This is a genomic window from Erwinia sp. S38 (genome assembly GCF_016624545.1).
Classification (GTDB): Bacteria; Pseudomonadota; Gammaproteobacteria; order Enterobacterales; family Enterobacteriaceae; genus Erwinia; species Erwinia coffeiphila.
Genome location: NZ_JACVTS010000001.1, coordinates 1 through 230,686, shown reverse-complemented (window position 1 = coordinate 230,686; position 230,686 = coordinate 1). Strand labels below are relative to the sequence as shown.

General features: G+C 57.2%; 194 protein-coding genes, 2 rRNA genes, 2 pseudogenes and 1 riboswitch (1 of these 199 cut by a window edge). Of the genes and pseudogenes, 92 read left to right on the top strand and 106 right to left on the bottom strand.

Features of this window, described 5'->3' with window-relative positions:
- From IBT46_RS00985 to araD, 8 genes are all read left to right on the top strand, one after another.
- Window positions 1–768 carry the 3' portion of an SMP-30/gluconolactonase/LRE family protein gene (locus IBT46_RS00985; protein WP_200543228.1) on the top strand. Its footprint begins 84 nt before the window's first position, so 768 of the gene's 852 nt are visible here — the last part of the coding sequence; its start codon lies beyond the left edge, outside the window; the stop codon is at window positions 766–768.
- 287 nt (window positions 769–1,055) lie between these two features.
- Window positions 1,056–2,054 carry a 3-dehydro-L-gulonate 2-dehydrogenase gene (yiaK, locus tag IBT46_RS00980; RefSeq protein ID WP_200543226.1) on the top strand — a complete coding sequence of 333 codons (999 nt, stop codon included), beginning with the start codon at window positions 1,056–1,058 and terminating at the stop codon, window positions 2,052–2,054.
- A 13-nt stretch (window positions 2,055–2,067) separates the two neighbouring features.
- Complete coding sequence (locus tag IBT46_RS00975; protein ID WP_200543224.1) at window positions 2,068–2,553, top strand: YhcH/YjgK/YiaL family protein; 486 nt, start codon at window positions 2,068–2,070, stop codon at window positions 2,551–2,553.
- Window positions 2,550–3,848 carry an MFS transporter gene (locus IBT46_RS00970; protein WP_200543222.1) on the top strand — a complete coding sequence of 433 codons (1,299 nt, stop codon included), beginning with the start codon at window positions 2,550–2,552 and terminating at the stop codon, window positions 3,846–3,848. Before IBT46_RS00975 ends, IBT46_RS00970 begins: the two co-directional genes overlap by 4 nt.
- Complete coding sequence (locus IBT46_RS00965) at window positions 3,845–5,320, top strand: FGGY-family carbohydrate kinase (RefSeq protein ID WP_200543220.1); 1,476 nt, start codon at window positions 3,845–3,847, stop codon at window positions 5,318–5,320. The genes IBT46_RS00970 and IBT46_RS00965 overlap by 4 nt, the downstream gene beginning before the upstream one ends.
- Before the next feature lie 3 nt (window positions 5,321–5,323).
- Entirely contained in the window at window positions 5,324–5,986 is a 663-nt protein-coding gene (gene ulaD, locus IBT46_RS00960) for a 3-keto-L-gulonate-6-phosphate decarboxylase UlaD (RefSeq protein WP_200543218.1), read from the top strand.
- A 1-nt stretch (window position 5,987) separates the two neighbouring features.
- The gene (locus IBT46_RS00955; RefSeq protein ID WP_200543216.1) at window positions 5,988–6,845 is read left to right on the top strand and encodes an L-ribulose-5-phosphate 3-epimerase; all 858 of its coding nucleotides are present in this window, start codon (window positions 5,988–5,990) and stop codon (window positions 6,843–6,845) included.
- Window positions 6,842–7,540, top strand: coding sequence for an L-ribulose-5-phosphate 4-epimerase (gene araD / locus IBT46_RS00950; RefSeq protein WP_200543214.1), 699 nt, complete (start codon window positions 6,842–6,844; stop codon window positions 7,538–7,540). The genes IBT46_RS00955 and araD overlap by 4 nt, the downstream gene beginning before the upstream one ends.
- Window positions 7,541–7,661: 121 nt before the next feature.
- Here the strand turns inward: araD and IBT46_RS00945 are convergent, their stop codons facing one another.
- On the bottom strand, window positions 7,662–8,804 hold the full coding sequence (locus IBT46_RS00945; RefSeq protein ID WP_200543211.1) for a phytanoyl-CoA dioxygenase family protein: 1,143 nt from the start codon (window positions 8,802–8,804) through the stop codon (window positions 7,662–7,664).
- A gap of 9 nt (window positions 8,805–8,813) precedes the next feature.
- Window positions 8,814–9,644 carry an SDR family oxidoreductase gene (locus IBT46_RS00940; protein ID WP_105592173.1) on the bottom strand — a complete coding sequence of 277 codons (831 nt, stop codon included), beginning with the start codon at window positions 9,642–9,644 and terminating at the stop codon, window positions 8,814–8,816.
- 119 nt (window positions 9,645–9,763) lie between these two features.
- Here IBT46_RS00940 and IBT46_RS00935 point away from each other — a divergent pair, with 119 nt between their 5' ends.
- Complete coding sequence (locus tag IBT46_RS00935; RefSeq protein WP_200543208.1) at window positions 9,764–10,771, top strand: LacI family DNA-binding transcriptional regulator; 1,008 nt, start codon at window positions 9,764–9,766, stop codon at window positions 10,769–10,771.
- 16 nt (window positions 10,772–10,787) lie between these two features.
- Here the strand turns inward: IBT46_RS00935 and IBT46_RS00930 are convergent, their stop codons facing one another.
- From IBT46_RS00930 to IBT46_RS00915, 4 genes are all read right to left on the bottom strand, one after another.
- Window positions 10,788–11,282: a GNAT family N-acetyltransferase gene (locus IBT46_RS00930; RefSeq protein WP_200543207.1), complete on the bottom strand. Its 495-nt coding sequence runs from the start codon at window positions 11,280–11,282 to the stop codon at window positions 10,788–10,790.
- A gap of 385 nt (window positions 11,283–11,667) precedes the next feature.
- Entirely contained in the window at window positions 11,668–12,156 is a 489-nt protein-coding gene (locus tag IBT46_RS00925) for a type VI secretion system tube protein Hcp (RefSeq protein ID WP_200543205.1), read from the bottom strand.
- A gap of 10 nt (window positions 12,157–12,166) precedes the next feature.
- Window positions 12,167–12,502 carry a putative T6SS immunity periplasmic lipoprotein gene (locus tag IBT46_RS00920; RefSeq protein WP_200543204.1) on the bottom strand — a complete coding sequence of 112 codons (336 nt, stop codon included), beginning with the start codon at window positions 12,500–12,502 and terminating at the stop codon, window positions 12,167–12,169.
- Window positions 12,499–13,056: a type IV secretion protein Rhs gene (locus IBT46_RS00915; RefSeq protein WP_200543202.1), complete on the bottom strand. Its 558-nt coding sequence runs from the start codon at window positions 13,054–13,056 to the stop codon at window positions 12,499–12,501. The genes IBT46_RS00920 and IBT46_RS00915 overlap by 4 nt, the downstream gene beginning before the upstream one ends.
- 341 nt (window positions 13,057–13,397) lie before the next feature.
- Here IBT46_RS00915 and IBT46_RS00910 point away from each other — a divergent pair, with 341 nt between their 5' ends.
- The 10 genes from IBT46_RS00910 (at window position 13,398) to glgP (ending at window position 28,638) form a co-directional block, all read left to right on the top strand.
- Window positions 13,398–14,093 (top strand): pirin family protein, encoded by a 696-nt coding sequence (locus IBT46_RS00910; protein ID WP_200543200.1) that lies wholly within the window; start codon window positions 13,398–13,400, stop codon window positions 14,091–14,093.
- A gap of 113 nt (window positions 14,094–14,206) precedes the next feature.
- On the top strand, window positions 14,207–15,202 hold the full coding sequence (gntR, locus tag IBT46_RS00905) for a gluconate operon transcriptional repressor GntR (protein ID WP_105592177.1): 996 nt from the start codon (window positions 14,207–14,209) through the stop codon (window positions 15,200–15,202).
- A gap of 192 nt (window positions 15,203–15,394) precedes the next feature.
- Window positions 15,395–15,934: a gluconokinase gene (gntK, locus tag IBT46_RS00900; RefSeq protein ID WP_200543198.1), complete on the top strand. Its 540-nt coding sequence runs from the start codon at window positions 15,395–15,397 to the stop codon at window positions 15,932–15,934.
- 10 nt (window positions 15,935–15,944) lie between these two features.
- Window positions 15,945–17,285, top strand: coding sequence for a gluconate transporter (gene gntU, locus IBT46_RS00895; RefSeq protein WP_105592179.1), 1,341 nt, complete (start codon window positions 15,945–15,947; stop codon window positions 17,283–17,285).
- A gap of 357 nt (window positions 17,286–17,642) precedes the next feature.
- Window positions 17,643–18,752 (top strand): aspartate-semialdehyde dehydrogenase, encoded by a 1,110-nt coding sequence (gene asd / locus IBT46_RS00890; RefSeq protein WP_105592180.1) that lies wholly within the window; start codon window positions 17,643–17,645, stop codon window positions 18,750–18,752.
- A 465-nt stretch (window positions 18,753–19,217) separates the two neighbouring features.
- On the top strand, window positions 19,218–21,401 hold the full coding sequence (glgB, locus tag IBT46_RS00885) for a 1,4-alpha-glucan branching enzyme (RefSeq protein WP_200543196.1): 2,184 nt from the start codon (window positions 19,218–19,220) through the stop codon (window positions 21,399–21,401).
- A complete protein-coding gene (gene glgX, locus IBT46_RS00880; protein WP_200543193.1) occupies window positions 21,401–23,377 on the top strand; it encodes a glycogen debranching protein GlgX in 1,977 nt (658 codons plus the stop codon). Before glgB ends, glgX begins: the two co-directional genes overlap by 1 nt.
- A 12-nt stretch (window positions 23,378–23,389) precedes the next feature.
- Entirely contained in the window at window positions 23,390–24,679 is a 1,290-nt protein-coding gene (glgC, locus tag IBT46_RS00875; protein WP_200543191.1) for a glucose-1-phosphate adenylyltransferase, read from the top strand.
- 57 nt (window positions 24,680–24,736) lie between these two features.
- Window positions 24,737–26,170, top strand: a complete 1,434-nt coding sequence (glgA, locus tag IBT46_RS00870) for a glycogen synthase GlgA (RefSeq protein WP_200543188.1) — start codon at window positions 24,737–24,739, stop codon at window positions 26,168–26,170.
- Window positions 26,171–26,190: 20 nt separating this feature from the next.
- Window positions 26,191–28,638 (top strand): glycogen phosphorylase, encoded by a 2,448-nt coding sequence (gene glgP, locus IBT46_RS00865; protein WP_200543179.1) that lies wholly within the window; start codon window positions 26,191–26,193, stop codon window positions 28,636–28,638.
- Between the two features lie 60 nt (window positions 28,639–28,698).
- Here the strand turns inward: glgP and glpD are convergent, their stop codons facing one another.
- Window positions 28,699–30,204: a glycerol-3-phosphate dehydrogenase gene (gene glpD, locus IBT46_RS00860; RefSeq protein WP_105592186.1), complete on the bottom strand. Its 1,506-nt coding sequence runs from the start codon at window positions 30,202–30,204 to the stop codon at window positions 28,699–28,701.
- A 236-nt stretch (window positions 30,205–30,440) separates the two neighbouring features.
- Here glpD and glpE point away from each other — a divergent pair, with 236 nt between their 5' ends.
- From glpE to IBT46_RS00840, 4 genes are all read left to right on the top strand, one after another.
- On the top strand, window positions 30,441–30,770 hold the full coding sequence (gene glpE / locus IBT46_RS00855) for a thiosulfate sulfurtransferase GlpE (protein WP_105592187.1): 330 nt from the start codon (window positions 30,441–30,443) through the stop codon (window positions 30,768–30,770).
- Window positions 30,771–30,868: 98 nt separating this feature from the next.
- Window positions 30,869–31,699, top strand: coding sequence for a rhomboid family intramembrane serine protease GlpG (glpG, locus tag IBT46_RS00850; protein ID WP_200543177.1), 831 nt, complete (start codon window positions 30,869–30,871; stop codon window positions 31,697–31,699).
- 13 nt (window positions 31,700–31,712) lie between these two features.
- A complete protein-coding gene (locus IBT46_RS00845; RefSeq protein WP_200543175.1) occupies window positions 31,713–32,471 on the top strand; it encodes a DeoR/GlpR family transcriptional regulator in 759 nt (252 codons plus the stop codon).
- A gap of 193 nt (window positions 32,472–32,664) precedes the next feature.
- On the top strand, window positions 32,665–34,080 hold the full coding sequence (locus IBT46_RS00840; protein ID WP_200543172.1) for an MFS transporter: 1,416 nt from the start codon (window positions 32,665–32,667) through the stop codon (window positions 34,078–34,080).
- Window positions 34,081–34,124: 44 nt separating this feature from the next.
- On the opposite strand, the gene IBT46_RS00835 is transcribed toward IBT46_RS00840, so the two are convergent.
- Entirely contained in the window at window positions 34,125–36,203 is a 2,079-nt protein-coding gene (locus IBT46_RS00835) for an EAL domain-containing protein (RefSeq protein WP_200543170.1), read from the bottom strand.
- Between the two features lie 453 nt (window positions 36,204–36,656).
- Here IBT46_RS00835 and sbmA point away from each other — a divergent pair, with 453 nt between their 5' ends.
- Window positions 36,657–37,883 (top strand): peptide antibiotic transporter SbmA, encoded by a 1,227-nt coding sequence (gene sbmA, locus IBT46_RS00830; protein WP_200543168.1) that lies wholly within the window; start codon window positions 36,657–36,659, stop codon window positions 37,881–37,883.
- A gap of 102 nt (window positions 37,884–37,985) precedes the next feature.
- On the opposite strand, the gene IBT46_RS00825 is transcribed toward sbmA, so the two are convergent.
- The gene (locus IBT46_RS00825) at window positions 37,986–39,626 is read right to left on the bottom strand and encodes a dihydroxyacetone kinase subunit DhaK (RefSeq protein WP_200543166.1); all 1,641 of its coding nucleotides are present in this window, start codon (window positions 39,624–39,626) and stop codon (window positions 37,986–37,988) included.
- Between the two features lie 691 nt (window positions 39,627–40,317).
- On the opposite strand from IBT46_RS00825, the gene leuA reads away from it, so the two are divergent.
- Window positions 40,318–41,994: a 2-isopropylmalate synthase gene (gene leuA, locus IBT46_RS00820; RefSeq protein WP_200543164.1), complete on the top strand. Its 1,677-nt coding sequence runs from the start codon at window positions 40,318–40,320 to the stop codon at window positions 41,992–41,994.
- On the opposite strand, the gene IBT46_RS00815 is transcribed toward leuA, so the two are convergent.
- Together IBT46_RS00815 and gltP are read right to left on the bottom strand one after the other, a co-directional pair.
- On the bottom strand, window positions 41,973–42,740 hold the full coding sequence (locus IBT46_RS00815) for a helix-turn-helix transcriptional regulator (RefSeq protein ID WP_105592195.1): 768 nt from the start codon (window positions 42,738–42,740) through the stop codon (window positions 41,973–41,975). The genes leuA and IBT46_RS00815 overlap by 22 nt on opposite strands.
- Before the next feature lie 142 nt (window positions 42,741–42,882).
- The gene (gene gltP, locus IBT46_RS00810; RefSeq protein WP_200543162.1) at window positions 42,883–44,181 is read right to left on the bottom strand and encodes a glutamate/aspartate:proton symporter GltP; all 1,299 of its coding nucleotides are present in this window, start codon (window positions 44,179–44,181) and stop codon (window positions 42,883–42,885) included.
- Window positions 44,182–44,701: 520 nt separating this feature from the next.
- On the opposite strand from gltP, the gene acs reads away from it, so the two are divergent.
- From acs to actP, 3 genes are all read left to right on the top strand, one after another.
- A complete protein-coding gene (gene acs / locus IBT46_RS00805; RefSeq protein WP_200543136.1) occupies window positions 44,702–46,657 on the top strand; it encodes an acetate--CoA ligase in 1,956 nt (651 codons plus the stop codon).
- A gap of 160 nt (window positions 46,658–46,817) precedes the next feature.
- Window positions 46,818–47,129 (top strand): DUF485 domain-containing protein, encoded by a 312-nt coding sequence (locus tag IBT46_RS00800; protein WP_105592198.1) that lies wholly within the window; start codon window positions 46,818–46,820, stop codon window positions 47,127–47,129.
- Complete coding sequence (actP, locus tag IBT46_RS00795) at window positions 47,126–48,784, top strand: cation/acetate symporter ActP (RefSeq protein WP_200543130.1); 1,659 nt, start codon at window positions 47,126–47,128, stop codon at window positions 48,782–48,784. The genes IBT46_RS00800 and actP overlap by 4 nt, the downstream gene beginning before the upstream one ends.
- Window positions 48,785–48,850: 66 nt before the next feature.
- Here actP and IBT46_RS00790 read toward each other — a convergent pair whose 3' ends face one another.
- The 4 genes from IBT46_RS00790 to IBT46_RS00775 all read right to left on the bottom strand — a co-directional run bounded on the left by IBT46_RS00790 (window position 48,851) and on the right by IBT46_RS00775 (window position 51,783).
- Window positions 48,851–49,681 carry an Rpn family recombination-promoting nuclease/putative transposase gene (locus IBT46_RS00790; RefSeq protein ID WP_200543129.1) on the bottom strand — a complete coding sequence of 277 codons (831 nt, stop codon included), beginning with the start codon at window positions 49,679–49,681 and terminating at the stop codon, window positions 48,851–48,853.
- A 289-nt stretch (window positions 49,682–49,970) separates the two neighbouring features.
- Window positions 49,971–50,516: a YfaZ family outer membrane protein gene (locus IBT46_RS00785; protein WP_105592201.1), complete on the bottom strand. Its 546-nt coding sequence runs from the start codon at window positions 50,514–50,516 to the stop codon at window positions 49,971–49,973.
- A 144-nt stretch (window positions 50,517–50,660) separates the two neighbouring features.
- Complete coding sequence (locus IBT46_RS00780; protein WP_200543128.1) at window positions 50,661–51,359, bottom strand: LrgB family protein; 699 nt, start codon at window positions 51,357–51,359, stop codon at window positions 50,661–50,663.
- Window positions 51,352–51,783 (bottom strand): CidA/LrgA family protein, encoded by a 432-nt coding sequence (locus IBT46_RS00775; RefSeq protein WP_200543127.1) that lies wholly within the window; start codon window positions 51,781–51,783, stop codon window positions 51,352–51,354. The genes IBT46_RS00780 and IBT46_RS00775 overlap by 8 nt, the downstream gene beginning before the upstream one ends.
- 109 nt (window positions 51,784–51,892) lie before the next feature.
- On the opposite strand from IBT46_RS00775, the gene IBT46_RS00770 reads away from it, so the two are divergent.
- Entirely contained in the window at window positions 51,893–52,795 is a 903-nt protein-coding gene (locus IBT46_RS00770) for a LysR family transcriptional regulator (protein WP_200543126.1), read from the top strand.
- 45 nt (window positions 52,796–52,840) lie between these two features.
- Here IBT46_RS00770 and IBT46_RS00765 read toward each other — a convergent pair whose 3' ends face one another.
- The 4 genes from IBT46_RS00765 to soxR form a co-directional block, all read right to left on the bottom strand.
- Window positions 52,841–54,490: a Na+/H+ antiporter gene (locus IBT46_RS00765; protein ID WP_200543125.1), complete on the bottom strand. Its 1,650-nt coding sequence runs from the start codon at window positions 54,488–54,490 to the stop codon at window positions 52,841–52,843.
- A gap of 195 nt (window positions 54,491–54,685) precedes the next feature.
- Window positions 54,686–56,035, bottom strand: a complete 1,350-nt coding sequence (locus IBT46_RS00760; protein WP_200543124.1) for an NCS2 family permease — start codon at window positions 56,033–56,035, stop codon at window positions 54,686–54,688.
- A gap of 343 nt (window positions 56,036–56,378) precedes the next feature.
- Entirely contained in the window at window positions 56,379–57,041 is a 663-nt protein-coding gene (locus IBT46_RS00755) for a glutathione S-transferase family protein (protein WP_200543123.1), read from the bottom strand.
- Between the two features lie 41 nt (window positions 57,042–57,082).
- The gene (gene soxR, locus IBT46_RS00750) at window positions 57,083–57,550 is read right to left on the bottom strand and encodes a redox-sensitive transcriptional activator SoxR (RefSeq protein WP_105592207.1); all 468 of its coding nucleotides are present in this window, start codon (window positions 57,548–57,550) and stop codon (window positions 57,083–57,085) included.
- Between the two features lie 145 nt (window positions 57,551–57,695).
- Here soxR and soxS point away from each other — a divergent pair, with 145 nt between their 5' ends.
- Window positions 57,696–58,118 (top strand): superoxide response transcriptional regulator SoxS, encoded by a 423-nt coding sequence (gene soxS / locus IBT46_RS00745; RefSeq protein ID WP_200543122.1) that lies wholly within the window; start codon window positions 57,696–57,698, stop codon window positions 58,116–58,118.
- A gap of 10 nt (window positions 58,119–58,128) precedes the next feature.
- Here soxS and IBT46_RS00740 read toward each other — a convergent pair whose 3' ends face one another.
- Genes IBT46_RS00740 through pgaA form a run of 5 tightly spaced genes read right to left on the bottom strand, consistent with a single transcriptional unit; the run spans window position 58,129 to window position 65,245 of the window.
- Complete coding sequence (locus IBT46_RS00740) at window positions 58,129–58,992, bottom strand: diguanylate cyclase (protein ID WP_200543121.1); 864 nt, start codon at window positions 58,990–58,992, stop codon at window positions 58,129–58,131.
- 26 nt (window positions 58,993–59,018) lie between these two features.
- A complete protein-coding gene (gene pgaD / locus IBT46_RS00735) occupies window positions 59,019–59,441 on the bottom strand; it encodes a poly-beta-1,6-N-acetyl-D-glucosamine biosynthesis protein PgaD (protein ID WP_200543120.1) in 423 nt (140 codons plus the stop codon).
- A gap of 5 nt (window positions 59,442–59,446) precedes the next feature.
- Window positions 59,447–60,775 carry a poly-beta-1,6-N-acetyl-D-glucosamine synthase gene (gene pgaC, locus IBT46_RS00730; protein ID WP_200543119.1) on the bottom strand — a complete coding sequence of 443 codons (1,329 nt, stop codon included), beginning with the start codon at window positions 60,773–60,775 and terminating at the stop codon, window positions 59,447–59,449.
- Window positions 60,772–62,769: a poly-beta-1,6-N-acetyl-D-glucosamine N-deacetylase PgaB gene (gene pgaB / locus IBT46_RS00725; protein ID WP_234479905.1), complete on the bottom strand. Its 1,998-nt coding sequence runs from the start codon at window positions 62,767–62,769 to the stop codon at window positions 60,772–60,774. Before pgaB ends, pgaC begins: the two co-directional genes overlap by 4 nt.
- Window positions 62,770–62,791: 22 nt before the next feature.
- Window positions 62,792–65,245 carry a poly-beta-1,6 N-acetyl-D-glucosamine export porin PgaA gene (gene pgaA, locus IBT46_RS00720; RefSeq protein ID WP_370569357.1) on the bottom strand — a complete coding sequence of 818 codons (2,454 nt, stop codon included), beginning with the start codon at window positions 65,243–65,245 and terminating at the stop codon, window positions 62,792–62,794.
- Window positions 65,246–66,015: 770 nt separating this feature from the next.
- Between pgaA and IBT46_RS00715 the strand changes: the two genes are divergently transcribed.
- Window positions 66,016–66,297, top strand: coding sequence for a YjcB family protein (locus tag IBT46_RS00715; protein WP_123331848.1), 282 nt, complete (start codon window positions 66,016–66,018; stop codon window positions 66,295–66,297).
- 276 nt (window positions 66,298–66,573) lie between these two features.
- On the top strand, window positions 66,574–66,969 hold the full coding sequence (locus IBT46_RS00710; protein WP_200543117.1) for a transposase: 396 nt from the start codon (window positions 66,574–66,576) through the stop codon (window positions 66,967–66,969).
- Between the two features lie 115 nt (window positions 66,970–67,084).
- On the opposite strand, the gene IBT46_RS00705 is transcribed toward IBT46_RS00710, so the two are convergent.
- Both IBT46_RS00705 and IBT46_RS00700 read right to left on the bottom strand, forming a co-directional pair.
- Entirely contained in the window at window positions 67,085–68,044 is a 960-nt protein-coding gene (locus tag IBT46_RS00705) for a DMT family transporter (RefSeq protein ID WP_200543116.1), read from the bottom strand.
- Between the two features lie 78 nt (window positions 68,045–68,122).
- Window positions 68,123–68,953 (bottom strand): AraC family transcriptional regulator, encoded by an 831-nt coding sequence (locus tag IBT46_RS00700; protein WP_200543115.1) that lies wholly within the window; start codon window positions 68,951–68,953, stop codon window positions 68,123–68,125.
- Between the two features lie 182 nt (window positions 68,954–69,135).
- Here IBT46_RS00700 and IBT46_RS00695 point away from each other — a divergent pair, with 182 nt between their 5' ends.
- Window positions 69,136–70,071: a VirK/YbjX family protein gene (locus IBT46_RS00695; protein WP_200543114.1), complete on the top strand. Its 936-nt coding sequence runs from the start codon at window positions 69,136–69,138 to the stop codon at window positions 70,069–70,071.
- 2 nt (window positions 70,072–70,073) lie between these two features.
- On the opposite strand, the gene IBT46_RS00690 is transcribed toward IBT46_RS00695, so the two are convergent.
- The 5 genes from IBT46_RS00690 to dld all read right to left on the bottom strand — a co-directional run bounded on the left by IBT46_RS00690 (window position 70,074) and on the right by dld (window position 76,317).
- Window positions 70,074–70,538, bottom strand: a complete 465-nt coding sequence (locus tag IBT46_RS00690; RefSeq protein WP_200543113.1) for a DUF3828 domain-containing protein — start codon at window positions 70,536–70,538, stop codon at window positions 70,074–70,076.
- A gap of 134 nt (window positions 70,539–70,672) precedes the next feature.
- A complete protein-coding gene (locus IBT46_RS00685; protein WP_200543112.1) occupies window positions 70,673–71,380 on the bottom strand; it encodes an alpha/beta fold hydrolase in 708 nt (235 codons plus the stop codon).
- On the bottom strand, window positions 71,380–72,888 hold the full coding sequence (locus tag IBT46_RS27165; RefSeq protein ID WP_234479890.1) for a J domain-containing protein: 1,509 nt from the start codon (window positions 72,886–72,888) through the stop codon (window positions 71,380–71,382). Before IBT46_RS27165 ends, IBT46_RS00685 begins: the two co-directional genes overlap by 1 nt.
- Before the next feature lies 1 nt (window position 72,889).
- Window positions 72,890–74,587: an Hsp70 family protein gene (locus tag IBT46_RS00675; RefSeq protein WP_200543111.1), complete on the bottom strand. Its 1,698-nt coding sequence runs from the start codon at window positions 74,585–74,587 to the stop codon at window positions 72,890–72,892.
- A 38-nt stretch (window positions 74,588–74,625) separates the two neighbouring features.
- The gene (gene dld / locus IBT46_RS00670; RefSeq protein WP_200543110.1) at window positions 74,626–76,317 is read right to left on the bottom strand and encodes a D-lactate dehydrogenase; all 1,692 of its coding nucleotides are present in this window, start codon (window positions 76,315–76,317) and stop codon (window positions 74,626–74,628) included.
- Window positions 76,318–76,923: 606 nt separating this feature from the next.
- On the opposite strand from dld, the gene IBT46_RS00665 reads away from it, so the two are divergent.
- The gene (locus IBT46_RS00665) at window positions 76,924–78,318 is read left to right on the top strand and encodes an amino acid permease (RefSeq protein WP_200543109.1); all 1,395 of its coding nucleotides are present in this window, start codon (window positions 76,924–76,926) and stop codon (window positions 78,316–78,318) included.
- A 181-nt stretch (window positions 78,319–78,499) separates the two neighbouring features.
- On the opposite strand, the gene gdhA is transcribed toward IBT46_RS00665, so the two are convergent.
- Window positions 78,500–79,843: an NADP-specific glutamate dehydrogenase gene (gene gdhA, locus IBT46_RS00660; protein WP_200543108.1), complete on the bottom strand. Its 1,344-nt coding sequence runs from the start codon at window positions 79,841–79,843 to the stop codon at window positions 78,500–78,502.
- An 887-nt stretch (window positions 79,844–80,730) separates the two neighbouring features.
- Here gdhA and IBT46_RS00655 point away from each other — a divergent pair.
- Window positions 80,731–82,896, top strand: coding sequence for a FepA family TonB-dependent siderophore receptor (locus IBT46_RS00655; RefSeq protein WP_200543107.1), 2,166 nt, complete (start codon window positions 80,731–80,733; stop codon window positions 82,894–82,896).
- 14 nt (window positions 82,897–82,910) lie between these two features.
- Complete coding sequence (locus IBT46_RS00650) at window positions 82,911–84,353, top strand: FAD-binding oxidoreductase (protein ID WP_200543106.1); 1,443 nt, start codon at window positions 82,911–82,913, stop codon at window positions 84,351–84,353.
- A 45-nt stretch (window positions 84,354–84,398) separates the two neighbouring features.
- Here IBT46_RS00650 and IBT46_RS00645 read toward each other — a convergent pair whose 3' ends face one another.
- The 3 genes from IBT46_RS00645 to IBT46_RS00635 all read right to left on the bottom strand — a co-directional run bounded on the left by IBT46_RS00645 (window position 84,399) and on the right by IBT46_RS00635 (window position 87,617).
- On the bottom strand, window positions 84,399–85,598 hold the full coding sequence (locus IBT46_RS00645; RefSeq protein ID WP_200543105.1) for a multidrug effflux MFS transporter: 1,200 nt from the start codon (window positions 85,596–85,598) through the stop codon (window positions 84,399–84,401).
- Between the two features lie 202 nt (window positions 85,599–85,800).
- Entirely contained in the window at window positions 85,801–86,355 is a 555-nt protein-coding gene (locus IBT46_RS00640) for a TetR/AcrR family transcriptional regulator (protein ID WP_200543104.1), read from the bottom strand.
- 239 nt (window positions 86,356–86,594) lie between these two features.
- Window positions 86,595–87,617, bottom strand: coding sequence for a LacI family DNA-binding transcriptional regulator (locus tag IBT46_RS00635; RefSeq protein WP_200543103.1), 1,023 nt, complete (start codon window positions 87,615–87,617; stop codon window positions 86,595–86,597).
- Window positions 87,618–87,904: 287 nt separating this feature from the next.
- Here IBT46_RS00635 and IBT46_RS00630 point away from each other — a divergent pair, with 287 nt between their 5' ends.
- The 4 genes from IBT46_RS00630 (at window position 87,905) to IBT46_RS00615 (ending at window position 92,816) form a co-directional block, all read left to right on the top strand.
- Entirely contained in the window at window positions 87,905–88,828 is a 924-nt protein-coding gene (locus IBT46_RS00630) for a substrate-binding domain-containing protein (protein ID WP_200543102.1), read from the top strand.
- Window positions 88,829–89,096: 268 nt separating this feature from the next.
- Entirely contained in the window at window positions 89,097–90,275 is a 1,179-nt protein-coding gene (locus IBT46_RS00625) for a Gfo/Idh/MocA family protein (protein WP_105592231.1), read from the top strand.
- A gap of 9 nt (window positions 90,276–90,284) precedes the next feature.
- On the top strand, window positions 90,285–91,226 hold the full coding sequence (locus IBT46_RS00620; protein WP_123331882.1) for a sugar phosphate isomerase/epimerase: 942 nt from the start codon (window positions 90,285–90,287) through the stop codon (window positions 91,224–91,226).
- A gap of 111 nt (window positions 91,227–91,337) precedes the next feature.
- A complete protein-coding gene (locus IBT46_RS00615) occupies window positions 91,338–92,816 on the top strand; it encodes a sugar porter family MFS transporter (protein ID WP_200543101.1) in 1,479 nt (492 codons plus the stop codon).
- A 42-nt stretch (window positions 92,817–92,858) separates the two neighbouring features.
- Here IBT46_RS00615 and IBT46_RS00610 read toward each other — a convergent pair whose 3' ends face one another.
- The 8 genes from IBT46_RS00610 to IBT46_RS00575 all read right to left on the bottom strand — a co-directional run bounded on the left by IBT46_RS00610 (window position 92,859) and on the right by IBT46_RS00575 (window position 99,751).
- Window positions 92,859–93,821 (bottom strand): KpsF/GutQ family sugar-phosphate isomerase, encoded by a 963-nt coding sequence (locus IBT46_RS00610; protein ID WP_200543100.1) that lies wholly within the window; start codon window positions 93,819–93,821, stop codon window positions 92,859–92,861.
- A gap of 2 nt (window positions 93,822–93,823) precedes the next feature.
- Entirely contained in the window at window positions 93,824–94,591 is a 768-nt protein-coding gene (locus IBT46_RS00605) for a DNA-binding transcriptional repressor (protein ID WP_200543099.1), read from the bottom strand.
- A 92-nt stretch (window positions 94,592–94,683) separates the two neighbouring features.
- Window positions 94,684–95,046 (bottom strand): transcriptional regulator GutM, encoded by a 363-nt coding sequence (gene gutM, locus IBT46_RS00600; RefSeq protein WP_200543098.1) that lies wholly within the window; start codon window positions 95,044–95,046, stop codon window positions 94,684–94,686.
- A gap of 43 nt (window positions 95,047–95,089) precedes the next feature.
- Entirely contained in the window at window positions 95,090–95,869 is a 780-nt protein-coding gene (srlD, locus tag IBT46_RS00595) for a sorbitol-6-phosphate dehydrogenase (RefSeq protein ID WP_105592237.1), read from the bottom strand.
- Window positions 95,870–95,882: 13 nt separating this feature from the next.
- On the bottom strand, window positions 95,883–96,251 hold the full coding sequence (locus IBT46_RS00590; protein ID WP_105592238.1) for a PTS glucitol/sorbitol transporter subunit IIA: 369 nt from the start codon (window positions 96,249–96,251) through the stop codon (window positions 95,883–95,885).
- 13 nt (window positions 96,252–96,264) lie between these two features.
- Complete coding sequence (locus IBT46_RS00585; protein WP_200543097.1) at window positions 96,265–97,353, bottom strand: PTS glucitol/sorbitol transporter subunit IIB; 1,089 nt, start codon at window positions 97,351–97,353, stop codon at window positions 96,265–96,267.
- Window positions 97,354–97,367: 14 nt separating this feature from the next.
- Complete coding sequence (locus IBT46_RS00580; protein ID WP_105592240.1) at window positions 97,368–97,916, bottom strand: PTS glucitol/sorbitol transporter subunit IIC; 549 nt, start codon at window positions 97,914–97,916, stop codon at window positions 97,368–97,370.
- A gap of 944 nt (window positions 97,917–98,860) precedes the next feature.
- The gene (locus IBT46_RS00575; RefSeq protein WP_200543096.1) at window positions 98,861–99,751 is read right to left on the bottom strand and encodes a LysR family transcriptional regulator; all 891 of its coding nucleotides are present in this window, start codon (window positions 99,749–99,751) and stop codon (window positions 98,861–98,863) included.
- A 337-nt stretch (window positions 99,752–100,088) separates the two neighbouring features.
- Between IBT46_RS00575 and IBT46_RS00570 the strand changes: the two genes are divergently transcribed.
- The 8 genes from IBT46_RS00570 (at window position 100,089) to IBT46_RS00535 (ending at window position 105,641) form a co-directional block, all read left to right on the top strand.
- The gene (locus tag IBT46_RS00570; protein WP_200543095.1) at window positions 100,089–100,301 is read left to right on the top strand and encodes a tautomerase family protein; all 213 of its coding nucleotides are present in this window, start codon (window positions 100,089–100,091) and stop codon (window positions 100,299–100,301) included.
- A complete protein-coding gene (locus IBT46_RS00565) occupies window positions 100,298–101,107 on the top strand; it encodes a 2-keto-4-pentenoate hydratase (protein ID WP_200543094.1) in 810 nt (269 codons plus the stop codon). Before IBT46_RS00570 ends, IBT46_RS00565 begins: the two co-directional genes overlap by 4 nt.
- The gene (locus IBT46_RS00560; protein ID WP_200543093.1) at window positions 101,104–101,892 is read left to right on the top strand and encodes a 2-keto-4-pentenoate hydratase; all 789 of its coding nucleotides are present in this window, start codon (window positions 101,104–101,106) and stop codon (window positions 101,890–101,892) included. The genes IBT46_RS00565 and IBT46_RS00560 overlap by 4 nt, the downstream gene beginning before the upstream one ends.
- A complete protein-coding gene (locus tag IBT46_RS00555) occupies window positions 101,889–102,851 on the top strand; it encodes an acetaldehyde dehydrogenase (acetylating) (RefSeq protein ID WP_200543092.1) in 963 nt (320 codons plus the stop codon). The genes IBT46_RS00560 and IBT46_RS00555 overlap by 4 nt, the downstream gene beginning before the upstream one ends.
- Window positions 102,848–103,864, top strand: coding sequence for a 4-hydroxy-2-oxovalerate aldolase (gene dmpG, locus IBT46_RS00550; RefSeq protein ID WP_200543091.1), 1,017 nt, complete (start codon window positions 102,848–102,850; stop codon window positions 103,862–103,864). The genes IBT46_RS00555 and dmpG overlap by 4 nt, the downstream gene beginning before the upstream one ends.
- 74 nt (window positions 103,865–103,938) lie before the next feature.
- A complete protein-coding gene (locus tag IBT46_RS00545) occupies window positions 103,939–104,511 on the top strand; it encodes a DUF6640 family protein (RefSeq protein WP_200543090.1) in 573 nt (190 codons plus the stop codon).
- A 506-nt stretch (window positions 104,512–105,017) separates the two neighbouring features.
- Window positions 105,018–105,287, top strand: a complete 270-nt coding sequence (locus tag IBT46_RS00540) for a hypothetical protein (RefSeq protein ID WP_200543089.1) — start codon at window positions 105,018–105,020, stop codon at window positions 105,285–105,287.
- A 15-nt stretch (window positions 105,288–105,302) separates the two neighbouring features.
- Window positions 105,303–105,641 (top strand): hypothetical protein, encoded by a 339-nt coding sequence (locus IBT46_RS00535; protein WP_200543088.1) that lies wholly within the window; start codon window positions 105,303–105,305, stop codon window positions 105,639–105,641.
- Between the two features lie 265 nt (window positions 105,642–105,906).
- Here IBT46_RS00535 and IBT46_RS00530 read toward each other — a convergent pair whose 3' ends face one another.
- The 4 genes from IBT46_RS00530 to IBT46_RS00515 all read right to left on the bottom strand — a co-directional run bounded on the left by IBT46_RS00530 (window position 105,907) and on the right by IBT46_RS00515 (window position 110,916).
- A complete protein-coding gene (locus tag IBT46_RS00530; protein WP_200543087.1) occupies window positions 105,907–106,980 on the bottom strand; it encodes a hypothetical protein in 1,074 nt (357 codons plus the stop codon).
- Between the two features lie 232 nt (window positions 106,981–107,212).
- The gene (locus IBT46_RS00525; RefSeq protein WP_338049329.1) at window positions 107,213–107,965 is read right to left on the bottom strand and encodes a Crp/Fnr family transcriptional regulator; all 753 of its coding nucleotides are present in this window, start codon (window positions 107,963–107,965) and stop codon (window positions 107,213–107,215) included.
- 454 nt (window positions 107,966–108,419) lie between these two features.
- Window positions 108,420–109,766, bottom strand: a complete 1,347-nt coding sequence (locus tag IBT46_RS00520) for an MFS transporter (protein WP_200543086.1) — start codon at window positions 109,764–109,766, stop codon at window positions 108,420–108,422.
- 79 nt (window positions 109,767–109,845) lie between these two features.
- Window positions 109,846–110,916 carry a mandelate racemase/muconate lactonizing enzyme family protein gene (locus IBT46_RS00515; RefSeq protein ID WP_370569356.1) on the bottom strand — a complete coding sequence of 357 codons (1,071 nt, stop codon included), beginning with the start codon at window positions 110,914–110,916 and terminating at the stop codon, window positions 109,846–109,848.
- 508 nt (window positions 110,917–111,424) lie between these two features.
- On the opposite strand from IBT46_RS00515, the gene IBT46_RS00510 reads away from it, so the two are divergent.
- Together IBT46_RS00510 and IBT46_RS00505 are read left to right on the top strand one after the other, a co-directional pair.
- Window positions 111,425–112,360, top strand: a complete 936-nt coding sequence (locus tag IBT46_RS00510; RefSeq protein WP_200543085.1) for a ribokinase — start codon at window positions 111,425–111,427, stop codon at window positions 112,358–112,360.
- Window positions 112,361–112,444: 84 nt separating this feature from the next.
- The gene (locus tag IBT46_RS00505) at window positions 112,445–113,863 is read left to right on the top strand and encodes a PTS transporter subunit IIC (RefSeq protein WP_200543084.1); all 1,419 of its coding nucleotides are present in this window, start codon (window positions 112,445–112,447) and stop codon (window positions 113,861–113,863) included.
- 203 nt (window positions 113,864–114,066) lie between these two features.
- Here the strand turns inward: IBT46_RS00505 and IBT46_RS00500 are convergent, their stop codons facing one another.
- From IBT46_RS00500 to IBT46_RS00480, 5 genes are all read right to left on the bottom strand, one after another.
- On the bottom strand, window positions 114,067–115,080 hold the full coding sequence (locus tag IBT46_RS00500; protein WP_200543083.1) for an OmpG porin family protein: 1,014 nt from the start codon (window positions 115,078–115,080) through the stop codon (window positions 114,067–114,069).
- 12 nt (window positions 115,081–115,092) lie between these two features.
- Entirely contained in the window at window positions 115,093–116,586 is a 1,494-nt protein-coding gene (locus tag IBT46_RS00495) for a glycoside hydrolase family 32 protein (protein WP_200543082.1), read from the bottom strand.
- Window positions 116,587–116,600: 14 nt separating this feature from the next.
- Window positions 116,601–117,917, bottom strand: a complete 1,317-nt coding sequence (locus IBT46_RS00490; protein ID WP_234479889.1) for an OmpG porin family protein — start codon at window positions 117,915–117,917, stop codon at window positions 116,601–116,603.
- Between the two features lie 187 nt (window positions 117,918–118,104).
- Entirely contained in the window at window positions 118,105–119,541 is a 1,437-nt protein-coding gene (locus IBT46_RS00485; RefSeq protein WP_200543080.1) for a glycoside hydrolase family 32 protein, read from the bottom strand.
- A gap of 19 nt (window positions 119,542–119,560) precedes the next feature.
- Window positions 119,561–120,799, bottom strand: coding sequence for an MFS transporter (locus tag IBT46_RS00480; protein ID WP_200543079.1), 1,239 nt, complete (start codon window positions 120,797–120,799; stop codon window positions 119,561–119,563).
- A gap of 234 nt (window positions 120,800–121,033) precedes the next feature.
- On the opposite strand from IBT46_RS00480, the gene IBT46_RS00475 reads away from it, so the two are divergent.
- Window positions 121,034–122,029, top strand: a complete 996-nt coding sequence (locus tag IBT46_RS00475) for a LacI family DNA-binding transcriptional regulator (protein ID WP_200543078.1) — start codon at window positions 121,034–121,036, stop codon at window positions 122,027–122,029.
- A gap of 64 nt (window positions 122,030–122,093) precedes the next feature.
- On the opposite strand, the gene IBT46_RS00470 is transcribed toward IBT46_RS00475, so the two are convergent.
- Complete coding sequence (locus IBT46_RS00470) at window positions 122,094–123,395, bottom strand: uracil/xanthine transporter (protein WP_200543077.1); 1,302 nt, start codon at window positions 123,393–123,395, stop codon at window positions 122,094–122,096.
- Between the two features lie 432 nt (window positions 123,396–123,827).
- Here IBT46_RS00470 and IBT46_RS00465 point away from each other — a divergent pair, with 432 nt between their 5' ends.
- The 12 genes from IBT46_RS00465 (at window position 123,828) to IBT46_RS00410 (ending at window position 138,594) form a co-directional block, all read left to right on the top strand.
- Entirely contained in the window at window positions 123,828–124,532 is a 705-nt protein-coding gene (locus IBT46_RS00465; protein ID WP_200543076.1) for a transcriptional regulator, read from the top strand.
- A 4-nt stretch (window positions 124,533–124,536) separates the two neighbouring features.
- Window positions 124,537–124,920: a RidA family protein gene (locus IBT46_RS00460; protein ID WP_105592249.1), complete on the top strand. Its 384-nt coding sequence runs from the start codon at window positions 124,537–124,539 to the stop codon at window positions 124,918–124,920.
- 30 nt (window positions 124,921–124,950) lie between these two features.
- The gene (dpaL, locus tag IBT46_RS00455; protein ID WP_200543075.1) at window positions 124,951–126,138 is read left to right on the top strand and encodes a diaminopropionate ammonia-lyase; all 1,188 of its coding nucleotides are present in this window, start codon (window positions 124,951–124,953) and stop codon (window positions 126,136–126,138) included.
- 102 nt (window positions 126,139–126,240) lie between these two features.
- Entirely contained in the window at window positions 126,241–127,506 is a 1,266-nt protein-coding gene (locus IBT46_RS00450; RefSeq protein WP_200543074.1) for a Zn-dependent hydrolase, read from the top strand.
- A gap of 63 nt (window positions 127,507–127,569) precedes the next feature.
- Complete coding sequence (locus IBT46_RS00445) at window positions 127,570–128,745, top strand: M20 aminoacylase family protein (RefSeq protein WP_200543073.1); 1,176 nt, start codon at window positions 127,570–127,572, stop codon at window positions 128,743–128,745.
- 168 nt (window positions 128,746–128,913) lie between these two features.
- Window positions 128,914–130,335 carry a sodium:alanine symporter family protein gene (locus tag IBT46_RS00440; RefSeq protein WP_200543072.1) on the top strand — a complete coding sequence of 474 codons (1,422 nt, stop codon included), beginning with the start codon at window positions 128,914–128,916 and terminating at the stop codon, window positions 130,333–130,335.
- 153 nt (window positions 130,336–130,488) lie between these two features.
- Complete coding sequence (locus IBT46_RS00435; RefSeq protein WP_200543071.1) at window positions 130,489–132,312, top strand: iron ABC transporter permease; 1,824 nt, start codon at window positions 130,489–130,491, stop codon at window positions 132,310–132,312.
- Window position 132,313: 1 nt separating this feature from the next.
- The gene (locus tag IBT46_RS00430; protein ID WP_200543070.1) at window positions 132,314–133,393 is read left to right on the top strand and encodes an ABC transporter ATP-binding protein; all 1,080 of its coding nucleotides are present in this window, start codon (window positions 132,314–132,316) and stop codon (window positions 133,391–133,393) included.
- Between the two features lie 30 nt (window positions 133,394–133,423).
- Window positions 133,424–134,527: an ABC transporter substrate-binding protein gene (locus IBT46_RS00425; protein WP_200543069.1), complete on the top strand. Its 1,104-nt coding sequence runs from the start codon at window positions 133,424–133,426 to the stop codon at window positions 134,525–134,527.
- A gap of 54 nt (window positions 134,528–134,581) precedes the next feature.
- On the top strand, window positions 134,582–136,123 hold the full coding sequence (locus IBT46_RS00420) for an inositol monophosphatase family protein (protein ID WP_200543068.1): 1,542 nt from the start codon (window positions 134,582–134,584) through the stop codon (window positions 136,121–136,123).
- A complete protein-coding gene (locus IBT46_RS00415; RefSeq protein WP_200543067.1) occupies window positions 136,113–137,120 on the top strand; it encodes a substrate-binding domain-containing protein in 1,008 nt (335 codons plus the stop codon). Before IBT46_RS00420 ends, IBT46_RS00415 begins: the two co-directional genes overlap by 11 nt.
- Window positions 137,121–137,388: 268 nt before the next feature.
- Window positions 137,389–138,594 carry an MFS transporter gene (locus tag IBT46_RS00410; protein WP_200543066.1) on the top strand — a complete coding sequence of 402 codons (1,206 nt, stop codon included), beginning with the start codon at window positions 137,389–137,391 and terminating at the stop codon, window positions 138,592–138,594.
- Between the two features lie 102 nt (window positions 138,595–138,696).
- Here IBT46_RS00410 and IBT46_RS00405 read toward each other — a convergent pair whose 3' ends face one another.
- The 3 genes from IBT46_RS00405 to ssb1 all read right to left on the bottom strand — a co-directional run bounded on the left by IBT46_RS00405 (window position 138,697) and on the right by ssb1 (window position 141,440).
- On the bottom strand, window positions 138,697–139,605 hold the full coding sequence (locus tag IBT46_RS00405) for a hypothetical protein (RefSeq protein WP_200543065.1): 909 nt from the start codon (window positions 139,603–139,605) through the stop codon (window positions 138,697–138,699).
- On the bottom strand, window positions 139,590–140,669 hold the full coding sequence (locus tag IBT46_RS00400) for a type IV toxin-antitoxin system AbiEi family antitoxin (RefSeq protein WP_234479888.1): 1,080 nt from the start codon (window positions 140,667–140,669) through the stop codon (window positions 139,590–139,592). Before IBT46_RS00400 ends, IBT46_RS00405 begins: the two co-directional genes overlap by 16 nt.
- A 231-nt stretch (window positions 140,670–140,900) precedes the next feature.
- Window positions 140,901–141,440 (bottom strand): single-stranded DNA-binding protein SSB1, encoded by a 540-nt coding sequence (ssb1, locus tag IBT46_RS00395; protein WP_200543063.1) that lies wholly within the window; start codon window positions 141,438–141,440, stop codon window positions 140,901–140,903.
- Between the two features lie 294 nt (window positions 141,441–141,734).
- Between ssb1 and uvrA the strand changes: the two genes are divergently transcribed.
- The 9 genes from uvrA to IBT46_RS00350 all read left to right on the top strand — a co-directional run bounded on the left by uvrA (window position 141,735) and on the right by IBT46_RS00350 (window position 153,588).
- Entirely contained in the window at window positions 141,735–144,563 is a 2,829-nt protein-coding gene (gene uvrA, locus IBT46_RS00390) for an excinuclease ABC subunit UvrA (RefSeq protein ID WP_200543062.1), read from the top strand.
- A 248-nt stretch (window positions 144,564–144,811) separates the two neighbouring features.
- The gene (locus tag IBT46_RS00385) at window positions 144,812–145,864 is read left to right on the top strand and encodes an NAD(P)-dependent alcohol dehydrogenase (RefSeq protein ID WP_200543061.1); all 1,053 of its coding nucleotides are present in this window, start codon (window positions 144,812–144,814) and stop codon (window positions 145,862–145,864) included.
- 722 nt (window positions 145,865–146,586) lie between these two features.
- On the top strand, window positions 146,587–147,573 hold the full coding sequence (locus IBT46_RS00380) for an ABC transporter substrate-binding protein (protein ID WP_200543060.1): 987 nt from the start codon (window positions 146,587–146,589) through the stop codon (window positions 147,571–147,573).
- Between the two features lie 56 nt (window positions 147,574–147,629).
- Complete coding sequence (locus IBT46_RS00375) at window positions 147,630–148,475, top strand: ABC transporter permease (RefSeq protein ID WP_200543059.1); 846 nt, start codon at window positions 147,630–147,632, stop codon at window positions 148,473–148,475.
- Window positions 148,475–149,233 carry an ABC transporter ATP-binding protein gene (locus tag IBT46_RS00370; RefSeq protein WP_105592265.1) on the top strand — a complete coding sequence of 253 codons (759 nt, stop codon included), beginning with the start codon at window positions 148,475–148,477 and terminating at the stop codon, window positions 149,231–149,233. The genes IBT46_RS00375 and IBT46_RS00370 overlap by 1 nt, the downstream gene beginning before the upstream one ends.
- 17 nt (window positions 149,234–149,250) lie before the next feature.
- On the top strand, window positions 149,251–150,579 hold the full coding sequence (gene hisD, locus IBT46_RS00365; RefSeq protein ID WP_105592266.1) for a histidinol dehydrogenase: 1,329 nt from the start codon (window positions 149,251–149,253) through the stop codon (window positions 150,577–150,579).
- On the top strand, window positions 150,572–151,864 hold the full coding sequence (locus tag IBT46_RS00360; RefSeq protein ID WP_200543058.1) for a hypothetical protein: 1,293 nt from the start codon (window positions 150,572–150,574) through the stop codon (window positions 151,862–151,864). Before hisD ends, IBT46_RS00360 begins: the two co-directional genes overlap by 8 nt.
- A gap of 3 nt (window positions 151,865–151,867) precedes the next feature.
- A complete protein-coding gene (locus IBT46_RS00355; RefSeq protein WP_200543057.1) occupies window positions 151,868–152,833 on the top strand; it encodes a zinc-binding dehydrogenase in 966 nt (321 codons plus the stop codon).
- The gene (locus IBT46_RS00350; RefSeq protein WP_200543056.1) at window positions 152,830–153,588 is read left to right on the top strand and encodes an SDR family NAD(P)-dependent oxidoreductase; all 759 of its coding nucleotides are present in this window, start codon (window positions 152,830–152,832) and stop codon (window positions 153,586–153,588) included. Before IBT46_RS00355 ends, IBT46_RS00350 begins: the two co-directional genes overlap by 4 nt.
- On the opposite strand, the gene IBT46_RS00345 is transcribed toward IBT46_RS00350, so the two are convergent.
- The 4 genes from IBT46_RS00345 to IBT46_RS00330 all read right to left on the bottom strand — a co-directional run bounded on the left by IBT46_RS00345 (window position 153,585) and on the right by IBT46_RS00330 (window position 157,775).
- Window positions 153,585–154,727, bottom strand: coding sequence for an alpha-hydroxy acid oxidase (locus tag IBT46_RS00345; protein ID WP_200543055.1), 1,143 nt, complete (start codon window positions 154,725–154,727; stop codon window positions 153,585–153,587). The genes IBT46_RS00350 and IBT46_RS00345 overlap by 4 nt on opposite strands.
- The gene (gene hisC / locus IBT46_RS00340; RefSeq protein ID WP_200543054.1) at window positions 154,708–155,835 is read right to left on the bottom strand and encodes a histidinol-phosphate transaminase; all 1,128 of its coding nucleotides are present in this window, start codon (window positions 155,833–155,835) and stop codon (window positions 154,708–154,710) included. The genes IBT46_RS00345 and hisC overlap by 20 nt, the downstream gene beginning before the upstream one ends.
- A gap of 450 nt (window positions 155,836–156,285) precedes the next feature.
- The gene (locus IBT46_RS00335; RefSeq protein ID WP_200543053.1) at window positions 156,286–156,930 is read right to left on the bottom strand and encodes a TenA family protein; all 645 of its coding nucleotides are present in this window, start codon (window positions 156,928–156,930) and stop codon (window positions 156,286–156,288) included.
- Window positions 156,930–157,775, bottom strand: coding sequence for a BtpA/SgcQ family protein (locus tag IBT46_RS00330; protein ID WP_200543052.1), 846 nt, complete (start codon window positions 157,773–157,775; stop codon window positions 156,930–156,932). Before IBT46_RS00330 ends, IBT46_RS00335 begins: the two co-directional genes overlap by 1 nt.
- Before the next feature lie 27 nt (window positions 157,776–157,802).
- On the opposite strand from IBT46_RS00330, the gene IBT46_RS00325 reads away from it, so the two are divergent.
- The gene (locus IBT46_RS00325; protein WP_200543051.1) at window positions 157,803–158,672 is read left to right on the top strand and encodes a ribokinase; all 870 of its coding nucleotides are present in this window, start codon (window positions 157,803–157,805) and stop codon (window positions 158,670–158,672) included.
- A gap of 3 nt (window positions 158,673–158,675) precedes the next feature.
- Here IBT46_RS00325 and IBT46_RS00320 read toward each other — a convergent pair whose 3' ends face one another.
- Window positions 158,676–159,629, bottom strand: a complete 954-nt coding sequence (locus IBT46_RS00320; RefSeq protein ID WP_200543050.1) for a substrate-binding domain-containing protein — start codon at window positions 159,627–159,629, stop codon at window positions 158,676–158,678.
- A 347-nt stretch (window positions 159,630–159,976) separates the two neighbouring features.
- Here IBT46_RS00320 and IBT46_RS00315 point away from each other — a divergent pair, with 347 nt between their 5' ends.
- The 6 genes from IBT46_RS00315 (at window position 159,977) to IBT46_RS00290 (ending at window position 166,118) form a co-directional block, all read left to right on the top strand.
- A complete protein-coding gene (locus IBT46_RS00315; protein WP_105592276.1) occupies window positions 159,977–160,999 on the top strand; it encodes a LacI family DNA-binding transcriptional regulator in 1,023 nt (340 codons plus the stop codon).
- Window positions 161,000–161,379: 380 nt separating this feature from the next.
- Window positions 161,380–162,126: an ATP-binding cassette domain-containing protein gene (locus tag IBT46_RS00310; RefSeq protein ID WP_172606574.1), complete on the top strand. Its 747-nt coding sequence runs from the start codon at window positions 161,380–161,382 to the stop codon at window positions 162,124–162,126.
- 18 nt (window positions 162,127–162,144) lie between these two features.
- The gene (locus IBT46_RS00305) at window positions 162,145–163,146 is read left to right on the top strand and encodes an ABC transporter permease (RefSeq protein WP_200543049.1); all 1,002 of its coding nucleotides are present in this window, start codon (window positions 162,145–162,147) and stop codon (window positions 163,144–163,146) included.
- A gap of 3 nt (window positions 163,147–163,149) precedes the next feature.
- Window positions 163,150–164,229: a phosphotriesterase gene (locus IBT46_RS00300; protein ID WP_200543048.1), complete on the top strand. Its 1,080-nt coding sequence runs from the start codon at window positions 163,150–163,152 to the stop codon at window positions 164,227–164,229.
- 15 nt (window positions 164,230–164,244) lie between these two features.
- Window positions 164,245–165,000, top strand: a complete 756-nt coding sequence (locus tag IBT46_RS00295; RefSeq protein ID WP_200543047.1) for a glutamine amidotransferase — start codon at window positions 164,245–164,247, stop codon at window positions 164,998–165,000.
- Window positions 165,000–166,118: a M20 family metallopeptidase gene (locus tag IBT46_RS00290; RefSeq protein WP_200543046.1), complete on the top strand. Its 1,119-nt coding sequence runs from the start codon at window positions 165,000–165,002 to the stop codon at window positions 166,116–166,118. The genes IBT46_RS00295 and IBT46_RS00290 overlap by 1 nt, the downstream gene beginning before the upstream one ends.
- Before the next feature lie 118 nt (window positions 166,119–166,236).
- Here the strand turns inward: IBT46_RS00290 and IBT46_RS27160 are convergent.
- From IBT46_RS27160 to IBT46_RS00260, 7 genes and pseudogenes are all read right to left on the bottom strand, one after another.
- Window positions 166,237–167,283: pseudogene (locus IBT46_RS27160) on the bottom strand (iron-containing alcohol dehydrogenase family protein); the annotation flags it as partial.
- 129 nt (window positions 167,284–167,412) lie between these two features.
- A pseudogene (locus tag IBT46_RS00285) lies at window positions 167,413–169,725 on the bottom strand (molybdopterin-dependent oxidoreductase); the annotation flags it as partial.
- A gap of 15 nt (window positions 169,726–169,740) precedes the next feature.
- On the bottom strand, window positions 169,741–170,502 hold the full coding sequence (locus IBT46_RS00280; RefSeq protein ID WP_200543044.1) for an SDR family NAD(P)-dependent oxidoreductase: 762 nt from the start codon (window positions 170,500–170,502) through the stop codon (window positions 169,741–169,743).
- Window positions 170,502–170,966, bottom strand: coding sequence for an S-ribosylhomocysteine lyase (locus tag IBT46_RS00275; RefSeq protein WP_200543043.1), 465 nt, complete (start codon window positions 170,964–170,966; stop codon window positions 170,502–170,504). Before IBT46_RS00275 ends, IBT46_RS00280 begins: the two co-directional genes overlap by 1 nt.
- 17 nt (window positions 170,967–170,983) lie before the next feature.
- Complete coding sequence (locus IBT46_RS00270; RefSeq protein ID WP_200543042.1) at window positions 170,984–171,652, bottom strand: methionine ABC transporter permease; 669 nt, start codon at window positions 171,650–171,652, stop codon at window positions 170,984–170,986.
- The gene (locus IBT46_RS00265; RefSeq protein ID WP_200543041.1) at window positions 171,645–172,670 is read right to left on the bottom strand and encodes a methionine ABC transporter ATP-binding protein; all 1,026 of its coding nucleotides are present in this window, start codon (window positions 172,668–172,670) and stop codon (window positions 171,645–171,647) included. Before IBT46_RS00265 ends, IBT46_RS00270 begins: the two co-directional genes overlap by 8 nt.
- Window positions 172,667–173,479, bottom strand: coding sequence for a MetQ/NlpA family ABC transporter substrate-binding protein (locus IBT46_RS00260; RefSeq protein ID WP_105592288.1), 813 nt, complete (start codon window positions 173,477–173,479; stop codon window positions 172,667–172,669). The genes IBT46_RS00265 and IBT46_RS00260 overlap by 4 nt, the downstream gene beginning before the upstream one ends.
- A gap of 242 nt (window positions 173,480–173,721) precedes the next feature.
- Here IBT46_RS00260 and IBT46_RS00255 point away from each other — a divergent pair, with 242 nt between their 5' ends.
- Complete coding sequence (locus IBT46_RS00255) at window positions 173,722–174,900, top strand: aminotransferase class I/II-fold pyridoxal phosphate-dependent enzyme (RefSeq protein WP_200543040.1); 1,179 nt, start codon at window positions 173,722–173,724, stop codon at window positions 174,898–174,900.
- A gap of 24 nt (window positions 174,901–174,924) precedes the next feature.
- Here the strand turns inward: IBT46_RS00255 and IBT46_RS00250 are convergent, their stop codons facing one another.
- From IBT46_RS00250 to dnaB, 5 genes are all read right to left on the bottom strand, one after another.
- Window positions 174,925–175,341, bottom strand: a complete 417-nt coding sequence (locus IBT46_RS00250) for a secondary thiamine-phosphate synthase enzyme YjbQ (RefSeq protein ID WP_200543039.1) — start codon at window positions 175,339–175,341, stop codon at window positions 174,925–174,927.
- Window positions 175,342–175,573: 232 nt separating this feature from the next.
- A complete protein-coding gene (locus IBT46_RS00245; protein ID WP_172606572.1) occupies window positions 175,574–176,767 on the bottom strand; it encodes an amino acid aminotransferase in 1,194 nt (397 codons plus the stop codon).
- A gap of 74 nt (window positions 176,768–176,841) precedes the next feature.
- A complete protein-coding gene (locus IBT46_RS00240) occupies window positions 176,842–177,459 on the bottom strand; it encodes a YitT family protein (protein WP_200543038.1) in 618 nt (205 codons plus the stop codon).
- 267 nt (window positions 177,460–177,726) lie between these two features.
- On the bottom strand, window positions 177,727–178,191 hold the full coding sequence (locus tag IBT46_RS00235) for an Lrp/AsnC family transcriptional regulator (RefSeq protein WP_200543037.1): 465 nt from the start codon (window positions 178,189–178,191) through the stop codon (window positions 177,727–177,729).
- 153 nt (window positions 178,192–178,344) lie between these two features.
- On the bottom strand, window positions 178,345–179,760 hold the full coding sequence (gene dnaB, locus IBT46_RS00230) for a replicative DNA helicase (RefSeq protein ID WP_105592294.1): 1,416 nt from the start codon (window positions 179,758–179,760) through the stop codon (window positions 178,345–178,347).
- 98 nt (window positions 179,761–179,858) lie between these two features.
- On the opposite strand from dnaB, the gene IBT46_RS00225 reads away from it, so the two are divergent.
- A complete protein-coding gene (locus IBT46_RS00225) occupies window positions 179,859–180,839 on the top strand; it encodes a quinone oxidoreductase (RefSeq protein ID WP_200543036.1) in 981 nt (326 codons plus the stop codon).
- Window positions 180,840–181,062: 223 nt separating this feature from the next.
- Here the strand turns inward: IBT46_RS00225 and pspG are convergent, their stop codons facing one another.
- The 4 genes from pspG to IBT46_RS00205 all read right to left on the bottom strand — a co-directional run bounded on the left by pspG (window position 181,063) and on the right by IBT46_RS00205 (window position 183,259).
- Window positions 181,063–181,293, bottom strand: a complete 231-nt coding sequence (pspG, locus tag IBT46_RS00220; protein ID WP_105592296.1) for an envelope stress response protein PspG — start codon at window positions 181,291–181,293, stop codon at window positions 181,063–181,065.
- 137 nt (window positions 181,294–181,430) lie between these two features.
- The gene (gene dusA, locus IBT46_RS00215; protein ID WP_200543035.1) at window positions 181,431–182,480 is read right to left on the bottom strand and encodes a tRNA dihydrouridine(20/20a) synthase DusA; all 1,050 of its coding nucleotides are present in this window, start codon (window positions 182,478–182,480) and stop codon (window positions 181,431–181,433) included.
- Between the two features lie 97 nt (window positions 182,481–182,577).
- A complete protein-coding gene (gene nadS / locus IBT46_RS00210) occupies window positions 182,578–182,874 on the bottom strand; it encodes a NadS family protein (protein WP_200543034.1) in 297 nt (98 codons plus the stop codon).
- A 67-nt stretch (window positions 182,875–182,941) separates the two neighbouring features.
- The gene (locus IBT46_RS00205) at window positions 182,942–183,259 is read right to left on the bottom strand and encodes a type II toxin-antitoxin system RelE/ParE family toxin (RefSeq protein WP_200543033.1); all 318 of its coding nucleotides are present in this window, start codon (window positions 183,257–183,259) and stop codon (window positions 182,942–182,944) included.
- Window positions 183,260–183,470: 211 nt separating this feature from the next.
- Between IBT46_RS00205 and zur the strand changes: the two genes are divergently transcribed.
- Window positions 183,471–183,980, top strand: a complete 510-nt coding sequence (zur, locus tag IBT46_RS00200) for a zinc uptake transcriptional repressor Zur (RefSeq protein WP_200543583.1) — start codon at window positions 183,471–183,473, stop codon at window positions 183,978–183,980.
- 197 nt (window positions 183,981–184,177) lie between these two features.
- Here zur and IBT46_RS00195 read toward each other — a convergent pair whose 3' ends face one another.
- The 4 genes from IBT46_RS00195 to IBT46_RS00180 all read right to left on the bottom strand — a co-directional run bounded on the left by IBT46_RS00195 (window position 184,178) and on the right by IBT46_RS00180 (window position 187,127).
- The gene (locus IBT46_RS00195) at window positions 184,178–184,387 is read right to left on the bottom strand and encodes a CsbD family protein (RefSeq protein ID WP_105592300.1); all 210 of its coding nucleotides are present in this window, start codon (window positions 184,385–184,387) and stop codon (window positions 184,178–184,180) included.
- A gap of 245 nt (window positions 184,388–184,632) precedes the next feature.
- Window positions 184,633–185,961, bottom strand: coding sequence for an MATE family efflux transporter DinF (dinF, locus tag IBT46_RS00190; protein ID WP_200543032.1), 1,329 nt, complete (start codon window positions 185,959–185,961; stop codon window positions 184,633–184,635).
- An 81-nt stretch (window positions 185,962–186,042) separates the two neighbouring features.
- On the bottom strand, window positions 186,043–186,651 hold the full coding sequence (gene lexA, locus IBT46_RS00185) for a transcriptional repressor LexA (protein ID WP_105592302.1): 609 nt from the start codon (window positions 186,649–186,651) through the stop codon (window positions 186,043–186,045).
- Window positions 186,652–186,758: 107 nt separating this feature from the next.
- Window positions 186,759–187,127: a diacylglycerol kinase gene (locus IBT46_RS00180; RefSeq protein WP_200543031.1), complete on the bottom strand. Its 369-nt coding sequence runs from the start codon at window positions 187,125–187,127 to the stop codon at window positions 186,759–186,761.
- 128 nt (window positions 187,128–187,255) lie between these two features.
- Here IBT46_RS00180 and plsB point away from each other — a divergent pair, with 128 nt between their 5' ends.
- Window positions 187,256–189,679, top strand: a complete 2,424-nt coding sequence (gene plsB, locus IBT46_RS00175) for a glycerol-3-phosphate 1-O-acyltransferase PlsB (RefSeq protein ID WP_200543581.1) — start codon at window positions 187,256–187,258, stop codon at window positions 189,677–189,679.
- Between the two features lie 141 nt (window positions 189,680–189,820).
- Here the strand turns inward: plsB and ubiA are convergent, their stop codons facing one another.
- From ubiA to malK, 5 genes are all read right to left on the bottom strand, one after another.
- Window positions 189,821–190,669: a 4-hydroxybenzoate octaprenyltransferase gene (gene ubiA / locus IBT46_RS00170; RefSeq protein WP_234479886.1), complete on the bottom strand. Its 849-nt coding sequence runs from the start codon at window positions 190,667–190,669 to the stop codon at window positions 189,821–189,823.
- 19 nt (window positions 190,670–190,688) lie between these two features.
- Window positions 190,689–191,216 carry a chorismate lyase gene (ubiC, locus tag IBT46_RS00165; protein ID WP_200543029.1) on the bottom strand — a complete coding sequence of 176 codons (528 nt, stop codon included), beginning with the start codon at window positions 191,214–191,216 and terminating at the stop codon, window positions 190,689–190,691.
- A 168-nt stretch (window positions 191,217–191,384) separates the two neighbouring features.
- Window positions 191,385–192,308, bottom strand: a complete 924-nt coding sequence (gene malM, locus IBT46_RS00160) for a maltose operon protein MalM (protein ID WP_200543028.1) — start codon at window positions 192,306–192,308, stop codon at window positions 191,385–191,387.
- 101 nt (window positions 192,309–192,409) lie between these two features.
- A complete protein-coding gene (locus IBT46_RS00155; protein WP_105592308.1) occupies window positions 192,410–193,693 on the bottom strand; it encodes a maltoporin in 1,284 nt (427 codons plus the stop codon).
- A gap of 16 nt (window positions 193,694–193,709) precedes the next feature.
- Complete coding sequence (gene malK / locus IBT46_RS00150) at window positions 193,710–194,840, bottom strand: maltose/maltodextrin ABC transporter ATP-binding protein MalK (RefSeq protein WP_200543027.1); 1,131 nt, start codon at window positions 194,838–194,840, stop codon at window positions 193,710–193,712.
- Window positions 194,841–195,171: 331 nt separating this feature from the next.
- On the opposite strand from malK, the gene malE reads away from it, so the two are divergent.
- Genes malE through malG form a run of 3 tightly spaced genes read left to right on the top strand, consistent with a single transcriptional unit; the run spans window position 195,172 to window position 198,855 of the window.
- The gene (malE, locus tag IBT46_RS00145) at window positions 195,172–196,368 is read left to right on the top strand and encodes a maltose/maltodextrin ABC transporter substrate-binding protein MalE (protein WP_105592310.1); all 1,197 of its coding nucleotides are present in this window, start codon (window positions 195,172–195,174) and stop codon (window positions 196,366–196,368) included.
- A gap of 55 nt (window positions 196,369–196,423) precedes the next feature.
- Window positions 196,424–197,956: a maltose ABC transporter permease MalF gene (gene malF / locus IBT46_RS00140; protein WP_200543026.1), complete on the top strand. Its 1,533-nt coding sequence runs from the start codon at window positions 196,424–196,426 to the stop codon at window positions 197,954–197,956.
- A gap of 8 nt (window positions 197,957–197,964) precedes the next feature.
- Window positions 197,965–198,855 carry a maltose ABC transporter permease MalG gene (gene malG / locus IBT46_RS00135; protein ID WP_105592312.1) on the top strand — a complete coding sequence of 297 codons (891 nt, stop codon included), beginning with the start codon at window positions 197,965–197,967 and terminating at the stop codon, window positions 198,853–198,855.
- Window positions 198,856–198,933: 78 nt separating this feature from the next.
- Here the strand turns inward: malG and psiE are convergent, their stop codons facing one another.
- The 6 genes from psiE to pgi all read right to left on the bottom strand — a co-directional run bounded on the left by psiE (window position 198,934) and on the right by pgi (window position 205,540).
- Window positions 198,934–199,350, bottom strand: a complete 417-nt coding sequence (gene psiE, locus IBT46_RS00130; protein WP_105592313.1) for a phosphate-starvation-inducible protein PsiE — start codon at window positions 199,348–199,350, stop codon at window positions 198,934–198,936.
- Between the two features lie 153 nt (window positions 199,351–199,503).
- Window positions 199,504–201,597 (bottom strand): YjbH domain-containing protein, encoded by a 2,094-nt coding sequence (locus tag IBT46_RS00125; protein ID WP_200543025.1) that lies wholly within the window; start codon window positions 201,595–201,597, stop codon window positions 199,504–199,506.
- Window positions 201,597–202,352: a capsule biosynthesis GfcC D2 domain-containing protein gene (locus IBT46_RS00120; protein ID WP_200543024.1), complete on the bottom strand. Its 756-nt coding sequence runs from the start codon at window positions 202,350–202,352 to the stop codon at window positions 201,597–201,599. Before IBT46_RS00120 ends, IBT46_RS00125 begins: the two co-directional genes overlap by 1 nt.
- Window positions 202,349–202,996 carry a YjbF family lipoprotein gene (locus tag IBT46_RS00115; RefSeq protein ID WP_200543023.1) on the bottom strand — a complete coding sequence of 216 codons (648 nt, stop codon included), beginning with the start codon at window positions 202,994–202,996 and terminating at the stop codon, window positions 202,349–202,351. The genes IBT46_RS00120 and IBT46_RS00115 overlap by 4 nt, the downstream gene beginning before the upstream one ends.
- Before the next feature lie 75 nt (window positions 202,997–203,071).
- On the bottom strand, window positions 203,072–203,344 hold the full coding sequence (yjbE, locus tag IBT46_RS00110) for an exopolysaccharide production protein YjbE (protein WP_200543022.1): 273 nt from the start codon (window positions 203,342–203,344) through the stop codon (window positions 203,072–203,074).
- Between the two features lie 552 nt (window positions 203,345–203,896).
- On the bottom strand, window positions 203,897–205,540 hold the full coding sequence (pgi, locus tag IBT46_RS00105) for a glucose-6-phosphate isomerase (RefSeq protein ID WP_200543021.1): 1,644 nt from the start codon (window positions 205,538–205,540) through the stop codon (window positions 203,897–203,899).
- A gap of 392 nt (window positions 205,541–205,932) precedes the next feature.
- Window positions 205,933–206,122: riboswitch (Lysine riboswitch) on the top strand.
- A 93-nt stretch (window positions 206,123–206,215) separates the two neighbouring features.
- Here pgi and lysC point away from each other — a divergent pair.
- Both lysC and panS read left to right on the top strand, forming a co-directional pair.
- Window positions 206,216–207,568 carry a lysine-sensitive aspartokinase 3 gene (gene lysC, locus IBT46_RS00100; RefSeq protein ID WP_105595821.1) on the top strand — a complete coding sequence of 451 codons (1,353 nt, stop codon included), beginning with the start codon at window positions 206,216–206,218 and terminating at the stop codon, window positions 207,566–207,568.
- A gap of 246 nt (window positions 207,569–207,814) precedes the next feature.
- The gene (panS, locus tag IBT46_RS00095) at window positions 207,815–208,741 is read left to right on the top strand and encodes a ketopantoate/pantoate/pantothenate transporter PanS (protein ID WP_105595820.1); all 927 of its coding nucleotides are present in this window, start codon (window positions 207,815–207,817) and stop codon (window positions 208,739–208,741) included.
- A gap of 292 nt (window positions 208,742–209,033) precedes the next feature.
- Here panS and IBT46_RS00090 read toward each other — a convergent pair whose 3' ends face one another.
- The 6 genes from IBT46_RS00090 to IBT46_RS00065 all read right to left on the bottom strand — a co-directional run bounded on the left by IBT46_RS00090 (window position 209,034) and on the right by IBT46_RS00065 (window position 215,299).
- A complete protein-coding gene (locus tag IBT46_RS00090; protein ID WP_200543020.1) occupies window positions 209,034–210,659 on the bottom strand; it encodes a Na/Pi cotransporter family protein in 1,626 nt (541 codons plus the stop codon).
- 117 nt (window positions 210,660–210,776) lie between these two features.
- Complete coding sequence (locus IBT46_RS00085; protein ID WP_200543019.1) at window positions 210,777–211,769, bottom strand: ABC transporter ATP-binding protein; 993 nt, start codon at window positions 211,767–211,769, stop codon at window positions 210,777–210,779.
- Window positions 211,770–211,771: 2 nt separating this feature from the next.
- Entirely contained in the window at window positions 211,772–212,557 is a 786-nt protein-coding gene (locus IBT46_RS00080; protein WP_200543018.1) for an ABC transporter permease, read from the bottom strand.
- A 13-nt stretch (window positions 212,558–212,570) separates the two neighbouring features.
- A complete protein-coding gene (locus IBT46_RS00075) occupies window positions 212,571–213,413 on the bottom strand; it encodes an ABC transporter permease subunit (RefSeq protein WP_200543017.1) in 843 nt (280 codons plus the stop codon).
- Window positions 213,410–214,225 (bottom strand): alkaline phosphatase family protein, encoded by an 816-nt coding sequence (locus tag IBT46_RS00070; RefSeq protein ID WP_200543016.1) that lies wholly within the window; start codon window positions 214,223–214,225, stop codon window positions 213,410–213,412. Before IBT46_RS00070 ends, IBT46_RS00075 begins: the two co-directional genes overlap by 4 nt.
- 9 nt (window positions 214,226–214,234) lie before the next feature.
- Window positions 214,235–215,299 carry an ABC transporter substrate-binding protein gene (locus IBT46_RS00065; protein ID WP_200543015.1) on the bottom strand — a complete coding sequence of 355 codons (1,065 nt, stop codon included), beginning with the start codon at window positions 215,297–215,299 and terminating at the stop codon, window positions 214,235–214,237.
- Between the two features lie 208 nt (window positions 215,300–215,507).
- Here IBT46_RS00065 and IBT46_RS00060 point away from each other — a divergent pair, with 208 nt between their 5' ends.
- Window positions 215,508–216,212: a UTRA domain-containing protein gene (locus IBT46_RS00060; RefSeq protein ID WP_200543014.1), complete on the top strand. Its 705-nt coding sequence runs from the start codon at window positions 215,508–215,510 to the stop codon at window positions 216,210–216,212.
- On the opposite strand, the gene metH is transcribed toward IBT46_RS00060, so the two are convergent.
- Window positions 216,209–219,892 (bottom strand): methionine synthase, encoded by a 3,684-nt coding sequence (gene metH, locus IBT46_RS00055; RefSeq protein ID WP_200543013.1) that lies wholly within the window; start codon window positions 219,890–219,892, stop codon window positions 216,209–216,211. The genes IBT46_RS00060 and metH overlap by 4 nt on opposite strands.
- Before the next feature lie 199 nt (window positions 219,893–220,091).
- Here metH and iclR point away from each other — a divergent pair, with 199 nt between their 5' ends.
- The 3 genes from iclR to IBT46_RS00040 all read left to right on the top strand — a co-directional run bounded on the left by iclR (window position 220,092) and on the right by IBT46_RS00040 (window position 222,713).
- Window positions 220,092–220,925, top strand: a complete 834-nt coding sequence (iclR, locus tag IBT46_RS00050) for a glyoxylate bypass operon transcriptional repressor IclR (protein ID WP_105595781.1) — start codon at window positions 220,092–220,094, stop codon at window positions 220,923–220,925.
- A gap of 154 nt (window positions 220,926–221,079) precedes the next feature.
- Entirely contained in the window at window positions 221,080–221,784 is a 705-nt protein-coding gene (locus tag IBT46_RS00045) for a 1-acyl-sn-glycerol-3-phosphate acyltransferase (RefSeq protein ID WP_200543012.1), read from the top strand.
- Entirely contained in the window at window positions 221,781–222,713 is a 933-nt protein-coding gene (locus tag IBT46_RS00040; protein ID WP_105595779.1) for a phosphatidate cytidylyltransferase, read from the top strand. Before IBT46_RS00045 ends, IBT46_RS00040 begins: the two co-directional genes overlap by 4 nt.
- 3 nt (window positions 222,714–222,716) lie before the next feature.
- On the opposite strand, the gene aceK is transcribed toward IBT46_RS00040, so the two are convergent.
- The 7 genes from aceK to IBT46_RS00005 form a co-directional block, all read right to left on the bottom strand.
- On the bottom strand, window positions 222,717–224,462 hold the full coding sequence (gene aceK, locus IBT46_RS00035) for a bifunctional isocitrate dehydrogenase kinase/phosphatase (protein ID WP_200543011.1): 1,746 nt from the start codon (window positions 224,460–224,462) through the stop codon (window positions 222,717–222,719).
- Window positions 224,463–224,519: 57 nt separating this feature from the next.
- A complete protein-coding gene (aceA, locus tag IBT46_RS00030) occupies window positions 224,520–225,824 on the bottom strand; it encodes an isocitrate lyase (RefSeq protein ID WP_200543010.1) in 1,305 nt (434 codons plus the stop codon).
- A 20-nt stretch (window positions 225,825–225,844) separates the two neighbouring features.
- Window positions 225,845–227,443 (bottom strand): malate synthase A, encoded by a 1,599-nt coding sequence (gene aceB / locus IBT46_RS00025; protein ID WP_200543009.1) that lies wholly within the window; start codon window positions 227,441–227,443, stop codon window positions 225,845–225,847.
- A gap of 345 nt (window positions 227,444–227,788) precedes the next feature.
- Window positions 227,789–228,718 (bottom strand): homoserine O-succinyltransferase, encoded by a 930-nt coding sequence (metA, locus tag IBT46_RS00020; protein WP_105595775.1) that lies wholly within the window; start codon window positions 228,716–228,718, stop codon window positions 227,789–227,791.
- 185 nt (window positions 228,719–228,903) lie between these two features.
- The gene (locus tag IBT46_RS00015) at window positions 228,904–230,061 is read right to left on the bottom strand and encodes a porin (RefSeq protein WP_200543008.1); all 1,158 of its coding nucleotides are present in this window, start codon (window positions 230,059–230,061) and stop codon (window positions 228,904–228,906) included.
- 233 nt (window positions 230,062–230,294) lie between these two features.
- A 5S ribosomal RNA gene (rrf, locus tag IBT46_RS00010) occupies window positions 230,295–230,410 on the bottom strand.
- Between the two features lie 112 nt (window positions 230,411–230,522).
- A 23S ribosomal RNA gene (locus IBT46_RS00005) occupies window positions 230,523–230,686 on the bottom strand; the annotation flags it as partial.

The following is a 230,686-nucleotide window of genomic DNA, read 5'->3' as shown; positions in this document are numbered from 1 at the left end:
GATGCGGTGGTGTTCAGCGACGTTAAGGGCAACCGCATGTTTCGCTGGCAGCGCAACGGCGAGCTGGAGGTATGGCGTTCACCTTCCAACTTCGCCAACGGCAACGCACGCGATGCCGAGGGGCGGGTGATCAGCTGCGAGCACGGCCGGCGCGGCATCAGCCGTACCGAGCACGACGGCAGTGTCACCCTGCTGGTGGAGAAAGTGGACGGCAGGCGCTTTAACTCGCCTAACGACGTGGTGGTGCGCTCGGACGGCACCATCTGGTTTACCGATCCGCCGTACGGCATCACCAGCGATGACGAAGGCTATCACGCACACAGCCAGGTGATCGGCTGCTATCTCTACTGCTTCGATCCGGTCAGCGGCAAACTGACCATCGCCGCTAGCGATTTGCAGCGTCCTAACGGGCTGGCTTTCTCGCCCGACGAAAGCCTGATGTACGTGGCGGATATGTCGGTGATTGATTTTCCCACGCTCGGCCGCCGCGAGCTGCGGGTGTACCAGGTCGAGGGTGATCGGCTGAGCCACGGCAGATGGTTTACCGAAGTCGCTCCCGGAATTCCGGACGGCTTCTGCGTTGACCGCCGGGGCAACGTCTGGTGCAGCTGTGCCGACGGGGTGATCGCCTTCGACAGCAGCGGCAACCGCATCGGCAAAATTCCGCTGCCGGAGTGCGTGTCTAACTGCACGTTCGGCGGCCCGGACGGTGACGAGCTGTATATCACCGCCACCCGCTCGCTGTACCGGGTACGTATCAGGCTGTAAGGGGGAAACGGTGGCGCTGACCGAATCACTGGCTGTACCGGCCGCGCCGCAGACCTCAGTCATCATCACGTAGCCGACGGCAGAGGAAACTTTGCTGTCGGCTTTGCCATGCCCGTTTTTGACCGGGTGTGGCGACGATCACAGAAGCTGACATTAATTTTATCTATCTGTTTTTTAACACTAAATTCACCCCCCGTTTTTTTGACTTCATTCCAATAACCTCATAGGATTTATTTGGAACGACATTCCACATATTGAAATACACACCAGCGGGGAGTAACAGCAGCATGAGAATCAGCTACCAGCAGTTAAAGCAGGAGTTCCTGCGCGTTTTACTGGCGCGCGGCGTGGCGGCGGAGAAGGCAGAAGCCTGTGCCACCCTGTTTGCCGATACCAGTGAAAGCGGCGTTTACTCCCACGGCGTGAACCGCTTCCCCCGCTTTATTCAGCAGCTGGATGCCGGGCATATCGTGCCGACGGCAACCCCGGAAAAAATCCTCTCGCTGGGCGCGATTGAACAGTGGGATGCACATCGCGCTATCGGCAACCTGACCGCCACCGACATGATGGATCGCGCGATGGCGCTGGCCGACAGCCACGGCATCGGCCTGGTGGCGCTGCGTAACGCAAACCACTGGATGCGCGGCGGCAGCTACGGCTGGCAGGCGGCAGAGAAAGGCTATGTTGGCATCTGCTGGACCAACTCGATTGCGGTGATGCCGCCGTGGGGCGCAAAAAACTGTGCCATCGGCACCAACCCGCTGATCGTTGCCGTACCGGGCGAGCCGATCACCATGGTAGATATGTCGATGTCGATGTTCTCCTACGGCATGCTGGAAATTAACCGTCTGGCGGGCAAAACCCTGCCGGTAGACGGCGGCTTTGATAATGACGGCAACTACACCCGCGACCCGGCCACCATTGAGGAAAACCGCCGCATTCTACCGATGGGCTACTGGAAAGGCTCCGCACTCTCCATCGTGCTGGATATGCTGGCCACCCTGCTCTCTAACGGCTCATCGGTCACCGAAGTGACCCAGGACAACGGCGACGAATTCGGTATTTCCCAGGTATTTATCGCCATTGACGTCGACCGACTGATCGACGGCCCAACCCGCGACGCCAAGCTGGCTCGCATTATTGAATCCATCAGCGGTGCCGAACGCGCCAACGGCGAGCAGGCCATCCGCCTGCCGGGCCATAAATTCCCCGGCATCCGCGCTGAAAACCAGCAGCAGGGCATTCCGGTCGACGAGCGCGTCTGGGCACGTATTCAGGCGCTGTAACAGGAGTAACGCGATGATTTTTGGACATATCAACAATACCGAAGCGCACCACTATCCTGTCGCCGTTGCCCGGGCCGTGGACTATCTGGCCCGCCACGATCTGCGGGCGATGGCCGCCGGACGCTATCAGCACGATAAAACCGGCTGGGTCGTACAGGTGCTGGATTTACAGACCGGCCCGCACAGCGAGAGCTTCCCGGAAGCCCATCGCCACTTTGTTGACGTGCAGTTTCTGGTGGACGGTGAGGAGCTGATTGGCGTGGCGACGGAAAAAGCCGAGCTGGTCATCCACCAGCCGTACAACGCCGATCGCGACATTATTTTTTATCGCGATGCGCCAAACGAAACCCTGTTGCTGATGAAGCCCGGCAATTTCGCCGTGTTCTTCCCGCAGGATCTGCATCGGCCAAACCTGATGATCGACGGCCCGCAGGCGATCCGCAAAGTGGTGGTCAAGATCCCTCTTACCGAGTTCGTTAATTCCGGGAGTACGCTATGAGCCTGACCTCAAGTTCTGTGGCATCCCGCGCGTCCATTCCTAACACGCGCTGGCTGCGTATTATTCCGCCGATCCTGATCACCTGCATTATCTCCTATATGGACCGCGTGAATATCGCCTTTGCTATGCCGGGCGGTATGGATGACGAGCTGGGGATCAGCGCCTCAATGGCCGGTCTGGCGGGCGGGATCTTCTTTATCGGTTATCTGTTCCTGCAGGTTCCCGGCGGCAAGCTGGCGGTCTACGGCAACGGTAAGCGTTTTATCGGCTGGTCGCTGCTGGCCTGGGCGGTCATCTCCATCCTTACCGGTATGGCGACCAATCAGTATCAGCTGCTGGGACTGCGCTTCCTGCTGGGTGTGTCCGAAGGGGGCATGCTGCCGGTGGTGCTGACAATGATCGGCAACTGGTTCCCCGATTCTGAACGCGGCCGCGCCAACGCGATTGTGATCATGTTTGTGCCGATTGCCGGAATACTGACCGCCCCGCTTTCCGGCTGGATCATCAGCAGCTGGGACTGGCGCATGCTGTTCTTTGTGGAAGGCGTGCTGTCGCTGGTGGTGATGGCGCTGTGGTCCTTCACCATCAGCAACCGCCCGCAGGAGGCGAAGTGGATCTCCGAGGCCGAAAAGAACTATCTGATCAAAACGCTGCACGACGAACAGCTGCAAATCAAAGGTAAAAATACCCGTAAGGCCTCGCTGCGCCAGGTGATGCGTGAACCGGTGATGTGGCGGCTGATTATGGTCAACTTCTTCTATCAGACCGGGATCTACGGCTATACCCTGTGGCTGCCAACCATCCTGAAGGGGCTGACCAACGGCAATATCGAACAGGTGGGCTGGCTGGCGATCCTGCCGTACGTTGGCGCGATCTTCGGCATGTTTATCTTCTCGTCGCTGTCCGATGCTACCGGGCGCCGCAAGCTGTTTGTGGCGCTGCCGCTGGCCGGGTTTGCTATTTGCATGGCACTGTCGGTACTGCTGAAAGCGCATATCTGGTGGTCCTACGCCGCGCTGGTCGGCTGCGGAGTGTTTATTCAGTCAGCGGCCGGGGTGTTCTGGAGTATTCCGCCACGCCTGTTTAACGCTGAAGTGGCGGGCGGCGCACGCGGCGTGATTAACGCGCTGGGCAACCTTGGCGGCTTCTGTGGTCCATATATGGTCGGCGTGCTGATTGCCGAATTCAGTAAAGACGCAGGCGTTTACAGCCTGGCGATATCACTGGCGATTGCTTCGGTACTGGCGCTGACCCTGCCTGCACGCTGCGATGCACCGCAGAAGGGGGCCGCATGAGTTACTGGCTGGGGCTGGACTGCGGCGGCACCTTTATTAAGGCCGGGCTGTATGACGCATCAGGCCGTGAACAGGCGGTGGCGCGGCAAAACCTTGCGGTACTGGTGCCGGAACCGGGCCGTGCGGAACGCGATATGAACCAGCTGTGGCAGGTTGCCGCCACGGTGATCCGTCAGGTGCTGGAAAACGGCAATATCGCTGCGGCAGACGTGCGCGGCATGGGGATCTCCGCTCAGGGTAAGGGCCTGTTTATGCTGGATAAGCAGGGCCAGCCGCTGGGCAACGGTATTCTCTCCTCCGACCGCCGCGCGCTGGAGCTGGTTCAGCGCTGGCAGCGCGAAGGCGTGCCGCAGGCGCTCTATCCGGTCACCCGTCAGACGCTGTGGACCGGTCATCCGGTTTCGCTGCTGCGCTGGGTCAAGGATAACGAGCCGGAACGCTATGCGGCGATCGGCAGCGTGATGATGGCGCACGACTATCTGCGCTTCTGCCTGACCGGCGAACGGGCCTGCGAAGAAACCAATATTTCTGAATCCAATCTCTATGACATGCAGCAGGGCGACTGGTCGCCCGCGCTGGCGGAGATGCTGGAGATCGCGGAGATCCTGCCCGCCCTGCCGCCAATCGTCGGCTCCAGCGACGTTGCCGGGCACATTACGGCCGCCGCCGCCGCGCAGTGTGGGCTGGCGGAAGGCACGCCGGTGGTGGGCGGACTGTTTGACGTGGTCTCCACCGCGCTGTGCGCCGGACTGTACGACGACACGCGGCTGAATGCGGTGATGGGTACCTGGTCGGTGACCAGCGGCATTACCGACCGCCTGAGCGACGAGGTGGATTATCCGTTCGTGTATGGCCGCTACGCCATTGACGGCCAGTACATCGTTCACGAAGCCAGCCCGACCTCCGCCGCTAATCTGGAATGGTTCTGCCAGCAGTGGGGCATTGACGACTACGCGCAGCTGAATCAGTGGGTGGCGGAGCTGCCTCCGGCAGCCAGCTCGCTGCTGTTCGTGCCGTTCCTCTACGGCAACAACGCCGGAGCGAATCTGCACGCCAGCTTCTACGGTTTGCAGGCTGGCCACCAGCGCGGGCATCTGGTGCAGGCAATTTATGAAGGCGTGGTGTTCTCGCATCTGACCCACCTGAACCGCATTCTCAAACGCTTCCCCAACGTCAGCGCCCTGCGCCTGACCGGCGGGCCAACGCGCTCGGCCGAGTGGATGCAGATGTTTGCCGATATCAGCGGCCTGCCGGTGGAGATCCCGCAGATTGAAGAGAGCGGCTGCCTGGGAGCGGCGCTGGTGGCGATGACCGGAACCGGCGCGCAACCGTCGCTACAGCAGGCGCAGCGGGCGCTGGACCCGGCGATCGTCAGCTATCAGCCAAACGCCGAAAACCACACGCTTTACCAGAAAAAATACCAACGCTATCAGAAACTTATTACGGCGCTGATTGCCGCCAACCAGGAGTAACTCATGAGCCGTTCCTCTGTTCCTCAACTGCAGCTGGCGCTGGATCATACCCGGCTGGATGCCGCCCTTGATGCCGCCGATCGCCTGCACGAGCACGTCGATATCGTGGAAGCCGGCACCATTCTCTGCTTCAGCGCGGGCGTGGACGCGGTGCGCCAGCTGCGCCAGCGCCTGCCGGAGAAAACCCTGGTGGCCGATTTTAAGGTCGCCGATGCCGGATCGACGCTGGCCGAACTGGCGTTTGAGGCCGGGGCTAACTGGATGACGGTGATCTGCGCCGCGCCGCTGGCGACCTTTGCCAGTGCCCATGAGGTGGCGCAGCGCTACCAGGGCGAGATCCAGATTGAGCTGTTCGGCAACTGGACGATGGATGACGCCCGCAGCTGGCGTGCCCTCGGCCTGAAGCAGGCGATTTACCACCGTGGCCGCGATGCGCAGGCGCAGGGGCAGCGCTGGAGCCAGCAGGATCTCGAGGCGATGAAGGCGCTTTCCGACCTCGGCTTCGGGCTGTCGGTAACCGGCGGGATCACTCCGCAGGAGCTGCCGCAGTTCAAAGAGATCGACGTGCGTGCCTTTATCGTCGGCCGCGCGCTGACCGAAAGCGCCAACGGTCTGGCCACCGCCGCCGAGTTCCATCAGGCGATCGACAGCATCTGGGGGAAATAACATGCGTCAGCACCCGTTAGGTATTTATGAAAAAGCCCTGCCCGCGCACCTGAGCTGGCCGGAACGTCTGGCGCTGGCGAAAGCCTGCGGCTTTGACTTTGTTGAGATGTCGGTGGATGAAACCGATGCCCGCCTGGCGCGCCTGGACTGGACCAAAGCCCAGCGCCTGTCGCTGGTGGACGCGATGATAGAAACCGGGGTCAACATCCCGTCAATGTGCCTGTCCGGCCATCGCCGCTTCCCGTTTGGCAGCCGCGATCCGGCCGTTTGTCAGCAGGCGTACGATCTGATGGATCGCGCCATCCAGCTGGCAAAGGACACCGGCATCCGCACCATCCAGCTGGCGGGCTACGACGTTTATTACGAATCGCACGATGAGGGCACCGTGACCCGCTTCGCCGAAGGGCTGGCCTGGGCGGTGGAACGCGCGGCGGCGGCGCAGGTAATGCTGGCGGTGGAAATCATGGACACCGAGTTTATGAACTCCATCAGCAAGTGGAAGCACTGGGATCGCCAGCTGGCCTCGCCGTGGTTCACCGTCTACCCGGACGTCGGCAACCTCAGCGCCTGGGGCAACGACGTCAGCACCGAGCTGGCGCTGGGCATCGATCGCATCGCTGCGATCCATCTGAAGGACACCCTGCCGGTCACCCCTGATTCGCCGGGCCAGTTCCGTGACGTGCCGTTTGGCGAAGGCTGCGTCGATTTTGTCAGCGTGTTCCGCACGCTGAAGCAGATTAACTATCGCGGCGCGTTCCTGATTGAAATGTGGACCGAAAAAGCCGAAGAGCCGGTGGCCGAGATCGTACAGGCGCGGCGCTGGATTGAACAAAAAATGCAGGAAGGAGGATTACTGTGAGCTTAACGTCTCTGAAAGAACAGGTGTTCGAGGCCAACCTCGCCCTGCCGCGCCATAATCTGGTGACCTTTACCTGGGGCAACGTCAGCGCGATTGACCGCGCCAGCGGCCGCGTAGCGATCAAGCCTTCCGGCGTGGATTACGATGTGATGACGGTGGACGATATCGTGGTGGTGGATCTGGAGAGCGGCCGCGTGGTGGAAGGCAGCAAGAAGCCCTCTTCCGATACGGCAACGCATCTGGCGCTGTATCGCGCTTTTGAAACCATCGGCGGCATCGTGCATACCCACTCGCGCCACGCCACCATCTGGGCGCAGTCCGGGCTGGATCTGCCCGCCTGGGGCACCACCCATGCCGACTATTTCTACGGCAAAATTCCCTGCACGCGGCTGATGACGGCGCAGGAAATTGCACAGGATTACGAGCACAATACCGGCGAAGTGATTATTGAAACCTTCCGCTCGCGCAATATCAGTCCGGCAGCCGTTCCGGCGGTGCTGGTCAACGCCCACGGTCCGTTTGCCTGGGGCAGCGATGCGGATAACGCGGTGCACAATGCGGTGGTGCTGGAGGAAGTCGCCTATATGGGTATCTTCTCGCGGCAGCTGACGCCGGGGATCGGGGATATGCAGCAGGTGCTGCTGGATAAGCACTATTTGCGTAAGCACGGGGCGAATGCGTATTACGGGCAGTGAGTGACGGTTCAGGATCGTGCCCCGTCGGGGCACGATCGATTGAAGCACCGCTGTCAGATCAGCACAGCAAAGAGCAGGCGAATGTCAAAATCAGCACATTCCTTCGTTTCCTCATCCGACATCATGCCTGACGTTTCTGCGTATGCTCTGCCAGCTGCTGGTTGAAATGTACCGGCGTCCACTTCTCTCGCAGCGCCTGTAACAACAGGGCCTGCTGGGTCTGCGGCACCAGCCCGCCCAGCGGCGGATCGGTATCCAGATTGGTTGGAAATGAGTAGCCCTCCGCAGCGGATGCAATAACGGCACTGAGCTTATCTTCCGGCAGCTCGCGCTGAAGCAGGGCCGGATAAATACTTTGCAGCACCTTGATATGGTTAACCTTCTCCATCGTTTTGCCAAAACTGGATGACACCTGCAGCAGGTTGGCGGTGCGCACGCGATCCTGCGTGACGTTATTGCCCGCCGCATGGAACAGCGCCGGGTTGAAGAACAGCCCGTCGCCTTTGTGCAGCGGCAGCTGGATGGCATGCTGCTGGAAACAGGCAATAAACTCCGGGTCCCGCCAGGCCAGATAGCCCGCCTGATACTGCTGTGACCACGGCAGCAGTTGGGTCGGTCCGGACTCAATCGGCATATCGGTGTGCGCCACCGCGCCCTGCAACGTCAGATACTGCGACAGAATTTGCAGCGGCAGCGGGAACTGTTCGACCACCTCATTACTCTGGAAGCCCAGATGGTAGTCACGATGCGGCTGCTGCGCCTTGCCGCCGGGGCGTACCTGGTTCACCTGGGCGGTCATCTCATAGCCCGGCCCCAGCCAGCTTTCACAAATTATCGCCAGCAGCGGATTGTCGTAATAATCAATAAAGGCGTCGGCATCGCGCTCCGCGACTTTTTGCAGCGCGTTCCAGATGCGGCCGTTGCTGCCCGCTTTGGCGAAGTGATCGCCGCCGCCCCCCGCTGCGGCTTCATCTTTCAGGATCGCTTCAAACAGCTGGCTGCTGCGGTCCACCGCGGCCAGGTTGTCATACAGCCCTTTCACCACGAACACGCCGGGGCCGGAAGAGAGTGCGCGGTGCAGCTCGCTCAGTACCGCTTTCCGATCGTCGCGCGCGGCGCTTAACAGCGAGTCGGCACGGTAAATCAGCACGTTCAGCTCGCTGCTTGCCGCTAACGGATAATCATCCTGGCGCAGCGTCTGGCGGCAAACCGCCGCAAACTCATCAACCTTCAGCTGCTTTTCCTGCAGATAGATAGCGTTCATCTCGGCTCCTTACAGGCTCAGCGGCTGCTGGGGTTTTGGCGCGCCGTCATCGCCGCAGCCCACTACGTTCTGATCGAAATCAATCACCGCGCCGGTCATCATCCCGGATTCTTCAGAGAGTAAAAACGCCACGCCGCGCGCCACTTCCCGCGGCTTCAGCAGGCGGCCAAATGGCTGTTCGCGTTCGGCTTTCTCCAGCCAGTCGTCGGAAGCCTGGTGATACTGCTTTTGAATATCATCTTCGTGCGGAGTGTCCATCCAGCCAATGTTCAGGCCGTTGACCCGGATGCGGTTGCGCATGGCGCTGAAGGCGACGTTTTTCGTCAGCGTGACCAGCGCGCCTTTGGAGGCGGCATAGGTGGTGAGGAAGCTCTGACCGCCGTGGGAGGTCATAGTGATGATATTAACGATGCTGCCTTCCGTGCCGTTCGCCACCATCAGTTTGATTGCCGCCTGCATCAGGAAGAACGGCGCGCGGACGTTAACGGCGAAAATGGCGTCAAACAGCTCCGGGGTGGTGTTAAGGATGGTGCCGCGATCGGACATCCCGGCGCAGTTCACCAGGCCATGCAGCACGCCAAAGCGGCTTTCCGCTGCCGCGATCACCTGCTCGCAGGAGTGCGGATCGGTCAGGTCGGCGGCGACAAAGCCGGCATCGCAGCCCAGCGCACGCAGTTTTGCCACCTGCTCTTCACCTGCCCGCGCGTTACGACCGCAGATAATCAGGCCGCGCGCGCCGCGTTCTGCCAGCAGCTCGGCCACCGCCGCGCCCAGGCCCTGGGTACCGCCGGTCACCACATACACTTTGTTCTTAAACTGATTGTTGAAATCTGAACTCATGATTAAGCGCCTTTCTTGTTTTTTGTCGGATACAGGGTGAGGAACATTTGCTCTTAACCACCTTATCACTTACATTTTTTTAACAACACGCACCGATAACCTCAAAAAGACCTCAAATAATGAAGTTCTCCATTAAACAGATTGCCGCGCAGTCGGGCGTCAGCAAGGCGACGGTGGATCGCGCGCTGCACAAACGCGGCAGCGTGCATCCGCAAACCGACCGGCGGATTGCCGCCGCAATCCGCGATCTTGAGCTACAGCAGCGGGTGAATCTGGCGAGTGGCAGAACGCTGAATATTGACGTGGTGCTGCATACCCCCGAGCGCTTCAGCTCGCTGGTCAGCGCCGCCCTACTCAGCCAGCTCGGCAGCCTGGCACCGTTCCGCCTGATGCTGCGTTTTCACGTCTTTGAACAGATCGATGCGAAGGCCCTCCAGCAGTTACTTTTGCGCTGCGGCAGCGACAGCTACGGCGTCATTCTCAAGGTCAGTGATGAGTCAGCGCTGAACGCCAGCGTGGAAGAGCTGCTGCGCCAGCGGGTGCCGGTCGTCACGCTGGTGACCGATCTGCCCGACAGCGCGCGTATTCGCTACGTGGGCATGGATAACGGCAGCGCCGGGCGTACGGCGGCCTATCTATTGTCACGCTGGCTGGGGCCGCAGCCCCACTCGGTGGCGGTGGTGCTGAGCAGCGCCGGATTTCGCGGCGAAGAGGAGCGGGTTGCGGGCTTTGCCGAAGGGCTGCACCAGCTTGCACCGCAGCATAAAGTGGTGCGCATCAGTGAAGGCTACGGCGTCGACAGCCTGACGTTTGAGCGGGTGAGCCAGGTGCTGGATCGCGATCCGGCTATCAGCGCAGTTTACTGTGTTGGCGGTGGTAATCGGGCCATCTTCCGCGCGTTTACCAGCCAGCAGCGCCCGCTGCGGGCGTTTATTGCCCACGATCTGGACGAGGAAAACCGTGAAATGCTGGCCGCACGGCAGCTGGATGCGGTTATCGATCACGATCTGCGCGCCGATGCCCGCAGTGCGTTACAGGCAATCCTGCGCTTTCACGGTTTTTTACCGCCGGAAGAGGAAATCGGGGAGTTTTCGCGGGTCAACGTGGTGACGCCTTTTAATCTGTAGGCGTCACCCGCTGGATTCAGTCTTTCAGTCGGGCCATAAATAGCGCATCGACCTGCACGCCGTTACGCACGCCAAAGCGTACGCCGCGCCCTTCGGTCACGAAGCCAAATTTCTCATACAGCGCAATGGCCGCCTGATTATCGGCGTAAACGGTCAGTTCAATGCGATCCACCTGTAGCCAGTTATCGCAGAGATCGACTATCGCCGTCATCATCGCCTTCGCCACGCCCTTGCCGCGATGGCGAATGTCCACGCCCAGGCCAAATGTCGCCGTATGGCGGCGGCGCGCCGGGGTATTCAACGCCACGAAACACTGACCGACGATCTGGCTATCGATGCAGGCCACCAGCATGTGCTGGCCGTCCGGCGTGTTTTTTAGCTTCTCCTGCCAGCGCTGTAGTGAAGGATAAGGGAGCTGAAGCGTATCGCTGTAGGTTTCCGGCTGGCTGTACATCTGATGCAGCGCCGCAGCGTCATCAGGCTCGGCGTGTCGAACGATAATCTCACTCACCTTTACTCTCCTTAGTGTTAGAAAACCTCTTTAAAATCAGGGTTTTTTATCATCAAATCAAGTAAAAAATAATCAGAAAAGAGCTTTACAAGTGCGAATGATAATGATTATTATTGCTATGCGTTTTCAGCAGAGCTCTGCTACTGGCTGAGAAGGCACGACATTGCTCACATTGCTTCCAGTGTTTCTTAGCCAGCTCGGGTGCTGGCTTTTTTTTTGCCTGCGTTTTGCCCGGCCCGGCCTGAAAAATTCCAGCATCACACCCTGTTCTTCTGACGATTATGCGAGCGAAACCTGATTGCGCACCGGCAGGCGCTATGTTCCCTTACCACGAACATTCAGTTTTCACAGGCAGTAAATACGGTGAACATTTTTATGGTTCTATCTACTCTTCCTTCTTTGGCTTACTCCAGGCGTCATCGTATTTAATATTCCCTTTGACATAATTCCATTCAATACCACGGAATCGAAGGCCCACCACCTCGTGCATGTTTGGAGATGTGCTACCAGGATAATAGACATGTGAGAAATCAACGGAGGAAATAACAACGCTTTCAAGAATAATATTATAAATTTCCGTTTCTATTCCAGACTCAATTATTTCATAGTATTTGATCACTGCTTTCTGCAAGCGTCTACTTTCACATACAGCAATAGCAAGATATGGACTCACTTTATCTAATTGCTTGTGTATGGTTACAGCATCATGCTGCCGTGTTCCCGTCATGCTTCCTGTACAGCTATCTACGCCTTGCCTGACACCATAGCTGCTGTTCATCACCTCTATCGCACCCTCACGGCCTGACGCCAGACAATCACCTACAATTTGCATCCCGTTTTCATCATACAGAAATAAATAAGCGGGTAATGACATTCCGATCTCCTTATTTTGTTAGTTTCCCATTGCTATCAATAACGAATTCATGAACATAGTCTTTTCCATTCAGGCCATAAGAAATTGCATATGAAGAACCATTCTTCCATTTAAAATTTATACAGTCTTCAGGATAAAAAAGAGTTAAATCTTCATCGTATTCCACTGTGTTAAATTTCCCGTTTTCATTTGATTCGATGCGATAATAGCTCAATACATCTTCCTTATTTGTACTAAAGCAAAGATGTTCGCCGTTGATGAACGTAGCTCGTGGGTGCGGTGCTGGATTTCCACCTGGGCAACCAGAAAGAAGGAAAATTACAGGAAGAACAGCTAATCGCTTCATGCTGTAAATCCTTTCATCACTGATTTGTATTTTGCAATCAGGGAATGGACAGATTCATCAGGATCATAACCTCGATACTCAATTAAATCAGTATTGCCCCTAAAGCCGTAGGTAAGCAACAACCAATAATCACTCACTAAAGAGGCTTGTTGTTCTAAACTGTAATGACGAATATCAGTTTTATCTAAACTATAACTGTAATCAGCGAAACGGGAGAATATCCCTCTTGTTCTTACAAACATGCCGTGTTGTGCTTGCCAAACGTGCATCATTTCATGCATGAATCTATGTTTCTTTTCGAGAGTGTCCATTGAGAAATCATGAGAATAGGTATCTTCACGAAACCACATTTCACCGTTTGGACTCATAGCAACATCAATAGGCTGTAGGTTAAACGGTAAATAGCTCTCCCGATGCACCCAAATTTGATTGTATCTGAGGCCATAGCCATAAAGCGATCTTGCTAACGCTATCTCACCCATCGTGATAAGTCTCACGCCGCCAGGTGTAATCCATGTTCCCGATGTTGCTCTAACACTCTCATTGACAGGCACTCAAAATCCCTTTCATCTGTAATGTTATTGATCGTTAATTGTACACTCGAGCAATCGGGAAGAGGAGAGACTTTTCCGGGAAGGGGCTGATTTTGTGTAACAGAATGAGGATGATAAGCCAGATTAGAAGATCGTATTAGCAGCCCTGACCGATAACAGAAGTCGAACCTGACCTTCGCCTTACCGCTACAGCGTAAGGTGTTCTTTCGGGCATCCGGCAACCTGACTGATGTTACCGCCACCATTTATTCGAAAATTTTGACCAGAGGAGACAATTTTCTCCGCTATCAACGCGGGCTGTTCGGGCGCAGACTACGTTAAAACATTGAGGAGAATTGAATATGATTTACTTACGCAAAGCACAAGATCGTGGCCATGCAAACCATGGCTGGCTGGACAGTTATCACACGTTCTCTTTCGCTAACTATTATGACGCCAACTTTATGGGCTTCTCCGCGCTGCGGGTGATTAACGAAGACGTGATCGATGGCGGCCAGGGTTTTGGCACCCATCCACATAAAGATATGGAGATCCTGACCTACGTGCTTTCCGGCACCGTGGAGCATCAGGACAGCATGGGCAACAAAGAACAGATCCCGGCGGGTGAGTTCCAGATTATGAGTGCAGGCACCGGCGTACGTCATTCCGAGTACAACGGCAGTAAAGACGTGCCGCTGCACCTGTATCAGATCTGGATTATCCCGGAGAAAAACGGCATTGAGCCACGCTACGCACAGCGCCGCTTTGATGATGTCCAGGGCCGTCAGCTGGTACTGTCGCCGGATGCGCGCGACGGTTCACTGAAAGTTTACCAGGATATGACGCTGTCCCGCTGGGCGTTTAAAGCAGGCGAACAGGGTACAGCAGAGGTCGCCGAAGGCCGCAAAATCTGGATTCAGGTAGTAAAAGGCGATATCACCGTAAACGGTGAAGCCGCCACGACCAGCGATGCGTTTGCCATCTGGGATGAAGCGGCTCTGGAGATTACCGCCAGCAGCGACGCTGAGATCCTGCTGTTCGATCTGCCGCCGGTTTAAGGCCTGCGAAGATAGCTACATCACACTTTGGGCGCGGGAAACCGCGCCCTTTCTCTTTTTCCCGCCCAGATTTGTTACACTCAGCCGGATACCGTCCAACCAGCTGAAGCCAAATGAAGAAAAAAAGACCGGTACTTCAGGATGTTGCCGATCGTATCGGCATCACCAAAATGACCGTCAGCCGCTATCTGCGTAACCCCGAGCAGGTTTCCGCCGCGCTACAGGGCAAAATTGCCGCCGCGCTGGATGAGCTGGGCTACATTCCCAACCGTGCTCCGGATATGCTCTCCAACGCCACCAGCCGGGCGATTGGCGTGCTGCTGCCGTCGCTGACCAACCAGGTGTTTGCCGACGTGCTGCGCGGCATTGAAACTGTTACCGATGCGGCGGGCTACCAGACGCTGGTCGGCCACTTCGGCTACAGCCCGGAGAAAGAGGAGCTACAGCTGCGCTCCCTGCTGGGCTGGAATATCGACGGCCTGATCCTGACCGAACGCACCCACACCGCCGCCAGCCTGCGGATGATCGAAACTGCCGGCATTCCGGTAATTGAGATGATGGACAGCGTTTCCCCCTGCCTGGATATGGCGGTGGGATTCGATAACGTTGAGGCCGCGCGGCAAATGACCCAGGCCATTTTGCAGCGCGGCCATCGACACACGGTTTACCTCGGCGCGCGGCTGGACGAACGAACGCTGCAAAAAGAGCGCGGCTATGCGCAGGCGATGCGCGAGGCCGGACTGGAGCCAAAAACCGTGATGATGGAAGCGGCCTCGTCGTTTACCGCCGGTGCGATGCTGCTGCGCGAGGCGCAGAAGCGCTATCCGCAGACCGACAGCCTGTTCTGCACCAACGATGACCTGGCGGTGGGCGCGATGTTTGAGTGCCAGCGGCAGGGGCTGCGGGTGCCGGAGCAGATGGCGATCGCCGGTTTTCACGGCCATGATATTTCAAAGGCCACCACCCCGCAGCTGGCTACCGTGCAGACCCCGCGTGAGCAGATGGGCCAGGAAGCGGCGTCAATGCTGCTGGCGCGTATTCGCGGTGAAGCGGTCGATTGTGGGCCGCTGGATATCGGCTTTACGCTCTCCATCGGCGAAAGTATTTAACCCCGACGGGCGCAATCGCGTCCGTTATCTCTTTGTGCCTCCCTCACGCTGTTTTTGCCGTTTTTTTGAAGTCCCTCACATTTACCAGCTTTTCCCGCCGCAGCTGTTGCCATAATTTGTACAGCACCAGACAATGTTACCGATAACAAATTGCCGTTCACACCTGCTATTGACTCTGACGGAGCAAAAATAATGACCTCATCTACCCCGTCCAATCACGTATTCGTACTGATGGGCGTATCCGGCAGCGGCAAATCTGCCGTGGCTAAAGCCGTGGCACATGAACTGAAAGCCGCTTTCCTTGACGGTGACTTCCTGCACCCGCGCGCCAACATTGAAAAAATGGCCGGTGGTCATCCGCTGGACGACACCGACCGCAAGCCGTGGCTGAAGGCGATTAACGACGCCGCGTTCGCCATGCAGCGCACCAATGACGTATCGCTGATCGTTTGCTCGGCGCTGAAAAAGCACTATCGCGACATCCTGCGCGAAGGGAACAAGAACCTGTCCTTCGTCTACCTGAAGGGCGATTTCGACACCATTGAATCCCGCCTGCGCGCGCGCAAAGGCCATTTCTTCAAGCCGCAGATGCTGGTTACCCAGTTCGCTACCCTGGAAGAACCGGGCAGCGAAGAGAAAGATGTGCTGGTTGTGGATATTAATCAGTCCCTTGATGACGTCATTGCCTCAACGCTGAAAGCCATTGACGGTGCCATCAACAAGACGAAGTAAGTAGGGTTTAATGAGTACTGCAACACTGGTTTTGACCGCAGCAGGTTCGGTATTACTGCTGCTGTTTTTAGTAATGAAGGCGCGTATGCACGCCTTTGTGGCGCTGATGTTAGTGTCAATTGGTGCCGGTCTGTTCTCCGGCATGCCGCTGGATAAAATCGCCCAGACGATGGAAAAAGGGATGGGCGGCACGCTCGGCTTCCTCGCCATCGTTGTGGCGCTGGGGGCGATGTTTGGCAAGATCCTGCATGAAACCGGCGCGGTCGATCAGATCGCCATCCGCATGCTGAAAGCCTTTGGTGAAAGCCGTGCGCATTACGCGATGGGCATTGCCGGACTGATCTGCGCGCTGCCGCTGTTCTTCGAAGTGGCGGTCGTACTGCTGATCAGCATCGCCTTCGCCGTGGCGCGCCGCACCGGGGATAACCTGGTGAAGCTGGTGATCCCGCTGTTTGCCGGGGTTGCGGCAGCGGCGGCGTTCCTGCTGCCGGGGCCTGCGCCGATGCTGCTGGCTTCGCAGATGCATGCCGATTTCGGCTGGATGATCCTGCTGGGGCTGTGTGCGGCGATCCCGGGCATGCTGATTGCCGGTCCGCTGTTTGGCCGCTTTATCAGCCAGCATGTGCAGTTCACGCCACCGGCGGAAAGCGAGCATCCCGAATTTGATGAGAGCAAGCTGCCGTCGTTTGGCTTCAGCCTGTCGCTGATCCTCTTCCCGCTGGTGCTGGTGGGGCTGAAAACCATCGGCGCGCGCTTTACCGAACCCGGCTCCCGCCTGTATGAATGGCTGGAGTTTATCGGTCACCCGTTTACCGCAATTCTGCTGGCCTGTCTGGTGGCGATTTACGGCCTGGCGTACCGCCAGGGCATGGACAAAGAGCGCGTGATGCAGATCTGCGGCGCGGCCCTACAGCCAGCGGGAATTATCCTGCTGGTGATCGGTGCCGGTGGCGTGTTCAAACAGGTGCTGGTGGATTCCGGCGTTGGCCCGGCACTGGGCAACGCACTGACCGGCGCGGGTCTGCCGGTTGCGCTGGCCTGCTTCGTGCTCTCCGGCGCGGTGCGCATTATTCAGGGTTCGGCGACCGTCGCCTGCCTGACCGCTGTGGGGCTGATTATGCCGGTGATTGAACCGCTGCATTATTCCGGTGCCCAGCTGGCCGCGCTGTCGATCTGTATTGCCGGCGGCTCGATTATCTTCAGCCACGTCAACGACGCCGGTTTCTGGCTGTTTGGCCGCTTTACCGGCGCAACGGAAGGGCAAACGCTGAAGACCTGGACGATGATGGAAACCATCCTCGGCACGGTTGGGGCGGTGATTGGCATGATCGCGTTCGAACTGCTGTCATAATAAATCAGAAGGGGCGGCAGAAACTGCCCTGCCCCTTCTTCGATTCTGTATATTACCGCTCTATGACGATGTTTCGGCTCCTGATACGCAAAACCCCCTATAATCATCGGTAAAACTCGCTTTAATTGCCAATTTAACAACGATAATAGGGCTGCCGCCGTTATCAGAGACTCGCGTTAATCCTCCTGTTTCACACCGCCTGGCGTGGATTATTAGTCCCTCTGCTAAAAAAATTCCTTCAATCGATTTAATTCACTTGCCACTTTTGCTGCACCTTGTAGATTTGGACAGAGTACATTCCGGTGATTTTAACTGAATTACGGGCGTTATCAGTGCGGGCCCGAGGTAAAGGTAGATATGAAAACTGTAGGACTTGTCGGTTGGCGTGGCATGGTTGGTTCCGTGCTGATGCAGCGTATGATCGAAGAGCGTGACTTTGACGTTGTACGCCCGGTGTTTTTCTCCACTTCCCAGCACGGCCAGGCCGCGCCGGAGTTTGGCGGCCGCTCTGCCGGTACGCTGCAGGATGCGTTTGATATCGATGCGCTGAGCGCGCTGGATATCATCATCACCTGCCAGGGTGGGGATTACACCAGCGAAGTCTATCCAAAACTGCGTGCCGCTGGCTGGCAGGGTTACTGGATTGACGCTGCTTCCACGCTGCGCATGAAGGACGATGCGATTATCATCCTCGACCCGGTCAACCACCAGGTCATCCACGACGGCCTGAACAACGGCATTAAAACCTTCGTTGGCGGTAACTGTACCGTCAGCCTGATGCTGATGTCGCTGGGCGGTCTGTTTGCTAACGATCTGGTGGAGTGGGCTTCCGTTGCCACCTATCAGGCAGCATCCGGCGGCGGCGCGCGCCATATGCGTGAACTGCTGGCTCAGATGGGCATGCTGCATGACCACGTAGCAAAAGAGCTGCACAACCCGGCATCGGCCATTCTCGATATCGAGCGCCGCGTGACCGAGCTGACCCGCAGCGGCACCCTGCCAACCGATAACTTTGGTGTACCGCTGGCCGGTAGCCTGATCCCGTGGATCGATAAGCAGCTGGAAAACGGTCAGAGCCGCGAAGAGTGGAAAGGTCAGGCGGAAACCAACAAAATCCTGCGCACCGACAGCGTGATTCCGGTTGACGGTCTGTGCGTGCGCGTCGGTGCACTGCGCTGCCACAGCCAGGCGTTTACGCTGAAGCTGAAAAAAGACGTGCCGCTGGATGAGGTCACTCAGCTGCTGGCTTCCCACAACGAGTGGGTGAAAGTGGTGCCAAACGATCGTGAGCTGACCATGCGCGAGCTGACGCCTGCTGCGGTCACCGGCACGCTAAACACTCCGGTGGGTCGTCTGCGCAAGCTGAATATGGGGCCGGAATATCTTTCCGCCTTCACCGTTGGCGATCAGCTGCTGTGGGGTGCGGCTGAACCGCTGCGCCGTATGCTGCGCCTGCTGGTCGGCTAAACGGCTCGCTTTCCCCTGTCGTCTGCGGCAGGGGAAAGTATCTGTTTGTTATATTCTGATTCATTCATTATCACTAACGGCCTCACCTGCTATTACCCGTTTTTCTGAATACCCGATCTACCGTTTTGAGTTTTTCCGCCTGATTCGGGGCTTTCCCCAACTGGCGCTTAAGAAGCTTCTGACGTTCCTGCCTTATGCCCTAACAGCAGTACAGTTTGATGTGAAAGAAATATTTTTACGCTTTCGTACCCGGCTATTGTTGTCACCTGGCTATGCTTAAATCAGTCGTTGTTCCATCAGCAAATAAAAGTTTCGCTTAAGGGTTTATTATCGCGTGCTGCGGTGGTTTTTCCAGCGGATGGTCATATCCCCTGCAGCATGCCATTAAGCTCAATGAAGAGCAGAGCATGTCCGTAACGTTTTAACGTTCGGCCATCGCCTGCCGTCTATCATGGGAAGAAAGTCATGTCAGAGCTTGCCGATCGTCGTGAGATTAATGCTTTACTTTCTGGTCACCTCGCGGACCCTTTTTCACTTTTGGGCATGCACCAAACCGCTAAAGGCCTGGTGGTTCGTGCCCTGCTACCGGACGCCAGCGAAGTCTGGGTGATTGAAACCAGCACCGGGCGTAAATGCGCGCAGCTGGAGTGCCTGGACGGGCGCGGTTTTTTTCAGGCGGTGATCCCCCGCCGCAAGAATATGTTTCGCTATCAGCTGGCGGTGACGTGGCACGGCCAGCAAAACCTGATTGATGATGCCTACCGGTTTGGCCCGCTGCTGCCCGAAATGGACAGCTGGCTGCTGGCGGAGGGCACGCACCTGCGACCGTACGAAAAAATGGGCGCGCATGCCGACGTCATTGATAATGTTATCGGCACACGCTTCTCAGTATGGGCACCGAATGCCCAGCGTGTTTCCGTCGTGGGCGAGTTTAACTATTGGGACGGCCGCCGCCATCCTATGCGCTTTCGTCGCGAACTGGGCGTATGGGAGCTGTTTATTCCGGCCGCCCGGCCCGGCCAGCTGTACAAGTTCGAAATCGTTGATGCTCACGGCCAGCTGCGGCTGAAAGCCGACCCGTATTCCTTTGAAGCTCAGATGCGCCCTCAAACGGCCTCGATGATCTGCGGCCTGCCGGAAAAAACCGAAATTTCCCCTGAACGCCAGCGTGCCAACGGCTTTGATGCCCCCATCTCAATTTATGAAGTGCATCTGGGTTCCTGGCGACGCCATACTGATAACAACTTCTGGCTAAGCTACAAAGAGCTGGAGGAACAGCTGGTTCCCTACGCCGTAGAGATGGGCTTTACCCATCTGGAGCTGATGCCGATTAATGAGCATCCGTTTGACGGCAGCTGGGGCTATCAGCCGCTGGGCCTTTATGCCCCCACCCGGCGTTTTGGTACGCGAGACGATTTCCGTTCGTTTATTGCGGCAGCGCACAACGCCGGGCTTAACGTGCTGCTCGACTGGGTGCCTGGCCACTTCCCCTCTGATGAGTTTGGCCTGTCGAATTTTGACGGCACCAATTTGTACGAACACAGCGACCCGCGTGAAGGCTATCACCAGGACTGGAATACCCTGATTTACAACTTTGGCCGCCGGGAAGTGAGCAACTACCTGGCGGGCAATGCCCTGTACTGGATCGAACGCTTTGGCATTGACGGCCTGCGCGTGGATGCGGTGGCCTCGATGATTTATCGCGACTACAGCCGCGCCGAAGGTGAATGGGTACCGAACTACTACGGCGGGCGGGAAAATCTGGAGGCCATCTCCTTCCTGCGCTACACCAACCGAACGCTGGGCCATGCCGCGCCGGGTTCGATTACCATCGCTGAAGAGTCCACGGATTTTAACGGCGTCTCGCGTCCGCCGGAAATGGGTGGCCTGGGCTTCTGGTTCAAGTGGAACCTTGGCTGGATGCACGACACGCTCGACTACATGAAACTGGACCCGGTGCATCGCCGCTATCATCACAATCTGATGACCTTCGGCATGCTCTACAACTACACCGAGAATTTCGTGCTGCCGCTGTCGCACGATGAAGTGGTTCACGGTAAACGTTCGATTCTGGACCGCATGCCGGGCGATGCCTGGCAGAAATTCGCCAACCTGCGCGCCTACTACGGCTGGATGTTCGGTTTCCCCGGCAAGAAACTGCTGTTTATGGGTAACGAGTTTGCCCAGGGACGCGAGTGGAATCACGACAGCAGCCTTGACTGGCACCTGCTGGAAGGGGGAGACAGCTGGCATAACGGCGTGCAGCGGCTGGTCCGCGATCTCAACCACACCTATCGCGCGCATCCGGCGCTGTACCAGCTCGACTTCGAACCCGCCGGTTTTGAGTGGCTGGTGGTGGATGACTTTGAAAACTCAGTGTTTGTCTACGTGCGCCGCGACCGCGACGGCAACGAGCTGATCGTCGCCAGTAATTTCACCCCGGTGCCGCGCTATGACTACCGTTTTGGCGTGTCGCAGGGCGGGCGCTGGCGTGAAGTGCTGAACACCGATTCTGGCCACTATCACGGTGGCAATCTCGGTAACTGCGGCACTATCGATACCGACGACTGGGGAAGCCACGGCCGCAGCCACTCGCTGAGCCTGACGCTGCCGCCCCTTTCCACTCTGTGGCTGGTTCGGGAGGCGTAATGGCACCGATACGTTCGGGTAAACCGCAGCCCCTCGGGGCCAGCTACGACGGCAAAGGCGTTAACTTTACGCTGTTCTCTCAGCATGCGGAGCGCGTGGAGCTGTGCCTGTTTGATGAGAAAGGCCGTGAGAAACGTATCGATCTGCCCGCACGCAGCGGCGATATCTGGCACGGCTATCTGCCTGCCATCCATCCGGGCCAGCGCTACGGTTATCGGGTACACGGTCCGTGGGCACCGGCGCAGGGTAAACGTTTTAACCCGGCGAAGCTGCTGGTAGACCCCTGCGCGCATCAGGTAGAGGGTGAAGTCTGTGACGATCCGCGCTTCCAGTGCGGTGAAGAAATCCCGGACGCGGCGGATAACGCCAGCATCGCACCGAAATGCGTGGTGCTGGCCGATGACTTCGACTGGGAAGACGACGCCGCGCCGCATGTTCCCTGGGGTAGCACGGTGATTTATGAGGCCCACGTTCGCGGTCTGACCTGCCAGCACCCCGATCTGCCGCCTGAAATTCGCGGCACCTACGCCGCGCTGGGGCATCCGGTGATGATTCACTATTTTCAGCAGTTGGGGATCACCAGCCTTGAGCTGCTGCCGGTGGCCTGCTTTGCCAGCGAACCGCGCCTGCTGCGCATGGGGCTGACCAACTACTGGGGCTATAACCCGCTGGCCTGCTACGCGCTGGATACCCGCTATGCCGCCAGCCAGAACGCGCGGGAAGAGTTCCAGCTTGCCGTCAAAGCGCTGCATCAGGCGGGAATTGAGGTGATTCTTGACGTGGTGTTTAACCACACCGCAGAGCTGGAAGAAACCGGTCCGATGCTGTCGATGCGCGGCATTGATAACCAGAGTTATTACTGGCTGACAGAACAGGGCGAGTACCAGAACTGGACCGGCTGCGGTAACACGCAAAACCTCAGCCACCCGCAGGTGATGGCCTGGGCACTCGACTGCCTGCGCTACTGGGTGGAGGTGTGCCACGTTGACGGTTTCCGCTTCGATCTGGCCACGGTGTTAGGCCGCACGCCGGACTACCAGCGCGATGCGCCGCTGTTCCAGGCGATTGCCGCCGATCCGCTGCTGTCAAAATGCAAACTGATCGCCGAACCCTGGGATATCGGGCCTGGCGGCTATCAGGTGGGGGATTTCCCCTGGCCATTTGCCGAATGGAACGATCACTTTCGCGATGCTGCCCGCCGCTACTGGCTGCACGGAGATCTCTCCAACGGCGAGTTTGCCCGGCGGTTTGCCGCTTCCAGCGATGTTTTTCAACGTGACGGGCGGCCACCTTCCAGCAGTATTAACCTGATCACCGCACACGACGGTTTTACCCTGCGCGACGTGGTCAGCTTTAACCAGAAACACAATGAGGCCAACGGTGAAGATAACCGTGACGGCAGCAGCAGCAATTTCAGCCATAACCACGGCGTGGAAGGGCTGCACGCACCGCTGTTGGTTACGGAACATCGCCGCCGCAGTGCGCATGCGCTGCTGACCACGCTGTTGCTGGCACAGGGAACGCCGATGCTGCTGGCAGGCGATGAGCACGGCCACAGCCAGCACGGAAATAACAATGCCTATTGCCAGGATAACCCGCTGACCTGGCTCGACTGGCTACACTGTGATAGTGGGTTATTTTCCTTCACTGCCGCGTTAATCCATCTGCGCCGCCGCATCCCGGCGCTGCAAAGCGATCGCTGGTGGCAGGAAGGTGATGGAAACGTTGAATGGCTGAACCAGCAGGGTAAGCCGCTCAGCGCCAGTGAGTGGCAGCAGGGAGCACATCGTTTGCAAATCCGGCTTTCGCAGCACTGGCTCATCGTGCTCAACGCCACCGAAGAAGTGTGTGACCTGATTTTACCTCAGGGAAATTGGCACGCCATCCCTCCCTTTGCCGGGGACGATAATCCGATCCGGTCAACTGTCTGGCATGGTGCAGCGCACGGCGTGTGCGTGTTCCAGGAAAAAACATAACAGGAGTCAGGCATGGCCAAGTTTAATAAGAACGATTCCCTGATGCTGGCAAGACAGCTGCCAACGCAAACTGTGGCCCTGATCCTCGCCGGTGGGCGCGGTACGCGGCTGCGCGATCTCACCGCCAAGCGCGCCAAACCGGCGGTTCACTTCGGCGGTAAGTTTCGTATTATCGACTTCGCACTCTCTAACTGCCTGAATTCAGGCATCCGCCGCATCGCGGTGATCACCCAGTATCAGTCGCACACGCTGGTTCAGCATATTCAGCGAGGCTGGTCGTTCCTGAATGAAGAGATGAATGAGTTCGTCGATCTTCTGCCTGCCCAGCAGCGGCTGTCGACCGAGCACTGGTATCGCGGGACTGCCGATGCCGTCACGCAGAACCTCGATATCATCCGGCGCTACCGCGCGCAGTACATCGTTATTCTGGCAGGCGATCACATCTATAAGATGGACTACTCCCGCATGCTGCTCGACCACGTCGAAAACGACGCGCGCTGCACCATCGCCTGCCTGCCGGTACCGCTGGAAGAAGCCAGTTCGTTTGGCGTAATGAAGGTGGATGAAAACAATCGCGTGGTCGAGTTCCTGGAGAAACCGGCCGATCCGCCGTCGATGCCCGGGGATAGCAGCAAGGCGCTGGCCAGTATGGGCATCTACGTCTTTGATGCGCACTATCTTTATAGCCTGCTGGAAGCCGACCAGGAGCTGCCGGAATCCGACCACGATTTCGGCAAGGATCTGTTACCGAAAATCGTGGCCAGCGGAGAAGCGCTGGCTCACTCCTTCAGTCTGTCCTGCGTACAAAGTGGGGAAGCCGTTGAGCCCTACTGGCGTGACGTCGGCACGCTGGAAGCCTACTGGAAGGCAAACCTCGATCTGGCTTCGGTCACCCCGGAGCTGGATATGTACGACAGTACCTGGCCAATTCGTACCCATATGGAGCCGCTGCCGCCGGCGAAATTCGTGCAGGACCGTTCCGGCAGCCATGGTATGACAATGAATTCACTGGTGTCGGGAGGCTGCATTATCTCCGGCTCGGTGGTAGTGAACTCGGTGCTGTTCTCCCGCGTTCGAATCAACTCCTTCTGCAATATTGAGTCGTCGGTATTACTGCCGGATGTGGAGGTGGGACGCTCCTGCCGCCTGCGCCGCTGCGTGATAGACCGCGCCTGCGTGCTGCCAGAAGGGACGGTGATTGGCGAAAACCCGGATGATGATGCCCGGCGTTTCCACCGATCGGAAGAGGGAATTGTTCTGGTCACAAGGACCATGCTGGCGAAGCTCGGCTGGATCAGCTAGGCGTAACGACGTGATGACCTGACAGCATCACGTTCTGGCACTGTTAAGGAGCCGATAATGCAGGTGTTACATGTCTGTTCAGAGATTTTCCCGCTGCTGAAAACCGGCGGGCTTGCTGATGTTGTTGGGGCATTACCGGCGGCACAGATTGCGGAAGGAATGGATACACGCGTATTACTTCCGGCATTCCCCGATTTGAAAAAGGGAATTACCGATGCGGTTGTGGTGGCGAAACTGCAAACTTTTGCCGGCTATGTCGAATTACTGTTTGGGCACTATGACGGCGTGGGGATCTATCTGATCGATGCGCCGGGTCTGTACGATCGCCCGGGCAGCCCGTATCACGATGAATCACAGTTTGCCTATACCGATAACTATCTGCGCTTCGCGCTGCTGGGCTGGATGGGCTGCGAAATGGCCTGCGGTCTGGATACCTTCTGGCGTCCGGATGTGGTTCATGCGCACGACTGGCATGCCGGGCTGACCTGTGCCTATCTGGCCGCGCGCGGTCGTCCGGCGAAGTCGGTGTTTACCGTGCATAACCTGGCGTATCAGGGACTGTTTAACGCGCACCATCTGGAGCAGATCCAGCTGCCGCGCTCGTTTTTCAATATGTACGGGCTGGAGTTTTACGGCCAGATCTCCTACCTGAAAGCGGGCCTGTACTACGCCGACCATATAACGGCAGTCAGCCCGACCTATGCCCAGGAGATCACTCAACCTGAGTTTGGCTACGGTATGGAAGACCTGCTCAAGCAGCGTCAGCTGGAAGGCAGACTGAGCGGTATTCTGAACGGCGTCGACCCGGCCATCTGGGACCCGCAGCATGATCCGCTGCTGACGGCCCGCTATAACCGTGATGTTCTGGACACCAAAGTTGAGAACAAGCGCCAGCTGCAAATTGCGATGGGGCTAAAAATTGATGAAAAAGCGCCGATTTTTGCCGTGGTCAGCCGCCTGACCAAACAGAAAGGTTTGGATCTGGTGCTGGAAGCCCTGCCGGGCCTGCTGGAACAAGGGGGGCAGCTGGTGCTTCTGGGGGCCGGAGATGCGGTTCTTCAACAGGGATTCCTGGCCGCCGCCGCCGAGTATCCGGGCCAGGTTGGCGTACAGATCGGCTACCACGAGGCGTTTTCCCACCGCATTATGGGCGGTGCAGATGTGATTCTCGTGCCCAGCCGTTTTGAGCCCTGCGGCCTGACCCAGCTCTACGGTCTGAAATACGGCACCCTGCCGCTGGTGCGGCGCACCGGTGGGCTGGCCGATACGGTAAATGATTGTTCGCTGGAAAACCTCGCAGACGGTATCGCCAGCGGTTTTGTGTTCGAAGATAGCAACGCGTGGTCACTGCTGCGCGCTATCCGACGTGCTTTCGTCCTCTGGTCCCGTCCTTCACTCTGGCGCTATGTTCAGCGGCAGGCTATGGGGATGGATTTTAGCTGGCAGGTGGCTGCTGTTGCCTACCGCGATCTCTATCAACGTTTGTTGTAACCTGACGATGGGAAACTGATATGAACGCACCTTTCTCCTATGCCTCACCGACGCTCAGCGTGGATGCCCTCAAGCATTCGATAGCCTACAAGCTGATGTTTACCATTGGTAAAGATCCGTCCATTGCGAATAAACACGAGTGGCTGAACGCCACGTTACTGGCGGTACGCGATCGTATGGTAGAGCGCTGGCTGCGTTCAAATCGTGCCCAGCTGTCGCAGGATGTCCGACAGGTTTACTACCTGTCGATGGAGTTTCTGGTTGGCCGCACCCTCTCCAATGCCCTGCTGGCAATGGGAATTTATGAGGATGCGCAGACGGCGCTGGAAGAGATGGGCTTCGACCTTGAGGAACTGATTGAAGAAGAGAACGACCCGGGACTGGGCAACGGCGGCCTGGGGCGCCTGGCAGCCTGCTTCCTGGATTCCCTCGCCACGCTCGGCCTTCCGGGGCGCGGTTACGGCATCCGTTACGACTACGGTATGTTTAAGCAGAATATTGTCGACGGCCAGCAGGCGGAATCACCGGACTACTGGCTGGAATACGGCAACCCGTGGGAGTTTCAGCGCTTCAACACACGCTATAAGGTGCGTTTCGGCGGGCGTATCCAGCAGGAGGGCAGCCGCTCGCGCTGGGTAGAAACAGAAGAAGTGCTGGCAATGGCCTACGACCAGATCATCCCCGGGTTTGATACCGATGCCACTAACACCCTGCGGCTATGGGGCGCTCAGGCCAGTAACGAAATCAACCTCGGTAAATTTAACCAGGGCGATTACTTCGCGGCGGTGGAAGATAAAAACCATTCCGAAAACGTGTCCCGCGTGCTGTATCCCGACGACTCAACCTATTCAGGGCGTGAGCTGCGCCTGCGTCAGGAGTACTTCCTGGTCTCATCCACGGTGCAGGATATCCTCCATCGCCACTGGGCGATGCATCAGACCTTTGACAATCTGGCGGATAAGATCGCCATCCACCTGAATGATACCCATCCGGTGCTGGCCATCCCCGAGCTGATGCGCGTGCTGATCGATGAGAGCAAATTCAGCTGGGATGACGCGTTCGGCGTGGCCTGTCAGGTTTTCTCCTACACCAACCATACGCTGATGCAGGAAGCGCTGGAAACGTGGCCGGTGGATATGATTGGCAAGATCCTGCCGCGCCACCTGCAGATTATCTTTGAGATTAACGACTACTTCCTGAAAACCATTCAGGATCAGTACCCTGAGGACTGGGAGCTGCTGTCGCGTATTTCAATTATCGATGAAAATAACGGCCGCAAAGTTCGCATGGCGTGGCTGGCGGTGGTGGTCAGCCACAAGGTTAACGGCGTCTCTGAACTGCACTCTAATCTGATGGTGCAGTCACTGTTTGCTGATTTCGCCAAACTCTTCCCCGGCCGCTTCTGCAATAAAACCAACGGGGTGACGCCGCGTCGCTGGCTGGCGCTGGCCAACCCGTCATTGTCCGGCGTGCTGGACGAAGCAATTGGTCGAACCTGGCGCACCGACCTCAGCCAGCTGGAAGAGCTGAAGCAGCATATTGATTATCCGAATTTCATTAGCAAAATCCGCGATGCCAAACTGGCAAATAAAAAGCGTCTGGCAATCTATATCGCGCAGAAACTTGATATCGTGGTCGACCCGCATGCGATGTTCGACGTGCAGATCAAGCGCATCCATGAATACAAGCGCCAGCTACTGAACGTGCTGCACGTGATCACCCGCTACAACCGCATCAAAGCCGATCCGGATGCTGAATGGGTACCGCGCGTGTGTATCTTTGCCGGTAAAGCCGCTTCGGCCTACTATATGGCCAAGCACATTATCCATTTAATCAACGATGTCGCGAAGGTGATCAACAGCGATCCGCAGGTGAAGAACCGGCTGAAAGTGGTGTTTATTCCCAACTATGGCGTCAGCCTTGCACAGATTATTATTCCGGCGGCCGATCTCTCCGAGCAGATCTCGCTGGCCGGAACGGAAGCCTCGGGCACCAGTAATATGAAGTTCGCGCTGAACGGTGCGCTGACCATCGGCACACTGGATGGGGCAAACGTTGAGATGCTGGAGCACGTGGGTGAAGAAAATATCTTTATTTTCGGCAACACCACGCCGCAGGTCGAGGAACTGCGCAGCAATGGCTACAGCTCGCATAAGTATTACGAGCAGGATGCGGAACTGCATCAGGTGCTGACGCAGATCGCCACCGGGGTGTTCAGCCCGCAGGAGCCGGGCCGCTACCGTAATATTTTTGATTCGCTGGTGAACCTGGGCGATCACTATCAGCTGCTGGCGGACTACCGCAGCTATGTCGATACTCAGGACAAGGTAGATAAGCTTTATCGTAATAAAGGTGAGTGGACGCGACGGGCACTGATTAATATCGCCAATATGGGCTATTTCTCTTCGGACCGCACCATTCAGGAATATGCGGATGAAATCTGGGGCATCCAGCCCATCCGCCTGTAGGCTATCCAGGAAGTAAAAAGGGCGACCGCTATCTGGCGGTCGCCCTTTTATTTGCGGCGATCAGGATGCCAGCGACAGTACCGGTTTCGCGTGCTGAACCAGCCACTCGGCAACACGCGCCTGCTGCTGCTCATTCAGCCACATACCCTCTTTGGTACGGCGCCAGATGGCATCTTCTTTCGTGCGAACCCACTCTTTCTGCACCAGATAACGCAGCTCTGCCTCGTAGAAGTGGTGACCAAACAGTTCACCTAAATCATCCAGGCTCTTCGCCTCTTTCAGGAACAGTTCGCTACTGCTGCCGTAGGTGCGGGCATAGTGGCGAGCCATATCTTCGGTGATAAACGGATAGCGGCGGCGCAGGCTGGCCGCGTAATCTTCGCGGCTTCCGGCAAAATCACCGCCCGGCAGCACGCAGGTTTTGGTCCATGCCGCGCCGATCCCCGGATAATATTTGCTGAGTTTTTCCATCGCATGCTCGGCCAGCTTACGATAGGTGGTCAGCTTGCCGCCAAACACCGACAGCAGCGGCGCCTGACCCTGCTCGTCGTGCACGTCCAGCGTGTAGTCGCGGGTAATCGCCTGCGGAGAGTCGGACTCGTCATCGCACAGCGGACGCACACCGGAATAGGTCCAGACGATGTCGTCCTTCGCCAGCGTTTTCTTGAAGTGGGTGTTATAGACATTCAGCAGATAGTCGATCTCTTTATCGTCAATCTTGACGTCTTTCGGATCGCCTTTGTACTCCACGTCGGTGGTGCCGATAATCGAGAACTCATCCATCCACGGAATAACAAACACAATACGGTGATCTTCGTTCTGCAGAATGTAGGCCTGTTTCTGGGTATGCACACGCGGCACGACGATATGGCTGCCTTTAATCAGGCGAATACCGTAGGGGGATTTCAGTTTCAGTCCGTCATCAAACAGCTGCTTAACCCACGGGCCTGCGGCATTGACCAGGCCTTTCGCCTGCCAGGTATACACTTTACCGCTGTCGATATCTTCGGCTTCAACGGTCCACAGGCCGTTTTCACGCCAGGCTTTGGTCACGCGGGTACGGGTGCGCACTTCGCCACCGCGCTTTTCAATTTCCTGCGCGTTAAGTACCACCAGGCGAGCATCGTCCACCCAGCAGTCGGAATATTCGAAACCGCGCACGATTTCAGGTTTAAGTACTGAGTCTGCGCCAAAACGCAAACCTTTACTTCCCGGCAGGCTGGTACGTTTGCCGAGATGATCGTACATAAACAGACCGATACGGATCATCCAGGCCGGGCGAAGATGCGGGCGGTGCGGCAGGCGGAAACGCATGGGGAAAGCAATATGCGGTGCCATTTTTAACAGCACTTCACGCTCGGCCAGCGCCTCACTAACCAGGCGGAATTCGTAGTGTTCCAGATAGCGTAAGCCACCGTGGATTAATTTAGAACTGGCGGAAGAGGTGGCGCAGGCGAGGTCTTGAGCCTCCAGCATCAGCACCGACAATCCACGTCCGGCTGCATCGGCCGCAATACCAGCGCCGTTAATACCGCCGCCGATTACGATCAGGTCTTTGATTTCCACGTCATCTCCTCCGATGTTCGGAATCGTTCAATAATGTTCGTTTTCGAGCATTATACTAATCGTAAACCAACATTGATGCCAGCGTTAACCGGATAAAAACATTTATGCGTGATGCAGGTAACATATTTTCTTTAATCATTACGCAAATTACGCCGCCCAGCTCTGGTTAAACCCTACCCGCTTCAGGCTACAATAGGATTTAATTGACGACTTTTGACTGTTAACGAGACCCCATCATGGAACAATTTGAGTGTATCAACGTCCAGGAAGCCCGACAGAAACTGGCAGACGGGCAAACCCTGCTGGTTGATATCCGCGATCCGCAAAGCTTCTCTGCGGCTCATGCCACCGGTGCATTTCATCTGACCAATGACTCGCTGCCGGCCCTGATGGCCAGCGCTGACCTGAGCGGCTCGGTGCTGGTCATGTGCTACCACGGTAACAGCAGCAAAGGTGCAGCCCAGTATCTGCTGAACCAGGGGTTTGCGGCGGCCTACAGCATCGACGGCGGCTTTGATGCCTGGTACGCTGCATTCCCGCAGCAGGTAGAATCCGGCGCTCGCTGACCGGCGTACGGCAGTGGAAGCCTTTGATCCTGCAAGCTTCGATGTGACGGGGTATACTGCCGCTCTCGTTTTAATCTACAGGGAATCAGCCTTCTATTATGCGCATCACCCAATTTACCCATCTGCGCATGGCGCAGGCGTTTGTTGACTATATGGCGACGCGCGGCATTACGCTGCGCATTGAGCAGGAAGGCAACTACACGCTATGGCTGGATGATGAATCTCAGTTAAGCGTGGTCGAAAACGAACTTAACCAGTTTATACGCGAACCGGATCACCCGCGTTATCAGGCAGCCAGCTGGAAAACTGAAAATACCGACAGCGGCATCAAATACGTCAGTCCTGCTGGCCCATCGCTGAAGGTCAGAATGAAGGAGATGGCCGGGCCACTGACGATAGGGGTCAGTGTTGCTTCCATACTGGTCTACCTGCTGATTGCGCTGGGCGGTTATGCACAGGCGATTGCCTGGCTCGGCTGGCCGAAAGACAGCATGCAGCATTTCCAGGTGTGGCGCTGGTTCAGCCACGTGCTGATGAACTTCTCGCTGCTGGCACTGCTGATTAACCTGCTGTGGTGGTTTTATATTGGCGGGCGCATCGAAAAACAGCTCGGCAGCGGTAAGCTGTTTACCATCGCGCTGATCTCCGCGCTGCTGTGCGGTTTTGCGCAGTCCCGGTTTAACGGCTTCTGGTTCGGCGGGCTGTCTGGCGTTGACCATGCGCTGGTTGCTTATGCCTGGCTGCACGCGATGCGTGACGAGCGCAGTCCGCTGAATATTGGCGGCGGGCTGATGGGGATTTTTGTAGTGTGGGTGGTACTGGAAGCCACGGGCGTCTTCGGTGCGAACACCGGTCTGCCAAGCCACGTTGCCGGACTGCTGGTTGGCCTGGCCATGGCGTTTGTCGACACCCGCCAGAAAAAACGATAACAGGGGAACTCTTTTGAAGCAGACACAGCGTCATGACGCGATTATCGATCTGGTACGTCGCCAGGGATATGTCAGTACTGAAGAGCTGGTGGAGCATTTTGCGGTCAGTCCGCAAACCATCCGCCGCGATTTAAACGATCTGGCAGAGCAGAATAAAATTCATCGCCATCACGGTGGCGCAGCGCTGCCGTCCAGCTCGGAGAATACCGCCTGGCAGGACCGTAAAATGATGTGGTCTGCGGAAAAAGCGCGTATCGCCCAGCGGGTTGCCAGCCAAATCCCCGACGGGGCTTCACTGTTTATTGATATCGGCACCACGCCGGAAGCGGTGGCCCACGCGTTGATGAACCACAATAACCTGCGCATTGTGACCAACAATCTGAACGTAGCGGTGCTGCTCATGGCCAAGCCGGATTTCCGCCTGATCCTTGCCGGGGGAGAAGTACGCACCCGCGATGGCGGGATTATGGGCGAGGCCACGCTCGACTATATCTCCCAGTTCCGCCTGGATTACGGCATTCTGGGCATCAGCGGTATCGATCTGGATGGTTCACTGCTGGACTTCGACTACCACGAAGTGCGCACCAAGCGGGCAATTATTGAGAACTCTCGCTGTGTGATGCTGGTGGCAGACCACTCCAAGTTTGGTCGTAATGCAATGGTCAATCTGGGCAGCATGAGTCTGATTGACTATCTGTTTACTGATGAAGCGCCGCCACCGGAAATTATGAAAACCATTGAGCAGCATGAGGTACATCTGGAACTGTGCTAACGGTTTTTACTGAGCAGCCAGGCGCGGAATCTACCGCTGCCTGGCCAATCAGAAATAAATAGCAAAAAAATAACTATAAGCGTTTTTTATGCTTATTTTTCTTCATAGCGGATACAATTCAAAATTTAAATTTTGCTGCTAACTATTAGCATGAAAAGTTATTGTCCTCTGCTATCAAGGTCTGAAAAGAAAAATGAGTGAAGCCTGCGCGCCGGGAATTCCTTCCCCGCAAAATAACCCTATAAAATATAATAAATTATCCGATCGTCTCGATGCCCTACCCGCTACCGCCGGGCTGTGGCGTTTTATTGCCTTACTCTCGCTGGGTGGTTTCTTTGAACTCTATGATTTATTCCAGACGGGATATATTAGTTCAGGTTTAATCAGCGAGAACATATTTCATCTTGGTGAACTCGGCGTATTTGGAATATCTGACCAGGCCGCATTTGCCTCCGCGACTTTCCTCGGCCTGTTTATCGGTGCCAGCCTGTTGGCCCCTCACGCTGACCGTTTTGGCCGCCGGATGACCTTTATGTTCGCGCTGGCCTGGTACGGCTGCTTCTCCATGCTGATGGCGTTCCAGAACCAGGCAGAGTGGATTATTTTCTGCCGCTTTCTGGTGGGCGTCGGCCTGGGTATTGAACTGGTGACCATCGATACCTACCTCAGCGAATGCGTTCCGTCACGGCTGCGCAGTAAAGCCTTTGCTTTCGCCTTCTTTGTGCAGTTTCTTTCAGTACCCGCCGTCGCGCTGATGTCCTGGTGGCTGGTACCGCAGACCATTTTGGGCCTGACCGGCTGGCGCTGGGTGGTGATTGCCGGGGCCGTCTGCTCGATGGTTATCTGGCTGGTGCGGAAAAATCTGCCGGAGTCGCCGCGCTGGCTGGCACAGCAGGGTCGGCATCAGGAAGCCCATCAGGTGGTCAGCGGTCTGGAAATCCGCTGCGGCGTGCCGGTGACCGCCCCGAGTCCGGCAGAGATGGACACGGCAGCCACGCAGAAACCGCAGGGGCGCTTTCGTGATATCTGGCGGCCTGAGTATCGCCAGCGCACGCTGATGCTGGTGGTGATGAATATCTTCCAGGCAATCGGCTTCTTCGGCTTTGGCAACTGGCTGCCCGCGCTGCTTTCAGGTAAAGGTGCCAGCATCACCCACAGTCTGCTGTATGCCTTTTTTATCACCCTCGCCTACCCGCTGGGCTCACTGATTTGCAGCCGCTATGCGGATAAAATCGAGAACAAATGGCAGATCGTCCTATCGTCGCTGATGACGGTGATTTTCGGTACGCTGTTCGCCCTGCAGACCAATCCGCTGCTGTTAATCATCTGCGGATTCTGCATCACCTACTCTAACGCCTGGCTAACCTTCAGCTATCACGCCTATCAGACCGAGGTGTTTCCTACCTTTATCCGCGCACGCGCCGTCGGATTCTGCTATTCGTTCAGCCGCCTTTCAACGGTGTTCAGCAGCATTATTATCGGCATGATTTTGCAGGTGGCGGGCACCAAGGGTGTGGTGGCCTTTATCGTCGTCAGCATGCTGATTGTGATGCTGACCATCGGCATCTTCGGCCCGAAGACGCGCGGCATTAATCTGGATGATATCTGATAGAAATGCAGGGGCGGCAATCGTCGCCCCTGACATTTATTCGTTTAGAACTCTTTCAAACGATCTTCAGAGGGCTGCGGGCGGCCAAAATAGTAGCCCTGGAACAGGGTACAGCCCTCTTCCTTCAGTCGTTCAAACTGCTCGTTGCTCTCCACGCCTTCGGCGGTGATCTGAATATCCAGACTGCGGCTCATTCCGGTAATTGCCCGGATAATCGCCAGCGCCTCGCGGCTGTCTTTCATATCGTTAATAAACGATTTATCGATTTTGATCTTATCGAACGGGAACGAGCGCAGATAGCTCAGCGATGAGTAGCCGGTGCCAAAATCATCCAGCGCGATACGCACGCCAATCGCCTTGAGCTTTTGCAGAATATCGATATTCACCGAGGTGTTGTCCAGCAGTACCGACTCGGTGATCTCCACTTCCAGACGATGCGGTGCCAGGCCGGACTCTTTCAGCGCCGCTTCCACCACCGACACCAGCGCGCTGTTTTTGAACTGCATCGGCGACAGGTTTACCGCCACGCTCTGCCCGTCCGGCCAGCTGGCCGCTTCACGGCAGGCCTCATGCAGCGCATAGGCGCCCAGGCTGTGGATCAGGCCGGTTTCCTCGGCAATCGGGATAAAATCCATCGGCATAATCATGCCTTTTTCCGGGTGGTGCCAGCGCATCAGCGCCTCATAGCCAATAATATGCTGATGCTGATTATTGGTAATCGGCTGATAGTACAGCTTCAACTGGCGGCAGCTAATCGCCTCGCGCAGATCGTTTTCAATCATCCGCCGCTTCGCCGCCAGTTCGCCCATCTGTTCGGTAAAGTATTCGAAGCGGTTACGCCCGTTACGCTTGGCTTCATACAGCGCCATATCGGCACAGCGCAGCAGGTGCTCCGGCGTACTGATCCCGCGCTCGGCAATGGCAATACCAATGCTCAGGCCGACGGAAAGGTTGTGACCGTCGACGTTGAACGGCGGACGAATGGTTTCGATCAGGCGGCTGGCAACGATTTCCGCCTCCTCCGCCTGCTTCAGGCCCGGCAGCACGATAGAGAACTCATCGCCGCCGGTCCGCGCCAGCGTATCCTGCTCACGCAGCACGCTGCGCAGCCGCACCGCCACCGTTCGCAGCAGATCGTCGCCAACCTGATGGCCCAGCGCATCGTTAACGTTTTTGAAGTTATCCAGATCGAGGCACAGCGTGGCGGTAATCTTGCGCTCTTCGCGATCGGCGCGCAGCGCGTCGTTGAGACGCTGGCTGAACAGCACGCGATTCGGCAGGCTGGTCAGATTATCGTGATGCGCCATATGGTGGATACGCGCATCGGCGGCGCGCTGATCGGTAACATCATCGGCGATCAGCAGCACGTAGTTATGCGTAGCGTCGTTGCCGCGAATAATCGAGGCTGTGGCGTTGATAATCCGATCGCGTCCGTGGCTGTCCAGCAGACGCTCGCTGCGGTGCATCCCTCCTTTGCGCTGTGCGGCGTCGGAAAGCTGCATAAAATATTCGCCCATTTCCAGCGTCATACACTGCGAAAGCTTCTTGCCGACAAAGTCTTCCTGCACGCCGCCGAGCAGCTGCTGCGCCTTACCGTTGATCAGCAGAATTTCACGAGTAACCACGTCTTCCACAATCACACTGGACGGAATATTGGTCACGATAGTGTCGAGGAAGGTCGACAGCGCAGCCATTTTCTCACTGTGCCGCTCCGCCAGCTCGCGGGCTTCGCGCATCTGTTCTTCATACTCGCGCAGCTCGGTGCAGTCGCGGGTGATTTTCGCGAAGCCCAGCAGCTCACCGCTGTCAGTACGGATAGCATCAATCACCACGTGTGCCCAAAAGGCAGTGCCGTCTTTGCGATAGCGCCAGCCTTTACTTTCGTAACGACCGGTGTCGCGGGCGATGCCCAGTCCGTACTGCGGTAAACCCTTTTCCTGATCCTGGTGGCTGTAAAAACAGCTGAAATTTTTGCCGATGATCTCGTCCGGCAGATACCCTTTGGCCCGCTGGGCACCCGTATTCCAGTTCGCGACGGTACCGTCCGGTTTCAGCATATAAATGGCGTAGTCAACCACGCTCTGAACCAGAAGCCGATACATTACATCTGAGTTTTCATTCATTATTATTTTCACCCGGTTGCTGGCAGCTATTTCTCTTCAATGGAAAGATACTGCCGGCATGCAATCAATACGCCATTGGATGGCGCACACGCTGATCCTGCCCACATCCTGTGGGAACACAACTCCTGTCGTGCCTGTGACGGACAGTCTCCTGGGGAGGGACGAAAACCGCTGTATGCCCAGATCCGTTTCGCCTGGTACTCCGTCGGCGTTCATTATCTGCTTTGTTGAATAAACATTCAAAATGCAAATCGCGTTTTTTCGTTAATCTGACTTCATTTGTCAGTAAATAGTGGGCTTCAGGCAGGGAAAATAGAGCAGTCAGGTGAAAATTCAGCATAAGGAACAATTTTTTGCCCTGAGATTCCACCTGGAAATTAATGGAAACACTGTTAGTGAGATTCCTCACAAACATTCACGGTATAACCATCAAAAATTCGCTGTGGAGTTTCTATGTTCAAATCCTTTTTCCCCCGGCCTCTGTTGTTCTTCAGCAGCGCGGCACTGTGGAGCCTGATGGCGATTCTGTTCTGGTTCGGCTTTGCCGGCAGCCACCTCGCGCACATGATGCAGTTCTCCCCGGTAGCCCTCGGCCCGTTGCCGAATAACGCCCTGTGCTTTATTGCCCCCTCCGAACTCGGTTTCTACAGCTACTATCTGCTGGCGGCGCTGCTGTTTGCTGGCTTCTGGGCGCTGTTCAGCCCGCATCCCTGGCAGCGCTGGTCGGTACTGGGTAGCGCGCTGATTATTTTTGTCACCTGGTTCTCTGTGCAGGTTGGCGTGGCGATCAACCGCTGGTATGAACCCTTTTACGACCTCGTACAGCGGGCGATGGCGCATCCGAATACGGTAAAAATCGATACGCTCTATGGCCAGATTGGCGGCTTCCTCAGCATCGCGCTAATTGCCGTAGTGATTGATGTGCTGAATCTGTTTTTTATCAGCCACTACGTTTTCCGCTGGCGTTCAGCGATGAACCACTACTACATGTCCCACTGGCAGCGCCTGCGTGGTATTGAGGGTGCAGCGCAGCGTGTGCAGGAAGATACCATGCGCTTTGCCTCCACGCTGGAAGATATGGGGGTGAGCTTTATTAACGCGGTGATGACGCTGATTGCTTTCCTGCCGGTACTGGTCGCCCTGTCGGTGCACGTCAAAACCGTGCCGATTATCGGCAGTGTCCCCTACGCGTTAGTGATTGCCGCCGTCGCGTGGTCAATTCTTGGCACCGGCCTGCTGGCAGTCGTGGGTATCAAGCTGCCGGGGCTATCCTTCCGCAATCAGCGGGTGGAAGCGGCCTACCGTAAAGAGCTGGTGTATGGCGAAGACGACCTCCAGCGTGCGCAGCCACCTACGGTCAAGACATTGTTTCATAACGTGCGGGTCAATTACTTCCGCCTCTATTTCCATTATCTCTACTTTAATATCGTGCGTATTTTCTACATCCAGCTGGATGCGGTATTCAGTATTTTTGTCCTGTTCCCATCGATTGTCAGCGGAGCAATTACCCTCGGGCTGTTAACGCAGATCACCAACGTCTTCGACCAGGTTCGCGGTTCGTTCCAGTATCTGATTAACTCGTGGACAACGCTGGTTGAACTGCTGTCTATCTACAAACGTCTGCGCAGCTTTGAGCATACGCTGGATACGCTGCCAGAGACGGAAAGCAGCGCTATCTGATGAAATGCTGGAGTCTGGAGTCTGGAGTCTGGAGTCTGGAGTCTGGAGTCTGGAGTCTGGAGTAATGGCCGCCGCCCAGGGCGGCCATCGTCAACAATCAGGCTATTTTCCGGCCAGCGCGGCGAACACTTTTTCTACCGCGTAAGCGCCGGGATCTTTCACGCCGTCCAGGCTTTCTGCATTCAAATAGGAAGCGCGCCCTGCTCCGGCGCTGCGCATCAGACTGGTGCTCTCGGCCCCTTCACGTGCGGCTTGCGCAACAGCAGCCAGATCTTTCCCCTCCGCCAAAGCGTTAAACGCAGGGTCCAATGCATCAATCATCGTACGCTGCCCGACCCGCGCACCGCCGTAATGCTGCATACGCTCCAGACCGTATTGCAGCGCCTGCGGCAGCGGCTCGCCCTCTTCCAGGCGCTGACCGGCGGCAGTGAACATAATCGACATCAGCACGCCCGATGAACCACCCATCACCGTCGCCAGCTTTTCGCCAATAACGTTTAGCAACTGTCCGGTCCGATCGAGCGGCAGCGACTGCTCTTCGCAGGCCTTGAGGAGGCTTCTGGCGCCGGCGGCAAATGTTGAACCGGTATCGCCGTCGCCCACTTTCGCATCCAGATTGTTTAACTCGCTTTCCTGCGCAATCAGCGTCCGGCAAAGGGTGGTCAACAGTGCGGCCACTTTATCGTTAGAGGAAGGCGTAAAGGTCGGCTGTCGATCGAGGGTCTTCGCCGGTGCTTCCACCAGCGTTGACGGTGAGACAGCCTCTGTCCAGCCCGCCGCTTCCACTTCCGCCAGCAGCGCCTTCTCAAACTCATCATCCAGCCGCAGAACAGACAGCGAGAATCCTTTCATATCCAGCGCGCTGACCAGCGTTGCCGGGCCCAGCAGCAGCCGAACCTGCCTGCCGATCGCCGAACCCAGTACCTCCCGAGTCAGTACCGCCATCTCCAGCATCGAAAAACCGCCGAGGTTATTGATTAACAGCGCCAGCGGTCGATCGCCCGTGTGAGCGGTAAGGCGCTGCACCATCTGAGCGACGATCTCCACGCTGTTCTGAGTTTTCAACGTCGATGCACCCGGCTCGCCGTGAATCCCCATCCCTAACTCGCAGGTACCCGGCTTGACGCGGTCATCACGAGCTTCTCCTGGAATATGACAGCTACTGAAGGCAACGCCGATGGAAGCGATCTGCTCGATGGCTCTCTGCGCTAATGCGGTGACATCGGCCAGGCTCTTCCCCTGTTCAGCGGCATAACCGGCAATTTTATGCACCAGCGCCGTACCCGCAATGCCACGAGGCTGAGGATTGTCCGGCAGCGCGATATCATCCTGCACCATCACCATTTCCACCCGATACCCCAGCTGTTTGGCTTTCTCCGCCGCCAGACCAAAGTTCAGCCGATCGCCGGTGTAGTTCTTGACGATAAGCAGGCAGCCAGCCTCACCGGTTACGTTAATAATGGCGTGCAGCACGGCATCCACACTGGGTGAAGCAAAAACATCGCCGCACACCGCGGCACTCAGCATTCCCTTGCCGACAAAGCCGATGTGGGCAGGTTCGTGGCCGGAACCGCCGCCGGAAATCAGCGCAACTTTCGATCGGTCCCAGTCACTGCGCACGACAATACGCAAATCTGCTCCCAGCGCGAGACGGCTAAGATTATGAAAAGGCGTACTTAACAGCGAGCCTTCTATCGCCTCATTGACCAGATGTTGCTTGTCGTTCATAAAAAACTGACTCATCTTATCTCCTTATCTCGGGCATACACTCTGCACAGGTGGCAACCTGCACGATGCTATAACTGTAGTAAAAATCCCTAAAGCAATCGTTACGGAAACGGCGCAATACGTTTCCAGCGCTTTAAAAGCATTGAAATAATTTTTTGGATTCACCCGTTAGTAGAAAACTTATCAACTCTGATTAGTTATCTAAGTAATAATGTCGGCGTAAATTTAAATATCTTCATGGTAAGTTTATCCAGAATTATTTTATTCATAGTTAATTACAATGTTTAACCAAAAATAAAGACTAACAGATTGAAACGCATACGGGCACGCACCTTATTCATCTTTATTCACTTTTTGCATACGCGAAATACCATTTGAAATTGCAGCATCAATCACAATTCCGGTTAATTAAGATGAAAAATAATCTAAAAGAGTCTACAAATATTGACTGGTGTTCGAATAAGATTGTTATCAACCTGGCAAATTATTTAACTAAGCCGCCGGTTTACCGTAGAAAAGGCAGATAATATTCGGAAAGGGCATCGTATATAAACGCTAACACCAGGGCGTCAAAAGGGGCAGATGATGTGATCTGTTCCTTTTTTTTTCGACCTGTCACTTTTCAGCATCAGGTTGTCAGCTTTGCGTCGGTCAATACCGGCGATCCCCAAGCAGAATAGAGCCTCTATCACAAGGAGGAATGACTATGCTGCAACAACCCAACGACAAATATCGCGCTTTTCCCCCGGTGGCACTGAACGATCGTCAGTGGCCAAGTAAAACGCTGACCCAGGCACCGCGCTGGCTCTCTACCGATCTGCGCGATGGCAACCAGTCGCTGGCTGAGCCAATGGATAGCACGCGTAAAAAGCTGTTCTGGCAGCTGCTGTTGCAGTGTGGTTTTAAGGAAATTGAAGTGGCTTTCCCTTCCGCTTCACAGACCGATTTCAATTTCGTTCGCGAGCTGATCGAACAGCGGATGATCCCGGATGACGTATCAATACAGGTGCTGACCCAGGCACGTAGCGATCTGATTGACCGTACTTTTGTCTCCCTGGAGGGGGCAAAAAACGCTACGGTGCATCTCTATAACGCCACCGCGCCAGTATTTCGCCGGCTGGTATTTCGCCAGAGCAAAGAACAGATTATCGAACTGGCGGTCAACGCCACTCGTCTGATCCGCCAGCGCTGCGAGGAGCAGCCGCAGACCAACTGGACCTTCGAATATTCTCCGGAAACGTTCTGCTTTACCGAACTCGACTTCGCGCTGGAGATCTGCGAGGCGGTTGCCGCCGTCTGGCAGCCCTGCGCGGAAAGACCGATGATCGTCAACCTGCCCGCCACGGTGGAAGTCAGCACGCCTAATGTCTATGCCGATCAGATTGAGTACTTCTGCCGCCATTTCTCCTGGCGTCCTGAGGTTTGCATCAGCGTCCACCCGCATAACGATCGCGGCACCGGCATCGCTGCCGCCGAACTGGCCCTGCTGGCCGGAGCAGACCGGGTGGAAGGCTGCCTGTTTGGCAACGGGGAACGCACCGGTAACGTCGATTTGGTGACCATGGCGCTGAACTTTTATACCCAGGGCATCAACCCAGGGCTTGATTTCAGCCAGATGAAGCAGGTGGTCGATCTGGTTGAGCAGTGCAACCAGCTGCCGGTTCACCCACGCCATCCTTACGCCGGGGAGCTGGTGTTTACCGCCTTCTCCGGTTCACACCAGGATGCAATTAAGAAAGGCTTTGCTGCCCGCAAAGAGCAGCAGGATAACGTCTGGGAAGTGCCTTATCTGCCGCTTGACCCGGCGGACATCGGCTGTAACTATGAGGCGGTGATCCGCGTTAACAGTCAGTCAGGGAAAAGTGGCGCGGCCTGGATGATCGAGCAAAATCACGGACTGGTCCTGCCACGAGCACTTCAGCAGGATTTCAGCCAGCGGGTACAGCAGGTCACTGACGGCGAAGGCAAAGAGATGACCCAGGCCGCTATCTGGCAGCTGTTCCGCCAGGCGTATGGCCTGACCGCACCTCAGTTGCAGCTGGGGGAATACCGCAGCCAGAGCGACAGCCATGGACAGCTGCAGTTTGAGGCCAGCGTACAGCAGGATAACCGCCCCTACGCTGTGGCAGGTCGGGGGAACGGGCTGCTGTCGGCGGCGGTCGACGCGCTGCGCCAGGCGTTTGACGTCTCCTTTACCATTCAGGATTATCATGAGCACACGCTGGGCCAGCGCAGCGACAGCCGCTCCGTCGCCTATCTGCACTGCACCTTTGCCGGCAATCACAGCGCCTGGGGGGTAGGTATCGACAGTGACGTTTCCCGCGCTTCGCTGCAGGCGCTGCTGAACGCGCTGGCGCAGGGTCAGCTGGCGGGTGGGAAGTAGTCGCTGGGCGCCACGCCCATAATGCGGCGGAACATTGCGCTGAACGCACTCTGGCTTTCGTAGCCCAAATCGAGTGATACCGTCAGCACCGAGTCTCCCCGTGCTAAACGCGCCAGCGCTTCCATCAGCCTGGCGCGCCTTACCCAATCGCTGAACTGCAGCCCGGTTTCCTGATAGAAACGGCGCGCCAGCGTGCGGCTGCTGACGTTGATGCGCCGGGCGCTGTTCTCCAGCGTCCAGCTTTCTCCCGGTTCGGCCCTCAGGGCATCACACAGTGAAATCAGCGCCTCGCTCTGCGGCTCCGGCAGGCTGAACGGCAGCTCGGTCATGACACGGATCTCATCCAGTATCAATTCATAAATTCGCTCCGCCCGGCTGGCGGGAGCATAGGATTCCGGCAGTGCCAGCGCGCTGACTATCAGCTCGCGCAACAGCGGGGATACCTGCACCACCTGACAACTGGCTGGCAAATCGGCACGCGCCAGCGGATCGACAAACAGCGTTCGCGCCGCCACGTTACCGGTCATTTGCAGCGCATGGGGCACGCCCGCAGGCAGCCAGACGCCGCGACCCGGCGGCACAATCCAGTGGCCCAGGTCCGTTTCAATACGCACCACGCCGCTCAGCGTATGGACCAGCTGTGCGCAGTTATGATGATGCCTCGGCTCACTGTCGCCATGGCGATAATCATGCGCGTAAGGCACCAGCGGGCGGGTAGCAAACGAAAAATCAACGGAAGATGACATAGGATTCCCGGAGGTGAGCAGGAACTCAAGCTTAACAAAGGCGCGGGCAGAAAGCGGAAAAAAGAGAGGTCGAGCAGAAAAACGCAGCGGACGGGAAAATCAATCAGGCGGGCCGCGATCGGCCCGCCCGTTAAGGTCACTATCAGGAATGCACGGCTTTCAGCTGCGCTTCATAGGCCGTGGCCTGTTTAGCGTCAAACTGATCTTCCCACTTGGCAACCACCAGCACCGCCAGCGCATTACCCACTACGTTCAGTGCGGTACGTGCCATATCGAGGATACGGTCAACGCCGGCAATAAATGCCAGTCCTTCAAGCGGGATGCCCACGCTGCCCAGCGTCGCCAGCAGCACCACGAAGGAGACGCCCGGCACGCCAGCGATCCCTTTCGACGTCACCATCAACGTCAGCACCAGAATGATTTCATCGCCCAGCGACAGGTTGATGCCGTACAGCTGCGCGATAAAGATCGCCGCAATACTCTGGTACAGCGTTGAACCGTCGAGGTTAAACGAATAGCCGGTTGGTACCACGAAGCTGGTGATCGACTTCGGTGCACCGTAGGCTTCCATCTTCTCCATAATACGCGGCAGCACGGTTTCCGAACTGGCGGTGGAGTAAGCCAGGATCAGCTCATCCTTCAGAATGCGGAACAGCACGGTGATACGCAGCTTACAGATACGCGCAACGGCTCCCAGCACCACAAAGGCGAAGAAGGCGATAGCGGCGTACACCAGAATCACCAGCTTGGCCAGCGGCCACAGCGAAGCAAAACCAAAGTTAGCCACGGTCACCGAGATCAGCGCAAATACCCCAACCGGCGCATAACGCATAATCATGCTGGTCACTTTAAACATCGCTTCTGAGGTGGAGCGGAACACTTTCACCAGCGGGTCGCGATGTTCAGACGGCAGCGACGAGAGGCCCAGACCAAACAGCACCGAGAAGAAGATAATCGGCAGCATGTCACCTTTGGCGATAGCAGCGAAAATATTCTGCGGAATCAGCGACAGAATGGTGGTGACCAGGCTGTGAGGCTGGCCCTGAACCTGTGCCGTTGTGGCTTCATATTTAGAGATGTCCACCGTTGCCAGCGTCGACATATCAATGCCGGAACCGGGTTGGAATACATTCGCCAGAGTAATACCTATCACAATGGCAATGGTGGTAATCACTTCAAAATAAACAATCGTTTTAACGCCAATACGTCCGAGTTTCTTGGCATCCCCGACGCCGGCGATGCCAACAATCAGCGTGGAGATAACGATAGGTACAACAATCATTTTGATCAGGTGAATAAAGATGTCACCGGCAGGGCTGAGAATGTTAGTGACTAACCATTCACGTTCCCCTGGTTGATTATGCAGAACCGCCCCAACGACGATCCCCAGTACCAACGCAATCAATATTTGCCAGGCAAGGCTGAGTTTTATTGCTTTCATAACGAGTCTTTTCCTTAACATGACCTGCTTTCCGCGCGGAGCTTGCGGAGTGAATGACACTCAAGGGAGGCAGACCGAAACCGGTCAATTCACAGGTAATGGATGGTTGATACCTGTATTCAGGCGCGTAATCAGTACCATTTTAAGCGTCATTAATGCAAGCCTGAGAGAGATGTATCTATTTTGTTAATTCTCGGCAGAATAAAGCTCTGATTTTAATCACATTAAACTAAGTTATTGTTATGGTTAACAATATTAAATCATTAAAACAACATAACTATGCACGGTTCTGCTATTAGTCGTGCCAAACTAACGGTCTGCTTGCGCTTTTTTTGTACACTGCACCGCCTTAAATTCGCCTTTTTCCTGTTGCATCCTTCTCTTTATGACAATGTCTCCCCCCGGTTTCATTACGCTGGGTTATGGCGTGATCTGCCGCTCAAAAAGAAAACAAAGCCTTGCGGGCATCTTCACTTAACCATTGATTGACATATTATTAACATCTTCAAGGAGGCCAGCCATGAGCCAAATACATACGTACCCTGTTCCCGCGAATATTGCGGAAAATACCCTGATTAATGCTCAGCAGTACCAGTCGATGTACCAGCAATCAGTGCAGGACCCCGATGCATTCTGGGGTGAGCAAGGCAAAATACTTGACTGGATCAAGCCTTACCGTACGGTGAAAAATACCTCTTTCGCCCCGGGTAATATTTCGATTCGCTGGTTTGAAGATGGCACCCTGAATCTGGCTGCCAACTGCCTGGATCGCCACCTGCAAACGCGCGGTGATCATCCGGCCATCATCTGGGAAGGCGATGACGCCAGCGAAAGTAAAACCCTCACCTATCGTGAGTTGCATCGTGACGTGTGCCGCTTCGCCAACGTGCTGCAGGATCTGGGCATCAATAAAGGCGACGTCGTGGCGATTTATATGCCAATGGTGCCGGAAGCGGCGGTTGCCATGCTGGCCTGCGCGCGTATTGGCGCGATCCATTCAGTGATTTTCGGTGGCTTTTCACCAGAAGCCGTCGCCGGACGTATTATCGACAGTAACGCCAGACTGGTGATTACCGCCGATGAAGGTGTTCGCGCCGGTCGCAGCATCCCGCTGAAGAAAAACGTCGATGACGCGCTGAATAACCCTGCCGTTACCGGCGTGAAAAATGTGGTGGTATTTCGCCGTACCGGTCGCGATGGCGGCTGGAAAAGCGGACGCGATCTGTGGTGGCACGAACTGGTGGCTAACGCCGGCAGCGAGCACCAGCCGGTTGAAATGAACGCCGAAGATCCGCTGTTTATTCTCTACACCTCCGGTTCTACCGGCAAGCCGAAAGGCGTGCTGCACACCACCGGTGGCTATCTGGTGTATGCCGCCACCACCTTTAAGTACGTGTTTGATTACCATCCGGAAGATATTTACTGGTGTACCGCCGATGTCGGCTGGGTCACCGGCCACAGCTATCTGCTCTACGGGCCGCTGGCCTGCGGTGCCACCACGCTGATGTTCGAGGGCGTGCCAAACTGGCCAAAACCGAGCCGCATGGCGGAAGTGGTTGATAAGCATAAGGTCACTATCCTCTATACCGCGCCAACGGCGGTCCGTGCGCTGATGGCCGAAGGCGATAAGGCGATTGAGGGTACCGATCGCTCTTCCCTGCGTATTCTGGGGTCAGTCGGCGAGCCGATTAACCCGGAAGCCTGGGAATGGTTCCACAAAAAAATTGGTAACGGGCGCTGCCCGATCTCCGATACCTGGTGGCAGACCGAAACCGGGGGCTTTATGATCACCCCGCTGCCCGGAGCTACCACCCTGAAACCGGGTTCGGCCACCAAACCGTTCTTTGGCGTTCAGCCTGCACTGGTCGACAACGAAGGCCATCCGCAGGAAGGTGCAACCGAAGGCAATCTGGTGATTATCGATTCGTGGCCGGGCCAGGCGCGAACGCTGTTCGGCGATCATGAACGTTTTGAACAGACCTATTTCTCAACGTTTAAGAATATGTATTTCAGCGGCGACGGCGCGCGCCGTGACGCCGATGGCGACTACTGGATCACCGGCCGCGTTGACGATGTGCTGAACGTTTCCGGCCACCGCCTGGGGACCGCCGAGATCGAATCCGCGCTGGTATCGCATCCAAAAATTGCCGAAGCCGCCGTGGTTGGCATTCCTCACAGCCTGAAGGGCCAGGCGATTTATGCCTATATCACCCTGAACCACGGTGAAGAACCCACGCCGGAGCTGTATACCGAAGTGCGTAACTGGGTGCGTAAAGAGATTGGCCCAATTGCCACGCCGGATGTATTGCACTGGACCGATTCCCTGCCGAAAACCCGCTCCGGCAAGATCATGCGACGTATTCTGCGCAAAATCGCCACCGGGGATACCAGTAATCTCGGAGACACCTCAACGCTTGCCGATCCGGGCGTCGTGGAGAAACTGCTGGAAGAGAAACAAGCCATTAAAATGCCGTAAATCTGATGGGGGCCTCAGTGCCCCCATTGCGTAACTGCCGCAGAGCAGCCCGTCGTCTTTCGTCTTAATTTTCAGCACCATGAAGTTATAACAAGAAAACCAGGCCGTCGAAGCCCTGCTTCTGCTATCCCGGTATAACTCTACCTCTGGAGACGCTGTGATGAACGATGTCATTTATCAACGCATAGAAAAAAGCGCCCGATTTAAAGAACTGGTCAGAAAACGCCAGAGCTTTGCCACCCTGCTGTCCCTGATTATGCTGGTGCTCTACGTCGGTTTTATCCTGCTGATTGCTTTTGCTCCCGGCTGGCTGGGCACGCCGCTGCATGACGGTACTAATGTCACGCGCGGCATCCCCATCGGCATCGGACTGATTGTTATCTCCTTCGTGCTGACCGGCGTTTACGTCTGGCGCGCTAACGGCGAGTTTGACCGCCTGACCCGTGAATTACTGAACGAGGTGAAAGGATGAAACTACGCCGTCTAACGCTGGCTCTGCCAGCCCTGCTGCCTTTCGGTGCGCAGGCTGCCGATGCGATTACCGGTGCGGTTGAACGCCAGCCCACCAACGTTGAAGCCATTGTCATGTTCCTGATTTTTGTGGCTGCCACGCTGGGCATTACGTACTGGGCTTCCAAACGCACTCGTTCCCGCAGTGATTACTACACCGCCGGCGGCAATATTACCGGTTTTCAAAACGGGCTGGCGATGGCCGGGGACTTTATGTCTGCCGCCTCGTTCCTTGGCATTTCCGCGCTGGTTTATACCTCCGGCTACGATGGCCTGATTTATTCACTCGGCTTCCTGGTCGGCTGGCCGATTATTCTGTTCCTGATCGCCGAGCGCCTGCGCAACCTGGGCCGCTACACCTTTGCCGATGTGGCCTCCTACCGCCTGAAGCAAAAACCTATTCGCACCCTCTCCGCCTGCGGTTCACTGGTGGTAGTGGCGCTGTACCTGATTGCGCAGATGGTCGGGGCCGGTAAGCTGATCCAGCTGCTGTTTGGGCTGGACTACCACGTTGCGGTCGTGCTGGTCGGCATTCTGATGGTGATGTATGTGCTGTTCGGCGGCATGCTGGCCACCACCTGGGTGCAGATCATCAAAGCCGTACTGCTGCTGTTCGGTGCCAGCTTTATGGCCATCATGGTGATGAAAACCGTCGGGTTCAGCTTCAATAATCTGTTTACCGAAGCGATGAAGGTCCATCCGAAAGGCATTGAGATTATGCGCCCCGGCGGGCTGGTGAAAGATCCAATATCCGCGCTGTCGCTCGGTCTTGGCCTGATGTTCGGTACCGCAGGGCTACCGCATATTCTGATGCGCTTCTTTACCGTCAGCGATGCCCGCGAGGCGCGTAAAAGCGTCTTTTACGCCACCGGTTTTATGGGCTACTTCTACTTCCTGACCTTCATCATTGGCTTCGGCGCGATCCTGCTGGTCGGTGCTAACCCGGCCTTCAAAGATGCTGCCGGTGCACTGATTGGCGGCAACAATATGGCCGCGGTTCATCTGGCCGACGCGGTTGGTGGCAGTATGTTCCTCGGCTTTATCTCAGCGGTGGCCTTCGCCACGATTCTGGCGGTGGTAGCCGGGCTAACCCTCGCGGGCGCATCGGCGGTTTCCCATGACCTTTACGCCAGCGTGTTCCGCAAGGGCCAGGCGACCGAGCGTGAAGAGCTGAGAGTATCCAAAATCACCGTGCTGGTGCTCGGCGTGGTGGCGATTGCGCTGGGCATACTGTTTGAGAAGCAAAATATTGCGTTTATGGTCGGGCTGGCCTTCTCGATTGCTGCCAGCTGTAACTTCCCGATTATCCTGCTATCAATGTACTGGTCAAAACTGACCACGCGCGGTGCGATGGTCGGCGGCTGGCTGGGGCTGATTACCGCGGTCGTCCTGATGATCCTCGGCCCGACCGTTTGGGTACAGGTGCTGGGGCACGAGAAGCCGGTTTATCCTTATGAATATCCGGCGCTGTTCTCTATGCTGGCAGCCTTTATCGGCACCTGGCTGTTCTCCGTCACCGATAACTCAGCGGAAGGTGCGCAGGAACGTCTGCGCTTCCAGGCTCAGTTCGTCCGTTCACAAACCGGTATCGGCATTGAAGGCGGAAAAGGGCATTAACCGATCGCTACAGGGGCGGGCCGGATGCCTGCCCCATCACGGATAAGCCACGGCCTGGATGGATGATTAATGATCCAATTTGGCAAGTTCATCTTCCGACAGGCCGGTAATGTCTGCTACCGTCTGCCGCTCGAATCCCTTCACCAGCATTTTTCGCGCCAGCGATCTTGTGACATCCATCGCCCCCTCAAGGCGGCCTTTTCTCAGCCCCCTTTCCATGCCTTGTTCAATCCCTTTTTCCTCTCCCTGTTCAAAAAAAAACTGATTACCGTTCTGCTCAAACCATTCTGCCAGCCTCATCATTCCCTCCTTGTATCCAGACGTTCGGCGAGACAACTCCTGAGCAAAAGCATGCGGGGAGGGCGTCCTGCCAACCTGTAACATATAGTTGAACAGCGGTTTCAACTGTTCCTCGCCAGTGTAGCCAGTGAACATTAGCGTGACCAACGGCTCCAGCAATTCCATGAGATCGCGCTGGCGAATATGCTTCTGCAGCAGTTCCAGTATCGCCATTCGGCGATGTTGCATGATTTCATCATCCGCAATAACCGTCACATCAACAAGTGGGAAGTCTCCACCGTAGAGCTGAGCTGCCCGCTGCGGATCGCTAAACGCCTGCAGCCAGCTCATCGAATAGGGATAAGGCGTGACCCGACCGTGATAAAAAAGTATCGGCACCACCAGCGGCAGAGTCTCATTTCCGGCATCAAGATGGCGCTGCATGACGGCAATGGCGTAACGCATTAATCGAAAGGCCATCAGCCTGTCGGGCGTACTTTGATGTTCAATCAGAGTGTAAATATAGCCCTCACCGTTGAGGGTTTTGACCGTATCCACGTGGCCTAATATCTTTTTAAAAATCGCATCATGCGGCGTTGGCGTTTGAGTTCCTTTCATCACCGCAAGATGATTTATTTTTCAGAGGCGGGAAAGGCGTTTTTTTATTTATTCTCTGCGCCTGAGGCAGCGCTTCCTTTTTTATGCAAACGGTATGCATTCGATAATAAAAAAACCGAGCGCTGTCCGAAAGTCATCATTTAATATTTCAGTTAAAACCGCCGGGAGGATATTTTAAATTTAAAAGAACAGCAGAATAAACGGGACGAAAACAGGCTCAATGCCCATTCTCACCCCGTTCAGCTTCAGCCGCGCAGGTTTGCGCGATTCGAAGTGTAAGCCTGGCCGATTAGAAGTGCAGCGCGGCACCGACGTACGGACCGTCGGCCACGACGTTGTCTTTACGACCGTCTTTGCCGTTCATGGTCATGTACTTGTAACCCACATTCACATCAATCAGCGAAATCGGCTGGAAGCTAACACCGGCAGAGGCTTCCTGGTAGTTATCGATATGGCTAGAGAAGGAGTCAGGCGAGTAGAAGTACTGGCCGTAGACATTGAACATTTTGGTAACCGGCACCTTCACACCGCCACCAACGGCGATGGCGTAGCCATCTTTGGTGTCTTTCGGGTTGGTGGACATGGCTTTGATGGTTGGGGAAAGCATTACATCACCGATCGCCACGTTATAGCCGAGACCCAGGCTGCTGACGTTGCCATCATGATCGCTGCGCAGCCAGTCACCGGATAAGGCAAAACCCGGAGTACTGGTGCCCAGGCCGACGTGTACGTCGGTGTAATCTTTGCCGACGCTCACGCCGCCATCAATCGCCTGAGCCGTTCCTGCCAGCGCCAGCAGCGCCAGAGCGCCGGTTGTCATTGCCACTTTTTTCATTGTTCTCTCCCAATTAATTTTACTCACGCCTGAAAACGGCGGTGGTGCAGCGTAAACCAACTGTTTTAAGAATTATATGAGAAAGAACTAAATGGTAATAAATTTGATTAATCTTACAAAAGAGTGAGTAACCAGATATTTCCGTCAGGCGCTGACCCACATTACATGGCCGACTATCGGCGCGATAATCACCGTCAGCACCCCGGAGAGCATCATCACCAGGCTGGACACCACGCCCTCCTGCGGACCGAGTTCGTAGGCACGCGCGGTACCGGCACCGTGAGAGGCAGCGCCGAATCCTGCGCCTTTCGCCATGCCCTGTTTGATCGCCAGGCGCAGGAACAGCAGGTCACCGACCGCCATGCCGAAGACCCCGGTGATCACCACAAACAGCGCCACCAGATCGGGTTTGCCGCCCAGCTGCTCGGCGGCCGCCAGCGCAAAAGGCGTGGTGATCGAGCGCACCGCCAGGCTACGCTGGATCTCCTCCGGCAGCGTCAGCAGGCGCGCCAGCCACACCGAGCTGCAGATTGCCACCAGCGTGGCGGTAATCACCCCGGCAGTCAGCGACAGCCAGTGGCGGCGGATAATCGCCGTGTTTTCATAGACCGGCACCGCGAAAGCCAGCGTTGCCGGGCCGAGCAGCCACAGCAGCCAGCGGCTTTCGCCAATGTAGTCCTGCCAGCTGATATGGGTGACCACCAGCAGCGCCACCAGCACCATTGGCGTCATCACCAGCGGCATCAGCAGCAGACGATGCCAGCGGCGATACAGCCGTTTATTAGCAAAGTAAATCAGCAGGGTTGCGGCCAGGCACAGCACGCTCAGGACAAAATCATTCATGGTGCTGCCTCTGCTGTTTACGCGCGGCCAGCCACAGCTCAAAACGGCTGACCCGATCGACGACGATGCTGGTTGCCGCCAGCACCAGCAGCGTACTGAGGGTAATCACCAGCAGGATACGCCAGCCCTCAACGCGCAGCAGTTCGGAGTAGTTCACCACCGCTACGACCGCCGGAATGAAGAACAGCAGCATTTCGGCCAGCAGCCAGTTAGACCCGGCTTTCACCCAGCCGATGGGCAGGATGCGCAGCATGATCATCGCCAGCAGCAGCAGCATGCCGACGATATTGGCCGGCAGCGGGAGGTGCAGCCAGCTCACCAGATGTTGTGAAAAAACAAACAAACCGACATACAGTATCACCTGTAGCGGAACCTGAACCCGTAGTAGCCAGCCCGTTTTCACCGGGTCTGTCATGGTGGCCATCGCTTTATTACCCCTTTGGCAGCAATTTTGCTGTGATTATTATAAAGGGGTAACAAAGCGTGAAAAAAATGACTTAATATTATTCCAACTATGCCAAACAGGAATGATTATGGACGTTCGCGCCCTGCGCTATTTTGTTGAGGTTGTCCGCCAGCAAAGCTTTACCCGGGCCGCCGAACAGCTGTATGTCACCCAGCCGACCATCAGCAAAATGCTGCGCCAGCTGGAGGATGAACTCGGCTGTACCCTGTTGATGCGCGAGGGCCGCAAGCTGCACCTGACCGATACCGGCCAGGCGGTCTATCAGCGCGGGCTGACCATTTTGCAGGAGTTCAAGCAGCTGGAAGCGGAAATCAGCGATCTCAACGAGCTGAAAACCGGCGAGCTGCGGCTGGGTATTCCGCCGATGGTCGGCATGCAGATCGCCGGGTCGATCTCCGCTTTCCGTCAGCGCTATCCCGGCGTGGAGCTGAAAATTTCCGAATTCGGCGGCCTGACCGTGCAGCAGGCGGTGCTGTCAGGCAGCCTGGATATCGCCATGACCGCCCTGCCGGTGGCCGACGATCTGCCGCTTAACGCACTGCCGCTGATGAGCCATCCGCTGTGCGTGCTGGTGCCGCGTACCGAAGCCTGGCTGCGGCGCACGCACCTCAAACTCAGCGAACTGGCCGGGCAGCCGATTCTGATCTACAACGAAGAGTTTTCCCTTAACCGCCAGCTGATGCGCGCTTTTCAGGCCAGTGGCTTCACGCCGCAGATTGCCGTACGCAGCGGGCAGTGGGATTTTCTGGCGGCAATGGTGCAGGCGGGGATGGGCGTAGCTATCCTGCCGGAACCGATCTGCCAGCGGCTGGATAAAAGCCAGCTGCTGTGGCTGCCGCTGGAGTCGGACCTGGTGTGGAAGCTGGGGCTGATCTGGCGGGAGGGAAGCTATCTGTCGCGCAGCGCCCAGGCGTGGATTGCCTGCTGCCGCGAATTCTGGCCGGACAGCACGCCCGGGCTGACGGTTTAACGCCATAAAAAAGGGCGACCCTTTCGACGGTCGCCCTGTTCAGGCTTACTCTTCTTTTTCGCTCAGCAGCGTTTCCAGCAGGTCAAGGTCGTGCAGCAGCTTGTGCATCGTTTCGTCGCTGATCTGCTGCGTGGCACGCAGGTGATACAGCTCGCCACGCTCGGCACGCAGGCCGGTCAGGCGGAAGCGACGTTCCAGGTTTTCCGCATACAGCGCGCGCTCCAGATCCTCTTTGCCATCCACCCGGCGGCGCAGATTACCAATCACCCGCGAACTGACCTCTTTCAGCAGCTCAGGATCGAGCGCTTCTTCGCTGTCGGCCAGCAGGCGCTCTTCCATTTTGTACAGACTTTCAATCGCCGTGCCGGCCATCACCGCCCGTGCCATCTGCACTTCACGGCGGTGACCGGTTTTATCGGTCCCTTCAATCCCACGCAGCAGCAGCGGTAAGATCACCACGCCCACCAGCAGGGAGAAGAGGATCACGCCGGTCGCGAGAAACACCAGCTCATAGCGTGCCGGGAAGTCGTTGCCGTTGCTTAGCAGAAGCGGAATCGACAGCACGCCGGCGAGGGTAATTGCACCGCGCACGCCGGCGAAGGAGGCGATCAGCAGCTCACGGGTGGTATAGCTGGAAAACTCCATCGGGCGTTTTTTCAGCATATGGCGGCTGATGTAACGCATGCCCCACAGCCAGCCAAAGCGCACCAGCATCAGCGCGGCATAGATGGTCACGACGGAGGCAAACAGCGCCCACAGTTCGACGTTCGGATCGGCATCGGCCTGACGCACGGAAATCTCCAGAATGCCCGGCAGCTGCAGGCCCAGCATCAGGAACACCATGCCGTTAAAGACGAATTCCAGCATCTGCCAGGCACCGTTGGCGCGCAGGCGCATGGCCAGCGGTGCCTGACGGATAATGCCGGAGCGGGAGATGGTCATCCCGGCGGCGACCGAGGCCAGAATGCCGGAAACGCCAATGTGTTCCGCAATCAGGTAGGAGGCGAACGGCAGCAGCAGCAGCAGCACGGTCTGCGTTGCCGGGTCGTCACCGCTCCAGCGGCTGAACAGGCGCAGGGATTTACCGTACAGCCAGCAGATAGCGATACCCGCCAGCAGGCCGCCAATCGCCACCTTGAGGAATTCCAGCGACGCGCCGGAAACGGTAAACACCATCGTGCCCATCGCCACCGCGACGGCAAACTTCAGCGATACCAGGCCCGATGCGTCGTTCATCAACGCTTCGCCCTGCAGGATCGCCATAATTTTTTTCGGGATGCGCCCTTCCCCAACAATGCCGGACAGCGCCACGGCATCGGTCGGTGACAGTACCGCCGCCAGAGCAAACGCCGGGATCAGCGGGATGCCCGGAACCAGCCAGTAAATCAGGTAGCCAATCCCCACCACGGTAATCAGTACCAGCACCAGCGCCAGGCCGATAATCTCGCGCCCGTGGTGCAAAAACTCACTGGTGGGGGTCTTCCAACCGTCGGCAAACAGCAGCGGCGGGATAAACAGCACTAAGAACAGCTCCGGGTCAAAATCGACATGCAAACCAAACGTCGGCCAGGCAAGCAGTGCGCCCACGGCGATTTGAACCAGCGGCAGGGGAATTTGAAATGGGATCATTCGCGCGGCGACGCCCGACAGCGAAACGACCAGCATCAGGATCAGGATGGTAAAGAAGATTTCCATGTTTTCCTTTATTTATCTTCCAGTTGTGTGCAGGTGAACGCCGGCAAGGCAAGAGCCATGCCCTATCCGGCAGCGCCGTAAGACACTGGTTATAGTAAAGCAAATAAATAAACTGATGAAAAACAGGATGTGCGTCGAGGGGAAAATTCAGTGACATCTGAAGGTGGGGCCGAAGATTTCGGCCCCGGAACAGGATTAAATCGCCCAGCCGCCCGCGTAGAAGGCAACCAATATTACCGCGATAACCACGGTGCCGATATTCAGCTTGCGCCATTCACCGGCCACAATGCGGCCAATCACCAGCGAACCGAAACCGATCATAATGCCGGTCACAATGTTGCAGGTCAGCACGATAAATACCGCGGCCAGCAGGCCGGACATCGCATCAACGAAATCATCGAAGTCGATTTTCGACACGTTGCTCAGCATCAGCAGGCCAACGTACATCAGCGCCGGTGCCGTCGCATAGCCCGGAACCAGATACGCCAGCGGCGACAGGAACAGGATCAGCAGGAACAGCACGCCAACCACCACCGCCGTCAGGCCGGTTTTACCGCCCGCCGCCGTACCGGCCGCAGACTCGATATACACCGCCGCAGGCGCTGCGCCCACCAGACCGGAGAAGATGCTGCTCACCGAGTCGCTGGTCAGCGCTTTACCGCCGTCGATAATCTGATTGTTTTTATCCAGCAGATTCGCCTGACCGGCAACGGCGCGAATGGTACCGGTGGCATCAAACACCGCCGTCATCACCAGCGCCAGCACGCTTGGCAGCACCGCAGGCTGCAACGCGCCGAGAATGTCCAGGCTGAACACCAGCGAGTTGCCCTGCGCATCGCTCAGGCTCGGCATGGCAAACAGGCCCTGGTATTTCACTGAAGGATCAAAGATCAGCCCAATCACTGAAATTCCGATAATGGTTAACAGGATGCCACCGGGGACGCGGCGTTTTTCCAGACCAAAAATCACCGCCAACCCCAGCAGCGACATAATTACCGGGAAGGAGACGAAGTGACCCAGCGCTACCGGCAGGCCCGGAGCCGGGTTTTTTACGACCAGGCCAACGCCGTCGGCGGCAATCAGCAGCAGGAACAGACCGATACCTACGCCAGTACCGTGCGCCACGCCCATCGGTAAATTGCGCAGTATCCAGGCGCGAATCCCGGTTGCGGAGATCACGGTAAACAGGATACCCATCAGGAACACCGCGCCCAGCGCAACCGGCACGCTAATCTGCTGACCCAGCACCAGACTAAAGGCGGTGAAGGCAGTCAGGGAGATGGCGCAGCCGATAGCCATTGGCAAATTCGCCCACAGTCCCATCAACAATGAGCCAAATCCGGCAACCAGACAGGTGGCAACAAATACCGCCGTCGGTGAGAAACCGGCTTTGCCCAGCATGCCCGGCACCACAATGACCGAATACACCATGGCCAGAAACGTGGTCAGACCGGCCAGAACTTCGGTACGCACGCTGCTACCGCGCGCGGATATTTTGAACCAGGTGTCTAACGTACCACCGGCCGGTTTAGAAGGAGTCGACATAGTAATCCCCTGAAATTTCTTATGAACTATTGCTGCGTGGCACCGTTGAAGCAAATGGACGTAAACGTTTGCGTCTTCGATGCAATATTCACGAGAAAAAGAATAAGGTTTCCTTTTTTCGTGTTTATAACCGCGTAATTTAGATGCTTAATTAAAAGGCAAACGATTATCCAGCGTTTAACGGTCTGTTTTCAACACCTGTTCACGGTTATCTTTATTTATTCCATAATCGGCAACTCGGTGATTCAACGTGAATCCCGGCTTAAAAGAAACTTTATAGAGATACGCGGTACGGCAAAAATAGCGCTTTCTTATGAACAGCTGAGAAAGCGCGAAAAATCCGTCAGGAGAGAGTGATTTCACCGCCCTTTTGCAACGCACGCTGCCAGGCACCGCGATGCTGAATTTTATCCAGCCAGTTTTGAATCGCCGGGCTGTCTGCACGACCACCGCGCGCGGTCAGCGCCAGCAGTGGAAAGCTCATCTGCACGTCGGCAATGCTGAAGCGGCTGCCGGCAAACCACGCATGCTGCGCCAGGTGCTGCTCGATGAACTGACGATGGGTGGCCAGCTGCTTGTCCAGATACGCTTTCTGCACCCCTTTGCCAAACGCGCTGCCAACCGGCCTGAGCAGCCAGGGCACCGGCGCCTGGCCCATCCGACTGAATATCAGTTTCATCACCAGCAGCGGCATCAGCGATCCTTCGGCGTAGTGCAGCCAGTAGCGCGATTGCAGCTGCTCCTCTTCTTCTATTAAAGTCAGCCTTTCTTCGTCGTCATAGCGCGACTCAAGGTACTCCAGAATCGCGCCGGACTCGGCAATCACCCGGTTGCCGTCGGTGATAACCGGTGATTTCCCCAGCGGATGGATTTTTTTCAGCGCTTCGGGGGCCAGCATGCTCGGCTCTCGCTGATAGCGCTTGATCTGATAAGGCACGTCCAGCTCTTCCAGCAGCCACAGTACGCGCTGCGAACGGGAGTTGTTCAGATGATGTACGGTGATCATGCTCGCTCCTGTCAACGCCAAACCTGAAGTATAGGTTTGGCTCAGCTGCTTTTCACATCCAGCAGGATCGCACCGGTCCCCTGCTCGCTCAGTCGGTCATTCGGGTTACGCAGCGGGCAGTCTTCCATGGAGAGGCAACCGCAGCCGATGCAGCCATCCAGATCGTCCCGCAGGTGGGTGAGCATTTCGATACGGCTATCCAGCTCGTCGCGCCACTGCTTCGACAGCACTGCCCACTCTCTCGGCGACATGCGTTTTCCCGGCGGAAACTGCATTAAATTGTCGCCGATTGTCGCCAGCGGAATGCCGATGCGCTGGGCAATTTTGATAATCGCTACCCGGCGCAGCACGTCTCGCGTGTAACGGCGCTGATTCCCTGCGTTGCGATGGCTGCTGATTAATCCTTTGCTTTCATAGAAATGCAGCGCAGAAACTGCGACACCGCAGCGCTGCGCCACGTCGCCGGGGGTCAGTTCACGCTTGTTGGGGGAGTTGCCGCTTTTTTTCATTTAGCTCTTTACCTCAAGTTAACTTGAGGAATTATACTCAGCCTCCATTGAAAGGGCGAGATGCGTGTTCCATCGTGCCCATCCGTTTCTGATACGTCAGTTGTTATGACGGCCAGATTTGACGCAGAACCAGGGAGAAAAATGTATGCATGATGACATCATCCGCACCCTTACCGACTGGATCGAAAGCAATCTTGATAAAACGCTGTCGATTGATGAAGTGGCGGCCAAATCGGGCTATTCGAAATGGCATCTACAGCGCATGTTCCGCACCGTAACCAAGCAAACGCTGGGGGGCTATATTCGCGAGCGCCGCCTGACGCTGGCGGCAGAAGAGCTGCGGAAAACCCAGCGCCCGGTGTTTGATATCGCCATGCAGTATGGCTACGACTCACAGCAGACTTTTTCCCGCGTGTTCCGCCGTCAGTTCTCGCAAACGCCGACCGCCTATCGCCACACTATGCGTCGTCAGGCACTCCAGCGCGGCAGCTGGAATTTCGACTGTAGCGACTTTGCGATCAGCGGCTTCGCGCGCAGCAGCAGTAAAGCCAGCACCGTCTGCAACTGACCCGCCCGGGTCAGCACGGTGCCGCCTCTCCCTCCGGTGGCACCCCGGGGGTCAGCTCCCAGAACGACGGGGACAAGAACCAGCCACCACCCCGCTGTTTAATCTGATACATCGCGCTGTCCGCCTGGGCAAGCAGCACCTCAGTACTCTGATGATGCTTGCCTAAGGCAACACCAATACTCAGCGTCTGAGGTAATAGCGTACCGTCACCCAGTTTTACAGGCTGCCGCATCTCGGCGGTGATATCCCGCGCTACCTGCGCCGCCTGCTCTTCGCGATCGATTGACGTCAGCAAAATGGCAAACTCGTCGCCGCCGAGCCTCGCCACCAGATCGTCTTTACGCAGCCGGGCCCGTAGCCGCTGAGCGACAACCCTCAGCACCCTGTCGCCCGCCGCATGGCCGAACCGATCGTTGACCTCTTTGAAGCGGTTGCCGTCGATAAACAGTACGGCGATGCGCTGACGCTCCCGAAGATCCAACCAGCGTTTCTCCAGCTGATAGGTGAACACCGCGCGGTTGGGTAAACCGGTTAGCGTGTCGTGCAGCGCCTGATGGGCAAGCGTGTCATTCTCCCGCGTCAGGTGATGATGCCAGCGCTCCAGCTCCGCATTGAGCCGCCGGGTGAGGAAGCTGGCAATCAGCCCGCTGACCAACAGCGCCACGCTGAGCAGCAGCAGCAGCGGCCACAGATAGAAGGGCAGCTGCCCGCCCTGATGGGGTTTCTCCAGCGCCATCGCCAGCAGAGAAATCAGCCCCGCCAGCAGCGAAACCACAGCAATAATGAGGTGGATGCGGTGGAATGATTTCCGCAGCGTCGGCAGCGTGCGCGACGGTGCGGCGGCAGCTGAGCTGCCATCACGATCGATAGTCACATTGCGTCCCTCCCTGAAAGCGGCCCTCAGGCCGGCTCCCGCAGCGCTTCGACCTGCGTAATACGCCCGTCGCTATCGTGATACACCCGTAGCATATCGCTGCCGCTCAGCAGGCTGACATCCTGCTGGCTGATGTCAAAACTGCGTGCCACCTCTACCTGCTCCAGTCCTGGCCTGCGCCGACGGCGCTCAATGCGAAAACGCAGCTGGTTATACTTGGCCCAGCCGATCAGCAGCAGTGCATTAAACAGCCCGATGCCAATATACAGCGTCAGCGTACTCAGCCCGGAAACCAGCGGACGCGGGCCACTGAAGGGCATGGTTTGCAGGACTTTGAGCAGCCCGGTGGTAAACAGCCAGATAAATCCGCCCCAGCCAAACAACGTCAGCACAAAATCGATAGCGCGCGGCACCCAGCCGCGCGGGGTGAAAATCAACGGATTCGCCATAGTTATTATCCTTTTTCGATGCCGCGATCGGGGCTTTCCCAGCGGGCGCGCTGCTTTCTGGAGCGCAGCATCACTTTAGGGAACGCCACCAGCGTGGTGAACAGACTCAGCATCCAGTAGACCAGCGGATACCAGATGACCCAGAACAGAGAACCGGCCAGACGCGGCTCGTAGCGGCGTTCAATCAGCAGGCTGACGCTAAACTGCAGCAAACAGGTCACCGCCAGCACCATGCCGGTAAACTGCGGCGGGAACAGGTCGTAAACCCGGATACTGTCGGGGATCGGCATCACCAGCCCCAGCAGGAACAGAATGACGCTTACCGCATAGGTGAAGGCCCAGATGGTTGACAGGCTGAATTCAAAGAACAGCGTCCACATCCGGCGATACTCCCAGGACCAGATATGACGCAGATTTTTCAGGAACACCTCGGCTCCGCCCTGCGCCCAGCGCAGCCGCTGGCGCCACAGGCCTTTCAGCGTTTCCGGCATCAGTATCCAGCACAGCGCGCGCGGTTCAAAAAACACCGACCAGTGACGCAGCTGTAACTTCCAGCTGATATCAATATCTTCGGTGATCATGTCCGGGCTCCAGTAGCCGATTTCCGCCAGCGCGCGGCGGCGGAACGCGGCGACCACGCCGGAAACGGTAAACACCTGGCCGTAAACCCGCTGTGTGCGCTTGATCAGGCCGATAATCGAGGAGAACTCACCCACCTGAATTCGACCAATCAGCGTCGAGCGGGTGCGGATACGCGGATTACCGGTCACCGCCCCCACGCGCGGATTATTCAGCAGCGGTGCCACCAGCCATGCAGCGGCGTCCCTGTCCAGCAGCGCGTCGCCATCAATGCACACCAGGAAGTCGCTGCGCGCGGCGGCGGCTCCGGTCTGTAGCGCAATCGCTTTCCCCTGATTAGCCGCCAGGTGGATCACCCGCAGTTTGGGGTGGCTGACAGCCATCGCATCCAGCACGGCGGCGGTGTTGTCTTTGGAACCGTCGTTAACGGCGATCACTTCGATATTGCTGTAGCGCTGGCCCAGCGCCGCCAGCAGCGTCTCCTCGGCGTTAGCCTCTTCGTTGTAGCAGGGAACAATAATCGAAATCAGCGGATTCCCCTCCAGCTCGGGGGCCGCGACGTCTTTCCCCCACTTCCAGTGGCGTTCGCGATAAAACCAGAAATAGAGCCCGCCGGTCATCCAGATACCGGACATAAACAGCGGCCAGAAGAAGACAAAGTTCAGCATCACTTCACCGGTATAAATCACCGTAATACCGAACGGTATGCTCAGCACCAGGCAGAGCATCAGAAAGGCAAGAATACGATCGATCATGGCAGCGGATACCAGGTTGATGAAAACACGGGACGGATGTCGTTCAGCGCGGGGCTGTCGTTAAGGAAATCATCCGGATAGTAGCCAAAGCTCTGCGCACCGCTGGTTTGCAGCTGTTTCATCCAGCTCGCCAGCTGTGCCGCCGGGATAGCGCCGTGCTGTTCCGGCTGCCGCCAGTCGCGGGACTGCAGCTCAAAGACGGTCTTCTTCAGCGCGCCGGGGCGGCGACCCACTTCGGTCACCAGCTTGTCCAGCCAGGCGTTGCTTTCCGGCATCGGCACTTTTTCCATCAGCGGCATCGCCATCGGCGCAACCCAATCATAGGCCTGCAGGAAGTCGTCAAGATTCTGCGCAAACCACGCTTCGCTCTGCGGTTCCAGGATCGGCAGGGCAAAGATATTGCGCGCGGTTTTCACCTGCGGCCCGCGAATAGCCCGCACGTCAGCGGTCAGCTGGCGGGTGAAGTCGATCAGCGTGCGGCTCTTGAAGCGCGTCCAGCGCTGGAAGGTGGCAGGATCGCGACGAATATCGGCGATCGATGCCGGGAATCCGGCGGCCTGATAGGCGCGCATAGCATCCAGGCTGGCATCTTCATCATCGGCGAGCACTGCGTCATCGTGGTAGATGATCCCGCTGAACACCGCGTGACTGGCGAGATCCTGGTAGATCTCGCGAATACGATCGCGGGCCACTGCGCTGTACGGCGACAGGCGCTGATACTGCTGCCGGTCCACCCGGGTCTGCCCGGTTTTCAGATCGATTTTCTCCACGCGCGGCAGCGATTTATCCAGATCGAAGGCCAGCACCGGCATCCAGGCATACACCTCAGCGCTGGTGCGGGTGGCGATCTGCCACGCCACGCGGTTAAACAGATCCTCGCGTACCGACAGCCAGCGGTTGGGGAAATAGAGCTCATGCACCAGCCCGTCACCGTCAGGATCGGCGAACGCCTGTAAGAAGACGGTGTTCGCCCCAGAGTCGGCCACGCGCTGGATCAGCTTGTCTAAATTACGCGCCTGCTGCTTAGGATCGGCATCGTAGACGTAGTCGAGGTCGACATGCATCACCCGCATGTCGCTGGTTTCCTGCACCTCCACCACCCGCTGGGCAAAGCTTTCCAGGCTGGGGTTGTTAGCAATCAGCAGGCGCGGCACGTTGTCCAGCGCATCAACGGAAGCCAGCCCGTCATCCAGCGTCATCGCCATCTGGTAGCCGTGCTGGCGCACGATGCTCAGCGCTTCACCGCCGGCGGCACCGTAAGGCCAGACCCAGACGCGCGGCGCTTTGCCGGTGGCATCGGTAATGCGCTGGGTGATTTTAGCCACGTCGGCGTTCACCCGCTGGCGATACTCGGCACCGGTTTCATAACGCTGCTGTTTGGTGTCGTAGCGGCGGTTCACCGCATACGGCTCGCTGTTGCCCTGCGGGTTGGACACCTCGCCTTCATGCTGGGCATAAGTATGTGCGCCGATTTCAACCAGCCCGGAGCGCGACATCTCGGCGATTTGCTGCCAGGTGGTGAAGCGATCGCGCGGCGTCATCAGCCCGCCAAAGTTCACCGGCTGCCCGGCGGGAGTATCGATCCAGCTGCCCACCGGGGCCAGCACCGCGTGCCAGCGGTACGCCTGCAACAGCGGCCAGACGCGGCGATAAAAACTGCTGTAGCCATCGTCGAAGCTGAGCAGTACCGCTTTTTCCGGCAGCGGCTTGCCACCGGCTTTGGCGGTGAGGATCTCGTCCACCGACACCGGGTGGTAGCCGTTTTCCCGCAGCCAGGCGAACTGGTCGTTTAGCGCGCTGCTGCGCACCGACAGGTAGCGCTGATCGGCGGACTCATCCTCCACGTCGTGATAGGCGAGGACAATAAAGTGATTTTTCGGCCACGGCTTTTCCGCGGCTGACAGCGGTCGGTCAGCGGGAGAGAGAAAGCGCGGGCGCTCGGCCTGACTGCATCCGTTTAGCAGCAGCGCAACGGGCAACAATAGAAGAAGCATGAACAAACGCATCGTCTGATCCTCAGAATCGGTAGTTCATATCAAATGAAACAGAAAGGTTTTTCTCGCGGACGCCGTCATACGGGCGTTTATCCCACGTCAGCTTGACGCCGGTATCCAGCACGTCGTTCCAGCGAACCCGCTGGCCGTAGCTGACCGTGGTCACCGCGCCGCTGCCCTGCCCCTGCTGCCAGTAGGCACCGGCACCCAGCTCAACCTGCTGACTCCATTCGGTCTGATAGTGGCGATACATCAGGTGATCGAGGCTCAACGCAGGCACCACCGCCAGATCCCGCGACGGGCTGTAGTACGGCGTATCCGTTTTGCTGTTGTGGCTGCCGCTGATATTCGGCGTGAAGTCGAGGGTATAGCGCGCGCCCGAGGTCAGCCGCTCCGAGCCGTCAACCGACCACTCAACGCGGTTGTTACCGTCCGAAAACCAGGAGGGCGCGACGGAAGCCTGCCATTCGCGGCGTTCGCTCTGCCGCCAGCGCGCCCAGAGATTACCGCCGTTGACGGTGATGCCGTTGCGCAGTGCCTGTAGCGGCGCTTCACGCATCAGCCGCTCCGCGCTGCCGCCGATGCGCCAGCTATCGCTAAAATCGTGCCAGCCCGACAGCCGCGCACCGATTTTCTGCCCGCTGCCGTAGCGCTGGCCGTTCAGCTCCGCCTCCGCCCAGTTGTCGCGCACGCGATACTCCACGCCCCCGCGCACGCTGCGGTTAATCCCCCTTCCTTCGCTGAATTCGCTGTCGGCAAACGACAGGCCGGTGAAGACCCGCCAGTTCTCTTCGATGGGCGGACTGTAGAGCAGCGCGTCGAGGGAGAGATCGTTAGCGCCGCTAACCGGGCTGTCGGAGTTGATGCCGTGTTCACCCTGCACGCGCAGCTCGGCGTAGCGATGCACATCGCGCAGACGATCGAGCCGCTGCGTGCTGCGGCTTTCCGGCTGGCGCTCGATCACGTCATCCGCCAGCAGGTCGGCCTGCCGCCACTCCTGAAGCTCCAGCGCGGTCAGCCCCTGCTGCGTTTCCAGCCCCAGACTGCGCGGCTCCATGCTTTCCACGCGCTTCAACTCGGCTTCAGCCCGGCGCGGCCAGCCGCGGGTCAGCCACAGGCTGGCTACGTCGATCTGTAATCCCTGATTTCCCGGCGCGGTGCGCGCCAGATGTTCGGCCTGCTGCTGTGCCGCTGGCAGATCGTCATGCAGCAGTGCCGACTGAACCTGCAGCTGCTGTGCATCCAGCCAGTCGTCGTTAGGCACCCGTTCCGGTGAACCGAAAATATTGAGCAGATACGGGCTGGAGGCAACAAACCGATCGCTCTGCCGGCGTGCGGCTTCGGGCTGCTCATCTTCGGCCAGCGCATAGAACAGATCGCTCTGTTCGGTGCGGCTGAGCGGACTGGATGAGGTTTCCGGCGACAGCGACTGATAGAGTGCCACCGCGCGATCCGGCTGGCGCAGCCAGAGGAAGGCGGCCGCCACCCAGCGGCGGGCGTAGGTCGGGATCACCGTACCTTCCGCCGTCAGCCGCTGGTACTCATCCACCGCTTCCTGCATCCGGCTGCGGGCCACCAGCGCACCCAATCTGTCGATGCGCGCCTGCTGATAGTCAGAATGAGCGGCAGGGTCGTGCTGCCAGGCCGCCAGCAGCGGCTGATAGTCGGCCAGCGCCCGATCGGCGACGGTAAAGCGCTCCGCTTCTGAGCGGCTGGGCGCAAAGGCAATACGTACTTTTTCCGCCGCGGCATCGCGCTGCAATCTGCGCAGCTGCGCCGCATCGGGGCTTGCGTGCGCAACCTGAAGCAGCGCCGGGCCGCTGACCCGATTGAGGGAGAGCACATTCAGGTAGTTTTGTTCAATCTGCCGATCGCCCGCGAAGCGCAATTCCGCCTGGCTGGCGGACTGTAGCGCATCCTCTTTTTTCCCGGCGGCAAACTGCACGTAGGAGAGGTCGAGCCAGCGACGCGCGTTAGCAGCCTGTGCGACACGCTGCTGCGCCAGCGGCAGGGCTTGCGCACTGCGGCCGGCATCGGCCAGGGTCATCAGATACCCGCTGTGCAGATCGTCGTTGCCCGGCTCGCGGGCCAGCGCCCGCTGCCAGAGCGTCAGCGACGGCTGCCACTGGTGCAGATTGCGCAGCGAACCGGCCACCGCCTGCAGGCCACGCACCGGCAGCGTTACCCGCGTAGTGTAGCGCTGCCATATAGCTACGACCTGACGATCGTTCCCGGCCCAGTTGGCAATCTGCAACCAGTCGGCTATTTCACCCGCACTCAGCGTTCGTCGTGCGGCTTCACCGTCGAAGAATTGCAGAGCAGGAGCATTGTTCCCCTCGCGAGCGGCAACGATCAGGGCGTCATAATTCTGCGCCGCCGCCAGCGATGGCAGGGCGCTGAAAGTGAGTAATAACGCGACCGTTTTTTTCCGCTGGTGTGGGCGGCATTTCAACCTGGAAAAGCAACAAAATAACACGGCAACTCCTTTATTATTTTACTTATCCGTACAGGTGTATTGTTGGGTTTATTATTTATTTAATTTTTTAGGGTGAAGGAATCCCCACCCGAATTCGGGTTTCGGGAAAATGGGGAGACGTATCATTGGTGATTAAAATCCTACATAGCATTGGGGTCTTGTACAACTTTTCAGACTTAAGATTCCTCTTAAACCTTTGTAATCCAGGATTATTTTCTGAAATTTTAAAACAATAAATTATTTATTTTCAATAAATTACCAAACTCACCATACCAGTTGAAATAAGACTAATCCCGCCACTTTCTGCAATTTAGAAAAAGACGCTTGTTCAAAAAATGAAAAAATAAATTCATATCAGAGTGATTAATCATTGTTGTCATGAATATTTAATCGTGGAAATGACAGCCACAAAACTCCAGTAATAAATGGATCTGATTTTCACCGCACGCTCTTAGTTGATTCACTGCTTTTATGCAAAGTGAAAAAGCCTTTTTCGATGGGCAAATTTAATCACCGTGATAAATTTCATTCCTTTTGATTAAGAAAAACCCGGCATACCGCATAACGATAGGGTGCTTTCCACGAGGCAAAAAACTGTCATATCGTGCGTAAATTTCGTTCAACTTTTAAAAACCGATGATATAATGTGACCGTCGTCACACTTCCTTGACCTTTGATGTCAGTCCGGAAAGAGCCTACCTGGCAGCTCTTGTTCCGCTTTCGGTGATGCCGCTTCCAGTCTGTCAGGACCGATCATCGTGGAGTTAAACATGGGTACGATTACTGCCAGCGTTATGCTGATGAGATGGGAACTGCTGAGTGCAGTAATGATGTTTATCGCCAGCACGTTTAACGTGCAGTGCCGTAAAGCCAGCCGCAACGCCATGGCGTTCGTCTTCACCGGCATCGGCATTGGCATGTCGTGCTGGTTTGTGACCGGCCTGCTGGGGATGACCCTGAGCATGGAGAATTTATACAACTTCTGGCATATCACTAAAGACGTGTTTATCAACGTCATGAGCCAGACGCCGCCGGACTGGCCGATGCCCTGATTTCCCGGCCCGATGAAGCCACCTTCATCGGGCTGTATTGTTTTCATTTCCCCCTTCACTTCCTCTTCTTTGCTACTTTGTTAAAACTGCGTGGAATTACCTCTGCTCTAAAATAACCCTCACCGCAATAATCCGAATCAGAGTTTATTTTTAAATCCACAGGAATTTTCCTAATCGCATATCGTGAAATACTGATATAAAATAGCCGAACTACCTCAGCACGAATTAACTCCAGTTATTATCGCCATATTATAGTTAAGAAAGGTAATAGCATTTATGAGAAAGTCACGATATACGGCAGAACAAATCAGCAGAGCAATTAAAGATTCAGAAGAAGGTATTAAAGTTAAACAAATTTGTGAAAACCTCGGTATTTCTGAAGCGACCTTCTACAGTTGGAAAAAGAAGTACGCCGGATTAAATTCAGAACATGGAAGAAAAATCAAAGAATTAGAAGAGTCACTGCACAGCCTGTCGCGCGAACTGCAGCTGATTTCCTCCGATAAAGAACTGCTTCAGAGTATTGTGAAGAAATTCTTCACCACCGGCGATAAGCGTAAAGCGGTCACCTTTCTGCAGGATACCCACAACGTGGGAACCCGCCGCAGCTGCCGCCTGCTGAATATCAGCCGCAGCGTTTATCACTACCCTTGCAGCTGTGACAGTCAGTAGTCTGCTGACAGCAGAAATTATTTATCACTCTTTAACATTAGCCACCGACCGGGCAAGTAATATGCGGTCGGTGCTAATGTTTTCGCTAAAGTTAACGCAGCATACTGTCTGATGATTATTCGTTCAGCGGCACAATCCGTGGCTGAGGCTTAATCCGCATCGCCACCACCACCCCGCTAATCAGGCAGATAATGCCGCAAAACGTCAGCAAAGGTGGCCACGCCTGGCGCAGGGCAAAGGTGTAGGCCAGCCCGGCCAGCGTTTCAAATACGATTAACGGCCCGAGCAGCACCGCAGGCAGGCGCTGGCTGGCTTCATTCCAGCACAGCGTCCCCAGCCACGAGCACAGCAGCCCGATAGCCAGCATAAGCGCGATAAATACCCCCGGCTGCGGGCCAAACGGCAGACTAAACTCAGGCTGCGTCAGATGCAGCTGCCCCATCACCAGCAGATAGCCCAGCAGCGCCAGCGGCAGCGTTGCCAGCCCCTGCGCGGTTGCCCAGGTACCGGGGCGCAGCGTCGGATGCTGCCGCAGCCAGCGCGAGTTGCGCAGCGGATACCACGTCCAGCAGATAACCGCAGCCAGCGCCAGCGCGATACCGCTGAAATAGCGCCACGGGTCGAACTGCTGCCCGGCCCCGCTCATCTCAGCCACGTTAACGCAGGCCAGCCCGCAGACGATCAGCAGCAGTGCAGGAGCCAGGCTCCGCCAGCTGAGCCGGCCATCATCGCCGCCGTAAAACAGGTTGGCGCAGACCGCAATCACCACCGGCAGCGTGCCGATAATCATCGTGGAAACCGGCGCGCCGGTACGCTGGATAGCCGTCGCCAGAAAGGCGTAGTAAAGCAGATTCCCCACCAGCGTCAGCTTAAACGCTTCCCGCCAGTCATCCCCCGTCAGACCGCGCAGGCGCTGACGATCCTGCCAGGCCAGCGGCAGCGCAATCAGCCCGAAGGCCAGATAGCGGCCCATGGACTGCAGGGTTCCCGGATAGTCCGGAACCAGCAGCGGCCCGACAAAGATCAATCCCCACATCAGCCCCGCTCCGAGGGCAAATAAAATTCCCGCTAACATCGTTCACTCCAGATAGCACACAACAGCAATACCGTATTATGACGGGGGATGGCACGGCGGGGATTGTAGCAAATTGCGCTAACCGCTCTGGCGGACCTGCTTCTGATAGCGGGCGGGGGTGATGCCATAACGGGCGGCAAAACTGCGGGTCAGATGTGCCTGGTCGGTCAGCCCGACGGCGGCGGCAACCTCGGCTGAGGGCATGCCATCAATCAGCAGCTGACGGGCGTGATAGAGACGAAAAGCCATCAGCATCTGATGCGGGGTGACGTGATACTGCGCCTTGAACTGACGCTGGAAATGATAAGGGCTGAGCGACATCAGCGCGGAGAGATCGCCGAGCGTGATACGTTCCGCCAGATTATCGCGCAGATAGTCGCGTACCCGATCGAAGCGGTGGCGGGCCGAAGTCTCTGAGGGGCAAACGTTACGGGCGTGGGGGCGCAGTACGTCACAGAGCGACAGCAACAGCCCATCAATCGCCAGAGCATCGTCCGTCTGCCACAGCCGGGAGAGGATCTGCGAAACTTCGCGCGCGTGCTGCGGGTGATGGCGCACCGCGCGGTCAAACCACCAGCCCGATTCACCGGTCAGCTCGGCCAGCCGCTGCGGCTCAAGGTAGATCATACGATACTGCCAGCCGCCTTCGCTGGCGGATTCGCCGGTATGCAGCTCGTCCGGATTCATTAACACCAGCGAGTCGACCGGGGCCAGGTGCTGTTCACCGCGATAGCGAAACCGCTCGGCACCGATGTCGATCGTTCCGATGCCAAACGCTTCGTGGGTGTGTGGCTCAAAGGCATAGTGCGTGATGTGCGCACGATACAGCTCTACGCCCTGCACGCCGGGCAGATGGCGGAAGCTGGCGCGGTCCTGCTCGTAGCAAAACTGTTCCGGTACACCTTCCACTGTCGCCTCCTCGCTGAAAAATCGACCATCAGTTTACGACGTTCAGGTCGCGTCGAAAAGTGCTGATTAAACCCCGGTTAAACGGCTCACCTGTGCAGTAAAAGCCCTCGCGCTCATTGTGACTCTATTTATCTGACACCTGCTCAAATACGATTTTAACCAGCGGAAAAGGATAATCTGCTATGTCGGAAATTCTTCTTACTCCACGTTCGAACAACGGCCTTGCGTTATTTTCAGCATTAATTGGCGGCCAGCTGGCGCCGGAAAAGTTGTGGCTTTCGCCCTCGTGGCGCGCCAAGTTTCTGCTGCGATCCATGCTCACTCCCGTCAGCAGCTTGCAGCACATGCGCCATATCGCCGCCTTTGCGCCGATGCAGCAGATTTTGCCGCAGCAGCCCACGCTGCCGGGAAAAATCCACCGCCCTTACCTGTATCTTGGGCTGTCGGTCAGCCAGCGCGTGGCGGCGCTGCACGATCATTACCGCTTCGTCTCGCAGTTAGAGTGTGAAGAGCTGCGCCAGGCGATGCTTAGCGCGACAGATTTCGCACTCGCCCGCTTCAGCGGGAAAGACGGTGAGGCCATGGCAATCACCATGATATGCAACGGTCGCTGCGAGCGCGAAGGGGAAGTGAATTTACTCCTCCACTGCGACGGCACTCTGCTGGGGGTGCTGACGTTTGCCGTGACCGAGCGCAATGGCAAACCGCAGCTGATCGTCGGCGGCCTGCAGGGCGCTCACCGCGATACGCCGCATGAATTTATTCGCCACGCCACCAAAGCGTGCCACGGGCTGTTCCCCAAAAGAGTCCTGCTGGAAGCGCTGATGCAGCTCGCCGTAACGATGGGCATTCAGCAGATTTATGCGGTGCGCGATGGCGGCCATGTGTTCTATAGCCTGCGCTATCGCCTGAAAAAAAGGGCGCTGTTTCACGCCTGCTATGATGAGTTCTGGCAGTCGGTTAACGCGACGGTAGCATCGCGTCATTTATACCAGCTGCCGCTCAGCCTGGCGCAAAAACCGCTGGAGGAGATCGCCAGTAAAAAGCGCGCCGAGTACCGCCGCCGCTATGCGCTGCTTGACCAGCTGCATCAGCAGCTGAGCCGCTTTACCCGATAAGATTAACCGGCTGGCGGCTGCGCGGTACCGGCGGCCGGTTCCAGCTGTACGTCGTCTATCTTCCAGCGGTCGCGTTCATGCACCAGCGTGACCAGCAGATGCTGTTGGTCGGTCGGATCGCGCCCGAGCGTCACGTCGCCAAAGGCGCGGTTGCCGTTCAGCGTGAAATCGCTGACGCTGACGTTATTCACCCAGCCGTCGCTGTAGTCCTGATCCTGCAGAAAGTAATCATCATCCATGCCTTCCGGGCTTTTAATCAGCAGATTGATTTTTTGCAGCAGCCGCTGGGTAACATACTCACTCAGCAGCGGATCGTGCTCATCGATCGGGCTTTCTTCTTTGCTCAGCGCCGTCAGATACCAGCTGTAGAAGGCCACGCTGGTGCTGTGCGGATCGGCATTATGCTCTGCCGCCATCGCCTGAAAGGCGAATATCGGGGCAATCAGCATCAATAACCACTTTTTCATTCCAACCATCCCGGATTAACCACGACTTGTTTTCCTCAATCAGCCCAGGCACTCCATGCCGCCTGTGATTGTATTGAATTTACGCGGCTAATCCAGTGTTCCCGGCGGTGTTCCCGGCTTTTTTTGGTAACTGTTTATCGGCGAGTGACGCATCGATTCATCCATTCGGTCAGGATCGCCGCCAGCCGCTGCGGCTGTTCCAGCGGCAGCATATGGCCGGAATCCTCCACCAGCCGGAATTCCGCATCAGGGATCGCCTCACACAGCGCCCGCGACTCCGCCTGGCTGCGCATGCGATCGTCGGAGGCGGCCACCACCAGCGTCGGGCAGCGAATGTCGGCCAGCAGATGGCTGTCGCTGTTGCGTGCCATCAGCAGCTGACGAATCCAGGTTTCCCGCCCCAGCCGCAGGCTCATATCGAGGATCTGCTGCACCAGCTGCGGATCGTCTTCGTGCTGCTGGCCCAGCGACAGCTTAATCGCCCGGTGGCTCAGCCCGCGGAACGGGCCGCTGTCCTGCTCAAGCTTCCCGGCGACCGTCGCTTTAAACTGCGACTGCATCACGCTGTCTGCTGCACTGGAGGTGGCAATCAGCACCAGCCCCCGCACGCGATGCGGCACCTGGCGAGCAATCTCGCGGGCGACAAAACCACCCATCGAAAACCCCACCAGCACGAATTCCGGCGGGCAGTACTCCAGCACCCTGGCGGCCATCTCCTCAACCGATTTTCCCTGCGACAAATCGCCAAAGGTCAGCGGGCCCATCGCCTCCAGCTGCGGCAACAACCCCTGCCAGAGCCCGGCATCGCACATCAGTCCGGGCAGTAATACCAGTGCGGTCATCAGTAGTGCTCCAGAACATTATTGGCCAGCTTGAAAAACTCATACATAACGGCGCAGCTGCCAAAATAGACGATCAGCCCGGTAATCGCCCCCAGCAGGCGTGACGGTATTGCTCGCGGTGCGTTCCACGGCGCGGCCAGCAGCCAGTTGACCAGATGACCCGGCAGGCAGATAACGGGCACGCCGCGCTCGCGGATGCGCCACACCCCGCTGAGCACAATCAGCGCCAGCATGATTTCAAGCAGGCCCGCCAGCTCTGCCCGGTTCCCCAGCAGCTTCGGCAGGCCAAAATGCATCAGCACCAAAAAGAGGGCAACCACCAGGGCCGAGAGTATGCCTTCAATCAGTAGCCAGACGCCCAACGCGATCTGCCAGCGCCGCAGCGTTTGGAAAACCAGATCGTGGCCGTAGAGATAGAACAGGATCAGTACACCGCTCAGCGTCAGCACCGGCCAGGTGGGATGTGCCTCAACCGCGCTGCGGTTAATGACCACGCCCCAGAACAGCAGCAGATACACGCCAGCCCAGCTCAGGGCAACGTGCTTTTCCTGAAAGAACCGTTCCTGAAAGCACTTTTCCTGGCTGTACTGCAACACCATCGGATTGATGCGGTCGGTCAGCTCGGGATAGCGGGTGCACAGTTCATCCACCTGCCTGCTCATATCGGCGAGAAAATTGGGGATCAGTCTTGCCCACAGCGGCATTTTCTCGTCGCTGCCGGCGATTAACGCCACCATCCGTTTTTTGCGCCAGGAATCCCCGGCGGAATGCAGCAGCGCCTGCCAGCTTGCCCCCATTGCCGTGCGGCGTGCAGCGCGGTTAAGCTGCCACACCAGGCGGCCCGACAGCAGCCGGGTATCATCGTAGCCGTCCAGCCCCCAGCCGAGCGTTTCCGACAGGCGCATCAACAGCGCTTCGGTCAGTCCCGGCCGGTCAACCAGCGCCTGTGCCAGCTGCTGGTTGAACTGCTGCTGCTGCAACAGCGAGCCGTTAGCCGCGACCCGCAGCCAGGTTTCCTCCAGCTGCGCCATGCCCTGCTCTGATGCCAGCAGCCGATCCGCCAGCCGGTTGATTTCTTTTATGCTGTAGGCGGGCGGCGGCAGAGTGATATCTTCTGCGTTATCCGGCGTCATGCCTGTGCGATTGGGCGAATTCTCAATGTCTTCCGGCAACAGAAGGCAATCGGCGGCATGCGCGCACGCATCCTCGTCGGAGATTGCAGCGCCATCACGCCGAACACCGTCGCCGTTTCCGCTGAACGCCACACCATCGTCATCAGGCACCCGCGTTAAGCCGGTTTCCCCGGGCTGAACCTGGAAGCCAAAACCGGCCAGTTCGTCCGGCGCGCTGGCGGCATACTGCTTCGCCTGCTCCCATGCCTCGCGCAGCCGCTGATAGCCTTCAGGATCGCGATCCGGGCGGTGCTGCTTCAGCTGCTTCACATAGGCGCGGCGGATCTCACTCTCGTCGCGGGTCGGATCGATCCCCAGTACGCTCCATTCGTTCATGTTACTGGGTCCAGTTATCGTAGCGGGACAGCATCTGTTCCAGATGCTGACGGAAATCAGCAATCTGACGTACATCCTGGGTTTCCAGCAGCTGTTCAAACGCCGATAGCGCCGCATCAATCTGCTGCCGCTCTTCACCCAGCAGGAAGCGATAAAGCTCGTTGCAGCGGGTCAGCACCCGGCGGTTTTCCGGTCGATCGCGCGGATGCTGCTTCAGCGAGGCCAGCCGTTGCAGGCTCTGCTGGATTTCCTCCGCGCTCATCTGGCCCGGCACGTTTTCAATCACCAACCGGCTGATGGTGTCCGATGCCGACGTACGGCACTCCACTTCCAGAATACCGTCCAGCGTATAGGTAAAGCGCACGTCGATGCTGACTTCACCCGCCTTGCGCGCCGGTACCTCAAGTTTAATTTCGCCCAGCTGGATGTTGTCTTTCACCCGCCGCCCTTCCCCCTGGTAGATCTCAACCTCCACCACGGTTTGATTGTCGACGGCGGTACACAGGGTTTTCTCCATGCTCACCGGCAGGAAGGTATTGCGCTCAATCAGCGGCAGGAAGAAGCCTGATTCCTGGCGGCCATGCTGCTCGCGCATCGTTGCCACGCCCAGCGAATAGGGCATCACGTCGGTAAGGATCACGTCTTCCACCGCGCTGTCCTCCATCACCATCCCGGCCTGCACGCCTGCGCCCAGCGCCACCGCCTGGTCAGGATGCAGATCGTGGCGCGGGAAGCGGCCAAACAGGCGGGCCACGGTCTGACGGATCAGCGGCATACGCGTAGCGCCGCCCACCAGCAGCACGTGATCCAGCTGATCGAGGGTGAAACGGGCATCCTGCAGCGCCTGGCTGACGGGCCGCTGAAGGCGGGCAATCAGCTCGCTGCAAATCTCGGCAAACTTCGCCTCGCTCAGCTCCCACTGCCAGCGCTTATCCTGCCATTCCAGCTCGGCGGTGGTGGGAGAGGACTGGGTAAGATCGCACTTCAGGCGTTCGGCCAGCTGGGTGAGGCTGGCGTAGAGTGCACCTTCCGCCTGATTCAGCTCGGGGAACTGCTGCTGCATCCAGCGCAGGATCGCCGCGTTAAAGTCATCGCCGCCGAGGAACACGTCACCGCTGCTGGAACGCACTTCCACCACGCCGTCGAACATATCGATAATCGACACGTCAAAGGTGCCGCCGCCGAGGTCAAAGGTCAGGTACTTTTGCTGCTGGTTATTCAGCAGGCCAAAGGCCAGCGAGGCGGCGGTCGGTTCGTTCAGCAGCCTTTTCACTTCCAGTCCGGCCAGTTCACCGGCAGTTTTCACCGCCCGGCGCTGCACGTCGTTGAAATAGGCCGGTACGGTGATCACCGCACAGGATACCGGCTGACCGAGGGCGTTTTCCGCATCCTCTTTCAGCTGACGCAGCAGGATCGCCGACAGCTCCTCGGCGCGGAAGCTCTGTGCGCCAAGCTTAACCGTGGTTTCGCTGCCCATATGGCGCTTAAAGCTGGCGGCGGTGAGGTGAGGATGCGACTGTAATCGCGCCTTAGCTGGCTGGCCCACCAGCATATTGCCCGCATCGTCCACGCCGACGACCGAAGGCGTCAGAAAATCGCCAAAGCGGTTCGGCACCAGTTCTGAACGTCCGTTGCGCCACAGGCACAGCAAGCTGTTTGAGGTGCCAAGATCGATACCAATCACTAAATCGGTGGTCATTCACGCTGTCCTTGTTGACCCGCCCGCGCGGGTAAATGTTATGCCCAGTTCTTTTTCTTGCTGGTTTTGCCGATACCCGGATTACAGCTGTTGGTCGGGTCAAGCTGATGAAAATGCTGCTCGTGCTCGCTGGAGGCGTGATACAGATGGCCGATATTGTGCTCCGCCGGGTACTTCGCTCCGCGCCGATCGAGGTATTCCAGCACCGCGTCTTTAAAGGCTGCGCCGTCCACGCCGGGCTTCAGGATGTAATCCTGATGATTGACCAGGCAGAAGAAGTGGCCACAGCAGGACCCTTCCAGTACCTGCGCCTGAAGTTCCGGCGGCAGCTGGATCATCCACTGCTCGTCGTTACGCCGCAGCGCCACGTCGAAGGCAATCAGCCGACGATCGGTATTGATGCCGTAGTAGTCGCAGTAAAAAACGGTGCAGGCACCGACGCCGAAACGCACCAGAAACGCATCGCCCTGCTCCGCTTCCGTACAGTGGAACCAGTCGCCGTTGCGCTCGGCAAAGAACGCAGTCAGCAGGCGGTTCATCGCGGCGGCTTCTACGTGCGCGACCTTGATCATCAGATGATGCTCATAGCGGCGATGCCACGACAGCAGGCGCGGCGAAATCGTCGACGGCGTCAGCCGGTTACCGAGCTGGATCAGCTTATCGATGGTGTTGGCCGGCAGCAGCTTGAGCTGCTTCACCCGCGCATCCCAGCGGGCTTTTTTCTGCATCAGCCCCGGCAGTGCCGACGGCCCCAGCCGCTTAATCGACAGCAGCATATGGCGGGCATAGCGCAGCGTCAGGCGGAAGGCATTGCGATGAATGTATTCCGCCTGAATCGGCAGCTGTTCAAGACTTTCAATCAGATAGCGGCGCAGCTCCAGCAGCACCTGCTCATCGTTGGTGCCAATATAGAAGGTGTCTTCCTGCGGCGTGGCGTCAAAGGTGGCGAGGCGCACGGCAAACACAATCACCTTTCCGGCGCAGCCCGCGCTGTCGTGCAGATACTGCGGATTGCCGTTAAAGCGCGTTGGCGTGACGGCATCCACATCCTTAATTACCGAGGCGTAGTCGTCGGCCCAGATTTTCCCCTGCCAGTCGGCGGCGGTGCCGGTGGTGTAATCGCCGGATTCCAGCCGGGCAATCATCTGCTCCGGCTCGGTGCCCAGATCGATACCCAGATGGTTCACCAGCTCCAGCCGACCGTCGTCGGTGATGCGGGCAAACAGTGATTTTTCGGTAAACGCCGGGCCGCGCTGTAATAGCGATCCGCCGGAGTTGTTGCAGATGCCGCCCACTACGGAGGCACCAATGCAGGAGGAACCGATCACCGAGTGCGGTTCTTTGCCGTACGGCTTCAGGCTCTCTTCCAGTTCGGTCAGCGTGCTGCCGGGGAACGCAATAATCTGCTGCGCATTATCGATCACCTGCACCCCTTTGATTTTACGGGTGCTGATAATGACCACCGGGCGATCGTAATCGTCTCCGTGCGGGGTCGATCCGCCGGTCACGCCGGTATTGGACGCCTGCATCAGAATAATCACGTCGTTTTGCTGGCAGACTTTAAGCGCCTGCCAGAGCTGAATCAGCGTTGCAGGCAGCACCACGGCCAGCGCGTCACCGTGGCCCACGCGAAATCCTTTGCAGTAGTACGCTTTCTGATAGCTGTCGGTAATCAGACCGTCGGCACCGACCACCTTGCCAAGCTGTTGTAGGGTATTGGCATGTTGCATAGCGGGTTGACCTCTCCCTGGAAGATTGATGTGCGCAAAGAGTGTACCTGACACTTTTCCGCCAGAGCTAGCACTGTTCGACAGAAAATGCCGCGGTTTATCGGCGGATAAATCCACAACATTGATAATGATTTCAGCCAGTTCGGGAATTTCAGAGAGATCTTCGGTGAAAGCGCATTATGCAGAGGCAATCGACTGGATGACTGGCCGTTCGTCCAGAAATAGCGCGACGCATTTTTATTCTGACCGTGGATTATTTTTTTGAAAAAAACGGCAGGAAAGGATGAATAAATAGTTAGCTTTTTAGCAGCCATAGGCAAAGTATTTTTATGCATATTTTATTCACACAAAATGCATAAAATTAATTTTTCCTCTGTTTTTCAGAAACTTGAATGTGATCAAAAAGTGAATAATTCCGAGCTATTCTGTGTTGACATTGTTATTCCCCACGGCCAGCATTAGGCCACTCGCTCACCTCCCGCCAGCGGTTCTGGCCTGAGTGAAGGCCATACGGCGCTGTCCGTTTTCTCGTCGCGTAGTACGCCTGCCCCCCTTTTTCATCGGGACGGGATTGCTTTGCCTGCAAAAAAATATTGAGAGGATGCCATGTCTGACCAAGCGGATGCGCAGCAAAATCTGCATCGGGGCCTGAGTTCCCGCCATATCCAGCTGATCGCCCTCGGCGGTGCCATCGGTACCGGGCTGTTTATGGGGGCAGGTAAAACCATTGCCGTTTCGGGAACCTCCATTCTGATTACCTACGTGGTGGTCGGATTCTTTATGTATATGACCATGCGGGCGATGGGTGAGCTGCTGCTGACCCGGCTGGACTATCGCTCGTTTGCCGACTTCGTGGCCGACTATCTGGGGCCGAAAGCCAGTTTCTACCTCGGCTGGTCCTACTGGCTGAGCTGGGTAGTGACCTGCATTGCCGATGTGGTGGTCTGCGGTGGCTACGTGCAGTACTGGCTGCCGGAACTGTCGCCGTGGATACCGGCGCTGTCAACGCTGGCGCTGCTGTGCCTGCTTAACCTGCTGTCGGTAAAAATGTTTGGCGAGGCCGAGTTCTGGTTCGCCATTATCAAGGTGATTGCCATCGTGGCGCTGATCGTCACCGGCGGCTGGATGATCGCCAGCGGCTGGACCTCGCCGGATGGCGTGCAGGCGTCACTGAGCAACGTCACCAACCCGCAGGTGTTTATGCCGCACGGCATTGTCGGCTTCTTCGCCGGTTTCCAGATCGCCATCTTCTCCTACACCGGTATTGAGCTGCTGGGTACCATGAGCGCCGAAACCCGCTCACCCGAGCGCGTGCTGCCGAAGGCGATTAAGGCCATTCCGATGCGCATTATCATTTTCTACGTGCTGTCGATGGTGGTGATTATTGCCGTGACTTCCTGGCAGCATATCGCGCCGGATACCAGCCCGTTCGTCACCCTGTTTGATAAAGCCGGGCTTCCGGCGGCGGCGGCGATTATCAACTTTGTTGCCCTCACCTCGGCAATGTCCTCCGCCAACAGCGGCGTTTACTCCAGCACCCGCATGCTCTACGGCCTGTCGGTTGACGATCACGCCCACTGGCAGTTCCGCATTCTGTCACGCACCACCTCGATTCCGGTGCACAGCCTGCTGTTTACCTGCTTCTGTATGCTGATTGGTACGCTGCTGCTGTTCCTGGTGCCGGACGTGATGACGCTGTTCACCGTGGTTTCGACCCTGGCGGCGATTCTGGTGATCTACAGCTGGGCGATGATCCTGATTGCCTATCTGGTATACCGCAAACGTCGCCCGGATCTGCACCAGCGTTCCACCTTCAAGATGCCGGCGGGCATCGCCATGAGCTGGCTGACCCTGCTGTTCTTCCTGTTCTCACTGGTGGTGATGGTGTTTGATGCCGATACGCTGACGGCGCTGTGTACCATGCCGCTGTGGTTTATTCTGCTGGAGTGGGTCTGGCGGGTGAAGCAGCGCAAAGCGCAGGTTGAGTCAGAGGCGGTGTGAGCGCCTGAAAGAGCGACCGTGTGCGTAGCTGCTGAAAAAACGTAAGCGTGTGGCCACATAATAAAACAGGCTCTGCCGGGTAACCGACAGAGCCTGTTTTGCAGAGGACGGCGTCTTTACGGATGCCGCCTGCTGATGCCGCCCGATGGGCACAATCGCCCACCGCAGACGGCCTGAACGCTTACAGTACGCCCTGCGCCAGCATCGCATCGGCCACTTTAACGAAGCCAGCGATGTTCGCGCCGTGAACGTAATGGGTCTGCTTGCCTTCACCGCCGTGCTCAACGCAGGCGTGGTGAATATCCAGCATGATGTGCTGCAGGCGAATATCCACTTTCTCAGCCTTCCAGCTCAGACGCGCGGCGTTCTGCGCCATTTCCAGACCTGAAGTCGCCACGCCACCGGCGTTAGCCGCTTTGCCCGGTGCGAACAGTACGCCAGCATCCAGGAAGGCATCGGTTGCCGCAATGGTGGTTGGCATGTTCGCGCCTTCGGCAACGGCCTTCACGCCGTTAGCAATCAGCTGCTTAGCGGCAGGCAGATCCAGTTCGTTCTGCGTGGCGCACGGCAGCGCGATATCCACCGGCACGCTCCACGGCTGCTGGCCGGCGAGGTAAACCAGGTTGCGTTCGCGGGCGTAGTCTTCCACGGTGCCGTAACGTACGTTTTTGATCTCGGCCAGATGCGCCAGCTTCTCGGTGGTGAAGCCTTCTTCATCCACCACGGTGCCGCCGGAATCGGAAGCGGTGATGACACGCGCACCCAGTTCCAGCGCTTTCTCGATGGCGTACTGCGCCACGTTACCGGCACCGGAAACGGAAACACGGCTGCCTTCAAAGCCCAGACCGTGGCGCTTCAGCATTGCATCGGTGAAGTACACCAGGCCATAACCGGTGGCTTCAGGACGGATCAGGCTGCCGCCGAAGGTCAGACCTTTACCGGTGAACACACAGCTGGTGTTGTTGGACAGCTTTTTCATCATCCCGGACATAAAGCCCACTTCACGGCCGCCCACACCGATATCACCCGCCGGAACGTCGGTATCCGGGCCCAGGTGGCGATACAGTTCGGTCATCAGCGCCTGGCAGAAGCGCATCACTTCCGCGTTGCTTTTGCCTTTCGGATTAAAGTCAGAACCGCCTTTTCCCCCGCCCATCGGCAGCGTGGTCAGTGCGTTTTTAAAGGTTTGTTCAAAGCCGAGGAACTTCAGAATTGACAGGTTTACAGAAGGATGGAAACGCATACCGCCTTTGAAAGGACCAATAGCAGAGCTGAACTGCACGCGCCATGCGCGGTTCACCTGTACCTGGCCACGGTCGTCGGTCCAGGCTACGCGAAACTGAATGGCTCGCTCTGGTTCCACCAAACGTTCCAGCAATCCCTGCTCCTGATACTGCGGGTTCTGTTCCAGAAACGGCCACAGAGAGGTAAAGACTTCACGTACCGCCTGCAGGTATTCCGGTTGATTAGGGTCACGCTGTTGGACGGAGGTTAGAAACGACTCCAGAGAGTTAAAACCTTTCATTACTAAATCCTTCTGACTGTGGGATGTCACTGGTGCTAATTAAGAGTTATTTGAATAGCCAGTGAGGTAATATTGTGCGTCAACGACTATATCATCGCTTTTCAAGCGCACAACAAAAAAGTTTTGCACCTTTAATCGCCTGAAAACCTATATCGAGCGACAGGATGACGCACGAATTTCGTGACTCATCATCGTCCAGGGCACGGCTGGCGTGCTCTGCAAGGGATCGCGCTAAAATCAACCATGCCAATACAAGCCATTTGGCACCATAACAAAAAGACCATAATTACATAAGGTTAAGACAATCTATAAGAAAAAATTATGACGAATAAATGCTAATTAAAGTTAATCATAAAGACACATAAAAATTAAAGACACGGTAAAAACACCCGTTAATTCACATTTTTTACAATGGTATTAAATAACCCAAAATGATTATTAAACCTGATTAACATTCGCGAATAAAAGCCATTTAAGGTGGCACACTTATCACTAAAAGCATAAAGGCAATGCTCAAAACCTGGAGATAAAATAATCCATTACTTATCGAAGTAATAGTTCAGGCTACCGCAAATTCCGACAAGTATTAGCCTCTGACGTCACATTACGAATTGTTATTATCCGCTTAAAACACCCTTATCTTCGCCGTTTAAAAAGCGCCATCTTCTTTTCCAGGAATACGTTCTCTCACTTTATCGGTCATTCTTGCCACCACCATTCCCGATAAATAGGCCCTGTTTTTGAAGGGATTAATAAGTTGTACATATGTACACTTTTCTGTTTACATCCTTTAATGAGAATGCATATCATAAACATCCTTATTAAAAAAATGCGCTTATCTTATGAAAACCACGACTTTTGTTGCGTTCAAACCTCTCAGGGTACTGATGCTTTTCGCGCTATACGGCATCCTGCCTCCCGCGTATTCCGCTGATGCGGATGGCGATAATCCACTAAAAAAAGAAGAGTCCGCTGAACAAACCTTATTCGTCACCGCCGAAGAGGAGATTAAACAGCAGCCGGGCGTGTCGGTCATTACCGCCGAAGACATCAGTAAACATCCTCCGGTTAACGATCTCTCAGATATTATTCGCAAAATGCCGGGCGTGAATCTCACCGGCAACAGCAGCACCGGCGCCAGGGGAAATAACCGGCAGATTGATATTCGCGGAATGGGCCCGGAAAACACGCTGATTCTGATCGATGGCAATCCGGTCACCTCTCGCAATGCTATTCGCTACGCGTGGGACGGCGAACGCGACACACGCGGCGACAGCAACTGGGTACCGGCTGAAGAAGTTGAACGTATTGAAGTGATTCGAGGACCCGCAGCGGCACGCTACGGTTCCGGCGCGGCGGGCGGCGTGGTGAACATCATCACCAAACGGCCAACCAATGCCTGGCACGGCTCGCTGAGCTATTTCCTCAATCAGCCAGAAAGCAGCAGCGAGGGGAATACCAACCGGACCAACTTCAGCCTCAGCGGCCCGCTGGCGGATGAAGCATTAACGATGAGACTGTACGGCAGCTGGAATAAAACCAAAGCCGACAGCCCGTCGATTAATGGCACAGATAACAGTTCGGGTTTAACCCCTGCGGGACGTGAAGGCGTACGTAATAAAGATATTAACGCCGTGCTCTCCTGGAAACCGACCAATAATCAAACCCTTGATTTCGAAGCGGGCTACAGCAGGCAGGGAAATATTTACGCGGGTGATACTCAGTTCAGCCTGGCTTCTGATGCCACGAAGGCGCTGGCGCAGTCCGGCGCGGAAACCAATAAGCTTTATCGGCAGAATTTCGGCATCACGCACAACGGCATCTGGGACTGGGGCCAGTCTAAGCTGGCATTCCAGTATGACGGAACGCGCAACAGCCGACTCGATGAAGGCCTGACCGGGCGCACGGAGGGGTCGATTAAAGACGGAGCCGGTTTCATCACCAGCCAGCTGCGGAACTACCGGGTGAACGGCGAGATTAACTTCCCCGTTGACTGGCTGCGTGAGCAGACCATTACCCTTGGCGCGGAGTGGAACCGCTCCGAGCTTGAGGCCCCGAATTCAGCACTGCAAACGCTGATTTCCGGCGACGCCGTCAGCGGCGCGGCGGCAAACGGCAGCCATGTGAAGTCCCACTCCGATCTGAGCGGCATCTATTTCGAAGACAATATTCAGGCCACCGAAACCACCCAGGTGATACCGGGTCTGCGCATGGATTACGATAACCGCTTTGGCAGCAATTTCAGCCCCAGCCTGAATCTGTCACAGGCGCTGGGCGAATACTTTACTCTGAAGGCCGGTATTGCGCGGGCGTTCAAAGCGCCAAACCTCTACCAGTCCAGCCCCGACTATCTGCTTTATTCCCGGGGTAATGGCTGCCCGCTCACCGTGGGCTATGAGCCCTGCTACCTGGCGGGCAATGACGATCTCAAACCGGAAGTCAGCGTGAATAAAGAGATCGGGCTGGAATTTAATCATCAGGGCTGGGCCGCGGGTATTACGTGGTTCAGAAATGACTATAAAAATAAAATTATCGCCGGGAATGATTTCCTTGGCGCAACGAATTCCGGTACCGCCATCCTGCGCTGGGAAAATACCGGAAAAGCGGTGGTGGAGGGTCTGGAAGCCAACGTCACCGTCCCGGTCAGCGATGCGCTGAACTTTAATACTAACGCCACTTATATGATTACCTCCGAGGATAAAACCACCGGAAATCCGCTGTCGATTATTCCTGAATACACCATTAACTCAACCCTCGACTGGAAAATCCGTCAGGACCTGTCGGCGAACGTCAGCTACACCTTCTACGGCCCGCAAAAGCCACGAAAATATGCCGTTAACCATACCGAGTTAAATAACGGCCTGGATCAGACCCGCGTAGGATCGTATGGACTGGTGGGCTTAAACCTGCAGTACCAGATGACGAAGAACCTCGATCTGAAAACCGGCATCAGCAATCTGTTTGATAAAGAGATTAAACGCCGGGCCGAAGGGGCCTCAACCTACAACGAACCGGGCCGGGCGTATTACTTCGGCGCTACCGTATCATTCTGAGGCGAGGAACAGAGATGTCAGTCAGTCGTCGTAAATTTTTAATGGGCGCAGGATGCGGTATTGCCGGTGCAGCGGTGGGCTTTACAGCGGGGGTGTTTACCGCCGCCCGCCCCGGGTACATTTCAGCTTCGCAGATCCCGCGCGCTCAGGCAGTGTCAACCCATGCGGATCTCCCGGCGGAAGCCGACGTGGTGGTGATTGGCGGCGGCATTGCCGGAATATCCACCGCGTTGTTCCTTAATGAAAAGAAACTGAACGTGGTGGTGCTGGAAAAAGGCGTCGTCGCCGGAGAGCAGTCCAGCCGCGCATTCGGCTGGGTTTATTCCAACCACTGGGATTTGGGCAAGTATGAGTTAGCCAATCAGTCCAAACGTATCTGGTCGGGCTTTGCCAGCCGCTTTGATACCGACGTTGGGTTCAGAGCATCGGGCAACTACGTCATGATGCACACCGATGAAGAAATCTCAGCGGCAGAAGAGTGGCTGAAGCACGCCCACGCGCGCGATCCGCAATGCGATGCCCGCATCGTTTCCGGTGCAGCGATGAACGCCGTTATTGCCGGTGCCGGGGACAAATATAAAGCGATGCTGTATCAGGCCAGCGACGGCACGGCAGAACCGGTCTGGTCCGTCTCTCGTATCGCCGAAGGTGCCATGCGGGAAGGGGTGAAGATTGTTGCGCCCTGCGCCGCACGCACCATCGAATACGCAGCGGGCCGGGTTGCGGGCGTCCATACCGAACAGGGCTTTATCAAATGCCAGAATGTGGTCCTGGCGGGAGGCGCCTGGTCGGCTCTGTTCGCCGAAAACGCGGGCTATCATCTGCCGCAGCTGTCGATTGACTCCTCCATGATGCGCATCAGCAGCGCTGAAGGAACCTTACCCGGCGCAGGCTATGGCCCCGATTTTGTCTGGCGGCAGATGGCAAATGGTGAAACCTCAATTGGGGTGATGCAGCATATCGCGCCGGTGACCAAAGCCAGCTTTAAGTACCTGACCGATTTCTTCCCCAGCCTGCGCTATTCATCGGACCTGCTGAAGATAACGTTCACCCGTGATTTCTTCCATTCGCTGAATATGAAATCACGCTGGTCGGCACAGGATATTACGCCGTTTGAAGAGATCAGGATGCTGTCCGGCCAGGTTGACCACACGGCAACGCAGGAGGCGCTGGCAAACCTTCGCCGTGCCTGGCCTGCCTATCAACAGACCACGGTGAAAGAGCAATGGGCCGGGATTATTGATGCCAGCCCGGACTCAACGCCCTACATTTCCGCCGTCGCCAACCGCAACGATATTTACGTGATAACCGGCTTTTCAGGAAATGGCCTGACGACCGGCCCGGCGGCTGGCCAGATGCTGGCGCAGCTGATCGCCGGCGAACAGACCACCTGTAATCCTCATATCTACCGCTTCAACCGCTTCAGCGACGGTTCACCGTTCACCTTCCGCCACTGATCCTGCCGGTATTCCAGCCCGCGCCTCTTGATGCGCGGGCTGTTTTTATGCGTCTCTGACCTGCGTACAGAGCGCGATGGCTAACAGACCGCAGAGCAGAATACTCAACGCCAGGCTTAACGGGCCCTGTGGAAACAGGCTGATAAGATAGCCAATCAGCGATGAGATCAGATATTGCAGTGCCCCCATTACCGCCGCTGCCACCCCAGCGGAACTACCGGCATTCTGCATCACTAATGCCATAATATTGCCGTAAATCAGGCCTAATGACCCCATTGCAGCGGCCAGCATCACGGTAAACCCCACCGCCGTGACGCCATGCATCACCAGCACCACCGCCAGCAGCAACCCCATCCCAGCATGGAGCCCCAGACCGAGTATCGTCACCGCCCTGGCCGACATCCCCAGGTTCAACAGCCACACGCTAATAAAACCGGCAACGATGCTGACCAGCGCGTTAAGCGCAAAGATATAGCTGAACGACTGAGGAGAGAGCGCATAGAAATGGGTGAAGATAAAAGACGAGGTTGCGATGTAGTTGAACAGTGAGCCCAACGCCACGCCGCTGGCGATGGTGTAGAGCATATAGCGACGGTTTTTGAATACTGCGGCATAGGCGCGCAGAATCGACCGGGGATGCAAAGGCGTGCGTTTTGCCAGCGGCAGAGAATCAGGCAGCGATGCGGCACACCAGAAAAAACCCGCCGTCCCCAGCACGCCAAGCATCATAAAAATAAGCCGCCAGTCGCCCAGACCCAGCACGTAGCCACCAACGACCGGGGCCACTACCGGCGCGATCATCATCACCTGCATCAAAATCGTAAAGATCTTTGCCGCCTCGCCGTCGCTGTAGCGATCGGAGACGATGGCTCGCGGGCTGACCAGTCCTGCCGACGCGCCCAGCGCCTGCAAAAACCGCATCACAATCAGCATTTCAACGGAGGTCGCTGCCGCCGCGCCAAAGGACGCTGCGGAAAAAAGTGCCATTCCCGCCAGCACCGGCGTTCTGCGGCCGTACCGATCCAGCAGAGGACCATACAGCGCCTGCCCTATTGCCAGCCCGGCAAGAAAAATAGCCAGTGTCAGCTGCATGCGCCCCGCATCGGTATTAAACGCAACGGCCATATCCGGCATGCCGGGAAGGTACATATCGATTGCCATCGCATCAAGCGCCGTCAGCAAAGAGAGCAGGACAATCAGCGCCGGGCTGATGCGGCCAGCATCATGTGTTTTTACATCGGACATTCATTCACCCATAGTTTTTGCTAGTGAAAGTCAGGATTAACCGGTCACGATAAGAGACTGCGCCGGAAGAGGTGACAATTTTACTAAACATGTACATTTGTACAACTTTTTTCGGGTAAATGCCTTGCTGGCAAAATAAAAAGACACCATTGCTGATGTCTTTTTATTTAAATCCTGTGAGAGGTCGGGTTAAATGACAAAATCATTTATGAAGCAGCAGATGAATGGCCGTGACTAAATTTTCTTCGTCAAAAAGAATGCTGTCGGGTTCCAGCACGCTGCGCATCAGCAGCGAGTCAATCATCGAGGAGAGGAGCTTTGATTTGAGTAAATCTTCCGTGACGTATTTCAACATCATATCTTCGATAATCAGCAGCCAGCTGAGGCTGAGTGGCCGAAGCGAAGGCCGGGATATCGCCGCAGCATACATCTCATATTCGTGATGGATAAGCTTCCTGTCCATTAGCGTGGTAATGAGGAATTTTATCACAATATCGGCAGGTGGCAGCTCAGCATGCTGAGAGAACCACTTCTCTGTTATTTCTTTGAAATCTGAAAGATAAGACTGCATCGCAGCTTCTAACAGATCGTCAAGGCTCTTAAAATAGTAGGTGGTCGATCCCAGCGGCACCCCGGCCTCTTCGGCAACGGCGCGGTGATTGCACTGGTTTATACCCTGCTTGCGCAAAACTCTCATGGTTGCATCAATGATAATTTTTTTCTTCAATTTTGCCACAGTTCGAGTTTCGCCAGCCATGCTAAATACACCCCGTTAAAAAACTTCGCGGATCATAGCATTCCGTCGAAAATCTTACCAACGTTAATAAAAGTCGATATTATTACGGTGGATGACAAATGAAATACAACGATCCACCCTGATGCAATCACTCATCAGAAAATAATATTTAATCATTGAATACAATTAATTTACGGAAAAATGAGATTATAAGAAATAACGGAATGTGCACATTAAACATCACATTCCGTCTTACACGATTATTTCAGGCGATTCTTCAAATGGGATCGCCGGATGCGTATTTCACCTTTCCGCCACTCCCCCTGCGGCGTGGCCTGATCATCAATCAACCGGTTCAGCGCTTCGGTAATCAGCAGATCAATACGCTGGCTGAACGTGGTCAGCTGCCAGCCTTCGGCAGCGGCATCATCGATATCGTCAAAACCAACAATGCCGATTTCGCCCTGATGCCCGGCCAGCCTGAGGGCTTCAAGCGCACCCAGCGCCAGAATATCGTTCTCACAAAACAGCGCATCCACCCACTGCTCTGCGGGCACCGATTGCAGATAGTCGGCCATCGCCCGGTAGCCTGAATGCCGGTCGTAATGCCCGGCGGTCAGCAACACGCCGACATCATGGCCCGCATCCTGCAACCGCGCACTGTAGCCTTCCATTCGCTGCAAATGATCGTTGCTGGTATCCGGTCCTTTCATGTAGCCGAAGCGATGATATCCCTGCTGCAACAGCAGGTTAGCGATATCGCGCCCCGCCTGGATGCCGTTGATATTGACCACATCGATATCATCCGCATCGTTATTGCGGCACACCTGCACCAGCGGAATATGCAGCATGTCGTGCGCTACGGCGATCAGTTCGTCGGTCAGCAGCGTACCGAGAAACAGAATCCCGTCCACCTGCAGCTGGTCAGCCATGGTCATCACCGAGGTGTAGTTTTCTCCCGGGGTGATATTCAGCGTCAGCGCCATGCAGCCGCGTCGCTGCAACTGGCGAGTAACGGCGTCCAGCAGCATCATCAGATGCGGGTTTTTCAGTTCATCGATAACCACACCGATGATATTGGTTTTCTTCTTCGACAGGCTGCGCGCCAGCAGATTTGGCCTGTAGCCCAGTTCGCCTGCCGCCGCCAGCACTTTTTCGCGCGCCCGGTCGGACACCGACGCCCCCGGCGTAAAAGCCCGTGAAACGGTCCATTTCGACACACCGGCCCGCTTTGCCACGTCGTTGGCGGTAGTTTTATGGTGCATTTTAGTTTTTGTTGTCATAGCCCCTGCGTTTCAGAGTTTGCCCAATCTGCCCTCTGCATTGAACGCTAAACCCGGCGGAAAAGAAATCGAAAAACAAAATGCAATCGGGTGCAAAATGTTAAATTTGTGTGATCAAACGCAGTGATTTTCACTTTCGGTGATTGACTAATTTTTAGGCGTGGAAGACATTTCCATCACTCCCCCGGCGAAAGCAAATTTCTTCTTCGGCGGAGTACCCCTCTGTTTGCACCCGGTTGCACTCGTAATGTGAATCAGCCGACAACCTTATGATATGGAATAAAAAAATGAAAAATATCAAAGTGCTGCTGTTGATGTTCTGCTCGCTGTTTATGTTCCAGGCCCAGGCCAAAAGCTATCAGGTCGGCGTGGCCCTGGCGAACTTCGATTTAAACTTCGTTTCCATTCTTCGCACGCAAATGATCGCCGAACTGAAAAACCAGGGGATGAACGGCCAGTTCTCCGATGCCAAAGGTGACGTGGCGTTACAGATCCAGCAGGTGGACGATTTTATCAACCAGGGCGTGGATGCCATCATCCTCAATCCGGTGGATACTCAGGGGGTTAAACCGGCGATGGATGCCGCCAAACGCGCCGGCATTCCGCTGATCTTTGTGAACCGCAAGCCGGAAGTGAAGCTGGAAGGCATGCAGGCCTACGTCGGTTCCGACTCGGCGCTCAGCGGAAAAATGCAGATGGAAGAGCTGGCGAAAAAAATGAACTACAAAGGCAACGTGGCCATCCTGATGGGCGCACTTTCCACCGAAGAGGCCCGCGAGCGCACTCGCGCGGTTGAAGAGGTGATCGCCAAGCATAAGGATATGAAAGTTATCGAGAAACAGAGCGCAAAATGGCAGCGTAACGAGGCGGTTGACGTCACCTCCAGTTGGCTGCTGAACGGCACAGCGATCGACGGGATTGCCGCCAACAACGACGAAATGGCCATCGGGGCGATTATGGCGCTGAACCAGGCAAAACGCAGCAACATCGCGGTTGCGGGCATCGACGGTACGCCGGACGGATTACAGTTTATCAAGAATGGCGAAATGGCAGTGACCATCTTCCAGGATGCCAAAGGCCAGGCCATCGGTTCGGTAAAAGTGACCAAAGTGATGCTGGAAAAACAGCCGACCGAAGCCTACAACTGGGTCCCCTATGAAGTGGTGACAAAGCAGAACTACGCCGGTTTCACCGAGAAAAACACGAAGTAATCACTCGTATCTCCCTGTTTTTAACCCGGATAATGCCCATATCACAGCGGGTCTGCCTTCGGTAGATCCGTTTTTGCACCCGGGTGCATTTTGTTGAATTTTTGTGATCCGGATGGTGAATTTTGCATCAGGTCGATTGACTTAATTTTCGCCATCTCTAAAAGTGCAGCACATGACAAGCAACAGCAACACCGCTTATCACCGTCTGTGAAACCCGTATAACGTCCTTTTTTGCACCCGGGTGCAAAACAACATTCAGGAGTCAGATATGCTTAACGGCGAAAGAAAAATCCCACGTCCACTGCGCTGGGCCATGATCGGCGGCGGCCGCCTGAGCCAGGTCGGTTACAAGCACCGCAGCGGCGCGCTGCGCGATAACACCGCCTACCAGCTGGTGGCCTGCGCCTTCGATATCGATGCCGCACGCGGCCGCGATTTCGGCGTCAACCTCGGCGTGGCGGCAGAGCGCTGCTACGACACCTACCAGCAGCTGCTGGCGGAAGAAGCGAAGCGCGAAGACGGCATCGAAGTGGTGACCATCGCCACGCCAAACGGCACCCACTATGAGATCACCAAAGCCGCGCTGAACGCCGGTATTCACGTAATTTGTGAAAAGCCGCTGTTCTTCACCACCGCCGAAGCACGTGAAATCAAAGCGCTGGCGGCGGAAAAAGGACTGATCGTTGGCGTGACCTACGGCTTCTCCGGCCATCCGCTGCTGATGCAGATGCGGGCGATGATTGCCAACGGCGAAATCGGTGAGGTGCGCATGGTGGAACTGCAATACACCCACGGCTTCAGCGCTAACGACAGCGCCGACAAATTCAGCGAAGCGCAGAAATGGCGCGTGGACCCGAAAATTGCCGGGCCAACGTTTGTGCTGGGTGACATCTCCACCCACACGTTCTACATCTCCCAGCTGGTGCTGCCGGAGCTGCATATCAAATCGCTGCTGTGCGACCGCCAGAGCTTTATCCCGTCGCGCGCGCCGCTGGAAGATAACGCCATGGTGCTGATGCACTACGAAGGTGGCGCGGTTGGCCGCATGTGGGCTTCTTCCATCAACGCCGGTTCTATGGACAGCCAGTTCATTCGCGTCATCGGCTCCAAAGCCAGCCTGCAGTGGAGCGACTACAACCCGGGCGAGCTGAAGTATGAAATTCAGGGCCAGCCGACCCAGACCATGCACCACGGCATGCCGTACCTCGATGAAAGCGCGCTGGCCGACGAACGCCTGGGCGCGCTGCACACCGAAGGGCTGGCCGAATCCTGGGCCAATATCTACCTGAAATTCGCCATCGCCATCAGCGCACAGCAGCGCGGCGATCGTCAGACGCTGGAAAACCTGATCTACCCCGATATCGACGCCGGTCTGGAAGGCGTTCGCTGGATTGAAAACTGTGTACGTTCCGCCGACAACGGCTCCACCTGGGTTAACTACGAGTAAGGTTCCATCATGAAATTATCATTCTGTACCGACAGCCTGGGCCACCTGCCCTTTGAAGCGATGCTGGATAAACTGCTGGAACTCGGCGTGACCGGCGTGGAGATGACCACCGGCGGCTGGTCTTCCGCCCCGCACCTGCGCACCGACGAGCTGCTGGCCAGCCCGGCTAAGCGCCAGCAGGTTCTTCAGGCGCTGGAAAGCCGCGGCATGCAGATCGCCGCACTGAACGTTTCCGGCAACCCGCTCGATCCGGGCGAACTGGGCCAGCGCCATAAGAGCGACACCGATAAAGCGTTACAGCTGGCGGGCCACTTTGGCGTGAAGAAAATCGTGATGATGAGCGGCCTGCCACCGGCCAGCCCGCAGGACACCATCCCGAACTGGATCACCTACACCGTCAGCTGGCCGCCAACGCTGAAAAACTGCCTCGACTACCAGTGGAATGAAGTGGCGATCCCTTACTGGCAGGGGCTGGTTGCCCGGGCGAAAGAGTGCGGCGTGGAGAAATTCGCGCTGGAAAACTTCAGTTCAATGCTGGTGTGGAACCCGGAAACGCTGTTCCGCCTGCGCGATGCCGTTGGCCCAACGGTCGGCCTGAACCTCGACCCGAGCCACCTGCTGTGGATGGGTGCCGATCCGATTGCCGCCGCCCGCGCCCTTGGCCCGGCGATCCATCACGTTCACGGCAAAGACGTGCGTATGGAACGCGGCCTGGTCGGCATCAACGGCCTGCTGGAAACCAAACCGGTGGAAGACGTTGCCAACCGCGCGTGGAACTACGTGGCCGTCGGCTGCGGCCAGGATCTGCAGTGGTGGAAGGAGTTCTTCTCGGTGGTGCGCATGATGGGCTACAACGACTGGGTTTCTCTGGAGATGGAAGATCTCACCATGTCGGTGGAAGCGGGCGTCACCTCCTCGATCGCCGCGCTGCAACAAACCATCAGCCAGTAGTTCCGCTTTCCGGTGGCCGCCGCGCGCGGCCACCCGCATCCGTCATTTCAATCCCCGACTGGCCAATAACAACCACACCACATAGCCCAGTCTTTATCCGGAGTGTGAATTTTGGAACATTACCTCTCTAAAAATCCGGCATCTGGCCCTAACAGTAAAACCCGGACCGAACCCTTAGTTAAAGTGATCACCGCCATCGCCACTCTCGGCGGCCTGCTATTTGGTTACGATACCGGGGTGATCTCCGGAGCCCTGCTGTTTATGGGGCCGGAACTGCAGTTAACGCCCTTTACTACCGGGCTGGTCACCAGCTCCCTGCTGGTCGGTGCGGCCACCGGCGCGCTGGTGTCCGGTAGCCTGGCCGATCGCCTGGGACGGCGGAAAATCATTCTGATCCTGGCGATTATCTTCGCCGTTGGCGCGCTCGGCACGGCGCTGGCCCCCAACCTGGAGGTGATGCTGATTTCCAGGGTAATACTCGGCCTCGCCGTGGGCGGCGCGGGCACCACGGTGCCGGTCTACCTGGCCGAAATTGCCCCGGCCAACCGGCGCGGGCAGCTGGTGTCCATCAGCGAGTTGATGATCGTCACCGGGCAGATGCTGGCCTATATGTCCAACTTCGCCTTTAACGAAATCTGGGGTGGCGAACACACCTGGCGCTGGATGCTGGGCATCGCCACGCTGCCCGCGGTGCTGCTGTGGTTCGGCATGCTGTATATGCCGGATACGCCGCGCTGGTACGCGCTGAAGGGCCGCTTTGCCGAAGCGCGCGACGTGCTGAACCGCACCCGGGCGAAGGAAGACGTGGACTGGGAGATGATGGAGATCGAAGAGACGATGACCGCCCAGGCACAGGAGAAAGGTTCACTGCGCGACCTGCGGGTGCCGTGGATGCGCAAAGTGTTTCTGATCGGCGTGGGCTTCGCCTTCTTCCATGCGGCAACGGCGGTGAACAGCATTATGTATTACGCCCCGGTTATCCTGCAAAACACCGGCATGAGCACCAACGCCGCGCTGTTTGCCACCATCGCCAACGGCGTCGTTTCGGTGATTATGGTGATGATTGGCATTCTGCTGCTGGGCTACATCGGGCGACGTAAAATGGCCGCGCTGGGGCAGATTGGCTGCACCTGCTGCCTGTTCCTGCTGGCGGCGATCTCGGCGTTTATGCCGGAGCATATTGGCAGCGAGGTCAACCTGCTGCGCAGCTATCTGATCTTAGGCTCGATGCTGCTGTTCCTGTGCTTTATGCAGGGTGCCTACGCGCCGGTGATCTGGCTGATGCTGTCCGAAATGTTCCCGGCGAAAATTCGCGGCATCTGCATGGGCGGCGCGGTATTTGCTCTGTGGTGCTCCAACGTGATTATCGCCATGTCGTTCCCGGTGCTGCTGGCATCGTTCGGGCTGGCCAGCACCTTTGCGATATATGGTGCGGTGGGCATCGTCGGCATTATCTTCGTGCTGAAATATATCCCGGAAACCCGCAACCGCAGCCTCGAACAGATTGAGCACTATCTGCGTGATAAGTATGACGAAGAGCGTGTGATGAAAGCCCAGAAGCGCCAGAAAACGGCGCGCCAGACGGGCTGATAATCAGTAAGGCGGCGGCAGAATGCCGCTGCCGGAATAAGATCAGATCCCCGCCTCGCGAATATCATGGGCGTTAATCGCGCCGATAATCATGCCATCTTCGCCCAGCACCGGCGCAGAGGAGATTTTGCGCTGCTGGAACAGCGCCAGCGCTTCGGCGGCATGCTGGGAAGCCAGCAGCGTAAAGCCCGGAGTGCTCATCGCCTCCTTCACCGGGGCGGCAATCACCCCGCCCTTCAGCAGCCAGCGGCGCAGATCGCCGTCGGTAAACACGCCGTTCAACGCGCCGTCCTCGCCCGTGACCGCCACCAGCCCCAGCCCGGTGCGGGTCAGCTCAAACAGCGCATCGGTAATCGTGGCGTCAACATTCACGCGGGGGATTTTCTCCCCGGTACGCATAATGTCGCCCACCAGGCACAGCAGGCGCGCGCCCAGGCTCCCCGCCGGATGGGTACGGGCATAGTCCTGTTCGCTGAAGTTGCGGGCGCGCATCAGCGCAATCGCCATCGCATCGCCCATAATCAGCGTATTCACCGCCGACGAGGTCGGGGCCAGCCCCAGCGGGCAGGCCTCTTTTTCCACGTGAATATTGATCCAGCGGTCGGCGGCCTGCGCCAGCGGCGAGGCGGCATTGCCGGTAAAAGCAATAATCCCCACCGGCAGCGCCTTGAGCAGCGGGATAATGCGCACGAACTCGGCGGCGTGGCCAGAGTAGGAGATCAGAATCACTACGTCACCGGCGGAAATCATCCCCAGATCGCCGTGCAGCGCTTCGGCGGGATGCACGTAAAACGCCGGGGTGCCGGTGCTGGCCAGGGTGGCGGCAATTTTTCTGCCGATATGGCCGGACTTGCCGATGCCGCTGACAATCACTTTGCCACCGCAGCCGTGCACCATCATGCAGGCCTGTACAAAATCGTCGTTCAGCCTGTCGGGCAGACTGGCGGCTTCCTGGAGTTCGGTGGCAATCGTCTCGCGCGCCGCGTTTAATAAAATGTCCCGCACGGTTATTTCTCCCCGGCAATAATGACCTGAATCCCTTTTTCCCGCAGCTGGGCGACGGTTTCATCCGCCACTTCGCTGTCGGTGATCAGCACGTCGACCGCATCCAGGCTGCACACCACGTTGGGGCTGCGGCGGCCAAATTTGGAGGAGTCGATCAGCAGCACAATTTTCTTCGCCGCGCGGCACATCGCCTGACTGACGGCAAAGACTTCGTTAAAGGTGGTGACCCCAGCGGTAATTTCCACGCCGTCGGCACCGATAAACAACGTATCAAAGCTGAAGTGGCTGAAGGCGGATTCCGCCAGGCTGCCGTGGAACGAGGCGGAGGTGCTGCGGTAGGTGCCGCCGGGCATCAGGATCACCTGATCGTTGTTCAGCTCCACCAGCTCGTTGACGATACCGAGGCTGTTGGTCATCACGGTGATATTATTGAAGCGCGCCAGGTGCGGCACCATTTGCAGCACGGTGCTCCCCGCATCAAAAATCAGCGAGTCGCCCTCGTGGATCAGCCCTGCCGCCAGCGCGGCGATGCGCTTTTTCTTCTCTATGTTAATCAGCGTTTTTCTGTCGATGGGCTGATCGCCTTCATCGCGGTTCAGCATCACGCCGCCGTAGGTACGGATCACCGCGCCTTCCTGCTGAAGGCGGGCAAGATCCTTGCGGATAGTGGTTCCCGTGGTATTGAAGTGCGCTATCAGCTCCTCCACGGTGGTGCGTCCCCTATCCTGAAGATAATCGAGAATTTGTGCCTGGCGCTGTACAGGTTTCATAAAACGGTCCTTTGCAATATCTGAACTGTTCCTCTTCACCCCGGACGGCATAACGCGTGATGCAAAGGATTAATCTTTCAGAATGAAAGGTATCACCGTTTATTTGAAATGGCTAATGCCAGCGCCTGCTGCGCGGATTTATTACGTGGAAACATGATCTCGGGACGGATTTCACTGACCAGTTTGCCGGTCAACGCCCCTTCACTCTGCGGCCGGGAGAACACCGTCAGCCCCTTCATCAGGAAGTTGCCGGTCACCCGACGATCGTCGTCCAGGCTCAGCACCACTATCACGCGAGGCTTAAAGCGCCCCGCGGAACGGCCAATGCTGATGTGGCCGTTATCGGCCATGTCGGCCAGCGCCTGGTTAAAGCGTCGGATTTGCACCCAACCCAGCGCGATTTGCCCCAGCCAGGCCACTCCGGCCAGGCAAATTAAGGTATTAACCGGATCCATCTTCTTCCCTCCAGAACCGGCAGCCGAAGCTGCCGGTATGTCATCAGAACATTACCTGTCCGCCGGTGATATTCACCGATTGTCCGGTGCAGTAGGCGGCTTTATCGCTTGCGTAGAACAGCAGCACGTTGAGGACATCCTGATAATCGCAGCCGCGTTTCAGCGGCACCTTATCAATATAGTGCTGCTCCACCTCTTCCGGCTCGATGCCCAGCTTCTCGGCGTACTGCGGCAGCAGCGACTGGAACATCGGCGACTTCAGCAGATTGCCCAGCATCAGTGAATGCACGGTAATGCCGTATTCGGCCAGATCCAGCGCCAGCGATTGGGTCAGCCCCACGCCGCCAAATTTGGCCGCGCTGTACCCGGAGTTGTGCTTGCTGCCCACTTTACCGGATTTGGAGTTGATCTGGATGATGCGGCCTTTAATACCGTCGCGGATCATCAGCTTAGAAAACTCTCTGGCACAGAGGAAGTACCCCACCAGATTCACCTGCAGCGACAGGTCAAAATCGCTCAGCCCAAACTCGGTAATCGGTGCCGCCCGCGCCACGCCTGCGCTGTAGAGCAGCAGGTCGGAACGGCCAAAGGTTTCATCCACCGCCGCGGCCAGCGCCACCACGCTGGCTTCTTTCGTGGCGTCCGCCTCAAAACCGGCAGCGCGCCCTTCCCCATAACGGCTGTTAATGGTGTCCGCAACGCGGCGGGCGTTCTGAATATTAAGGTCAGCAATCGCAACACGATAACCGGCTTCCGCCAGCCCTTCGCACAGGTAAGCACCCAGCGTCTGACCGCCACCGATGACTACAGCAACCTGATCCATGATTTTCTCCTGGTTATTCACTCAACATACGAAACTTCTGGCCCGCGCCAATCGCCGACGGCGCAGCGCCGGAGACGTGGACGGTTCCGGGAAACTCGGCTTCAGCCGCGCCGTCAAAACGCACGGTGATATGCCCGAGGTCGCGCAGGTTTTCCCGCGCGACTTCACCGACTGCGGTCACCGGCCAGTGCTGCTCGCCGATAGCCAGCACCGACCCGGCGCCAAACGTGCCGCCGTTGTTAATATCGGTGCGGTGGATAAAGCAGTACTCGGCGACATCCTCCGGCGCGCCTTCGCCGAAGGTGATAATAAAGTTGTCTTCCAGCGCCGACATGGCCTCTGCGCCGACGGCGACAAACGTGGATTCATAAACGGTTTTCATACGCTCTCCCCTGTTACTGATAAATAAACCCGGACGCTGCCCAGGCAAGAAGGACCGCCGGTGCGCCGGTCAGGAAGCGGCCAACCAGCACCGAAGGTACTCCGACGCGAACCGTCTCCTGGCGCGCATCGGCCAGCGACAGGCCGACCGGAATAAAGTCACACGCGGCCTGCGAGTTAATGGCGAACAGCGCCGGTAACGCCAGATGCGGTGGGATATTGCCAAGGCCGATCTGCACGCCAACCAGCACCCCGATCACCTGCGCAATGACCGCGCCCGGGCCAAGGAACGGCGACAGCAGCGGGAAGGAGCAGATCAGCGCCAGCGTTACCAGCCCGACCGGGCTGTTGGCCAGCGGCGTGAGTCCGTGCGCGATCAAATCCCCCAGCCCGGAAGCCATAATGATGCCGATCAGCGCCGAGACGAACGCCATAAACGGCAGGATGGTTTTCAGCACGGTATCGATGGTTTCACGACCCGCCTGGAAGAACACCGCCACCACCGAGCCCATACCCATACCAACTTTCGCCAGCAGGCCGTCGCTCTGTTCGGTGATTTTTTTGCTGGTATCGTAGTCACGCGCGCCGGAAGCTGCCGGAGCTGAACCCGCCGCTGATGCAGAGGCAGCAGCCGATGCTGAAGCTGAAACCGGGGCAGTCGCTACTGAGGCTGTGGAACTCGTTGCTGCCGACGCGCTGCCGGACTCTAGCGTATCCGCCTGAACCGCCGCGCCCTCTGCCACGATGTTGATGTCGCCTGGGCGCACGCCGGAAACATAGATATCTTCGACGATATACTGCGCCAGCGGGCCGGATTTGCCGGTGGCATGAATGTTAACCGTGGGAATACGGCGCTTCGGATAGATACCGCAGCGCAGCGTGCCGCCGCAGTCGATCACCGCCACGCCGATCTCTTCCGCGGGTGGTTCACCTTCTTTAAAGCCGTCTACCGCTTCCCAGCCGGTGACTTCCCGCAGGCGGTCGACAATCGCCGGACGCGTTCCTGCGGTGATATAAACAATTTTTTTGCCTGGTGTAGCCGTCAGAGTCAGCGGGCCGCCCCAGCCGCTCTCGCCTTTTTTAATCTCAATCGTGTTAGCCATCGTTTACTCCGCGCTTATAAACGAACCTGACGGTCCAGTTGAATACGCATTTTTTTCTCAAAGATGGTGGTGGTCAGGTCGGTCACCCAGCCACGGAAGAAGTTCATGATCATGCCGACCAGCAGATAGCTGACCGCTAACGGACCCAGCGGCAGGTTCAGCGTGGTCAGCCCGTTGGCGATGCCGAGATAAACGAACAGTTCGCCGGGGTTGATATGCGGGAACAGGCCGTTCATTGAGTGGCAGCTGTAGGAGGCCGAGGCGTAATAGCTGGGTTTGTATTTTTCCGGCAGAAACTTGCCGAGGCTTAGCGTCATCGGATTACAGAAAACAAAGGTGCCGATCACCGGCAGGAACAGATAGCGGGATACCGGGTTCCCGGCACAGCGCTGCGCCAGCCGTTCGATGCGCTGCTGGCCGACAAATACAATCAGCGCGTTCATAACGACCAGCAGGCTGATCAGCAGCGGCAGGATGCCGGTCACCATGCCGACAAACACTTCCCCGCCTTTCTGGAAAAGGCCGATAAACCACTCGGCCCCGTGGGTGATGCTTTCAATCATTTTTAACCCCTCGCGTAGAGAACAGATAAAACGTTCTTATTCACAGCGCTAAGAAGGTAGATCGAAAATCATTTAAAAAAAGCAATCTATGTCACAAAACGATTATAAAATCTTTCATTGTGAAAGAAACAATGAAAGATAAAATCTTTCATTTGTGATGAGAAGTGGATGAAAAGCCGTTTATTGGGGAGTTTTTGGCATGGGCGGGAGTTAGCGCTGGCTGGCAGTGCCTACGGTCGGACTGCTACAAAGTCGGGTGTTAGCGCTGGCTGGCAGTACCCCCGTTCGGGCGGTCCTCGCGCCGCGTTGCGGTCCCTTCACTTCATTCGTCAGCCTGTCGGACCGCCACAGACGGGCCGTCCTGGCCCGGCTGTGACTTTCGTCCGCGTCCATGCGGCCGAATCCTGGCTTCCTCTCTACGTTCAGCGCTGTGGATTGCCCGCTCGGGGGCACTGCCAGCCTGCTCTCTGACTTTTGTGTTGCCTGAAAAGTCAAAAGCGAGGGATGCACACCAACCCCGATCTTTACAGCACCGACTTATCTTCAAACTAAAAGCGATGAAACAATTGAAGGGGACAGCCTCTGCTGCTGCGTAAGGGCATCCGCAGCGCTGAGGTGAAGCCATTGCGCCAGGAGACGACAGCAGGGACGCTGGCGTCAGGCCGGGCTTGAACAGGGATGTTCAATCCTGGCCGGTCCGGTCGGCGCAATGGCGGAACCGAGGGGACCGCAACGCGGCGCGAGGACCGCCCTGAAGCAGCAGCAGAGGCTGGACCCAAAACACCTTTTTCATAGCAACTTTTTACTCAACATATCCCAACTTTTAGCTTGTTAAGTTATCTAGACGTTGAGCTTTACCCATACAACATCATGATTTACCGAATAAAATTAGGCGTTCTAATATTTAAGAAGCGATGAAAATATCAAAAAGGGGACAGCAACTTCTACAGCGCCCGCCGCCGACAGCGAATTAAACGCAAAAATGAATTTAATATCGGCGAATCATCCTCTTTACGATAAAGACAGCTCAGCTCGATATCCTGCAACTGCAAAGAATGCAGCGGCCGATACACCACGCCGGGTAATTTCAGATTGGCAGCGGACTCGGTAGTAATACAGACGCCAAAACGACTGGCCACCAGCGCAATCGCCATCATCACGTCGTCCACCTCCTGCTCCACGTTGAGCTGCACCCCCTCGTGGTGGAACGCATCGGCAATCACCTGCATCAGACCGTGGACCGGCGCTTTCGGATAGAGGATCAGAGGCAGATTCTCCAGATCCGCCAGCGTGATAGCCGATTTCGCCACCAGCGGATGATCGTCATACAGCGCCACGATATAGGATTCGTGCCGCACCCACTCAACGGCGATATCCGGCTCCTGCGGCACCAGCCGGTTAAAACCAATACTGATGCGCTTCTCGCGCAGAGCGATCAGCTGCTGCGCCTTGCCCATCGAGTGAATGCGGATCTTCACTTCCGGTCGCTCGCGGTGAAACTCGCCCAGCAGATGCGGGATGACGTTAAACATCCCCGAGCTGAACACCCCAACGTCCAGCCTGCCGATAAAACCCTGCCCCGCCAGGCGCACGTGTTCACGTGCATCCTGGGTCAGCGACAGAATCGACCGCGCTTTTTCCAGCAGCAGATGACCCGCCGTGGTCAGCGTCGCGCCTTTGCTGGTGCGGACAAACAGCGTGGTATCAAGGGAGGATTCCAGCGCCTGAATGCTGCGTGTCAGCGGCGGCTGGGTGATGTGCAAACGTTCGGCCGCCCGGCCAAAATGCTGCTCTTCCGCCAGCGCAATAAAGTACCGTAGCTGCTTAACATCCATTCTCGTCCCTCAATACCTTTTTCGAATTGTTTTGACCGGATTTCGGCACCGCCGGTATCACATAATCCTGCTGACTCTACCCGAATTTCTGCGGGTGAAACGCGCTGAACCCTTTTAGTGCTAAATACGTCACACATTCTTATCGGTGATTTTATTCCCGGCGGAATTTCTGCGAGTCACCTCATAAAACGCTATTTCCCTGCACATTATCCGATGCCATTACGGTATCGAATCGCTCCCTATAGGTATTGGACGGTATAGCTCCGGGCGTTCACTCTGCAAATACAGGATACACGCCGTCATCAGCGTGTGACGCTATTCTCAACAGGAGTCCATCATGCCCGTAATTCATATTTCTCTGGTCGAAGGCCGCGACAGCGAACGCGTTAAAGCCTGCGTAAAAGCCGTTGCCCATACCGTTTCTGAAATGCTGGACGCGCCGCTGGAAAGCATCCGCGTTTACGCCACTTCCGTTCCGGCGGAGCACTGGTGCGTGGGCGGGGAAACCAAGGATGAGATCGCCGCGAAGAAAAAAGAGGCCGGCGTATGACCCCGGCAGAGATCCAGCAAGCGGCGGATACGCTCTGGCAGGCGGCGCAGCACGGCCGCCCCGTCGCCCCGCTGCGCGACAGCTGGCCGGCAATGAACATTGAAAACGCCTACGCCATTCAGCAGCGCAATATCACCCGTCAGCTGGCGAACGGTGCCCGCCGCGTCGGCTGCAAGATCGGTCTGACCTCGACGGCCGTTCAGCGTCAGCTTGGGGTGGATCAGCCCGATTTCGGCGTGCTGCTGGATACCATGGCCTTTGGCGACAGCGAACCGATTCCGGTCAGCGCGCTGGCGCAGCCCAAGATTGAGGCCGAAATCGCCTTCGTGCTGCGGGACGATCTCGCCATGCCGCTGCCGACCCTGGCAGATGCGATCCGCGCCATCGACTACGCCCTGCCCGCGCTGGAAATCGTCGGCAGCCGCATTGCCGACTGGAATATCCGCATTACCGATACCGTGGCGGATAACGCCTCATCCGGCGCGTTCGTGCTCGGCACCACGCCGCGCAGCCTGTCCGACTTCGATCCGCGCCTGTGCGGCATGGTGATGACCCGCCGTGGCGAACCGGTTTCCACCGGTGCGGGCGCTGCCTGCCTGGGCCATCCGCTGAATGCGGTGCTGTGGCTGGCGCGCACCATGGTACGAATGGGCACGCCGCTGCGCGCGGGTGAACTGATCCTCTCCGGCGCGCTGGGGCCAATGGTCAGCGTGGCACCGGGGGATGTGATTGAAGCGCGGATTAACGGCCTGGGCCAGGTCCGGGCGGTATTTCAGGCGGAAAGCGCTGAGGAGAAGCAGCAATGAACAGTGAAGCACTGGCGATCCGCCTCGACGACGCGGCGCGTAATGCGGTGGAAACCCCGCAGTTTGACAGTGAAGGTACGCTCAGTCTGGAACAGGCCTACGCCATCCAGCGCCTGTCGATCCAGCGCCGCCTGACACGCGGTGAACAGCGGATCGGGGTGAAGATGGGCTTTACCAGCCGCGCCAAAATGGTCCAGATGGGGCTGTCCGACGTGATCTGGGGCCGCCTGACCGACGCGATGCTGATTGAAGAAGGCGGCAGCGTTGAGGCAAGTCGCTTCGTGCATCCGCGCTGCGAACCGGAAATCGCCTTTATTCTGAAACGCGAGCTGAGCGGCATCGTGACCGGCCCGCAGGCGCTGGCCGCCGTCGAAGCCATCGCCCCGGCGCTGGAGATCATCGACTCCCGCTATCAGAACTTCCGCTTCACCCTGCCGGAGGTAATTGCCGATAACGCCTCGTCCAGCGGACTGGTGATTGGCCCATGGAACCGGCCGGATATCGATTTCAGCAATCTGGGCCTGACGCTGAACATTAACGGCCAGGTCGCCCATACCGGCTCTACCGCCGCGCTGCTCGGCCATCCGCTGCGTTCGCTGGTAGCGGCGGCGCGGCTGGCGGAACAGGCCGGTGAACCCTTACAGCCGGGCTGGATTGTGCTGGCCGGTGGGGCGACGGCGGCGGAGTGGGTCCACCCCGGTGATTACATTTCGGTTGAGATGCAAACGCTCGGCAGCGCCGGTTTTCATCTCGCGGGCATCTCACAACAGAGAGTAAGCAAATGACGGATAAAGTAAAAGTCGCCATCATCGGCCCCGGCAATATCGGTACCGATCTGATGATCAAGGTGCAGCGCAACGCGCAATATCTGGAGATGGGCGCGATGGTCGGCGTCGATCCCAAGTCGCAGGGGCTGGCCCGCGCGGCAAAATGGGGCATCCCGGTGACCGCAGAGGGGATTGAAGGGCTGCTGAAGATGGCGGTGTTCCCGGAGATTGATATCGTCTTCGACGCCACGTCCGCCGGTGCCCACCCGCATCATAATGCCGAACTGCAAAAGCACGGTATCCAGGTGGTGGACTTAACCCCAGCGGCCATCGGTCCCTACGTGGTTCCGGCGATCAATCTGGAGCAGGTCGAAGCCAGCAATATCAATATGGTCACCTGCGGCGGCCAGGCGACCATTCCGCTGGTGGCGGCGGTTTCGCAGGTCACTACCGTGCACTATGCGGAGATCGTGGCCTCTATCGCCAGCCTCTCCGCAGGTCCGGGTACTCGCGCCAATATCGACGAGTTTACCGAAACCACCCGTCATGCCATTGAGCAGGTCGGCGGTGCCAAACGCGGTAAGGCGATCATCATTCTTAACCCGGCGGAGCCGCCGCTGATGATGCGCGACACCATCTATCTGCTGACCGAACCGGCAGACCAGGATCTGCTGCGCCAGCGGATTGCGGAGATGGTTGAGCGCGTGCAGCAGTACGTGCCCGGCTACCGCCTCAAGCAGCAGGTGCAGTTCGATGAAATGAACGAGCAGCAGCTGGCGCTGACGCCGGCCAAAGGGTTAACACGCGGGCTGAAAATCACCCTGCTGATCGAGGTGGAAGGCGCGGCGCACTACCTGCCCGCCTACGCCGGTAACCTCGACATTATGACCTCCGCCGCGATGGCCAGCGCCGATGTGCTTGCCCGCCGCCGTATCGCCTCCGGCATTGCCCGTGGAATTAAGGAGCAGCAGTCATGACCGAGCTGAAGCAGATTTATCTTTCCGATGTCACCCTGCGCGACGGCAGCCACGCGGTGCGCCATCAGTATTCGCTGGATCAGGTGCGATCGATCGCCCGGGCGCTGGATCGTGCCGGTGTCGACAGTATTGAAGTGGCCCACGGCGACGGGCTGGAGGGGTCCAGTTTTAACTACGGTTTCGGCGCGCACAGCGATGTGGCGTGGATCGCGGCGGCGGCAGAAAGCGTGGAACGCGCGCGGATCGCGACGCTGCTGATCCCCGGGATCGGCACCCTGCACGATCTGCGCAATGCCCGCGATGCCGGGGCCAGCGTGGTGCGCGTGGCCACCCACTGCACGGAAGCGGATGTTTCCGGCCAGCATCTGAGCTGGGCGCGCGAAAACGGCATGGATGCGGTCGGTTTCCTGATGATGAGCCATATGACCACGCCGCAGGAGCTGGCGAAACAGGCGCTGCTGATGGAGAGCTACGGCGCGGGCTGCATCTACGTGGTGGATTCCGGCGGCGCGATGAATATGAGCGATATCCGCGATCGTTTCCGCGCGCTGAAAGACGTGCTAAATCCGGCCACTCAGACCGGTATGCACGCCCATCACAACCTCGGGCTGAGCGTGGCGAACTCGATTGTGGCGCTGGAAGAAGGCTGCGATCGGGTAGATGCCAGCCTGTCGGGCATGGGTGCCGGGGCCGGGAATACGCCGATGGAGGTGTTCGTGGCGGCGATTGATAAGCTTGGCTGGCAGCACGGTGCCGATCTGTATGCGCTGATGGATGCCGCTGACGATCTGGTCCGGCCGCTGCAGGACCGCCCGGTGCGCGTCGATCGTGAAACCCTGGCGCTGGGCTACGCCGGGGTATATTCCAGCTTCCTGCGCCATGCAGAAGCGGCGGCGCAAAAATATCAGCTGAAAACGGTCGATATTTTGGTCGAGCTGGGCCGCCGCCGTATGGTGGGTGGCCAGGAGGATATGATTGTGGATGCCGCGCTGGATCTCAGTCAGAAGGCCTGATTTCTGCTGTCCCTGGCCGCCGCTGCGGGCGGCCATCATCATCAACCGCATAACAAAATAATAAGAGGTGTTTAATGAATACTCTGACCCTACAGGTGCTGTTAACCATATGTACGCTGGGCTATAGCGTGATCCCTTCCATTTTCGACTCGAACGAAACCCATATGACCAACCCGAAGTGGGTGCCGCACGCGCGTTTTCACGTGGTCTGGCAGGTGTGCAGTTATATCGGCTTCGCGCTGGTGGCGCTGTGGGCGATCTGGGGCGCGGATTTTGAGGGCCATCTGTGGCTGGCGGCGGCGATGTCGGCTTCGGCCTACGGTGGTTTCTTTACCGCGGTGTTTGCCCGCCGGGGCTACGGCGGTGGTACTTATGATTCGAACGGCGTGCTGCCGTGGCGCCCGCCGGTGCTGGGCCGCTGGTTTGAGTTTGAGGTGAATATTACCCTGTTCAGTTCCACGGTGATTATTCTGGCAATGGCGGTGATTGGGCTGCTGATCCCGCAGGATACGGTGGCGACGCCGTTCACTACGCTGTTGTGGAGCGTGATGTATGTGCTGTTTGCGCTGCTGATGTTTACCGTGGTGATTTTTGTCGGTGCGTTTGTGGTGGGGCGTCGGCATCAGTTGAAGCCGTCGAAGGGGTAGTTTGCTGGTTGCCTGTGCCACGCTGGCTGGCAGTGCCCCCGCTCGGGCGGTCCTCGCGCCGCGTTGCGGTCCCTTCTCTTCGTTCGTCAGCCGGTCGGACCGCCACAGACGCGCGTCCTGCGCGGCTGTGACTTTCGGCCGCGTCCATGCGGCCGAATCCTGGCTTCCTCTCTCCGTTCAGCGCTGCGGATTGCCCGAGCGGGGGCACTGCCAGCCTGCTCTCTGACTTCTGCGTTGCCTGAAAAATAAAAGGATTTAACGGCGAGATTCTTCCTGAAGATTTGAATCCAGATTGGTTTGACGGCGAACTTATTCCTCAAAATCTGAATGAGCAGATGGAAGAGGGGTAAAATTTATGACAAATATTGTACCCCACCCCGCGATTTGCTAATGTACATTTTGTAAGCGCTTGCGACCTCTACTCCCGGAAGGTCGGCATTAAAGAAGACGGTGACTGGCGGACGCTTTCATCCGTGCAGCCACACCATTAAGCAAGAGGAATCACCATGACAACCATTTCACAGAAGACTGCAAGAGAGATGCTTGGCACTCCACAGAACTTCAGAGGCGGTGTGTATGTGACTAAAAACGGTGCAGCCGAGCTGTTTATCCAGACTGCGGAAGAACGTGAAGCGGAACTGGCTGAGCGCCATCAGCAGCAGCAGGTCAACGCCATGCTGAAGCTCGTGAGCTTATCCCAGCATGATTTTGAGAACGGCCGCCACGAATCAGCCCGTGAGCTATTAGCGCGGAGGAGATCCGAGCGGCGCAGATAATGTAAGGACCAGAGAATGACGGTAGTACGGATCACACAAGTCGCAGAACAAACTCTGTCAGTCATTGAGTCATATAAATCGGTAACCATGCCAGGCGACGATGCTCGCGATTTTGCGACGGATTTACTTGAACAAGCTATCGACGACATTGAAGCGAATCCCCTTCAGTATCCTTTTGAACAAAACGCACTGGCTAACGGCGTAAGGTCGCGCCGTTGGTTAGATCACTCTGGGAAATACATCTGTCTTTTCCGTTACAATCAACATACTGACGAGGCGATACTCGATATTTTCGCCAGCACGCGGCAGGACTATTTATCCCTTCTTTACATCGTCCAGATCTCCAGACCGTAACACGACGTGAATCCGAAAGCCCCCGGTGGATAGCTGAGAGGGTCGCTCCTCCCGCCGCTTCGCTGTTGCCTCACTTCATCCGTCAGCCTGTCGGACCGCCACAGACGGGGGCACAGCCAGCCCGCTCTCTGACTTTCTTATTGCCTGAAAGCCCAAAAAAGCGATGAAACAATTGAAGGGGACAGCCTCTGCTACTGCGTAAGGGCATCCGCAGCGGGGCGTGAGGACCTCCCTGGAACCCAGCCCCCACTTCACAAGCGTCTTATTATTTAAACTCCCGAGCCCCTCTCTTCATCGGCCAGAACGCAAAATACTGCGCGAACAGCACCATCGCCGGGAACGTCACCGACAGCATGCCGGAAGCCATCCACAGTTCCAGCGCGTAGCCCGGCGCGCCCATAGCGAGGCCGAACGTCAGCCTGCCCAGATAGCCGTAGCCCCAAAACGCCAACTGGCCTGACGCTACCGCAATGGCGATCAGCACTAAACCGCGCAGCGGCTGCGGCAGGCTCAGCGACGGAACGCCCTGCATGATCACCAGCAGAATAAAAATCCCGAAGATGGTACAGACGCAAATCCTCACCATAAACATCACGATATCCATCTGCAGCACGTTGATGAACAGCAGCCACAGCAGCGCCGTACAGACCGCCACGCCCAGGCTGACCACCAGCGCCCACAGCGGCTGCCTGCCGGTAATCGGGAGCCGCTGCGCCAGCGCAGAGGCGGGCCAGAAGTCCAGCAGAATGCCCATCAGCATAAAGGTTAACGCGGCCAGCGCGGCGGTCAGCGGATACCACGCCAGCAGCAGGCCATGTGGATCGAGCACGCTTTGGTAGAACGGTGCGCCGCTGGCGAAGCCAAAATCAAACAGCGTGCGAAACAGCAGGTACGTTAGCGCATAGGCCAGCAGCAGCGTGGCAATCCCCAGTAACCCTTTATTTTTAAATAACAACGAGCACGGCCAGCCCTGCCACACCGCCACCAGCCAGAAGGTCACCGGCACCGACAGGATCAGGAACATATTGGCAAAAGGGTTCGGGCTACCGCCGCCGGGCACCCACAGCGCGAACGCCGCTACCGGAATACCGATAATCACGGAGATCGCCAGCTGCATCAGCCCGCGCCACGGTTGGGAAAGCCGGGTGATAATCTGCGGCCGCGCGTTATTCCACAAAGCACCGTAAACAATCTGCGTCGGCACTATCGCCACCAGCAGCAGTGAAAGCCAGCCGGAGAGCAATGCCGGTGATATCCCGGTGACGATAAACAAAGCAACGGCAATGACCAGCACGGCGGCGATAGCGCCGGAGTGCAAAGAGGGGTTAGCGGATGGCATATTTTATCCTTTACGGGTAGCGGGAAATGGCGAGCCTTTCCGACAATCGGGCAGGCGCGCACCGCTAAAAGAGTACGAATACCCCGCTCGGAGCGTCCAATACCTTCGCCGCAGCGTTTAATAGCCATCGCGTATCGCAACGGCCTGAAACTGTGATCGTTAACACGATAGGTTTTTTATTAAAAATTGACGCTGAATATTCGTCTGAGAAACCACTTCACGCCGCTAAAAGCTATTCATCCATATATAGCTGTTTTAGCGCTTCCGAATTCATAATTAATATTTTTCCGTATTTAGCATCAATCCATCCCAGCTTCTGCCAGTCCACCAGCCGCTTATTAATCGTCTGCCGTGTGGTATTGATAATCGTGGCCATATCGTCCTGCGTCAGATACAGGCCGATCAAAATCCCCCGTTCGTGCGGTTCTCCGTAAGCCTCGGCCAGACTGATCAGTCGTTTTGCCAGCCTGGCCGATACCGACAGCAGCGTGGTGTCATTCAGCATGGTGAAAGCGTTTCTGACCACCCGGCACAGCAGCAGCGCGAGGAATTTATAAAAAATTGGATAGAGGTTAAGCAGCGTTTGCACATCACGGGAGGAGAGCACCAGCAGCAGGGTATTGTTGATCACGCGGGCATCGTGAGTTCTGGCGGATTTATCCAGCATGCCGATTTCGCCAAACCAGCTACCGGGCGCAAGGTAGCGAAAGACGCACTCTTTGCCATCGGCACCAAGGGAGCTGACTTTTACCGCACCGGAGAGTACCGCATAGAGCCCGCGTGAGGTGTCACCCTGGTAGTGGATAACATCGCCATCTTCGTAGTTACGGATGCTGGACAGCTCCACGATTTTGGCAATCAGGTAGTCCGGCAGTTCGTTAAACCAGCTGCTGGTGGAGAGGATCGCCAGCAATTCCTGTTCTGACAGGGTGATGACATCGCCTTCGGGCTGGAGCAGGTACTGGCCGTTGTCGGATAATTTCACGTTGTTTACCTTTGCTGCCGGGTGGGGATCGGGATGGGGATTTATAGCATTTATTTGATGTCTGCTGGATTTGGCGATCGCGCTGACGGGGTTTGCCCCCGGCTGGGCTGGTCCTCGCGCCGCTTCGCGGTCCCTTCACGTCGCGCGTCAGCCTTGCGGACCGCCGCAGACGTGCGTCCTGCACGGCTGCGCCTTTCGCCAGCGTCCCTGCTGGCGAATCCGGGCTTCCTTACTCCGTTCAGCGCTGCGGATGCTCCAGTCGGGGGCAAACCCCGTCCGCTTCTGAGCTGTTGCGTTGTCTGATTGAAGATTGGGTTGCGGCAATACAGCCAGCTTCGTCTCTTTCAGTTTAGCGCGGTGGATACTCCAACCGGGGCAAACCCCGTCCGCTTCTGAGCTGTTGCGTTGCCTGTTTGAAGATTGGGTTGCGGCAATACAGCCAGCTTCGTCTCTTTCAGTTTAGCGCTGCGGATGACCCGGTCGTGGAAGGAGCCACCACCTTTTTATCCATTCCCATACGGCGCAGCAGCAGGATCATCACGCCACCGACAAAGGTCACCAGCGCGAGGAAATACAGCCCCGCCCGCGCTGAATGGAACGTCTGCTCGGCCCATACCCGGATGTTCGGCGCAACAAAACCCCCCAGGTTGCCCATCGAGTTAATCAGCGCAATACCGGAAGCCGCCGCCGTGCCGCCTAAATAGGAAGACGGGAAGGTCCAGTACAGCGGCTGCATCGCCAGGTGACCCGCTGCGGCTACGCAGAGTGCGGTAATAGCGATAACCGGTACGCTGTCGGCAAAACCGGAGATGGCAATGCCCGCTGCGCCCAGCATAAAGGTCACCGCCGCCACGATCCGCCGCTCGCCCAGCTTCTCGGAAATCCGCGGTACGTAATAGACGGCTATTGCTGCACACAGAGGCGGAATGGCGGTGACAAACCCTACCAGCAGGCCGACTTTGGTGCCCATCAGCGTGGCGATCTGCGTCGGCAGGAAGAAGTAAATACCGTAGCCGCAGACCTGCACGGTAAACCAGATCAGGCACAGATACAGCACCTTGATGTCCAGCAGTGCCGCCAGTGCGCCTTTTGGTCCGTGGGCAATTTTTTGTTCGTCTTCCGCCGCCAGCTTATCCGAAAGCGCTTTTTTCTCGCTGGCATTCAGCCATTTGGCGTTTTCCGGGCGATCGTCCAGGTAAAAAATCACCCACACCCCGACGATGGATGCCAGCAGCCCCTCAACGAGGAACATCATCTGCCAGCCGTGCAGACCAAAGGCAAACGGCGTGCCGTCCAGCGTCAGCAGACCGCCCGACAGCGGGCCGCCGATAATGAACGCCAGCGGCGCGCCGAACAGGAAATAACCGGTCACCCTGGCACGGATATGCAGCGGGAACCAGAACGTCAGATACAGAATCACCCCCGGGAAGAAACCGGCCTCGCTCACGCCGAGTAAAAAACGCAGGAAGATAAAAACGTTCTCGGTATGGGCGAACATCATTGAGGCGGAAACCAGGCCCCAGGTAATCATAATCCTGCCGAGCCATATTCTGGCTCCCACTTTATACAGCAAAATATTGCTGGGCACTTCAAATAGCGCGTAGCCGATAAAGAATATTCCCGCGCCAAACGCATAGGCGGCATCGCTCAGCCCGGTGTCATATTGAAACTGCTGTTTAGCAAAACCAATATTCGCCCGGTCCAGGTAGGCCAAAATAAACATAAGCGTCACCATCGGGATAATTCTTTTTATCGCTTTGCTGATGGCGACGGACAAATGATCGGGAGACGTTTTATCCATGACATTCCTCTGCTGATGTTATTTTAATTATCAATACAGTAATGAAATAAAGGGTACAGCCCTGAAATATTAAATCGGATTATCTGACGCTAAAGCGATCTAAAGCCTCCGGACGTAACGTGGTGCCCGCCCCCGGTTCGGTTGGCGTTTGATACACACCGTCCTTCACGACCACCGGATGAACGAAGCAGTCCAGCGTCCACGGAATATACTCCAGCAGCGAACAGGCCGGGTGCGCCATCACCAGATGGAGCTGGGCCTGCATCATATCGCCGTGATGCGGGGTGACCGGCAGGTTAAATGCCATTCCCAGGTCAGCAATTTCCCACACCGCCGTCAGGCCGCCGCAGCGTGTGGCATCCGGTTGCAGGTAGTCGACCGCACCGGCCAGCACAAACTCTTTAAACGAATCAAACTGATACAGCAGTTCACCAAGCGCAATCGGCGTAGTCATATGTTTTGCCAGCTCTTTGTGACTGGAGACATCATCATGCCACATCGGCTCTTCGAACCAGGTAATGTCATAGTCGGCCAGGCGCGGACCGTACTGCTTCGCCGTGCTGATATCCCATTTCGCATTGGCATCCACCATCAGCTGAGCACCGTCGCCAATCGCGTTTCTGACGGCTTCGATACGGCGTATATCCTCTTTCGGATCGGGCTTGCCGATCTTCATTTTGATGGCGTTAAAGCCCTCTTCGAAGATCATTTTCTTACAGTCGTCCACCAGCTCGGCGGTGTCGCGTACCAGCCATCCGCAGTCGGTGTTATAGGCCGACACTTTTGCCTGCTTCGATCCGCCAAACAGCTGCCACAGCGGCTGTCCGGCGTGTTTAGCCTTCAGATCCCACAGCGCGATATCAATCGCCGAAAGGGCCATTTGCATCAGTCCGCCGCGCCCCACCCAGATATGAGTTGAGCTACGCGATAACTTACGGTGAAGGTGGCGTACTTCGGTGGGGTCTTCACCAATCAGCATTGGACCAAAGACGTCAGTAATAATGGTGGTGATCAGCCGGTCGGTGGTGATATCCGCATGGGTTCCGGTATGGCCGTAGCCCACCAGACCGCATTCGGTTTCAATCATCACCCCCGGCATTCCCCAGTGGGTAATGCTGTGAGTGGAGTCGCCAATGATATTTTTCGTCACAGGCACATGCATGATAAAAGGCGTGAGTTTCTTAATTTTCAGTGTGTTGGACATCGATTTCTACCTGACAATGTTAATGTGGGTATACTCTAGCAATGGCCAGGATCGATGACTGTCAAACGGCATACACATCCGCAGCGGCGGATAGATTTTGTTGGAAAGTTTGAGCTGGATCTGATTTTTCAGAAAATACTTCCCAGCGAAATAAAAATAAAAACTTCGCTTAAAAATATAAAGAACGAAAAAAAATACATCATAAACTATCGACAAAACAATATCTAAAATCCTGATCGGGTTACCAAACCAAATAACAACTACATATAATAAAATCCATTAACTCACGGTCCCCTCGATAAAAAACAGCAATAAAACATAAAAGAAGCACCCAAAGCCAACGTATATTCACCTGGCGAAAATATTTTTTACTTATTACAACGGCAACTAATAAAAATACGCCTTTATTAATTACCAAAACAAATAACATTCAGCCAACGACCAGGGAGTTCATGTGTACGATATTATCGTTATGGGAAGTATTAATTTGGATGTGATTGTTAATTGCCTTCAATTTCCTGCAAGCGGAGATAATACCTTCTGCGAATCCATACGTTTAACCGCAGGCGGTAAAGGGAATAACCAGGCGGTTAGCGCCGCCCGCTATGGCAAAAAAGTCTGCTTTCTCGGCTGCATCGGTGATGATGCTCCCGGCAGGCAGCTGCGGCAAAACCTGCAGGATCGCCACATCGATGACCGCTGGCTGCTGGTAAAAGAAGGCGTAGGGACAGGTTCCTGCGTAGGGCTTGTGGAGCCGGATGGCGAAAATACACTGCTGGTCAATCTCGGCGCTAATTTTGCTTTCGGCGCAGAAGAGATCAGCCAGCGCCTGGATTCGGTAAGTGGCAAAATCCTGCTGATTCAGATGGAAACCAGCAAAGAGTCGGTGCTGGCCGCCATGCGTACAGCACGAGCGAAAGGGATGCTGATTATTCTCGATCCCGCTCCGGTGCAGGGCATTAGCCCGGATTGTTTCCCCTATGCCGACATCATCGTGCCGAACAGCAGTGAAGCCAGACATATCAGCGGCGTAGAGGTAAAGGATGAGCAGTCGGCGCTGGCGGCGGCAAAGATTATTTATGGCATGGGGGTGAAAAACGTCATTGTGAAAATGGGCGGCAGCGGGTGCCTTCTTTATCGCGATGAAAAATCGACTTTTTTCCCTGCTCTGGACGTTCAAGCGGTCGACACCGTTGGTGCCGGAGACTGCTTTGCCGGTGCGCTGGCTAACTATCTGATCGATCACCCCGATGACCTTGAAGCGGCGATTCGCTTTGCCCAGATAGTCGCCGGGATCAAGGTTTCCCGCCGGGGCGGCCATGATGCGATTCCCTCGCTCGATGAGGTAAACGCCGTGATGCATAAAAGGATACGCACTGAGGAATGTTGAACCGGTGTTGTACCAGGGCATCAGTCCTGACATCTCCCGAGCGCTGATAACGCGTTCATTCCATGGAAAAGGAAGCACCGACCTATGTTTTCAGCAATGAATAGCGGGTTTACCGCTTTTATCTCGCTTGGGGCACCAGCGATGATGTTCTTTATCATCACGCTGCTGTCCTTACTGTTTCGCGTCAAAATATCTAAAGCGCTGGAAGGCGGCATTCTAATAGCGCTGGCGCTGACCGGGATGGGCGCAGTGATTACGTTATTAACCGGCGCGTTTGGCCCGGCATTAACAAAGTTTGTAGAGTCTACGGGCGTGACGTTGTCGATTACCGATCTGGGATGGGCACCGCTGGCGGTGATTACCTGGGGATCGGTTTATACGCTCTATTTTGCCGCCGTCTGTATTATCCTCAACGTGATATTGCTGACGCTGAATAAAGTCAGAACGCTGAATGTGGATTTGTTTAATATCTGGAATCTGTCGGTGATTGGCCTGCTGACGCTGTATTACTCAGACAGCAATTTGATATTAACCACCTGCGTCGTCGGTGTGGTTTATATTCTGATGCTGTTCAACTCCGATGTGATGCAGCCGCAGATCAAAGCGCTGCTGAAATATGACCGCAGCAGCATTACCACCACCGCGCATCCTTCCCTGCTGATTTGTCCGCCGGTGCTGGTGATTAACGAACTGATTTCAAAGCTGATTCCGTCTATTGATAAGTACGATTTTGACGCAGAAAAGCTTAATCAAAAAATCGGCTTCTGGGGATCGAAATTCGCCATCGGCGTTTATCTGGGGTTCTTCGTTGGGCTGCTCGGCAGGCTGCCAATGAGCGAACTGTTTTCGCTGGCCTTCACCGCCGGGGTATCACTGGAGCTGTTCGGTGCCGTCGGCAACTGGTTCGGACCGGCGATTAAGCCGCTGTCCGACGGCATCGCCAGCATGATGGAAAAGCGCATGAAGGGCCGTCAGATCTATGTGGCCATCGACTGGCCAATCCTCGCTTCCCGCGCGGAGCTGTGGGCAGTGGCCAATATCCTTGCCCCCATTCTGCTGGTTGCGGCCATTCTGCTGCCGGGCAACAGGGTGCTGCCGCTGGGCGGTATTCTGCTGACCGTTCTGGCACCTGCCCTGCTGGTGATCACACAGGGGAAAGTGATCCGCATGACGCTGATCGGCACGCTGCTGATCCCGCTTTTCCTCTGGGCCGCCACGCTGATTGCCGAATTCGTTACCCAGACCTCCATCGCTATGCACAGTTTTCCGAAGGGGATGTCACAGGATCAGCTGTTCTCATCCGTCGATTCCGATCCGCTGGAAAAAATGCTGTCGATGCTGATCGCCAAAGCCAGCGTCACACTGAATCCGCAGATGCTGGTGCTGGCGGTGGTCGCCACCCTCGCCTACCTGGGCATGTTTATCTGGTATTTTAAGCGGATGAAGACAATCAACGCCGCGCGGTTTAGCGCTACGCCCGGTGCTGATGGCCCGCAGAACTGAAGATCCCGATCGGCGGCAATCTGACAGCCATGGATGCCTTGTGAATAACTGACCGCGAGTAAATGGCAGGAAGCATGGCGGGATAAGGCAGCGCATCACAGCCAGCGGGAGTCCTGCTCTGTGCCCGAAACGCCAGATTCGGGCACAAATCAAACCGTGCAGGCGACATTCCTGCCGACTTCGGTCAGCCGGTTCCGGCCGGGTTAAAAATTATAATCCAGCATCAGCTTATATTCGGTGGTAATCGCATCGCCGTGGGTGACCCAGTTTCCGCTCTGCGCAATATCCGATCCGGTTACTTCCCCCGACACGGTAAAGCGTGAAGTGATCGGATAGTTGGCCGTCAGTTTGATGAAGTGATAGCGCCTGTCCTGGAAGACCTCGCTGTTGTCCTGCAGGGCGTTGTCCTTCTTAAAGTGGCCGTAGCCACCGCTAAAGGTGGTGGAGAGCCTGCCCCAGTTGTGCCAGACGCCTGCCGAGGTGGTCCAGTCCTTGCTGTCGATATTGCCCCACTGTGCCCGTTCGAGGATGCCGGAGGAGAACGCCTGGCGGAACCAGACGCCGGTGGTGTTGTTGATAATGTACTGCACGCCCGGCTCAATCTGGAACGAACGCACATCGCGGTCGTTTTGCGAGGCACCGCTGCGGCGATGGTCGATCTGCTGATACAGGTAGCCAAAGAACGACAGGCGATCGGTAGCACGCAGATCGGCAAAGAACTTGGCGCGCGCCTGCCAGCGATCGTCCTGCGAGGCGCTGCCGCCCATCACATCCCAGCCGAAGCGCAGGCGCTGGTAAAAATACTCATGGCCGACAATCACCTGCGTCCACTGATCCTGGCTGAGGTAAGTCTGGTTATCCCATGCGCCGTTATAGTGGGTGGTGCGGCCGTCGGAAAAGGCCAGATACCAGCCCGGCAGCGCATCGTGGCGCATCACGCCCTGCACAAAGGTGGCAGATTCGCTGCCGTTATGGAAGCTGCTGTGCCGCCAGTTGTTATCCTCAATGGCATACTTCACTTTCAGCTGGCCGTGAATTTTACCCCCGGCAGGATTGGAAGAGCGTGCCGAAGTCCACATCACTTCCTCATCCAGATAGGACCAGGGATCGACCGCAATGACGTTTCCCGCCCGGTCTTTTGCCATGCTCATACTGGCATGGGTGACGCCGGGTAATATCAGTGCAATGAAAACCGCCAGGGCATGATAATTTTTCATAATTAGGTCCCGTTAAATCATTTCTTTAAATTTTAATTCGGCGTGAATGCCATCTTTTTGCGGCAGGCTGATGCTCCAGGGTTTATCTTCCATGGCATACATTCGCGTACTGAATGCGGCTTTATTATTGATATAGAACACCGCCATCGAATTCTGGATCAGCACCTTCAGCTCGACTTTCTCGCCCAGCGGAATATCGACCCAGGATTCAGCATTGGCCTGATTAATTGAGGCGAGCGGGGAATTAAAGAAATAGACCTTGCCTTTGCTTTTATTAAACACCACGTTGAGCCGTGCTTCGCCGACGTTGTTATTATTCACGCCAAAGCTCATCGCCATTCCGGCGGTTGGTATCTCCACGCTGGCGGTCAGCACACCGCGTTTCGGTAAGGCCGGATAGATAGCAGAGCGCAGCGGGCCGAACTGCGTAGCGGTCGCCACCTGCGCGGTGCTTTCCAGCGTCCGGGTTCTGCCGCCGTTAGCGTCGATTGCCGCCTGCAACTCCTGCGGAATAACGCTGTTCAGCTGGCCGCTGGCTCCGGCGGTCAGCTCGTGCCCGACCAGATTCCCCGCCCAGTCAATGTTGCCGCCGTCGCTGTTGCCGCCTTTGGTCGGTATCCAGCCGAAGACAAACAGCCGGTCGTTTTTCATCACCAGCTTCCCGGCGTACAGCCCGGCACCGTCGAATACATAATTATCCGGCTTATGCCACGGCCCTTCGGGTTTATCCGCCACGCGGTACTGCGTCAGGCGCAGCGGCCACTGATCGCTGAAGCTCAGGTACCAACGACCGTTGAAATATACCAGCGTCGGGCACTCCAGATTGGAGTCCGGGGCGATGGTGTCGTTATCGAAGAAAACTCCGCGATCCTGCCAGGTTTTTAAATCTTTGGAACTGTAGCGAGCAATAACCCCCCGCCCGTTGCTGCGGGTGGTGATCAGCATCCAGTACTCCTGTTTCTCCTCCACCCACACCACGTGCGGATCGCGGAAGTCGTTACCGCGATAGTTCGCACCCGGTAAAATCGTATCCTGCGGATGCTTAACCCAGTGAATGCGATCCTGGCTGGTGGCGTGCATGATCGACTCCACTGGGAAAACATTGGCGTTGTGCGCCGTATACCAGGCGTGCCAGGTGTCACCGACCTTAATCATTGAGCCGGTGCCTAATAACAATTCCGGGCTGTCGACGTCATTCACATACGGAATGACTTCTGAGTGATTCTGATAGTGATATAAATCCGCACTGGAAAGTAAATGAATCGCATGAACGCCTAAATCGCCGCCGCCACGAATATCATTCAAATAAAAAATATTAAATTCACCGTTATCGTAAGCCGGCATCGGATCGCCAACGAACGATCCTTTAATTTTCGGAAAGAAGTCTTCAACGTGGGTGATTTTTTTATTTTCCAGCGTTTCTTTACCCATTTGTGAATAAGCAGGGATATTACCGCCAGCCAGCAGCAGCATTGCGACCAGCGCCGCAGAGGTTAATTTTTTCATGATTACGTTGCTCGTCAGAAATTATAAACCGCGCCCACAACGGTGAACGGCGTCCAGGAGTAGCCTGCCGTGGTCCAGGCACCGGCCTCTTTGGTGAATTTCGCTTTAAATTCGCCGTACAGGCGCAGCTCATCCACAATCGGGTAGCTGAGAGTGCCGCCAACGTACTGATAGCGGCCATCGTAGAACAGCTCGTAGCTGTCGCTGGCGTTGGTGGTTTTCTTCTGGCCGACGCCGACGTACAGCGAGGTTAACAGCGGATACCAGTTTTTCCACAGCCCGGCGGACACCTTCCATTCACGTTCGATGATATCGCCCCACTGCTCGCGCTCCTGGCGGTTGTAGGAGTAGAACGGGCGCAGATACAGGCCGAGATCCGGGTTTACGCGGTACTGAAGCGCCGGTTCGGTTTCGAAAATCAGTTTTTCCAGATCGCCGTTGCCCGGCTCGGTGCCCTGCGGCTGGAACTCGCCGAAGGCATAGCCCGCAATGCTCCAGCGGTCGGAGAGGCGCAGGTCCTGCCACAGCTTGAAGCGGCTTTTCCAGCGCTTGCCGGCCGACTCCGATCCACCCATCACTTCCGCACCGATATTGCCGCGCCAGGTCTCAAAGATATGGCCGACAAACACTTCGTTAATGGTATTAGTGCCGCTGTAGTGCTGATTGCTGAACTGGCCTTTATAACTGTCTTCGCGGGCGTTGTAGAAACCGAAATACCAGTTCGGCATTTCGTCATGCCGTAAAAAGGCCTGTAGCGTGGCGTATTTGAATTTCCCGCCGTTGTGTTCATTATTGCTGCGGCGCGCATCATCAATTTCAATCTGCGTGCCGATATTGCCGTGCAGGCCTCCGGCTTCCATATTCCGGCCGACGCTGTTCCAGTGTACCGGCGGTTCGTCCTGGCGCAGGCGCAGTACACTGACCTCGTTGGATTTGCTAAGTAAGACGCCGCCTTTATCGGGAACGGAGCCTGGCGCTGCGGCGCTGCCGTGCACGGACTGCCCGCCCGGGACAGCGGCTGACTGATAATCAGCCCCCTCCTTCAACGCTCGGGCGGGTGTTGAAGAGGCTCCTGCTGCTGCCATTGCATCGTCAGATGCAGATGCAGATGCGGCTGTTGCTGAAGCTGCAGATGCCGTTGCACCGTTAGATGCGGTTGTTACTGACGGCGCGTTATCGGGTGCCGACGACGCCGGTTTACCGTCCGCAGCATGCGCGGATTTTGGCGTGTCTAAATCATCATGAAAATAACTTTGATAGCCGCCAATATAATTATCGCTATTATCTTTTATTTCATCAGCCATAGCCGGAAGGCTTAACAGCGTCGCCATAATTAACATGCTGTTTCTGCCGTTAACCATCCTGCCCGGCTTTATTACCCTATAACGGTGGAGAGAAGAGGTTATTGCTTTCATTTTATTATCCTCGTCATTCAGAGCACAACGATGCCTACCTGAGAAAGGCATTAATTCAGTAAAGGGTGGCCGCAATACGGAATGTACTGCGGCTAAGGTAAGATTATTTATCCAGCGACCAGTAGCCCCCCTCTTTTAATACCGCGCTGCCGTTATTGGCGAACAGCAGCAGATCGCGCTGGTCAGCACGCGGATAGATGCGGCTGCTCAGACAGGCTTCGCCGTCGTTGACGAATACTTCTACGGAGGAGCTATCGATAAACAGGCGCAGGGAGAGAATGCCGCCGGCCGGCAGCGCGATACTGCGGCTGCCCTCAACGCCGAATTCCGGGTAGCGGCGATCCAGCACCAGCCGCTGCGCCTGGTTATCCACGTAAATGCGCAGCCCGTCACCCAGCGCAATACCGTACTCTTCCGCCGCTGCCGGATGCTGTTCCCATTTGAGTTCGACTTCCACCGCGTCGGCATCGGCCAGCACCAGCGCCTTCTGGTTTTTCAGGTGCTGCACCGGAATCGGATAGTGGCTGCCGCGCAGGGCGGTCACTTCCGCTGCGGGCTTCATCAGCAGGCGATTATCGTCGCTGAGGCTGACCTCGCGCGGCAGGGAGAGCATCCCGGACCAGCCGTCCTGCTGCTCCGGCATCGGTGATTCCCACATCGCCAGCCAGGCGATCACAATGCGGCGACCGTCCGGGGTAAGGAAGCTCTGCGGGGCATAAAAATCGTGGCCGTGGTCCATTTCTACAAAACCCCCGTCGCGCACAAACGGCTGCCCCGGCTGCCAGTCGCCCAGCAGGTAGCCGCTCTGGAACAGATTACGGTTGTGATAGCCGTCGGCGGCGATGCCCTGCGGTGAAAACATCAGCACGCGCCTGCCGTTAAGGGTGAAGACGTCCGGGCACTCCCACATATAGCCCATGCCTGCTTCCGCTTCGTCGAAGATCCCTTCATCCTGCCACTGGTGCAGATCGGCGGAGCGATACAGCCTCACCTGACCGGTGTCGCCCACCCGGGAGCCGACGATCATGAACCAGCCATCTCCCTCGCGCCACACCTTCGGATCGCGGAAGTGATGCAGCCCCGGCGGGGTGTCGATCACCATGCCGTGGCGCTCAAAGTGAATGCCGTCGCGGCTGGTGGCCAGGCACTGCACCTGGTAGAGGTTGTCGTCGCTGCCCGCATCACCGATAAAACGGTGCCCGGTATAAATCAGTGCCAGCGTATCGCCGTTGACCACCGCAGAGCCGGAGAAGCAGCCGTCTTTATCGTCCGGGCCTTCGGGAGCCAGCGCCACCGGCAGGTGTTCCCAGTGAACCAGGTCTTTACTGCGCGCGTGCCCCCAGTGCATCGGTCCCCACTGCGTGGAGTACGGATGGTGCTGATAAAACGCGTGATACCAGCCGTCAAACCACACCAGACCATTTGGATCGTTGATCCACCCGGCGCGTGGAGCCAGGTGATAGCGCGGATACCAGCGCGTATTCACCTCAGCCTGTGCTGTTTCGAGTGTCTGTTCCGCTTGTTCTAACATTGACGTCATAATGTTTACTCTTGCTGAATTAAACCGCATTGGGCTGCGGAAAAGAGTGCTCTGTCGGCGTGCCGTTGGAGCGTAAAAGGAAGATGGAGATAAAGGTGGTGCAGAACACCATTAGGCCCATGATCAGATACGACTGCGCGAAGCCGAACTTCTCGTAGCTGAATCCGGCCAGCGGCGACAGCACGGTGCCGATCACCGAGCTGGTGCAGGCAAAGCCCACCAGGTAGAGGGTGGAGGACAAACGCTTATCAAAATTCAGGCTGTTGTATTTGAAGATGGCCACCAGCAGCACCGGCAGCTCCACCGCGTGCAGCAGCTTGGTGATGGAGATCAGCAGCGGCCCTTCCACCAGCCCGGAGGCAACCATACGCAACGCCATCACCATGCCGGCGAAAATCAGGCCGTTCTTGGCGCCGATACGGTTAACCAGCCATGGGGCGCAGAACATGCCCGCCGCTTCAAGAAACACCTGGAACGAGTTCAAATAGCCAAACATGGCGTTGCCTTCGCGCAGCGTCGGGAACTGCGAGGCGAAGTAGACCGGGAACTGCTGGTCGTAAACGCCGTAAATACAGGTGCCGATCACAAAGAACACCAGCGCCCAGAAGCGCGGTAGCGTCAGCAGGCGCAGCGCGTCGTCGAGGGAGATCCTGCTGGCCGGTTCGCCCTGTTCTGACGGCCCCGCCGGGAGGGAAACCTTCAGGCGGGTCAGCAGCCAGAAGAACACCAGCCCGGAAACGGAGGCGGCCATAAAGTTCAGATGCGGATTGAGGTTAAACAGCAGACCGGCGAAGAAGGTCGCCACCGCCCAGCCCAGCGAGCCCCACATTCTGGCGCGGCCAAACTCGAAGCCGTCACGTCGGGCGGCGCGTTCGGTGTAGCTTTCCAGTACGCCAATCCCGCCGTTGAAGGTCAGGCCGATAAAGAAGCCGCCGAAAATACTGCCGAGCAGGATATTAATTTTCAGCAGGTAGCCAAACAGCATATAGGCCGGGCCGGAGAGGATCAGCATCAGAGTGATCACCCACAGCAGGTTCTTTCTCAGCCCCAGTTTGTCCTGAATAAAGCCGTAACAGACCTGGGCAAACAGCGCAGAAACCGACAGCACCGAGAAGATAATTCCGGTATCCGCCGCTTTCAGCCCCACTTCCTGATGCAGCCAGATCGACAGCAGCGAGCTGGATGAAGACCAGGTCACAAAGAAAAAAAACAAAAGTGCGCTAAGAATCAAATAATTATGAGAGTGTTGTTGTTTCATAACGGCAAACTCCAGGGAAGGTATGCCGCGAATGGTAACGTTAACCAAACGAACTATTCATGCGGATTGCGTTCACTATATGATGTTAATCACACGAGTTAACGTTAACATTGCAGTTCTGAGAGCTGGATCAAATTTATGTTCAGATCACCCGTAAGCCGATACGTATGCGCCGGGAATAGCGTAGTATTTTATACATCAACGAGTTAATTCGATTATCGCAGGGATAAAACAATGTCTTCACTAAAGGACGTGGCAAAACTGGCAAACGTCTCGCTGATGACCGTCTCACGCGCCATCAACACGCCAGAGCGACTTCGGCCGGAAACGCTGGAACACGTTCAGGCGGCCATTAAGCAGCTGAACTACGTGCCCGATCTGTCGGCGAAAAAAGTCCGCGGCGCACGCGCCACGCCCAATGCGATCGGCGTGCTGGCGCTGGATACGGTGACCACGCCCTTCTCCGTTGATATTGCGCTGGCGATTGAAGAAACCGCCCGCGCCCACGGCTGGCACAGCTTCGTGATCAATATGTTCGAGCACGACAACGTCGATGACATTATGAATCTGCTGCTGTCGCACCGGCCAGCGGGGGTGATCTACACCACGATGGGCCTGCGCCACGTGCAGGTGCCGAAGAAGCTGCTCACCCTGCCCTGCGTGCTGGCCAACTGCGAAAGCAGCAATGCCCCGCTGGCCAGCTTTATTCCCGACGATGAAGAGGGCCAGTACGCGGGTACGCGGGCGCTGCTGGAGGCCGGTTATCGCCAGCCGCTGTGCCTGCATCTGCCCGAGCAGCGCGTGGCCAGCCACCGCCGCCGCAGCGGCCTGGAACGCGCCTGCCGCGAACAGAACATCAACCCGGACGCCTTTACCCATCTGTATATGACCAGCGGCGACGAGCACTACCGCGACATTCCCGGCATGGTGCTGGCGAATATTCAGCAGGGAAAGCCGCAGTTTGATTCCGTTATCTGCGGCAACGATCGTATCGCTTTTATGGTGTATCAAACCCTGCTCGGCCAGGGCATCCGCATCCCGCAGGATGTGGCGGTGCTGGGCTACGACAATATGGTGGGCATCGGCGATCTGTTTCTGCCGCCGCTCTCCACCGTGCAGCTGCCGCACTACGATATTGGCCGCCTCAGCGCGCTGCATATCATCAACGGCAACAGCCACTGCGACACAATTAAGGTCAACAGTCCGCTGCTGCTGCGCGACTCGCTGTAATCCTTCTCAAAGGGCGATGAAGCACCGTGCCGTGGCCACATTTGGTGTGCCACGGCACGGTGGCCTACTTCACACGTTCCCAGGGCACCAGCCTTTCCAGGACCAGCACCATGATGATGCCCATCAGCAAACCGTTTCCCAGCAGCGGGCGAATCAGCACCGGCACATTCTGTAGATAAGCCGGCGGCAGCGCGAGGAGGAACAGCCCGGAGAAAATAGGCAAGGCAATCCGGTAGATATTCCGCGGATTCAGCGAGGTCTGAGAAAGGAAATAGAATGATGACCACAGCAAAGGCAGATAGGAGACCATCATGGCTGCGCTGCTGACCGGCAGAGGAATGGCGTTAAAAAAGCGGATGAGATCGGGCGTCAGCGCCACGATTAAAAACAGTATGCTGCCAATCAGGAAAGACCGTCGGCTTGAATCTCCGGTTTGGGTCAGTAAGCCAATTGAGGAAACAAACGGGCTAAAAGGCACGGTGCCGAGCGGAGCAAACAGCAGGGTAAAGAAACCCGTAGTGATAAAACTTCGGCGATAAATATCCCCCCGCTCCGGCTGGCCAGTATACAGGTTATCCGTACCGCGCAGCGCCCCAAAGGTATTGGATGCATTCACAATCCCCAGCAGCACGCAGATAAAAATTATCCCGGAACGAAGATGAAAATCGCCGTGCGGAATAAACAGCCGCCAGCTTACGTCAGTGGGTAATGCCTCCTCGGCACCGTAGAGCAGAGAAAAGATCAACCAGCCAGCAACGACACCAACCAGCACGGCATAACGCGCGAAACGCTGGGGTAAAAAAACGATACCTGACACGATCAGCATCACCGTCAGGAAGGCCACCGGCACCGTATGCCAGTGAATGGTGGTGGCCTCGTTAGCCAGCCCAAACGGGATGCCGAGCATGCCCTTGAAAAAGATGCTGACCAGCTGCGCACCCAGTAAAAACATAAACACCACCATCACCGGCGGCGTAAAAAAGCCGGACAGCACGCGGCCAAACCCGGTCAGGCCAATCAGTATGGTCATTGCTCCGGCAATGGCGATCCCGATGCAAAAGCTCATTGCAATATCGCCCAGCGGCGTTCCCTGAGACGATTCGGCATAGGTTACGCTCAGAATGGTTGCCCACCACAGCCCTCCCGGCCCTTCCATAATCGCCCGCCGATGGCCAAAGCAGACCTGAGCAATACAGGCCGCCGCCGCCCCGAGGAATGAATATTGCGCGATGAGGTAGGTCTCTTCAGGGGAGAGATGAAAAACGGATTTGAGCGTGGGCGGTATCACCACCGTATTACAGAAAATAAAAAAGAACCACTGCAGGCCGGATAACCCGTCATTTCGGGAAAAACGTATATTAATCATTGTATTCAACCTGATAGATAAAAAACGACGTCGCTACCTGTTCACTATTAGCCACTATTGTTTATGAAAAGGGTCAGTGACTTTAACCAATAAAAGCAGTGCCCGTCTCTGTTGTACGGGCAGATGCGCCCGACACACCAGCAGCGTCGGCAGGCAAAATCTCAGCTCACCGTCCTGCATACCACACCACAAAGTTACATTATGTTGACTTAAAAGTTGAGTGGGATAGTCAGAACCCACCCGACAATAGTTAATAATTGTGATCCACAGCTTGAATACGAAAATCAATATTATTAACCAACACTATGTTATAACTGATTTTAATGCGATTTTAACGCATATCCACCCACCAACTCCCAGTTAATTTTAGTTGATTTTGTAGGGACTTCGTTGTCAAATCATTCCCATATCGATTACAAAAGTGAACTGAATATGAATGTTGATGAAAACCTGCAATCCCTTTCAGATTTCAAGGTGAACCTAACGGTGAAAGATCGCGAATTCATGCGCTCCTACTACCGCCTGGCCGACATGGTGGCCGATCTGATTGGGCCACACTGCGAAGTCGTTCTGCACTCTTTTGAAGATCTGGATACGTCCGTGGTGAAGATCGTCAACGGGCACCACACCGGACGCGGCATCGGCTCGCCCATTACCGACATGGGGCTGAAAATGCTTCGGCAATTTTTGCAGACCGGCGAAGTGAACTCGAAAAGCTATTTTACCCGCAATAAAAATGGGGAAATACTGAAATCCACCACCTCCGTAGTAGCCGGTGATGGGGAAAAACCCATCGGACTTTTCTGCGTGAATATTAATTTATCGGTGCCCTTCCCCGAACTGATTAAAACGCTGATGCCTGACAGTTCGCCATTATCCGTGGTGATGGAAAACTTCAGCACCAATTCTCAGGATGTAATTTTCCAGTCCACGCAAAAAGCGATAAATGACGTGGATAGCGATGCGTCGATTAATAAAAAATTAAGAAATAAGTCGATTGTCTTCCAGCTTTTTGAAAACGGAATTTTTGAATTAAAAGAATCCGCCGGCATTGTTGCAGAGCAACTCGGTATTTCCCGCCATGCGGTTTACAAATACCTGAGAGAATTTAAATCCACGCATATCGAAAAGGAGTAATCGAATGAAACAGTCCATTTTCACCAATAAGGCCCCCGCAGCGATTGGTCCCTATTCCCAGGGTGTTTCCTATGGCGATCTGGTGTTTACCTCCGGCCAGCTGCCGATCGATCCGGCCACCGCCGCATTTCCGCCAGGGGGAATCAAAGAGCAAACGCGCCAGTCGCTGTTGAATGTCCAGGCGGTGCTGGAACAGAGCGGCGCATCGTTAAATTCGGTGATTAAAACCACCTGCTTCCTGGCAAACATGGATGATTTCGCGGAATTTAACGCCATTTATACCGACTTTTTCGGTACGGAGAATGCGCCAGCCCGCTCGTGCATTCAGGCAGCAAAATTACCGAAAGATGCCCTGGTCGAAGTCGAAGCGATTGCCCATAAGATCTGAGTTCAGGCTACGTTCCTGAGAGGAATCCGCATGTTGCGCATTACAGAAAACCCGTTCTATAACGGTGAAGCCGATCCGCTTTTTACCGTGGCAATTGCTGAAGAAGCGCATCGCTTCCACGCGAAGATCCCCGGATACGCCGAAACGCCGCTTGTTTCTCTGGATAAGCTGGCAGCAAAGCTCGGGGTGAAGGCGATTTATGTCAAGGACGAGTCCAAACGCTTCGGCCTCAACGCCTTTAAAGTGCTCGGCGGCTCCTATGCACTGGGCAAACTGCTTGCTGAGAAGCTGAATCTCAGCATCGCCGATATTGATTTCAGTAAAGTGTCTCAGCAGCTCCCACAGCCCTTAACCTTTACGACAGCCACCGCCGGAAACCACGGGACAGGCGTGGCGTGGGCGGCCAGAGAGATGGGCCAGAAGGCCGTGGTATTTATGCCAAAAGGCGCTGCTGCTGCCAGCGTAAATCGCATTAAAGGGCTGGGCGCGGAGTGTATTGTCACTGACTGCAACTACGATGATACCGTCCGCCTGGCGTCGAAAACCGCTGAAGAGCAGGGCTGGACGCTGGTGCAGGACACGGCCTGGGAAGGCTATGAGCAGATCCCCACCTGGATCTCACAGGGCTACACCACGATGGCTGCCGAAGCCGCCGCGCAGCTTCACGCTCTCGGCGTCGAAGCGCCAACGCATATCATGCTACAGGCCGGCGTCGGAGCCATGGCCGGCGGCGTGCTGGGCTTTTTCGCCAGTCTGTATGGTGCGGATCGATTCTGTTCAATTATTTCCGAACCCGATACCGCGGATTGCCTGTATCAATCCATTTCCTCGGCGAGCGGCGAACGGGTCGCGGTTGGGGGATCGCTGAACTCCATTATGGCCGGCCTGGCCTGCGGTGAAGTCAATCCGGTGACCTGGGGGATTCTGCGCAACTGCGGTAACGCCTTTGTCAGGGTGAAAGATTCCGTTTCGGCAACCGGTATGCGCCTGCTGGGCAATCCGCTGAAAGGCGACCCGCAGATTATCAGCGGTGAATCCGGGGCGATTAATGCCGGTTTGCTATACGCACTGGCCATATCATCGGTTCAAGACGTGCGGCAGGCAAAAGAGCGCCTTGGAATTAATGAAGAGGCGACCATTCTTATTTTCAGTACCGAAGGTGATACGAATGAAGATCGCTACCGGGATATTGTCTGGAACGGTGCCTGGCCGCTTTAATTATTACCAATATATATCAAGATAAATATTTATTATCTCATTCAGGCGAGATATCCCTGAGCATGTCTTTATTTTAATGACCGATATAAGAGGAAGATTATTATGCAACAGCAACATAATCACTCGCTCATTCTTGACGGGAAACGGCTTATTTCCCAAATTAACGAACTGGGTGAAACAGGGGCGGATACGATTAACGGCGGCCGTACCCGGGCAGCCTTAACCGATGATGAAAAACGTGGCAGAGATCTGCTGGTCAAGTGGATGAAAGAACTCGACCTTGATATTCAGGTGGACAAGATTGGGAATATCTTCGGCACGCTGCCTGCCACCTCATCCGCCCCGGGCGATGCCAGCCGCCCGCTGATGATCGGCTCGCATATCGATACCGTCGTGAATGCCGGTGCGTTCGACGGCTGCTATGGCGTTCTGGCTGGCCTGGCGGTGGTCAGGGCGTTTCGACAGGCGGGCATCCAGCCCACCCGCCCGATTACCGTGGCCGCGTTTACCAATGAAGAAGGTATCCGCTATCAGCCCGATATGATGGGATCGCTGGTCTATGCCGGTGGTGCACCGCTGGCGGCGATTCTGGACACCATCGGCACGGACGGCACGCGCCTGGGTGATGAACTGGAACGCATTGGCTATGCCGGTGAGATGGAGCCAGGGGCAATTATCCCCCATGAGTATATTGAGCTACATATTGAGCAGGGGCCGATTCTGGAAGCGGAAGGCATTCAGATTGGTGCCGTCGAGAATTTGCAGGGCATCTCCTGGCAGGAGATTACCATTACCGGCACCGCCAACCATGCGGGCACCACGCCGACGCGCCTGCGACATGATGCCGGGTATGCGGCGGCAAGCGTCATCACTTTCCTGCGGGACATTGCAGCAAACGGCACCACGCTGGCGACGATTGGCAGCATGCGTTTTGAGCCGAACGTCATCAATGTTATCCCGCGCCTGGCCCGGTTCACCGTCGATCTGCGCGACCCGGATGAAGCGCGCTTACAAGCCGCTGAGCAGAAGCTGAAAGATTTCCTTGCTGCACTGGCCGAAAAAGAAGGCGTTCAGATCTCCTCAGAGCAGCTCGTTCGCTTCCAGCCGGTCATGTTCGACCAGGGTATCATTGCGCAGATTATTCAATCCGCTGAAAGCGCTGGCCTGAGCTATCGCCGTATGACCTCCGGTGCCGGGCACGATGCACAGATGATCGCCCGCATCGCCCCTGCGGCGATGATTTTTGTCCCCAGCAAAGACGGCATCAGCCACAACCCGGCGGAATTTACCTCCGAAGAAGAACTGATTCGCGGTGCGAATTTGTTATTAGATGTGGTTAAACACCGGCTGCCTGACCACCAGAACTGATTCATACATTCATCATTTCAACGCTGATTGGAATGATGAATTTAATAAAATACGGGGATAAATATGAACGATTTAACCGCATTTCATCAACAGCTGACAGCGTGGCGGCACTATCTTCACACTGTTCCTGAAACAGAATTTGATTTGGTAAAAACGCCTGATTTCGTTGCGGAAAAATTGCAGGCAATGGGCATCACCGTCTATCGCGGCATTGGCAAAACCGGTCTGGTTGGCGTGCTGAAAAAAGGCACCAGCGACCGCAGCATCGGTTTGCGCGCGGATATGGATGCACTGGATATTCTTGAAACCAGCACGCACGACTATGTTTCAAAAACCAAAGGAAAAATGCACGCCTGCGGACACGATGGTCATACCGCGACGCTGCTTGGCGCAGCGCAGCTGCTGCAGGAAAACTACGATTTTGACGGCACGGTGTATTTCGTTTTCCAGCCCGATGAAGAACACGGCCAGGGCGCGCGAGCGATGATCGCGGATGGGCTGTTCGAGCGATTTCCGATGCAGGAGATCTATGGCGCGCACAATATGCCGGGCATTCCGGTGGGCAAATTTGCCACCTGCGTCGGCGGGATCATGGGCAGTGAAGACAACTTCATCATCCGCATTCGTGGCAAAGGCACCCACGCGGCCAGACCGCATATGGGTAAAGATCCGATGGTCATCGCGGCGGAGATCATCACCTCTCTGCAAACCATTGTCTCCAGAAATGTCGATCCCTCCCTTTCTGCGGTGATTTCATGCACTGAAATTCATACTGACGGCGTGCGCAACGTGATTCCGGCGAATGTCGAGATCCGAGGCGATACGCGCTCTTACGATCCGGAAATACAGGCGCTGCTGGAAAAACGCATGCGGATTATCTGTAATTCAATTTGCGCGATGCACGAAGCGGAATGCGAATTTATCTATACCCATGAATATTCCCCGACGGTCAATCATGCCAAGGAAACCGCATACGCCGTTGAAGCCGCCAATCAGGTGTTTGGCAGCGAGAATGTGGACCCCAATACCTTACCGATGATGACCTCCGAAGATTTCGGCGCATTTCTTGAAAAAGTACCCGGCGCGTTTGTCTTTATAGGTAATGGGTGTGAGAAAGACGGCAAAGGTTATTTACCTTTGCATAACTCATCCTACGACTTCAATGACGATATTCTTATTACGGGAGCAAAGTTCTTTGCCGAGCTGGCAAGCCGTCGCCTGTTGAAAAACAGTCAGTAAATTAAAAAATAATATTAAAGATAAAACAGCCTTATCCGATAACTGAAGAAACACCGAATAATAAAAACTACAGCTATTTCCACACGGCATTTAAATAATGCCGTGGGAATAGCTGCATCATCTTACCAATATTCTGTATGGTCAGTCATAAAATATAAGAGGCTCACTATGGAAATCCTACGTTCAATAAACGCCATTTTTTGGGGGTGGCTGGTCGCCGGTTTGCTGCTGGGAACCGGGGTATTTTTTGCCATCAGGCTGTCATTCCCACAGATTAAATATTTCACAAAAATCTTTAACGCCTTAATTAACAGCCGAAAGTCCGGTGACAAAAAAGGCGTCTCCGGTTTTGGTGCCCTGTGCGCGGCACTAAGCAGCCAGGTGGGAACGGGCAGCCTGGTGGGCGTGGCAACGGCGCTGGCCTCCGGCGGGCCTGGTGCGATTTTCTGGATGTGGGTCACCGCCCTGCTGGGGATGGGGATCAGCTTTAGCGAAGCGATACTCGCCATCCTGTTCCGCGAAAGCAACGGTGACGGCACCTATCGCGGCGGACCGGCCTATTACATCTCTAAAGGACTGAATTTTAAACCGCTGGCCGTCGCGTTTTCGATCAGCATGATTATCGGCATGGGCTTCTTCTATGCCATGGTTCAGGGCAATTCCGTTATCCTGGCAACGACAGGTATTTTCCACATTCACCCCGCCATTATTGGCCTGATTCTGGTGGTGTTTGTCTCGATTATTATCTTTGGCGGCGTGAAGCGTATTAGTGATTTTGCTTCCGTCTTCGTTCCGTTCCTTGCCGTCAGCTATATTATTCTTTCCCTGTTTATCATTCTTTCCAATGTCGAAAAGCTCCCCGCCGTCATTTCGTTAATCATTACGCAGGCGTTTAATTTCGATTCTGCCGCTGGCGGCGCGGCGGGATACACCATCTATCTGGCCTTCCGATACGGCGTGGCTCGCGGGCTATTTTCAAACGATGCGGGTAACGGCACCACGCCAAGCATGCATGCGACGGCGATTGTCAGCCATCCGGTGACCCAGGGTTTTACCGCCATGTTCGGCACGTTCTTTACCACCATTATCGTCTGTAGCTGTACGGCCTTTACCATTCTGCTGACCGGCGCGCTGGACAGCGGGCAAACGGGTGTCGAACTGACTCAAAGTGCCTTTAGCCTTGGCGTCGGCTCATGGGGGAAAAATATTGTCTTTATCGCCATGCTGATGTTTGGTTTTAAATCGATCATTGCCAATATCTACTACGGGGAAGTGAATCTTCGCTGGCTCACCGGCAATAAAATCCTCCTGCAGGTCTACCGTCTGTTGTGCTGTACTCTGGTCGTCTTCTGCGGAATGATCCCGGTCGCCACAATCTGGGAGCTGGTTGACTTTGCGGCGGCCACGTTAATTATCTTCAATGCGCCTGCCCTGCTCATGCTGTCAAAATATGTCCTTTTCGCCCTGCGGGATTACGTTACGCAGAAGAAAAATGGCGTTGATGAACCCGAATGGGACTACAGCCTTGATGTGAAAGACAGGCTGAATAACATGAAGAAAAACGCATTAGAACGTGAACAGCAAAGTTAAGTTATAACAACCTCCAGCAGCACGAGGATACACAGCCTGTGGGATGAATAACTCGCTGTGTACCTCTTTTTGCACATACGTGCAAAGAATTCGCAGAACTGTAACATTGCGCCGATATATTCCTGTCTGACCTTCACTGCCAGGGATAAATCCGTGTCCTACCCAACCGAAATACGCCACCGTCAGGCCGCGTGGCCCAGGTTCCGCCACCGACTGTCGATTGTCAGCCATGAACCCGCCAACCTGCTGGCGGCCCTCCTTCTGATGCTGTTTAGCTGGATCATTCTTGCCCCGGTGGTGTCGGTGCTGCTGAATGCGGTGCTGGTTCAGAGCGGCGATGAAGGCCGCACCGGAGCGACAGAAGGCACGATGACAGCGTATTACCTGCTGCGCACGCTGACCTCACGGATGTCCGAACTGCTGCTGTGGACGCCGATGCTGAATACGCTGGCGGTGGCGCTGAGCACCGTGGTGGGTGCGATGGTAGTGGGTGTTTCGCTGGCGTGGCTGATCAACCGCACCGATATCGCCGGCAGAAAGTGGTTTGCCACCCTGCTGATCGTGCCGTTTATGCTGCCGTCCTGGACCTTTGCGCTGGCGTGGAACACCATTTTCAAAAACCACGCCATCGGCGGGCAGCCGGGCTGGCTGGAGGCGATGGGCATTCAGACGCCGAACTGGATGGCCTACGGTTACTTCCCTATCGTGGTGATTATGGTGCTGCACTACGCCCCGCTGGTGATCCTGATTGTCGGCAACGCCCTGAAGCGTATGGACAGCCAGATGGAAGAGTGCGCCCGCGTGCTCGGTGCCTCTCGCAACGCCATCGCCTTTAAAATCATTATTCCGCTGGTGCGCCCGGCGCTGCTTTCTGCCGCGCTGCTGATTTTTGCCGACTGCATCGGCGAGTTCGCCCTGCCCTATATTCTCGGCCTGCCGGTGCACTTCAATACGCTCTCCACCGGGCTGTATCGCGCTATCGGCACGCGGCAGTCCGGCGTGGCAGCGGTGATTGCCACGGTGATCATGCTGATGGGCATGCTGACCCTGATGCTGGATATGAAAATGCTGCGCGAGGCTAAACGCTTCGTTACCGTCGGCGGCAAGGGCGTGATGGAGCGCCGCCGTAATCTGGGCCGCTGGCGCATCGCCGCCGGGGCAATGCCGCTGCTGTTCGTGCTGCTCGGCGTGGCGATCCCGCTGCTGACCCTGTTCCTGTCGACCATTATGATCCTGCCGGGGCGCTTTACCCCCGACAACTTCACCCTCGCCTACTGGATCGGTCACGATCTGGATACGGTAGCGCTGCGCAGCGGCATTCTGCTGACCCCGGAATTCTGGCACACGGTGGGGAACACCCTGCTGATCGTCGGCTCGGCTTCCGTCGCCTGCGGCGTGCTGGGTTTACTGGTTGGCTACGCGGTGATGCGCTGCCATTTTCGCTGGATGGCCACCTGCCTGCGCCAGCTCACCTTCCTGCCTTATCTGGTGCCGGGCATCGCCTTTGCCGCCGCGTTCCTCTCGCTGTTTGCGGTAGCCAGAGGCCCGGTTCCGGCCCTGTACGGCACGCCGCTGATTCTGGTGCTGGCGCTGATTGCGGAAAAAATGCCGTACGCCAGCCGCTCCGGCATCGCCGCGATGACCCAGCTGGGTAAAGAAGCCGAAGAAGCGGCGCGCATTGCCGGAGCGGGCTGGTTCGCCCGTATTCGCCGCATTGTGATCCCGATTCAGGCCGCGCCGCTGGCTACCGGCGTGCTGCTGCCGTTTATCTCAGGGATTAAGGGCGTCAGCCTGTTCGTCATTCTCGCCACCCCGGCGACCGACGTGCTGACCACTTATTCGCTGCGCCTGATCGACTACAACTACCAGCAGGCGGCCAACGCCGTGGTGCTGATGATTGCGCTGATTTCATGGGCTGGCACGGTGTTGATCCAAAGGATCACCGGTACCGGTCTGGCTGACGGACTGGAGAAATAAGATGCCGACGATTCATTTAAACAACCTCACAAAAACCTACCCCGGCAGCGATGCTCCGGCGGTGAATAACATCAACCTGACGGTAAAAGACGGCGAGTTTATGTGCCTGCTGGGGCCGTCCGGCTGCGGTAAAACCACCATTCTGCGGATGATCGCCGGGATCGAGCACGCCAGCGGCGGCGAGATCCACATCGGCGATAAGATCGTTGATTCCATCTCGCAGGGCACCTGGGTGCCGCCGGAAAAGCGCGGCATCGGCCTGGTGTTTCAGAGCTACGCGCTCTGGCCGCATATGACCGTGGAGCAGAACGTCGATTTCGGCCTGCGCCTGCAAAAAGTGCCAACCCGCGAGCGTATCGCCCGCTGCCAGGACGTGATGGAAAAGCTGCGCATTGCCGATTACGCCAAACGTTACCCGGCCCAGCTTTCCGGCGGCCAGCAGCAGCGCGTCGCTCTGGCCCGTATGCTGGCGGTGAACCCCGGCGTACTGCTGCTGGATGAACCGCTTTCCAACCTCGATGCCACTCTGCGGCTGGAGATGCGCGCCGAGCTGCGTCGCCTGCACGAAACCTTTGGCACGACCATCGTCTTCGTCAGTCACGACCAGTGGGAGGCAATGACCCTCGCCACCACCATTGCGGTGATGAGCGCCGGGCATATGCAGCAGGTCGGCACGCCGGATGAGATCTACGCCACCCCGGCCAACCGCTTTGTCGCCGAGTTTATCGGCACCCCACGGCTGAATATGATCCCGCTGGACCAGCCGGTCAGCCCGCTGGCACAGCATCTTCAGCAGCGCTTTGACCTGCTCGATCGCACCCTGCACTGCGGCATTCGCCCGGAGGAGATTGTGCTCAGCGAAGGGGCTGGCAACAACGGCATTACGATGACCATCGACAACATTATGCCCACCGGCGGTAGCTGGGTGATTGAGCTGGTAACCGGAGAGGATCGCCTGTTCCACTCCACGCAGCTGCGGCCGCGCTGGCAGGCGCGCCAGCAGGTGCACTGCCAGCTTCCGACTCACTCCCTGCACTTCTTTAACAGCAGCGGGCTGCGTCACGACGTTTACGCACGTTAATTCGTTTTTATCACTTTTAAGGGAACCACCATGAAGCGCAATTTGACCGCCGCCGTTGTCGCCAGCGCCCTGCTGGGCAGCACTTTTGCTCAGGCTGAAACGTTCGATCTTCAACAGCTGATCGCCGCCGCAAAGCAGGAACAGCCGATTACCGTGTATGCCTCCACCGGTAAAATCGTCCAGCAGGCGAAAGCCTTCAGCGAGCAGTACGGGTTACAGGCTAACGGCGTTAAAGCCGATGCGCCGCAGATCATTGAAATTATCAGCCGGGAAGCGCAGGCGAAAAACGTGCGGGCCGACGTCGCCATCGTTGAGGATGCTCCGGCGGGAATGACCCAGCTGCTGAATAAAGGCTATGTGCAGAGCTGGGTGCCGGACGATCTTAAGAGCAGCATCCCCGTGCGCTATCAGGAACCGCTGACTGTGGTGCTGGCTCCGAACGTTTTTGCCTACAATACCGCTCATCACGCCACCTGCCCGGTGACTAACCTCTGGCAGCTGACTGAACCGGCATGGCGCGGCCGCGTGGCGATGCAGGACCCGACCAGCAAACCGGCCTATACCGACTGGTTCAGCCAGATGGAAACCCACTACGACCAGCAGGTACGCGAGGCTTATCAGCAGCAGTTCGGCAAAGCGCTGCAAACCGACGAGAAGTCCGCCACCGCGGCATTTGTGAAGGCCCTGGCGGGCAACGGCGTGCTGCTGACCCACTCCGACAACGATGCCGCCTCCGCCATCGGCGCGCCGGACGGCAAAACCGACTTTGTTGGCCTGGTGTCTACCGCCAAATTCCGCGATAACAAGCAGGGCATGAAGCTGGGGCTGTGCAGCGGCCTGAAGCCGTTTATCGGCTGGAATTACCCGAGCCTCGGCGTGATGGCAACCGGCAGTAAAAGCCCGAACACCGCGAAGCTGTTTATTCACTATCTGCTGACCGCCGAAGGCATCGCCCCACAGGGTGTGGACGGCAAAATGTCCACCAATCCGGCGGTAAAACTGCCTGCCGATGAGGCGTCCGGCATCGAAAAATATCGCGGCGAGCTGATGGAGTACCTGACCACCACGGCGAAAGAAGACTGGAAAAGCCGCCAGGACTGGCAGGATATCTGGAGCCTGAACTACAAAAAATAACGCCCCGCGCAGCGACGGGGCAGTTCCTCTTTCACTCAGAACAGGCAGCATATTTTGACCACGATCGATATTGCACAGCGCGAAGCGGCGCTCAAACGCATTGTTACCGAAGCCGGGGATACCGCCCTGCGCTTCTTCCACTCCCGTAAAGCGGGGGAATACGAACTCAAGGGCCATCAGGACATTCTGACCGAGGCCGATACCTTCGTTGAGGCGATGATTTTACGGGCGATTGGCGACGCCTTCCCCGACGATCTGATCCTCGGCGAAGAGTCCGCCAGCCAGCCCGCCAGCGCGGAGAGCCTGTGGGTGGTCGATCCGATTGACGGCACCGCCAACTTTGCCCGCGGCATCGCCCATTTCTGCGTCTGCATTGCCTGGGTTCACCAGGGTGTGACCGAACTAGGGGCGATTTATAACCCCTCAAGCCAGGAGCTGTATCTGGCGCGGCGCGGCCACTATGCGCTGAAAAACGACCGGCCGCTGAGCTGCACCGCGGTTAGCGACACGCAGCGTGCCGCCGTCGAACTGGGCTGGTCTGCCCGCCACGGCCAGCGCCGCTATCTGGAAGTGATGAGTTCGATTCTGAATCTTGGCACCAGCGTGCGGCGCGGCGGTTCCGGCGCACTGGCGCTGGCGTGGGTGGCGGAAGGCCGCACCGATGGCTATGTGGAAATTCATATGAACGCCTGGGACTGCCTGGCAGGGATGCTGCTGGTGCGCGAAGCGGGCGGCCGGATTGGCATCGCGCCACAGACGGCCGAGGGCATTTTCAACGGCCTGCCGGTGCTGGCCGTCGCCCCCGGCATCGCCAGCGAACTGTCCCGCGCATCCGGTATCCCGCTGGCGGAAGAACCGCAGGCGACGGATTATCACGCCAGCGGATCTGATGCCGCGCCCGTCGCAGGCACAGCGGTGAATGACGGTGAATCGTGCACTGCCCCGGAATCGGCCATCGTACAGGCGACGGATGCCGTTCAACCGGCCGTGCCGCACTATCCCCGTCCGCCGATCAGCCTGATTGCGGATGACTTCCCCGGCTGGGGAATGGATATCTATATCGGCGGTTCCGCCGGGGTGAGCGATGCCGCGCTGCTGGCTGAGCACGATATCGGCGTGGTGATTAACTGCGCGGTAAACCTTGATATCGACTGGGTCAACACGCCGGAGGCCGGAGCCGCCGCGCATCTGCTTTCACACGGTGCCGGGCCGGTGCGCTACTACAAGCTGGGGTTGATCGACGGCGACGGCAACGCGCCGGAGATGCTGCACGCGGGCTATCAGCTGATGCGCTCTGCGCTGCTGCAACAGATCCCGGACAAAGCCTCCTACCGCAACCGACGACGCGGCAACATCCTGGTCAACTGCCGCGGAGGCCGCAGCCGCTCGGTGGCGTTAGTGGCGCTGTTTATGCACCTGGAGTGCCCGGAACGCTTCCCGACGCTTGATGCCGCGATTGCGTTAATCCGCGACCGCCGCCAGCTCCACCCGGATGAGTGGTTTGAAGCACCGAAGCCGTCGCTGACCCGGCTGGCGGAGCAGGCCATTGTGCGCGAACAGGCCATCGCCGCAGCGGAACAGCGTAATGAGCGATAGCAGCAAACAGGCCGGATTTGCCAGCGCCACCGAGGTGGCGCGTCTGGCGGGCGTCTCCCGCTCGGCGGTGTCGCGCACCTTTACCCCCGGCAGCAGCGTCTCGGCGGAAACCCGGCACAAGGTGCTCGCCGCCGCAGAGGCGCTGAACTACCACGTTAATCATCTGGCGCGCGGCCTGTCGAAGGAGGCCAGCCGCCCGGTGTGTATTCTCGGCGGCAATCTGGCCTCGCCGTATCAGTCCAGCCTGCTGGATCACCTGACCCGCCGCCTGAACCAGGCCGGCCGCGCGGTGATGGTGATCAACACCGACGACGGTGAAGCGAGCGCCAAAGAAGCCCTGCAGCAGACGCTGAATTACCGCTCCACCGCCACCATCGTGCTGTCGGGCAAACCGCCCGGCTCGCTGATTGAGATCTGCCTGCAAAGCGGGCAGCAGGTGATTCTGATTAACCGCATGGGTCAGTATGCCGGTGCGGACACCATCGACATCGACTACAGTTCGACGATGAAGGAGGCTTTTGACCACCTGAACGCCGCCGGATGCCAGCATCTTGCCGTGGTTTCCTCCACCGCACGTTCGCCCAGCATGATGATCCGCGAAAGCGGCTTTATGCAGGCCGCAGCCGACGCGGAGGCCAACGTTGCCCTGATCCGCCCAGGCAGTACCAGCTATCAGACCGGCGTCCTTGCCGCGCGTGAGCTGTTAAGCCAGCCGACGCGGCCGGACGGCGTATTCTGCGTCACCGATCTGATCGCCTGCGGCTTTATCGACGCCGCACGCCATGAATTTGGCCTGCGCATCCCGGAAGATCTCTGCGTGATTGGCTTCGATGATATCGAACAGGCCAGCTGGCTGGGCTATCGGCTCACCACCTTCTCGCAGCCGCTGGCGGAGATGGCGGAAGCCGCCTGCGAGCTGCTGCTTTCCCCGGACGCAGAACGGCCGGGAAGCCGGGTTTTTGATGCGCGTCTGGTGAAGCGAGGAACGCTGCGCTGAAGCGAAATTCAGCGCGAGTGCGATCGGCATCAGCATGTGAAAAATTCAGCGATTTTTGACTAAGAATCCCCCAAAAAGCAGTGGGATTTATCGTATACTGATTGCGCTATAAGAATAAATTCACCTCGCTGAACGTCCACCGTCCTCGACGCCGTTGGTTACCGCACAGCCCCCCGCCCACGCGCGGGGTTTTTGTATTACAAAGATAAAATGGACATACCGCGCGCTGCGGGATGCTGACCGGCATCAGAGAATAACAGGAGACTTCATGGCTAATCCCTATCGCGAACTGTTTGCCACACCGGGAGCACTGGGGCTGGCGGTCGCGAGTACTATCGTGCGCCTGCCGCAGGCAATGATCGGCATCGGCATTGTGACCATGCTGGTGCAGAAGACCGGACAGTACTGGCTGGCCGGTGCCGTGGCTGGCGTTTACACGCTGGCAAATGCGCTGGTTGGCCCGCAGATTTCCAAGGTGGTAGACCGACGCGGGCAAAGCCGGGTACTGCCGTACGTTACCGCCTATAGCATTGGCATGCTGATGGCGCTGATTACCGCGGTGTATATGCAGGCACCCGCTCCGCTGCTGTTTATTCTGGCGCTGCTGGCCGGTGCGATGCCGAGTATGCCGGCAATGATTCGCGCCCGCTGGCTACAGCTTTTCCGCGGCAGGCCGCAGCTGCACACCGCATTCTCGCTGGATACGGTAATTACCGAGCTGGTGTTTACCATCGGCCCGCCGGTAGCCATTGTGCTCAGTACCAGCGTCTTCCCCGAAGCCGGACCGCTGGTGGCGCTGCTGCTACTGATCGTTGGCATCACCGCCTTTCTGATGCAGAAACAGACCGAGCCTAAAGTGGTGGAAGGCCTGGGGAAACAGACCAGCTCGACCCTGCTGATCCCGGGCGTGCGCACCATCGTCTTCGCGCTGCTGGCGCTGGGGGTGATTGCCGGTTCGGTTGAAGTGGCGGTGGTTGCCTTCGCCAATATGCAGGGCTGGCCATCTGCCGCCAGCTTTGTGCTGGCCGCCTATGCACTGGGTTCGATGATCGCCGGACTGCTGTTCGGTACGTTAAAAATTACCGCACCGATTGAGAAGCAGTTCCTCTGCGGTGGCGTGGTGATGGCGGTAACGACACTGTTCCCGATTTTATCCCCCAGCGTGTACGTGCTGGCCGCCACGCTGTTCTTCGCGGGCGTGTCGTTTGCACCGACGATGGTTATCGTGATGAATATCGGCACCACCATCCTGCCGCCTTCCAGGATTACCGAAGGGCTGACGTGGATGACTACCGGCATTAGCCTCGGCGTGGCACTGGGCAGCGTGCTGGCGGGGATGGTTATCGATCTCCACGGCGCACGGGCCGGATTCAGCGTGGCGATGGTAGCCGGGCTGGTGATGGTGCTCATCGTTCTGATGGGGCTGCGCGTGCTGCGATCTTCGTCTGCGGTGTGCGTTGAGACGGCGAGTTAACCCTCGTCGTAGCAGGCTGAAGGGTGATCATTACTACTGGCATCAAACTTGATTCTGGGCTTGATGCCAATTCACGGCAGGAGGCAAATACCACACCACGCGTTATACGGCTGGCTGCTCTGTCTGGGCCTGAATCTCATGCAGCAGTGCCTGAATTAACCCTGATGCATAGCGCTGTGCGAGAATACGTTCGTCATCATTCTCAATGGCAAAAAATCGAGCGTAGGCAACAGCCCCCACTTTTTCAAAGCCCTCACCGTAGTCGTCATCGCAGAAACGCCGTGCCAGTGCGGCTAATCCATCTCTGAGTGCCTCTTGATGCAGCCTCGATCGAATCCGAACGACAAAAAGTGCAGCAACTTCTTTAACCGAACCTGAATACCGAATAACGTGAATAAGGTCGGCAGCATCTTTATTTTCCTGCCGCTGGTCCAGCGCAATAGCCTTCAGGATCACAAAAGATGGAACATCCGCAAAACGCACCATGTCCACAGACATGCCACCGCCATCCAGAAGTGCTGCAGCAACTTCTCTTTCCTGATACCAGTCACTTACGATCCCAGCATGTTTGATTGTGAGAGCAGATACTGACTCACCGCTGACACTGACCGTCCTACCCGGAGTATCATTCCCTGCATCGCGAAGAAGTTCGACAACCACCTCAATCTGCTTATCAACCCTCCTTCGCCATCTCCAGGATGCCGCCTTTCCATCTTCCAGCCATCGTTCAAATCCCCGAGCCTTTAGCTGATCCGCCAGACTGGTGTATTCATTTCCAACGGCCAATACCTCAAGATTTAGCACAATATCTACATCAGAAGTCCCAACGTGCATCGGCACATCAGGAGGGGATTCAGGGGTAAGGTAACGTGGCACCAATCCGCCCACCAGGCGTAGCGTATCCTTCAAATTTCCAAATGCACTGAGCAGTGTCAAAAGCGTTCTCTCACACGCGAGAGTAACGTCAGTATCGTACCCTGATGCAGTACGAGGTTTCAGTTCCTTTGCCATAACAACTCCAGGTGTTTTCTAAAGCTATCAGCCAGTTCTTTATTGCGCCCACGTCCATTTAGCAAGTCCAGATACAGAATGTACGGACTGGCAAAATAGCCCAGACGATCTGCGCACTTACTGCGGAAAAGTAAGCTCGCCCCCCGGCGTTCGACCAGCAAGATATTGGCCCCTTTTGGGGCTGGTTTAAGATTCAGTGCTTCCGCCATCAAATGGCCGTCACCATCGGCCACAACGATTTCTGCGCTATCTGTACCCGTCAGTACAGGCACAATCGTATTGGCTGCAGCTGTCCCGGTGAAAGCCCAGGCGAAATCAATTTGATGTGTATCTATCCTTTCGGCAAGCTCACCCAGCAGGAGGCCAGGATTTTCAACGAAGGCATACCATCTGGATTCCTGAGCATTACGCCCCCGCCAGTTTTCAGCCCAGGCGTCCAGGAGCAGCCCGGGTCGTATCAGCTTTCTACGTTTGCCCGGCCCTTTACCTTCCTCATTAACCCATTCCCGCAAAATGAGTTCCTGCAAAACCAATGAACAAGTGTATTGAGATGTTTGGGCAAGCCTCGCCAACTCCGTTCCTGATAGCCAGGTATCGTTGTGCATTAACAGAGCATGGACAACGTTTTCACGCGCATCAGTGAACAGATCAACCACGCCCTCTTTTTTTCTAACTGGATTTGATGGTTTTTCTATATTAATCAACCAGAAACCATGTTTAAGGAAAAGGCTTCCACCGAATTCGTAATAGGCAAAACCTGATTCCTTTAGTTCCCTTTTAGATCCGGGACTGAGGGATTGCGCAGCAACCATACCAATAATGTCGCCAGGGTGGCGATGCGCATTTTTGCGAAGATTTAACCGCCTGACTGCATTCCGGATATCTCTCGGATAACCGCTACTAACGATCTCAACATGAATAGTCAGTACGCTGTTTTGCATCTTAATGTTGATTGCGTCATCAGGTGCAGACGTTTCGGACGCACCAGGTTCAGGAACTGACACTGTATGAATAGCAGCATCGGTTCCAATTGCATCAGTCAGACTCTTAATCAATGCTTCCAAAGTCTGCCTTCTAAATCCAGACCTTACAGCCCTGATACCAGCCATATTATTAGCCTTAAATTCGTTATTAGCTGTACAGCTAATAATATAAAATTAGCAAATATTAAAGCTAACCTAATCATAAACTGTGCAGATAACAAGCGTTTTAAGGCTGAGCCAGGCCTGCCGCTGGAATAAAAAAACCCTGCCGAAGCAGGGTTTTTCATGGACTTAACTTGCGTTCTCTGTTGCTTAGAACGGGATATCGTCATCAAAGTCCATTGGCGGTTCGTTGTTCGCCGGTGCGCTGTTCTGCTGTGGCTGCTGCGGGCGAGACTGCGCGCCGCCGCTGAACTGGTTGCCGCCCTGTGGCTGCTGTGGCTGGCCCCAGCCGTTGTTGTTGTTCTGGCCCTGGCCGCCTGCCGGTGCGCCGCCGCCCTGTGCACGGCCGCCCAGCATCTGCATGGTGCCGCCAACGTTAACCACGACTTCGGTGGTGTATTTTTCTACACCGGCCTGGTCGGTCCATTTACGGGTTTGCAGGGAACCTTCGATGTACACCTGAGAACCTTTACGCAGGTATTCACCGGCTACTTCAGCCAGCTTGCCGAACAGCACAACGCGGTGCCACTCGGTCTTCTCTTTGGTTTCACCGGTCTGCTTATCACGCCAGCTTTCGGACGTAGCCAGAGTAATGTTGGCAACGGCACCGCCATTTGGCATGTAGCGGACTTCCGGATCCTGACCCAGATTCCCAACTAAAATAACTTTGTTTACGCCTCTGCTGGCCATGTTGCTGTCTCCGATAAATGTGTCTGACTAAGTCTAAGCGCAAAATTCTAACACGCACACCTCTTAATGACACGTGCAGAGATCCGCGTTTACGAGGCGGATCGAAAACTCTTTTTTAATACAACGCATAACGATCGGAGAGGGAAACCACAGCAGAAAGCGGATCGCCCGGGATGGCACCCGAGGCCAAAACACTGGTTATCCATTCAGGTTTTTTTGTGCCATAATGACGTGTTTCTTTTCTGGCCATGCCGGGCAGGCATGGTGAGGTATGTGCTAATCCGGGAATTGTGAATGGATAAGATCGAAGTACGGGGTGCCCGCACCCACAATCTGAAAAATATTAACCTGATCATTCCGCGCGATAAACTGATCGTCGTTACCGGCCTGTCAGGTTCCGGGAAGTCCTCGCTGGCGTTCGATACGCTGTATGCCGAGGGCCAGCGCCGCTACGTGGAGTCGCTCTCCGCCTATGCGCGTCAGTTCCTTTCGCTGATGGAAAAGCCGGACGTTGACCATATTGAGGGGCTGTCACCGGCGATCTCAATTGAGCAAAAGTCCACCTCACATAACCCGCGTTCCACCGTCGGGACCATTACTGAAATTCACGACTACCTGCGCCTGCTTTTTGCCCGCGTTGGCGAGCCGCGCTGCCCGGATCACGATGTGACGCTGGCCGCACAGACCGTCAGCCAGATGGTGGACAACGTGCTGGCGCAGCCGGAAGGCCGCCGCCTGATGCTGCTGGCACCGATTATTAAAGAGCGTAAGGGTGAGCACACCAAGACGCTGGAAAACCTCGCCAGCCAGGGCTATATCCGCGCGCGTATCGACGGCGAAGTCTGCGATCTTTCCGATCCACCGAAGCTGGAGCTGCAAAAGAAGCACACCATTGAGGTGGTAGTGGATCGCTTTAAGGTGCGTGAGGATCTGGCGCAGCGCCTGGCGGAGTCGTTCGAAACCGCGCTGGAGCTGTCCGGCGGCACCGCCGTGGTGGCCGACATGGACGCTCCAAAGGCCGAAGAGCTGCTGTTCTCCGCCAACTTCGCCTGCCCGGTGTGCGGCTACAGCATGAGCGAGCTGGAACCGCGCCTGTTCTCCTTTAACAACCCCGCCGGTGCCTGCCCGACCTGCGACGGGCTGGGCGTGCAGCAGTATTTCGATCCGGATCGCGTGGTGCAGAACCCCGATCTGTCGCTGGCCGGTGGTGCCATTCGCGGCTGGGATCGCCGTAACTTCTACTACTTCCAGATGCTGCGCTCGCTGGCCGATCACCTCGGCTTCGACATTGAAGCGCCGTTCAGCTCGCTGAAAGAGTACGACCGCAAGGTCATTCTTTACGGCTCCGGCAAAGAGAATATCGAATTCAAATACGTGAACGATCGCGGCGATACCTCGGTGCGTCGGCATCCGTTTGAGGGCGTGCTGCACAATATGGAGCGCCGCTACAAAGAGACGGAATCCTCCGCCGTGCGTGAGGAGCTGGCGAAGTTTATCAGCAACCGCGCCTGCGCCAGCTGTAACGGTACCCGCCTGCGTCGCGAAGCGCGCCACGTGTTTGTGGAAAACACCACGCTGCCGACCATTTCGGATATGAGCATCGGCCACGCGATGACCTTCTTCGAAAATATGAAGCTCAGCGGCCAGCGTGCCAAAATCGCCGAGAAGGTGCTGAAAGAGATTGGCGACCGCCTGCGCTTCCTCGTTAACGTCGGTCTGAACTACCTTTCCATGTCCCGTTCGGCGGAAACGCTCTCCGGCGGCGAGGCTCAGCGTATCCGCCTGGCCAGCCAGATCGGTGCCGGCCTGGTTGGCGTGATGTACGTGCTGGATGAGCCGTCGATCGGCCTGCATCAGCGTGACAACGAGCGCCTGCTGGAAACGCTGGTCCACCTGCGCAATCTCGGCAATACGGTGATTGTGGTGGAGCATGATGAAGATGCAATCCGCGCCGCCGATCACGTGATCGATATCGGTCCGGGCGCGGGCGTGCACGGCGGGCAGATCGTCGCGGAAGGCACCGTGGACGACATTATGGCGGTTGAGGAATCCCTTACCGGCCAGTTCCTCAGCGGCAAGCGCGGCATTGCCATTCCCGCCGAGCGGGTTAAAGGCGATCCGGAGAAGGTGCTGAAGCTGACCGGGGCGACCGGCAACAACCTGAAGGACGTGACGCTGACCCTGCCGGTCGGACTGTTCACCTGCATTACCGGAGTTTCCGGCTCCGGTAAATCCACGCTGATCAACGATACGCTGTTCCCTATCGCCCAGCGTCAGCTGAACGGTGCCACCATTGCCGAACCGGCCCCGTACCGCGAAGTCAGCGGCATGGAGCACTTCGACAAGGTGATCGACATCGATCAAAGCCCGATTGGCCGTACGCCACGCTCTAACCCGGCGACCTATACCGGGATTTTCACCCCGGTACGTGAGCTGTTTGCCGGCGTGCCGGAGTCGCGCACCCGCGGCTACACGCCGGGCCGCTTCAGCTTTAACGTCCGCGGCGGGCGCTGCGAAGCCTGCCAGGGTGACGGCGTGCTGAAGGTGGAGATGCACTTCCTGCCGGATATCTACGTGCCGTGCGACCAGTGTAAGGGCAAGCGCTATAACCGCGAGACGCTGGAAGTGAAGTACAAGGGCAAGAGCATCCACGAAGTGCTGGAGATGACCATTGAAGAAGCGCGTGAGTTCTTCGATGCCGTTCCGGCGCTGGCGCGCAAGCTGCAAACGCTGATCGACGTCGGCCTGTCCTATATCCGCCTCGGGCAGTCGGCGACCACGCTTTCCGGCGGTGAGGCGCAGCGCGTTAAGCTGGCGCGCGAGCTGTCCAAACGCGGTACCGGCCAGACGCTGTATATCCTGGATGAGCCGACCACCGGTCTGCACTTTGCCGATATCCAGCAGCTGCTGGAAGTGCTGCACCAGCTGCGTGACCAGGGCAACACCATCGTGGTGATTGAGCACAACCTCGACGTGATCAAAACCGCCGACTGGATTGTTGACCTCGGGCCGGAAGGCGGCAGCGGCGGCGGCGAAATCCTGGTGTCCGGCACGCCGGAAACCGTGGCCGAGTGCGAGAAGTCCCACACCGCGCGCTTCCTCAAGCCGCTGCTGGTGAAATAAATCGAGAGGGCGGCAGCGTGCCGCCCTCTTTGCTTTCCGCAGTTTTCATCCGTTTTATCGCGACTTTTCCGGCATTAAGCGCTAAATCTTGCAGAAACAGGCAAGATTTAGCGACGTTTAGACATCCCTTCGTCACGCTTTCAGGACTATGCTTTACCCTCATCATTTGTGGAGGAAGGCCGCCTGTGTCATCACCTTTCTCCCGCCGCTATGGCCCCGCGCCATCTCATCATTTACCGGAGAAACTCATGAACATTACGCATGCTTATGCCGCCCAGGACGCAAAATCCAGACTGGCTCCGTTCGAATTCCAGCCGCGTGAACTGCGGGAACATGATGTGCAAATTGAAGTGCTGTACTGTGGCGTGTGCCACTCGGACCTGCACCAGGCGCGCAATGAATGGCATAACACCATTTTCCCGGTCGTGCCGGGCCACGAAATCGTTGGGCGCGTGACCGCCGTGGGCGCACACGGCCATAAATACAAGGTGGGCGATCTGGTCGGCGTTGGCTGCCTGGTCGACTCCTGTCGTACCTGCGACAGCTGTAAAGAAGATCTGGAGCAATACTGCGAAGAGGGCTTCGTCGGCACCTATAACGGCCAGGACCGCATCAGCGGCGACATTACCTACGGTGGCTACTCCACGCAGGTGATTGTGCATGAAGACTTCGTGCTGCGCGTGCCGGAAAACCTCGATCCTGCCGCCGCCGCGCCGCTGCTGTGCGCCGGCATCACCACCTTCTCGCCACTGAACCACTGGGGCGTTGGCCCGGGTAAAAAAGTCGGCATCGTTGGCCTGGGCGGTCTGGGCCATATGGGCGTGAAGATTGCCCATGCGATGGGCGCGCACGTTGTGCTGTTTACCACTTCGCCGTCAAAAATCGAAGACGGTAAGCGCCTGGGCGCGGATGAAGTGGTGATCTCGAAAGATCCAGAGCAGATGGCGGCACATGCCAACAGCTTCGACTTTATCCTGAACACCGTGGCCGCACAGCACGATCTCAACCCGTTTATCACCCTGCTGCGCCGCGACGGCACCATGACGCTGGTGGGCGCGCCGGAACACGACCACCCGTCTCCGCAGGTGTTCAACCTGATCTTTAAACGCCGCAGCATTGCCGGTTCGCTGATTGGCGGCATTAAAGAAACCCAGGAGATGCTGGATTTCTGCGGTAAGCACAACATCACCTCCGATATTGAGCTGATCAATATCAATCAGATTAACGAGGCCTACGAGCGGATGCTGAAAAGCGACGTGAAGTATCGCTTTGTGATTGATATCGATACGCTGCGGGCATAACGCCCATTGCTCCGGTCGGCCAACTTGTTCGGCCGGAGCGACATCCTGCCACTGCTGCTCCTTTTCTGTCGCTCCGTACTGGCATTTAATACGGATCGGACGTCGTTCAATGCTCCTGTAACTACCCATCTTTACTGCACGTCATCGCTACAACGCTATTTCCGCCCGTCGCTGTTGATATTTATACGGTTTTCTCACACTGGGCTTAATACTGTAATTTACAACGGGAAAAGTGAATATTATCGGTAATGCCTAATTAAAAAGAGATTGATCGCGTTTAATACGCCAGGTTAATAGCATTAAGCGGCCATAAAGGATAATTGACAACATAATCAATGGACGGACCACTCCGATTCACAATGGCATTACCCCTCCCACCAGCAATGCATAACCCCATAAATTTATTGATAAAAAACTAAAAATACTCAATGATACCGGTGACTCTTTTGTGTAATTTTCACCGATTACGCTTTATTGTGAGTCAGGTAGACAATTCCAGCTATTTCCTTTGCCTGATTAAATATTTTCTATTTGAATAAAATCCGATGAACCGCCTTTCCATGGTGCACTGCGCCGGTAATATGCACCAACAAAGTGCGAAAATATTAATTAAACGCCCGTTTACAGGCAGTTATTGTCTGGCATTGCTCTTGCATATGCTTGTATATACATGGCTGGACAATCACCAGCTAAATCCCTAACGAAATACAGAAGGAACCGCTATGCATTCTCTCCGTGTATTGAAACGTTCGCTGGCCGCGCTGTGCTGTGCCGGGATGCTCTCCTCTCTGGCCGCGCCGGCTTTTGCCGCCGAAGCGGACATCGTCAAAATGGGCGTTGAACCCTGGTTGGGCTACGGTCAGTGGCATGTTGCGGCGGATCAGAAGCTGTTTGAAAAACAGGGCCTGAAGAAAGTCGACGTGATTAACTTTGCCGAAGACAAAGATATCAACGCCGCGCTGGCCAGCGGACAGATCGATGCCGCAAATATCGCCACCCATACCGCTATCGGGATGATCTCCGCCGGTCTGCCGATCAAAATCGTGATGGTGCTGGACCAGAGTAATACCGCCGATGCGATGCTGGTGACCAAAGATATCGCCACGCTGCAGGATCTGAAGGGTAAGCAGGTGGCCTACGAAGAGGGCACCACCAGCGATATTCTGCTGCGCAGCGCGCTGGCCTCTGCCGGGCTGAAATTCTCCGATATTAAACCGGTGCCCATGCCAGCGGCTTCAGCAGGCAGCAGCATTATCGCCGGACGCGTCCCGGTCGCCGTGACCTATGAGCCTTATCTCACCGTAGCAATGAAGGGCGATCCCACCCTGAAAATGCTCTACAGCGGCTCGTCCGATCCCGGCCTGATCAGTGATGTGCTGGTGGTTCACGATGATTTTATTAAAAAACATCCGGAAGCGATTAGTGCGCTGATCAAAACCTGGAACAGCTCACTGGATTACTACAACGCCCATACCACCGAGGCTCGCGCCATTATTTCCAAAGCGGTCGGCGCGACTCCGGAGGATCTGCATACCGCCTTCGACGGCGTGAAATACTTCTCTCTGGCGGATAATAAAAAACTGTTATCTCACGACTTTAGCGAAAAAACCTTCCCTCACCTGCTTAAAGCGGCGACCGATGCCGGCATTGTCAGCCAGCCGGTGACCCCGCAGCAGACTATTGATGCCAGCTTCGTTAATAACCAGTAGCCATCCCTCTTTCTTCCCGTCGCCTGAAGGCGGGAGGAAAGATGTCAGGAGGAAATATGAGTGTGGTTGAGCAGCAAAAAACACCTCAGCAATCAAAAAAGCGCCGCAGACGCAGCAACCTGCTCACTATCGGGAAAACGCCTTCGCGCTCGCAGTTCCTGAGCATCTCCATCGGCGTGTTTGCCCTGTTGATTTTTGTCTGGTGGCTGGCGACCTCGATGGGTGCCATTAAACCGATTTTCTTACCGGGAATTGAGCGCGTCTGGCAGCGGATGGTCGCGCTGGCAGCAGACGGCACGTTACAGAGTGATATCGAGAGCAGCCTGTACCGCATTATTGTCGCCTTTGCGATCTCATCGGTGATGGCCATTGTCATCGGCGTACTGGCGGGCTGCTATGGCCTGGCGAAGGCTATCGTTGAACCGCTGGTCGATTTCGTGCGCTATATGCCGGTGGTGGCCTTTGTGCCGCTGACCATCCTGTGGACCGGCACCGACGATTTTCAGAAGTTCCTGGTGATCTGGATTGGCACTTTCTTCCAGCAGGTGCTGATGATGATCGACGCCGTGAAGCGCGTGCCGCCCGACTTCATCGGCCTGGGCCGTACGCTGGGCATGTCGGACCGTAAGATCCTGCTGCGCATCGTGATCCCCTCCGCCCTGCCTGCTATCTGGGATGCCCTGCGCATCAGCATCGGCTGGGCCTGGACGTGGCTGGTGCTGGCCGAACTGGTGGCCTCCACCTCGGGCCTTGGCTACCGCATCGTGGTGTCCCAGCGCTATTTCCAGACCGACACCATTATCGGTTACATCCTGCTGCTCGGCCTGCTGGGCCTGATCACCGACCAGATTATGCGTGCCCTGGAGCGCGTGCTGTTCCGCTATAACCGGAGACGTTCCTGATGGCGACGCTAACGCTAAACAAGCTGGAAAAAAGTTTTCCCCTCGGCAAAAGCTACCGCCGCGTGCTGCACGGCATTGACCTGACGCTGAACGACAATGAGTTCGTGTCGATCGTCGGTACCTCCGGCTGCGGTAAAAGCACCCTGCTGTCGATTGCCGCCGGGCTGGAGGATTTTGACGGCGGCGATGTGCTGGTCGACGGCGTGCCGATTGAAGGCCCGGGGCTGGATCGCGGCGTGGTGTTTCAGTCTTACACCCTGCTGCCGTGGCTGACCGCGCGCGGCAATATCGAGTTTGCCCTCAAGGCGGCGGGCACCCCGGCCAGTGAATGCCGTGATATCGCCCAGCAGCATCTGGAGCTGGTTAAGCTCGGCAACGCGGCCGATCGCTGGCCGGGTGAGCTTTCCGGCGGTATGAAGCAGCGCGTGGCGATTGCCCGGGCGCTATCGTACCGGCCGAAAATTTTGCTGATGGACGAACCGTTTGGCGCGCTGGATGCCATGACCCGCCATCAGATGCAGCAGCTGCTGGTGGAGATTTGGGAAAAGCATCGCCTGACGGTGATGTTTGTGACCCACGACATCGAGGAAGCGGTCTGGCTTTCCGACCGTATCGTGGTGATGGGACAGGGGCATATCGATTCCACTTTCGACGTCAACCTGCCGCGCCCGCGCCATGAAAGCATTAACCGCACCCCGGAATTTATCGAGCTACAGCACGACGTGCTGAGCCGCATTCAACAACACGCGATTGGCTAACTGAAAAAGGTAACACTATGTCTGTGACATTCCACGACCTGTCGGCTTCAACTGAATTACCCGCTGACCTTTTCAAACGCACTGAATCCGACCTGTCATTTTTCGTTGAGAAGGTGAAGCCGATTATTGCGGCGGTGAAGGAGGAAGGCGACAGCGCGCTGATCCGTTTCGCCCGTGAGTTTGACGGCGTGCAGCCGGAAAGCTTCTCGGTGCGTGCCGAAGAACATGAGTTCGAAGAAGCCTTTGCGCGCGTTGATGCCGAAGTGATCGAGGCGATTCGCTTCTCGGTAGAGAACGTGCGAGCCTTCCACGAAGCGCAAAAGCCTGAAGAGATGTGGTGGAAAGAGATGCGCCCGGGCGCATTCGCTGGCGACCGCCACGTGCCGATCGATGCGGTGGCCTGCTACGTGCCGCGCGGCAAAGGCTCGTTCCCCAGCGTACTGATTATGACCACCGTGCCTGCCGTGGTGGCCGGAGTACCGCGCCCGGTGGTGATCACCCCGCCAGGCCCCGATGGCCGCGTGGATGATGCCACGCTGATCGCCGCGCGACTGGTTGGCATCAAGGAAGTGTATAAATGCGGCGGCGCGCAGGGCGTGGCGGCGGTGGCTTACGGCACGCAGTCGGTGCCGAAATGCCTGAAAATCGTCGGCCCGGGCAGCCCGTGGGTGGTGGCCGCCAAACGCCAGCTGTCTAATCTGATCGACCCGGGTATTCCGGCTGGCCCGAGCGAAAGCCTGATCCTCGCCGACGACTCCGTCAACGGTGCGCTGGCGGCGCTGGACCTGCTGATCGAATCCGAGCACGGCCCGGACTCCTCGGCGTATCTGGTCACCTCCAGCCGCCGCGTGGCGGAAGAAGCGATTGCCGCGCTGCCGGGCTACTGGGACACCATCGGTGAAAAACGCGCCGGGTTCTCGCGCAGCGTGCTGGGCGGCACCCACGGCGGCGTGGTGCTGACCAAAGATTTCGCCACCGCCGTGGAGTTCGTCAATCAGTATGCACCCGAGCATCTGGAAATTCTGGCAGAGGAACCGATGGCGGTGATGACGCAAATCCGTAACGCCGGGGAGATCCTGCTGGGCGAACACACGCCGATCACCCTGGGTAACTTCGTGCTGGGGCCAAATGCCGTCCTGCCGACCAACAGCGCCGCCAAAACCGCCGGGCCGCTGTCGGTGTTCGATTATATGAAGCGGATCTCGGTGGGCTACGTTACCCGCGCGGGCTATCAGCAGCTGGCGACCAAAGCCAAACGTTTTGCCGAGTACGAGGGCTTCCCGGGCCATGCGCTGGCCGTCTCCGAGCTGCGCGATCGCCTGCTGAAAGGAGAAAACCATGACTGAGCCGCTCGCGCCGTTAGCGGCGGAGGCACGCCGCCTGACGCAGCAGGGTGACTGGCAGCAGGCCAGCGAGAAGCTCAGCCAGCTGATTACCGAAGTCACCGGCGTGCAGGCGACAGGCCTGAACATCAACCGCGATCAGTACAGCCTGAACTCGCTCAATGGCCGCGTGACGCTGGCCGATGGCCGCACGCTGTTCTTTAAGTATCACCACGAAGAAGGCGAAGAGCACACCATTGAGGAGTACTACCGCGCCGAGCTGCTGCGCGAGCACGGCTTCCGCGTGGATGTGCCGATCTATGCCTGCGGCGAGCCGGGGCGTCAGATCCTGCTGTATGCCCTGCGCGATGAAAAGCGGCTGGCCGACGTCTGCCGCGAGATTGAAGCGAATGCCGACTGGCAGGGCATGGCCCCGGTGGTCGATGCCCAGCGCCGCGCCGATGAGGAAATCCTCGCGCATACGCTGCCGACGCTGCAACAGGCGCAGGTCAGCCAGGTGGAGGCCGAGTCTATCCACCAGCTGTTCTGGAATCGTCTGGTTTCGCCGGGCCACACCGCCGGGCTGGGCGGACGGGTTGACGGCTTCTACGTCAATCAGGACTTCACCCTCGGTGAGCTTACGCTGCCGTGGCAGAGCCTGAGCAACCTGCGGTGGCGCATTAACGGCGTGACCTATCAGCACACGCTGCGCCAGCTGTTCCTGGACGCCGGGCAGATCCTTGCGCCCGCCGCGCTGGCCCATCACGGCGTGGTGGTGGCGCACGGCGACGCGCACAATGCCAACGTCTGGTTTGATTCCCAGGACGGCGTGCCGCAGCTGGTCAGCTTCGATCCGGCTTTTGCCGGTAGCCATATTCCGGCGCTGCTGGCCGAGATCAAAGCCACCTTCCACAACATTTTTGCCCATCCATGCTGGCTGTATGAACCGGCGCAGGCGGCGGAAATCTACCGGGTCAGCGTCCGTCGCGATGGCGATACGCTGGAGGTGGAGCACGACTGGCAGCTGACGCCGCTGCGCCAGGCGTTCCTTGATAGTAAAGGCGAGCTGTACTGGAAGCCGTTGCTGGCCGCGCTGAAAGCCAAAGGCTGGCTGCCCGCGAACTGGCAGCAAATTATGCGCCTGGCGCTGTTCTGCTGCCCGACGCTGGTGATGAGCCTGCGAGCCGGGTCGGCCAGCCAGCATAATCCGGTCAGTTCAACGATTGGCCTGGCGATGGCCGTAATGCTGGGCAGCGGCGGCGATGATGACTTCTCCCGCTGGCTGGACGACCTGCTGACGGAGGCATAAGCGATGAAAGCGGTACAGCTTTACGGCGTTGGCGATCTGCGGGTGGAAGAAAAATCACCGGTGGTGCTGGCGGCGGGTCAGGTGCGCATTCAGGTGCGGGCCGCCGGGATCTGCGGTTCCGACATCCACAACTATCGCACCGGGAAATGGATGGCCGCCCTGCCGGTCACGCCCGGCCACGAGCTGTTTGGCGTGGTCACCGAAGCGGCGGGCGACACGGCAGGCTTCGCTCCAGGAACCCGCGTGGTGGCCGATTCCCGCGTCTGGTGCGGCACCTGCCCCGCCTGCCTGCGCGGCGCACACAACCTTTGCACCTCGCTGGGCTTTGTCGGTGAGGTGTGCGACGGCGGTTTCGCCGAGCAGGTGGTGCTGCCCGTGAGCAGCCTGCTGCGGGTGCCGGACGAGGTGGCGGATGATATCGCCGTACTCAGCGAACCGCTGGGCGTGGCGCTGCGGGTGGTTAATCAGCTGAATCCGCCGCCGGGCAGCCGGGTCCGCGTCGCCGGAGGCGGCACCATTGGCGGCCTGGTGGCGCTGCTGCTGCACCATACGCGCCGGTGCCGGGTGCAGTTGAGCGAACCGAACGCGGCGCGCCGGGGGCGAATCGCCGCCCTGATCCCGCTGGCCGAAGACGGCGACTATGACTTCGCCGTGGAAGCCACCGGGATCGGCAGCGTGCTGCAGCAGCTGGTCGGCGGCATCACCTCCGGCGGGCGTGTGGCGCTGGTGGGGATTTTTCACCACGACGGCGAGCTGGACTTCAATCAGCTGGTTGAACGGGAAATCTCCCTGACCGGCTGTAGCGTGTTTCAGAGCGAGCAGCAGGCCGCGCTGGAACTGATGGCCGATCTGGCCGACGGGCTGCGCACGCTGATCGGCCCGCCGGTGTCGCTGGACGACGTGCCGCAGGCCTACGAGATGCTGATCCAGGGCAAATCCTCCTATCTGAAGACGGTGGTCATACCATGAATGTGATGAACAGCTTTTCCCTGAGCGGCAGGCGGGCGCTGGTCACCGGGGCGACGCGCGGGATCGGCCTGGCGCTGGCCACCGCGCTGGCGCAGGCCGGGGCAAGCGTGATCGTCACCGGGCGGTCATCGGATACGGTGGATCGGGCCGTGGCGGAACTTCAGGCGCAGGGCTTTATCGCTGAGGGCCATGTGCTGGATGTGACCCGCACCGCCGATATCCAGCGCTGTCTGGCGGAGATGGGTGATATCGACATCCTGATTAACAACGCCGGGACCGAGCAGATCTGCCCGTCACTGGATGCCGACGAAGCGCTGTGGGACACCATTATTGCCACCAACCTGAAGGGCGCTTTTTTCTGCGCGCAGGCGGCGGCACGCAGTATGACCCGGCGAGAAGGCGGAACCATTATTAACCTCTGCTCGCTGACCAGCGCGGTCGGCGTGCCGGGTGCTACCGCCTACGGCAGCTCTAAATCGGGGCTGACCGGCATGACCCGGGCATTAAGCACCGAGTGGGCACCGCTGGGTATCCGGGTGAATGGCATTGCGCCAGGGTATTTTGAAACGGAGATGACCCAGGCCTTTTATCAGGATGCGGCCTGGGTGGAAAGCATGCAGGCAAAAATTCCGCTGGGCCGCTTCGGCGAGCTGGAGGATCTTGCCGGGGCGGTCGTGTTCCTCTGCTCCCCGGCTGCCCGCTATATCACCGGGCAGATCCTCTACGTGGACGGCGGCTATCTGGCAGCGATTTAAGCTCCGACGCGGTGTAGCAGTCCGGCATGTAGCTCTTTGACCGAACGGCAGCCCAGCTGCGCCAGCGTTCGGTCGATTTCCTGCTTCATCGTACCGATAGTACTGGCCACCAGCGCTTCTCCACCGGCGGCAACGGCGTACAGCAGCGGTCGGCCAAGCAGCACCGCATCGGCCCCCAGCGCCAGCGCTTTGACCACGTCGGTTCCGCGCCGGAAGCCGCTGTCGATCAGCACGCTGAAGTCCGGCCCCACCGCCGCCCGTACCGCAGGCAGCACCAGCATCGGACTGTGCGTACCGTCCAGCTGTCGGCCACCGTGGTTCGACAGCACAATACCCTCCGCCCCCAGCCTCTGCGCCGCCAGCGCGTCGTCAACCGTCATAATTCCCTTGATATACAGCGGCCCCTGCCAGATTTCACGAACCCAGGCGAGGGTCTCCCAGCTCAGTGCCGGGTCCATCTGGCTGGCAAAGTAGGCCGCCCCGCCCGCCCCGCGCTGATATTCTGCCGGGATATAGGGTTTAAGATTACCAAAGCCCGGCATCCCCTGTGGCATCAGCGTGCGCATCACCCAGCCTGGATGGGTAGCAATATTTGCCATCGCCGCGTGGGAGAGCTTCATTGGCCGCCGGTAGTGGCGCTTGTCGCGCTCGCGGTTGCCGAAATGCACCGCGTCCACCGAAACCACCAGCGCCGTACAGCCCGCCTGCCGCGCGCGCTCCAGCAGATTGCGGGTGACATTACGATCTTTCAGCACGTAAAGCTGGAACCAGCGATCGCCGCTGGACGCCGCGGCGATTTCCTCCATGGAGGCGGTCGACACCGTACTCTGAATGTAGCCAATCCCCTGCCCGGCAGCCGCGCGGGCGATCATCTGGTCGGCCTGATGGCGCAGCATGCCGTTATAGCCGGTCGGCGCGACCAGCAGCGGTGCTGCCAGCCGGGTTTGCCCCACATTCGTGCCGGTGTCGCGGCTGGACGCATCCTGGAGCACCGCCGGGGCGAACATCCAGCGGCGGAATACATCCTGGTTGTGTTGCAGCGTGGTTTCGTCTTCCGCTCCGCCGTCCACATAGCTAAAGGCGAAGGCGGGCAACCTGCGCCGGGCTTCACGGCGCAGGTCAGCCGCATTGAGTAGCATACATACCCCTTAACGCATTGATAAAAATTAGGTTATCTTCCGGGCTACCGACGGAAACCCGCACCCAGTCAGTATAACCAGCTTCACGCCACGGCTTCACGATGATCCCGTGTTCGAGCAGTTTTTTTGCCAGATCGCGGCTGTCTCCGCCCGCGCGGAAGAACAGGAAGTTAGCCACGGAAGGGGCAACCTGATAGCCCAGCTCAATCAGCTGCTGACGCATCAATTCCCGCTGTTCGGCGATCAGCGCCACGCTGGCCGCAACGTGGGCCGGGTCCTGCAATGCGGCCAGAGCTGCCGCCTGCGCCGAACGGTTGATATTAAACGGCGTCCGCACGCGGTTGATCACCCCGGCCAGCGCTTCGTCACTGGCAATACCGTAACCCACTCGCAGCCCCGCCAGCCCCCACGCCTTTGAGAAGGTGCGCAGCACAATCCACGGGCGCGGCTGGGCTGCCAGCACGCTGAGGCTGTCCGGGTAGTCGCTCAGATGATGGCAGTATTCGTAGTAGGCTTCATCAATCACCAGAATGCAGTCCTGCGGTGCCTGTTCAATCAGCCGGGTGAAATCCTCGCGGCCCAGCATGCAGCCCACCGGGTTAGAAGGGTTACTGAGGATCAGCATTTTGGTCGGCTGACTCAGTGCCTGCTGCCAGGCGGGCAGATCGAATTCCATCTGCTGATTCACCGGCACCAGTTCAACCTGTGCGCCCATCATCTGCGGATAGATCTGATGCAGCCCGAAGGACGGCTCCAGCGTCACCACCCGCTCGCCGGGATTGATAAAGGCCAGGCAGAGCAGCTTCAGCAGCTCCTCCGAACCGTTGCCAATCACAATGCGTTCGGCCTCCACCGAGGTCAGTTCCGCCAGCGCATGGCGCAGTTTCAGGCTGGCGGAGTCAGAGTAGATGCCGGTATGACCCAGATCGGCTCGCAGCGCCGCCGCCACCAGCGGGCTGGCCCCAAGCGGATTCTCGTTGCTGCCCAGGCGGGTAATATGGTCGACCTGCCAGGTTTCACGCACCACATCGTCCGACATCCCGGCGTTATACACCCCCAGCTGCAGGGCTTCTTTTCTTGCCAGCTTTTCTATTTGAATCTGAGACATCTGAACTCCGCTCCGTTAATGGAATATCGATCGTTGCCGCCGTCCGGAAGCCACGGTTCAGGTCACTGCCGCGACAGCATTTTGTGAGATTAATTTATCAGAAAAGTGTAGATGTATAATCTTGTATATACAATTGCAATTCATATGCCAGATGCGCAAAAAACGTGGCGGCAGGCGGCGCGGGTACTGGGGGGAAAGAGCAGCAAAGTCAGAACGAGAAGCGCCAGCGAAAACGGCACCGTTTCAGTGCATGGCGATGGATGATGGTGCGCCGACGATCCCCTGGAAGAACATTTATCGAATCAACTCGGGTTCCCTTCAGGGCAGAGATTATCGAATGAGTAGTGCTTCCCAACGGTGTAGTGTGTATCCGCGCGATGGCATTAATCGGCAGGCATGTAAGAAAGCGGCTCATGGCGAGCCGCCTCTTAGCCAGGCGTAAGCCCGTAATTAATCGACGTAGGCCGCAGTATGGAAATCAATTTCCCACTGCAGAACGTCGCCGTACAGCGCCGACAGTGCCTGTTTTTCCGCTTCGCTCAGCCCGTGGGCGCAGCGGTCCAGCTCTTCTTTCAGCCAGCAGGCCTGCTGATAGAACTCCTCTTCCGCATGCATCTCCACCCAGCGCCGCACATCGGCATCCTGCTGGCTCCGCTCACTCACCCGACGGCACCAGTGGTAGTACATCCACTCGGCACCGAACATCAGGGTGATAATCTGCGCGTAGCTGCCCTGCTGCGCGGTATGCAGCATGCCGTCGCGGAAGCGCCGCACGCCGGGCAGGTCGTCCGGGTAGTCGGCGGGATCGACCCGGCGCTCCGCCAGCACCCGTTCGAACCAGGCGATTTGCGTATCGACCAGCGCGTTCAGCACGCCGATCAGCCAGCGCTGCTGGCGGATATCCGGTGCCTGACTGACGCCAAGGGCAAATATCGCGATCGCCGTTGCCACGAAGTTACCTTCAAACACCAGATAGCGGTTGAACACCGATTCCGGCAGGCGATCGTGTTCAATATCCAGCACAAAACGGTGCTGCTGCATCGCCCGCCAGGCATCCTGGTGTTCGCGCAGCAGCCTTTCGCTGAACGCTTCCATTACGCTTCCTCCAGCGCAGCCTGGGCAACGGACATAAAGTGTTTAACGCGCGCCAGCTCAACGTCGTTCCACCACACGCCGTCCACCTTCATCGTACTGGCAACAATCACGCCCTGGGTGCGGCCGAGGATCTGGCAGACGTTAGCGGGCGTGACGCCGGAACCGACCAGCAGCGGCAGCTCGGTAGCGGCACGGATCTCGTCAATTTCCTCCATTGTCGCGCTGTCGCCGGTACGCTGGCCGGTGGCGATGACCGCATCGGCCTCGAAGAAATCGACGTCGCGGGTCAGTTCCTGGATTGAACGGTCGGCAACGATGGCGTGGCTGCCGTGTTTAACGTGGCTGTCGGCAAAGATGCGAATATGTTCGGCGCGCAGCTGGCTGCGATAGCGCAGCGCCTTCGCCGCCGCCCCTTCAATAAAGCCTTCGTTGGCAATATAGGCATTGGCCCACTGGTTGACGCGAATAAAGTCAGCGCCGCCCGCCAGCGCAGTGGCCATGGCCGGAATAGCGGCGTTAGCCAGCACGTTAATTCCCAGCGGCACGCCAAAACGCTCGCGCACTTTCTCGGTAATCACCGCCATCAGTGCCGACGTTTCGTGGCCAATATCTTCAGGTTTAGAAAATGGAATATCGCCGTGGTTTTCCACAATCAGGCCGTGAACGCCGCCCGCGATATAATTTTCAGCATCACGAAGCGCACGCTCAATAATATCCTTAACTGATTTACCACGATATTTTGGCGTACCGGGGAACGGGTCGCAGTGAATAACACCCATCACCGCTTTTTTACGTGAAAAAATAGCTTGTATTGCATTCGTTTTTTCTGCTGAGATAGCAACCATCTTTTCCATCCTGTTTAAGGAAACACTATGCGTGTTTATGTCACCGGTAATATTACCGTCGATGAAACCTGGTCCATTGCGGATATTCCGCAAAAGGGCTCATCGGTTCATGGTATTAAAGTTTCGCAGGATATTGGCGGCAAAGGCGCGAATCAGGCGATTATATTATCCCGCTGCGGAATAGAAACACGATTAATTGCCGCCACGGGAAATGACAGCAACGGCGTGTGGATCCGTCAGCAATTAATAAATGAACCACTTAGCCTGTTACCGAATGCGTATTTCAACCAAAATAGCGATACCTCAATAATTTTAAATAGCGCCGATGGCGATAATGCCATTATTACCAGCACCGAAAGCGCGGATGCTTTTAGCCTGGAAGAGATTATTCCCCACCTGGCGGATGCCGCTGCCGGCGATATTCTGCTGCAGCAGGGCAACTTCTCCGTGGAAAAGACCCGCGCGCTGTTTCAACTGGCCAAAGCGCGCGGCATGACCACGGTATTTAACCCTTCACCGGTTAACCCCGACTTCGCTCATCTCTGGCCGCTGATAGATATCGCGGTGGTTAATGAGTCGGAAGCCGCAGAACTTCAGCCCCATGGCGTTACCACCTTAGTGATTACCCAGGGCGCTGCCGGTGCCTGGCTGGTCAGTGAAGGCCAGCGCCGGTTCTGCCCGGCGGTGGCCGCTGAAGCCGTGGATACCACCGGTGCGGGTGACACCTTCCTTGCCGTGATGCTGGCATCTGCTCTGCTGCGCGGCGTTGCGCCGGATACGTTAGCGCTGACTCACGCCAGCCGTGCCGCCGCCATCACCGTCGGCCGCCGGGGAACCTTTAGCGCGTTTCCCGGCGAGCAGGAACTCGCCGCCCTGTTAAGCACGAGCGGCGAGTAGGCCTTATTTAAACAGCGAACGGTAACCGTCTACGTTCGCTTTGGTCACTACCGTGGCCGGAACCAGAATGGTTTTCGACACGGTTTTACCGGAGGTAATCGCATTCAGCGCGTTCAGCGCTTCCACGCCCATCTGTTTCGGGTCCTGCTGCAGCACGGCGGTGACGTAGCCACCGTCAATGCCGGTAATCGCCTTCGCCGTCAGATCCCAGCCGAAGACTTTAATATCCTTCTGCCGCCCCTGGTTCTCTACCGCCGCGATAGCCCCCAGCAGCGCCGGTTCGCCGGTGGCGTAGATTGCCGTCAGGTCCGGGTTACCGGTGATCAGGTTTTCCGCCGCGGTCATCGCTTTATCCTGCACGTTCTGGCCGTCAACCACGTTGGCGATGGTAATCTTTGGATTGGTTTTCAGCGTCTCTTCAAAGCCCTTCTGCCGCTGGTTCTGGATCGCCGAGTTCAGTGCGCCGACAATGCCTACGCGAGCCTGGCCGCCCATCTCTTTCTGCACGTAATCAACAAAGTATTTACCAATGATTTTACCGCCTTCGATATTATCCACGCCGACCTGAGCGGCCTGAGGACCGGCCGGTAATACCGCATCGATAGCGATAACCGGTATATTGGCTTTCGCCGCTTCTTTCACCGCCGGCATAATGCCGTTAACGTCGATGGCAGCGACCATAATTCCCTTCACGCCCTGCTGAATATAGTTTTCAATGGCGTCATTCTGCGCCACCGGATTATCGTTAGAGTTGAAAATCACCACATCCTTGCCGCTGGATTTTGCCGCTTCCTGCGCGCCTTTATTCATCTGATTAAAGAACAGTGCCTGCTGATTGATTTGAATCAGCGCATAGTCGGGGGTGGCAGCACTGGCAACAGAAATAAGACTGCCCGAGGCAATCAGAGCGGTGGCCAGAGCAATAAAACGCAGTTTTCCGGTGTTTAATAACATCATCAGTTTCCTCGTCGGGAAGAGATCATAGCCAGCAGGTTTCCGCGCCGCAGGGCAAACGCAGAAGGATTATTTTTTTGGCGGGCAAATATCTGATGTAAGGCTAAAGCGGCCAGAAGCCGTTCAGCTAAGACCTGCTTTCTCCCATTCCGGCAACCGGTCCGTTGCGGTGCGCGACTGGAATGTTTCAAGCGGGTTTGGGAATGACTTCCCGGATGATGCGGTAAACTGCTTATACAATTCTCCGCTGCTCAATTTTTGTCAAGCATTTATTTAACAATTTGTTCACCGGAGAAAATGCTGTATCGGGCGCGCGTAACTGTGTTACAGATAGCCCCACTCAGGCAGAAATGGCGCAGAAAATGAGTCTAAAACGCGTATTGTTATCCGATGTGGCAAAGCAGGCGGGGCTGTCAAAGGCGACCGTGTCGCGCTATATGAATCACAATATCGTGCTGCCGCAGGAGACGATTGACCGCATTGAAAGCGCCATTCGTGAGCTGGACTATCGCGGCAACAGCCTGGCGCGCCGCCTAAGCAAAGGCGGCAGCGAAACCCTCGGCCTGGTGCTGCCCGACATCACCAACCCCTTCTTTGCCGAACTGGCCGACGCCGCCGAAGAGGCCGCTTCCGCCAATGGCTACAGCCTGGTGCTGTGCATCACCCGCAATAACCCGGACAAAGAGTGCCAGTTTATCCGCTGGCTGGATACCTGCCAGGTCGACGGTCTGCTGTTCACCACTAACCGCCCGGATAACGGCCTGCTGCGCAAAGAGATCCAGCGCCACCAGCGCATCGTGCTACTGGATGAGGATATTCCGGGCAGCAAAGTGCCGAAAGTGTTTGCCGATAACGTGCAGGGCGGGCGCATCGCCACGGAGAAACTGATTGCCGCCGGGCATCGTCATATCGCGTTCGTCGGCGGGCCGGATGAGCTGATGAGCGTGCGCGAACGCTATCAGGGCTTTTGCACCGCCATGGAGCAGGCCGGGCTGAGCTGGCCGCCGGAATGGGTGATGTACGGCGACTACCAGCGCGAGTTTGGTCAGCGGGCCTTGAAGCACCTGTTCAGCCAGCCCGTGCGCCCGACCGCCGTCTTTGCAGCCAGTGACTATCTGGTGCTGGGCCTGCTGGACGGCCTGCGCGCCAGCGGACTGCAGGCACCGGCCGCGCTTTCCCTCGTCGGCTTCGACGATGCCAACTATGCCGACTTCACCCAGCCGCGTATTTCCACTATCCGCCAGCCCGCGCGGGAGCTGGGCCGCACCGCCGTCAGCATCATGCTGCGCCTGCTGAATAACGAAAAAGACATCCCCTCTGAAACCCGCCTGCCGGTGGAATGGATTGGCCGCGATTCCATCAGGATTTGTTAAGCGCGTCCCAAAATGGCGCAAAAGCGCCCAATTTTGGCGCAAAAAGCGTTCAATTTAAAATCCCTTCGCTATAATCAGTAAACCGGTTTACTAACGAATTGTTAATAAATTCGTTGTGCTACAGAGAGTTAAACCACCGGGCTGCTGTGTTGTTCCTGCCCTGGCACGGATGCTGCAAAGACTGACTGGCGAACAAATATCTTAAATAGCGTTTGACCTGATTGTGATACGGAAAGCTCCATTCCGCAGGTAAACCGGTTTACAAGGGTGTAAACCGTGTTGGATGGATGACTTTCCCGCAGCCAGGCAGACATTTTCCCGGCACCAGCGATGGGAGTTATCAGATGCAGCAGCCCCAGACTACCCCGCCACGGGTAGAAATGATCAATATCACCAAGACCTACGGGTCGATACGCTCACTGCGCGGCGTGAACCTGGAACTGGCTCCAGGGGAAGTGCTCGGCCTGGTGGGCGATAACGGCGCAGGGAAATCCACCCTGACCAAAGTGCTCTCCGGCGCGGTGGTCCCCACCAGCGGCACAATCCGCATTGACGGCGAAGCGCACCAGTTCACTAACCCTGCGGATTCCCGCCGCTGCCATATCGAGATGGTTTATCAGGATCTGTCGCTGTGCGACACGGTCGACGTGGCCGGAAATCTGTTTATGGGCCGCGAACCGATGAAATCGATCCTCGGCATTCCGTTCCTTGATGAAGCCAAAATGCACGCCGATGCGCGTGAAATGCTGAAAGGGCTGGGAATTTCTATTCCCGATACCCGCCTGCTGGTGCGCAATCTCTCCGGCGGTCAGCGCCAGGCCATCGCCATTGCCCGTGCGGCGGCGTTTGACCCGAAAGTGCTGATTATGGACGAACCTACTGCCGCGCTGGCCGTGGCAGAAGTGGAAGCGGTGCTGGAGTTAATCCGCCGCGTTTCCGCCCGTGGGGTGAGCGTGATCCTGATTACCCACCGTCTGCAGGATCTGTTCCTGGTCTGCGATCGGATTATGGTGATGTATGAAGGCACCAACGTGGCTGAACGCCGGGTCGCAGACACCGATCTGAGCGATATCGTTAACCTGATTGTGGGCGAAAAATTCACCGCTCGCTCTGCCGCCGCACACTGAGGTAACAGGATGAGTATCATGAACTTAAGCAGCTCCCGCATGATCCAGCACTCGCTGCCGCGCCGCCTGCTGCATAACCACTCGGGCGTAGTCAGCATCGCACTGTTTTTCGTCTTCTGCTGCGTGGTGTTTTCGCTGATCACCAGTAACTTCCTCACCGGCACCAACTGGCTGAACATCGTTCGCCAGAGCGCGCCGCTGCTGATCGTCGCCACCGCCATGACCCTGGTGATCACCACCGGCGGTATCGATTTGTCAGTGGGGTCCACCCTTGCGCTGGTCGGTGCCCTTTCCGCTATCGCCCTGAATAACTGGGGGCTGCCGTGGCCGGTCGTGCTGCTGGGTGGTCTGCTGCTCGGCGGGCTGGTCGGCGCAATTAACGGCTTTTTCATCGCCTACGAAGGGATACCGGCGTTTATCGTCACCCTCGCCACCCTGGCGGTCGTGCGCGGTATCGCGCTGCTGGTCACTCAGGGCTATTCGATTCCGGTGCCTGAAGACAGCCTGTTTACCCTGATGGGCCGCGCCTGGGTGCTGGGTATCCCGATGCCCGCACTGATCGCCATTATCGTGCTGATTGTCGGGCATGTCGTGCTGAATCATATGCGCTTTGGCCGCTACGTGACCGCCATCGGCGCCAACGCCGAGGGCGCGCGACGCAGCGGGATCAATACCAAGGCCGCCACCATGAAGGTGTATATCATCAGCGGCATGGCCGCCGCGCTGGCCGGAATGATTATCACTGCCCGCCTCGGCAGCGGTTCATCTAACCAGGGAGAAGGCTTTGAGTTACAGGTGATTGCCGCCGTCGTGCTCGGCAGCACCAGCCTGTTCGGCGGCTTCGGCACCATCATCGGCACGCTGCTGGGCGCGCTGTCGATTGCGGTGATCCAGAACGGGCTGATCCTCTCGCACATTTCGCCGTTCTATACCCAGATAGCCACCGGCACCATCATCCTGCTGGCCATCTGGCTGAACACCCGCATTCTCAACCCCACGCGATCTGCGGCAAAAGGATAGCTTATGAAAGGATCAATTTTTCGCCATCCGCACCCGCTGCCGGTTGGCGTCAGCAGCGGCTATGTGATGACGGTGCTTGGCCCGCTGCCGATCGGTGAGATGGGCGTCACGCTGATGCATGAGCACATCCTGCTGGATGCCTCCGGCAAGTGGGTACCGCCGTGCTGCTGTAGCGATCGTCACCTGGCCGAGATGCCGGTGAAGATGGAAAACCTCGGCGAGCTGTCGCTGAATCCGCTGATGAGCCGCGATAACTGCCAGCTGTTTGACGCCGATCTGGCGATTGAGGAGTTGACCAAATACCGTGCGCTCGGCGGGGAAACGGTGGTCGACCCGACCAATATCGGTATTGGCCGCGATCCGAAGGCGCTACAGCGCATCTCGCGCCTCACCGGGCTGAATATCGTGATGGGCACCGGGCTGTATCTGGAGCCGTCGCACCCCGAGTGGGTGAAAACCACCAGCGTGGAGCAGCTGGCCGAAAAGCTGATCTACGACCTCGGCGGTGCGGAGGAAAAGCCGGAGGTGATTGCCGGGCTGATCGGCGAAATCGGCATTTCCAGCCGCTTTACGCCGGATGAAGAGAAGTCCCTGCGCGCAGCGGGCCGCGCCAGCGCCGCCACCGGCGTGCCAATTGAGGTGCATCTGCCGGGCTGGGAACGGCTGGGGCATAAGGTGCTGGATATCCTCGAGCAGGAAGGGGCCGATCTGCGCCATACGGTGCTGTGCCATATGAACCCGAGCTTTGCCGACAAGCGCTATCAGCGCGAGCTGGCGCAGCGCGGCGCGTTCCTGGAGTACGACATGATCGGCATGAGCTACTACTACGCCGACGAATCGGCCCAGTCGCCGTCCGACGAGGAAAACGCCCGCGCCATTCGCGAGCTGATTGACGACGGCTTTATCCAGCAGATTTTGCTGTCGCAGGACGTGTTCCTGAAAACCATGCTGACCCGCTACGGCGGCCACGGCTATGGCTACATTCTCAAGCACTTTGTCCCGCGCCTTAAGCGCCACGGCGTCAGCGGTGAACAACTTGAAACCTTAATGATCGGTAATCCCCAGCGGGTATTTGGCGGATAAAAAGGAATAAATCAGATGAAGAAGAAAATTTTACTGGTGGGTGAATCCTGGACCAGCACCTCGGTACACGTGAAAGGCTTCGATCAGTTTGCCACCGCCACCTGGCACAACGGCGCCACCGACTTCCTGGCCGCGCTGGCGGACAGCAATTATGCCATCACCTATATGCCCGCCCACGCGGCGGCCACCGACTTCCCGCTGACGCAGGAAGAGCTGGCGGAGTGGGATGCAATTATCCTGTCGGATATCGGTGCCAACACGCTGCTGCTGCATCCGGATACCTGGCTGAAAAGCCGCCGTACCGCCAACCGCCTGACGCTGCTGCATGACTACGTGGCTAACGGTGGCTCGCTGATGATGATCGGCGGCTATTTCAGTTTCCAGGGGATCAACGGCGGCGCGCGCTACCGCAATACGGCGGTGGAGAAAGTGCTGCCGGTACGCTGCCTGGCCTGGGACGACCGTATCGAAACGCCGGAAGGCTGCTATGCCGAGGTCACTGAATCGCACGCGGTGTTTAACGATATTCCGGGCGAATGGCCGTGGCTGCTGGGCTATAACGAAGTGGAGATGCGCCCGGAGGGCAAGCTGCTGGCTACCGTGTCCGGCAGCGGGCATCCGCTGCTGGCGGTGCGCGAATACCAGCAGGGCCGCTCGCTGGTGTGGACCAGCGACATGTCCGCCCACTGGCTGCCGGAAGAGTTTGCCAAATGGCCGGGCTATCGCCAGCTGTGGGTGAACTGCCTTGACTGGCTGACGGAACGCAGCTGATGGCGGCGGATACCACGCTTGAACTGGCCCGGCAGCTGCTGGGCTTTAACACCATCAACCCGCCGGGTGATGAAGCCGACTGCATGCGCTTTTTTGCCGGGTGGCTCAGCGACCACGGTTTTGAGGTGTCGCTCTCGTCGTTCGGTGAGGGGCGCAGCAATCTGGTGGCCCGCCTGCCCGGCAACGCGCCGGGCAGGCCGCTGGCGTTTACCGGCCATCTGGATACCGTGCCGCTCGGCAACGCGTCGTGGCAGTTCGATCCTTTTGGCTCACAGATCGACGGCGATCGCCTCTACGGTCGGGGATCAAGCGATATGAAAGCGGCGGTGGCGGCGTTTGCCGTCGCCTGCGTTCAGCACCGCCAGAAAATCCTTCACGGGCGCGGCGCGGTGCTGCTGATCACCGGCGGCGAAGAAACCGGCTGTGACGGCGCGCGAGTGCTGATCGAAGCCGGGGATCTGCCGGAAATCGGCGCGCTGATCGTCGGTGAACCGACGGCCAACTACCCGGTTATCGGGCACAAAGGCGCGCTGTGGCTGCGCTGCGAAACGCGTGGCAAAACCGCCCACGGCGCGATGCCGGAGCTGGGGATTAATGCCATTTATCTGGCGGCGGATGCGCTGGGCAAAATCCGCCACTTCTCGCCGGGCGCGCCGCATCCGCTGATGAAGCAGCCAACGCTGAACGTCGGGCGCATTGAGGGCGGGCTGAACATTAACTCGGTGCCGGACCGTACGCGGTTTGATGTCGATATCCGCAGCGCGCCGAATCTTCAGCACGCCACCATCCGCGAACGGCTGGGCGCACTGCTGGGCGAGAACGTCACCCTGACCACGCTGGTCGATTTGCCTGCGGTGCTGAGCGAAGAGCGCCACGCCTGGATTCGCCAGGTGTATCATCGCTGCCAGCCGCTGCACGATGCCCCGTTGACACCACGCGTGGTGCCCTACTTTACCGATGCCTCGCTGCTGCTGCCCGCGCTCGGCAATCCGCCGTGCATTATTCTCGGCCCCGGCGAGCCGTCGATGGCGCACCAGACCGACGAATACTGCCTGCTCAGCCGGCTGGCAGAGGCGGAGCAGCTGTACGCAGACATCATTCAGGACTGGATGGATTAACACCGCCGCCGGGCCGTCCGGCAGCTTTTCAACTGCGCATGCGGGTTATTCCGGCAGAGAAGCCTGCCCGCACATCATCACGTCTTCGAAGCATCAGCAACAAATTAATCGGTTGAGATTATGCCGCGAAGTTCTGCGCCTCGGTCGCCAGCAGCGCCCGATGCAGCGTCTCGGCAGTGACGGCAAACGGCAGTCCGCCCAGGCTCTTCTGTGGAAAGCGGATATCGGCAGCGATCTGCGCAATGCGTGCCGCTCTGTCGCCTGCCAGCGCGGGCAGCCGCAGCGGGCTGCGGTAAATTTTCAGCAGGGAGAGCAGCTGCGCATCCGGCTGGCCGTGTTCCACCAGCGACTGAAGCAGCAGGCTGAACCCGACTTTTTCGCCGTGCAGCCAGTCGTGCAGCTCAGGCTGATGGGTCAGCGTATCGTGGATGACGTGCGCCAGCCCCGGGGTATCCAGCTCACCGCGCACGCTGTTAGCTAAACCAGCCAACACGATACTGGCCTCAATCACCTTTTCCAGCGCTGGCGTCACCTGCTGACGTTCATTCGCCGCGACCGCCTCTTCGCCCCAGCGCAGGAACGCATCGTACGCCTGCCTGGCCGCTGAGACTTTCACCTCCAGCGCCAGGTGGTGCGGGTTGTGTCGCTGCCAGGGATCGAACTCTACCCATTTCGCCAGCGCATCAACGATGCCGGAGCGCAGATAGCGCACGTCGGCGCGGGCGATAATGTCGCTGTCGACCAGAATCAGCGCGGGCATGGCGTCCAGCGCCCGGCTGTCGAGATGGCCGCCCTCGTCATTATAGGTAATCGCCAGCGGTGACCAGGCGGCGCAGGTAGCCGCCAGCGTCGGCAGCGCAAACAGCCGGCGATCGCCCAGCGCATCGTTAACGGCCTTGGCGGTATCCAGCACGCGCCCGCCGCCGATGGCCAGAATCCCTTCCGCACCCTGCTCCAGCAGGTTGTGGCGGAACTGCGCAATCGCCGCATCGGTGCATTCGCCGGTTAAATATTCCACCTGCCAGCGCAGGCCGGCCCGGTTCAGGCTCTCTTCCAGCGCCGGGTTCACCGCCCGCCAGGCCTGCGGCGAGGTGAGAATGCGCAGATGGCCGACCAGCGGACGAATGCGCTCGCCGACCTGATGGATCAGGCCCGGCTGCTGAATATAGTTGCCCGGCGACTTGATGGTGAACTGCGCGGGCGTTGATAGCGGTTGCTCTGTGCTCATGGCATCCTCCGATGCTAAGAAAATCTGTGGGGGCCACGGTTCCTGTGTTGTCGCGCCGGTCCAGGCCACAAACGTCGGCGGCAGCCAGGCGGTCACCTCAGGAAGCGGTTCATTAAAGCAGGCGATCTCCACGAAGCAGGTCTGCGCGGTGCTGCCCTGGCCGAGCCGGGAGCTGCCGATATCGGTGGTTAATACGTTCGGGTTGCCGTGTTTATCCAGAGAACGGTTTTCCTGCGCGTTCAGCGGGTCGTACCAGGCCCCGGTGGAGATCTGCACCACGCCGGGCCGGATATCCTCGGTGAGATGCACGCCCGCCAGCAGCGCGCCGCGATCGTTAAACACCTTCACGATATCCCGCTCGCCGATGCCGCGCGCGGCGGCATCCTGCGGGTGCATCCACAGCGGCTCGCGGCCGTTAATTTTGGTCTGCTGGCTGACTGACCCATGATCGTACTGGCTGTGCAGCCGCGTGCGCGGCTGGCTGGAAAGCAGATGCAGCGGCCAGCGCTGGCGCTGTTCCTGCTGGGCATTCTGCTCATCCTTATCCCACCAGGCGTGGCCCGGCGCTTCGCGGTAGCCGAAGGCGGCCACCGCGGCGGAGAACAGCTCGATTTTCCCCGACGGGGTGGACAGCGGCGCTGCCTCGGGATCGTCACGGAACGCCTTCAGCAGGATTTGCGGCACGTCGGGTGCGGCATATTCCAGCTTGCCCTGCGCCCAGAAGGCCTCGAAGTCGGGCAGCTGAATGCCCTCCTCTGCGGCTCGCGGCCGGGATTCGTGATAAATCCTCTCCAGCCAGCCGCGCGCGCTGTGCCCTTCGGTAAACTGCGCGGCGAAATCCAGTTTTTCCGCCAGCGCACTGAAGATGGCGTAATCATCGCGTGCTTCCCCCTGCGGCGGCAGATGCTGACGCATGGCGATCATAAAGCCGTCGTTGCTGGCGCTGCCGATATCCTCCCGCTCCAGCGAAGTGGTGGCGGGCAGCACGATATCGGCGAATTTGGCCTGGGCGGTCCAGTACTGTTCATGGACGATCACCGTGTCCGGCCGCCGCCAGCCTTCAATCAGCCGGTTGAGATCCTGATGATGATGGAAGCTGTTGCCGCCCGCCCAGTAAACAAGGCGGATATCGGGATAGGTTAAGGTCTGACCGTCGAATTCGTAGTGTTCACCGGGGTGCAGCAGCATATCGGTGATACGCGCCACTGGAATGCGCGCGCTGACCGCGTTGCGGCCCGCAGGCATACGCGGGCCGGAAAAGCGCCGCCGCTCAGCTCCGGCCAGGTTGGTAGAGGCATAGCCGAAACCGATGCCGCCGCCAGGGGTGCCAATCTGCCCGAGCAGCGCGGTGACCGCCACCAGCGCCCAGTAGGCCTGCTCGCCCTGCCGCGCGCGCTGCACCGACCACGCCATATTGATCATCGTTTTCTTCTGCGCCATCTGCCGCGCCAGCTGTCGGATCGTCTCCGCCTCCAGCCCGGTGAGGGTCGCCGCCCACTCAGGGGTTTTGGCTTCGCCGTCGTCCTCGCCCTGCACGTAGGCCGCAAAGCGCTCAAAACCGACCGTACAGCGGGCAATAAAGTCCTGGTTCACCCGGCGTTCGGCAATCAGTACCTGGCACACCGCCAGCAGCAGCGCGGTATCGCTGCCGGGCCGGAGCGCCAGCCAGTCGGCATCGCCGACGGCGGCAAGATCGTTGCGCACCGGGCTGACGTTGATAAAGCGGCAGCCGTTGGCGCGCAGGGTTTGCAGCCAGTGATCGAGGGCGTGATCGTTGGCCCCACCGCCGTTGACCTGCGCGTTACGCAGCGGCAGGCCGCCGATGGCAACAAACAGCTCGCAGTGTTCAGCCAGCACCGGCCAGTGGGTGTGCTGACGCTGAAGATCGTCGAGATCGCCGAGAATATGCGGTAAAACCCGCTCTCCGGCGGCGATACTGTACGTGTTGGTGCTGGCGGTATAGCCGCCAAACTGATTGAGGAAGCGGTGCAGCTGACTTTGCGCATGGTGGAAACGCCCGGCGCTCGACCAGCCGTAGGAACCACCGTAGATCGCCTGATTACCGTGGGTGTCTTTCACCCGCCGCAGCTCATCGGCCACCAGCGACAGCGCCTGCTCCCAGCTCACTTCCACAAAGGGTTCTTTACCGCGCCCCTCGCGATTCGCCGGTTTGCCCTGCAAATAGCCGAGCCTGACCGCCGGTCGCCGCACGCGGCTATTGCCCTGCACCGCGCCCGGCATCGAGAAGCCAATCTTCGACGGATTGCGGTCCCACTCCACCGGCTCGACGGCGGTCAGCACGCCGTTATCGGTGGTCACCCTATAGGTGCCCCAGTGGGTGACGGTCAGTCGTTTATCGGCTTCGGCCTGCTGGCTCATGGTGCGCTCCGGGAGTTAGTGCATGGTCATTCCGCCAGTGACATTAATCGCCTGGCCGGTCATATAGGAGGACAGCGGGCTGGCGAGAAACAGCACCACGTTGGCGACGTCTTCCGGCTGCGCGGTGCGGCCCAGCGGCACCTGCGAACAGTCTTCGGCATAGATATCCTCCGCCGTCAGCCCACGCAGTTTACCGCCCAGCTCCCGCTCGTGCCATTTCATCGGTGTTTCAACGATGCCGGGGCAGACGGCGTTAACGAGGATGTTGTCGTGTGCCAGCTCAATCGCCGCCACCTTGGTTAAACCCAGTACCGCATGTTTAGAGGCGACGTACTGCCCCATCAGGCGATAGCCGTTTTTCCCCGCCTGCGAGGCGATATTGATTATGCGGCCGTAGCGCTGGGGCTTCATCAGGGCGATAGCGGCCTGCGAGGCGTAGCCAACGCCCTTGACGTTCACGTCGAGGATGCGCTGCCAGGCCGCTTCATCCAGTTCGTCGATGCGGCTCATCGCCGACACGCCGCAGCTGTTGACCAGGATATCCACCCTGCCAAACTGCTGCTGCGCCGCGGCAATCAGCTCGCCCGCCTGTTCAGGTCGGGCGATATCACACGGCAGCCACAGCCAGCGGTCGCCGGTTTCCCGCGCGGTGATGGCGATGTCGCCCACCACCACGTTGGCACCGGCCTGATGCAGCAGCTCGGCAATGGCCCGCCCGATTCCCTGCAGGCCGCCGGTGACCACCGCCGTCTGCCCCTGGAGATCGATGGCAACCATCAAACCACCTGACGGGAAAAGGCGTCAGTGCTGATCCCGGCCGCCAGCACCTGACGCGCGTACTCTTTCGCCGAGAACAGCGAGTGATCGCGATAGTTGCCGCACTCCAGCGGCGTCACCGCCGGTACGTCGGTGGCATCAACCACCCGCTCCAGCACGCGGGTCAGCGCGGTGGCGATGGTTTTCGGATCGCGGTTATCCCACAGGATGAGATAGAAGCCGGTGCGGCAGCCCATCGGGGAAATGTCGATTACGCCGTCCAGCTCTTCGCGCAGGCCGAAGGCCAGCAGGTGCTCCAGCGTGTGCAGCGCGGCGGTCGGGATGGCATCCGCGTTCGGCTGCAGCAGGCGCAGGTCGTATTTTTCTACCACGCTGCCCAGCGCGTGTTTTTCATTACCGGCCACCCGCACATACGGGGCGATGACTTTGTTGTGGTCGAGGGTAAAGCTCTCTACTACTGGCATACGGTTTCTCCTTACGATTATTCGCGACGTATCCGGCGCGCCAGACGCGTGCCGAAGGTCTGTAAAAGCTGCACGATAACGATCAGCACCAGCGCGGTGCTCAGCGTGGCAAAGGCATCAAAACGCTGGTAGCCGTAGGTAATGGCCAGATCACCGATACCGCCGCCGCCAACGGTGCCCGCCATTGCGGTGGCACCCAGCAGGCCGATGGTGGCGGTGGTCAGCGCGAGGATCAGCGATGATGCGGCCTCCGGCAGCATAAAGTGCCAGATGGTTTGAAAGGTGCTTGCTCCCATGGCATTGGCGGATTCGAGGATGCCGTCATCCACCTCCAGCAGCGAGCTTTCCACCAGCCGGGCGATATAGGGGGCGATAAACACTACCAGCGGCACAATCGCGCCGGGGGTGCCGATAGTGGTGCCGACCAGCCAGCGTGTCACCGGCAGAATGGTGATCAGCAGGATGATAAACGGCAGCGAGCGCAGGATATTCACCACCGGATTAAGGATCTGGTGCAGCGTGCCGTTCGGCAGAATGCCGCCGGGGCGGCACAGCACCAGCACGATGCCCAGCGGGATGCCGAGCAGTGCGCCAAAGCCCAGCGAGACGCTGACCATGATCAGCGTGTCGTACAGCGCCAGCAGGAACTGATCGCCGGTGATGGCGGTATCAATAAATTCAAACATCGCTGATTTTCACTCCTGCGTCATGGAGGTAGCGGATCGCCGCGTCGATATCCGCCGCTTCTCCGCCGATCTGCACGATCATAAAGCCGAGAATGGTGCTCTGAATTTCAGACATGTTGGCAAACAGGATATTGACCTCCACCGGATACTCGCGGATCAGCCGGTTGACGATCGGCTGCTGCGCGGTCTGCCCCACGAATTCCAGCCGCAGCGCCCGGCTCTGGCTTTGCTGTTTGATGCGCGCCACGGTCTGCTCCGGCAGGCGATCGTGGATCACCGACTGCACAAAGCTGGCGGTGACAGAATCTTTCGGCTGCCCAAACAGCTCAAGCACGTTACCCTGCTCAACCACCTTCCCCTGCGCCATCACCGCGACCTTGTGGCAGATTTTTTGCACCACCGACATTTCATGGGTGATCAGCACGATGGTGATGCCGTAGCGGCGATTAATTTCCTGCAGCAGCAGCAGGATCTGCACGGTGGTGTGCGGGTCCAGCGCCGAGGTGGCTTCGTCACACAGCAGGATCGACGGGTTAGTGGCCAGCGCGCGGGCAATACCCACGCGCTGCTTTTGCCCGCCGGAAAGTTCATCGGGATAGCTTTCGGCTTTATCGCTAAGGTTCACGAAGGCCAGCAGCTCGCTCACCCGTTCGCGGATAAAGGCTTTATCGCGCCCCTGTAAGATCAGCGGGATTGCCACGTTGTGAAATACCGTGCGCGAGTTCAGCAGGTTAAAGTGCTGAAAGATCATGCCGATATCTTTCTTCACCTGGTTCAGCTGTTTCTTACTGATGCCCTGCAGCGACAGATCGTTAATCAGCACATCGCCCTCGGTGGGCGCTTCCAGATGGTTAATCAGGCGCAGCAGCGTACTTTTTCCCGCGCCGCTGGCACCGATAACGCCGAAGATATCGCCCTGATTAATCGTCAGGTTGACGTTATCCAGCGCAAGGAAGCTTTCTCCCTTGCGGGTAAACGTTTTGCTGACCGCGTTAAAGCGGATAACCGGCTGACTCATTTGAAATAGCTGGGCTGCAGGTAGCCGTCGTACTGTGAATGGGTGGTGATATAGGTTTTAAACTCGGCGGAGTGGTAGCCCGCCACGATGTCCTTGGCGAACTGCGCGTCTTTATTTTTACCGGCCACCGTCACCACGTTGATAAACTGGCTGGTTGGCGTTTCCAGCTTGAGCGCCGAGCTTAATTTCATCCCGCTGGAAACGGCGAAGTTGCCCTGAATCAGCCCGAAGTCCACATCCGGCAGCGCGCGAACCTGCTGGGCGTTATCCATCTCTTTCAGCACGATTTTGTACGGGTTTTCACTGATGGCTTTCTGCGAGAAGGTCGCCGGGTCGATATCGGCCTTCAGTTTGACCCAGCCGAGGCTTTGCAGCACCAGCAGGGCGCGATATTCATTAGGTGCCTGGTTTGGTACTGAAATCACCGTGCCCGGTTTCGGCGTATCCAGCGTGTTGAGCTTGCCGGCATAGAGTCCCATCGGCGGGGTTGGCACCTGCACAATGCCGACGTTATCAATACCCAGACGTTCGTTGACCGATTTTAAATACACCGGGTGCTGCATAATATTGGCTTCAATATTACCCCGCGCCACCGCATCGTTAACCTGAATACCGTCGCTGAAATCTTTATACTCGACTTTATATCCCTTCTTGATCAAAAATGGTGCAACGCCATTCTGGAACTGCTCTTTATAAGGGCCGGGGTTAAAACCCACACGAATTAGTTTATCATCGGCATGCGCTGTCGAAATAACTACAGCAGAAGACAATAAGGCAACAACCAGTCCGCTAATCAATGACCTGCGCATAACAATGCTCTCTCCGGTGAAGTGTTGAATATAAAATAAATGATTCCAATATACTCAGGACTTTGCAGCGAAAGTGAATTCTGCTCAATATCTTTATTGTGCTAACCTTATCCGTTATTTGTTATTACTTTTTTTGCATATCGATATCTGTTTTTATCTTTTCGCCGCCGAACAATTTCATTTTTATGCACCGATGGGCTATGCGATAGTCCGGCTATTCATGGTTTTTATCGAGAAGTATTATGCCGGTATTTTCTGCTTCCCCCCTTTTAGATCAATTAGAAGAAAATCTGTTTAGCGCGCTGGAAAAGATGGCGGCACAGATCGATACCTCGCAGCGTCCGCTGATTGACCTTTCTTCCGGCAGCCCGCGCCAGCCCACTCCGGCAGCGGTGGTCGCCACGCTGCAATCCGCCGCCGCACAGCCGGAAAACCACGATTACCCGTCGTTCTGGGGCAAACCCGCGCTGCGCCAGGCGATCGCCCGCTTTTATCAGCGCCAGTACGGCGTAGAGCTGGACCCGGATAGCGAGATTGCCGTTTTCCACGGCTCGCATATCGGCGTCACCGGCCTGCCGCGCGCGCTGCTCGCGCCCGGTCAGTTTCTGATTTCGACCGATCCCTGCTACCCGATTTATCGTTCGGCCGCCGCACAGGCGCAGGCGCAGTTTTACGGCATCCCGCTGCACGCTAAAAACCAGTTTCTGCCGGACTTTACCGAGGTGCCGGAAGCGGTTGCCCGCGAGGCCGGTCTGCTCATGCTCAACTATCCACACAACCCGACCGGGGCGGTGGCCACCCCGCAGCTGTTTGACGATGCGCTGGCGTTCGTCCAGCGGCTGAACGTTCCGCTGCTGCACGACTTCGCCTACTCGGCGATTGGCCGCCATGCTCAGGAAGCGCCGCCCAGCCTGCTGTCGCAGCCGGAGGCTAAAGAGTGGAGCGTGGAAATCTATACGATGTCGAAAACCTTCCTGATGGCGGGCTGGCGCTTTGGTTTCGCCGTCGGCAACGCCTCGGTGATTAGCGCATTTAAAAAGCTGCACACCCACAGCTACAGCACGGTGTTTGGCGCGGTGCAGGATGCGGCGATTACCGCGCTGGATCTGCCGGAGAGCGCGGTAGCGGAGTTTGCCGCGCTTTACCACCGCCGCCGCGAGCGGGTCATCCGCGCGCTGGAAGCGATGCGCTGGCCGGTGGATGCCCGCCAGGGCACCTTCTTCCTCTGGCTGCCGGTGCCAGCGGGTTACAGTTCGCAGCAGTTCACCGAACGCCTGCTGCACGAGGCGCAGGTGCTGGTTGCTCCCGGCCACGGTTTCGGCGCGGGCGGCGAAGGGTTTGTGCGCCTGAGCCTGACCGCCAGCGACGAGGCGCTGGATGCATCGCTACAGCGGATTGCGGCACTGAAATTGTTTAGCTGATGCAGCTGGCGGGGAATGGGCATTTTACTCCCCCTGTAGCGTCGCCACGATCCGCCGCTCGCCGCCGTGAATGCGGTGCTCGCCCAGATAAATCCCCTGCCAGGTGCCTAACAGCAGCCGCCCACGGCTGACCGGCAGCAGCAACGACGTGCCGAGCAGTGAGGATTTAATGTGCGCGGGCATATCGTCCGGGCCTTCGTAGTCATGCTTGTAAGGCGCATTCTCCGGCACGTGGCGCAGGAAGTGCTGCTCCATATCGCTGCGTACCGTAGGGTCGCAGTTTTCATTCAACGTTAATGAGGCCGAGGTGTGCTGCAACAGCAGATGCAGCAGGCCGGTCTGCACATCACTCAGGCGGCGCAGTTCGCCGAGGATTTCATCGGTGACGAGGTGAAAACCGCGCGGTTTGGCGTTCAGGGTGAAGGTTTGCTGATACCACATTGTCTGGCTCCTTAACGTAACTGATGCGTTAAGTGTGCCGCATATGAGGCAAAGGTAAACCGGAAAGCGTTGAAACCGTCAAATCAGGATGAAGAAGTTTGGTGCTCTGGTGCATTGAAGGGCTGAAGGGTTGAGGGAGCAGCAGATTGGCAGATTGGCAGATTGGCAGATTGGCAGATTGGCAGATTGGCAGATAAGAATAGCTGGCCAGGAGTTCCCGGCCAGCAGAACATCAGATTACCGCAGCGATAGCTTCGGCCACCTGACGCACGTTGTTGTGGTTCAGACCGGCGATGCAGATACGGCCGCTGGCGATCAGGTAAACGCCGAACTCATTGCGCAGGCGATCAACCTGAGCCGCGCTCAGGCCGGTGTAGCTGAACATGCCGCGCTGCTTCAGCAGGTAGTCGAAGTTTTTACCCGGTACAGCCTCGCCCAGCACGTCCACCAGCGTCTGGCGCATTTCCTGGATGCGCACGCGCATCGCTTCCACTTCCGCCAGCCAGTTGGCTTTCAGATCGGCATCGTTCAGCACGCAGGAAACGACCTGCGCACCGAAGTTCGGCGGGCTGGAGTAGTTGCGGCGCACGGTGGCTTTCAGCTGGCCCAGCACACGAGAAGCTTCTTCCGCATCGTCACAGACGATTGACAAACCGCCGACGCGTTCGCCGTACAGCGAGAAGATTTTCGAGAAGGAGTTGCTGACCAGCGCAGGCAGGCCCGCAGCGGCGATAGCGCGGATCGCGTAGGCATCTTCTTCCATGCCGCCGCCAAAGCCCTGATAGGCGATGTCGAGGAACGGAATCAGCTCGCGCGCTTTCAGCACTTCGGTCACTTTATCCCACTGGTCGTTATTCAGGTCCGCACCGGTCGGGTTGTGGCAGCACGGATGCAGCAGCACGATGCTCTGTGCAGGCAGGGAGTTCAGTTTTTCCAGCAGCGCATCAAACTTCACGCCGTTGGTTTCCGGGTCATACCACGGGTAGGTATTCACCGTGAAGCCGGCACCGGCAAAGATAGCCACGTGGTTTTCCCAGGTTGGATCGCTGACCCAGACCTGTGAATTCGGGAAGTAGTGTTTAAGGAAGTCAGCACCCACTTTCAATGCACCTGAACCACCCAGCGTCTGAATGGTGGCGATGCGGCCCGCTTTCAGCACAGGATGTTCCGCGCCAAACAGCAGAGGAGCCACCGCGCTACGGTAAGGCGGCAGGCCTTCCATCGGCAGATACAGTGACGCCATCTGCGGCTTCGCGTTCAGCAGGGCTTCCGCTTTCGCCACGGCATCCATCTGCGGAATTGCACCCTGTGCGTCGTAATAAAGGCCGATGCTCAGATTGACCTTGTGCGCACGATCGTCCTGCTTGAAGGTTTCCATCAGGGTGAGAATTGGATCGCCAGCATAGGCATCAACATTTTGAAACACGGTGCAGATCTCCATTTAATAATCAGTCATTCTGACGGCGGTTAACCCCGCGTCACATAGTCATCCAGAGGATATTACACGAAGTAACGGCCCGGGCGATGGTTCATGGCAATAATCAGGTTCAGGATCAGTGCGCCAATAATTGAGGCCACCAGCATTTCGCGGCTGACCACAAACAGCGAAGCCAGCACCACGCAGGTGTCGACGCCCATTTGCAGCTTACCGGCGCGGATGCCGTAGCGATCCTGCAGCCACAGCGCGAGGATATTGATGCCACCCAGGCTGGCCTTATGGCGGAATAACACTATAAACCCAATGCCCGTTACCACGTTACCGAACAATGTCGCATAAAATGGGTCCAGTGCCGCAAAATGAATAAACATCGGGTGCAGTTGGGAGAACAGCGACACCAGGCCGACCGCGCAGAAGGTTTTGATGGTGAACGCCCAGCCCATACGTTTCACCGCCAGCCAGTAAAACGGCAGGTTGATGGCGAAGAAGGCCAGACCAAAGGTACTTTTGGTGATGTAGCTAATCAGGAAAGCGATCCCCGCCGTGCCGCCGGTCAGCGCACCGGCCTGCTTCATCAGCGTCACGCCGAAGGAGACCATCAGCGTGCCCAGCACGATCGCCATGATGTCTTCGACCAGGGTATGGGGGATTTTTGCGGGTTGTTCTACGACGTTATCCATCTTGTTTCTCGGGGGCTAAGTTGTGCGATTATCTCCCTGATAGTTAGCAAAAATCGCACCATTTCAGAGTGCACGATGGCCCCTGAATCGTCCCGAAGAATTAACCCGTTGAATAAAATGCGCTTTAATTTTACATTTTGTGCGTAAAAATCAAATTTCGCCGTTATTTCACGCATGGTTTGTGATTTTTTCGCACGATTTATGCATCAACAATGATGCATACGCACAGTATTGGTGCATCGATTGCACCAATACTGTGCATTGTACTCACACCTGCGCCAGCATGCCGTTCTCTTTCAGGCGGTTCAGCACCACCGAGGTTTTCACGTGGGCCACGCTTTTATGCCCGGCCACCAGCTGGCTAATCAGCGCACTCAACCCCGCAAGATCGGCCACCGCCACCTTCAGCAAATAATCGGCATCGCCGGTGGTTTTGTAGGCGTCAACGATCGCCGACTGCTCTGCCACCATGCGGTGGAAGCTGTCAACGTACTCCTGGGTGTGGTTGATCAGGCGCACTTCAATCAGGCCAATCACCCCCATGCCGACCGCATCCGGCGACAGCCGCGCGTGGTAACCGAGGATCAGGCCCGCCTGCTCAAGATTGATGCGGCGGCGAGAACACTGCGAGGCGGATAGCCCGACCAGGTCACTCAGTTCCTGGTTGGTCAGCCGCCCGTTGCTTTCCAGTAAAGTCAGTATCTTAAAGTCAAAATCATCGATCTGGGTCATCGTCATTCCATGCCGGTATCAGGGGACAGCTTACTGACAGATAACCGTATTTTTTGTCGTGTTGTCCAACACTATTTTTCGCGGGGGATGAAACGCAGATTAAAGCGGGGGGAACGGCGGCCCCACGCGGAGCCGCCCGTTTCACGTTTTAAATTACTCGTCGTCGTACTGCGGACCGGCGTAGTTATCGAAGCGCGACCACTGGCCGTTAAAGGTCAGGCGCACCGTGCCGATCGGGCCGTTACGCTGTTTACCGAGGATGATTTCGGCCACGCCTTTCAGATCGCTGTTCTCGTGATACACCTCATCACGGTAGATAAACATGATCAGGTCGGCATCCTGCTCGATGGAGCCGGATTCACGCAGGTCGGAGTTGACCGGGCGCTTATCCGCACGCTGCTCCAGCGATCGGTTCAGCTGGGACAGCGCCACTACCGGCACCTGCAGTTCTTTCGCCAGCGCCTTCAGCGAGCGGGAAATTTCAGCAATTTCCAGCGTACGGTTGTCCGACAGCGACGGCACGCGCATCAGCTGCAGGTAGTCGATCATAATCAGGCTAAGACCGCCGTGCTCACGGAAGATGCGGCGTGCGCGGGAACGCACCTCGGTCGGGGTCAGACCGGATGAATCATCGATAAACATGTTCTTCTTTTCCAGCAAGATCCCCATGGTGCTGGAAATACGCGCCCAGTCCTCATCATCGAGCTGGCCGGTACGAATTTTGGTCTGATCCACGCGCGACAGCGAGGCCAGCATACGCATCATGATCTGCTCGCCGGGCATCTCGAGGCTGAAAATCAGCACCGGCTTATCCTGCAGCATCGCGGCGTTTTCGCACAGGTTCATCGCGAAGGTCGTTTTACCCATCGACGGGCGCGCGGCGACGATAATCAGATCCGAACGCTGAAGCCCGGCGGTTTTTTTATTGAGGTCCTGATAGCCGGTATCCACACCGGTCACGCCATCGTGCGGTGTCTGATACAGCGATTCGATACGGCTGATGGTGGCTTCGAGGATCTGATCGACGCTTTTCGGCCCTTCATCTTTGTTGGCGCGGTTTTCAGCGATCTGGAATACGCGGGATTCCGCCAGATCGAGCAGATCTTCACTGCTGCGCCCCTGCGGATCGTAGCCCGCGTCGGCAATCTCATTGGCTACCGAGATCATCTCTCGTACCACGGCACGTTCGCGCACGATGTCGGCGTAGGCACCGATATTCGCCGCACTTGGCGTGTTTTTCGACAACTCGGCAAGATAGGCAAAGCCGCCTACCATGCTGAGTTCGCCTTTGGTTTCCATCGATTCGGAGAGCGTAATCAGGTCAATGGGTTTACCCATTTCCAGCAGGCGCTGCATTTCCGCAAAGATCATGCGGTGCGGACGGCTGAAGAAGTCCTGCGCCACCACGCGTTCAGAGACGTTATCCCAGCGTTCGTTATCCAGCATTAAACCGCCCAACACCGACTGCTCAGCTTCCAGCGAGTGCGGGGGCAGCTTCAGACCTTCCATCTGGCGATCGCGCGGCTCTCGGTTTTCGAAGGATTTGTTGGTGGGTTTATTTCCTGCCATAGTGATGTGCTACCAAAAATCTTGTGGGGGACGCGTAAGTATACTCGTTTGCGCCGCTGCCGTCCTCCTGCATTAAGTCGTAATCCACAGGAGTGAGCATGGTAAAACGTATACAAATCAGCCAGCACGGCGGGCCGGAGGTGATGCAGGCGATCGATTTCGATCCTGCCGATCCGCTGGCCGGCGAAGTGCAGATTGAGAATAAGGCGATAGGCATTAACTATATTGATACCTATGTGCGCAGCGGTCTGTATCCCGCTTCCCTCCCGAGCGGGCTGGGCAGCGAAGCCGCCGGTATCGTTCGGCGCGTAGGCCCGGGCGTGACGGTGCTGAAGCCGGGCGATCGCGTGGTTTATGCTCAGGCAACGCTGGGTGCCTACAGCGAGGTGCACAACGTTGCGGTGGACAGAGTGGCGCTGCTACCCGATGCGATTTCGTTTGAGCAGGCCGCAGCCTCATTCCTTAAGGGCCTGACGGTCTATTATCTGCTGCGGCAAACCTACGTGGTACAGCCCGACGAACGCTTCCTGTTCCATGCTGCCGCCGGTGGCGTTGGGCTGATTGCCTGCCAGTGGGCGAAGGCGCTGGGCGCACATCTGATCGGCACCGTAGGCTCCGCCGAAAAGGCGCAGCGGGCTAAAGATGCCGGAGCCTGGGCCACCATTAACTATCGTGAAGAGAATATTGCCGAGCGCGTCAGCGAGCTGACCCAGGGGAAAAAGCTGCGCGTGGTGTATGACTCGGTGGGTAAAGATACCTGGGAAGCGTCGCTCGACTGCCTGCAAAGGCGTGGGCTGATGGTCAGTTTTGGCAATGCTTCCGGCCCGGTGACCGGGGTGGATCTGGCTATTCTGAACCAGAAAGGATCGCTGTACGTCACCCGCCCTTCGCTGTACGGCTACATCACTACCCGCGATGCGCTGACCCAGGCCAGCAATGAGCTGTTCTCCCTGCTGGCCAGCGGCGCGATTAAGGTCGATGTGCCGGAATCGCAGAAGTTCGCACTGGTCGATGCCCGTCAGGCACATCAGGCGCTGGAAAGCCGTGTAACTCAGGGTTCCAGCCTGCTTATCCCATAAAAAAATGGGGCTTCCTTACGGAAGCCCCTTTTGTTTCTTTCTTTTTTTAGTTCGCGCTGGGTGTAGGGTCAGCGGCGATGAATACGCTTTGTTTCAATCCAGTCATCCTGACAGAATTTATAAGTAAAAAATATGTTTAATTGCGAATTGTGCTGAATAATATTTCACGATGTGATCCAGAGCGCATTAGCCCACCCATGCTCATCACAAGCCCTTGATATCATCAGGATAAGCGATTGCCGTTACTATCCGGCTGTTTAATATAGGTTCGATACAACCACACCGCAGCGACCGCCAGCAGCAGCCATGGCAACAATTTAATCACAATCGCGAACAGCCCACCGACGAACATCACCAGCGTAGCGACGACCAGCGCAGCCAGGATCCCCAGTATTGAAATGCCGGTCAGCATTAACATCAGAAAGAAACCGAGGACAAACAGAATCTCAATCATTGCACTCTCCCATCAATAATTACTGGATGAGACATTACAAGAAGCGTGCCATAACGACGAGAAACGTAATTCATTGAATTATATCAGGAAGGTTCGACCAGGCTAATGTTAACCTGGTCAATTTACTCAATCTATGGTCAAGCGTTAACCACGATCTTATCGGCAACCAGCGACAGTGCCTGTTCAACAACGTCGACGCCCGCACCGGCTTTATGCGCATTCTCGCTGAGGTAGCGACGCCACTGGCGCGCACCGGGAATGCCCTGGAACAGGCCCAGCATATGTCGGGTAACGTGACCCAGATAAGTACCTGCAGCCAGTTCGCGCTCGATGTACGGATACATCGCCCGTACCACCGCAACCGTATCGGCAACCGGCTGCGTGCTGCCAAACAGTTCGCCGTCAACGTGCGCCAGCATTCCTGGGTTCTGATAGGCTTCGCGCCCGACCATAACGCCGTCCAGATGCTGCAAATGGACCTTTGCTTCCGCCAGTGATTTCACGCCGCCGTTCAGCGACATCGTCAGATGCGGAAAATCACGCTTCAGCTGATACACGCGCTCGTAGTCCAGCGGTGGAATTTCGCGGTTCTCTTTCGGGCTGAGACCGGAGAGCCAGGCTTTGCGCGCGTGAATAATAAACGTCTCACAGCCGCCCTCTTCCGATACCTTACGAATAAAATCGCAGAGGAATTCATAGCTGTCCTGGTCGTCGATTCCGATGCGAGTTTTTACCGTAACCGGGATCGCCACCACGTCGCGCATCGCTTTGATACAGTCGGCAACCAGCTGCGCTTCGCCCATCAGGCAGGCACCGAAGCGACCGTTTTGCACGCGGTCCGACGGGCAGCCGACGTTAAGGTTGACTTCATTATAGCCGCGCTCTTCCGCCAGCTTCGCGCACTGCGCCAGCGCGGCCGGATCGCTGCCGCCCAGTTGCAGCGCGACCGGCTGCTCTTCCTGGCTGTAGGCCAGATAGTCACCCTTGCCGTGGATAATCGCGCCGGTGGTGACCATTTCGGTATAGAGCAGGCTCTGACGGGTCAGCTGGCGATGGAAGTAGCGACAGTGGCGATCGGTCCAGTCAAGCATCGGAGCGATGGAGAAGCGATGTGCAGGGAATTTTTCCAGCCCGTCAGCGTTAGCGGTGTTCAGAGGCATGGATTGTGATTCTTGATTCTGATGCATTTATATTCTTTGGCGGAAAATGGACTAAAACATGTCCTACTATAACACAGTGGGGTTCAGTGAGCAGAGGCGAAAATTTAGCCATCACATCAACGATTCAGATGGCTTTCAGCTGATCGATAATTAAAGGGTTTGCCTGTAGCAATAGCAGTAACTTTCTTGGTGCACCGGTAGGCTGACGCCGTTTCATTTCCCAGCTTTTGACCAAATCGTAGCTAACGCCCACAGCGGCGGCAAAATCTTGCTGCTTCAAACCGGTCACTTCTCGTATTGCTCTGACATCAATATCACTATAAGTATGAATATGCTCCGGCGCTGGCGTTTCCAAACCCTGCTCGATTCTTACCATCTCCTCTGCACTGGCCAGCAGATCGGCAAATAATTCGTCTTTCATCTCTGTTTCATCGACCTCGTTGACAGGTTAGCAAAGCTACTGATTAATCCGCAGACATCTTGCAGCGTTACACCAGCATGTCGGACAACTTTTTTAGCGCCTTCTTTTGCTCTTGTGATAATTCATCCTGCTCATTTTTTGGATAAACCAGCGCAAGATAAATCCTACCTCTGCTCGTGACATAGTAGTAAATCACCCGCACGCCGCCGCGCTTTCCCATGCCCGGTCGACTCCAGCGAATCTTACGAAACCCACCAGTCCCAGTGATAATGGCCCCTGTTTCAGGCGCATCAATCAGCAGCTCCTGAAACAGCATAAACTCATCATCCGGCAAAAGGTCCTGACGCCGTTTACTGAAACCCAACAGCTCAATAAAAGTAAGCATGTCACTCCCTGAAGTTGATATCTCCTGCTAAACAGGCTATTCGGGAGCAGTACAATTATCAATCAGAATAAGTGTACATGGTACATTTTTAATGATCCATTTTATTTTTCTGGAATGCGTCTCTATAAACGCGAAGCGACGGCAAATTCGGCGTTTTGTGGCAGACGTGATAAAATATCACCCTGATCATGCCTGAGGAAAAACGATGAATATTACCAGTGCCGAAAGAATCCTGTCGCAGGCGGAAGTCATTTGTCAGCAGCGCAGCGTGCGGCTGACGCCGCAGCGTATGGAAGTGTTGCGCCTGATGACCGAGCACAACGCTTCGATTAGCGCCTACGATTTACTGGATTTACTGCGGGCATCGGAACCTCAGGCTAAACCACCTACCGTTTACCGGGCGCTGGATTTCCTGCTGGAGCAGGGCTTTATTCACCGCGTGGAGTCCACCAACAGCTACGTGGTCTGCCACCATTTCGAAGAGCCGTCGCACACTTCCGCAATGCTGATCTGCGATCGCTGTGGTTCTGTTACCGAACAGCATGCCGATGGCGTTGAAGAGATCCTCAAAAAGCTGGCGCAGAAAACCGGCTTTGCCCTGGCCCACAGCGTGATTGAAGCGCACGGCTTTTGCCAGAAGTGCAGCGAAGTGGAAGCCTGTACCCATCAGGATGCCTGCGATCACGATCACAGCGTGCAGGGTAAGAAACGCGGGCGCTGAGATAGCCGACCTGCGAATGTAAAAGTCCCACAAGAAAGATATTTAGTTTGCGAGCGCGGAAGGTAAACGAGCTGGCAATGATACGCTTGCCGCAGACTGAAGATTGATACGTCAAGATCTAACAGAAGGTATGTAAAGCGCTTTGTCGGCACCTCCTTGTGCCAGGGGGTAGGAGCTTCTTCCTGAATTAAGTGTGGTTACCAGCGGTGATTATTGCGGCTTTCCCAGTCGCGAAGTTCCTTCTCGGCCTGGTCTTTCTGGTAACCATAGCGTTCCTGAATCTTACCGACCAGCTGGTCGCGTTTACCTTCAACCACCGTCAGGTCGTCGTCGGTGAGCTTGCCCCATTGCTCTTTCACTTTCCCTTTAAACTGCTTCCAGTTGCCGCTGATTTCATCGTTATTCATAACAGACTCCTTCTGGCTGAGATTAATGGTCTGGGATATTTCTATTCGTCACTCCGCTCAATAACCAGATAATTATCTGACTAAACGCCGAACTTACAGATAATTGTAGTGCAAATTTCGGAAGATGCTGCGCACGGGCCAATCGGAGTGCCTTAAAAGCCTGAAACCCAACGCAAGAAATCAAAAAAAACCAGCCCGTTCAGCAAGCTGGCCGTTATTCAGGGAGAAGTAAGCAAATATGTCTGTCAGCGCGACAGGGCAAACCAGGTACCGTTTCGCCAGTGTCGCTGCCAGATAAACCACAGGCTGATACCGCGCAGCAGCAGGAATACCGTCACCGCCAGCCACAGACCGTGATTGCCCAGCAGCGGAACGGTAAACAGCGTCAGCCCAAAGCCTGCTGCGGCCACCACCATGCTGTTACGCATTTCGCTGGCGCGGGTGGCACCGATAAACATGCCGTCCAGTAGATAGCAGCCTACGCCGGCCAGCGGCATCACCACCTGCCACCATAAATAGCGATCGGCCAGTTCCCGAAGAGGCTCCAGAGAGGTCAGTAGCGCGACAATATGCTCGCCGCCGAAGGCGTAAATCAACGAGAACGCCAGCGCAACAACGCCGGACTGGCGGCAGGCCGCATGCCAGACGCTGAGCAGCTGCTGGCTGTTTCCCGCACCAAAGGCTTCTCCCGAACAGGCTTCGACCGCATAGGCGAAGCCGTCAAGCGCGTAGGCGGTGAAGGTCAGAAACATCAGCAGCACCGCATTGACGGCAACAATATCGCTGCCGAGCCGCGCGCCGAAAATCGTCAGTGAGGCAAAGCACACCTGCAACAGCAGCGAACGCAGCATAATGTCGCGGTTCAGCCTCAGCAGGCGGGCCAGATTACCGCGCCATGCACTCAGCAGCAGACGCAGCGACAGGCCACGCATCACCATCACCCGCCACACCAGCAGCAGCCCGACCAGCAGGCTGACGTATTCGGCGATAGCCGTCGCCGCCGCAGCGCCCTGAACGCCCCACTTCAGGCCAATAACAAACCACAGATCCAGCAGGATATTCACCAGGTTGCCCACCACCAGCAGGATCACCGGAGCACGGGCATACTGTACGCCCAGCAGCCAGCCGAGTAATACCAGGTTTGCCAGCGTGGCGGGCGCACTGAGCCAGCGGATCTGCATAAACAAATCGGCCTGGTGCAGCACGTCTTTACTGCCTCCGGTCAGCCCCAACGCCAGATGGGTCAGCGGCGCTTTAAGCACAATAAAGGTGATACCGGCCAGCAGTGCCAGCAGCAGCGGCTGCATTAACGCACGGGCCAGAGCGGGTTTGTCGTTCGCGCCGAACGCCTGTGCGGTCAGCCCGGTAGTGCTCATGCGCAGGAACAGCAGCAGCATAAACAGGAAGCTGGTGATGGTAGTGCCAATCGCCACGCCGCCCAGATAGGTTGGGCTATCAAGATGTCCAATAACGGCGGTATCCACCAGACCGAGCAGCGGCACGGTAATATTGGAGAGGATCATCGGCAGCGCCAGCCGCCAGAGGTTTTTATCGGCAGCCGTCAGCAGTCGCATGGTTTTCCAACCGGAAGCAGAGAGAGATGAGGGATCGCAAAAACGCGCCGCAGAGGGCGACGCGTCAGATTCAGCGGGAAATTACAGCCAGTTACCGTTGCGGATAACACCGACGGCAAGACCTTCAATGGTCAGCGTCTGCTGGCGCAGGTCGACAACAATCGGCTGAAACTCGCTGTTTTCCGGCAGCAGGTGAACGATGTTACCCTGCTTCTTCAGACGCTTAACGGTCACTTCGTCATCAATACGCGCCACAACAACCTGTCCGTTACGCACGTCTTCCGTTTTATGCACCGCCAGCAGATCGCCATCCATAATGCCGATGTCCTTCATCGACATGCCGCTGACGCGCAGCAGGAAGTCCGCATTGGGTTTAAACAGTTCGGGGTCTACCGAGTAGTGGCCTTCGATATGCTGCTCGGCCAGCAGGGGCTCGCCAGCGGCAACGCGGCCGATCAGCGGCAGGCCATCGACTTCTTCCATCATCAGGCGAATACCGCGTGATGCGCCGGAAACGATCTCAATCACGCCTTTTCTGGCCAGCGCTTTCAGGTGTTCTTCAGCCGCATTCGGGGAACGGAAGCCGAGCTGCGAGGCGATTTCTGCCCGCGTCGGCGGCATACCGGTCTGGTTAATGTGGTCGCGAATCAGGTCGTAAACCTGCTGCTGCCTTGCCGTTAGTGCTTTCATCCCGCCCCCTGGTTGTTTATACAGTCGACTGTGAGTATATACAGGTATTTGCGCGTTGGAAACCCAAAGCTGGCTAAAAAACAGCAGTTTGTTGAATTTCGGAAAACCTATCGCAAATGTGCAATCAATAACATTGCCCACACAAAAATTGCCAATATTATGCTTAATAATACAGCGGCAGATCCCATATCTTTGGCACGCCCGGCCAGTGGATGAATTTCACTGCCGATACGGTCAACCACCGCTTCAATCGCACTATTAAGGATTTCAACAATAATCACCATCACGACGGAGCCAATCAGCAACACGCGGGTCACGGCATCCACATCCAGCCAGCAGGCGATCAGGATGGCGATGATGGCAGCAATCGCTTCCTGCCGGAATGCCGCTTCATGCTGCCAGGCAGCACGTATACCTTTCCAGGAATAGCCCGCTGCTTTTACAATTCGAGTCAGTCCGGTGGCGTTATTTGCCATAATCAGGGAACCCTTTGGGAAGTTTAACGTCAATGAGAGGGTGTAGCACATTTTGCAACACCACAGATTCTGTTAGCGCTTTCTGGTATGCTTGCGGCGCTTTGCTAACAAGAGGCTTCATGTTGTCTATGTCAGGTTGGCGTAATTTATATTACAAACTGTTGAATCTGCCAGTGAAATTCCTGGTAAAAAGTAAGGCAATCCCGGCCGAACCGGTTGCCGAGCTTGGGCTTGATACTTCTCGCCCTATTATGTATGTGCTGCCTTATGATTCAAAGGCCGATCTCCTTGCCCTGCGCGAACAGTGCCGCAAACAGGATCTCCCCGATCCTTTGCATCCGCTGGAGATCGACGGCACCGTGCTGCCCCGCTATGTGTTTATCCATGACGGTCCGCGCGTGTTCCCCTATTTCGTACCGAACCTTGAGTCGGTCAAGTTGTTCCATGACTATCTGGACCTGCACCGTAATCATCCCGATCTGGATGTACAGATGGTGCCGGTATCGGTGATGTTTGGCCGTGCGCCGGGGCGCGAAGTTCAGGGTGTTGAGCAGCCGCATCTGCGGGTGCTGAACGGCATTCAGAAGTTCTTTGCGGTGATCTGGCTGGGTCGCGACAGCTTTGTGCGTTTCTCGCCTATCGTCTCGCTGCGCCGCATGGCGACCGAGCACGGTACCGATAAAACCATCGCGCAGAAGCTGGCGCGCGTGGCGCGTATGCACTTCGCCCGTCAGCGGCTGGCCGCCGTTGGCCCGCGCCTGCCGGTGCGTCAGGATCTGTTCAATAAGCTCCTGCAGTCCAAGGCGATTGCCAAAGCGGTGGAAGATGAAGCACGCAGCAAGAAAATCTCCCATGAGAAGGCCCAGCAGAACGCCGTTGAGCTGATGGAAGAGATTGCAGCTAACTTCTCCTATGAAGCGATCCGCCTGACCGATCGTGTGATGGGCTGGACCTGGAGCAAGCTGTATCAGGGCCTGAACGTCAGCGGCGGCGAGCGCGTGCGCCAGCTGGCGCAGGACGGGCATGAGATTGTCTATGTGCCCTGCCACCGTAGCCATATGGACTACCTGCTGCTCTCCTACGTGCTTTATCACCAGGGGCTGGTGCCGCCGCATATTGCTGCCGGTATCAACCTGAACTTCTGGCCTGCCGGCCCGATCTTCCGCCGCCTGGGTGCGTTCTTTATTCGCCGTACCTTTAAGGGCAACAAGCTCTACTCCACGGTGTTCCGCGAATATCTGGGTGAACTGTTTACCCGTGGCTATTCGGTTGAGTACTTCGTGGAGGGTGGCCGTTCGCGCACCGGACGCCTGCTCGATCCGAAAACCGGCACGCTGTCGATGACCATTCAGGCCATGCTGCGCGGCGGCAACCGCCCAATCACGCTGGTCCCCATCTACATCGGCTATGAACACGTGATGGAAGTGGGGACCTACGCGAAGGAGCTGCGCGGTGCGACCAAAGAGAAAGAAGGCTTTATGTCGATGGTTCGCGGCCTGCGTAAACTGCGCAACCTCGGCCAGGGCTACGTCAACTTTGGTGAACCTCTGCCGCTAGTGACGTATCTCAACCAGCGCGTGCCGGAATGGCGCGACTCTATCGATCCGATTGAAGCCCAGCGCCCGGCGTGGCTGACTCCGGCGGTCAACGATATCGCCCAGAAAGTGATGGTACGTATCAACAATGCCGGTGCGGCCAATGCTATCAACCTGTGCGTTACGGCACTGCTGGCATCGCGCCAGCGTTCGATGACCCGCGAGCAGCTCACCGAGCAGCTGGATTGTTATCTCCAGCTGCTGCGCAACGTGCCTTACTCCAGCGACTCTACGGTGCCGGACGTCAGTGCCGAAGCCCTGCTGGAACACGCGCTTGGCATGAACAAGTTTGAGCTGGAGCAGGACAGCATCGGTGAGATCGTCATTCTGCCGCGCGAGCAGGCGGTTCTGATGACCTACTATCGCAACAACATTCACCACATGCTGGTGATGCCGTCGCTGATCGCCGCCATTCTGATGCAGCATCGCGAACTGAGCCGCGAGGAGCTGCTGCGCCAGGTTAGCGTTATTTATCCGATGCTGAAGAGCGAACTGTTCCTGCGCTGGGAAATCAGCGAACTGCCTGCGGTACTGGATGCGCTGGTCGCCGAAATGGCGCGTCAGGGCCTGCTGCTGGCCGAAGAGAACAGCCTGCGCCTGATCCCGGGCCGCTTCCGTACGCTACAGGTGCTGGCCGCCGGCGTGCGTGAAACCCTGCAGCGCTATGCAATTACCTTCTCTATTCTTAGCGCTAACCCGGCGATTAACCGCGGTACGCTGGAGAAAGAGAGCCGCACCATGGCTCAGCGCCTGTCGGTGCTGCACGGTATCAATGCGCCTGAGTTCTTTGATAAAGCCGTGTTTACCTCACTGGTGCTGACGCTGCGCGATGAAGGCTACATCAGTGACTCCGGTGATGCGCAGGTTGAGCAGACCCAGAAGGTTTATCAGCTGCTGGCAGATCTGGTGACGCAGGATGTTCGCATGACGATTGAGAGTGCGGTCGCCCACGACTGATATCACAGACGGGTTTGACACGAAAAAAGGGGCAAACCGCAAGGTTCGCCCCTTTTCTATTATCTGAAAGACTCGTGTGCGCGGCTTGCTACTCACCTGTACCCGCCACATAGCGACGCGGAATGATTACCGCTACACCAGCTACCAGATGCTCAGTGCAATCCCGACAAACAGCACCAGCCCAACATAGTTGTTGTTAAGAAACGCCTGGAAGCACTTCTCACGCTGACGGTCGGCAATCAGCTTCTGCTGGTGTACAAACAGTACGGCTGCCAGTAACAGTCCCCAGTAGAAAATGCCGCCTAAACCGCTCAGCCAGCCGGTCAGCGCCAGCAGGGCGAGGGTTGCCAACTGCAGCAGTCCGATAATCAGCTTGTCATGACGCCCAAACAGGATCGCCGTCGACTTCACGCCGATCTTCAGGTCGTCGTCGCGGTCAACCATCGCATACTGTGTGTCGTACGCCACCGTCCAGCAAATATTGGCCAGGAACAGCAGCCAGCAGGTTAACGGCAGGGTTTCGTTTACCGCCGCCCAGCCCATCGGAATGGCCCAGCCAAAGGCCGCGCCCAGTACCACCTGCGGCAGATGGGTGTAGCGCTTCATAAACGGATACATCCACGCCAGCAGCAGCCCGCCCAGCGACAGCCAGATGGTCATGCTGTTCATGGTCAGTACCAGCAGGAAGGAAACCAGCAGCAGGCAGATAAATAGCACCTTTGCCTCATTGCTGGTGACCGCACCGCTCGGCAGTGGACGTCCTCGTGTGCGTTTCACATGGCCGTCGATTTTGCGGTCGGCAAAGTCATTGACCACGCAGCCTGCCGCACGCATGAAAAATACGCCCAGCACGAAGACAATCAGTACGTTAAGAGGCGGCACCTTCATCCCCGCCAGCCACAGCGCCCACAGGGTCGGCCACAGCAGCAGCAGCCAGCCGATAGGATTATCAATCCGCATCAGACGGATATAGGCAGAAAGCTTACTCATTTGTAGACTGGTCTCCACGCTACTGATTCTCCTTAACGTTCGGCCTGGCATACAGGGGAGATGCCGGTAAAAACAGTTCCGTCAGCAGCAACGGTTTATCCGACAGGCGCAGGCGCGAACGCCTACCCCACAGGTTTCCGCTGCGACCAACATCAATAAAATCACGGGTTAAGGTCGAGCTGGTAAATAGATAGCGCCCGAGGGGCACGGTGCCCAGCTGCTGCAGCTTCTGCTCCGGGCCGATCAGGGTGGATTCCGGCACCAGCGTGCGTGCCACCAGCCAGGGAACGCCATCGCCGCACAGTTCGATTTCCCGCAGCCAGAAACGGCGGTCAGCGGGCAGCAGTTCGGCATCGCTTCCGGCCTCCTGCGCGGTGATAAATCCTTCGCGCAGCAGGTTAACGGTCACCTGCTGACAGTGACGTTCAAAACGCCGGGTCATCGAGTCTTCTTCCATCAGCCAGTCGAGCAGGGAAGCGGTTAACAGGGGCGATGATTCGGGTAGCCAGTCGATAGCGCGCAATAGCGGCAGCGCGTTCTCAGCCATCGCATTTCTCCGCAAAAAAATTCAGAAGCAGAGTGTAACGCAGACACCGGAGCCAAACCTATCAAAGCGGGGCAATTACGCAGAAATTTATCGGTAGCAAAGAAGGAAGGAAAAAAGGTGCGCCGCACGGCGCACCAGTCATGGAGCCAGCCCAGCAATATGGGGATGTTATCCCTTGCCTTTCACACTGCTGATAAAGGTTTGCCGTGCTGAAGTGGAGCCCAGACGTTCGGCCTCGTTCATCAGACGCAGCGCTTTGTCGATATCCCCCGCCTTCGCCGCCTGGCGAATGCCCTGGTTGAAGTAGGTTTCCGTGTCGCTGAGCATCGGCTCCGCTTTCGCCGCCGGGGCCGCTGGTGCAGGCGCAGCAGCGACCGCTGCCGGGGCCGCCGTACTGCCAACCACCACCGGTTGCGGCTGTGGCTGGTTGAACACCTGGCCGATCATCACGTTACCGCTGCCCTGCTCCGCTTTCACCTTCAGCGTAATCTGGCCGTCGGTGACGTGGCTGGCGATCGGATCGGGAATGGACGGCACGGCGTTACCCACGCCTTCGGCATAGGCCTTCGCCGGATTGGTCAGCTGAGTGGTAGTCGTCAGATCCTGGCGGGTGGTGTACACCAGCAGGTAAATTTGTTTTTGCCCCAGTGCCGGGGTCAGTTTCAGCGTCCCTTCCAGTCTGTCCTGCGAAACCACGCCGGGTTTCTGATACGGGAAGTAGCTGCCGGGATAGAAGGCGGCCGGGCGCATTTGTTCGTCCAACACCAGCACGTTCGGCACATAGACGCGGCGATCTTTCACCACGCTGGTAAGAGTAATTTCCAGCGATCCGCGATCGGCGGGCAGGGTCACGGCCGCAACCGGACCGGTAATTTCCCCCTGGTTCAGGCTCTGGGAGGAAGCGTTCAGTGCAATATCGTTACTGGCCGGTGGCGTTACCGGTAGCCAGGAGAGGCGCTGCAGCGCAGAGGCCGGAATGGCCGGAGCCACCGCGACGTTCTGCGGCGACGTAAAGGTTGCCGCCGTAGCGGGCAGTATCGATGCGGAAGTCAGCCCCGCGATCAGGCACAGTGACAGCAGATTTTTTTTCATTTTATGTTCCTTAAACGGGCCACCCCGATCCCGCCAGGCAATGCAGTGTCGGGGGTAAAGAGGATCGGGCGGACCTGAGCGGGTCCGCCCGCGACTGGCTGTTACCACCAGGCTTCCATCTGCACGCCGAAGCTGACTTCATCGTCGTTGCCGCGGCTGAAGGTTTTAGCGCTGGTATCGCTGTAGGCGGTGCCGGAGGTGTAGCCGGTATCGTCAGATGTGGCGTAACCCCATTTCTCATCCCACTTGGCGTAGGTAGCAAACACGCGGATCGCCGGGCGCGACCAGATGCTGTCACCGGCCTGCCACTGCTGGGCCAGGGTCACTTTATACTGGCTGTTGCGCTCGCCGGTTTCCTGCGACTTGACGTTGTCGTAGCCCACTTCCAGCAGGGTACTCATGATCGGCGTCCATTTGTACATCGGGCGCACGCCGGCGGTGTACCAGGTGGTGCCGTTTTTATTGTCGCGATCCAGGTCCTGGAACATGGCGACGTACATCAGGCCCCACTTGTCGTTAAAGTCCAGCGCACCGTGATCGATTACGCGAATCATATGGCCGTTGTTATCGATGCTCGAACCTTCTGAGCGGCCGTTACGCTGCGAAGTCAGCGCATCGGTGGCGTACTGCACGACAAACTTGTTGTAGCCGTTGTAGATAGTCTGAGTGTGCTCACCGGTCAGCATCCAGCCATCTTTTGTGGCCCCGTCCGCCAGCGAATAGCCGTCCTGCACGTTGGCACGGCCGTAGTCAACGCCCAGCTCCAGCACGCCGCCCGGGTTCACGTTCAGCTCGGCCACGCGCACGTCGAAGGTGTCGTTAACGGTCGGAACCTGCTTCTGCTGGTTATCGATAAAGCCGTAGGAGCCGCCCGCTTCACCGTTGCGGGTCACCGCCATGGACAGTTTACCCGCGCCCAGATCGATGTTTTCCACACCTGCACCCGGACCGGAAATGTCCCAGTAGTAGAAGTCGATCATATGCACGTCGTGACGCTGGTAGAAGCGCTTACCGGCCCACAGGGTAGAACCTGGCAGCCAGTCGATCAGGTTTTTACCCTGAATGTTCACCTCACGAAAGCCCGGGTCGACGCTTTCGAAATCTGAACGCTGAGAAACGGCATACGCCAGGTTGGTATCGAAGTAGAAGCTCTTGTCGCCCTCTTTCCACAGTTCCTGACCCAGTTTCAGTTCCGCATAGGTTTCACATTCGTTACCCAGACGGTATTTGCTGTTGGCACCGGTAGCCTGAAAACACTGCTGCTCGCCGCCGCTACCGGTCCAGCCGATACCCGAACGCGCATAGCCTTTAAAATCAACCGCCGCCGCCTGGCCGGAGATGGCCATCGCAATGGCCACTGCCAGAGGATATTTCAGCTTAATCATTATTGTGCTCCTGTTATCACTGCTTTAGCTGGAGTGCTTCTACACCCGGTTCCTGATGCAGCCGACGGCAGGCGCTTCCATCCTCACGGAACAGATGGCAGCGCTGCGGCGGCAGGCCGATGGCGTAATGGGCACCTTCTTCTACCAGCACCACGTCATTCTGGCGGTACACCAGGTTCTGACGCAGGGCGGGGATCTGGATATGGATCTGAGTTTCGTGGCCAAGCTGTTCGACAACCTGCACCACGCCGGAAAGACTGACGTCGGCGACGTCGCTGGGCAGCAGATGTTCGGGGCGAATGCCGAGCGACATATTGCTGCCGGGCAGGACGCCAGCGCTGTCTACCGGCAGCCAGATCTGCTGGCGATTCGGCAGCTCAACCTGGACCTGATCGATAGCGGTTGCGGTCACTTTGACCGGCAGGAAATTCATCTTTGGCGAGCCGATAAAACCGGCGACGAAGCGGTTGGCAGGATAGTGATACAGCTCCAGCGGTTTACCGACCTGGGCAATGCGTCCCCCTTCCAGCACCACGATTTTGTCGGCCAGCGTCATCGCCTCAACCTGATCGTGGGTGACGTAAATCATCGTGCGCTGCAGGCGCTTATGCAGGCGGGAGATCTCGATGCGCATCTGCACACGCAGTGCGGCGTCCAGGTTCGATAGCGGTTCATCGAGCAGAAATACCTGCGGCTCGGCCACCAGCGTGCGGCCAATCGCCACGCGCTGCCGCTGGCCGCCGGAGAGTGCCTTCGGCTGCCGGTCCAGCAGGTGGGCCAGCTGCAGCACTTCGGCGACTTTATTCACCCGCTGCTGGATTTCGGCTTTCGCCACCCCGGCCAGCTTGAGGCCGAAGGACATATTTTCCGCCACGGTAAGATGGGGATAGAGGGCGTAGGACTGGAATACCATGCCAACGCCGCGACCGGCGGGAGGCACATCATTCATCCGGCGATCGCCGATCAGCAGCTCGCCCGAGGTGATCTCTTCCAGCCCGGCAATCATGCGCAGCAGCGTTGATTTACCGCAGCCCGACGGCCCCACGAACACCACGAACTCCCCTTCGGCAATCGTCAGGTCAATCGCATCTGATACCACCACGTCACCCCATGCTTTGGTGACATTATTCAGCACTACGCTGGCCATCCGCTTCTCCCGTCCACTGACTGTTGATGGCCGGAGTGTGCGGCAGCGCGCGGAAAGCTAACTCCTCCACCGCTGGATTTTTTATGGGGGAGGAGAAAGGAGGATGAGAAAAACGTACCCGACATCAACCATCGGGGCGGCGGGCGAATTTCGTGACGGCACTGGCAAAAATAACGGCTGTTTTTTGTGGCCGGGAGCGCAGAAATGGATTTTTTGTTAATTCGATCACAGAAAGTGACTGGGGGGAGTAGAACCGGGGATGACGCAGTTTTCCTTGCTTAACAGCAGACTGCAACCACATCCCGGCTTCATACCCTTAGAGGAACGAATAATGGCGAAGTTCAGATTAGCGAGTAAAACACTGCTGCTGTGTACCCTTTCCAGCCTGTTGCTCCCTGCGCTGGCGCAGGCAAAAATAGAAGAAGGCAAGCTGGTTATCTGGATCAACGGCGACAAGGGTTATAACGGCCTGGCGGAAGTCGGTAAGAAATTTGAACAGGATACCGGCATTAAAGTGTCGGTGGAGCACCCGGACAAACTGGAAGAGAAATATCCGCAGGTGGCGGCCACGGGTGACGGCCCGGATATTATCTTCTGGGCGCACGATCGCTTCGGCGGCTATGCCCAGTCCGGTCTGCTGGCCGAAGTGTCCCCGGATAAAGCCTTCCAGGACAAGCTCTATCCCTTCACCTGGGACGCCGTACGCTATAACGGCAAGCTGATTGGTTATCCGATTGCCGCTGAAGCGCTATCGCTGATTTATAACAAGGACCTGCTGCCCGAGCCGCCAAAAACCTGGGAAGAGATCCCGGCGCTGGATAAAAAGCTGAAGGCCAAAGGCAAAAGCGCCATCATGTTTAACCTCCAGGAGCCGTACTTCACCTGGCCGCTCACCGCTGCCAATGGCGGTTACGCCTTTAAGAAACTCCCCGACGGCAGCTATGACCTGAAGGATGTTGGCGTGGCGAACAAAGGCTCGCAGGAAGGATTGCAGTTCCTCGTCGACCTGATTAAGAACAAACATCTGAATGCCGATACCGACTTTGCTATTGCCGAAGCCGCCTTTAACAAGGGCGAAACCGCGATGACCATTAACGGTCCGTGGGCATGGGGCAATATCGACAGCGCGAAGATCAACTACGGCGTTACCCTGCTGCCAACCTTTAAAGGCCAGCCGTCGAAACCGTTCGTCGGCGTGCTGAGCGCAGGCATTAACGCCGCCAGCCCGAATAAAGAACTGGCGAAAGAGTTCCTGGAAAACTACCTGCTGACCGATGACGGCCTGGCGAAGGTCAATGCCGATAAACCGCTGGGCGCGGTGGCGCTGAAGTCGATGCAGGAGAAGCTGGCAAAAGATCCGAAGATCGCCGCCACTATGGAGAACTCGCAGAAGGGTGAAGTGATGCCAAACGTACCGCAGATGAGCGCCTTCTGGTATGCGGAACGCACCGCGGTGCTGAATGCGATCAACGGCCGTCAGACGGTCGATGCCGCGCTGAAAGACGCCCAGGCGCGTATCACTAAATAATCCCCGTTGTCTGCCAGGCGGGCGGAAGCGCCCGCCGCTGCTGTAAGGAATTTCTATGGCGAACGTTGCCGGTAAGCATGGCCTGAAGTGGCTGATCGTTACCCTGTTTGCGCTGTTTACCGGCTACCTCGTGGTGCTGATGTATGCGCAGGGTGAAGTGTTGTTCGCCGCGCTGACGCTGATTGTACTCAGCGTTGGGCTGGTGATTTTTGCTCAGCGTCGGGCCACGGCCTGGCGTTATGTCTATCCGGGGCTGGCAGGGATGGCGCTGTTTGTCCTCTTCCCGCTGGCGGCGACCATCGCCATCTCCTTTACCAACTACAGCAGTACCAATCAGCTGACCTTTGAACGGGCGCAGACGGTGCTGCTGGACCGCCAGTATCAGGCGGGAGAACGCTATAACTTCAATCTGTGGCCGCAGGGCAGCCAGTGGGTCCTGCAGCTGACCGCCGACGGCAAGCCCGGCTATCTCTCGGAGCCGTTCAGCTTTGACGATAAAAATCCACAAACCCTGGCGCTGAAAGAGAGCGCTGAAACTCCGCAGGGCGAGCGCGCCATGCTGCGCGTGGTGACGCAAAACCGCCAGGCGCTGGGGCTGATTACCGCCACGCTGCCCGATGGCAGCAGCGTGCGGATGAGCTCGCTGCGCCAGTTCTCCGGTACGCAGCCGCTGTATAAGCTGGCGGCGGACGGTAGCCTGGCCAATCAGCAAACCGGCACGGTTTACTGGCCGAACGATGAGGTTGGTTTCTATCAGGCGAAAGATGCTAACCAGCAGTGGAGCGGTGAACGTCTCAGTCCGGGCTATACGGTAAGCATCGGCTGGAAAAACTTCCTGCGGGTGATGACCGACGACGGCATCCAGAAGCCGTTTATCGGCATCTTTATCTGGACGGTGGTATTCGCTCTGCTGACGGTGATCCTGACTACTGCGGTGGGAATGGTGCTGGCCTGTCTGATGCAGTGGGAAGCTTTGAAGGGGCGCGCGGTGTATCGCCTGCTGCTGATCCTGCCCTACGCGGTGCCGGCCTTTATCTCTATCCTGATTTTCAAGGGGCTGTTTAACCAAAGCTTCGGCGAAATCAATATCATGCTCAATGCCCTGTTTGGCCTGAAGCCGGCCTGGTTCAGCGACCCGACGCTGGCGCGCAGTATGCTGGTGGTGGTCAATACCTGGCTCGGTTATCCCTACATGATGATCCTCTGTATGGGGCTGCTGAAGGCGATACCGGACGATCTTTACGAGGCATCGGCGCTCGATGGTGCCACCACGGTGCAGAATTTCTTCCGCATCACGCTGCCGCTGCTGCTGAAGCCACTGGCACCGCTGATGATCGCCAGCTTCGCCTTTAACTTTAATAACTTCGTGCTGATCCAGCTGCTGACCAACGGCGGGCCGGACCGTCTTGGCACCACCACGCCGGCGGGCTATACCGACCTGCTGGTCAGCTATACCTGGCGCATCGCCTTTGAGGGCGGCGGCGGGCAGGACTTCGGCCTGGCGGCGGCGATTGCCACGCTGATTTTCCTGCTGGTAGGCGGACTGGCCGTGCTGAATCTGAAAGCCACCCGCATCAAAGTCGACTGAGGTAAAACATGGCTATCGTACAACCTAAATCACAGAAGCTGCGCCTGCTGCTCAGCCATCTGCTGCTGCTAAGCTTTGTGGCCATCATTATGTATCCGCTGCTGATGGTGCTGGCCATCTCGCTGCGCCCGGGCAACTACGCCATTGGCTCGCTGCTGCCGGAGCATATTTCCTGGGACCACTGGAAGCTGGCGCTCGGCATCCCGGTGGTGCATGAAAACGGCAGCGTAACGCCGCCGCCGTTTCCTGTGCTGCTGTGGCTGTGGAACTCAATTAAGGTGGCGGCCATCAGTGCGGTAGGCATCGTCGCCCTCTCCACCACCTGCGCCTACGCCTTTGCCCGCATGCGCTTTCGCGGCAAGTCCAGCCTGCTGAAGGGAATGCTGATTTTCCAGATGTTCCCGGCGGTGCTGTCGCTGGTAGCGCTCTATGCGCTGTTCGACAGGCTGGGGCAGTATCTGCCGTTTATCGGGCTGAATACCCACGCGGGGCTGATTTTCGCCTATCTCGGCGGCATTGCGCTGCACGTGTGGACGATTAAGGGCTATTTCGAAACGATTGACGGTTCGCTGGAAGAGGCGGCGGCGCTGGACGGTGCCACGCCGTGGCAGGCGTTCCGGCTGATCCTGCTGCCGCTGTCGGTGCCGATTCTGGCGGTGGTGTTTATTCTGTCGTTTATCGCCGCAGTCACCGAAGTGCCGGTGGCGTCGCTGCTGCTGCGAGACGTAAACAGCTACACGCTGGCGGTGGGAATGCAGCAGTATCTCAATCCGCAGAACTATTTATGGGGTGATTTTGCTGCGGCCGCCGTGCTGTCGGCGCTGCCGATTACTCTGGTGTTTATCATCGCCCAGCGCTGGCTGGTTAACGGTTTAACCGCCGGGGGCGTGAAGGGCTAGTCCGTTTTATTTGCCACTGCTGCTGTTCTTGCTTCGTTATATCCTGTGTTTCAGGCGGCCAAACGGCCGCCTGTTTTTTTATTCGCGCTTCAGGCGATTGCTGTTCGCCAGCCACAGGGTAATCACCAGAATCAGGATCGCCAGGCAGTAGGCCAGGGTATCAAACGGGTTTTTATGATCAACAATGATCAGGCGGATAATCGCAGTAATGCCGATATAGACAAAGTAGCGCAGCGGAAAATGGTAGCCCGACTGGAAGTACTTCACGATCAGCGCGATAAATTCGAAATAGAGAAAATAGATCACAATGCCTTCAATCAGCAGATATGAAGACGTCTGCTCCCCGGTGTTCAGCAGGACGTTCGCCAGGTGAATCGTCTCCTTACCGAGAAAGATCACAAGGATAACGGCCAGCGCAATCAGACCGGCGTTCAGCACCATCTGCAGGGCAAAGGCCAGGCGGGTGGCCGGAGTATTTTTTACGGGGGGAGTCATGTTCACACCTCTGAATAGTTGTTATCTGTCGGGCTGCCCGACGTTTTAACAATATGCTTTAGTGTGACGCAGATCACAAGATGGGGGGTTCTGGATTTAGCCCTGAAAAAGATAAAGGGCCGCTTAGCGGCCCTTTATCTATCGCGTGTGCATTTAGTGGAAATTGCGATCGCGGTCGGTGGTCATATCATACAGCTCGTACTTACGTCCCAGCTGCTGACCGCCGTCACGCGTCAACGGTGTCCAGTTGATGTTCGCGCGGCTGCGGGTTGGACGGATGCTGAACAGATCCATCGGCACCGAGACATAGAAGCCCTTGGTGAAGTCACCTTCGCCGTAGTCTTCTGAGGAGACGTTCGTTTTCGTTGCATAAACGCCCGCTCTGATACCGCTGTCGAACTGCTTGGAAACGTCCAGCGTCACGCCTTTATCCTCGGCGAGGTACTGGCCGACGCTGGCCTTCACCAGCACCTGATCCATAAACGTTGGCTGCCAGTAGACGGTGAGGTTGCCGACTTTCGCATGATAGTCGGTGAACTTCATCATGTTGTCCCAGTCACGCTGTTTAACGTAGTTGGCGTCCAGCCCCACTGCCCAGCTGGAATCCAGCGGACGATACAGCAGCTCACCGCCGGCACCGCCGTACATGGTTTCCAGATAACCACCGTACACCTGGCCGTAGAAATCACCGCCCAGGTAGTGCATGTAGTTCGCCTGCAGGTTGTTAACGTAAACGTCGTTTTCAACGTACTGACGAATCTGGGTACGCACGCGAGGCAGAGGTGAATTTCCACCAGACTGCGTATAGTTGAATTTGTTGTAGTTGTTCGCCACGTTAAAGAACAGGCTGCCGTCGAGCAGCAGGTGGTCGGTGACCCACAGATTGGCGCCGGCAGAGACCCCGATCTGATACATATAGAAGCTTTCCGGGCCACCGAACGACTGGTTAAGCACCGGTGACAGGCTGTAGTCAAAGCGACGACCGTCGATAAAGTAGCCCTGCTCGGTGCGTTCCGGCGCAACCGGATTGATTCGCTGCTGCTGCAGCGTCTCTTCACGCCCCAGCGGGTAGCCTTCCAGCTGGCGCTGCAGGCTGGCCACGTCGGTTTTGGTGGTCACCTGCGGCATATGATGGCGCTGTTGGGTCAGCTCAATCGTTTTCACCCCTGACGGCAGATGATTGGCCAGAATCACGTTGGCGCGCTCAACCGCCTCCTGGTTATCACGGTATTTGGTCTGCTCGCCGCTGGCGTACAGCGTATCGCCCTTCAGCTGAATATGCGGTGCTTCAAAGCCGGCGTTGTACTTCAGGTCGGTCAGCTGGCTGGCGGTTACCGTCGAGTCGAGGAAGCGGCCCTGCGGCTGCGGATCGTAAGCTTTCTTCGGCGTATCAAGGTGCGGCTGAGTCAGCTCGTTAAAGTTGGTGCGCAGAGTGAAGCCGGCCATAAAGGTATTGCCGCGCTCGTAGCTGACGTTAACGTCCGCCCAGTCGGTAATCCGGTAGATGGCGCCGACGTTAACCTTGCTTCTCTGCTCCAGCTTGCCGGCAAAGTCGCCCTGATAGTCGTTACCTTCGTATTCCATTTTCAGGCGCAGCGGCTGCCACGGCGTCTGGTATTCAATCCCGCCGAATACCGCCATCGGGCCTTTAAAGGAATCGCCCAGGCTTATCGAACCAGCCGAACGGTTTCCTTCAGAGCGATAGCAGTACTTTTCACTGGCTTTACAGAACGGGTTGGTGACGTTGCCGCTGTTGCCGATATAGCCCCAGCCGACGCCGAGGGTGAAGTCAAACGGCCCCCAGGCCTTGGTGCCCACCACGTATTCGCTGTCGAACAGGCCGGTACCGCCGATATCGCGTTTACCGACAGACACTTCCGGCAGCCAGAAGCCCTCTTCCCACAGACGCAGCTTCAGATCGAAGGCTTTATCTTTATAGGTCTGATTGCCGCTGAAGTCTTCGTACGGGCTGTACTTACGGGTACGTACGTCGGTATAGCGGATGGTCGTTTCCAGCCACGGGAACAGCTGCAGCGAGGTGGAGTAAAAGCGGTACTGGTCGTTATAGCGATAGTTCAGGCTGAACTCGCCCTCTTTGGCCATACGCGCCGTCGGCACCTGCATTAGTCCAATGCCACCGAAGTCGGACTGTGAGGGACCAATCGGTTCGGGATAGGAAGCCGCCTGAACCTGGCAGGCGCAGGCGACGGAGAATGAAAGCAGGCTGAGAAGATAACGTTTTTTCATCAGTCAGGGGTCCGGTGCGTCAATACAGAAACGATCTGCTGGTTAAGGTCGGCAAGGTCGCTCGGCAGCGCCCAGGATGAGAAACCAATAAAGATAGTGCTGCCCGCCTCCAGCTCAACGTGGCGGCGATTCCAGTAGGCAACGGGAACCTCAGTCACCTCACCAGCAGGGGAGATCACCAGCGCCACACTGCGCTCTGCGCCGCTCTGATGGGCGCGCGATTCGAGATAATCCGCCACCGGGCGCCCGGCGACCCACGGCGTGGTGCCCGCGCCATCAACGGCACCGGCCAGTCTGACCGAGGTGGGTTTGGCGACGGTATAAACGCTGTATTCTCCCGCCAGACGACGATTGGCCTGTGGCCGGGTGCGTACCCAGTCAGGATCGAGGTTCACCAACTGGCGACCGGTCACCTTCAGCGAGGCAATCTGCTGGCGGACATTTTCAACCACCGCGGCTTCTGCCAAATCGTTATCGCTGCGCAGGTTATCACGCCATACCTGTAAGCGAGCGACCACCTCCTGCTGCTGACGCAGTGCGACCGCCGTGGCCAGCTTTTCACCGATGACCGTACCGGGCCACCAGGTTTTTCCCTGTAGCGCCGGACTGGATACCAGCTGCGCCAGATTTTCCGCGTGGCTGACGACGGCAGTTTGCGACTGCCCCGGATAAAACACCGTGACCTGGCTGTCCGCCAGTGCCTGCAGCGACAGCGATGCCACTATCCCTGCGAGAAGAGTTGTGATTTTTTTCATGATTTCGCAGGCTTCAGAATAGTGGTTGCCACAGGGAAGTAGTCCGCTCCCAACATTTGCACGGCCTGGCGAACCTGTCCGCTGGAGGTATCCACCCAGAAGGTATTGCGCCAGGTTTTGCCACTCTCCGTCAGCTCGACCTCTTCCTGCCAGACGCGGCAGGCAACCTGACGGCCGCCCAGCTGCAGGACTTCATCTTTCAGACGAGTGAAGTGGGAAACCGCCGTACCGGTACGCAGCTGGCCTTTTTCCGTCCAGCTGAGCACACGTGTCCAGCTGGTGCCGTCCGTCAGGCGCAGCGCATCGCGCAGCGGGTCCTGTTGCAGATTGGTCACCTCATTGAGGTTATCCGCCAGACCCAGGGTTTTCACCAGACGACCATTTTCCGTCACCACCGTTGCGCGGTCCTGGGTGATCCATTTCTGCTGGCCATTCTCGTTAAAGCCCATCACCACGAAGATCTGCTGACCGCCGTTAAGGCGCAGGTACATACTGGCGTAGGGGATATTGGCGATTTGTTGGTTGGTTAACTCAATGTCGTCCTGGCCAAGAACGGCCAGCTTAACAGTTTCACTCAAGCCCTTTTGGGTTTGTGTACAGGCCTGAAGCAACAGGCAAAGCAGCAGCAATGGTAGGTTTCGCACCAGTGGGATCCCTGAGCTAAAGAAAGCAATCTGAAAATAACCACACTTTCGTGTGGTTATGATTAATGGTGATACTTAGCGAGTGGTGCTGGTGGTCGTGGTGGTCGTGGTTCCGGTGTTGGAACCATCGCCGCCGCCTGACGTAGCCAGCGCAACACCTGCAAACGCCGCTACCGCACCGATACCGATGGCAGTAGATGCGCCCGCAGACAGTGCTGCTGCTTCAGTACCAGCGGCAGCGCCGTCAGTAGAAGCAGAAGAGCCTGCGACATCGCCAGGAGCGGCGAAAGCAGCTGAAGCGGTTGCTAAGTACAGTATGGCTGCAGTAGCACATAAGACTTTTTTCATTACACTTTCCCTTCACTAATGAATGGACACCAGGGCCTGGATGGTTCCTGGCATCTTCATTATGGGGAAATAACTCCCAGAAATCAGCGCCCCTTCCAGGTATTGAAAAAATAGTTTTTTACACTTGGATTACATTTAAAAAGATATTTTCAATTATGCGATACATCATCAAGCGCATATCACAGAATATAATTCTGGTTTGTAGTAAAAATCAGCATTATGCCGTTAAAACACGCGCATAGTGTAATATCGTATTTTCAAACACGACAAAGAGAAACAAAAATGTTTGAAATCATGGCGTTATTGTCATTTTTTTCTTATGAAATTCAGCGAAGTAATAGATTTTCACTCGATTTTTTTAGGATTAATCTCACCCGCTAAAGATGAACTTTCAGTGTTTTCAGGAAAAACCTCAGGGTAGATGAGAGGCAAAAATCGAGGTTGCCGGCGTTACGGGTGGGTATGGCAGTCATGCCTGCGCAGAGCAGGCTGGCGATAAACAATAAAAAAAACCCCCGAACGATCGGGGGTTTTCATTCTCAGGGCGAAAAATTAACGCCAGGATTTATAGCGGTTAATCAGGCCATTAGTCGAACTGTCATGGCTGTTAACGTCTTTACCATCTTCCAGCTCTGGCAGAATACGGTTCGCCAGCTGTTTACCCAGCTCCACGCCCCACTGATCGAAGCTGAAGATGTTCAGGATGGCGCCCTGAGTAAAGATCTTGTGCTCATACAGGGCAATCAACGCACCCAGGCTGTACGGGGTGATTTCGCGCAGCAGGATGGAGTTGGTTGGGCGGTTACCTTCAAACACTTTGAACGGAACCACATGCTCAACGGCGCTGGCGGCTTTACCGGCATCGGCGAACTCTTTCTCCACCACATCACGCGACTTACCAAACGCCAGCGCTTCGGTCTGTGCAAAGAAGTTAGACAGCAGCTTGCTGTGATGATCGCCCAGTTTGTTATGCGAGATTGCCGGAGCGATAAAGTCACACGGAACAATCTTGGTGCCCTGGTGGATCAGCTGGTAGAACGCGTGCTGGCCGTTGGTGCCCGGCTCGCCCCAGATAATCGGGCCGGTCTGGTAGGAAACCGGGTTACCGCTGCGATCAACGTACTTACCGTTGGACTCCATATTGCCCTGCTGGAAGTAGGCAGCAAAACGGTGCATATACTGGTCGTAAGGCAGAATCGCTTCGGTTTCAGCGCCGAAGAAGTTGTTGTACCAGATACCAATCAGCGCCAGCAGCACCGGCAGGTTTTTCTCCACTGGCGTATCGGCGAAGTGGCGGTCCATTGCGTGCGCGCCGCTCAGCAGCTTCTCGAAGTTATCGAAGCCGATGGACAGCACGATCGACAGGCCGATCGCCGACCACAGTGAGTAGCGTCCGCCAACCCAGTCCCAGAACTCAAACATGTTATCGGTATCAATACCGAACTCCGCCACCGCCTGGCCGTTAGTCGACAGCGCCGCGAAGTGTTTCGCCACGTCGCCCTGCTCGCCGGAGGTCAGGAACCAGTCGCGCGCGCTGTGGGCGTTGGTCATGGTTTCCTGGGTGGTGAAGGTTTTGGAGGCCACGAGGAACAGGGTGGTTTCCGGGCTCAGGCCTTTCAGCGTTTCGGCGATATGCGTGCCGTCCACGTTGGAAACGAAGTGCATGGTCAGATGATTTTTATACGGACGCAGCGCTTCGGTCGCCATAAATGGCCCCAAGTCAGAACCGCCGATGCCGATATTCACCACGTCAGTGATCGCTTTACCGGTGAAGCCTTTCCACTCGCCGCTAATAATGCGTTCGGAGAAGCTTTTCATCTTCGCCAGCACCGCGTTCACTTCCGGCATCACATCTTTGCCATCGACCACGATCGGGGTGTTGCTGCGGTTACGCAGGGCAACGTGCAATACGGCGCGATCTTCGGTGCGGTTGATTTTCTCACCGGAGAACATCGATTTGATCGCGTCCTGCAGTTCGGTTTCTTTTGCCAGCGCCTGCAGCTTGCTGAGCGTTTCAGCGGTAATGCGGTTCTTGGAGAAGTCGACCAGCATCTGGTCGTCAAAGGTGGCGGAAAACGTGGCAAACCGGTTGTTGTCCTTGGCGAAAAGGTCAGCAATCTGAACGTCTTTCATTTGTTCAAAATGCTGCTGCAGTGCCTGCCAGGCAGCGGTTTGTGTCGGATTGATATTTTTCATAGCAACACACTCTTTTTATTTAAGAATCGTAAATCAGACCGGACAACATCGTACCTGTTTGCGGGGATCGACTCCCCCTTTTCCTGTAACAGGTTTCGGCTATCAACAGCGGAAAAACTGCGGTTTGCCCGGGCGCTATTTCGCATTCTGTCGGTGAGGATGATTCACACTAAGCATTTCAGTATGACGATGAAAGAAAAAAATTTACAGCCCGTACCGTGCTTATAAACATCGATGGTGCCAACAGGCGGCGTTTTTTTAGCCACGGATGATTAGTAAGAGTGATACGACTGGGGTAATAAGGAAAATGAATAATCATCAGCCTCCCGGCGTTGACACCGGCACCATAACCCGATATTTCTACACGCCTGAATAAGGCGTGCATGTGCGCGCAAGCCAGAAGAGGCGCGTCGCCCAGGCAGTGTGTTTGAGGATCCGTATCCGTAGATAACACACCAGGGGGAGCGACGCCGAGGTATAAACCACGCGGAGTGGGGCGTATCGACCGCAGGGGCTGAATCCTCTGGGTTGTCACCAGCAACGTCCGGTAGTCGGGCGGCGAGGTGGGGCGCTTCTGGGTGACGCGTAGCGGCTTGCTCTACGCTATATCCCTTTCCTGCCCTTACCTTGTGCCAAGCTGATGGAATAAATCCTGACACGAAGGTAGTCATCGTAATGTCTCAAAATCTGATCGTGGCAAAATTTGGCGGCACCAGCGTTGCCGACTTTGCCGCTATGAACCGCAGCGCCGATGTGGTGTTATCCAATCCTGACGTTCGTCTGGTGGTCCTTTCCGCCTCTGCGGGCGTAACCAATCTTTTAGTTGCTCTGGCTGAAGGCCAGCCGCTGGAGCAGCGCGCCGCGCTGTTGGACGATATTCGTCGTATTCAGTACGCCATTCTGGATGAACTGAAGCAGAGCCAGGTGATCCGTGAAGAGATCGACCGCATGCTGGACAATATTGCCACGCTGGCCGAAGGTGCCGCGCTGGCGACCTCTGCCGCTCTGACCGATGAGCTGGTCAGCCACGGCGAGCTGATGTCCACCCTGCTGTTCGTGGAAATCCTACGTGAGCGTGAAGTCACCGCTCAGTGGTTTGACGTACGTAAAGTGATGCGCACCACCGACCGCTTTGGCCGCGCCGAACCGGAAGTGGCCACGCTTGCCGAGCTGGCCGCTGCACAGCTTAAACCGCGTATTGCCGAAGCGCTGATCGTTACCCAGGGCTTTATCGGTAGCGAAGAAAAAGGCCGGACCACCACCCTGGGCCGCGGCGGCAGCGACTATACCGCTGCGCTGCTGGGCGAAGCGCTGCACGCCGGCCGCGTGGATATCTGGACCGACGTTCCGGGTATCTACACCACCGATCCGCGTGTGGTGCCCGCTGCGAAACGCATTGATGTGATTACCTTCGAAGAAGCCTCAGAGATGGCCACCTTCGGTGCGAAAATCCTGCATCCGGCCACGCTGCTGCCTGCGGTGCGCAGTGATATTCCGGTATTTGTTGGCTCCAGCAAAGATCCGTCCGCGGGCGGCACCATGGTGAGCAATAAAACCGAAAATCCACCGCTGTTCCGCGCGCTGGCGCTGCGCCGCAAGCAGACTCTGCTGACCCTGACCAGCCTGAATATGCTGCACGCACGCGGTTTCCTCGCCGAGGTGTTTAACATTCTGGCGCGTCACAATATCTCCGTTGATCTGATCACCACCTCAGAAGTGAGCGTGGCGCTGACGCTGGACACCACCGGTTCGACCTCGACCGGCGACAGCCTGCTGACGCAGGCGCTGCTGACCGAGCTTTCCTCGCTGTGCCGCGTGGAAGTGGAAGAGAATCTGGCACTGGTGGCCATTATCGGTAACGAGCTGTCCAAAGCCTGCGGCGTCGGTAAAGACGTCTTCAGCGTGCTGGAACCGTTCAGTCTGCGCCTGATTTGCTACGGCGCCAGCAGCTATAACCTGTGCTTCCTGGTGCCGGGCCAGGACGCAGAACAAGTGGTGCAGGCGCTGCACCGCAATCTGTTCGAGTAACCTCTCATCGGGCCAGTCGCAGCTGGCCCGACACTCCTTTTTTTTGATGCTATGATGCGGCGGGTCGTATTTTCCTCGTTCCGGTGAGTACGGCTGTGCTATGGCAAATTTTCAGTTAAATAACACAACACTAAACGCCCCACTCTCCTTTCTGCGACGGCTGGCGGAACATCGCTGCCGGTTTTTGAATCGGCTTATACCGCCAGAGCTGCTGTGGAGATCAAGGGGTTAAAAGGATGCTTTTCTATGCTTGCTACTGTTACCCGACTGTTCCCCCTCTGGGCAGTCCTGCTCTCCGTCGCCGCCTATTACACGCCGACCACCTTTACCGGCATCGGGCCTTACGTCACTTACCTGCTGATGCTGATTATGTTTGGTATGGGCGTGACGCTGAACGTGGATGATTTTAAGCGCGTGCTGACCCGCCCGGCACCGGTCATCGCCGGAACCTTCCTGCACTACCTGGTAATGCCGCTGGCGGCATGGGCGCTGGCAAAATTATTTAATATGCCACCCGATCTTTCTGCCGGGATGATTCTGGTGGGCAGCGTGGCGAGCGGTACGGCGTCAAACGTGATGATCTATCTGGCAAAGGGCGATGTGGCGCTGTCGGTGACCATCTCTTCCGTCTCCGCGCTGGTTGGCGTGTTTGCCACCCCGCTGCTGACCAAGTTCTACGTCGATACGCATATTCAGGTTGATGTCGTGGGCATGCTGCTCAGTATCGTGAAAATCGTGGTGGTGCCGATTGGCCTGGGTCTGATTATTCACCACACCATGAATGGATTAGTGAAGCGCGTGGAGCCGTATCTGCCGGCGTTTTCGATGGTCTGTATTCTGCTGATTATCAGCGCGGTGGTAGCGGGCAGCCAGAGCTTTATTGGTTCGGTCGGCCTGGTCGTGATTATCGCGGTGATCCTGCATAACGCCATTGGCCTGCTGGGCGGCTACTGGGGCGGTAAGCTGTTTGGCTTTGATGAGTCCACCTGCCGTACGCTGGCGCTGGAAGTGGGCATGCAGAACTCCGGTCTGGCGGCCACGCTCGGCAAGCTGTACTTCTCCCCGCTGGCAGCCCTGCCGGGTGCGCTGTTCTCGGTCTGGCACAACCTGTCAGGTTCGCTGCTGGCCGGGTACTGGTCGGGTAAGGCGATTAAGGATAAGAAGAAGCCGTAATTCGGCTTTGTATTGGTGGCCCGGGCGACCGTGACGGGTATTGAGTCGCTTCGGCTCCGTGCCCGGGCGACCGTGACGGTTTTTAACCTACAGCGCCTTCCTGATCCACGGGCAATCGGTGCCGGGCGGGTTCGCGGACCGTTGAGCGCAGGGACGCGCGAATCGAGGCCACACGGACGTGTTCACGCCGAGTCCGCGAACCCGCCCGGCACCGATACGCCAGACACCGAATGAACAGCAACTCTCTAAATAAAGTGACACAGCTCAACCAGACAACAAACGAGCAGCGACATCACTCATCGTCTTTATCATCATCCGCCTGTTCCAGCACGCTGTAGGCCACCGCGCAGAACAGCGAGTTCAGACGCTTCATATCGCCCAGCAGCCCCAGATGCAGCGAACTGGTTTCAATACTCTGCACGTTTTGCTGGTGCAGCCGGTCGACGTGCGCATGGGAATAGCGGCGGTTAATGATGCGGAAACGATGTTTAGAACGACGCAGACGTTTGGCGCTGGTCAGATCGCGGGAGAGGAACACCGACAGGCTGAGGCGCAGATTGCTGGTGAGCAGTTCAAGCTGCGCGTCCAGTTCCTGCATGCCCTCAACGGAAAAGGCCCGCCGCGCGCTCAGCGATTTGTCGGCCACATCGCCACTCATACGCTCCAGAATATCCCCGGACTGTTCCAGGTTCAGCGCCATCTCGATGATTTCCGCCCAGCGCCGTGAATCCTCTTCCGGCAGATCTTCCTTCGGCATCTGTGCCAGATAAAGCTTGATCGCCGTGTACAGCACGTCGACATCGTCATCCAGTCTGCGGATCTCCCGATCCTCTCGCAGTTCGCCGTGAATCACCTTGCCGAAGGTCGCCAGCATCTGCTCAAGTACATCCCCCATACGCAGGGTTTCGCGGGCAGCATTCGCCAGCGCCAGCGCCGGGGTATCCAGCGAACTGGTATCCAGATGCTTTGGTTTCAGCCGCAGGTCGTTTTCAGGCTCTTCGCGGATCAGCCGTTTACAGAGTGCGGCCATCGGTTCGGCGAACGGCACCATAATCAGGCAGCGGATCAGGTTGTAGAAAACGTGGAAGAATATCACCAGCTCTTCATCACTGACCGGCAGTTTCGCCAGCCACTCTGCCAGCAGATCAACAAACGGCAGCACCATCAGCGAGCCGATAAATTTAAACAGCAGGCTGCCGAGAGCCACGCGTTTTCCGGCAGCGTTTGACGTACTGTTGTTCAGCATCGCCAGCAGTCCGCTGCCGAGGTTGGCCCCGATCACCAGGCACAGCGCCACCTTAAACGAAATCACCCCGGTGGCGGTCAGCGTGGCGGTGATCAGCACCGCCGCCAGGCTGGAGTAGCTGATAATGGCAAATACCGCGCCAATCAGCGCATCCAGCATCACATCACCGGTCAGCGAAGAGAACAGTACCTTCACCCCGGACGCCTGGGTGATCGGCGCGGCGGCAGCCACGATCAGCTGCAGCGCCAGCAGGATTAACCCAAGGCCAATGCTGGCACGGCCAAGTTGGCCGGCGCGGGTCTGCTTGCGGCCGAGGAAAAATACCACGCCGAAGAAGATAAACAGCGGCGACAGCCAGGAGAGATCGAAGGTCAGGATGCGAGCCATCAGCGCCGTCCCGACGTCTGCGCCGAGAATGACCACCAGTGCAGGCGTCAGCCCAACCAGATTCTGGGCGACAAACGACGTCACCAGCAGCGTGGTGGCGTTACTGCTCTGAACCAGCGCGGTGACGCCAATCCCGGCGAGAAACGCCATCGGTTTTTTTTCCACGCTGCGGCTGAGCACCCGGCGCAAATCAGCACCGTAAACGCGCATAATACCGGTACGCACGATGTGGGTTCCCCACACCAGCAGCGCCACGGCAGAAAGAAGATTTAACAGGGTTAACACCGGATATCGACCTCACAACTTCTGTACCATTATCAAACGCAAAGCCGAGTTCACTTTGCATCTCACAGCGGTAAGTTTAGCCGATATACAGGAAAAATCTTTTTTATCAGCGTGATATCAGGCGACTTCCCGCATCGTTTGCTTATCCAGCACCAGCCCCACCTGATAACCCGCCGGATGCAAATCGTCCACCGAGCGGTTGAGCACATCCACCAGCAGCTCAACATCATGGGCCTGGACGCGGTAGCGAATGACGTTACCCAGCAGGCTGTGGCTAATCACTGATGCAGGAATCCCCTGGTCCGGCGGACATAGCATCATCGACTCAGGGCGAATCGCGACCTGACCGCTGAACCGCTGGCCGGTCAGCTGAAATGCCTGTTCGGGGCTGAGCAGGTTGTAATTACCCATAAATCCGGCGGCGAACAGATCGGCTGGCTGGGTGTACAGCGCCTCGGCGTTGCCGCTCTGCACAATTTTGCCTTTGTTCATCAGCACAATCCGGTCGGACATCGTCAGCGCCTCTTCCTGATCGTGGGTGACGAACAGCGTGGTCAGATTCAGCTCCTGCTGAATGCGGCGGATCTGATCGCGCAGATGGCGACGGATGCGTGCATCCAGCGCCGACAGCGGTTCGTCCAGCAGCAGCAGGCGTGGACGGGTCACCAGCGAACGTGCCAGCGCCACGCGCTGGCACTGGCCGCCGGAGAGCTGATGTGGATAGCGGCGGGCGAAATCCTTCAGCTCAACCAGCTCCAGCGCGTCCGCCACCCGCTGCTGGATCTCGGCGGCGGGCAGCTTTTGCATTTTCAGGCCGAAGGCGACGTTGCGCTCCACGGTCATATTGGGGAACAGCGCGTAGCTTTGGAACACCATGCCGATGGCTCGCTTCTGCGGCGTGACCGGCACGATATCCTCGCCCTTCAGCAGAATGCGGCCGCTGTCGACGGAGGTTAACCCGGCGATGCAGCGCAGCAGCGTCGATTTGCCGCAGCCGCTGGGCCCCAGCAGCGTCACCAGTTCGCCTTCTTCCGCGCTGAATTCAATATCCTGAAAGATGCTGGTCGGGCCATAGCTCTTATTCAGTTGGGTCACATTCAAATACGACATCTTCAGCCTCGTTCACGATTCAGGGTATTGGCCAGCCAGGTGACCAGCAGGACCACGACGAAATAGGAGATCACCAGCGCGCTACTGAAATGCCCACTGCTGTTACGCACGTTATAGAGGTAAACCTGTAGCGTTTCATAGCTGGTGCCGACCAGCAGGTTAGCGAAGACAAACTCACCGATCAGGAAGGAGAACGACAGCAGCACGGCAATCGTCGCCCCTTTGCGTAGGTTAGGCAGCACCACCAGCAGCGCGGCCTGCCAGGTGCTGGCACCCAGCAGGTGGGCGGCATCGATCAGCTCACGCAGATTAATCGCCTGCATATTGTTGGCGATGGCGCGGTAGATAAACGGCAGCGCGATGGTGAAGTAGCAGCCAATCAGAATCCACGGCGTGCCGGTCAACATCAGCGGCGGCGACGAGTAAAGCTGTAGCAACCCTACCGAAGAGACTACCGGCGGAATAGCAAACGGCAGCAGGATCAGGATATTCATTACCGCGTCGAGCTTCGGGAAGTAGTAAGCGATCACAAACATCGTCGGCAGCACCAGCAGCAGCGAGAACAGCAGCGAGCCGAGGCAAATCAGCAGCGAATGCCAGAGGGCCACCAGAAAACGCGGGTCGCTCCACAGCTGGATCAGCCACTTGAGGGTTAAGCCGTCCGGCAGAATGGTTGCGACCCAGCGGGTTGCCAGCGCGTAGAACAGCGTAGCCACCAGCGGCAGCGCGAGGATAACAAACACCAGCCAGACGATAATCCGGTGATAAACGTATTCACTTTTCGACATTGTTCCTCCTGCCTTAGCGCGCGTACTGGTAGCTGCGGCGCACCAGCCATTGATGAACCACGGTGATGATCGACATCAGCACCACCAGCAGCATCGCCAGCGCGCTGCCCATATTAGGGTCGAGCGAGACGTCGCCGGAAACCAGCGCCGCGATACGTACCGGAATGACGTTATAGTTGCCGGTGGTCAGCGCATAAATCGTGGCGTAGGCGCCCAGCGCGTTCGCCAGCAGGATCACAAAGGTGCCCACCAGCGCAGGGGTCATAACAGGCAAACCGATGTGCCGCCAGTAGCGCCAGCGGCTGGCACCGAGCAACGCGGCCGACTCCTGCCACTCCTTTTTCAGCCCGTCAAACGCCGGATAGAGCAGCAGAATACCCAGCGGGATCTGGAACCAGGTGTACACCACTATCAGCCCGTCGGTGGAGTAAAGCTTAAAGCCCTGCATGATTTCGTATTTCCGCATCAGCAGCGTCAGGCAGCCGTTCAGGCCGAGCAGGATCACGAAGGCAAACGCCAGCGGCACACCGGCAAAGTTGCTGGTCATATTGGTAAAGGACATCAGAAAACGGTGCAGCCTGCCGCCGCCGAGCTGGTGCAGCGAATAGCCGCCCAGCAGCGCGATAATCAGGCCATACACGCTCGACCAGAATGAGATATCCAGCGAGAAGCGTATCGCCTGCTGGTAAAACGTTGAGGTGAGGATGTCGGTGTAGTTGGCCCATCCCCAGGCCTCGTTCATTTCGCTGTAGAAGCTGTTAACCGCAATCCAGACCAGCGGTGCTATCTGAAACGCGATATAGAACACCGCAAACGGCAGCAGGCAAAGCAGCGCAAGCCCCTTTCCTTTCGTCATGCCAGCTCCCCCGAGCGCAGCAGCGGCGCACAGAACGGCTTATCGTACTTCACGCCGAGGATCTGACACACCGTGCCGCACAGCTCGGTTTGCTTCGGCGCGGCGTCTTCACGCAGGGAAAACGCGGAGCCGAAGACGAACAGCGGTACCTGCGTTTCTTCCGGCAGGGTGCCGCCGTGGCTGCGGTCATCGTTCATACCGTGGTCGGCGGTGACGATCACCTGATAGCCCTGGCGCAGCCACTCCGGCATCCACTGCGACAGATAGCCGTCGGCCATCCGTGCGCGGTTGCGGTATTGAGGAGAAGAGAAACCGTGCTTGTGCCCGGTGTCGTCAATGTTCATTGGGTGGATCAGCAGAAAGTCGGGCTGATAGTTCAGCCGCAGGCTTTCGGCGTCTTCAAACAGGTGCGAATCAGGATAAACGTCATCCGAGTAAAAGTGGCCATACTGAATCGGCAGATCGCTGTCTGCCGTATGGCGGTCGCGGGCGGGGACAAACGGCGTGCGGTTGTACAGCTCGCTGACCCAGTGATAGGCGGCCGCCGCGGTGGTCAGGCCGCCCTCACGGGCATAGTGAAAAATGCTTTGCTGCGTGCTCAGGCGACTGACGCCGTTGTGAATAATGCCGCTTTTCACCGGCGTAATGCCGGTGAGAATGCACTCATACAGCGGGCGCGAGAGCGACGGCAGCTCGCAGGTGATCTGGTAGCGCTGCCCGTTACCCTGCGCACATTCCGCATGAAGATAGCCCATTGCATCACGTGCAACCTGAAAATTCAGTCCGTCCAGCACTACCAGAATCGTTTTCATCTTGTGACCTTATTGCTTCATGTTAATGATGACGTTTTCCTGCCACATACGCGGCAGCGCTTTCGATGCTTTATCCCAGGCGGCCTGGTCGGCAATCGGATGCGCGTTTTTATACTCGCTTGACGGCAGCAGTTTGGCCTGCACGTCTTCCGGCAGGGTCAGATGCTCGGCGCGGATTGGGCGCGCGTAGCCGCGAGCCAGGTTGATCTGACCGGCGTCGGAGAAGATGTATTCACGCGCCAGCTTGGCGGCGTTCGGGTGTTTGGCGAATTTGTTGATGATGGTGGTGTAACCGGAGGTGATGGAACCGTCGGATGGGATCACCACTTCAAAGCGGTTGCGGTCAATCTGGTCGCGGTAGTTCAGACCGTTGAAGTCCCAGACCACGGCCACCTGAATTTCGCCTTTTTCGATATTGGCAATCACCGGATCGGTCACGCCCAGACGGCCTTCTTTCGCCAGATCGCTGAAGAAGTCCAGCGCCGGTTTCAGGTTCTTCTCGTTACCGCCCAGCGCGTAGCTTGCCGCCAGCACGCCGTTCGCCGCCTGTGCCGCGATGCCGACGTCGCCGATGGTGACAACGTATTTGCCTTTTTTCAGGTCAGCCCAGCTGTGCGGGATATCCTTCACCTGGTCTTTATTGATGATGAAGGCGATGGTGCCGGTATAGGCCAGCGCCCAGTGGCCGTCTTTATCCTTCGCCCAGTCAGGGATTTGATCCCAGGTGCTCGGTTTGTACGGCTGGGTTACGCCCTTCTGCACGGCCAGCGGGCCGAATGAAGCACCTACGTCACCGATATCGGCGCTGGCGTTGCTTTTCTCAGCGGCGAATTTGGCAATTTCCTGTGCGGAAGACATGTCGGTGTCGCTGTGTTTAATCCCGTACTTGCTGGTGATATCTTCCCAGGTGCCTTTCCAGTTAGCCCAGCTGTCGGGCATACCGACGCTGTTGACCTGACCTTCCGCACGGGCGGATTTTTCAAGCGCCGCCAGATCGGCGTCGGCAGCCCAGCTGCTGGCCGAAAACGACACAACGATGGCACTGGCTAACACGGATGCGAACAAAGATTTCATACTAATGCTCCAGGTGATAGGGTTAATGGCCTTCTGGACTAGTCCAGCAAGAACCGAGCCAATCTAACCTGGTACAGTGAATGTTTTATGACAGCGCGCGCTGGCTGTGGACTAGACCAGCAACTCCTGCCAGGATCGTAAGCGGTATGGCAAGGCGGGTTACGCGCGATTTATGTGCAGACTCGCACTAATTTGAGGCTCTGATGTGATGAAATCATTAACTGTGGATGTCATTTGCCGGTCGCTGGCTGCGCGTATTCGCCAGGGCGACTTCGCCGACAGCGGTCGCCTGCCCGCCGAGCGCATCCTGAGCGAGCAGTTCTCCACCACCCGCATTACGCTGCGCGAGGCGCTGGGCCAGCTGGAAGCAGAAGGGATGATTTATCGCGAACTGCGCCGGGGCTGGTTTATCGCCCCACCGAGGCTGGCCTACGATCCGCTGCTGCGCAGCCACTTTCACGCCATGGCCGAGCGCCAGGGGCGCAGCGCACGGACCGAGGTGCTGGATGCGCAGACGGTGGTCGCGGAGGCCGGGCTGGCGGCACGGCTGGAGATGCAGGAGGGAGAGGAGGTTTATCGTATTCGCCGCCTGCGCCGGATTGACGGGCGTGCGGTGCTGTACGTGGAGCACTATCTGAATCCGCGTTATTTCCCGCAGCTGCTGGAGCACGATTTAACGCGTTCGCTGACCCAGCTTTATCAGGAAGAGTATGGCATTCGCTATGGCCGTGTGGGTTTCACCATGCTGCCCGCGCCGCTGCCGGACTTTGCCGCACCGGCGCTGAAAGTGGCGGCGGGCAGCCCGGCGCTGTTTATCACCCGGCTTAACCGTGACCAGCACGACCGGGTGATAGACTGCGACTGCGAATACTGGCGCTATGACGCGCTGTATATTGCCGTTGAGGTGGATTAGTCCGCGTCGTAGCCCAGATTCGGTGCCAGCCAGCGTTCCACCTCGCTGACCGACATCCCTTTACGCTTCGCGTAATCCTCAATCTGATCGCGCTGTAGCTGCGCCACGGCAAAGTATTTGCTGTCCGGGTGGCTGAAGTACCAGCCGGACACCGCCGCGCCCGGCCACATGGCGAAGGATTCGGTGAGCTTCATCCCGGTACGGGCTTCCACATCCAGCAGCTGCCAGATCGTGGCTTTTTCGGTGTGCTCCGGGCAGGCCGGGTAGCCGGGTGCCGGGCGGATGCCCTGGTAGTTCTCGCGGATCAGCTCCTCGTTGCTCAGGTTCTCGGTGGCGGCAAAGCCCCAGATTACCTTGCGCACCCGCTCATGCAGGTATTCGGCAAAGCCTTCCGCCAGGCGGTCGGCCAGCGCTTTGATCATAATCTTGTTGTAGTCGTCGTGCTGCGCGTCGTACGCCTCGGCCAGCGCATCCTCTTCCAGCCCGCCGGTGACGGCAAACGCACCAAGGTAATCGGCTTTACCGCTGGACTTCGGTGCGACGTAATCAGCCAGGCAGTAGTTCGGGAAGTCCGTTTTCTCTGTCTGCTGACGTAAGTGATGACTCACTTGCAGAATCTCGGTACGTGATTCATCCCGGTAGATTTCAACGTCATCCCCCACGCGGTTAGCCGGGAAAATCCCCACTACGCCACGCGGATTGAGCGTACCGTCTGCGCTGAGCTGGTCCAGCATGGCGTTAGCGTCGGCAAACAGGCGCTTCGCCTCTTCGCCCACCACTTCATCTTCCAGAATGCGCGGATATTTCCCCGCCAGCGACCAGGTCATAAAGAACGGCGTCCAGTCGATGTAGTTACGCAGCGTTTCGATGTTAGCACCCACTTCGCTTACGCCCAGCCGGTGCGCTGGCGGTGGGGTGTAGTTTTCCCAGTCAAACGGAAATTCATTATCGCGTGCCGCCTGCAGGCTGACCGGCGGCGTGCGCGGTTTTTTACGCGCGTGCTGGATACGCACCGTGTCGTACTCTTTCCGCGTGCGGGCGACAAAATCGTCGTACTGGGTCGCCGACAGCAGGGACGACACCACGCCAACGGTGCGAGAGGCGTTCTGCACGTAGACCGTCGGGCCGCTGTAGTTCTGCTCGATTTTCACCGCCGTATGCGCCTTCGAGGTGGTCGCTCCGCCGATCAGCAGCGGCAGGGTAAAGCCCTGGCGTTCCATCTCCTTCGCCACGTTGACCATCTCATCCAGCGAGGGCGTGATCAGCCCGGACAGGCCGATGATATCGGCGTTAACCTCGCGGGCGGTTTTCAGGATTTTGTCACTCGGCACCATCACGCCAAGATCGATAATTTCGTAGTTATTGCACTGCAGCACCACGCCAACGATGTTTTTACCGATGTCGTGCACGTCGCCCTTCACCGTGGCCAGCACGATTTTGCCGTTGCTGCTGCCCTTCTCTTTGCTGGCCTCGATATAGGGTTCCAGATAAGCCACCGCCTGCTTCATCACGCGGGCGGATTTCACCACCTGCGGCAGGAACATTTTGCCTTCGCCAAACAGATCGCCGACCACGTTCATCCCGGCCATCAGCGGGCCTTCAATCACCTCAATCGGCCGGGCCGAGAGCTGGCGAGCGGCTTCGGTATCTTCTTCAATAAACTCGGTGATGCCTTTCACCAGTGAATATTCCAGGCGCTTAGCCACTTCCCAGCCGCGCCACTCGGCCTGTTGCTTGTTGCTGTCGTCATCGGCTTTGCTGCCGCGGTATTTTTCCGCCAGCTCCAGCAGGCGTTCGGTGCCGTCGTCGCGGCGGTTCTGCACCACGTCCTCGACCGCTTCACGCAGGTCGGCGGGCAGGTCGTCATAAATCGCCAGCTGACCGGCGTTAACGATGCCCATATCCATACCGTTACGGATAGCGTGATAGAGGAATACGGCGTGAATGGCTTCGCGCACCGGGTCGTTGCCGCGGAAGGAGAACGACACGTTGGACACGCCGCCGGAGATCATCGCGTGTGGCAGTTCGCGCTTGATGTCCTCACAGGCCCCGATAAAGTCCACCGCGTAGTTATTGTGCTCTTCAATGCCGGTCGCCACGGCGAAGATATTCGGGTCAAAGATGATATCTTCCGGCGGGAAGCCGACCTCTTCGGTCAGCAGCTTGTAGGCGCGGCGACAGATTTCGATTTTGCGTGCGCGGGTATCCGCCTGGCCAACTTCATCGAAGGCCATCACCACCATCGCGGCACCGTAACGGCGCACCAGCCGGGCATGATGCAGGAACGGTTCAACACCTTCCTTCATCGAGATGGAGTTCACGATGCCTTTGCCCTGGATGCACTTCAGCCCTTTCTCGATCACCTCCCACTTTGAGGAGTCGATCATAATCGGCACGCGGGCAATATCCGGCTCGCCGGCGATCAGGTTAAGGAAACGCACCATCGCCGCTTCGGCGTCGAGCATCCCTTCATCCATATTGATGTCGATCACCTGCGCGCCGCTTTCCACCTGCTGACGGGCGACATCCAGCGCTTCGTTGTACTTCTCTTCTTTGATCAGCCGCTTAAACTTCGCCGAGCCGGTAACGTTGGTACGTTCACCGACGTTAACAAACAGCGTATCGCCGCTGATGTTCAGCGGCTCCAGCCCGGAAAGACGACAGGCCACCGGCACGGTCGGTAGCGGGCGTGGGGCCACGCCTTCGACCGCTGCCGCCATTGCAGCGATATGCTCCGGCGTGGTGCCGCAGCAGCCGCCAACGATATTCAGGAACCCGGCCCGCGCCCATTCACCGATCTGCTCCGCCATGGTTTTGGCATCCAGATCGTATTCACCAAAGGCGTTAGGCAAACCGGCGTTCGGGTGAGCGGTCACGTAGCCTTCGGCGATGCGTGACAGCTCGGCGACGTACTGGCGCAGCTCGTCCGGCCCCAGCGCGCAGTTCAGGCCGAAGGAGAGCGGCTCCGCGTGGCGCAGGGAGTTATAGAAGGCTTCCGTAGTCTGGCCGGAGAGCGTTCGGCCGGAGGCATCGGTAATGGTGCCGGAGATCATCAGCGGCAACGTCACGCCCAACGCCTCGAATTCGGTTTGTACGGCGAATATCGCCGCTTTGGCGTTCAGGGTATCGAACACCGTTTCAATCATGATGATGTCTGCACCGCCCTCCACCAGCGCGCGGGTCGATTCGCGGTAGGCTTCCACCAGCTGATCGAAGGTGACGTTACGGAAGGCCGGGTCGTTAACGTCCGGCGAAATCGAGCAGGTACGGTTAGTCGGGCCTAATACCCCGGCGACGTAACGTGGACGATCCGGCGTTTTTGCCGTCCATTCGTCGGCGCAGGCACGCGCCAGCTTTGCCGCCACGAAGTTGATTTCTGCCGACAGCGATTCCATCTGGTAATCGGCCATGGCAATGGTGGTGGAGTTAAAAGTGTTGGTTTCGAGGATATCCGCACCGGCGGCGAGATAGCCGTGATGGATCGCGCTAATCACCTCCGGTTTGGTCAGCACCAGCAGGTCGTTGTTGCCTTTCAGATCGCAGGGCCAGTCGGCAAAGCGCGTACCGCGAAAATCACCTTCTTCCAGCCGGTAGCTCTGGATCATGGTACCCATGCCGCCATCCAGCAGCATAATGCGTTTTGCCAGCTGCTGATGCAGCGCTTCAATTCTGTTGCTCACAACCCAGCCCCTTCACTCGTCACTGATGGCACCACTGCCTGCAGGTCATACTGGCACAACTTCTGTGCGGGTAACAGCGGCGGCTGATGAGACATTTTCAGCCAATCGGCAGACTGATCCGACCAGATCGCAACGCGTTGCATTATTAGCCAATAAAACGAAAATGATTTCCATATGGTGAAAAATAAAGGACTCAGATATGGCTACCCCCGTCCCGGTTAAACGCGGCAAAAAACCTCGTACTGCCAGCGCCCAGGCAGCACAACCTGCTGGCCAGGTTCAGTCGTTAACCCGCGGCCTGAAGCTGCTGGAGTTCATTGCCGAATCGCACGGCAGCGTGGCGCTGACCGAACTGGCCCAGCAGGCGGGGCTGCCGAACTCCACCACGCACCGATTACTGACCACCATGCAGCAGCAGGGATTTGTGCGCCAGGTGGGTGATTTAGGCCTGTGGACCATCGGCGCGCACGCGTTTGTGGTGGGCAGCAGCTTCCTGCAAAGCCGCAACCTGCTGGCGCTGGTGCATCCGATGCTGCGCAGGCTGATGGAGGAGTCCGGTGAAACGGTCAACCTGGCGGTGCTGGATCTCAGCGATCATCAGGCGGTGATTATCGATCAGGTCCAGTGTACCCAGCTGATGCGCATGTCGGCCCCGATCGGCGGCAAGCTGCCGATGCACGCTTCCGGCGCAGGCAAGGCGTTCCTCGCCAACCTCAATGAGAAGCAGGTGACCGAACTGCTGCATCGCCAGGGGCTGCATCACTACACGCCAAAAACGCTGATGTCGCCGCAGAGCCTGAAGGATAACCTGGCGCAGACGCGTAAAGCGGGCTATTCCTTTGATGATGAAGAGCATGCGCTGGGATTACGTTGCGTTGCCGCCTGTATTTACGACGAGCATCGCGAACCGTTTGCCGCGCTGTCGATCTCCGGCCCGATTTCCCGTATCACCGACGATCGCGTCACCGAGATCGGCGCCATGGTGATCAAAGCGGCAAAAGAGATCACCCGCGAATACGGCGGCAGTCACTGACCGCGCGCCAGACCGTCTATTGATTATTTCAACACCGAGGTTTTTTACATGGATAAGGATGTTCACCAGCCACTCATTTGTATGGACAAACTGCGACAGATACGGGTTTTCGCCCGCTCTTTGTCCTCTTCAGACAGCCGGAGGACGCTGAGCAATGCCTGAATCACGCTTATCCCTCGATCGCCGCCTGGTCAGTTCACTGCTGGTCACCGTCTGCCGCTTACTCACCGGCATCCGCTCCCGCTGGCACAGCGAACCGGAGCCGGAAAAAACCCGCATCTACTATGCCAACCACAGCAGCCACCTCGACGGCCTGGTGATCTGGGCCAGCCTGCCACCGCAGATGCGCACGCGGGTTCACCCGGTAGCGGCGGCGGATTACTGGCTGGGCTCCCGCCTGCGGCGCTATCTGGCGCTGCGAATTTTCGGCGCGGTGCTGGTTGAGCGCCGCCCTGCCGGGGAGCGGGAAGCGAAATCGGCAGAGGGTGCGATGCTGCCCATACCGGATTGTGAGGCAGGCAGCCCTTCAACAAACAAAGACGTGCTGCTGCCGCTAAAGCAGGCGCTGGACGGCCAGCACTCGCTGATCCTGTTTCCCGAAGGCACGCGCGGCAGCGGCGAGCAGCTCAACAGCTTTAAGAGCGGTCTTTACCATCTATCCAAAGCCTTTCCGCAGGTTGAACTGGTGCCGGTGTGGCTGGATAACCTGAACCGGGTGCTGCCAAAAGGCTCGCGGCTGGTGGTGCCGATTATCTGTAGCGCCACCTTCGGTACGCCGCTGCCTGGCGTGACAGAAGGTGAAGATAAACAGGCTTTTCTGGCAAGGACCAAAGCCGCACTGGAGGCGATCGCACCATGAAAATCTGGGATTCTGAACTGAGCTGGCTGCTGTGCGGCCTGTTTGGCCTGCTGGTGGTGGCCAGCATTATTGGCGGCGTGCTGGCGAAGTTTAAGCAGAATGACACCATCGCCAATCTTAACGCGCGTATTCGCGCCTGGTGGGTGATGTGCATCATCTCCGTGCTGGCGATGACGCTTGGCCCTATCGGGTCGACGGTGCTGTTTATGCTGATGTCGTTCTATGCGCTGCGGGAGTGTGTCACCCTGCTGCCGACGCGCCGCAGCGATCATGAGGCGCTGTTCTGGTGCTTCTTTATCATCCTGCCGTTGCAGTATCTGCTGGTCGGTATCGAATGGTACGGCGTGTTCGTTATCCTGATCCCGGTTTATGCCTGGCTGTTTATTCCGGCCCGGCTGGCGCTGGCGGGGGATACCAGCCACTTCCTGGAGCGCGCGGCCAAAATTCAGTGGAGCATGATGATTGCCGTTTACTGCATCAGCCACGCTCCGGCCCTGCTGATGCTGCAGATCCCCGGCTATGAGCAGCAGAATATCAAGCTGCTGCTGTTCCTGATGATTGTGGTGCAGATTTCCGACGTGCTGCAGTATGTGTTCGGCAAGCTGTGGGGCAAGCGCCCGATTGTGCCGAAGCTCAGCCCGAATAAAACGGTCGAAGGCTTTGTGGGCGGCATCCTCAGCGCCAGTCTGGTCGGTATGGGGCTGTGGTGGATAACGCCCTTCGCGCCGTGGCAGGCGTTTCTGATTTCGCTGCTGATCACCCTGCTGGGCTTCCTGGGCGGCCTGTGCATGTCGGCGATCAAGCGCGATCGCGGGGTGAAAGATTTCGGCGCGATGCTGGAGGGACACGGCGGCATGATGGATCGCATTGATTCACTCTGCTTCGCCGCGCCGGTATTTTTCCACGTGGTGCGCTACTTCTACACCTGATTTTCAACTTGCCTGTCCGAGCAGGCCGTCGCCGTAGCGCTGACAAAAGCGCTGCCGGCGGCGGTAGGCAAAGACATCTTCAATATGCCCGTTGCGTATCCGCTGCTGTAACCCGCGCCAAAAATCGGCGCGGAACAGTTCCGCGTGCATATCGTCAAACAATCGCGCTATCTTCGGGTCCGCGCAGAGGTAGTGGCGGAACTCCTCCGGGAAGACATCTTCCGGCGACACGCTGTACCACGGCTCGTGGCTCAGCTCGTCTTCCGGGTAGCGCGGCGGCGGGATGTCGCGGAAGTTCACTTCGGTCATATAGCTGATTTCATCGTAGTCGTAGAACACCACGCGCCCGTGGCGGGTAACACCGAAGTTTTTATACAGCATATCGCCGGGGAAAATATTGGCCGCCGCCAGCTGTTTTACCGCGTTGCCGTACTCTTCTATCGCATCGTGCCGCTGCTGGTCATCCGCCTGCTCCAGCCACAGGTTGAGTGGCGTCATGCGGCGTTCCATATACAAATGGCCGATGATGAGCATCTCCCCCTGCTGCTGCAGTTTTTCCGGCACCTCGCGCCACAGGGCGGCCAGCAGATCCGGGCTGAGCCTTGCCTGCTCGATGGCGAAGTTTTCAAACTCCTGGGTGTCGGCCATGCGGCCCACGCGATCGTGCTCTTTGACCAGCTGGTAGCACTGGCGCACCCGCTGCGGCGTAACGTCTTTCTGCGGCGCAAAGGTGTCTTTAATGACCTTAAACACCCGGTCAAATCCCGGTAACGTAAACACCAGCATCACCAGGCCCGGCACGCCGGGGGCGATAACAAACTGCTCGCGGGTGGCGGACATGTAGTTGAGGTATTCCCGATAGCTTTCCGTTTTGCCGTGTTTCTGGCAGCCAATCGCCATATACAGCTCGGCGGTGGTTTTCCCCGGCAGGATCTCCCGCAGCCACTCCACCAGCGCGGCGGGCAGCGGCGCATACACCATGAAATAGGAGCGGGCAAAGCCAAAGACGATACTGGCTTCGCGGTTGCGGGTCAGGCAGGTGTCAATAAACAGCTCGCCCGCGTCGCTGCGGTGAATCGGCAAAAGGAATGCGCAAACCCCTGACGGCATGCGCAGTTTGGCCACCAGCCACGCCGCTTTATTGCGGTAAAACAGCTCGTTGGCGACCTGTAACGTTGCCTGCTGTAGATCGCTTTCGCTGAAGTTTTCCCGCAGGTGGCTGATGATAAAAGTGATATCCCTTGCCAGATCCTGCCATGGCAGACGCAGCGGAAGATCGTGCAGCAGACGGTTGAGAAGCGGCTGCCAGCCCGCCGAGGCGCTGAACTCCCGCGCCAGCGGCCGCGGGATCGTACGAAAACGCCGCTCCGGCTGGGAGCTGAAAATAAACAGCCGTTCCGGCGTCAGCGCCTGATGGCTGAACAAACGACAGTAAACGGAGTTGAAAAAGCTTTCGGCAATTTCAAAGCGCGGATAGTCCGGCAGCAGGCCGGTGTAGATGCTTTTTACCTGCTGCAGAACATCACGGTCTTCCGACTGCGAGCCGGTAATACAGCGCAGCTGTTCAACGACCAGCCCGACGTGGTGATCGTAAAGATGGATACGCGCTTTCATCGCCTGCTGTACCGCCTGCCAGTCAGCCTGTTCGAAGCGCTGCTGGGCACCGGCGGTAATTTCCAAGAAGCGACCATACTGCGCATCGAACCCCTGCAGGATAGTCTGGGCTATCAGCGTTTCCCTCTCTGACATCGTGCACCTCATCAACCGGCTAAACATGTGTGGCGGGCCGGATAGCCCGCCCGTTTATCAGAACTGATCTTCTTCGGTCGAACCGGTCAGTGCGGTGACGGAAGAGCTGCCGCCCTGAATAATGGTGGTCACACGGTCAAAGTAGCCGGTCCCGACTTCCTGCTGGTGGGAAGAGAAGGTGTAGCCCTTGTCGATGGCGGCAAATTCCGGCTGCTGCACTTTTTCCACGTAGTGACGCATCCCCTCGCCCTGCGCGTAGGCCTGTGCGAGGTCAAACATGTTGAACCACATGCTGTGAATGCCCGCCAGAGTGATGAACTGGTATTTGTAGCCCATGTCCGACAGCGCCTGCTGGAACTGAGCGATGGTGCGATCATCAAGATTCTTCTTCCAGTTAAACGACGGCGAGCAGTTGTAGGCCAACAGCTTGCCCGGGAAACGGGCGTGAATCGCTTCGGCGAAACGTCGCGCCTGGTCGAGATCCGGCTTTGAGGTTTCGCACCACACCATATCGGCATACGGCGCATAGGCCAGCCCACGGCTAATCGCCTGTTCGATCCCGGCACGAGTGCGGTAGAAGCCTTCCTGGGTACGTTCGCCGGTGACGAATTCACGGTCGTATTCGTCACAGTCAGAGGTGATCAGGTCGGCAGCATCGGCATCGGTGCGGGCGATCAGCACCGTTGGCACGCCCATCACATCCGCAGCCAGCCGCGCAGCAACCAGCTTCTGCACCGCTTCCTGGGTTGGCACCAGCACCTTACCGCCCATATGGCCGCACTTCTTCACCGAGGCCAGCTGGTCTTCGAAGTGGACCCCGGCCGCACCGGCCTGAATCATTGATTTCATCAGCTCAAAGGCGTTCAGCACACCGCCAAAACCGGCTTCCGCATCGGCCACGATCGGCAGGAAATAATCCACGTAGCGCGGATCGCCCGGATCGATGTCATTGGCCCACTGGATCTGATCCGCACGCTGGAAGCTGTTGTTAATACGCTCCACCACCGACGGTACAGAGTTCACCGGATAGAGTGACTGGTCCGGATACATGCTGGAGGCCAGGTTCGCGTCGGCGGCCACCTGCCAGCCGGAGAGGTAAATCGCCTCGATGCCGGCTTTCGCCTGTTGCAGAGCCTGGCCGCCGGTCAGCGCGCCGAGGCTGTTAACGTAGCCTTTTTTCGCGCCGCCGTTGAGCAGCGCCCACAGTTTTTCAGCGCCGTTTTGCGCCAGCGTACAGGCCGGATTCACCGAGCCGCGCAGTTTCACCACTTCTTCCGCGCTGTAAGGGCGGGTAATGCCTTCCCAACGTGCATCGCGTCGGGATTGTTCGATTTGTTGGATCTGTTGGGTACGTGAGGTCATGGCAATGTTCCTTGTCAGGTTCAGGGAAGTAAGCGGTAGCCGGGTAAGGTCAGGAATTCAACCAGTTCGGATTCGGTCGTGATGCGCTCCATTAATGCGGCGGCCTCTTCAAAGCGGCCCTGCTCGAAGCGCTGGCCGCCGAGCTCTTCGCGGATAACCAGCATCTCTTCGGTCAGCATTTTGCGGAACAGTGCTTCGGTCACGGCTTCACCGCTTTGCAGGGTTTTGCCGTGGCGTATCCACTGCCAGATGGAGGTGCGGGAAATTTCTGCCGTAGCGGCATCTTCCATCAACCCGTAGATTGGTACGCAGCCGTTGCCGTTAATCCAGGCCTCGATGTACTGCACCGCCACGCGAATATTGGCGCGCATTCCTTCTTCGGTGCGCTCGCCGTTACACGGGGCCAGCAGCTGTTCGGCGGTGATAGCCGTGTCCTGTTCACGCGTTACGTGTAGCTGATTCAGCTCGTCGCCCAGCGTCTGGTTAAAGACCGCCATCACCGTATCCGCCAGGCCGGGATGGGCGATCCAGGTGCCGTCGTGGCCGTTGCTGGCTTCGCGCTGTTTGTCCGCTTTCACCTTGTTCAGTACCCACTCGTTCCGTTCCGCATCTTTGCTCGGAATAAAGGCCGCCATGCCCCCCATGGCAAATGCGCCACGGCGGTGACAGGTTTTGACCAGCAGCCGTGAATAGGCATCCAGGAAGCCCTGATCCATGGTGACCGACTGCCGATCGGGCAGCACGCGGTCAGGATGATTTTTCAGCGTTTTGATGTAGCTGAAGATGTAATCCCAGCGCCCGCAGTTCAGACCTACGATGTGATCGCGCAGGCTCCAGAGGATCTCATCCATCTGAAATACCGCCGGCAAGGTTTCGATCAGCAGAGTCGCCTTAATGGTGCCGCGCGGCAGATCGAAACGATCTTCGGCATAGCTGAATACCTCACTCCACCAGGCGGCTTCCTGATACGTCTGCGTTTTCGGCAGGTAAAAATAGGGGCCGCTGCCTTTCGCCAGCAGAGCCTCGACGTTGTGGAAGAAGTAGAGGGCGAAGTCAAACAGGCTGCCCGGGATCGGCTCTCCCCGCCAGGTAACGTGTTTTTCCGGCAGGTGCAGGCCACGCACGCGGCAGATCAGCACCGCCGGGTTCGGCTTCAGCTGGTAGATCTTCCCCGCTTCATTGCTGTAGCTGATGGTGCCGTTAACCGCATCGCGCAGGTTGACCTGCCCGGCGATCACTTTGTCCCAGCTCGGCGCCAGCGAATCTTCAAAGTCGGCCATAAACACGTTGACGTTGGCATTCAGGGCATTGATCACCATCTTGCGCTCGACGGGGCCAGTAATTTCCACCCGGCGGTTCTGTAAGTCCCGCGGGATACCACGAATTTGCCAGTCATCATTTTTAATGGAAGTTGTTTCCGAAATAAAATCAGGCAGCTCACCGGCATCGATTTTACGCTGAGTTTTCGCGCGTTCCGCCAGCAGCGCATTGCGCTTTGGCGTGAAGCGCGTCACCAGTTCGGTAAGGAAATCGACCGCGGCATCCGTAAGAATTTCGCGTTCCTGCTGGCCAGGCTGGCGCTGGAAGGTGAGTTCCGCGCTGATTAGCTGTTGTGTCATACCCCTGCTCCTGTCAGTTTCGTCCGCCTGGCGTGACGATCGTTAAGTGGACAATCTTTAACCCGCAGGATCAAAATATAAACAGTTAATTTTCAAAATCAAAAACTATTTCCATTTTAATTACAAAATGAATTCAATTAATTGATTTATATGACAATAAAAATACTTAAAGATAAGAAGGTGTTTTCATCATGATTTTTAGGTGTGATAGCAGGGATCGATTCAGCAGATCGCAACTGGAGAGATTGGATTAAAGTTGGGGGAGTGGCATAGAAATGAGGGTGGAGATCCACCCGATCGCAGGAGTCAGCTTAGCGTAGAGACGTGAGATCGGGTGAGGTAAAACTAGTCCAGCGTTGGGTTCATATGGCGCAGATCGAATGGTGTGATCTGGTAGACATAGTAGTTTAACCAGTTTGAAAACAGCAGGTTGCCGTGACTTCTCCAGCTCGCGCTGGGTGGAAGCTCGGGGTTGTCCTGCGGGAAGTAATTGTAGGGGATTTCAGGATTTAATCCCGCGTCGTAGTCGCGGTGATATTCACCCGAGAGCGTCAGCGCATCATATTCCGGGTGCCCGGTTACGAAGGCCAGACGCTTATCCTTACTGGCAAACAAATAAGCGCCGGTTTTTTCAGATTCGGCAAAGATTTCCAGATCGGTGTAATCACGCAGGATCTGCGCCGGGAAATCGGCATAGCGTGAGTGAGGCGCCAGGAAAGTATCGTCAAAACCTCGCGTCAGCAGCGCATGCGGATGCAGGATCTGATGCTCGAATACGCCGGATAATTTGTTTTCCCGCGTCTGCTTCGGAATGCCGTAGAGGATGTTTAACGCGGCCTGTACCGCCCAACAGACGAACAGCGTGGAGGTCACGTGCTCCCGCGCCCAGTGCAGGACCTGCTGGATCTGCGGCCAGTAGGCAACATCGCAAAAATCGACCAGTCCGAGCGGTGCACCGGTGACGATCAGCCCATCATAGTTATCGTGTTTAATATCTTCGAAATTGCAGTAGAAGTTATTCAGGTGCTCGCTGGGCGTGTTGCGGGACTCACGGCTGTCGATGCGCAGCAGCTGAATATCAATCTGTAGCGGCGAGTTGGAAAGCAGACGCAAAAACTGATTTTCAGTTTCGATCTTCTTCGGCATCAAATTTAGTACCAGCACCTTCAAGGGACGGATCATCTGAGTGCTGGCACGAGTTGACGTCATAACAAAGACGTTCTCATTGCGCAGAAAACTCACGGCTGGTAATTCATCAGGTACCCTGATCGGCATGGTCAACTTCCTCACTACATACGTTTATACGTTTAGACATCCAGATGCCTGAAGATAGCGTGATGCATAACAAAAGTCGAGTTGTTCATATGATAGTTGAAAATGTTTCAGGGTGAGGAGCAGCCAGCGGATACCGTTGCGTATTATCACGACAATGTGCGATCAAAGCTGGCTGGAGGGAAAACTCAGAAGTCGTAGCTCAGGCGTACAAAGTTCACATCGCCCTGCCTGTCAGTGCTGGAGGTAAACATATGCTCATAGTCAACGCTGAAACCCCAGGCAAAGGCCAGCAGGAGACCTAACCCGTTGTCGATGCGCTTATAGTTCCTGCCGCTGACGTATTCCAGTCGGTCACCCATGAAGAACGGCTGCACGGTTTTCAGCCCTGCGCGATCGAGATGAAAGCTGTAGCCAGCATAGTATTCAATACCCCATGCGCTACCGACAAAGTAGTTATCCGTGCGGCTGGATTCTGTTTGCAGGAAGTTTTTATACCAGCCACCGCCCGCGGCGAAGGTCCAGTTATCGGGTACCCAGCTCAGGGCTGCACCCACAATATGTTGATTATAGGTTTTATCATCGCCAGTCCCGGGATGCTTGATGGTTGCACGCGTTTCATTCCACGCCATGCCAAGGCTGAGATCGTCGTCGATATGGTAGTCCAATCCCAGCGATCCGCCGCCTTTTCGTCGGTAACGCGTACCATCGCCTACCAGGTATTCACTGTCCGGAAATAGCCAGCCAGCGTACAGATCGACGCTGCCGTAACTGTTTCTAAACTTCAGCTGCTTACGCGGACGGTATGAACCATCATAGGCGCCGTTGATGCCGACTCCTGGCGCCTGAGCAAGCATATCGTCGTCCCACAGGTCGGTTTTTGCCGCGACAACATCATAGTAGACGCTGGTTTGCTGGCCGATGGTTAACTCACCCATATCATCAGCTTTCAGCCCGGTAAAGAGCATGCGCCTGGTAGTAAAGGCACTGCCCTCCTCGTAATGGTTTTTCCAGTCGAACAGCGCGGGCATATTCAGGCCAAACTCATAGTAGGTGTACCAACTTACGCCATCGCGCAGATAGTAGTCCGCGGCAAAGCCAAAACGGGTTTGATTATCACCATCATCGAAACCATTACGCTTATAGGAACCTTTATCACTGCTGCCCATCACGTCATTGAACTGGGGTCGGATACTGCCATTTACGGAGAAATCGAGCCTGCTCAGCCAGTCCGGGTTGTCTCTGTTCTGCTGTAAAAGGGTAATTTCCGCGTAAAGCTCGGTACTCCAACAGGTGAATATCAACAGGATGGCGTGGATGGCATATCTTTTTTTGGATGCGATCATCTGTTCCTCAATTTCCTTTTGAGGTTGATTGTTATAAACAGTCTATTTTGAGTGAAAAGAGTGGGAATACTGGGGATCTTTTGTGCGTAGGCCGGCCTGGCAGCATGTTCTGTTACCAGAACGCGCCGGTAACACGCTGATTTCCGTTCGTGGGGGATTTCGTCAGGGGAGTATTGATAATGCGTAAACGCAAAAAGGCCATCCGTAAGGATGGCCTTTTTGCTTTGTTTGATGCCTGGCAGTTCCCTACTCTCGCATGGGGAGGCCCCACACTACCATCGGCGCTACGGCGTTTCACTTCTGAGTTCGGCATGGGGTCAGGTGGGACCACCGCGCTAAAGCCGCCAGGCAAATTCTGTTATTTACGCCGCCCTCGCAGGCCACGTAAATCAATCCGTATGAACAAGCTGAAATCTTGGTTTATGTCTCTCAGACACCCACCAGAACGCTTCTGGTGTTGTAAGGTTAAGCCTCACGGGTCATTAGTACCGGTTAGCTCAACGCATCGCTGCGCTTACACACCCGGCCTATCAACGTCGTAGTCTTCAACGTCCCTTCAGGAGACTCAGGGTCTCAGGGAGAACTCATCTCGAGGCAAGTTTCGCGCTTAGATGCTTTCAGCGCT

Excerpts from the sequence above, each read along its gene's own strand:
- IBT46_RS00945 (WP_200543211.1), bottom strand. The coding sequence starts at position 8,804 with ATGAACGCTATCTATCTGCAGGAAAAGCAGCTGAAGGTTGATGAGTTT.
- yjbE (WP_200543022.1), bottom strand. The coding sequence starts at position 203,344 with ATGAAAAAAGTCTTATGTGCTACTGCAGCCATACTGTACTTAGCAACC.
- dinF (WP_200543032.1), bottom strand. The coding sequence starts at position 185,961 with ATGCGACTGCTGACGGCTGCCGATAAAAACCTCTGGCGGCTGGCGCTG.
- IBT46_RS00250 (WP_200543039.1), bottom strand. The coding sequence starts at position 175,341 with ATGTGGTATCAGCAAACCTTCACCCTGAACGCCAAACCGCGCGGTTTT.
- IBT46_RS00370 (WP_105592265.1), top strand. The coding sequence starts at position 148,475 with ATGGCGACGCTAACGCTAAACAAGCTGGAAAAAAGTTTTCCCCTCGGC.
- IBT46_RS00775 (WP_200543127.1), bottom strand. The coding sequence starts at position 51,783 with ATGGCCACCATGACAGACCCGGTGAAAACGGGCTGGCTACTACGGGTT.
- IBT46_RS00490 (WP_234479889.1), bottom strand. The coding sequence starts at position 117,917 with ATGGCGACGCTGTTAAGCCTTCCGGCTATGGCTGATGAAATAAAAGAT.
- IBT46_RS00495 (WP_200543082.1), bottom strand. The coding sequence starts at position 116,586 with ATGAAAAAATTAACCTCTGCGGCGCTGGTCGCAATGCTGCTGCTGGCT.
- IBT46_RS00790 (WP_200543129.1), bottom strand. The coding sequence starts at position 49,681 with ATGAAAGGAACTCAAACGCCAACGCCGCATGATGCGATTTTTAAAAAG.
- IBT46_RS00320 (WP_200543050.1), bottom strand. The coding sequence starts at position 159,629 with ATGATGTTATTAAACACCGGAAAACTGCGTTTTATTGCTCTGGCCACC.
- IBT46_RS00580 (WP_105592240.1), bottom strand. The coding sequence starts at position 97,916 with ATGATTGAAAGCATCACCCACGGGGCCGAGTGGTTTATCGGCCTTTTC.
- IBT46_RS00475 (WP_200543078.1), top strand. The coding sequence starts at position 121,034 with ATGTCTTCACTAAAGGACGTGGCAAAACTGGCAAACGTCTCGCTGATG.
- malG (WP_105592312.1), top strand. The coding sequence starts at position 197,965 with ATGGCTATCGTACAACCTAAATCACAGAAGCTGCGCCTGCTGCTCAGC.
- IBT46_RS00015 (WP_200543008.1), bottom strand. The coding sequence starts at position 230,061 with ATGATCGCATCCAAAAAAAGATATGCCATCCACGCCATCCTGTTGATA.
- iclR (WP_105595781.1), top strand. The coding sequence starts at position 220,092 with ATGGCTACCCCCGTCCCGGTTAAACGCGGCAAAAAACCTCGTACTGCC.
- IBT46_RS00620 (WP_123331882.1), top strand. The coding sequence starts at position 90,285 with ATGAAATTATCATTCTGTACCGACAGCCTGGGCCACCTGCCCTTTGAA.
- IBT46_RS00585 (WP_200543097.1), bottom strand. The coding sequence starts at position 97,353 with ATGGCTAACACGATTGAGATTAAAAAAGGCGAGAGCGGCTGGGGCGGC.
- leuA (WP_200543164.1), top strand. The coding sequence starts at position 40,318 with ATGCTGCAACAACCCAACGACAAATATCGCGCTTTTCCCCCGGTGGCA.
- IBT46_RS00330 (WP_200543052.1), bottom strand. The coding sequence starts at position 157,775 with ATGGTTGCTATCTCAGCAGAAAAAACGAATGCAATACAAGCTATTTTT.
- aceK (WP_200543011.1), bottom strand. The coding sequence starts at position 224,462 with ATGTCAGAGAGGGAAACGCTGATAGCCCAGACTATCCTGCAGGGGTTC.
- IBT46_RS00560 (WP_200543093.1), top strand. The coding sequence starts at position 101,104 with ATGAACAGTGAAGCACTGGCGATCCGCCTCGACGACGCGGCGCGTAAT.
- aceA (WP_200543010.1), bottom strand. The coding sequence starts at position 225,824 with ATGACCTCACGTACCCAACAGATCCAACAAATCGAACAATCCCGACGC.
- IBT46_RS00825 (WP_200543166.1), bottom strand. The coding sequence starts at position 39,626 with ATGAGTCAGTTTTTTATGAACGACAAGCAACATCTGGTCAATGAGGCG.
- pspG (WP_105592296.1), bottom strand. The coding sequence starts at position 181,293 with ATGATTGAGATTCTGTTTGTCCTCGGTTTCTTTCTGATGTTAATGCTG.
- IBT46_RS00415 (WP_200543067.1), top strand. The coding sequence starts at position 136,113 with ATGAGCGATAGCAGCAAACAGGCCGGATTTGCCAGCGCCACCGAGGTG.
- IBT46_RS00635 (WP_200543103.1), bottom strand. The coding sequence starts at position 87,617 with ATGACAACAAAAACTAAAATGCACCATAAAACTACCGCCAACGACGTG.
- IBT46_RS00565 (WP_200543094.1), top strand. The coding sequence starts at position 100,298 with ATGACCCCGGCAGAGATCCAGCAAGCGGCGGATACGCTCTGGCAGGCG.
- panS (WP_105595820.1), top strand. The coding sequence starts at position 207,815 with ATGCTTGCTACTGTTACCCGACTGTTCCCCCTCTGGGCAGTCCTGCTC.
- IBT46_RS00755 (WP_200543123.1), bottom strand. The coding sequence starts at position 57,041 with ATGATCACCGTACATCATCTGAACAACTCCCGTTCGCAGCGCGTACTG.
- glgC (WP_200543191.1), top strand. The coding sequence starts at position 23,390 with ATGGCCAAGTTTAATAAGAACGATTCCCTGATGCTGGCAAGACAGCTG.
- IBT46_RS00440 (WP_200543072.1), top strand. The coding sequence starts at position 128,914 with ATGGAAATCCTACGTTCAATAAACGCCATTTTTTGGGGGTGGCTGGTC.
- IBT46_RS00465 (WP_200543076.1), top strand. The coding sequence starts at position 123,828 with ATGAATGTTGATGAAAACCTGCAATCCCTTTCAGATTTCAAGGTGAAC.
- yiaK (WP_200543226.1), top strand. The coding sequence starts at position 1,056 with ATGAGAATCAGCTACCAGCAGTTAAAGCAGGAGTTCCTGCGCGTTTTA.
- asd (WP_105592180.1), top strand. The coding sequence starts at position 17,643 with ATGAAAACTGTAGGACTTGTCGGTTGGCGTGGCATGGTTGGTTCCGTG.
- IBT46_RS00275 (WP_200543043.1), bottom strand. The coding sequence starts at position 170,966 with ATGCCAGTAGTAGAGAGCTTTACCCTCGACCACAACAAAGTCATCGCC.
- IBT46_RS00485 (WP_200543080.1), bottom strand. The coding sequence starts at position 119,541 with ATGACGTCAATGTTAGAACAAGCGGAACAGACACTCGAAACAGCACAG.
- IBT46_RS00685 (WP_200543112.1), bottom strand. The coding sequence starts at position 71,380 with ATGACCGCACTGGTATTACTGCCCGGACTGATGTGCGATGCCGGGCTC.
- malE (WP_105592310.1), top strand. The coding sequence starts at position 195,172 with ATGGCGAAGTTCAGATTAGCGAGTAAAACACTGCTGCTGTGTACCCTT.
- nadS (WP_200543034.1), bottom strand. The coding sequence starts at position 182,874 with ATGAAAGACGAATTATTTGCCGATCTGCTGGCCAGTGCAGAGGAGATG.
- malK (WP_200543027.1), bottom strand. The coding sequence starts at position 194,840 with ATGGCCAGCGTAGTGCTGAATAATGTCACCAAAGCATGGGGTGACGTG.
- IBT46_RS00655 (WP_200543107.1), top strand. The coding sequence starts at position 80,731 with ATGCTTTTCGCGCTATACGGCATCCTGCCTCCCGCGTATTCCGCTGAT.
- IBT46_RS00345 (WP_200543055.1), bottom strand. The coding sequence starts at position 154,727 with ATGCTACTCAATGCGGCTGACCTGCGCCGTGAAGCCCGGCGCAGGTTG.
- IBT46_RS00060 (WP_200543014.1), top strand. The coding sequence starts at position 215,508 with ATGAAATCATTAACTGTGGATGTCATTTGCCGGTCGCTGGCTGCGCGT.
- IBT46_RS00410 (WP_200543066.1), top strand. The coding sequence starts at position 137,389 with ATGGCTAATCCCTATCGCGAACTGTTTGCCACACCGGGAGCACTGGGG.
- actP (WP_200543130.1), top strand. The coding sequence starts at position 47,126 with ATGAAACTACGCCGTCTAACGCTGGCTCTGCCAGCCCTGCTGCCTTTC.
- IBT46_RS00575 (WP_200543096.1), bottom strand. The coding sequence starts at position 99,751 with ATGGATGTTAAGCAGCTACGGTACTTTATTGCGCTGGCGGAAGAGCAG.
- dusA (WP_200543035.1), bottom strand. The coding sequence starts at position 182,480 with ATGCATCAGAATCAAGAATCACAATCCATGCCTCTGAACACCGCTAAC.
- IBT46_RS00125 (WP_200543025.1), bottom strand. The coding sequence starts at position 201,597 with ATGAAAAAACGTTATCTTCTCAGCCTGCTTTCATTCTCCGTCGCCTGC.
- IBT46_RS00630 (WP_200543102.1), top strand. The coding sequence starts at position 87,905 with ATGAAAAATATCAAAGTGCTGCTGTTGATGTTCTGCTCGCTGTTTATG.
- dmpG (WP_200543091.1), top strand. The coding sequence starts at position 102,848 with ATGACCGAGCTGAAGCAGATTTATCTTTCCGATGTCACCCTGCGCGAC.
- IBT46_RS00535 (WP_200543088.1), top strand. The coding sequence starts at position 105,303 with ATGACGGTAGTACGGATCACACAAGTCGCAGAACAAACTCTGTCAGTC.
- soxR (WP_105592207.1), bottom strand. The coding sequence starts at position 57,550 with ATGAAAAAAAGCGGCAACTCCCCCAACAAGCGTGAACTGACCCCCGGC.
- gntK (WP_200543198.1), top strand. The coding sequence starts at position 15,395 with ATGACCTCATCTACCCCGTCCAATCACGTATTCGTACTGATGGGCGTA.
- IBT46_RS00470 (WP_200543077.1), bottom strand. The coding sequence starts at position 123,395 with ATGATTAATATACGTTTTTCCCGAAATGACGGGTTATCCGGCCTGCAG.
- IBT46_RS00240 (WP_200543038.1), bottom strand. The coding sequence starts at position 177,459 with ATGGATAACGTCGTAGAACAACCCGCAAAAATCCCCCATACCCTGGTC.
- ubiC (WP_200543029.1), bottom strand. The coding sequence starts at position 191,216 with ATGGCTGAGAACGCGCTGCCGCTATTGCGCGCTATCGACTGGCTACCC.
- dld (WP_200543110.1), bottom strand. The coding sequence starts at position 76,317 with ATGCAACATGCCAATACCCTACAACAGCTTGGCAAGGTGGTCGGTGCC.
- IBT46_RS00300 (WP_200543048.1), top strand. The coding sequence starts at position 163,150 with ATGAAAGGATCAATTTTTCGCCATCCGCACCCGCTGCCGGTTGGCGTC.
- lexA (WP_105592302.1), bottom strand. The coding sequence starts at position 186,651 with ATGAAAGCACTAACGGCAAGGCAGCAGCAGGTTTACGACCTGATTCGC.
- IBT46_RS00500 (WP_200543083.1), bottom strand. The coding sequence starts at position 115,080 with ATGAAAAATTATCATGCCCTGGCGGTTTTCATTGCACTGATATTACCC.
- IBT46_RS00815 (WP_105592195.1), bottom strand. The coding sequence starts at position 42,740 with ATGTCATCTTCCGTTGATTTTTCGTTTGCTACCCGCCCGCTGGTGCCT.
- IBT46_RS00715 (WP_123331848.1), top strand. The coding sequence starts at position 66,016 with ATGGGTACGATTACTGCCAGCGTTATGCTGATGAGATGGGAACTGCTG.
- IBT46_RS00665 (WP_200543109.1), top strand. The coding sequence starts at position 76,924 with ATGTCTGACCAAGCGGATGCGCAGCAAAATCTGCATCGGGGCCTGAGT.
- IBT46_RS00375 (WP_200543059.1), top strand. The coding sequence starts at position 147,630 with ATGAGTGTGGTTGAGCAGCAAAAAACACCTCAGCAATCAAAAAAGCGC.
- IBT46_RS00955 (WP_200543216.1), top strand. The coding sequence starts at position 5,988 with ATGCGTCAGCACCCGTTAGGTATTTATGAAAAAGCCCTGCCCGCGCAC.
- malF (WP_200543026.1), top strand. The coding sequence starts at position 196,424 with ATGGCGAACGTTGCCGGTAAGCATGGCCTGAAGTGGCTGATCGTTACC.
- IBT46_RS00280 (WP_200543044.1), bottom strand. The coding sequence starts at position 170,502 with ATGGTTGCCATCGATCTCCAGGGGCAGACGGCGGTGGTCACCGGCGGC.
- gltP (WP_200543162.1), bottom strand. The coding sequence starts at position 44,181 with ATGAAAGCAATAAAACTCAGCCTTGCCTGGCAAATATTGATTGCGTTG.
- IBT46_RS00260 (WP_105592288.1), bottom strand. The coding sequence starts at position 173,479 with ATGCGCAGGTCATTGATTAGCGGACTGGTTGTTGCCTTATTGTCTTCT.
- IBT46_RS00695 (WP_200543114.1), top strand. The coding sequence starts at position 69,136 with ATGTCGGAAATTCTTCTTACTCCACGTTCGAACAACGGCCTTGCGTTA.
- IBT46_RS00045 (WP_200543012.1), top strand. The coding sequence starts at position 221,080 with ATGCCTGAATCACGCTTATCCCTCGATCGCCGCCTGGTCAGTTCACTG.
- IBT46_RS00180 (WP_200543031.1), bottom strand. The coding sequence starts at position 187,127 with ATGGCAAATAACGCCACCGGACTGACTCGAATTGTAAAAGCAGCGGGC.
- IBT46_RS00235 (WP_200543037.1), bottom strand. The coding sequence starts at position 178,191 with ATGACCCAGATCGATGATTTTGACTTTAAGATACTGACTTTACTGGAA.
- IBT46_RS00910 (WP_200543200.1), top strand. The coding sequence starts at position 13,398 with ATGATTTACTTACGCAAAGCACAAGATCGTGGCCATGCAAACCATGGC.
- hisD (WP_105592266.1), top strand. The coding sequence starts at position 149,251 with ATGTCTGTGACATTCCACGACCTGTCGGCTTCAACTGAATTACCCGCT.
- IBT46_RS00975 (WP_200543224.1), top strand. The coding sequence starts at position 2,068 with ATGATTTTTGGACATATCAACAATACCGAAGCGCACCACTATCCTGTC.
- IBT46_RS00555 (WP_200543092.1), top strand. The coding sequence starts at position 101,889 with ATGACGGATAAAGTAAAAGTCGCCATCATCGGCCCCGGCAATATCGGT.
- IBT46_RS00265 (WP_200543041.1), bottom strand. The coding sequence starts at position 172,670 with ATGAGTCAGCCGGTTATCCGCTTTAACGCGGTCAGCAAAACGTTTACC.
- IBT46_RS00430 (WP_200543070.1), top strand. The coding sequence starts at position 132,314 with ATGCCGACGATTCATTTAAACAACCTCACAAAAACCTACCCCGGCAGC.
- IBT46_RS00675 (WP_200543111.1), bottom strand. The coding sequence starts at position 74,587 with ATGACCACCGATTTAGTGATTGGTATCGATCTTGGCACCTCAAACAGC.
- glpG (WP_200543177.1), top strand. The coding sequence starts at position 30,869 with ATGCGCATCACCCAATTTACCCATCTGCGCATGGCGCAGGCGTTTGTT.
- IBT46_RS00225 (WP_200543036.1), top strand. The coding sequence starts at position 179,859 with ATGGTAAAACGTATACAAATCAGCCAGCACGGCGGGCCGGAGGTGATG.
- IBT46_RS00835 (WP_200543170.1), bottom strand. The coding sequence starts at position 36,203 with ATGAATGAAAACTCAGATGTAATGTATCGGCTTCTGGTTCAGAGCGTG.
- ssb1 (WP_200543063.1), bottom strand. The coding sequence starts at position 141,440 with ATGGCCAGCAGAGGCGTAAACAAAGTTATTTTAGTTGGGAATCTGGGT.
- IBT46_RS00155 (WP_105592308.1), bottom strand. The coding sequence starts at position 193,693 with ATGATTAAGCTGAAATATCCTCTGGCAGTGGCCATTGCGATGGCCATC.
- malM (WP_200543028.1), bottom strand. The coding sequence starts at position 192,308 with ATGAAAAAAAATCTGCTGTCACTGTGCCTGATCGCGGGGCTGACTTCC.
- pgaB (WP_234479905.1), bottom strand. The coding sequence starts at position 62,769 with ATGCTTCTTCTATTGTTGCCCGTTGCGCTGCTGCTAAACGGATGCAGT.
- IBT46_RS00780 (WP_200543128.1), bottom strand. The coding sequence starts at position 51,359 with ATGAATGATTTTGTCCTGAGCGTGCTGTGCCTGGCCGCAACCCTGCTG.
- IBT46_RS00270 (WP_200543042.1), bottom strand. The coding sequence starts at position 171,652 with ATGTTTGAATTTATTGATACCGCCATCACCGGCGATCAGTTCCTGCTG.
- IBT46_RS00925 (WP_200543205.1), bottom strand. The coding sequence starts at position 12,156 with ATGTCATTACCCGCTTATTTATTTCTGTATGATGAAAACGGGATGCAA.
- IBT46_RS00120 (WP_200543024.1), bottom strand. The coding sequence starts at position 202,352 with ATGAAAAAAATCACAACTCTTCTCGCAGGGATAGTGGCATCGCTGTCG.
- IBT46_RS00760 (WP_200543124.1), bottom strand. The coding sequence starts at position 56,035 with ATGTCGACTCCTTCTAAACCGGCCGGTGGTACGTTAGACACCTGGTTC.
- IBT46_RS00360 (WP_200543058.1), top strand. The coding sequence starts at position 150,572 with ATGACTGAGCCGCTCGCGCCGTTAGCGGCGGAGGCACGCCGCCTGACG.
- psiE (WP_105592313.1), bottom strand. The coding sequence starts at position 199,350 with ATGACTCCCCCCGTAAAAAATACTCCGGCCACCCGCCTGGCCTTTGCC.
- IBT46_RS00085 (WP_200543019.1), bottom strand. The coding sequence starts at position 211,769 with ATGTCGTATTTGAATGTGACCCAACTGAATAAGAGCTATGGCCCGACC.
- hisC (WP_200543054.1), bottom strand. The coding sequence starts at position 155,835 with ATGTCTCAGATTCAAATAGAAAAGCTGGCAAGAAAAGAAGCCCTGCAG.
- uvrA (WP_200543062.1), top strand. The coding sequence starts at position 141,735 with ATGGATAAGATCGAAGTACGGGGTGCCCGCACCCACAATCTGAAAAAT.
- glgB (WP_200543196.1), top strand. The coding sequence starts at position 19,218 with ATGTCAGAGCTTGCCGATCGTCGTGAGATTAATGCTTTACTTTCTGGT.
- IBT46_RS00840 (WP_200543172.1), top strand. The coding sequence starts at position 32,665 with ATGAGTGAAGCCTGCGCGCCGGGAATTCCTTCCCCGCAAAATAACCCT.
- IBT46_RS00070 (WP_200543016.1), bottom strand. The coding sequence starts at position 214,225 with ATGAAAACGATTCTGGTAGTGCTGGACGGACTGAATTTTCAGGTTGCA.
- metA (WP_105595775.1), bottom strand. The coding sequence starts at position 228,718 with ATGCCGATCAGGGTACCTGATGAATTACCAGCCGTGAGTTTTCTGCGC.
- IBT46_RS00425 (WP_200543069.1), top strand. The coding sequence starts at position 133,424 with ATGAAGCGCAATTTGACCGCCGCCGTTGTCGCCAGCGCCCTGCTGGGC.
- dnaB (WP_105592294.1), bottom strand. The coding sequence starts at position 179,760 with ATGGCAGGAAATAAACCCACCAACAAATCCTTCGAAAACCGAGAGCCG.
- srlD (WP_105592237.1), bottom strand. The coding sequence starts at position 95,869 with ATGGATCAGGTTGCTGTAGTCATCGGTGGCGGTCAGACGCTGGGTGCT.
- IBT46_RS00530 (WP_200543087.1), bottom strand. The coding sequence starts at position 106,980 with ATGCCATCCGCTAACCCCTCTTTGCACTCCGGCGCTATCGCCGCCGTG.
- IBT46_RS00450 (WP_200543074.1), top strand. The coding sequence starts at position 126,241 with ATGCAACAGCAACATAATCACTCGCTCATTCTTGACGGGAAACGGCTT.
- pgaD (WP_200543120.1), bottom strand. The coding sequence starts at position 59,441 with ATGGCGAATCCGTTGATTTTCACCCCGCGCGGCTGGGTGCCGCGCGCT.
- IBT46_RS00080 (WP_200543018.1), bottom strand. The coding sequence starts at position 212,557 with ATGTCGAAAAGTGAATACGTTTATCACCGGATTATCGTCTGGCTGGTG.
- IBT46_RS00940 (WP_105592173.1), bottom strand. The coding sequence starts at position 9,644 with ATGAGTTCAGATTTCAACAATCAGTTTAAGAACAAAGTGTATGTGGTG.
- dpaL (WP_200543075.1), top strand. The coding sequence starts at position 124,951 with ATGTTGCGCATTACAGAAAACCCGTTCTATAACGGTGAAGCCGATCCG.
- IBT46_RS00520 (WP_200543086.1), bottom strand. The coding sequence starts at position 109,766 with ATGGATAAAACGTCTCCCGATCATTTGTCCGTCGCCATCAGCAAAGCG.
- IBT46_RS00625 (WP_105592231.1), top strand. The coding sequence starts at position 89,097 with ATGCTTAACGGCGAAAGAAAAATCCCACGTCCACTGCGCTGGGCCATG.
- plsB (WP_200543581.1), top strand. The coding sequence starts at position 187,256 with ATGTCAGGTTGGCGTAATTTATATTACAAACTGTTGAATCTGCCAGTG.
- glpE (WP_105592187.1), top strand. The coding sequence starts at position 30,441 with ATGGAACAATTTGAGTGTATCAACGTCCAGGAAGCCCGACAGAAACTG.
- sbmA (WP_200543168.1), top strand. The coding sequence starts at position 36,657 with ATGTTCAAATCCTTTTTCCCCCGGCCTCTGTTGTTCTTCAGCAGCGCG.
- IBT46_RS00310 (WP_172606574.1), top strand. The coding sequence starts at position 161,380 with ATGATCAATATCACCAAGACCTACGGGTCGATACGCTCACTGCGCGGC.
- IBT46_RS00065 (WP_200543015.1), bottom strand. The coding sequence starts at position 215,299 with ATGAAATCTTTGTTCGCATCCGTGTTAGCCAGTGCCATCGTTGTGTCG.
- IBT46_RS00350 (WP_200543056.1), top strand. The coding sequence starts at position 152,830 with ATGAATGTGATGAACAGCTTTTCCCTGAGCGGCAGGCGGGCGCTGGTC.
- soxS (WP_200543122.1), top strand. The coding sequence starts at position 57,696 with ATGCATGATGACATCATCCGCACCCTTACCGACTGGATCGAAAGCAAT.
- IBT46_RS00640 (WP_200543104.1), bottom strand. The coding sequence starts at position 86,355 with ATGGCTGGCGAAACTCGAACTGTGGCAAAATTGAAGAAAAAAATTATC.
- lysC (WP_105595821.1), top strand. The coding sequence starts at position 206,216 with ATGTCTCAAAATCTGATCGTGGCAAAATTTGGCGGCACCAGCGTTGCC.
- glgA (WP_200543188.1), top strand. The coding sequence starts at position 24,737 with ATGCAGGTGTTACATGTCTGTTCAGAGATTTTCCCGCTGCTGAAAACC.
- acs (WP_200543136.1), top strand. The coding sequence starts at position 44,702 with ATGAGCCAAATACATACGTACCCTGTTCCCGCGAATATTGCGGAAAAT.
- IBT46_RS00205 (WP_200543033.1), bottom strand. The coding sequence starts at position 183,259 with ATGCTTACTTTTATTGAGCTGTTGGGTTTCAGTAAACGGCGTCAGGAC.
- IBT46_RS00325 (WP_200543051.1), top strand. The coding sequence starts at position 157,803 with ATGCGTGTTTATGTCACCGGTAATATTACCGTCGATGAAACCTGGTCC.
- IBT46_RS00195 (WP_105592300.1), bottom strand. The coding sequence starts at position 184,387 with ATGAATAACGATGAAATCAGCGGCAACTGGAAGCAGTTTAAAGGGAAA.
- IBT46_RS00970 (WP_200543222.1), top strand. The coding sequence starts at position 2,550 with ATGAGCCTGACCTCAAGTTCTGTGGCATCCCGCGCGTCCATTCCTAAC.
- IBT46_RS00385 (WP_200543061.1), top strand. The coding sequence starts at position 144,812 with ATGAACATTACGCATGCTTATGCCGCCCAGGACGCAAAATCCAGACTG.
- ulaD (WP_200543218.1), top strand. The coding sequence starts at position 5,324 with ATGAGCCGTTCCTCTGTTCCTCAACTGCAGCTGGCGCTGGATCATACC.
- IBT46_RS00570 (WP_200543095.1), top strand. The coding sequence starts at position 100,089 with ATGCCCGTAATTCATATTTCTCTGGTCGAAGGCCGCGACAGCGAACGC.
- IBT46_RS00480 (WP_200543079.1), bottom strand. The coding sequence starts at position 120,799 with ATGAAACAACAACACTCTCATAATTATTTGATTCTTAGCGCACTTTTG.
- IBT46_RS00355 (WP_200543057.1), top strand. The coding sequence starts at position 151,868 with ATGAAAGCGGTACAGCTTTACGGCGTTGGCGATCTGCGGGTGGAAGAA.
- IBT46_RS27165 (WP_234479890.1), bottom strand. The coding sequence starts at position 72,888 with ATGAACGAATGGAGCGTACTGGGGATCGATCCGACCCGCGACGAGAGT.
- IBT46_RS00305 (WP_200543049.1), top strand. The coding sequence starts at position 162,145 with ATGAACTTAAGCAGCTCCCGCATGATCCAGCACTCGCTGCCGCGCCGC.
- IBT46_RS00505 (WP_200543084.1), top strand. The coding sequence starts at position 112,445 with ATGTTTTCAGCAATGAATAGCGGGTTTACCGCTTTTATCTCGCTTGGG.
- IBT46_RS00705 (WP_200543116.1), bottom strand. The coding sequence starts at position 68,044 with ATGTTAGCGGGAATTTTATTTGCCCTCGGAGCGGGGCTGATGTGGGGA.
- IBT46_RS00770 (WP_200543126.1), top strand. The coding sequence starts at position 51,893 with ATGGACGTTCGCGCCCTGCGCTATTTTGTTGAGGTTGTCCGCCAGCAA.
- IBT46_RS00540 (WP_200543089.1), top strand. The coding sequence starts at position 105,018 with ATGACAACCATTTCACAGAAGACTGCAAGAGAGATGCTTGGCACTCCA.
- IBT46_RS00935 (WP_200543208.1), top strand. The coding sequence starts at position 9,764 with ATGAAGTTCTCCATTAAACAGATTGCCGCGCAGTCGGGCGTCAGCAAG.
- IBT46_RS00335 (WP_200543053.1), bottom strand. The coding sequence starts at position 156,930 with ATGGAAGCGTTCAGCGAAAGGCTGCTGCGCGAACACCAGGATGCCTGG.
- IBT46_RS00255 (WP_200543040.1), top strand. The coding sequence starts at position 173,722 with ATGCCGGTATTTTCTGCTTCCCCCCTTTTAGATCAATTAGAAGAAAAT.
- gutM (WP_200543098.1), bottom strand. The coding sequence starts at position 95,046 with ATGGATCCGGTTAATACCTTAATTTGCCTGGCCGGAGTGGCCTGGCTG.
- IBT46_RS00405 (WP_200543065.1), bottom strand. The coding sequence starts at position 139,605 with ATGGCAAAGGAACTGAAACCTCGTACTGCATCAGGGTACGATACTGAC.
- IBT46_RS00460 (WP_105592249.1), top strand. The coding sequence starts at position 124,537 with ATGAAACAGTCCATTTTCACCAATAAGGCCCCCGCAGCGATTGGTCCC.
- IBT46_RS00605 (WP_200543099.1), bottom strand. The coding sequence starts at position 94,591 with ATGAAACCTGTACAGCGCCAGGCACAAATTCTCGATTATCTTCAGGAT.
- IBT46_RS00965 (WP_200543220.1), top strand. The coding sequence starts at position 3,845 with ATGAGTTACTGGCTGGGGCTGGACTGCGGCGGCACCTTTATTAAGGCC.
- IBT46_RS00800 (WP_105592198.1), top strand. The coding sequence starts at position 46,818 with ATGAACGATGTCATTTATCAACGCATAGAAAAAAGCGCCCGATTTAAA.
- IBT46_RS00710 (WP_200543117.1), top strand. The coding sequence starts at position 66,574 with ATGAGAAAGTCACGATATACGGCAGAACAAATCAGCAGAGCAATTAAA.
- glgX (WP_200543193.1), top strand. The coding sequence starts at position 21,401 with ATGGCACCGATACGTTCGGGTAAACCGCAGCCCCTCGGGGCCAGCTAC.
- IBT46_RS00290 (WP_200543046.1), top strand. The coding sequence starts at position 165,000 with ATGGCGGCGGATACCACGCTTGAACTGGCCCGGCAGCTGCTGGGCTTT.
- IBT46_RS00920 (WP_200543204.1), bottom strand. The coding sequence starts at position 12,502 with ATGAAGCGATTAGCTGTTCTTCCTGTAATTTTCCTTCTTTCTGGTTGC.
- IBT46_RS00765 (WP_200543125.1), bottom strand. The coding sequence starts at position 54,490 with ATGGAAATCTTCTTTACCATCCTGATCCTGATGCTGGTCGTTTCGCTG.
- IBT46_RS00075 (WP_200543017.1), bottom strand. The coding sequence starts at position 213,413 with ATGACGAAAGGAAAGGGGCTTGCGCTGCTTTGCCTGCTGCCGTTTGCG.
- IBT46_RS00545 (WP_200543090.1), top strand. The coding sequence starts at position 103,939 with ATGAATACTCTGACCCTACAGGTGCTGTTAACCATATGTACGCTGGGC.
- glgP (WP_200543179.1), top strand. The coding sequence starts at position 26,191 with ATGAACGCACCTTTCTCCTATGCCTCACCGACGCTCAGCGTGGATGCC.
- IBT46_RS00295 (WP_200543047.1), top strand. The coding sequence starts at position 164,245 with ATGAAGAAGAAAATTTTACTGGTGGGTGAATCCTGGACCAGCACCTCG.
- IBT46_RS00645 (WP_200543105.1), bottom strand. The coding sequence starts at position 85,598 with ATGTCCGATGTAAAAACACATGATGCTGGCCGCATCAGCCCGGCGCTG.
- IBT46_RS00380 (WP_200543060.1), top strand. The coding sequence starts at position 146,587 with ATGCATTCTCTCCGTGTATTGAAACGTTCGCTGGCCGCGCTGTGCTGT.
- IBT46_RS00650 (WP_200543106.1), top strand. The coding sequence starts at position 82,911 with ATGTCAGTCAGTCGTCGTAAATTTTTAATGGGCGCAGGATGCGGTATT.
- IBT46_RS00690 (WP_200543113.1), bottom strand. The coding sequence starts at position 70,538 with ATGAAAAAGTGGTTATTGATGCTGATTGCCCCGATATTCGCCTTTCAG.
- IBT46_RS00315 (WP_105592276.1), top strand. The coding sequence starts at position 159,977 with ATGGCGCAGAAAATGAGTCTAAAACGCGTATTGTTATCCGATGTGGCA.
- IBT46_RS00445 (WP_200543073.1), top strand. The coding sequence starts at position 127,570 with ATGAACGATTTAACCGCATTTCATCAACAGCTGACAGCGTGGCGGCAC.
- pgi (WP_200543021.1), bottom strand. The coding sequence starts at position 205,540 with ATGAAAAATATCAATCCGACACAAACCGCTGCCTGGCAGGCACTGCAG.
- gntU (WP_105592179.1), top strand. The coding sequence starts at position 15,945 with ATGAGTACTGCAACACTGGTTTTGACCGCAGCAGGTTCGGTATTACTG.
- IBT46_RS00785 (WP_105592201.1), bottom strand. The coding sequence starts at position 50,516 with ATGAAAAAAGTGGCAATGACAACCGGCGCTCTGGCGCTGCTGGCGCTG.
- IBT46_RS00590 (WP_105592238.1), bottom strand. The coding sequence starts at position 96,251 with ATGAAAACCGTTTATGAATCCACGTTTGTCGCCGTCGGCGCAGAGGCC.
- aceB (WP_200543009.1), bottom strand. The coding sequence starts at position 227,443 with ATGACACAACAGCTAATCAGCGCGGAACTCACCTTCCAGCGCCAGCCT.
- IBT46_RS00040 (WP_105595779.1), top strand. The coding sequence starts at position 221,781 with ATGAAAATCTGGGATTCTGAACTGAGCTGGCTGCTGTGCGGCCTGTTT.
- gdhA (WP_200543108.1), bottom strand. The coding sequence starts at position 79,843 with ATGAAAGGTTTTAACTCTCTGGAGTCGTTTCTAACCTCCGTCCAACAG.
- gntR (WP_105592177.1), top strand. The coding sequence starts at position 14,207 with ATGAAGAAAAAAAGACCGGTACTTCAGGATGTTGCCGATCGTATCGGC.
- pgaC (WP_200543119.1), bottom strand. The coding sequence starts at position 60,775 with ATGATCGATCGTATTCTTGCCTTTCTGATGCTCTGCCTGGTGCTGAGC.
- ubiA (WP_234479886.1), bottom strand. The coding sequence starts at position 190,669 with ATGAGTAAGCTTTCTGCCTATATCCGTCTGATGCGGATTGATAATCCT.